The following is a 230,686-nucleotide window of genomic DNA, read 5'->3' on the forward strand; positions in this document are numbered from 1 at the left end:
GCCCGCCATCACACCAGCGCTGCACAAGGCCAATGCCGTCAGACGCAACAGATTCTTTTTACGCATGAAAAGCTCCTGGTATTTATTTGGACGGGGCAACCGGCACAGCGGTCGTGGGCGTGTTGCCGGTACCCGGTGCGGACGGCGTGCCCACCTCGGTCTGGCGGTATTCACGGATGATGCCGCCGCTTTCGGCGCTGCCGCTGCTGGTGCCGCTGTTCAGGCGACCCATGCAGGCAGCTTGATCGCTGGCCGGCAAGGCCTTGCAGCGGTCGGTGGCGTTCTGATCAAAAGCACCTGCACCGGTCAAATTTCCGGCCTTTGCTTCGCCCTGTGCAGCACCCACTTCTTTCAAACACGTGGCACGGTCCTGATTGGACTGGCCACTTTCACAACGCGCACGCTCGGATTGCGCCGTCGAGGTGGCAGACGTGTCGGCGGCAAATGCCGACATGCTCATCAGTGCGCCAGCGGCCACCAGTGCCAGCCGAGTGGTCAAAGACGTGGTGGCTTGTGAGGTGAATTGCGAAGTGGGATGCATATTGGGGTGCATATCGAATTCCTTAGTCGCCCGAGTCAGGCAGGTGATTGCGGATGGGTGAATTTTCATCTGTCCGCACAAACTGTGCCGCATGGGCCTAGTAGAACTCCTATAGGACCGATTTCCTGTCTGTCCTAGTATCTGTATACAGAGTACGGAATTCGGAATATCCGTGCCCGCCCCCAAAATACGGAGATATCGCATGCGACTCACCCCTGAACAGCTTGAACAGTTCGATCGTGACGGTTATCTGTTTTTCCCCGGCCTGTTTTCCAAGGAAGAAACGCAGACGCTGAGCGATGCGGTGCCCGACTTGTACAGTCGCCGCGAGGCTTACAACATCCGTGAAAAAGGCTCGGATGCGGTACGCACCAATTTTGCCGCCCACCTGATCAGCGAGCCGTTTGCCAAGTTGGCGCGGCACCCGCGCATGGTCGAGCCGGTGCAGGACTTGTTCGGGGGCGAGGACCTGTACATGCACCAGTTCAAGATCAATGGCAAGAAAGCCTTCGATGGTGACGTCTGGCAATGGCACCAGGATTACGGCACCTGGCTGAACGACGACGCCATGCCCACCGAGCGCGCCATGAACGTCGCGATCTTCCTGGACGATGTGATCGAGTTCAACGGCCCGCTGATGTTCATTCCGGGCAGTCACAAGAAAGGCGTGGTCGATGCCAAGCACGACCTGACCACCACCAGCTACCCGCTGTGGACCGTTGATAACGCACTGATCGCGCAACTGGTCGATCGTGCGGGCGGCAAGAACGGCGGCATCGTGGCACCCAAGGGGCCAGCCGGGTCGATGATCCTGTTCCATTCCTGCCTGGTGCATGCGTCCAGCAGCAACCTGTCGCCGTTCGACCGGGTCAGCGTCTACCTGAGTCTGTGCACGCTCGGCAATCACATCCGTCGTTTCAAGCGCCCGGAATTCATTGCGCACCGCGACTTCACGCCGATCTCGTGTCTGCCCGACGACTGTCTGAGCAAACCCTATCCAGTGGACCTGCCCTGGAAGGACGGATTGCCGGCCAGCGCACTGGAAACGTCGACGGACCTGATCGACGAAGCCAAGGCCGCTTGAGCGGATGGCAGACCTTCGGCAGTACGTGCCGAGGGTCTGCCCCCGCTCTGCCACGACAACAACATTTCATCGACACGCCAAGCACTACGCCCACGGACACCCCACGCATGAATCTTCACCGCAAACTCCAGCAACGCGCCGCTGACAACAATCCAATCCGGGTTGGCCTGATCGGCGCAGGCAAGTTCGGCTCCATGTATCTGGCGCAGATTCCGCGCACGCCCGGCGTGCAGCTGGTCGCCGTTGCCGATCTGTCCCCGGACGCCGCGCGCAGCAACCTGGCGCGGGTGGGCTGGGACCCGGCGCAAACCCGTGCCACCTCGCTCGATGACGCGATCAAGACAGGTGGCACGCACATCACCGACAACTGGGAATCGCTGGTCACGCACCCGCAGATCGATGTGATCGTGGAATGTACCGGCCACCCGATTGCTGCGGTCGATCACTGTCTGGCGGCGTTCTCCAATGGCAAACATGTGGTCAATGTCACGGTCGAGGCCGATGCATTCTGCGGCCCGCTGCTGGCGCGCAAGGCCGAAGAAGCGGGCGTGGTGTATTCACTGGCATTCGGTGATCAACCTGCGTTGATCTGCGATCTGGTGGACTGGGCGCGCACTTGCGGCTTCCCGGTGGTGGCCGCCGGGCGTGGCCACAAATGGCTGCCGCACTACAGCCAGTCCACCCCGGAAACTGTGTGGGGCTATTACGGCCTGACGCCCGAACAGGCCACCCGCGGCGGGCTGAATCCGAAGATGTTCAACAGCTTCCTGGATGGCTCCAAGCCTTCCATCGAATGCAGTGCGGTGGCCAATGCCACCGGCCTGGAGGTGCCCAGCAACGGACTGCTATACCCGCCTGCCAGTGTGGAAGACATTCCCTTCGTCACCCGCCCGATCAGCGAGGGCGGTGTGCTGGAAAAGAAGGGCATGGTCGAAGTCGTGTCTTCCCTGGAAGCCGATGGCCGCAAGATCCCCTACGACATCCGCATGGGTGTGTGGGTAACGGTCGAGGCCGAGACCGATTACATCAAGAATTGCTTCGAGGAATACAACGCCCATACCGATCCCAGCGGCCGGTATTTCACGCTGTACAAACGCTGGCATCTGATCGGCCTGGAAGTTGGTGTGTCCGTCGCCAGCGTGGCCTTGCGCGGTGAACCCACCGGCGTCGCCACCTGCTGGAATGCCGACGTAGTGGCCACGGCCAAGCGCGATCTGAAACCCGGCGACATGTTGGACGGCGAGGGCGGTTATACCGTCTGGGGCAAGGTGCTGCCTGCGAAGAAGTCCGTGGCACTGGGCGGCGTGCCGCTTGGCCTGGCGCACAGCGTGAAGGTGATTCGTCCGGTCAAGCAAGGTGCCAGTGTCACCTGGGACGACGTGGCGATGGACACCACCACGCATGCCTATAAGATTCGCAAGGAACTGGAACAGCGGTTCGGCCAACAGGCCGGCTGAAAACGTGCGTCTTCATGCGGCTCACCGACGTCGTTCCAGACGTCGGTGAGCCGCATGTTTTTTCCATCTTTGACGCTGCCCACCGGGCAAGCGTGCGACATCTTCTACCGGCCAGACCGGACAGCAGGAATGAACATCATGAATATCACCGTCCTTGGCACAGGCCTGATGGGCTACCCCATTGCACGACGCCTGTGCGAAGCCGGCCATACCCTGGTCGTATGGAATCGCAGCCGCGACAAGGCCGAGCGCCTGCTGGCCTTCGGCGCGACCGTGGCCGACACCCCGGCCGATGCAGTGAAAGACGCCGATCTGGTCATCGGCATGCTTGAGAATGGCGCAGCGGTCGAGGCCGTGCTGTTCGGCCAGGGCGTGGCCGAGGCACTGAAGCCGGGCACCCTGGTGGTCGACATGGCGTCGATCAAGCCCCGAGAGGCGCGCGACCATGCAGCACGTCTGCAAGCCCTGGGCGTGGCCCACGTGGATGCACCCGTGTCCGGCGGCACGGTCGGTGCCGAGCAGGGCACCTTGGCCATCATGGCAGGTGGCGAGGCCGAAGACTTTGCGCGTGCGCTGCCCGTGCTTCAGTTGCTGGGACGTGCCACCCACGTTGGCCCGCACGGTGCCGGCCAGCTTGCCAAGCTGGCCAACCAGCTTATCGTCAGCGTGACTATCGGCGCGGTGGCCGAGGCGTTATTGTTTGCAGGCAAGGGCGGTGCGGACATGGCCAAGGTGCGCGAAGCGATCGGCGGCGGGTTTGCCGAAAGTCGCGTGCTTCAGCTACACGGAGGCCGGATGGTGGAACGTGATTTCACCAAGCGTGCGGCGATGTCGGTACAGTTGAAAGACATGCGCAATGTGATGGATACGGCGCGCGAACTGGGCTTCGAGGCACCGGTCTCGACGCTGTTCGAGCAATTGTTCGAACAGGCGGTCGATAACGGTCTGGCTGATCTCGATCACTCTGCCCTGTTCGTCGAACTGGCCCGTCGCAACGGCATGGAATAAGCGTGGGTCGCATGCGTGATTGAAGGCCGCTGGCACCAACACGCTGCGCCGACAATGACGCGTGCAATGAACACGCGCATCCATCTGACGACTGCGGGTCCGTGCCCGCAGCAGACTTCAAGACGAAGTGAGGAGACGAGCATGAGTGACGATTCGATCCAGGCCCATTTGCGGGGCGTTGACGAAGACCCCGAAGAAACTGCCGAGTGGCGCGAGGCCTTTGCCAGCGTACTCGAGCAAGCCGGCCCGGCCCGTGCTCGTTACCTGCTCGACCAACTATCGCATCTGGCGCGTACGCCCGCCGTGGGCTGGGAGCCGCCGCGCGGCACGCCCTACGTCAACAGCATTCCAATCGAACGTCAGCCGGTGTACCCGGGTGACCTGGCCATCGAAGAACGGCTGGCATCGATCATCCGCTGGAACGCGTTGGCGATGGTGGTACGCGCCAATAAAGCTTACGGCGAACTGGGCGGCCACATCGCCAGCTACGCCAGTGCGGCCGACTTGTTCGAAGTCGGCTTCAACCATTTCTTCCGCGCGCGCCGTGACGGCTTTGGCGGTGACTTGGTGTTCTACCAGGCCCACTCGGCACCCGGCGTCTACGCCCGTGCGTTCCTGGACGGCCGCCTGAGCGAAACCGATCTGGGGCACTACCGCCAGGAAATCACGGCTGCTGGCAAAGGTGTGCAGGGACTCAGCAGTTATCCACACCCGTGGTTGATGCCAGATTTCTGGCAATTCCCCACCGGGTCGATGGGCATCGGCCCGATCAGCTCCATTTACCAGGCGCGCTTCATGCGCTACCTGAAGCATCGCGGTCTGCTCGATACCCACGGCCGCAAGGTGTGGGGCGTGTTCGGCGACGGCGAGATGGACGAGCCGGAAAGCATGAGCGCACTGACGCTCGCCGCACGCGAAGGTCTGGACAATCTGATCTGGGTGGTCAACTGCAACCTGCAGCGGCTGGATGGCCCGGTGCGCAGCAATGGTCGCATCATCGACGAACTGGAAGCGTTGTTCTCGGGGGCCGGTTGGCATGTGATCAAGCTGGTCTGGGGCTCTGACTGGGACGGCCTGTTCGCGCGTGACAAGGAAGGCGTGATCGCCCAGACGTTTGCCAACACCGTCGATGGTCAGTTCCAGACCTTTGCGGCCAAGGACGGCCGCTACAACCGTGAACATTTCTTCGGCCAGAACCCGGCGTTGGCAGCGCTTGCGCAAGGGCTGACCGACGAGCAGATCGACCGCCTGAAGCGCGGTGGCCACGACTTGGTGAAGATTCACGCGGCCTATCACGAAGCAGCCAATGCCTTGGGCCGCCCGGTGGTGATTCTGGCGCAGACCAAGAAGGGTTATGGCATGGGTGAAGCGGGCCAGGGCCGCATGACCACCCATCAGCAGAAGAAACTGGAACGCGAAGATTTGATCGCCTTCCGCAATCGTTTCAACCTGCCCTTGTCCGACGAGCAGGCCGAAAGCCTGGCCTTCCTGCGCCCGGACGACGACAGTCCCGAGATGCAATACCTGCATGCTCGCCGTGCCGCACTGGGCGGACACATGCCCAGCCGTGCTGTAAGTGCGCCGGCCGTGCGCGTGCCCGAGGCTGCACGTTATGCCGAGTTCGCACTGCGCGCTGACGGCAAGGAAATGAGCACCACCATGGCCTTTGTGCGCATGCTGGGCAACCTGCTGAAAGACCAGGAACTCGGGCCGCGCGTGGTGCCCATCGTGGCCGATGAAGCACGCACCTTTGGCATGGCCAACCTTTTCCGCCAAGTGGGCATCTACTCGCGCGTGGGGCAGATGTACGAACCCGAAGACATCGGTTCCGTGCTCAGCTACCGCGAGGCACAGGACGGGCAGATTCTGGAAGAAGGCATCAGCGAAGCTGGTGCGGTCAGCTCGTGGGTGTCGGCTGCCACCAGCTATTCGGTGCACGGCGTGGCCATGCTGCCGTTCTACATCTACTACTCGATGTTCGGTTTCCAGCGCATCGGTGACTTGATCTGGGCAGCAGCTGACCAACGTGCACGCGGTTTCCTGCTGGGCGCGACGGCGGGCCGCACCACATTGGGCGGCGAAGGCCTGCAGCACCAGGACGGCCACAGCGTATTGATGGCTGCTGCGGTCCCGAACTGCCGCACCTACGACCCGGCCTTTGCCGGGGAATTTGCGGTGATCCTGGATCACGGCATGCGCCAGATGCTGGAGCATCAGGAAGACGTTTTCTACTACGTCACCCTGATGAACGAGAACTACGCACAGCCCAGCTTGCCCGAAGGTGTCGAGTCAGACATCGTCAAAGGCATGTATCGCTACGCGGCCGCCGATGGCACTGCGTCCGTGCGCCTGGTGGGGTCGGGCACGATCCTGCGCGAAGTGATTGCTGCGGCTGAATTGCTGAAGTCGGACTGGGGCGTGAACAGCGAAATCTGGAGCGCCACCAGCTTCAGCGAACTGGAACGTGAAGCCCGCGAGGTGCAGCGCTGGAATCGTCTGCACCCGGAGGCACCGGAGTCTCGCACCAGTCATGTCGAGCATTGCCTGGCAGGCGACCTGCCGGTGGTCGCTGCCAGCGACTATCTGCGTGCATGGCCGCAGTTGATTGCACCGTATCTGTCGGCGCGGTTCACCGCCCTGGGCACAGATGGTTTTGGTCGCAGTGATACCCGCGTGGCTTTGCGCAGCTTCTTTGAGGTGGATCGCTATCACGTGGTGTTGGCTGCCCTGGATGCAATGGCCGATCGCGGTGAAATCGACCGGGCAAAATGCGCAGAGGCAATCCGCAAGTATGGGATCGACCCCGAAGCTGGCGTGCCCTGGCGGGCTTGATCGGGGAGGGCGGACACCATGATGATGGTGTCCGCATCATGAAAAAAGCCGCGTTCGAATCCGAACGCGGCTTTTGTGTTTTCTCAGGCAGTTTTCTTCAGGCAGTTTTTTTCTTCAGACAATCACCAAGCCGCGTCGAGAATCTCGCGAACCTGCTCGGGATCGGTGATCGGACGCACGTTGGCACGCAGCGCCGGGTTGCTCATCACATTGATGCTGACTGCCTCGAAACCGCTGGTGTCGGGCAGCAGATGGCGCAGGCGCGTGGGCAAGCCCAGGGCGCTGACCAGCTTGCGCACCACCTTCGATGCACGCCGGGTGGGTTTGCCCATGGCCTTGGAAATCAGCGCGTGGCGCTCTGGGCAGGCTTCTTCATTGAAGGCCATCAGTGCCGGCAACAGCGCCGCGTCACCCACGCCATGCGCAAGCCCCAAGGCGGCACCCAGCACGTGGCTGACGCTTTGATTCACGCCAATGTCGTGGCGGTTGATGCCCGAGGTGGCAAGCCAGGCACCCAGCTGGCTGTCCAGGCGTTTGCCCAGATCGTCAGGGGTGGTGCGATTGACGGGCAGTGAGTCGGCCAGCAGGCTGAGCGCATGCAGGCAGCTGGCATCGATCATCGGGTTGCGGTTGGGCGCGCAGATCGCATCGACGGCACGTTCAACCGCCCGTACACCCGTGGACAACCACAGACGCGCGGGGGTGTGCACGGTCATTTCAGGATCGAGCACCACGGTGTCCGGGCAGATGTGCCCGCCGCCATAAAAATGCTTCTGGCCGGTGGCGGTATCCGTACAACCGGCAAGTTCATGGAACTCGGCGGCCGACAGACCTGTTGGCACAGCAATCTGTCGCAGCGGGTGCTCAGGCAGCGCGGGAACAATTCGTTTTCCCTGCTTGGACACACGCACCGTCCAGCTGTCGAACTGATCGGTATGGGTGATATCCGTTGCCATGCACATCAGGGCAACCTTCACGGTGTCGATGACCGACCCGCCGCCCACGCTGATGACCAGATCGGCCTCGATTTCCCGCAGCATTTCTGCCAGGGACAAGGCCGCTTCACGTGGGGTGTGCGCCGGGCAATCGGCAAACAGGCCAACCATGCGGTAATCGATCTGCTGCGTGGCAGTATGCACAGCGCCCACGCGCAGCATGCTGCGGTTGGCCACCACCACAATACGACGCGCATTGCGACGCGCGGTTTCTTCGGCCAGCACCTTTGCTGCCGGCTGACCGAAGTAGACATTTGCTACCGCTGGGTAGCGGTACATGCCTGTGATCGGAGGCGCAGGAGGCGTGACGGGGGCATCGCCGATGACAGATTCTTCGGTTGTCATATCGCTCTGCATTCCTGGCCCCTCCCGTGGCACCGCAGCCAGAAAAATCCCGGCCAAAGAAGGAGTGTAAAGCGGCTAACACGGCTTGGTAGCTGGATTTTTCGCGTTTGCCGCCCAATGAGACAAAAGCATGCGCTGCAAACATGAAGACATCGTTAAATCATGTCTTCGTGTTGGGTTTTGGGTCGTCGGCAGTACGTAGAAATACGTTCATGCCGAGCGTGGCGCAAGCAGATCGCGGTCGACCAGGGCATGAATATCCAGGTCGGCCAGCTCATAGCCGCGCCGAAAATCCACGATGTGTTTGTCCATCCAGATGCGCGCCTGCTGCATATCCCGATTGCGGATGGATTGAACAATATGCGTGTGGGCGGACAACAGCCGTTCACGCGCGTTGAGCCGGTCCATGACTTGATAAAAAGCCGGATAAAACAGATGGCTGAGCGGTTCACGTGACAACAGCAGGGCAGGGTTGTGGGCGGCAACCGCCACCAGGTGATGAAACTCGATATCCAGTTCGGTCAGGCTCTCGCGGTTGGTCAGCGAACGCTGTGTCCGCGCCAGGTTGTCTTCCAGCGCCGCAATTTCCTGCTCGGTGGCCCGCTCGGTCGCCAGCGCCGCCGCAACGGGCTCCAGGGCGGCGATGGTTTCCCACAGGTTCAGGAAAGTGACATCGTGCAGCAGCATAGCCCGGCTGACCTGGGCCGCCGTGTCGGCATGACGCGGCCGGCTGGCAAACAGTTTCTTGCCACCTTCGCGCCGCACCAGGCCGTTCTGTTCCAAGGAGCGTATGCCCTCGCGCACGGTCGAACGGTTCACCCCGAACTGCGCCGCCAGCGCAGTCTCGGCGGGCAGCACGTCCCCCGTTTTCAGGGAACCCTGCAGAATCAGGCGTTCGATGGCATCGGCTACCAGCTTGTAGGCCGGGGTGGGGTTGCCGTGGTCCGGCAAGCCGTTTGCAGACAAGCGGGTGTCGTCGATGTCGATGGCAACGGCAAGCGTCATCGTGCCGTCCATCCACCATCAACCACCAGGCTATGACCCGTCACATAAGCCGACGCGGCCGAGGCCAGGTAGACCGCTGCGCCAACCATGTCTTCGGCACGGCCGAAACGACCCAGTGGGGTCTGGTCCAGCAGGCGTTGTGACAACTCGGCGTGGTCACGCAGGCCGGCAGTCAGATCGGTCTCGAAGAAGGCGGGTGCAATGCTGTTCACGCGTACGCCATTGGCCGCCCAGTCCAGGGCCAGCGCGCGCGTGGCCAGTTCGACCCCGCCCTTGGCCGCGCAATAAGGCAGGGATTTGAGCAAGCCCACGTGGCCGGCCACCGAACTGACATTGATGATGCTGCCGCCCCCGCCTTGCGCGACCATCGCGCTGCCAATGTGACGGCAGCACAGGAACACACCGGTCAGATTGGTGTCGATGATGGTTGCCCAGTCTTGGGTCGTGGTCTTTTCCGGGCGGCGATAGATCGCGTTGACTCCGGCGTTGTTGACCAGCACGTCAATGCGTTCGTGACGTTCGCGAACCGCAGCCAGCAAGGCGACGACATCTTCTTCTTTGGACACATCCACGGTCTGCCACCAGGCCTTGGCACCGTCGGCGATCAGTTCTTCCGTGGCGGCTTCCAGGGTGGCCTGTGTGCGTCCGCACAAGACCACTTCGGCACCAAAACCGGCCAGGCCGGCGGCAATGGCTTTGCCCAAGCCGCGCCCTGCGCCGGTGACGACGGCAACCTTGCCGCTCAGGTCGAACAGGGCTTGTGTGCGTTCGCGCAGGCCAGCCGATACGGTGTTGGCGGTGTTATTCACGGAAGCAGTCATTTTTGCTGTCCCCGGGCCAGACGATTGGCGATGCTCCAGCGGTGCACTTCCGACGGACCGTCGTAGATGCGGAAAGGTCGCACGTCGCGGAAGATGCGTTCGACCACCGTGTCGCCAGTGGTGCCGAATCCGCCCAGTACCTGCATGCTGCGATCCACCACGCGCCAGATGGCTTCCGAGCAGATCACCTTGGCCACGCTCGATTCATGGCGCCCCTTGTGGCCCTGGTCGAGCACCCAGGCGGTGTGGGCGATCACCAGACGGGAGGTGTGGATATCCATCTCGTTGTCGGCCAGCTGGAAACCGGTGCCTTCGTGTTCGATCAGCGGTTTGCCGAAGGCATGGCGGCGGCTGGCGTAATCCACGGCGATGTCGTGCGCGCGGCGTGCGGCACCCAGCCAGCGCATGCAGTGGGTCAGCCGGGCTGGCGCAAGTCTTACCTGCGCATATCGGAAGCCTTCGCCTTCTGCGCCCAATACGTCTTCGTCAGGCACAAACACATCGGTGAACGAGACTTCGCAGTGGCCGCCGGGGAAGCTCTGGTCCAGGGTATCGAGCGTGCGATCGACCGAAATCCCTGCCGTGTCCATGTCCGCCAGGAACATGGTGGCGCGCGGTTTGCCTTCGGGCGAATTGACATCACGCGCCATGATGATCGTGAAGGATGCGCCTTGCGCGCCGGTGATCAACCACTTTTCGCCATTGATGCGATAGCCGCCATCGACCTTGCGATAGGTGGTGGCGAGCATGCCCGGGTCAGACCCGGAACCCGGGCGCGGTTCGGTCATCGCAAAGCAAGACCGGGTTTCGCCACGCGACAGCGGCCCCAGCCAGCGATGCTTCTGACGCTCGTCGGCAACCTGCTCCATCAGGTGCATGTTGCCCTCGTCGGGGGCGGCGATATTGAGCGCAAGCGGTCCCAGCAAGGAATAGCCGGCTGCTTCGAACACCACCGCTTTGCCCCGGTGATCCAGGCCCAGGCCGCCCCATTCGCGCGGCATGTGCGGCGCGAACAGACCAGCAGCCAAGGCTCGCTGGTTCAATTCACGGCGAAGTTCGTCCGAGGGGCCATGTGGACCCTGGCGCGGATCGCGTTCACGCGGGATCAGTTCGTCGCGGACGAAGGCCTCGACGCGGGCTTTCAGGTCGGTCAGTTCGTCCGACAGGGAGAAATCCATGGTGTGGGTCCTGGTGGCTGGAAGGTTGGAGGCTGAAACTGGGTGTAGATATGACTGGCTCAGAAGTACCGATCTCAGAAACACCGATCTCAGAAGTACCGGTCATCGGCGACATCGCCGGCAAATTCGAGAATGCCGTCGGCCAGTGCACCGAAACCGGCGTACTGCGGCGGGGTGGCAGGATCGCGCAGCGCGCGTTGATGCAGTTGCTGGAAGATCACCGCAAGCTTCAGAAGTGCCAGCACACGGTGGAAACGGAATTCGCTCAGGTTGCGGCCGGTGCGCGCGGCATAACGGGCGACAGCCTCTCGCCGGCTCGGGAACCCATAGTTGGCGGTGGGCATTTGTGCAAGCTGATGCATGGCGGGTGGGTCGCCGGCTTCTGTCCAGTAACTCAGCAGGGTGGCCAGGTCGAACAAGGGGTCGCCAAGCGTGCCTTGGTCCCAATCGACCACGGCGACAGCGGCCAGCGTCTGCGGATCGAGAATCAGGTTGTCGAGTTTGATGTCGTTGTGCAGCAGCGTGGCGTCGCCACGTGGTACCGGCCGGGCACGCAGCCACGTGACTACCTTGTGCGCGGCAGGAGAAAGCCCATTGGGTGCGCAGGCTTCGGCGCGCGCAATCCAGCCGTCCAGCGCGCGTTGCAGAAAGCCATCGGGCCGGCCCAATTCAGACAAGTCGACGGAGGCCGGGTCCACCGCGTGGATGTCGGCCAAGGTGTCGATCAGGACTTCACCCAGATATTCTCCTGCACCCTGGCGCGAATCCAGTTCCGGCGGCCGGTCGCCGGTCATGACGATGCCCGGTCGATACTCAACCAGGATGAACGGCCTGCCGCAGACCGTTTCGTCTTCGCACAGATGCAAACCGCGCGGCGCGACGGGCAGCGCGCGCCACAGTCGGCTGAGGATGCGATATTCCCGGCGCATGTCGTGCGCGCCTTTGGGCAGGGGGCCGGCTGGCGGGGCGCGCAGCACCGCAGGGCCGGTAGCCAGCTGCACCAGGAAATTCAGGTTGGCCAGCCCGCCCTGGAATTGCCGTGGTGGTGTCGCGGGATCAAGTTGCAGACCTTGGCTGGCAAGGTAGGCAGCAATTTTCAGCCATGGCAGGTGAGCCGTGTCTGCAGGCGCGCGAAAGCGTGGGCCTGTCATGGCTTCTGGCCCGGATGATAAGGAAGCTGAACTATCTTGCGTTGCCATCATCGCCAACCACCTGATTATTGTCCGACAATAATTTTAGGAAGGCAGGGTGGCTTGGTCAACGGAACTACGGGTAATGCCTAGATCAATATGACATTAGAACGAGATCACGATGTTTTCCGTCATGCTGACCAACACCGTTCATCGTTGACTTATTGTCCGACTTTACCAAGTTCCCCTTGCGCTTGAAAAATCTGGCGAACACGCCATATTTCATCTCAGGCACGCTATGTGCTGACGAATCACTTTTGCTTACGGTCTAGTTAAAAATTTTCTTGGCGCTGACCGCCAGCACGTCGTTCTTATCCCATTCTTACCCTGCGTTTACCTTGTTACCTGCGTGCGCTGCGCAGGACGTCGTCCGCCCTATTGCCTCTTTGGCAGGAAGTTCTCCGATGAAAAAACCTGTCCCCCTCAATCTGCCTACACAACTGCGGGCGTCTACTGGCATTGCGGGCCTGGACGACGTGATGGGCGGCGGTTTTCCTGCGCACCATCTTTACCTGATCGAAGGTGAGCCAGGCGCTGGCAAGACCACGCTGGGTATCCAGTTTCTACTGGAAGGGGTGGCGCGTGGCGAAAGCGGTTTGTATGTCACTTTGTCGGAGACGGGTGACGAACTACGTACGGTCGCGGCATCTCATGGCTGGACCTTGGACGGTCTGAAGATATTTGAATTGTTGTCGGTCGAGGGCCTGAGCCCCGATGCCGAGCAATCCATTTTGCATCCCTCGGAAGTTGAACTGGGCGAAACCACGCGCGGCGTCATGGCCGAGGTTGAAAAGAGCCGTCCTACACGGGTGGTGTTCGACAGTCTGTCCGAGATGCGCTTGCTGGCCCAGGACCCCTTGCGTTATCGCCGCCAGATATTGGCGCTGAAGCATTTCTTTGCCACTCGTGGCTGTACGGTGCTGATGCTGGACGACAAGTCTGCTCGCGAGGGCGACCTGCAATTGCACAGCATCGCCCACGGCGTGCTCAGCCTCAGCCAGACCCTGGGCGAATATGGCGAAGACAAACGCTTCTTGCGCGTGGCCAAACTGCGTGGTGTGAAGTTTCGCGGTGGCGAACACGACTTCAGGCTCGACACCGGCGGCATCTCGGTATTCCCGCGCCTGGTGGCTGCCGAGCACCATGTCCGTTTCAGCCCCGCTGCGGCCAGTACCGGCAATGCCGGATTGGACGCGATGCTGGGCGGCGGCCTGACCTACGGCAGCAACACCTTGTTTGCCGGCCCCTCGGGGGTGGGAAAGACCACGACCGCCATGGCATGCCTGGCCGCAGCCTTGGCGCGGGGCGAGAAGGTGTCGTACTACCTGTTCGATGAGGGCGTCGGCACCTTGCTTACGCGCTGCGACGCGCTTGGCATCGACATCCGCTCCTATCTGGACAATAGTCAATTCGATCTGGTGTCGCTGGACCCTGCACAGGTCTCGGCAGGTGAATTCGCCAACATGGTTCGGGAAGCGGTGGAAGAGCGCGGCGTGTCGGTATTGGGTATCGACAGCCTGAATGCCTACCTGCAGGCCATGCCGGGCGGCAAGTTCTTGATGCTGCAAATGCATGAACTGCTTACCTATCTGAACCAGCGTGGCATTGCGACCATTCTGGTGCTGGGTCAGCACGGCCTGTTCGGCGATGGGCGCAGCGATATCGATGTCAGCTACCTCAGCGACGCCATCCTGTCGTTCCGTTACTTCGAAGCTCGGGGTAGTCTGCTGAAAGCGCTATCCGTGGTCAAAAGCCGCACCAGTCGTCATGAGCTGACGATTCGTGAATTCCGGCTGGGTGCCGACGGCGTTGACGTTGGCGACGCGCTGACGGATTTCGAAGGCGTGATGAACGGGGTGGCCACCTACCGTGGCCATCAGCCCCTGCTGAGCGATGGACCTGCCATCGCGAAGGCCTGACGTGACCGAGCGACGGGTACTTGTCCACGCGCCGCGTGGACGCGATGCAGAGGTCGTACAAAGTGTGCTGGCCGGGCGCAACATTGCCGTTCACATCTGTCTGTCACAACAACAGTTGCTGGATGCCCTGAACGAAGGGGCGGCTGCCGCCATCGTGACCGAGGAAGCGTTTTCCGTCAGTCCCGACAGTCCGCTCGATCGCTGGTTGACGCAGCAGCCCAGCTGGTCTGACTTTCCCTTCATCGTCTTGGCTACCCGCCAGACCACACGCCGAACCGGTAGCGCCCGTGCATCCTTGCACGCCCTGGGCAATGTGGTGCTGCTGGAACGCCCGGTCAATGCCGAAACCCTGGCCAGTGCGGCGGACGCCGCAGTGCGTGCGCGCAATCGGCAATATGCCACCCGGCAACATCTGGAAGAACTGGATGAAACGCGGGCGACTGTCGAAAAGCTCAACCGCGAACTGGAAGACCGCATCGAAGCCCGCACGCGAGAACTGGCCGGTGCCAACGACCGCCTGATGACGGAAATTTCCGAGCGTGGACGTGCGCAGGCAGCACTGGTGCACGCGCAGAAAATGGAAGCCATCGGCCGCCTGACGGGGGGCATTGCGCATGATTTCAACAACCTGCTGCACGTCGTCAGCATGAACCTGGATCTGCTTGGCCGGCTGGCGCTCGACAGCAAACCGGCTGCGTTGGCCGCACGTGCACGCCGGGCGGTGGATCGTGGCTCCAAGCTGACCGGGCAACTGCTGTCGTTCGCACGTGCCCAGCCATTGCGGCCACGTCTGGTGGACGTGAACGCCTTGCTGTTCGGCATGCAGGAACTGGTGGCTATTTCAGTCGGTTCGTCTGTGCAGCTCAAGCTGGCCTTGAATGGTGAACAGGCGTGGGCGCAAATCGATGCCAACCAGCTGGAAATGGCGGTGCTCAACCTGGCGGTCAACGCCAAGGATGCAATGAACGGCGTGGGCACGCTGACTTTGTCGGTTGCCTTGCGTGAGGATCTTGGCGACGACTTGCCGCCCGGCACCTATGTCGTGGTGTCGGTCGCCGACGAGGGGCGTGGCATTCCCGCGTCCTTGTTGCCCAAGGTGTTCGATCCCTTCTTCACCACCAAGCCGGTAGGCAGTGGCACGGGTCTGGGGCTGAGTCAGGTGTACGGGTTTGCGCAGCAATCGGGCGGTGTTGCCCGTATTGAAAGCGAGATCGATCGTGGCACCGTGGTCGAGATCTGCTTCCCCGCGGCCGATGCCGGGTCGGCAAGCACCCATGCGCCAATCGACACCACGGTCGATTCAGTGGGTTATCGACGCATTCTGGTCGTTGAAGACGATGCGGACGTGCGACGCGTGATTGTCGACAGCCTGAGTTTTGCTGGCCACACGGTAACGTCTGCAGCAGACGGCCCCACAGGACTGGCCGCGCTGGAGCGTACGGCCCCTGATCTGCTGATTGTCGATTACGCCATGCGTGGCATGAACGGCGCGGAAGTCATCAAGCACGCGCGCGAGATTTTCCCGGACCTGCCCGTGATCCTGGCAACGGGTTACGCAGATATGGTCGAAGTGGGGCGGGTATTGGGTGCCAAGTCGATTCTGGTCAAACCCTTCGACGTGGAAACCTTGCTGCAGGCGGTGGTGATGGCCACGCATCAGACCACGCACTGAGGCGGATACCTGCTTGATGAAGCAAGGCGGCGTCAGCCCGACCGCCGCCTTGTGTAGACCGGCTCTAAAGATCAATCCCGCAGATCAATCCTTCAGATCGTCAGGGATCTTGCCGCCGTTGGCAGCCAGCTTCTGCATCACTTGTTTGTGCAGCCAGATATTCATGGCAGCCGAATCGTCGGTGCTGCCGCTGTAGTGCAGTTCACTTGCCAGTTCCTTGCGGGCGGCCAGGCTGCTGTCCAGGCCGAGCAGCTTCAACAGATCCACGATCGACGTGCGCCAGTTCAGTTTTTCAGCATGCTGGCTGGCCATGCCATTGAGCACCGCCTCGACATCGACCTGGGGAATGGCTGCAGGAGCCGGAGCCGCCACATTGGGCCGCTCGGTGGCGATGGGGCCGGAAGATCCCTGGGCGGGCGTCTCGGCGTGGCTGGACGGGAAGATCTTGCTGAGGATTTTCGAGAAGATGCTCATAGGTGCTCCTGAGGATGGTGCAAGCGCGCGAAGGCGGGCTGCGGTCAAAGGGGGCGTGTAAGTGATCTTGCAAGCAGGCTTGTGCAAGTCCTATGCCTGTTGCCAATGCAGCGTAACCTGCCTGGTGTGGTCGCGCTGTCACAGCGGCCTTGGCAAAAACCAGAATTTCACGAAAATTCGACGCCTTGATCACGCGCTTTTGACACGCCCTGGAATAAGCTAGGCGACTTGTTCAATTGTTTCGGGATATGTCATGTCCAGCGTTCCACCGGTAGCCCGCGGCGTCGGGCGTATCTGGCATGCAGGCGGTTATTCGCTGTCCGGACTGCGCACCGCATGGAAGGAAGCTGCCTTCCGGCAGGAAATCCTGCTTGCCGCCGTCTTGCTGCCCCTGTCGTTCGTGATCGGCCAGACCTGGCTGGAAACCGCCATGCTGGCCGCCGTGGTCATGCTGGTGTTGATCGTTGAAGTGTTGAATTCGGCGATCGAGGCGGCCATCGACCGCATCGGGCCTGAATGGCACGACCTGTCTCGCCAGGCCAAAGACATGGGCAGCGCAGCAGTGCTGCTCAGCTTACTGCTGTGCGCAGGGGTCTGGGTGGGGGCGCTGGTACACCGGTTCTGGTGACAACGCCTGGGTCGGACGGCACCGGTGAACAACAGGTACCTGTCCTTGGATGTACTGGTTGACCTTAGCCGTATGGCCCGATCAGAAGGTGCCGGGGTAAGCACCGCCGTCCAGCAGCACGTTCTGGCCTGTCATGAAACCGGCTTGTGCACTGCACAGGAATGCGCAGGTATCGCCGAATTCCGCAGGGTCACCAAAGCGGCCGGCTGGATTGGCCGCCGCGCGTTCGGCAAGCGCCGCTTCAACGGTTTGCTGGTTTTGCGCAGCCCAGTGATTTGCGGTCTGGCGCAGACGATCAGTGTCGAAGGGGCCGGGCAACAGGTTGTTGATGGTGACGTTGTGCGCCACGGTCTTGCGCGCCAGACCGGCGACAAAACCGGTCAGCCCCGAGCGCGCGCCGTTGGACAGGCCAAGAATGTCGATCGGTGCCTTGACCGCCCCCGAGGTGATGTTGACGATGCGTCCGAAACGGCGCTCGATCATGCCGTCGACCACGGCGCGAATCAGTGCAATCGGCGTCAGCATGTTGGCGTCCAGGGCCGCAATCCATGCATCGCGATCCCAGTCGCGGAAGTCGCCCGGTTTCGGGCCGCCTGCATTGGTGATCAGAATGTCGGGGTTGGGGCAGGCGGCGAGTACTGCAGCCTGACCTTCCGCGTTGGTGACGTCGGCAGCAATGGTCTGGACCGTGACGCCGGTGGCCTGGCGAATTTCATCGGCGGTGGCTTCCAACGCGTCCGCACCCCGTGCGATCAGCGTCAGATGTACCCCTTCGCGCGCCAACGAAAACGCGCATGCGCGGCCCAGTCCTTTGCTTGATGCGCAGACCAGTGCGTGGCGTCCCTTGATTCCCAGATTCATGTTTGCTCCTTGGTTGAACGTGTAGCAGGCAGTGTTGCGTGTGCGTGGTGACCACGCGCTGCTTGCGAAAATGCAGCGATGTTACGCAGACCATGATCATGCCAGTTTGGTTGCGTCTGATTTCTGGTTCCCCCCTTGCGCGACACTCCGCAGCATTCAGTTCTAAGATTGAACGTCACGCCTCAGCGCAAGCCTATCCGTCGAGCCCACCGTGTCCCAGCTTCCGCCTTGCCGCCTGCTGATCGTCGAAGACGATGCCACCATTGTCAGCAACCTGTTCGCCTGGTTCGAAGCCAAAGGCTATGTCGTGGACGCTGCCTACGACGGGCGTTCGGCACTGCATCGGCTGAGCACCGACAGCTTTGATGTGATCGTGCTCGACATCGGCCTGCCCGGGGTCGATGGCATGACCGTGCTGCACCGACTGCGCACTGAGCTGGGCTTGGCCACGCCGGTCTTGCTGCTGACCGCGCGCGACACCTTGGCAGACAAACTGGACGGATTCTCGCGCGGTGCAGACGACTTCGTGACCAAGCCGTTCGCGCTGGCAGAAGTCGAGGCGCGGGTGGCGGCCTTGCGCAAGCGCGCAAGCGGGGCGGTGGGCAATGCGGTCAAGCAGGTGGGCACGCTCAGTTTCGATACGCGGCAGCGCGAATTGCGTGTGGCTGGTCAACTGGTGCGTCTGACACCGAAGTCTGTGCAATTGCTGGAAGTGATGCTGCGTGATCCGGGCCGGGTGGTGGCGCGCACCGAGCTTGAACATGCGCTGTGGGGAACCGACATCCCCGAGCGCGATGCCTTGCGCAGCCAGTTGCACTTGCTGCGCAAAGCCCTGGCCGATGCGGGTTTCGATGGCATAGAAACGGTTCACGGTGTGGGGGTGCGCATGCGGGTGGACGCATCGTGAATGGCGCGGTCGATGTCGAAGCTGGTCGGCCTGCACCCGTTTCGCTGGTGAAGAAAAAAAACGGCTCTTTGCGTCAGCGTGTCATCTGGGCACTGACAGGTGCCGTGGCCTTGTTTGTGGCCTTGCTGGCGGTGTTGGCCTACCAGGTGCTGGATCAGCAGGAAGACGAGTTGGCCGATGCGCTGGTCTTGCTGGAAACCCAGCGGCTGATGACACGGATCGAGCAAGGCGAATTGACGGTGCCGCAGCCTGCGCCGGTGGAACTGAGCCGTGGCCTGCAAGCCTGGGTGGTGGCATCTTCCGACGCACTGCCACCGGCCTTGCGCAGCTTGCAGCCCGGGCCGCACGAGGTGCACCCGGATGGCCTGGTCTGGCACGTGGTCATCGCGCCCGTGGCGGGCGGCACGCTGGCCGTGGCCTTCGATGCAACCGCCAACGAAGAACGGGTCTACACCTTTGGTGCGGCCTTGCTGGCGTTGTGGGCCTTGTGCACGCTGGCGGGCTACGGCGTGTCGCGCGCCTTGGCGCGTGTGGTGGTGGGGCCGATGCATGAAGTGGCGGTGCGCATTGCCAGCTGGGCACCCGGCGAACCCGGCATCGACATCGATCGTGACGATGAAACCGGCCGGCTGGTGGAAGCCTTCAATCGGGTGCAGGATCGGGTCGACCGATCGATTGCGCGCGAGCGCGAATTCGCTGCCAACTTGAGCCACGAGGTGCGCACGCCATTGACGGCCATCCGCACCGATGCGGAACTGTTGCTGCTCGACACGAGTCGTTCCGCTGCCGATCAGGCGCGTCTGCATCGCATCATGCGCACGGTGGACGACATTGTGCAGACCATTGCGTCCACGCATGCGATCAGCGGGGCGATGTCGGGTACGCAGGAATCGGTAAACCTGGCCAATTGCCTGGACGATGCCTGTGACGGCCTGCATGAACGGGCGCAGGCCACTGGCTTGTCTATCGTCAACCGTGTCGATCCGCAGGCGCAGTGGACGCTTGATCGGTATGCCTTGCTGACGGTGGCGCGCAACCTGATCCGCAATGCCTGTGACCATGCGGCACCGGCGACGCTTTGCATCGACCTGCTGCCGGACGGCCTGCGGTTTTCCGATGACGGCCCTGGCATTGCAGCAGACGATCTGCCCTGGGTGTTCGACCGCTTTTATCGTGGGCGTTTAAGTGATACACCCAGCGGTAAAAGCAGCGATACACCCAGTGCAGCACCCGCGCAGACCGACCCGATGCAAACCCGGGGATTGGGTCTGGCGATCGTCAAGCGGGTATGTGACGTGCAGGGCTGGGCGCTTGCCGTAACGTCCGATACGTCCGATACGCGTGCGCGGGAAACCGTCTTCACGCTGCGTTTTCAGACCGAACTTTCTGGCTGATTTTTTGCTGATTTTGCCGCCGAATTTTTACCCCGAATTTCACAAAAATTCGACATCCGTCTGACAGGCTTTCGACACCGCACTCCGTAGTCTGGGCACCCTTGTCCATGCTTTCGGAGACGCCATGTCGCGCGTTCTGCCTTCTGTCCCGCACGCGGTCAGCGCTGCCGCCCCACATGCGGTATCGCGTGCCAATTTCCTTGGTCTGCCCACGATCCAGGGACGCGCGTCGCTGGCGCTGCTGGTGTGGCAGATCACTTTCGTGTGTGCGTTCGCCGCCCGCGTATTGCTGTCGGCACTGAGCCTGTCGCAAGACCTGATCGGCGCAAGCATGTTGCCGCGCATCTTCATCAGCGGTGCGCTGATGGATGCAATCACTGGCCTGTATCTGGTGCTGCCGTTTGCCGTCTACCTGTGGCTGGCACCGCGTCGCCTCTACCAGTCGCGCGTCGGGCGCGCGATGGTCTTTGCGGGCATCGCGCTGACCATCGGCACCAGCCTCTACCTGATCGCATCCGAATATTTCTTCTTCGATGAATTCAACGCCCGCTTCAACTACGTGGCAGTCGAATATCTGATCTACCCGACAGAAGTCCTGACCAACATCCGCGACTCCTACCCGGTCTACAAGGTCTTGAGTGCTGCGGTTGCCATGAGCCTGAGCCTGACCTGGGTGCTGCGTGCTCGCATCCGCGCCGCGTTTGCTGAATCCAGCAGCTATGGCAGCCGGACCTTGGTGATGGGAGGCGTGGCACTGGTGACGGCCGCGACACTTGCTGGTGTCAATCTGCAAACCGTGCAGCGCGGCCACGAGCGTGTGGCCAATGAACTGGCCGCCAACGGCATCTACGCGTTCTTCAGCGCAGCGCGCAATGCGCACATCGACTACGAGGCCTACTACGCCACCTTGTCGACGCAGGAAGCCGCTACGCGTGTTCGCCACCTGCTGGGCCAGAACAATACGCAACCCTCGGGTGGGGACAACCCGTTTGCGCGCCATGTGGATAACCGCGATCTGGGGCCGGTGCGCAAGATGAATGTGATCGTGTTGCTGCAGGAGTCGATGGGCTCGGAATTTGTCGGCAGCCTGGGTGGACGTGGCCTGACCCCGAACATCGACCGTATTGCTGCACAAGGCATGAGCTTCACGCACTTGTACGCAAGCGGCACCCGCACCGTGCGCGGCATGGAAGCGGTCACCACCAGCCTGGCACCGGTGCCGCCGGAGTCCGTGGTGAAACGTACCAATAACGAAGGTCTGTTCAACCTGGCCAGCATTGCCAAACAGGCAGGTTATGCCCCCACCTTCATCTACGGCGGCTACGGCACCTTCGACAACATGAACGCCTTCTTCGGCGGCAACGGCTGGAAAGTGGTGGATCGCACCGACATGCCCAGCGCCAAGTTTGCCAACATTTGGGGCATTGCCGACGAAGCTTTGATGGACAACGCGCTGGATGTCTTCGACAAGCAGGTAGCGCGTGGTGAACAGGTGTTTTCCGTGGTGATGAGCACGTCCAACCACAAGCCGTTCACCTTCCCCGCAGGCATTCCCGGCGTGGCGGAAAAGGGCGGTGGCCGCGATGCTGGCGTGCGTTATGCAGACTACGCCATCGGCCATTTCTTCGACAAACTGCAAACCCGACCCTGGGCGAAAGACACCATGCTGGTGATCGTGGCCGATCACGGTGCGCGGGTGTACGGCCGTGCCGAAGTGCCGGTATCGACCTATGAAATTCCCCTGGTGATCCACGCCCCGGCCTACATCCAACCGCAGCGCATCGACACCCTTGCCAGCCAGATCGATGTGGGGCCGACCATTCTGGGCTTGCTGCATCTGTCGTATGACTCGCGCCTGCCAGGCCGTGACATTCTGCGCATGAAACCCGAAGACGGTTATGCGGTGTTCAACCACAACCGCGACAGCGCGATGATGCGTGGAGACCGGGTTGCCACGCTGGGTTTCGGCAAGACCATGCAGACGGAAATCTACGATCCGGTCAGCAAACAACTGCGTCCGGCGCCGCACGACCCGCAGCTTGAGTCCGATGCCCAGGCCTTGTTCCAGACTTCGCAACAGATGTTCGTGTCGGGCTTGCAGAAAGAATGAATCGATCGTCCGAAAACACGTGGCATGGGGATGCGCGGGTGCGTGCGGTCGTCCGCATGCCGGTGGGCCATGTGGCTGTACCAGGCCCGCTCGGCCACCCCGCCGTAAGCCGGGCACGCGCGGCCTGGATCTATCTGCTGGTGAACGTGTGGATGGTGCCGCTGGCGCTGTCTGCACTGGCCTTGCTCATGCATCGTTCAGGCTGGGATATGCAGGTAGCGCAAGGGTTCTTTGATGAAGCCCTGCACAGTTTTCCGTGGCGTGATGCGGTGTGGCTGGAAGTGATCGGCCACCACCTGCTGAAGTTCGTGCCGATTGGCGTCTGCCTGGTGGCGCTAGGGCTGGCACTGGGCAGCTATGTGTTTCCCCGGTGGCGTCCCTGGCGGCAAGCCGCGTGGGCCCTGGCAGCGTCGCTGGCCATTGGCCCGGCGGTGGTGACGCAGCTGAAATCGATGACGGTGGCGCACTGTCCCTGGGACTTGCGCGAGTTTGGCGGCTACGCCAGTTTTGCGGCGGATTACGCCAGTTCCTGGTGGGCACCGTCGCGGGCAGAAGCAGGGCGCTGCCTGCCCAGCGGGCATGCGGGGGCAGGCTTCTGTCTGCTGGCCTTGTACTTCTTTGCTTGGGCTGTGGGCAGTCGTCGTTTGCGCTGGGCAGGCCTGGCGGTGGGCGTGACTGCGGGGCTGTTGTTCGGCTTCATACGGGTGGTGCAGGGGGCGCATTTTCCGAGTCATGTGATGTGGTCGGCGGTGGTGTGCTGGTTGGCGGCTGCGCTGGTCTATCTGCCCGTGATCGTGGGCAGGGACGTCAGCCCCCACGCACAACCCTACGCGTAACCCCACGCACAAGCCCACGCATAAGGTCATAGAAAATCCATCGTTCCTGCGGCATGCGCTTTCTTCTAAGTTGATCGGCTAATCGCGCGACCGTGGGCGTTGCGCATACTGCGATCAAGAGGGGAAGCACATGGCTGCTGGGCGTCAGGATCAACTGAAGCTGGGCGCGTTTCTGTATCCGACCGGGCATCACGTGGCGGCCTGGCGGCACCCGCAGGCTCAGGCAGATGCGGGCGTGAATTTCGGGCACTACAAGCAATTGGCGCAAACCGCCGAACGCGGCAAGTTCGACCTGCTGTTCATGGCTGACAGCGTGGGCACCCGAGGTGCACCCAGCGAGCAGGAATCCTTGTCGCGCACCGCCACGCGTTATGTGGCGCAGTTCGAGCCGATCTCTTTGTTGTCGGGGCTGGCAGCGGTGACCGAGCACGTGGGGCTGGTTGCCACGGCGTCCACTACCTACAACGAGCCGTATCACATTGCCCGCAAATTCGCGTCACTGGATCACATCAGCGGCGGGCGCGCCGCGTGGAATCTGGTCACCTCGTCCAACGCCGAAGAAGCCCATAACTTCGGCCGCGACAGCCACGTGGCACACGCTGACCGATACGCGCGCGCACGTGAATTTGCGCAGGTGGTCACAGGTTTGTGGGACACCTGGGAAGACGATGCCTTCAGCCGTGACAAGGAAGCAGGGCAGTTCTACGACCCGGACAAACAGCACTTGCTGAATCATCGCGGCAAGCACTTTTCCGTGCGCGGACCGCTGAACGTGGCCCGGCCGCCGCAGGGGCATCCAGTGGTCGTGCAGGCAGGTTCATCCGAGGCAGGCAAGGCCCTGGCTGCCGAATCGGCCGAGGTCATTTTCACGGCGCAACTGACGCTGGCCGATGCGCAGGAATTCTATGGTGACGTGAAAGACCGGCTGGGCAGTTTCGGGCGGCATCGGGACAGCCTGAAGATCATGCCGGGCATCTTCCCGGTGGTCGGGCGCACGGAATCCGAAGCGCGTGAGAAATTCGACTTGCTGCAGTCGCTGGTGCATCCGGCAGTGGGCTTGCAACTGCTGGCCGGCATGGCGGGCGGGGTGGATTTGTCGCAGTTCCCGCTCGATGGCCCGGTGCCGCAAGACATTCCCGAGACCGAAGGCAGCAAAAGCCGCCAGTCGCTGCTGCTGGGCCTGGCGCGACGCGAGAACCTGACGATTCGCCAGTTGTATCTGCGCGTGGCCGGTGCACGTGGCCATTGGCAGATCGTGGGTACCCCCGCGCAGATTGCCGATGAAATCGAGGAACGCTTTCACGGACAGGGCGCAGACGGCTTCAATGTCATGCCGCCCTTCATGCCGGGCGGGCTGGATGATGTGGTCGAGCTGCTGATCCCGGAATTGCAGCGTCGTGGCCTGTTCCGCAAGGAATACGAAGGGCGCACCCTGCGCGAGAATCTGGGCTTGCAGCGCCCGGTGCACCCGGCAACACGGTCGCGGCAGGCGGCTGCGTGATTTGATTCGGGTGTGAATGAAAACAGCGGAAAACGGCGGCCCCTTAGCCGCCGTTGCATCACATCAAATGCGCCTACAACACGGCGGCCACTTGGCTGCCGTGTTCACTTCCCACATCACCACGTGGATATCGCCAAGGGCGTGAACACCGGCAATGCAAACCCCTTGGCAGCATCTTCCACCGGTTCGATGCTGATCACCGGCGGCTGCGACACCACATTGCCAAAGATGGCGGCAAACGGAATGTCGCTGGCATCGCGCCCGGTGCCGATGCGCAGCAGGCCGGTCGGAATCGATGCGCCCGACGGGTCGATCAGGTACCAACCGCCTGACAGGTAGACCTCGACCACGGCGTGAAAGTCCGGGGGGCCCAGGGCAGGGTCGGCACCGTAATCCAGGCTGCTGGAAAAGCGGGCAGGGATGCTGATCGCCCGGCAAATAGCGATCATCAAGTGCGCGAAGTCGCGGCACACGCCGGTGCGCTCCACGATGGTGTCCAGCGCCGAGGTACGTTCATTGGTCGAGCGCGACAGGAAGCGCACGTGGTTGCGCACCCAGGCACGAATGCCTTCAATGCGGCTGTAGCCCCATTGCTGATTGCCGAATTCACGCATGGCGAATTCCAGCAGCCGATCGGACTGACAGTAACGGCTGGGGGCCAGAAACGGCAGCACCTCGAACGGCAATTGCGCGATCGGTACCTCTACCAGGTCGGCGGGGTAGTCGAGCCGGTGGTCGATATCCACCGTGGCTTCGTAGCGGATGTTGAGCGGGCCTTTCGGCGCGCGCACGCGAGCCACCCGATTGGCCAATACCGGGTCGGTATAACGCTCGACATTGATACCCTGCGTGATCGTGAATTGCTCATTCACGATGGTCTGTCGTTCGGTCTTGGCGACCTCGATGTTGAAGATGAAGTCGGCGGTCGGATCCACGACTTCATAAGCTAGGTCTACCGAGTAGTTGAGACGGTTCATGTCAGCCCTCAGGGCAGGTAATGGGCTTGGTTAAAGGAGGTTGATTAAAGGGGCTTGGTTAAAAGGGAACTTGCTTAAAAGCAGGCGTGGTCAAAAGCAGCGTTCAGAACGCGCTTTCTCGAAGATCCGGCAAAGGTCTGCTGGAACGCGCAAGCAGATTTGCCCGTATGAATGTGCGCTTATGGGAAAATTCATGGGTATTCGGGCGGTTTGCCTGACCTTCAGCAAGATCAGCGCCCAGGCCGCATTACGGATTCAAATCGCTACCATCCGGCTTAATGCCCCATGCAGACGAAAGTCTCATCACGTCGGAGCCTCATGTACCAAGGTGAACGTTTCAACGGATACAGCCATCTCGTCGGCACCCTGCTGGCGGTGTTCGGCACAGTGGCATTGCTCTGGTCTTCCGTGCAGCAAGGCGATGTCTGGCGCATCGTCAGCTCAGCCATCTACGGCACCACGCTGATCCTGCTCTACCTGTTTTCCACGCTGTATCACAGCGTGCAAGGACCAAGAAAGCCGCTGTTCAGACGGCTGGATCATTGCGCGATTTTTCTGCTGATCGCCGGAAGCTACACGCCGTTTGCGCTGGTTACGCTGCGCGGCCCCTGGGGCTGGGGGCTGTTTGCGCTGAACTGGACACTTGCCCTGATCGGCATCGTTCAGGAAATGCGCGTCGGGCGGCGATCGCGCGCGTTGTCGATTGCGGTCTATGTGGTAATGGGCTGGATGGTGTTGTTTGCAATCAAGCCGCTGATGGACGCCTTGCCAAGCGCTGGCATGGCCTGGCTGGCTGCGGGCGGATTGTTCTATACCGGTGGCGTGGTTTTCTATGCGCTGGACAAGAAGGTCCGGCACTTCCACGGCATCTGGCATCTGTTTGTGATGGCCGGCAGCGCATGCCAGTTCATCAGCATTTTTTATTACGTCTGAACTGGCAATGGTTCAAAAGAAAAATGGCCCGAGTCCTGACAGGACTCGGGCCATTTTTTCTTGCGCTGCGTCGAGGCTGACCCGGTTCACAGCGCGGCAGGGTATCAGCGCTTCTTGATCATGCCGTAGATGACCAGCAGCACAATCGCGCCGATGATCGATGCGATCCAGCCCACCGGTTCACCGGGGGCATACCAGCCAGCGGCGCGGCCAACGTAACCTGCGATCAGCGAACCACCGATACCCAGCAGGATCGTCATGATCCAGCCAAGCTTGTCGTCACCTGGTTTGAGCGCGCGGGCAAGCAGGCCCACGATGAAACCGACGATCAACATACCGATGAATGCGAACATGAACTGCTCCTGCGTAAATGGGTGGTGAACCCACTTTAGCAAGAAGCTTGCCCATTGCTACGGGTTTGCCCGCATCAAGCTTGTAACCGGTTGGCAGGCAGTCACGGGCCTGATTCAGCTGGTCTTTTCCAGCAGCAGTTCCACCGTCACCAACACCGGATTCTTGCCGCGCACCAGCACGCCGTCGGCAAGTCCTGCTTCGTAGTCGACCAGCACGACATCGATATGCGCCACGGCCTGGCCGCTTGCGTCACGCGATACGTGGCCGTCGCGCACCAGCAGTTCGGTGGCGATCGGGGTGACCACGTGTCCGTCTTCGAACAAGGCGCCGATCACGCTTCCCACGCCGCCGCGAATCACGGCAGTCTGAATGCTGTGTTCGTCGCAGAAATCTTCCAGCGCACCGCAGAAATCCTGGTTGGGTCGCAGGCGCATGGCGTAGAACCGTTTTTCCGTGACCTGCGCGGGTACGTTGTCGGCCAGGGCGACCTCGTGGGCGCGCGGCTGGAACAGCGAGAAATTCGTTTCGGTGTCCTTGTCCACCTGGAAGCGCATGCCGGTCATGCCCCAGGCCTGCGCGCGGATCGGCGACGACACCATGGCATCGTGCGGAATCACGTGGCCCGCCAGCTTCTTGCCATCGGCTTCTTCCCACAGGGCATGGCAATGCAGGAAGGCTTCGCCGTCACGCACACCGAAGGTCACGGTGGCACGTTCCAGGGTGGTTTCGCCAACCGGGCGATGGATGTCGCTGTACCAGACGGCGTGTTCGGGGGTGGATGACAGGGATGGAATCACGTAGACGAAGGGGCAGAAGCTGCCGCCCTCCAGGTCGAGCACCGCGTCTTCATAGCCGTGTGCGGCCAGGCCACGGCGGATGGATTCCAGAATGCTGAAACCGGGTTCAAGCATGAACTCGAACTTTTCCGCGTGCCCAGCTACGTATTGAATACGGTCGGCAGCAGGAATGCCAGGATGAGAAATGCGTCGAATCGGGGTGTCCATATTGCGTCTCCGCCTGCGCGTCTGGGCGGCAGGCATGCTGTTTTGGGTGCCGGTTGTGCACTGAGAAATCATCTGCAAGGAATGCACCGGCGTGCCGCCAGCGTAGCGCGTGATGACGCGCGTGGCGTGACCGGCAGGCGGCACGTGCGCCACGATGCGGAACGTGGCCGACGCCATTGAATGGCTGGATTGCTGCGCAATAAATGGCTTGCCGTTGATGTGAAAAAGCGGGTCCGAAAGCCACTTTGCGGGTACCCGGCATACCCTGCCGTGACCATATGAAAAACGGGGAGCCAACAGCAGAAAATGCTGCTGTTGGCTCCCCGTGTCGGTCTACGCGCAAACGACGTGTGTGGATTGATCTCAGCCCGGTGGCGCAACACCGATCAAATGTTGCACCTTGGGCGCATCGGGGCCGGTGTGGAAGCGCACGACTTCGCGTTGCAAATCTGCATCAGCATTGGACACCCGGTGATGCTGGCGCAAGTGTTCTGCCCAGGATTCGACCATGAACCACTCGACAATGCGTTGCGGTTCAGCCGAGTCTTCGCTGATGCCCCATGCATAGGCACCGTCGCGCCGACGCTCTGACGACAGCTGTTTCATCGCTTGCAGGAAGCCTGCACGATTGGTGTCTTCGATGCGGTATTCAATCAGGATCAACACCGGGCCTCGGTCGTGGTCTACCGGTGCTGCGGTCAGCGGATCAGGCCAGTGACGCGAGGCGTCCAGGTCAGCATCGCCAGTTGGCAGCGCCAGGCGATTGCAGATGATGCCCACGACCACCAGGCCCGCTGCACCCGCCCACAAGGCAACCGGCACGCCCCATTGTTGCGCGACCGCACCCCAGCCCAGGCTGCCTGCGGCCATGGCTCCGTTGAAGACGGTCAGGTATACCGCCAGGCCACGTCCGCGCACCCAGTTGGGCAGCACCGACTGTGCGGCACCACTGAACGTGGTCAGGGACACAATCCACGCCGCGCCCAGCACCAGCAACATGGCCAATGCAGCCCAGCGCGGCGGGCCGAACGCCAGGCCAACCATGACCGCGGCGGCGGCAACCGCCGCACCCAATACCAGGCCGTCGCCATCGGTCAGGCGACGCAGTTGCGGCATGACCAGCGCACCGATGATGGCACCCGCGCCGACCGCGCCCAGCAGCAGGCCATAGAAACCGGCGTCACCATTCAACAGCTGACGCGCAACCAGCGGCAGCAAGGCCCAGATCGCGCTGCCGAATGCGTAGAAAATGCCCGCGCGCAGCAGCACCACATGCAAGGGGCGGCTGGCGCGGGTGTAGCGCAGCCCGGCACGGAAGGCACCCAGAAAGTGTTCCGGCACATCGTCGTCGCTGTCGGCTTTGCGCTTCCACCAGAACAGGGCCGCCAGCACGAACACATAGCTGACCACGTCTGCGCCGTAGGTGACTGCCGCCCCAAAACTGGCAAGCAGCAGTCCGCCCACGGCCGGGCCGATAGCGCGTGCAATGTTCACGCCCAGGGAATTGAGCGCGACCGCACCTTTCAGGTCCGCCTTGGGGACCAGTTCAGGCACGATGGCCTGCCAGGTCGGTCCCATCAGTGCAGCCCCGATGCCGCCGATGAAGGTCAGGCCGATCAGGTAACTCACGGTCAGACCACCGGTCTTGGCCATCAGCATCAAGGTGACGCTGACCGCTGCCAGCAGCAGCTGGATGACAATCAGGAAGCGCCGTCGATCCAGGATGTCGGCCAGCACGCCAGCGGGAATCGCCAGCAGGAAAATCGGCAGCAGGCCCGCTGCCTGCACCATGGCGACTGCCGTGGGCGATGCCGACAGATCGGTCACCAGCCAGGCACTGGCCACGTCGCGCATGAAGCTGCCGGTGTTGCCCAGAATGGTGGCGATCCACAGGACGGCGAAGACCGGGCGACGCAGGGCGGCAAAAGCGCCCGGCGTGGCCGTGGTGGTAGGGGTGGCGCTCATGCCGTGTCTCGACTGTGTTGCGCTGCGCGTCGTTCGCGCAGGTCCATCCAGGCCACCAGCACGAATGCGCCGATCAGCCCGATGTGTTCAAAAAATGCATTGGTCGTCATGAAACGTTCCTGTCCGCTCATTTCCCAGAAGCGGTTGGCAACCAGGGTGGCGAATACCGTGAAACCAGCCAGCGCAAGTGCGCCGGCCCAGCGCCAGATGCCCGCCAGGATCAACACGGGCGCGCCCAGTTCGACCACGATGGTGAGCGCGGCGAACAGGGCAGGCGGCGCAATGCCGAAGTGCTGCATCTCGCCCACCGCACCGGGAAAGTCCAGCAGCTTGAACAGCCCGCCTTGTATATATGCGGCGCACAGGCAGAGCAGGGCGATCCAGCGCACCGCTGGCGACGAGGCCCAGTGCGGGGCGTCGAGATGCTTGAAGGACATTTACACTGCCCAGCACGCGCAGCCGAGCGCGCCCCAGAACTGCTTGAAGTCTGACACCGGTGCGTTGCTGCCCCAGGCCGCGCCGTGGGCATGGCCGTGGACATTGCAACTGGTGTCGCAGGCGCACAGGGCGGCCATCCTGGCGGCGGCTGCCGGATCGGCTTCCTGGTCTTTGCCCCAGGCTGCAAAACCGCCGTAACGGCGCACCGGCGACCAGTCCGGCATGGCGGGCGGCACCGAGGTGTCGTCGAGGCGCGCGAACTCGCCCGCGCCGTAAACCACCTTGCCACCAACCAAGGTCAGCAGGGCGGTCGTGCCGGCGATCTCGTCTTCCGTGCAGCGGAAGAAATCGCGGTCCGGCACGATAAGGTCGGCCAGTTGACCGGCTTCGATGCGCCCCTTCTTGCCTTGTTCGTTCGAGAACCAGGTGACGTTCTCGGTCCACATGCGCAGCGCGGTGTCGCGGTCCAGGCAGTTGCGCTGCGGGGTGATGCGCAGGCCACCTACCGTGCGACCGGTGACCAGCCACGACAAGGACACCCACGGGTTGTAGGACGCCACACGCGTGGCATCGGTACCTGCCGACACGTTCACACCTGCCGCCAGAATGCGCGACACGGGCGGCGTGGCTTCGGCGGCAGCCGCGCCGTAGCGTTCCACGAAGTCTTCGCCTTGATAGGCCATGCGGTGCTGCACGGCCACGCCGCCGCCCAGTTCTGCGATCCGCGCAATCGACTTGTCGGAAATGGTCTCCGCATGGTCGAAGAACCAGTTCAGGCCAGCCAGCGAAATGTCGCGATTGACCTTCTCGAACACGTCGAGCGCGCGGGTGATGGTTTCGTCGTAAGTAGCGTGCATACGCCATGGCCAGCGGTTTTCCGCCAGCACGCGCACTACGCCTTCCAGGTCTTCTTCCATCTCGGCCGGCATGTCGGGGCGAGGTTGGCGGAAGTCTTCGAAGTCAGCGGCCGAGAACACCAGCATTTCGCCTGCGCCGTTGTGGCGGAAATAGTCGTCGCCCTGTTTGTAGGTCGAAGTGGCCGTCCAGTTCAGGAAGTCGGCCTTTTCTTCTTTGGGCTTTTGCGTGAACAGGTTGTAGGCCAGGCGAATCGTCAGCTGATTGGCATCGGCCAATTGCTGGATCACCTGATAGTCCTCGGGGTAGTTCTGGAAACCACCACCCGCGTCGATGGCTCCGGTCACGCCCAGGCGATTCAGTTCACGCATGAAATGGCGCGTGGAATTGACCTGGTATTCCGGCGGCAGCTTCGGACCTTTGGCGAGCGTCGCGTACAGAATCGACGCGCTGGGTTTGGCCAGCAGCAGGCCGGTGGGATTGCCAGCTGCGTCACGCAGAATCTGTCCGCCCGGGGGTTCCGGCGTGTCGCGGGTGTAGCCCACGGCGCGCAGGGCAGCGCCGTTCAGCAGCGCACGGTCATACAGGTGCAGGATGAACACGGGCGTATCGGGTGCGACTGCGTTCAGTTCTTCCAGCGTGGGCAGGCGCTTTTCCACGAACTGGTGTTCGGTGAAGCCGCCCACCACGCGCACCCACTGCGGGGCGGGGGTGATGGCTACCTGGGCCTTCAGCATGGCCATCGCATCGGCCAGGCTGGGTACGCCGTCCCACCGCAATTCCAGATTGAAGTTCAGCCCGCCACGAATGATGTGGATGTGGTTGTCGATCAAGCCCGGCAAGACCGGCTTGCCTTTCAGGTCGATGAGGCGCGTGCCGGCACCGGCCAGCGGCAGAATCTCTTCATTGCGGCCGACCTGGGTGAAGCGCCCGGCCTGGATCGCGACCGCCTGGGCGACCGGGTTGCTGCGGTCCAGTGTGGTGAACTGGCCGTTGTGCAGAATCAGGTCTGGCGTCTGGGGTGTGGACATGGCGTCTTCCTTCAAGCGTTGGGGTCGCGGGCAATCGGCGCATCGGCCTTGCCGTCGGTCTTGAGCGGGGTGTTGGTGTCAGTCTGGGAATCGGACGAGGCGGGCTCGCCCACGTACTGCATCCAGGGCGGGCTGTCGGGCGGCGTGGCGGCCGCGTCGCCGGCCGCAATGGTGGCACCCGGCAAGTGGCCGAACATGTGAGGCTTGACCTGCTCGTGCCAGGACGTGGCGGCAGGTTGTTTGTCCAGGTAATGCCGGACAAGTGCGGGAATTTGTTCGCCGGCCAGAATGCCGAGCAGGCCTACCAGGGCAATGATCGGTGGCGCGGGCGAGCGCACGTTCAACAGCCCATACAGCACACCGACCAGCAGGCCTGCGCCAAGGGACAAGACATACATCTTCATGGCGAACGCCTCCCAGATTATCGAGCCCCATAGTGCTCGTGATCAGGCGTCCGGTCTTGTTCAGAAGTCAGGTCGGTGGAACGTTACGGCGGTCCAGAATCTGGAGGGGCCGGGCACCCACCCGATGACCATATCGATTGGCAGACGGCGTTGCGCGCGTCGGTATCGGGTGGGTGCTGTCTTGGTTCTGCGTGCTTGTGTCTGCGTACTTGTGTCTGCGTACTTGTGTCTACTTACGCCAGTTGCTTCGCGTGGAAGGCCACGTGGTCGGCCATGAAGGTCGAGATGAAGTAATAGCCGTGGTCGTAACCCGCCTGGCGGCGCAGCGTCAGCGGTTGGCCGGCCTTGGAGCAGGCCGCTTCGAATGCCTCAGGCAAAAGCTGGCCGTCTTTCAGGAATTTGTCGTCCAGACCTTGATCGACCAGGATGCCGGCCGGGAAGGGCGCAGACGACTTGTCAGCCATCAGCGCGCTGGCGTCGTGCGCGGCCCAGCTGCTGCGGTCGGCACCCAGGTAGCCCGTGAATGCCTTCTCGCCCCAGGGGCACTTGCTGGGCGCAGCGATCGGCGCAAACGCCGATACCGAGCGGAATTTTTCCGGGTGTCGCAGCGCCAGCGTCAGTGCACCGTGGCCACCCATCGAATGGCCGAACACACCGACGCGTGCGGCGTCCACGCCCAGTTCCCGGGTCACCAGGTCGAACAGTTCATCGGTGATGTAGCTCTCCATCCGGTAATGCTTGGCCCAGGCGGCCTCGGTGGCGTCCAGATAGAAACCGGCACCTACGCCGAAGTCCCAGCTGTCGGCCTCGCCCGGTACGCCTGCCCCGCGCGGGCTGGTGTCGGGAGCGATCAGGATCAGTCCATGCTCGGCTGCATATTGTTGTGCGCCGCCCTTGGTGACGAAGGTTTCTTCCGTGCAGGTCAGGCCGGCCAGGTAGAACAGGCCGGGCAGAGGGCCTTGGGCCGCTTGTTCCGGGACGAAGACGGAAAACCGCATCGGCAGGCCGATGGTGGTGGAGTCGTGCTTGTAGAAACGTTGTTCACCGCCAAAGCAGCGGTGCTTGTTCAGAAGTTCCATGAGGTTCCTGTGCTGAATAAGGGCGGCACGGGTCGCGCCGAAAGCCTAATGGTAGCTGCATGGCAGTTCCGGGGCGGCAGAGCCGCAATTCATCCGATCAGATGATTTTTGCGAATAGTTGTTGCAGGTTGTTGCCGATCGATATCGCGGTGTGGCCTGGGATTTGCCCTTAATTTGTGACATGCCTGCGATCGGTGCAAGTTATCGTGTTGCAGCCCGTTACACTGAATATGCCGCCCATTTTCTCTTAGTTGAATCTATGTCAAAGCCTCCTACAAATAATGTTGAGCACCTGGTCGATAAGGCGCGTCCTATCGTCACCAAAACTGACATGAAGGGACATATCACCTACGCCAATCCGTCATTCGTGGAGATCAGCGGATTCAGCCGTGAGGAACTGATCGGGGCCCCCCACAACGTCGTGCGTCACCCCGATATGCCGGCAGAGGCGTTCACGGATCTGTGGAAGACCGTGCTGCGCGGCCAGCCCTGGCAGGGCATGGTGAAAAATCGCGCCAAGGACGGCGGTTTCTATTGGGTGATGGCGTTTGTGACGCCGCTGTTCGAGGGCGGTCGGCAAGTCGGCTTCATGTCGGTGCGCAATGCGCCCTCACGTGCCCAGATCGATCACGCCGCGGCCCTGTACGCGCAGGTGAAAGCGGGTCAGGCCAAGTTCCCGATGACACCCCGCGCGCGCTGGTGGCATCGCCCGGCACCCGTGGCAGCCAGCTTGGGGGGGATCGGGTTGGCCTTGTTCGCTGGCGCTGCAGCGCTTCCGCATTGGGGCTGGTCGGCGGGTGGCGCGGCGTGGTTGCTGACAAGCGTCCTGGTGTGGCGCGGGTTGGTCAGCGCGCCGCTGAATGAGGCAATCGACGCCTTGGTCGCCATTGAACACGGCGAACTGGATCGTGCCGCCGGTCCGGACGCGCGTTTCGGCCTGGGCAGCTTGCGACTGCATATCGAAGCTGTGCGCATTCATCTGCGATCCACGCTGTGCGACGTGATGCTGAGCGCGCGTGCCGTCGAGGCCAGTGCTGGTCAGGTCAACGATGAAGTCGCCGCACTGACCACCGCAATCGGTGCCCAGCGCGATCGCATCGCCCAGATCGCCAGCGCCGTGCAGCAAATGAGCGTATCCATCCGCGATGCCTCGCAACATACGGCCAGCGCGTTGGCCTTGTCGGAGTCGGCCATGGCCGATGTCGACGGGGCCGAGAGCAAGATTTCCCAATCGGTGACTGGCACCACATCGGTTGCTGATGCCGTGGGCCGCACCAGCACGCAGGTCGATTCCCTGCATACGCTGGTTGCCACCATTACTCGCGTCACCCAGTCGATCAGCGACATCGCCACGCAGACTAGCCTGCTGTCGCTGAACGCCGCTATCGAGGCGGCACGGGCGGGTGAAGAAGGCCGAGGTTTCGGCGTGGTGGCCGACGAAGTACGTTCCTTGTCCGAACGCACCGCGCGCAGTACCGAAGACATCGGCAAGGCGCTGGAAGCGATCACCCGCTTTGCCACCGATACCGCCGCGTCGATGCAGGACGCCGTGTCGTCGGTCGCCGTCAGCGGCAACCAGATCCGCGACAGCGCTGGCTTCTTTGTGCGCGTGCGCGAATCGTCGGGCGCGGCGGTGGACCGCTCGCGTGACATTGCGGGCATGCTGGATCAACAATCGTCGGCGTCACGCGACATCGCGGGCAGCATGGACGCAATTTCCGAAGCCGTTGACCGGACCGCCGCGTCAGTCGATGGCCTGGGCACTGCGTCGCACGAATTGCACGACGTGGCGGGCGAGATTCGCCAGCTGCTGGCCCGCTTCGAAGCGTCAATCTCAAAGTGATGGGTGGTGGTCACAGTGTGGTCGCCCGATGACCGCGCTGTGACTGCAGCGGGATGTAAATCCTGGGAGGCATCGCGTTTTCCCGTGGACGGCGCAGGTATGCTGTGCGATTGCGAGTTGAATCGGCCAGGGCGGTAACGTGAGCAAGATGTTGGCAACAGGCAATAACGGCAACGGCGTGGTGCGCCGTGCGGCACGACAGGTAATTGGCGCAGGTTTTGCGCTGCTGGTTGCACTCAGTGCTCCAGTCAAGGCAGCCGATGCGCTGCCGCCCGAATTGGCTCGCGCGCTCGCGCAAACCAAACTGCCAAATTCCGCCGTGTCGGTGGTGGTCGAGGAACTCGACGGTCGCCGTGTCGCGGCTTTCAACAGCAGCACGCCACGCAATCCGGCCTCGGTGATGAAGCTGGTCACCACCTATTCGGCGCTCGAAGGCCTGGGTCCGGCATACACCTGGCGCACCGAATTGCTGGCCTTGCCGCAGCATTGGCCCGGCCCCGACGGCGCGTTGCGCGGGCCGCTTTATCTGCGTGCCAGTGGCGACCCTATCCTGCGTATGGAAGACCTGTGGGCCATGCTGCGCGAACTGCGTCTGCACGGCGTTACCCGCCTGCCTGAACTGGTGGTCGACCGTTCCCTGTTCGGTGATGTACGTATCGACACCGGGGCGTTCGACGGAGATGCCGCACGCCCTTACAACGCCAGCCCCGACACCTGGATGGTGGGGTTCGGTGCCATCCGCCTGATGTTCCTGCCTGACGCGGCACAGCGTCGCTGGCGCGTGGTCACCGACCCGGTGCTGCCGAACGTGCGGGTAGAAGGTGCACCTGTCTGGTCCGATGTTGCCTGCCCCGGTTCTCCGTCGGTTCAGGCCGACCCGGTGATCGATGCGCGCGGCGTCACGCTGCGCCTGTCGGGCACGGTGTCAGGGGATTGCGGCGAATTCAGCATCTACCGCATTGCTTTGCCGCAGGCCGATCACGCCAGTGCTGTATTGCGCAAGCTATGGGAAGAGATGGGCGGAACCATCGATGGCCCGGTGCGTGTGGGCGTGGTGCCGCCGGGTGTGATGCCGCTGGCAAGCCATGAATCGCCAGCCCTGGCCGAAGTGATCCGCGACATCAACAAACGCAGCAACAACGTGATGGCGCGCCAGCTTCTGCTGACCTTGGGTGCCGCCAATCCCACCAGTGGTGCTACCCAACGTGATGGCGCGGCGGCGGTGCATTCGGTCTTGCAGGCGCACGGCATGGAATTCCCGGAACTGGTGGTGGACAACGGGTCGGGTCTGTCGCGCAATGGGCGGGTGTCGGCCGACAGTCTGGCCAAGCTGCTGAATACCGCGTACCACTCGCCGGTCATGCCCGAGTTCATGTCCTCGTTGTCGATCTCCGGCACCGACGGCACGGCGCGTCGCCGCTTGCGTGGCAGCGCCACACTGGGCATGGCGCATCTGAAGACCGGCACCTTGCGCGACGTGCGTGCCATTGCCGGTTATGTGCTGGCATCCAGCGGCAAACGTTATCTGGTCGTCGGCATGGTCAATCACGAAGAAGCCTCGCGCGCCGGCCCGTTCCTGGACGCACTGGTCGCCTGGGTCGCGGCGCGATGATCGGTATCGGCAGGTGGGGAGCCGCGAAGGCCCACCTGCCCAGTACCCCAGCACCACGTACCGGCGGCAGTGTCGATGCGTTGGCGGATGTTCGTGCCGATGCGCCACGCGTGAAGCCAGTCCGTACCCGAACCGGTCTGGCCAGCTGCCTTGCCATCCTGCTGACCAGCGCAGCCGTGTTTGCGGCGACGCCTGCAGCCGTGGCAGAAACCTTGCGCTGGGCGCGCGCCAGCGATGCCACCACGCTCGATCCGCACGCCGGCAACACGACGGCCAATCACAGCCTGTTCCATCAGATTTACGAACCGCTGCTGACGCGGGAGCGAGACGGCAGCCTGCAGCCTGCGCTGGCCACTGCCTGGCAGATGCAGGCAGACCCGACGGTCTGGCACTTCACAATCCGTGAAGGCGTGCGTTTCCACGACGGACAGTTGCTGAGCGCCGACGACGTGGTGTTCTCGCTTGAACGCGCACGTGCCGCCAGTTCCGACATGAAAAGCTGGCTGGCGACGGTTGCTGAAATTTCCAAACTGGATGCGCACACGGTGGTGGTGCGCACCCATCGGGTCAATCCGATCCTGCCCAGCTACCTGGTCCACATCCACATCCTGAATGCGGCCTGGGCGCGGGCCAACCATGCCTTGTTGCCCCAGGCACCGGGGCAAGCGTCGTCGCCGTTTGCCGAAACGCATGAAAACGGCACGGGCCCGTATCGCGTGGTGTCGCGCGAGCCTGACCGCCGCACGGTGCTGACCCGCTTCGATGCCTACTGGGGACGGGATCGTTTCCCGCTTGGCGTGAGCGACATCATCTGGCTGCCGATCAGCAACGCGGCGACCCGCACCAGCGCCTTGATGGCGGGTGAGATCGACTTCCTGCAAGACGTGCCGGTACAGGACGTGTCCCGCCTGGAGCAGCAGCCAGATATCCGCGTGACGCGTGGCGCGGAAAACCGCACGGTGTTCTTCGGTTTCAACGTAGGGGACAAGACACTCCGTCGTGGTGATGGCCTGAGCGCCAATCCGCTGGCTGATCTGCGGGTGCGTCAGGCCTTCAACCTGGCGATTGATCGGGCCAGCATCGTGCGCGTGGTCATGCGTGGCATGGGTCAGCCCACGGGATTGGTAGTGCCGCCGTCGGTGAACGGCTACTCCGATGCGCTTGACCTGGTGCCGCCTCCCGATCCTGCCGTTGCGCGTACGCTGCTGGCCGAAGCCGGATACCCAGCCGGCTTCCAGCTGGTGATGAACTGCCCGAATGATCGTTATCTGAACGACGAGGCCATCTGTGTGGCTGTGTCGGGCATGCTGGCCCGGATTGGCGTGAACGTGACCCTGGAATCCCGGCCGTCTGCCGTCCACTTTGCCAAGGTGCTCAAGCGCGAAACCGATTTCTGGCTGTATGGGTGGAGTGTCCCGACCCTGGATTCGGCCTACATGCTGGACGCGCTTTTTCACAGCAGCGGCAAGGCTTATGGCGCGGCCAACCTGACTGGCTACGCCGATCCCGCCATGGATGCCCGCATCGAATCCCTGTCCACGGCAGACCTGAGATACCGCAACGCCATGCTGCACAACATCTGGACACGGGCCAATCAGGAGCTGGTCTACCTGCCGATGCACACGCAGGTGCTGCATTACGCCACGCGTGCGCGCTTCGACATTCCCATCGATCCCTTCGACATTCCGTTCATCAAGCAGGTGCCACCACCCCGGGTTCCATGAACGCTTGACGACGCGCAAGCTTGTGCCCCTGCCGAAAAATGTAACCACTCCGAGGCATGCCAGGCGTCCCAGGCCGTAGGTGAGGCTGTATCATCGATCAGGTGATCAACCCGCGTATCCAGGAGGTGCCACATGGCAACGAGCAATAAAGAACGAATCATCACCGACGTCAAAGGCGTGCTGGACGACGCAGAAGATCTGTTGAAACAAGCCGCGACCTCAAGCGGCGATCGCGCCATCGAATTGCGCGAACGTGCACTGGACTCGCTCAAGCGCGGTGCCGAGCATCTGCAAGACCTGCAGGATTCGCTGGTCGAGCGCAGCCGCGCTGCTGCCCGCGTGACCGACGACTACGTGCACGACAATCCCTGGCGTTCGATTGGCATCGCTGCCACTGCAGGCTTCCTGATCGGCCTCCTGGTCAATCGTCGATAAGCACGACAGACGATGACTGCACCCCGCCACCCACTCTCCGGCTCTTTGCGGGCGCTCGGTGCGACCGTCATCGGCATCCTGCGTACTCGCCTCGAACTGCTTGCAGTTGAACTGGCCGAGGAAAAGAATCGCCTGCTGACGATTCTGCTGTGGGCGCTTGGTGGGCTGCTGGCCCTGGCAATGGGCATCTTGATGTTGTCCTTGCTGGTGGTCGCAGCCTTCTGGGACACCCCGAATCGGCTGACCGCACTTGGTGTGGTGGCAGCCTTGTACTTCCTGACGGGAGTTGGCGCACTGCTATTCGTGCGCAAGAAGGTTGCTGACGCACCGTTCACGTTCGATGAAACCTTGGCCGAACTTGAGCGCGACCGCCAGGCACTTGGTGCCGCCGCCGATGCGCCGACGCCCGCCCGACGAGGTCATCCATGAGTTCACCCCCGCTGCATGTTCGCAAGGAATTGCTGAAGGTTCGTGCCTCGCTTGAACGGCTTGAACTGACGCACAACGTCATGGAAGTACGCGAGGCTGCGTCACCGCGCAACCTGGTTCGCTCCATGTTCGGCGGCAGTCCGGTGCAGCCCGGCGTTCGCGGGCAAGCGCGCCCGCAGGGCGGCCTGGCTGGTGCCGTATCTGGTGCGTTGGCCAGCGTTGGTGGCCTGCGTGGCCTGAGCATGATGGTTCCTGGCGGCCTGGCCGCTGGTGGACCGGCATTGTTGCTGCAATTGCTGCGCATGTTCCGCCAGTCGCCAATCAAGGTCTCAGCCATTGCGCTTGGCGGCGCAAAGCTGGCCAAGTCCGGTTTCAAGATTGGCGTGCTCGGCTTCCTGGGCTACCAAAGCTTCAAGCTCTGGCAGCACTACAACCGACCGCGACGGTTCCGGGGCAACCCGATTCCGCACGATGTCGGGTACGAGTCGGCTCCGCCCAGCGCTTCCGGGCAGACGTCGGCATATCCCTGATATGCCAAGCTGGAATCAAGTTCCGGCAAGTTCGCCTAAGCTGAAATGAAAATCGCCGATTTATCGGCGATTTTCATTTTCTGGCATGGCTTTGCGATTACAGCCCCAGGCTGTCCCACATGTCGTCGATGCGCGCTTTCACGCCAGCATCCATGGTGATGTCGCGTCCCCACTCGCGATTCGTCTCACCCGGCCACTTGTTGGTCGCGTCCAGCCCCATCTTGCCACCCAGGCCCGACACCGGCGACGCAAAGTCCAGGTAGTCGATGGGCGTGTTTTCCACCAGCAAGGTGTCACGCACCGGGTCCATGCGGGTGGTGACCGCCCAGATGACTTCCTTCCAGTCACGCACGTTGATGTCCTCGTCCACCACGATGATGAACTTGGTGTACATGAACTGGCGCAGCACGCTCCAGATGCCGAACATCACGCGTTTGGCGTGGCCCGCGTACTGCTTGCGGATCGACACCACCGCCAGACGGTAGCTGCAGCCTTCCGGGGGCAGGTAGAAGTCCTGAATCTCGGGCAACTGACGGCGCAGCAGCGGCACGAACACTTCGTTCAAGGCCAGGCCCAGCACGGCGGGTTCGTCCGGCGGTTTGCCGGTATAGGTCGAGTGGTAGATCGGGTCGCGACGCATGGTGATGCGATCCACCGTGAACACCGGGAACCAGTCCTGCTCATTGTAGTAGCCGGTATGGTCGCCATACGGACCTTCCAGCGCCACTTCGTAGGCCGAATCAGGGGCAGCAGGCCCGCCAGGCGGCGATTGCGGGGCAATCGCGCGTGGGTCGGTGCTGGGCAGGATATGGCCTTCCAGCACAATTTCGGCCGAGGCCGGCACCGACAGTTCGCTGCCCAGGCACTTCACGGTTTCCGTGCGGCCACCGCGCAGCAGGCCGGCGAACTGGTATTCGGACAAGGCATCGGGCACCGGCGTGACCGCGCCCAGAATGGTGGCCGGGTCGGCACCCAGCGCCACGGCGATGGGGAAGGGCTTGCCCGGGTTGGCCAGCGCAAACTCGCGGAAGTCCAGCGCGCCGCCGCGCTGGGCCAGCCAGCGCATGATGAGCTTGTTGCGGCCCAGCGGCTGCTGTCGGTAGATGCCCAGGTTCTGCCGCTTGCGCTGCGGTCCCTTGGTCACCACCAGGCCCCAGGTCAGCAGCGGTGCCACGTCACCGGGCCAGCAGTGCTGGATGGGCAGGGTGGACAGGTCCACGTCATCGCCCTCGATCACCACTTCCTGACAAGGCGCAGAGCGCACCACCTTCGGTGCCATGTCCCACAAGGCCTTGAGCATGCTGACCTTGCCGACGGCATCTTTCAGGCCCTTGGGCGGCTCGGGTTCACGCAAGGATGCCAACAGTTCGCCAATACCGCGCAAGGCACTGACATTTTCCGCGCCCATGCCCAGGGCCACGCGGTGCGGCGTGCCGAATAAGTTGGTGAGCACTGGCATGCTCGAGCGGCCGCGCCCTGGTTGCTGGACGTTCTCGAACAGCAGTGCCGGCCCGCCCGCGCGCAACACGCGGTCGCTGATCTCGGTCATCTCCAGGTGAGTGGAGACCGGCGCGGTGATGCGCTTGAGCTCGCCGGTGCGTTCGAGCTGCTGGAGGAAGTCACGTAGATCGCGGTATTTCAAGACGGAAACCTTGCAGAAAAGCGGTAAGAACGAAGCTTAATGCGCCCCGGGCAGGGCGTTCGCCAAACCGTACGTCGGATAGCTTACGGCTTGAGTATTCGGGGGGCTTTATGGTCGCCGATATGCCTGGGAAAACGCTAAAAATCGGGAAATTCACGACACTTTCATACATGTATCAGGCTGTACGCACCTGGCAAAGATAGTGGTTACTCACTATTTGTTATGTCCCGCTATACCGGTGGATATTGCGTGAGTTGCATTTAGTAGCAAAATAAAACGCTTACTGTTGGCTGCCGGGTCTGGAATTTTTTATTTGACCGTTTGAAAACTCAGTCCCTACAATCGGTTCACTTTCAGCGCGGGTTCAATTCCAGTCCTTCGCCACTCGACCGATCTGCCAGATGCAGCGGCGACGCGAGACTGATTGGGCTAATGCAACGGGCCGTCGGGTGCCCACTGTCCACTGGAGTTTCTCTCTTCCCGGCGCGTATTTCGCGCCACTCGCCCGAGTTGGGCACGACCGAAAAAAGCACCGCTCTGGTGCCGAGGTCGTGCAGATGTGTCAACAAGCCGTTTTCTGGCGTTGGCTCGAAGTGCAGTACCACGAAGTTGTCGCATCCCTAGCAGCAAATGGACCAACCATCTGTCGCTCGGGCGATGTCGTGTCTGCAAACCCAAGGGGAAAAAATGCAAGACGCAAGATCCGAATCGGCGGAGTTAACGCCGGTTCTGTCAGCCAAGCGTGAACTCACGTGGATGTACAAGCAGGCCACCAGCTGGATGGGCATTTTTGCCTTCGTGATGGTCGGCATTGTCTGGGCTGATCCGAACATGCGCGCACAAGTGCGCGACGTGTACCTGTCGATGACGACCGACGAGGCCGCGCTGCCACTGGTAGTGGCAACCGCGCCCGTACCGGCCGTGGCTATTCCGGTGACGCTGCCGAGCCATAACAAGTCGTTCCCCTTGATGGGCAACGTCTTGCATGCTCAGCCGGTTGCCGTCGTGCCTGCCGGCGTCGCATCGCCCGCGCAGATCGAAGGCCTGCGTCGCTACATCGCCCGCAAGTACCGCGTGTCGCATGACGCAACGGAACTGCTGGTGAAGGAAGCCTACGGCGTCGGTCAGGATATGGACATCGATCCGCTGCTGCTGTTGTCGGTGGCCGCCATCGAGTCTCGCTTCAATCCCTTCGCCGAAAGCGGCATGGGTGCGCAGGGCCTGATGCAGGTCATGACGAGCGTGCACCACGAGAAGTTCAAGAGCTTCGGTGGCATGCAGGCTGCGTGGAATCCGATCGCCAACCTGCGCGTCGGTGCCATGATTCTGCAGGACTGTATTGCGCGGGGCGGCTCGATTGAAGCCGGCCTGAAGCGTTATGTCGGTGCCACTGGCCCCAACGATGGTGGCTACGGTGCCAAGGTGCTGGCCGAGCGCCAGCGTCTGGCTTCCGCAGCCGGTATCCGCCCGGCTGCGCCCAAGCCTGCCGAAGCGGTGGCCGAAGCCAGCGTATCGAAGGACGGCAAGCCGCAGGAGCAATCGGTGGCTGCGCTCTGACGCCAGTAATTGCCTGACCCGAGCGTGGCGCATGCCACGCTTACAATGACCAAGCGCGGCGTGTGTCCGCGCTTTGTCATTTTCAGGTGTTGTCATGCCCCGTCTTGCATCACGCGTCGATCGTATTTCGCCGTTTTACGTCATGGAACTGGTCAAGCAGGCCGCCCGTATGGAAGCTGCCGGCCAGGACATCGTCCACATGAGCATCGGCGAGCCCGATTTCACTGCGGCTCCCGAAGTGGTCGAAGCCATGGAACTGGCCGTGCGCCAGGGCCGCAGCCAGTACACCCCCGCCGTAGGCATTACGCCGCTGCGCGAAGCCATCGCGGCGTTCTACCGGACTCGCTTCGGCGTGGATATCGATCCGGCCCGGGTGATCGTCACTGCCGGTGCCTCGGGTGCCCTGAGCCTGGCCTGCGCGGCCCTGGTCGAGCACGGTGCCAAGGTGTTGATGCCGGACCCGGCTTACCCCTGCAACCGCCATTTCGTCACCGCAGCGGGTGGGCAGCCGATTCCGATCCCGTCCGGCCCGGAAGACCGCTTCCAGCTGTCTGCCGAACACGTGCGCAAACATTGGGACGACCAGACCGCAGGCGTGCTGATTGCCTCGCCTAGCAATCCCACCGGGACGGCGATTGCGCCCGACGCCTTGGTGGAACTGGTGGACGAGGTCCGCAAACGAAACGGCTTCGCCATCGTCGACGAGATCTACCTGGGTCTGCAGTACGACGGCGAGCGCAAGTCCGCCGCGTCCTTGGGTGACGACCTGATCATCGTCAACAGCTTCTCCAAGTACTTCCACATGACCGGCTGGCGTCTTGGTTGGTTGATCGTGCCGCCGACGCTCGTCGGTGCCTTCGAGAAACTGGCCCAGAACCTGGTGATCTGCGCGTCGTCACTGGCGCAGCATGCCGCGCTGGCCTGCTTCACGCCGACCTCGCTCGATGTTTTCGAGGCCCGACGCGAAGCTTTCCGCGAGCGGCGCGACTATTTGCTGCCGGAATTCGAGCGCCTGGGCCTGCATGTCCCGGTCAAGCCCGACGGTGCCTTCTATATATATAGTGATGTGAGCGAACACAGCCCCGACAGCGGGGCATTTGCGGCACGTTTGCTGGCCGAGGCCGGCGTATGCGCGGTGCCCGGCATGGACTTCGGCACTGCCGATCCCGGCCGTTACATGCGCTTTTCCTACGCCACCGATCTGGCCCGTCTGCAAGAGGCGGTGGATCGCATGAGCCGGCTGCTCGGACGCTGACCGACATGGAGCCGGGGCGTCGTGCGTTTTTCCTGCCCGGTCGGGCGCAGCGCGACCCCTGGGCACAGTTCTGCCAGCGTCTGTCGCGACTGGTGGCGGGCAAGGTCGAAGACGAAAGCGCAACGTCTGGTGGCCAGACCGTGCACCGGGCGCGCCTGATTGCCGCGCGCGCAGCCGATATCCATCACGCCCGTGCCTTGTGTGCCGAACTGGGCGTGGTGCTGGCCGATGCGCATGCCGGCTTGTCGGTAGATGCCGCCAGGTCGTGGCTGTGGGCGGACAGCAGTCGGCTGAACGGGGTGGGGGCGTTCGATAGCCGGCTTGGTCTGATCAGTGTGGAAGCTGGTTGCCAGGTCGGCAGCTTGCGCGATGCGCTGGCGGGAAGTCCTTGGCTTGCGCCTGGCCTGAACGGTGCAAACCCGAACCAGACCCTGGGGCAGTGGCTGCTGACGGCCGATCACTGGTTGCCTGGGGAATGCGCGGCATCGAACCTGCACGCCGTCGATGTCATGCTGGCAGATGGCGGCAGCGAACAGCTGGGCAGCTTCGGCCACGCCGCGACCCGGCCACTGAGCCAGGCCCTGCGCGCGCTGGTATCGGGCCTTTTTGAGACAGCCGCATCGCCTGCCGCAACGGCCATGCGCGCCCAGCCACGCTGGCCCGGGCACTATCGGCTGGATGCCTTGTTGCCGCTGACGCCAGCGGGCCTGACGCCCATCCCGAATCTCGCCCATCTCCTGCTGGGAAGCCGTGGATCGCTGGCCTGGGTCGAACGTATTCACCTGCGTCTGCATGCTGAAGATGTACCGTCCACCCAGGTCTCAGTACCGCAGGGTGGCACCCCTGTACGTGGTCTGGACCAACAGATGGAACCCGGTGCTGTGCGCCATATTGACGCATACGTAAAGTCCCGTTTCGATCCTGAGACGCGTTTACCGGCACCATTTGTATAAGCGTGCTGTCAGGGGGATAATTCGCGGCTCGCTCAACGCGCCCGCCGGGCAAGGTTCCAATCCATGGCTCAACCCCTCGATCCTCAACTGCGCAAGGCTGCGCTCGAATATCACGAGCAAGGTCGTCCCGGCAAGATTTCGGTCACGCCAACCAAGCAGCTTTCCAATCAGCGCGATCTGGCGCTGGCGTATTCGCCCGGCGTTGCTGCGGCGTGTGAAGAGATCGTTGACGATCCCGCCAACGCGTTCCGCTACACCGCCCGTGGCAATCTGGTCGGTGTGATCAGCAACGGCACCGCGGTGCTGGGTCTGGGCGCAATCGGCGCACTGGCATCCAAGCCGGTGATGGAAGGCAAGGCCGTGCTGTTCAAGAAGTTCGCCGGCATTGATGTCTTCGACATCGAAATCGACGAAACCGACCCGCACAAGCTGGTCGAGGTGATCGCGGCGCTTGAGCCCACCTTCGGTGGCATCAACCTGGAAGACATCAAGGCCCCGGAATGCTTCATCGTCGAGCGCGAATTGCGCAAGCGCATGAAGATCCCCGTCTTCCACGATGACCAGCACGGCACGGCAATTACCGTGGCAGCTGCTTTCCTGAACGGCCTGAAGGTCGTCGGCAAGAGCCTGTCCGAGATCAAGCTGGTGGTGTCGGGTGCTGGCGCTGCTGCGCTGGCCTGCCTGGATCTGCTGGTCGACCTGGGTCTGCCGATTGAAAACATCTGGGTGACCGACCTGGAAGGTGTGGTCTACACCGGCCGTGTCGAACTGATGGACCCGGACAAAGAGCGTTTCTGCCAACCGACCGAACTGCGTACGCTCGGTCAGGTGATCGATGGTGCCGATGCCTTCCTGGGCCTGTCCGCAGGCGGCGTGCTGAAGGCCGACATGGTCGAACGCATGGGCCCGCGTCCGCTGATTCTGGCGCTGGCCAATCCCACGCCGGAAATCCTGCCGGAAGTTGCCCACGCCGTGCGCAGCGACATCGTGATGGCCACCGGCCGTTCCGACTACCCGAACCAGGTCAACAACGTCCTCTGTTTCCCTTACATCTTCCGCGGCGCGCTGGATGTGGGCGCGACCACCATCACGCGTGAGATGGAAATCGCCGTGGTGCACGCCATCACCGAACTCGCTCAGAAAGAACAGAGCGAAGTGGTGGCGGCGGCCTATGGCATTTCGGACCTGGCCTTCGGCCCCGAATACCTGATTCCGAAGCCCTTCGATCCGCGTCTGATCGTGCGCATCGCTCCCGCCGTGGCCAAGGCTGCGATGGAGTGCGGCGTTGCCACGCGTCCGATCGAAGACATGGACGCCTACATCGAACAGCTGGAACAGTTCGTGTATCACTCGGGCGCGTTCATGCGTCCGCTGTTCTCGTCGGCCAAGCGCATCGTGCGCGAGGGCGGCAAGTCGCGCATCGTGTTTGCCGAAGGCGAAGACGAACGCGTGCTGCGCGCGGTGCAAGTCATCGTCGACGAAGGCCTGGCCAAGCCCATTCTGGTCGGTCGTCCGGCCGTGCTGGAAAAGCGCATCGAGAAATTCGGTCTGCGCCTGCGCCTGGGTGTCGACATCGAAGTCACCAATCCTGAACACGACGAGCGCTTCAAAACCTACTGGACCACGTACTGGAACAAGTCGGCGCGTCATGGTGTGACCGCCGAATACGCCAAGATCGAAATGCGTCGTCGCCTGACCCTGATCGGTGCGATGATGGTCGATCTGGGTGATGCCGACGGCATGATCTGCGGCACCGTGGGCTTCTATCACAAGCACGTGAAGTTCATCGACCAGGTGATCGGTCGTCGTCCGGGCGCAAGCGTCTACGCCGCGATGAACTTCCTGGTGCTGGCCAACCGCACTGTGGTCTTGGTCGACACGCACGTGAACGAGAACCCGACTGCCGCACAGATCGCCGAGATCACCATCATGGCGGCTGAGGAAATGAAGCGTTTGGGCGTCGAGCCCAAGGCTGCGCTGCTGTCGCATTCCAACTTCGGCACCAGCGATGCACCGTCGGCGCTCAAGCAACGCGAGGCGCTGGCCATCCTGCGCGAAACCGCGCCGTGGCTGGAAGTTGACGGTGAAATGCATGGCGACTGCGCACTGAGCGAATCGCTGCGTCACACCATCATGCCGAACACCACGCTGAAGGGCGAAGCCAATCTGCTGGTCTGCCCGACCATCGAATCGGCCAACATCTCGTACAACCTGCTGAAGACGACGGCCGGCGGCGGCGTGGCCATTGGCCCGATCCTGCTGGGTGCCAACGCAGCAGTCAACGTGTTGACCGCCAGCGCGACCGTGCGTCGGATCATCAACATGACCGCACTGACGGTGATGGACGCCAACGTCAAATAAGTAAAAGGGAGCGTGCCGGGACATGTGCCCGGTACTATCCGGATGGACCTCGCGCCTGGGTGCAAACCTGGGTGGCGGACACCGCGCCTTGCATGACAATCTTTCGAGATGACATGCAAGGCGCGGTTTTTTTTCGTCATTTTTCAGCGTGATGAAGCCAGAAATTTGCCGAGTGGACAGCATCGATGTCGAAGATGTTTCCGCGTGCATGACGATTGCGTTTTTGCCCTGGCCGGCTGTTGATCGGCCCGGGGTTTGCAGATACGCTCAAAGCGACCTTCGATCCGGAGTTTTCGATGCATTCCCTGTTCCAGCGCTGGTGGCGCACCCTGGTGTTGATGCTGGTTCTGGCCGCCTGCGCCGTGCCGGCATCTGCGCGCGACGCCGCGGCCATCAAGAGCGACATCGCTTTTTCAGAACTGCCGCGCGAAGCCCAGCAGACGCTTGCGCTCATCAAGCAGGACGGCCCGTTTCCATACACCAAGGACGGCACCGTATTCGGCAATCGCGAGGGGCGCTTGCCCTCACAGGCGCGCGGCTATTATCGTGAGTACACCGTGCCTACGCCGGGTGCCCGCAATCGCGGCGCACGTCGCATTGTCGGAGGCCAAGGGCCTGGCCGCAATGTGGCCACGAGCGGTGAGTACTGGTACACCGCCGACCATTACTCAACCTTCCGTCGAATCCGGGAGTAAGCCATGACATCCGTTTCTCCAAGCCTGCACGAGCAGTTCGAATCGGGCACCGCGCTGCAAGAGCCGGGTATCCCCACGGCCACCCTGGCCGCCACCGCGCGCGACTTGAAGCTCGGCTTCTTCGACATCGACTGCGCGCGCGCCAAAAGCAAATCGGCGGTATTGCGCGCGATTGCCAAGGCGCTGGATTTCCCCGAGCATTTCGGCAACAACCTGGACGCCTTGTACGACAGCCTGACCGATGTGCTGATGGAACAGAAACACGGCATGGTGGTGGTGCTGCGCGACCTGCACGTGAACGATCCGGTGCTGGCCGAACATGTGCCCGCCATCGGCGATGTGTTCCGCGATGCGATCGAATACGCCCGTGAAAACAAGCGTGCACTGAGCTTCATCCTGGAGCCCGCGCACGACGAGGCGACGCCAGCCGAGCCGACCCCCAGCGCGTGATCTGGCGTGCGGGTTCTGTGGGCGGCTGGGGTGCCCACATGGATGTCGCTCATGGATGTCACCCCACGCAGGTATTGCCTGTAAATACCGTTGTCCGCATGGTGGTATGGCGATATTGCTACATGCGCGTATTCGCTTGGTTGGCATCGGCCGAGGCTGATAGAGTTGACGTCCCACTGCTGCACGCCAACCCCTGAACCCAGATGTCCCCCTTGCCAGACCCGCAGGCCGGCCTAAGCCGGGCCGATGCGATGAAGTTATGTGTCCTGGGTTCGGCAAACAGCATTGCCCTGAGCGGTAGCCGGGTGACAGTGTCCTTGACGGCACTGAATCAGCAGTTTTCCACCTTGACGGTGGGTCTGTTGCTGGCGGTTTTCTCTTTCTTGCCCCTGTTGCTGGCCGTGCCCTCTGGGCGCTGGATCGATCGCATCGGCGCGTACCGGCCGCTGCTTCTGGGTTCCGGGTTGCTGTGTCTGGGCATGTTGGTGTCGGGGGTACTGTCCGGGCCGTGGGCGCTGTTGGCGACAGCCAGCATGATGGGTCTGGGCGGCATGTTGCAGCAGGTTGCCTCACAAAGCGTGCTGGGTCGTGGTGACCCGACAGACCGTCTGCGCAATTACTCGTGGTCGGCCTTGTCGCAGTCATCTGCTGCCGCGTGCGGCCCCGCGCTTGCCGGTCTGATGATCGATCACGCTGGGTTCTCGCAAGCCTTCCTCTTGCTGGCTCTGCCACCCTTGGGTGCAATCTGGATGCTGCATCGCGGCCAGCGCGCCCTGAAGACTGTCGCGCCGCCACGAGTCAGCGCCCCGGCTGCAAGACACCGCATTGCCGACCTGCTGATGGTGCCATCGCTGCGACAACTGTTGGCGGTCACCATCATTCTGACCGGTGCGTGGGACACCCACATGTTTGCGGTACCGATCTTCGGCAACGAGATCGGCCTGAGCGCCACCCGCATCGGCGCGATCCTGTCCTCGTTCGCAGCCGGTACCTTTGCCATCCGACTGGTGGTGCCATTCCTGCACAACCACGTTCACCCCTGGACCTTGACCCGCGCGGCCATGCTGCTGACCGTGTTCAACTTTCTGGCCTACCCGCTGTTCACGGGCGGCTATGTGCTGATGGGCATGTCCTTCCTGCTAGGCCTGGCACTGGGTGCCAGCCAGCCCGGCGTCATGGCGATGATCTACCAGGCCACGCCGCCCGGGCGGCAAGCCGAGGCGGCCGGTTTGAGACTGGCCTGTGTGAACTGTTCACAGGTGTCGCTGCCGCTGTTGTTCGGCCTGTTGGGCAGCGCCATCGGCGTGGGGCCGCTGTTCTGGGTCTATGCCGTGTGTCTGGCAATCGGCAGCTGGAAATATCGCCGGCCGCCTGTCGAGACGCGGCACGGGTAGGGGCGAGCAGCCTTTACAACCACCCCAACGCTGCACTACTGGCGGCAATCATCGCGGTGCCGGCAGTTTCCGAGCGCAGTACACGCGGGCCGAAGGACACCGCTTCGACGCCGCCGGCCTTGGCGCGCTTCAACTCTTCGTCTGACCAACCGCCTTCCGGTCCGACCACCAAGACCAGGTCTTGCAGATCGGCTTGCGCCTGCAGGCGCGCGGTCAGGGCTTGCTCGGCACCGGGGTGGCACAACAGGCGTATCACCTGGTCATCCACCTTTGCGCCGCCGTGCCCCACATCGCTGGTCAGCCATTGGGCCAAGGTCATCGGCGCAAAGACCTCGGGCACGCGGTTACGCCCGCATTGTTCACAGGCCGCCTGTGCAATGCGTCGCCAGTGCGCCAGACGCTTTTCCAGCCGATCACCCGTCAGCTTCAACACGCTGCGTTCGGCGGCAATCGGTACTACCGCATGCACGCCAGTTTCCACTGCCTTCTCGATGATCCAGTCCATCTTGTCGCCCGATGCAATGCCTTGCACCAGTGAGATACGGCCAGCGAGTTCGGCTTCGCGCGGATCATGCTCGGCCAGTTTCACGACCGCATGTTTGCCCTCGAAGCTGAGGATGGCGGGGTATTCACCGCCACGGCCGTCGAACAGCACCACGCTGTCACCGTCGCGCAGGCGCAGTGCGCGCCCGGCGTGATGGGCCACGGCATCGGGCAGGAACAACTCGGCACCCGGAGCAAGTGGCAGGTCAACGTGGAAGCGCGGCAGGGACATGGTGGTCAGACGGTAATGAAGAGGCAGGGGAGAGGTGAAGCGCAGGACGAAGCAGATTGAAATCCAGTATCGGACATCCACGCCAGGAAATCCGGCATCAAAAGCCCGACCTCAGAAATCGGACATCAGAATATCCAGCATCCGGTATTGAAGATCACATCACCCATCACACAGATTGCGACGGTGTGCGGGTGGCATCGAGTATCCAGTTTACGACGGGCACCACGCGCTCGGCACCCGCTGCCGGGAACACCACGTGGTGGGCGCTGACCGGCACGGCATGGCTCGCATCGAACACCGGCTGCAGCCTGCCGTCGGCCAGGTAGCTGGCGGCCAGCAAGGTGCTTTCCAGACAGACGCCCAGGCCTTGCTGCGCGGCTTCCAGCGCCATGTAGGAACGGTCGAAGAACAGTTCGTAGCCCAGGTCGCGCTGCGACACGCCCACGTTGGAAAACCACTGCGGCCATTGCACCAGTGGGCTTTCCGAAAATATCAGCGGCACCCGCAGCAAGTCGGATGGTTGCCGCAGACCGTGGGCGGCAATGAATTCACGGCTGGCCATCGGCGTGAGGGTTTCACCGCCAATGGTGCGCACGTCCACCCCCGGCCAGATGCCATGACCATGACGGATATCGACGTCATACGCCCCGCCTGAAAACGATACCGGTTCATACGAACACGACAGCCTGATCTTGAAGCCTTGCTGTTCTGCTTGCAGCGCACGGATGCGCGGCAGCAGCCACAGCAGGCCGAAGCTCGGGCTGGAATGGATGCGGATGACTTCCGGCGCGCGTGCACCGCTGGCGTGGTCGGTGGCCCGGCCAAGCTGCACCAGCAACTGGGATATCTCACCGAAATATTGCTGGCCCGCTGGGGTAAGTACCAGGCCACGCCCTTCGCGGGTGAATAGCGGTCGGCCGATCAGGGTTTCCAGATTGGTGATCTGGTGGCTGATCGCCGATGGACTGATGCCCAGCTCATCGGCTGCTCGCGTGATGCTGCCGGTACGACCCACGCTTTCGAACGCGATGATCGACTTGATGGGTGGAATACGCACGTGACCCCCAGAAATTTCATGTCGGGTTGAGGAAAACCGTCTTTATGCTGCGCCGCGGTTCTCTCTACGCTCCTTCTCACAACAACACTTAATCAGGAGATCGAGGCGATGTTACTAGACGGAAAGGTGGCAATCGTGACGGGGGCTGCGTCATTGCGTGGCATCGGCCGGGCAACCGCAAAAGCCTTTGTTGCACAAGGGGCGCGCATCGTCGTGCTGGACCTGGACGAGGCACAGGCGCAGGCCGCCGCCGCTGATCTGGGTCAAGGCCATCTTGGCCTGCGGGCCGATGTGACCGACCGGCAAGCCTGCGTCGATGCGGTGGCCAAGGTGCAAGAACAATTCGGGCAGATCGACATCCTCATCAACAACGCCGGCATCACCCAGCCGATCAAGACGCTTGATATCTCGCCCGCCAATTACGAAGCCGTGCTGGACGTGAACCTGCGCGGCACGCTGTACATGTCCCAGGCTGTGCTGCCGGTCATGCGTGCGCAACGGCGCGGCAGCATTGTCTGCATGTCGTCGGTGTCGGCGCAGCGGGGCGGCGGCATCTTCGGCGGGCCGCATTACAGCGCCGCCAAAGCCGGCGTGCTGGGCCTGGCGCGCGCGATGGCGCGTGAATTCGGCCCCGACAACGTCCGTGTGAACGCCGTTACTCCCGGCCTGATCCAGACCGACATCACTGCAGGGAAACTCACCGATGCCATGAAAGTCGACATTCTGAAAGGCATTCCGCTCAATCGCCTGGGCGACGCCCAAGATGTGGCCAATGTCTGCCTGTTCCTGGCCAGCGACCTGTCGAGCTACCTGACGGGTGTGACGCTGGATGTCAACGGCGGCATGCTCATTCATTAAGGACACGTAGATGACTACGCAAGCGACAACCACGCAAACGCTTGAACGACGTCCTGGCGAAGCAAGTCGGGATGAACTGGCCGGGCGCGCACACAATATCCGCCGCCATGCCTTGCGCATGGGGGCAGTGCAAGGGCAGGGCTACATCGCCCAGGCACTGGGGGCGGCAGATTTGCTGGCCGTGTCCTACTTCCACGCCATGCACTACCGGCCGACCGACCCGCACTGGGCACCACGCGACCGTTTCCTGCTGTCGATCGGCCATTACGCAATCGCGCTGTATGCCGCGCTGATCGAAGCCGGTGTGATTCCCGAAGATGAACTCGACACCTATGGCGGTGACGACAGCCGCCTGCCGATGTCGGGCATGGCCGCCTACACCCCGGGCATGGAAATCACCGGTGGATCGCTGGGCCAGGGGCTGAGCATCGCCGTTGGCATGTGCCTGGGCTTGAAGCGCAAGGCTTCGTCTTCCTTTGTCTACAACCTGTTGTCCGATGGCGAGTTGAATGAGGGATCGACCTGGGAAGCCGTGATGTCGGCCAGTCACTGGAAGCTGAACAACCTGATTGCGATTGTCGATGTGAACAATCAACAGGCTGACGGCCCGTCCACCCAGATGCTGAACTTCGAACCGCTGCACGACAAATGGTCGGCGTTCGGCTGGTTCACGCAGCGTGTGGATGGCAATGACATCGACGCGCTGGTGGCTGCCTTCGACGCGGCACGGGCGCACCCATTGCCGCAGCCGCGCGTGATCATCTGCGACACCAAGATGGCCAAGGGCGTGTCCTTCCTGGAAGCGCGCGACAAGACCCACTTCATTCGCGTGGATGCGGGTGAATGGGATCTGGCACTGGATGAACTCGACGCACGGAGGCCCGCATGAATCAGGCAGCAAAACTCGATACGCCGCAGGGCACCAGCACGGCTGAAGCGCCCAAAAAACGCCTGACCACCTCGGCGATGATCGCGTCGATTGCCAGCGAAGGGCAGGCCACGAAGCCTGCACCGTTCGGTCATGCGCTGGTTGCGCTGGCCGAGCAGCGGCCCGGCATCGTGGGCCTGTCGGCAGACTTGTCCAAGTACACCGATCTGCACATTTTCGCCAATGCCTTCCCGGACCGTTTCTATCAGATGGGCATGGCCGAACAACTGCTGATGGGGGCGGCGGCTGGCCTTGCGCGTGAAGGCTTTGTGCCCTTTGCCACGACCTATGCGGTGTTCGCGTCGCGGCGTGCCTACGACTTCATCTGCATGGCGATTGCGGAAGAAAACCTGAACGTGAAGATCGTCTGCGCCTTGCCGGGCCTGACCACCGGCTACGGTCCCAGCCACCAGGCAACCGATGATCTGGCGATCTTCCGCGCCATGCCGAATCTGACCGTGGTCGATCCGTGTGATGCGCTGGACATCGAGCAGGCCGTGCCCGCGATTGCGGATCACCAGGGGCCTGTCTACATGCGCCTGCTGCGTGGCAACGTGCCGCTGGTGCTGCACGAGCACGAGAACTATCGCTTCCAGCTGGGCAAGGCCGCATTGCTGCGCGATGGGCGCGACGTACTGCTGATTTCCTCGGGCCTGATGACCATGCGGGCACTGGAAACCGCCGAGGCACTGCGCAAAGACGCGGTGGATGTCGCGGTGCTGCACGTGCCGACCATCAAGCCGCTGGATACCGAAACGATTCTTCGCGAAGCCCGGCGCAGCGGGCGTCTGGTGGTGGTGGCCGAGAACCATTCCATCGTGGGTGGGCTGGGCGAGGCAGTGGCCGGTGTGTTGATGCGTGAAAGCGTGCATGTGCCGTTCCGCCAGATTGCGCTACCCGATGCTTTCCTGGATGCGGGTGCGCTGCCAACGCTGCATGATCGCTATGGCATTTCCACTACCAGCATGTCGGCATCGATCAAGAGCTGGCTGTGAAGGCTGGTTCTGACGCCTCCGTTTCATCGTAAGACGCGTTTTTGCACGACGGCCGGCCCCGGGCCGACACCGGGCCGGTTTCCATCACAAGAAGTATCGAGTGGCCTCAGGCCACCAACAGGAGATAGACATGAAGCGATTCACCCAACTCGCAGGCATCGTCACGCTCGCGCTGTGCGCAGCCACCTCGGCCAGTGCCCAGACCAAGCTCACCCTTGGCCATGGTGCCGCACTGGACAATCCCCGCCACCTTGCCAGCGTCGCCTTCGCCAAACGCGTGGCCGAACTGACCAACAACGAAATCCAGATTCAAGTGGCCGGCAGTGCGCAGTTGGGCGATGACCAGGCACTGCTTACCGGCAATCGCACCGGCTCGATTCAAATGTCGGCCAACTCCCAGGGCCAGGTGTCGTCCGTGGTGCCCGAGATCAACGCCATCGGCATGCCTTTCCTGTTCGACTCGCCGGAACATGCGTGGAAGGTGATTGACGATCCGAAGGTCTTCGACATTCTGAAGTCGCGCTTCGACGCCAAGGGTTTGATCCTGCTGGGCCTGATGGACAACGGCATTCGCCACGTGTCGAACAACAAGCGTCCGGTCAATGCCGCTGCCGACCTGAAGGGCATGAAGGTGCGCACACCGGCCGACCCGGTCACCGTCGACATTTTCCAGGGCTTGGGTGCCGAGACGCAGCAGATCAAGTTCTCCGAGCTGTACATAGCCCTGCAGCAAGGGGTGGTCGATGGTCAGGAAAACCCCTTGGTGAACATCGCAGCCAGCAAGCTGTATGAGGTGCAGAAATTCCTGTCCCTGACTGGCCACAAGTACGAAACCAACCCGCTCATCATGTCCAAGACCGCGTGGACCAAGCTGACCGAGCCGCAGCGCCAGGCGCTGTCCACCGCAGCCAAGGAAGCCGTGGCCATACAGCGCAAGATGATGCGTGAGTCCGAGGTCAAGGCCGAAGCCGATATCCGGGCGGCAGGCGTGCAGATCAACAAGGTGGACCCGGCCGGCCTGCGTGCGGCAACCGCGCCGGTGGTCGAGAAGTGGCGCAATGGCGGTATCGCCCCGATGGTCAAGCAGATCGAAGCCTCGGCAATCGCTGCGCGCTAAGGGGGCACCATGCAAGCCGCTTCGCTGTTGAGGTCCATTGACCGCACCGACCAGGCCATTCGCACGCTGTGTACTGTGATCATGGTCCTGGCAGTGGCCGGCATGTTCTTCGTGTTGCTGGCCTCGGTGTTCGCGCGTTATGCCGGGGTCGGCAACATGCTGACCTGGGCATCCGAGCTGCCTGAGCTGCTGTTCCCGTGGTTGGTCATGGCCGGTGTGGTGCTGGCCGCCAGTCGCGGCACGCACCTGTCGATCATGTTCATCACCCAGCGCCTGCATGGGCGCTGGATGACCGCAGCAGTCACGCTGCGCGCCGTGGTGGTGATCTACGTCTACGGCCGCCTGACCGCCGCCGGCCTGGAAATCCTGCCCATCGTGGCCGATGAACACACGGCCATTCTGGGGGCGTCGAGCGCCTGGACCTATGGCTGTGTGGTGGGTGGAGTGGTGTTGCTGGTGGTCGAGGAAATCTTCGGCTGGTTGCGTCATGTGCTCGGCGTCAGCCGCGCGGCTGAGCCGGTTGCGCATGTGGAGGCGGCATGAGGATCTTTCACATGTCTGTCCCTCACATGCATTCCTTTCGCATGAATCCCCTTGATACTCGGAGCACCGCATGAGCCTGCTCGCCTTTTCGGTATTCATGCTGACTGGCTTGGTCGGCATTCCGCTCGCCCATGCGCTGATCGTGGGGTCGCTGGTAGCGCTGGAGCGCTACGACGTGGGCTCGACTTCCATCGTGCTCGAACAGATGGTGACCCAGGCCAGCAGCTTCCCCTTGCTGGCCATCCCGTTCTTCATCCTGACCGGCAGTGTGATGCTGCACGGTGCGCTGGGCCAGCATCTGCTGGGCATGTTGACCAGCTTGCTGGGCCGCGTGCACGGCGGGCCAGGGCAGGTAAGTGTGATGTCGTCCACGCTGTTCGGTGGACTGAGCGGTTCCGCCGTGGCCGATGCGGCGGCGCTGGGGCCGCTGCTGATCCCGTGGCAGAAACGGCTGGGTTACCCGGCGGCATTTTCGGCGGCCACGCTGGCCTCGGCCGCCACCATCGACATCCTGATCCCGCCGTCGATCCCGTTCATTCTGTACGCCCTGACGGCGAATGCGTCCATCGCCGCCTTGTTCGTGGCGGGTGTGTTGCCAGGCTTGCTGCTGTGCGTGGGGTTCATGGGCGTGTGCTACGTGAGCGGCCGGATGCGCGGCTTCCCGCGTGACACTCAGCCCTTCGTGTGGAAAGTGTTCCTGCGCCAGCTGATCTTTGCGCTGCCGGCCATCATTTTGCCGATCTGCATTCTGGTCTTGTTGCGCTTCGGCATTGCCACTCCCACGGAAGTCAGCGTGCTGGCGGCTTTCCTGGCGCTGATGTTCTCGTGGCTGATTTACCGTGACCTGACCTGGAAGCGGCTGGTGGAATCCATCACGGAAGCGGGCACCGCCACCGGTGTGGTCTTGCTGCTGATCATGGCGTCCAGCGTGCTGGGCTGGATCTTCACCTACGAGCAGCTGCCGGAACGCGTCGTGGCATGGATGCACACCTATGTGACCACGCCCGGCATGATCATCCTGGCGATGAACCTGCTGATGTTGGCGCTTGGCATGGTGATCGACCTGTCGGCGGCAATCCTGCTGCTGGCGCCGATTCTGTTGCCCTTGGCGATTTCCATCGGCATGGACCCGATCCAGCTGGGCGTCATCATGGTGGTCAACCTGGCGATCGGGCTGTACACGCCACCAGTTGGCACCACGTTGTTCATCACCAGTTCTGTCGCCTCGGTGGGGATCGGCAAGGTGGTGCGGGAACTGGTGCCGTTCTACGCGGTGGCCTTGGCAGTGCTGGCGCTGGTCAGTTATTTCCCGGCTGCAACCATCACGCATCTGTTCTAAGAAGCGGGCCAGGCAAGGGTTGTCCCAGGGGCGGCGGGCTGTTGAAGGCCTTCCGCCTCTTGTAACGGACGCCAGTCCGACCGGATGCTAAAATCATGAGCTTCGCAGGCTTGGCCCTCCCCGGTGGGTCCGAACTATCGCAGGGTCGGCCGACAGGCTCCCGGCGTCAGGGCGGATTTGTCGAAGGCAACCAGGCTTCGCCAAACTCCCCCGAGCCGTTATGAGCCTTTCGACTGCCACTTCGAGCGCTGTCCAGCGTCTTATCTCTTCCCCCTCGAACGCCATCCGCGCCTTGGCCATGGACGCTGTCCAGAAGGCCAACTCCGGTCATCCGGGCGCACCGATGGGCATGGCGGAGATCGCCCAAGCCCTGTGGCATGGCCACTTGCGCCACAACCCGGCCGATCCGGCCTGGGCAGACCGCGACCGCTTCGTGCTGTCGAACGGCCACGGCTCGATGCTGATCTACGCACTGCTGCACCTCACCGGCTACGACCTGCCGATGGATGAGCTGCGCAACTTCCGCCAGCTGCACTCGCGTACCCCCGGTCACCCGGAAGTGGGCATCACCGCTGGCGTGGAAACCACCACCGGTCCGCTGGGCCAGGGCCTGTCCAACGCCGTTGGCATGGCGCTCGCCGAAGCGCTGATGGGCGCGGAATTCAACAAGCCCGGCCATGACATCGTTGACCACTACACCTACGCATTCGTGGGTGATGGCTGTCTGATGGAAGGCATTTCGCACGAAGTCTGCTCGCTGGCCGGCACGCTGAAGCTGTCCAAGCTGGTCGTGCTGTATGACGACAACGGCATCTCCATCGATGGCGACGTCAAGCACTGGTTCGCCGACAACACCGCTGACCGCTTCCGCGCCTACGGCTGGAATGTGATCGCTGGCGTCGACGGCCACGATGTGAAGGCGGTCGACCAAGCCATCGTGCAGGCCAAGGCAAACGCTGACGCCCACGGCGGCCCGACCCTGATCGTCTGCCGCACCGTGATCGGTCTGGGCGCGCCCAACGTGGCGGGCACCGACAAGGTCCACGGCGCACCGCTGGGCGACAAGGAAATTGCTGCCACGCGCGAAGCCATCGGCTGGTCGCACGCCCCGTTCGAAGTCCCGGCCGACATCTACGCCTTCTGGGACGCCAAGGCACGTGGTGCGGAACAGCAAGCAGCCTGGGAAAAGCGCTTCGCCGCGTACACCGCTGCGTTCCCCGAACAAGCCGCTGAATTCACGCGTCGCATGGAAGGCAAGCTGCCGGCAGACTTCGCGCAGACCGCTGAAAAGCTGATCGCCGACACCGCTGCCAAGCAAGAAACCATTGCCACCCGCAAGGCGTCGCAAGCCGCGATCACGTCGCTGGTGGAAACGTTGCCGGAAATGCTGGGCGGCTCGGCCGACCTGACCGGTTCGAACTTCACCGACTGGAAGGGTGCTGTTGCCGTGCGTGCAAACGTCGGCACCCCCTCGAATGACGCCGAAGGCGAAAAGCTGGAAGTTGCTGAACAAGCACGTGCAGCTACGCGCATCGGTCTGGGCCGTCACATCAACTACGGTGTGCGCGAGTTCGGCATGAGCGCGATCATGAACGGCGTGGCGCTGCATGGCGGCTACCTGCCCTTCGGCGGCACCTTCCTGACTTTCGCCGACTACTCGCGCAATGCACTGCGCATGGCCGCGTTGATGAAGCAGCGCGTGGTCTACGTGTTCACCCACGACTCCATCGGCCTGGGCGAAGACGGCCCGACCCACCAGTCGGTCGAGCACGCCACCAGCCTGCGCATCATCCCGAACCTGTCGATGTGGCGTCCGTGCGATACGACGGAAACCGCGGTTGCCTGGGCGGCTGCCGTATCGCGTCCGGCCAGCATCGGCATGGATGTGCACGACGGCGGCCCGACGGCACTGCTGCTGTCGCGTCAGAACCTGCCCTTCGTCCAACGCGACGAAGCCACCGTGGCGGCCATTGCCCGTGGCGGTTACGTGCTGCGTGACGCCGAAGGCGCGCGCGCCGTCATCCTGGCCACCGGCTCGGAAGTGGCGCTGGCACTGGCTGCACAGGAACAACTGAAGGCCGAAGGCATTGCCGTGCGCGTGGTGTCCATGCCCAGCACTGACACCTTCGACAAGCAGGATGCCGCCTGGCGCGCCTCGGTCTTGCCCAAGGGCTTGCCGCGTCTGGCCATCGAAGCCGGCGTAACCGACTTCTGGCGCAAGTATGTGGGCCTGGAAGGCGCGGTCATCGGTCTGGATCGCTTTGGCGAATCGGCCCCGGCGGGCGTGTTGTTCAAGCACTTCGGCATCACCGCAGAACACGCGGTCGCGGAAGTCAAAGCAATCCTGGCGAACTGAGGCAGGCAGGCCGCCGCGTTGCCTTGGGCACGCGGCTGGCCCCGCTCAGGTCGGCCGATGTCATTTCTCTCAAGCTAACAAGGAACCATCACCATGACTATCCGTGTCGCGATCAATGGCTACGGCCGTATTGGCCGTAACGTACTGCGTGCGCATTACGAAGGCGGCAAGAAGCATGACATCGAGATCGTTGCGATCAACGACCTGGGTGATCCGAACACCAACGCCCACCTGACCCAGTACGATACCGCCCACGGCCGCTTCCCCGGCACCGTGTCGGTCGACGGCGAATTCATGGTCGTCAACGGCGACAAGATCCGCGTGCTGGCCAACCGCAACCCGGCTGAATTGCCCTGGGGCGAGCTGAACGTGGACGTGGTGCTGGAGTGCACCGGCTTCTTCACCACCAAGGAAAAGGCCAGCGCCCACATCAAGGGCGGCGCCAAGAAAGTCATCATCTCGGCCCCGGGCGGCAAGGATGTCGACGCCACCATCGTCTACGGTGTGAATCACCAGGTGTTGAAGGCCACGGACACCGTGATCTCCAACGCGTCGTGCACCACCAACTGCCTGGCTCCGCTGGTTCAGCCGCTGCACGCCAAGCTGGGTCTGGTTGCCGGCCTGATGACCACCGTGCACGCCTACACCAACGACCAAGTGCTGACCGACGTCTATCACGAAGACCTGCGTCGCGCCCGTTCGGCACCGCACAACATGATCCCGACCAAGACCGGTGCTGCCGCTGCGGTGGGCCTGGTGTTGCCGGAGCTGAACGGCAAGCTGGACGGCTATGCCATCCGCGTTCCGACCATCAACGTGTCGCTGGTTGACCTGACCTTCACCGCTGGCCGCGAAACCACCGTTGAAGAAGTCAACGCGATCCTGAAGGAAGCCGCAGACGGCGCACTGAAGGGCGTGTTGGAGTACAACACCGCCCCGCTGGTGTCGTCCGACTTCAACCACAACCCGGCCTCCAGCAGCTTCGACGCCACGTTGACCAAGGTCACGGGCAACCTGGTGAAGGTGTCCAGCTGGTACGACAACGAGTGGGGCTTCAGCAATCGCCTGCTCGACACGACCACGGCCCTGATGGCTGCCAAGTAAGCGTTGTTGCTGGATATGGAAGGAGTTTTCGCGCCAGTGCGTTCTGGTGTGGAATCTCCTTCTGTTCTTTTCCCCTACGATTTCTTTACCGGATTCCCATGCCAGCAGTCCTGACCCTCGATCATCTCGCCGCTAACGGCCAACTCGCAGGCAAGCGTGTGTTCATCCGCGCCGATCTCAACGTGCCGCAGGACGACGAAGGCCGCATCACTGAAGACACGCGTATTCGCGCGTCGGTGCCGGGTATTCGGATGGCGTTGGATGCAGGTGCAGCCGTCATGGTCACGTCCCATCTGGGCCGCCCGACCGAGGGCACGCTGACCCCCAAGGATTCGCTCAAGCCCGTGGGCGAGCGCCTGGCGGAAGTGCTGGGCCAACCGGTACGTCTGGTCGCCGACTGGGTCGATGGCGTGGACGTGAAGCCGGGCGAAGTGGTTCTGCTTGAGAACTGCCGCGTTAACAAGGGTGAAAAGAAAGACGACGAAGCCTTGTCGCGCAAGCTGGCGGCACTGTGCGATGTCTATGTGAACGACGCTTTCGGTACCGCACACCGCGCCGAAGCCACCACCCACGGTATTGCGCGTTTCGCGCCCGTGGCTGCGGCCGGCCCGCTGTTGGCGGCTGAACTGGACGCGCTGGGCCGTGCCCTGCAAGCGCCGCAGCGTCCGCTGGTGGCGATTGTGGCTGGCTCGAAAGTGTCTACCAAGCTGACCATTCTGAATTCGCTGGCCGACAAGGTCGATCAACTGATCGTCGGCGGCGGCATTGCCAATACTTTCCTGCTTGCCGAAGGCCACCCCATCGGCAAGTCGCTGGCTGAACCCGACCTGGTCGAAGACGCCCGCGCCATCATTGCCAAGCTGCGTGCGCGCGGCGCGGCCGTGCCGATCCCGACCGATGTCGTGGTCGCCAAGAAATTCGCCGCTGACGCGCCTGCGCGCACCGTGGCGGTGGCCGATGTGGAAGAAGACGACCTGATCCTGGACATCGGTCCGCAGACCGCCGCCACGCTGGCCGGCATTCTGAAAGACGCCGGCACCATCGTCTGGAACGGCCCGGTGGGCGTGTTCGAATTCGACGCCTTCTCGCAAGGTACCGAAGCCCTGGCGCGCGCCATTGCTGCGTCGCAAGCTTTCTCGATTGCAGGTGGCGGCGACACCTTGGCAGCGATTGCCAAGTACGGCATTGCTGACGACGTAGGCTACATCTCGACCGGTGGCGGTGCATTCCTGGAATTCCTGGAAGGGCGTACCTTGCCGGCCGTGGCAATCCTGCAAGAGCGTGCAGCATGAGCGCCAAGATTGCTGACCGCGCAGGTTCCTTCCGCGCCACCAAGATCGTCGCCACCATCGGTCCGGCATCCAGCTCACGCGAAATCCTTACGCAGATGATTGCTGCGGGCGTGGATGTCGTGCGCCTGAACTTCTCGCACGGCACCGCCGCCGACCACATTGCACGTGCCGCATTGGTGCGTGAAGTAGCTGAAGCGGCCGGGCGCGAAGTCGCGATCATGGCCGACCTGCAAGGCCCGAAGATCCGGGTCGGCAAGTTTGCCGAAGGCCGCACCAACCTGAACGCCGGCCAGCGTTTCATTCTCGACGCCGCCTGCGAACTGGGCGACGACGAGCGTGTCGGCCTGGACTACCCGAACCTGCCGCGCGACGTGCGCGCAGGCGACACGCTGCTGCTGAACGACGGCCTGATCCGCCTGATCGTGTTGCGCGTGGCGGGCACCGAGATCCACACCGAAGTGGTGGTGGGTGGTGAGCTGTCCAACAACAAGGGCATCAATCGCATGGGTGGCGGACTGACCGCCCCGGCCTTGACCGCCAAGGACATGGACGACATCAAGACGGCCATGCAGCTGGGTGCCGACTACGTTGCCATCAGCTTCCCGAAGAACCGCACCGACATGGAAATGGCGCGTCAACTGGCGTCCATCGCCGGTGCCGCCACCGGCCAGCGTCCGCAGATGATCGCCAAGATCGAACGCGCCGAAGCGATTCCCGCGCTGGAAGAAATTCTGGACGCCAGCGACGGCATCATGGTCGCCCGTGGCGACCTGGCGGTGGAAGTGGGCGTGGCAGCCGTGCCCGCGCTGCAAAAGCGCATGATCCGCCTGGCCCGTGCGCGCAACAAGACGGTGATCACCGCGACCCAGATGATGGAGTCGATGATCGTCAACGCCGTGCCCACCCGTGCAGAAGTGTCCGACGTGGCCAACGCCGTGCTCGATGGCACCGACGCCGTCATGCTGTCGGCCGAAACCGCGTCCGGTCGTTACCCGGTGTCCACCGTCGAAACCATGTCGGCCATCTGCCTGGAAGCAGAAAAGTCGCACAGTTTCGAGCTGGAAAAGGACTTCCTGGATGCGACTTTCGAACGTATCGACCAGTCGATTGCGTACGCGGCCTTGTTCACCGCACACCATCTGCAATGCGCCGCTATCTGCGCACTGACCGATTCGGGCGCGACTGCACTGTGGATGAGCCGTCACGACACGGCCACGCCCATCTACGCACTAACCCCGCGTATCGGCACGCGCCGCAAGGCTGCGCTGTATCGCAATGTGCGCACGTTGCACATGGACGAAGCCAGCAATCGTGAAGATGCGCTGGCAGCGGCCGAAGCCCTGTTGCTGGCGCGTGGCATTGCCCGCGTGGGTGATCTGGTGGTGTTCACCATCGGTGAACCCCTGGGTTCGCCGGGCGGCACCAATACCTTGAAGATCGTGCGCCTGGGCGAAACCCTGGCCGCGAGCTGAGCGACATCGATCAACACGCCGGCGCGCGGTCGCGTCGGCGCGAGGTGCAAGGGTAGGCCAGCGGGAAGCCGCCGACCGCTTATTCGCCTCGATACCAATTCTAATCAGGAGTTATTCATGAACCAGGAACAACTGAGCAAGGTCACCGAAGGCCAAGGCTTTATCGCAGCACTGGACCAGTCCGGCGGCAGCACCCCCAAGGCGCTGAAGCTGTACGGCGTCGAAGAGTCGGCCTATTCGAACGACGCTGAAATGTTCGACCAAGTCCACGCCATGCGTAACCGCATCGTCGCCAGCCCGGCGTTCAACGGCAAGCGCGTGCTGGGCGCGATCCTGTTCGAAATGACCATGGACCGTCAGTTCGAAGGCCAGGACGCCGCCACCTACCTGTGGAACACCAAGCAAGTCGTCCCGTTCCTGAAGATCGACAAGGGCCTGGCTGACGAAGCCGACGGCGTGCAACTGATGAAGCCGATCGGCGGCCTGGACGCACTGCTGGCACGTGCCGTGTCCAAGGGCATCTTCGGCACCAAGATGCGCTCGGTCATCAACTCGGCCAACCAGAAGGGCATCGATGCCGTGCTGGATCAGCAGTTCGAAGTCGGCCAGCAAATCTTCGCAGCCGGTCTGGTGCCGATCATCGAACCGGAAGTGAACATCAAGGCCGTCGACAAGAAGGAAGCCGAAGAAATCCTGAAGGCTGGCTTCATCAAGCGTCTGGATGCACTGACCGGTGACGTCAAGGTCATGCTCAAGCTGACCCTGCCGGAAGTCGACGGCTTCTTCCAGGAACTGGTCGATCACCCGCGCGTCGTGCGCGTGGTGGCACTGTCGGGCGGCTACGTCCGTGACGAAGCCAATGCCCGTCTGGCCCGCAACAAGGGCGTGATCGCCTCGTTCAGCCGCGCGCTGACCGAAGGCCTTAGCTTCCAGCAGACCGACGCTGAGTTCAACGCTGCACTGGACAAGAGCATCGAAGGCATCTACCAGGCTTCGATCGCCTGATTGAGCTGTGCTGACGGCGTTCTGCGGAACGCCTGAAGAAAGAAGGGCTTCGCCGTGTGCGAAGCCCTTTTTGCCTATGGGGGTGGAGAAGCTTGTTTTGGGGACACTACGACGTGTGCCGTCCCCACATCGCAATCAAGAAGCAGGGGCCGTCTGTTGCGCTGGCGATGCCTGTTCTTTCTCTTCCTTCTCCCGCTCCTGCTTCCATTTCAGTCGTTGTTCCTCGACACGCTGGCAACGTTCGCCAGGGTTGGCTACACCGTCCGGGCAGATGGAAAAGACCTCGATCATGTCGTCGTCAAACTGCACGTTCTCCATCGGCAGGCTCATCTCCACCTTGCCGTCCTTGACTGGCAGCATGTCCTGCGCCACCAGCTCGCTGGTCAATGCCCGTTCCAGGAACGGGAAGGTCTGGCGCATGTGGGGCGTTGCCCACTTGGGTGGTTCGACGATCCGGTAGGCATATTGCACATACGGAATGGAGCCGTGGGCTGACCACTTCTCATCCACCCACACGCGGGTCACCTGGCGCTTGCCGTAGCAAAGGTCCAGCGTCTGCTGTTCCTGGTTCAAGGGACGTTTGCGAACCTGCGCCTGGACCTCGGGTGTGGCGGTGCTGCGGTAGGTAGGGCGCTCGCCAGCAGGCTGATTGGGGGTGCGCTCGATAAGGCCAGCATCCATCAGCGCACGCATGCTGGGCAGTTCAAGGTCTTCAGGGCCTGTCAGATCAAACGGCTCCCAGCCGTACATCACCCGTGCACACTGCGCCCGACCATCGACCAGGGCCTTTACCTGTTTGAGCGCGGTGCCATCGGCCACCGCTTCGGCAGCGGCAATCTTCGGGTCTTTGGTGCAGGCAGCGAGCGCAACCGCGACAGACAGCACGCCGATGGTGGCGAGCGGTCGCCATGAGGCGTTGCGGTACTGCTTTGTGGTGGGCGTGCTTGGCATGAAACGTCCTGGTCGGACTGCCGTCATGCTGACGGCAGGGGTGGGCGGATAGCTGCAGCGGCGGGCCGGCCGAGTATACGAAGGCAGTGGCTGAGTACTCCCGCAGGGTTGCTTGGGGTTGCGTTTCGATACGCCCGGTCACCTTGGTTCAAACGCGTTGAAAATGACTTGGCATTGGGTTCGACGCCTTAACGCGGCCCAGCGTCACCCATCTGCTTGATGGATTGAACAGATCTTCGGCAGTGAGGGGCAGTGCCCCACGCTGTGCCGTTGCTGACTGAAGGCATCCGCAGCGGCTTTCACGCGACACACATAGCGCGCTATGAGCCAGTCGCGCCGAGCGTCGGCGCGATTTGCAGTAACCTAGCGGTCCTGCGTGGACTTGCATCGCGCACTGCACTATCCAGATTTCCGCGCCGTGGCCATCGCCCCGGCGTTTCTATTTCTTCCTCGTGGATTCCCGCCATGTCCGCACCGCTTTATCAATCGTCCATCACCTCGTTGCCGCTGCTGTCGCGCGGCAAGGTGCGCGACATGTACGCCGTCGGCGACGACAAGCTGCTGATCGTGACCTCCGATCGCCTGTCGGCCTTCGACGTGATCCTTGATGACCCGATCCCCGGCAAGGGTGAAGTGTTGAACTCGCTGACCAACTTCTGGTTGAAGCGCCTGTCGCACATCATCCCGACCCACGAAACCGACGTGAAAGCCGAAGACGTGGTCACCGCTGAAGAGCGTGAACAAGTCGAAGGCCGCGCCGTCGTGGTCAAGCGCTTGAAGCCGATCATGGTCGAAGCCGTTGCACGCGGCTACCTGATCGGTTCCGGCTGGAAAGACTACCAAGCTACCGGCAGCGTCTGCGGCATCGCCTTGCCTGCCGGTCTGAAGCAAGCCCAGAAGCTGCCCGAGCCGATCTTCACCCCGGCTGCCAAGGCCGAAATGGGCGACCACGACGAAAACGTCAGCTTCGACCACGTGATAGCCGAAGTCGGTCAAGAGATGGCCGAGAAGATCCGTTCTATTACCTTGCAGATCTACCGCGAAGCCTCGGAATACGCCGCCAGCCGCGGCATCATCATCGCCGACACCAAGTTCGAATTCGGCCTGGATGAGGCCGGCACGCTGTACCTGATGGACGAAGTGCTGACGCCCGATTCCTCGCGTTTCTGGCCCGCCGACACGTACAAAGAAGGCACCAGCCCCGCATCCTTCGACAAGCAGTTCGTGCGCGACTGGCTGGAAACGCAGCCCTGGGGCAAGACCGCCCCCGCCCCGCGCCTGCCGGCCGAGGTGATTGCTGGAACGGCTGCGAAGTATCGCGAAGCGCTGGATCGTTTGACTGCCTGAAGTCGATTGCTGGGGTGACCGTCAATAGTTGACCCTGGCAACGGATTATCAGAAAGTGAACGCCTGAACGGCACCCGCAATGGGTGCCGTTTGCATTTCAGATTCGGTGCGCGAAGAACCGGTTTTGATGGAAATTCAAGTACGTTGGCCGTAAAATGCCAGCTGGGTGTTGCCGCTGCAAGGTGCAGTGGCGCAGGTTCAAGCGTCGGTCGGGCCGCCACGCGGAGCCTCTACGACCATGACACGCCCCGTCTCCCGGCAGACCTTGCCGCGCGCGCAGCTTATTGCTGAACGCACCTTCACTGCGGTTTCCCACTTTCTGCATATCGAGGCCGTCAGCGGCATCGTATTGCTGCTCGCTGCGGCCATTGCGCTGCTGTGGGCAAATTCCCCAGCTGCCGCCAGTTATCACGCGCTTTGGCATACCTCGTTGTCCATCGGCCTGGGTAGCCACGTCGTGTCCCAGACTCTGCATTTCTGGGTCAACGATGCCTTGATGACTGTCTTTTTCTTGGCCGTCGGCATGGAGATACGGCGCGAGGTGCACGCCGGTTCGCTATCCAGCATTCGTCTGGCGGCATTGCCACTTGCCGCAGCGGCAGGCGGCGTCATAGTGCCGGCCCTGATCTACCTGGCCTTGAACGGCGATGTATTGCAACGGCAAGGCTGGGCAGTGCCAACGGCCACTGACATCGCCTTTGCGCTGGGCGTACTCGCCTTGCTCGGCAAATCAATTTCGGGTTCCGTGCGCGTGTTTCTGCTGGCGCTGGCCATCATCGATGACATCGTCGCGGTGTTGATCATCGCCGTCTTCTATTCAGGCGGGCTGGACTACAGCGGCCTGCTGATTGCCGCACTTGGCGTGTTGATGGTCATGGCGATGCGTGCGATCGGCATTGGCCTGGCTTGGATGTATGTGGTGCCCGGCGCGATTCTTTGGGCAGGGTTGCTGAAAACAGGTGTGCACCCAACGCTGGCTGGCGTGGTGCTTGGCCTGATGACCCCGGTATTGTCCCGTCGTTCCCATGCGCTACCGCTGGACACGGCAACACACGCCATCGACGCCATCGGCACCCAGTCCAAGACAGCCAGCCCTGATCCCGTCGCAATGGCGTTGCCTCTCAAACAGCTACGCCAAGCACAACGCGACATGTTGCCGCCCGTCACGCGCCTGCAGATGGCCTTGCATCCCTGGGTGGCATACGGGGTCATGCCCCTGTTTGCGCTGGCCAATGCTGGTGTCACGTTGAATGGTGTTGACCTTGCCGCCGACGGCGCGCAAGGCGTCATGTTTGGCGTGTTGATTGCATTGGTGCTGGGCAAACCGCTGGGGGTGATCGCCACGAGCTGGCTGGTAGTGCGCTTAGGCTGGTGCAGCCTTCCTGCTGGTGTGACCTGGCCAGGCGTGATGTTGATCGGGCTGCTGGCGGGTATCGGTTTCACGATGTCGATCTTCATCGCATCGCTGGCCTTCGACAGCGTGAACCTGCTGAATGCCGCCAAGCTGGGGGTGTTGCTGGCGTCGCTGTTAGCCGCGGTGTTGGGACTGGCGTGGGGCGGTCTCCAATTACGCTTTCGGAGGCACCACCATCAAGCCCAAACCAGTGGTCGGGCTTGATGTTCAAAATTAACTAAATTGCTGACCTGCAATTCCGGTCTTTGGCGATCAATTCATGAAATGAATCGCCGGCCCGATCGACGCGGGCAGCATCTCGCTGTGGTTCTTGTCGGGGATCAGGCGAAAGCGCGTGCTGAAGCTGCTTTGGCGCATCAGCTGTTCCGAGAAGAACTGCGCATCCGGCATATCTGGCGACAGCGGTTGCGGGGTGCCCGGGCGCGGTTGGCGGCGTTCCTTGCCGCCTACCAGTACGAACAGCTTTCGCCCACCGGGAACTGCCTGTCTCTGGAAATACTCCTTGGCTTCTTCAGACACCGCACGGTTCTGCCACCACAGCGATGGGCTGGTGGCAATGTAGGTCTGGAACATGTCGGACCGGGTGAACAGTGCGTGCAATACAAACAGGCCGCTGTATGAATGGCCGTACAGGCCCAGGCGCGAGGTGTCGACGGGGATCTCGCGTTTCACCAGCGGAATGACCTCGTTATCGAGAAATACCAGGAAATCGTCTGCACCGCCGCCTTGTTCTTCACCAGGTTGCGGGGCGTTGCCGGGGCGTGGGCCGGGCAGGTAGTCCCAGGCGCGGAAGCCGCCTGAATTCGGCTGGTCGGCTTCGTAGTCGATGAAGACAGTCGCGATTTTTGCCGGTGGCGCGCCTTCAAGATAGGCACCATTCAATGCGCCCAGTGCCGTGCGTCCATCCAGGATGAACAGCACCGGAAAACCTTTGTCGGGTGCCATGCCGGATGGTGCCGCGATCTTGATTTCGTAGCGGCGTTTGCCGTCCTTGGACACCAGCCGATGTTCGCGCGCTACCGCTGCGGGCACGCCTACCGGAATGTCGTCAGCAATGACCACGGGCGATGACAGGGGCGGGATGGCGGCGGGCAGTGGAGTGGTCTGCGCAAAGGCGGGCAGGGCACAGGCCGAGAGCAGCAGCATCGCCGCGATGCGCATGCGGCGTGGTGCAAAAAGGGGGGAGATGGACGCAGACGAGGCGGGCAAGATGGGATGCATGGAAGCGCCTGGAAGTCGAACAAAAATCATACCCAGTTTCATGCGATGCGGATGGGCCCGTCACCATCCGTCGCATTGATGCATCGCGGTTTTCTGACGATCAGCTAGCTGTCAGCATTCATCCCACGCCGTGGCTTCGTCCGGCATCCATTCCGACGCCAGTGCCGCACACAACCCCGCCAGCAAGGCGACCGGCACGATGGTGCGGTGGGTTTCATTCGCAAAGTAGCGAAAGCCGACACGCAGGTCGCTGCGGGTGCGCAGTGCGTTGGCAATCTCGCGGTTGTGATCGACCATGAATCGGGTGTCGCGCTGTTTGCGGGCAACCTCGATGTCGGGGCCGTTTTCCGCCAGTTCTGCCGGGCTGAGCGCTTGCTCATATTCACCCGCGCTCAGCCAAAGACGCGCAACGGGCACGTCAGCCGTGGCATCTTGTGCGGCAAAACGCTTGGCCATTTCCAGCAACTGCGCATCGCGCCACCAGACCGAGGGGCTGGATGCCAGGTAGGACTGGAACGCGTCGGGTTGTCTGAACAGCGCCAGCAACACCAGCATGCCGCCCAGCGAATGGCCGGCGAAGGTCTGCGCGCCGCGATCGACGGGCAGCACGTTTTCCACGGCGGGCCGAAGGTCGTCCAGCACAAAGTCCAGGAAGGCGTCGGCTCCGTGGTGCTTGGGGTTCGGCTCGCCATGCAGCGCGGCAGGGGTGTAGTCGAATACACGACGGTTCTCAGCCGGGTAGCCAATGCCGACGATGATGCCCGCCCGCAAGCTGTCTGCCGTGCCGCCGCCTGCCCGGTAGCGCAGCATCTCGGTGGCCAGCAGGAAGGTGTCGCTACCCAGCAGGTAGACAATCGGCCAGCCCGCTGCGGGTGCTTCGCCCTCGGGCCAGGAAATCAGAATGCGATAGGGCGCGCCGCTGCGGGCGGTGATCAGGCACTCATGGGTGCGCGGAACGATCATGCCGCCCTGATGGCGAGTCGGATCGAAAGCGAGAAGGGCGGTCAGGTCCAGCGACATGGAAGCACTCACAACAAACGGGGGATCGGGACGGAAAACAGCCGGTGCGCAAGTTCCGGTCTGCACGCGTCCAAAGACAGACCATCAGGGCAATCGAAGGCCTGCCAACAAGCGTGCATGGCACCCGCGTCTTTATACGTGGGTGCAAATCATGGGATACTGAATGATTACGATTCAGGTGTCTAATCCTGGTCGGTTGTATCTCGGTGGTGTTGGGTCAACCCCGCCGACGTGCTCACCGCCGTGTCATTGGCCGCTTGCTATCGTCCGGGGATATTGGCGTGAATTTTTCGTCGTTAATTGTCGGCGTGCGTTCCTCGCCGTTAAGTTTTCCCGCTCGTTCCAGCCGTTAATTCCTTTCCTGTCAGGCAGCCCCCGCGTCCGTGAAGCGTTCTCCTTCAGCATCTCTCCCGCTCAGCGGTGATCCCCTCGATACCGCCACGCTTTACCGCGGCATGTTGCGGCGTCGGATCGGCCTGGTGGCCTTGTTGGCTGGCATCATTGTGCTGGCCATTCTTGCCGACTTCATGCTTGGCCCGGCCGGCCTGGGCCTGCGTGACCTGGCCTATGCGCTGTTCAATCCGCAGGCCACCGACCCCACCACGCGGGTCATCGTCTGGGACATCCGGCTGCCGCAGGCGCTGATGGCCATGGCAGTGGGCATGGCGCTTGGCCTGGCCGGTGCCGAAATGCAGACCATTTTGAACAACCCGCTGGCCAGCCCATTTACGCTGGGTCTGTCGTCGGCCGCTGCCTTTGGTGCGTCGCTGGTCATCGTGCTGGATATCGGCATTCCTGGCCTGCCGGCATCGTGGCTGATCGCGGGCAACGCCTTTGCCTTCGCCTTGCTGGCTGCCTTGCTGCTGGACGCGGTCGCGCGCTGGGGCGGCATGAACGCATCGGGCGTGGTGCTGTTCGGTATTGCGTTGGTGTTCTCGTTCAACGCACTGGTGGCCCTGGTGCAGTTCGTAGCCAGCGCCGAAGCCCTGCAAGGACTGGTGTTCTGGACCATGGGCAGCCTGACGCGCGCCAGCTGGGGCAAGCTGGGCATGTTGCTGCTGGTGTTTGCGATCATCCTGCCGCTGTCAATCCGCGATTCCTGGCGTCTGACTGCCATGCGCCTGGGCGAAGACCGCGCGGCCAGCTTCGGCATCAATGTGCGCCGTCTGCGCCGCACGGCGCTCATCCGCATCAGTGTGCTGTCGGCGCTGGCCGTGGCCTTTGTCGGCACCATCAGCTTCATCGGCCTGGTCGCGCCGCACATTGCGCGCCGGTTGTTTGGTGAGGATCACCGTTTCTATCTGCCCGGCAGCGCGCTGGTGGGCGGTGTGATTCTGTCGCTTGCGTCGATCGCGTCGAAGAATATCGTGTCGGGCATCGTCATTCCGGTCGGTATCGTCACGTCGCTGGTCGGCATTCCGTTCTTCCTGGCGGTCGTGTTCCGCCGTCAGATGCAGTAAGGCTGTCCGTGTTCGATATCCGTCACCTTCGCGTCGCTTACGGCGAGCGCACCATCATTTCCGACCTGTCGGTGCAGCCGCTGCAAACCGGCACTGTCACAGCACTGCTCGGCCCCAACGGCAGTGGCAAGTCCACGCTGTTGAAAGCACTGGCTGGCCTGACCCGTATTTCTGGCGGCCAGGTGCTGCTGGATGACCAGGACCTGACCTCGGCCAGTTTCGAGACACGTGCGCGACAAGTGGTGTATTTGCCGCAGTCTCTGCCGGCCGCCGTGCACCTGCGGGTGTTCGAATCGGTGTTGGTGGCAGCCAATGCGTCCACGTTTGCAGATGGCGGCAGCGCCAGTGTCGCCGCCGTGCAGAGCTTGCTGGAACGCTTGGGCATTGGCCATTTGGCCATGCAGTACCTAGACAGCCTGTCCGGTGGTCAGAAGCAGCTGGTTGGCTTGGCACAAGCCATGATCCGCCGTCCGCGCCTGTTGTTGCTGGACGAACCCCTGTCGGCGCTGGACTTGAACTATCAATTCCACGTGATGGACCTGCTGAATCAGGAAACCCGCGAAAACGGCTTGATCACCGTGATCGTGTTGCACGACCTGAACATCGCGCTGCGCCACGCCGATTACACCCTGATGATTCGCAAGGGCGAACTGATCGCCGAAGGCTCCCCGCGTGAGGTGATCAGCCCGTCTTCGCTAGCTGATGTCTACGGGGTGGTGGGGCGCGTCGAACCTTGCTCGCGCGGCATTCCCCAGGTGCTGATCGACGGCTTGCACAACCCGATTCATTGACGCCTGCCGGGCAGAAATCTTCCCCAGATCCGTGTGCTGGCCGGGTCTTGTCCAGTGTCCACGCGGCCGGCGCGGTTGTGCCTGCCTGCGGGGAACGGGTAGAATGAGAATCAACCTTATTAAATCCGTGCGGCGCGATGATTGGCTGTCGCCCGCCAGCGGATGCGCGAACCCAGGCCGGAGATGCCCGGGACCCGCTCGCGACGATGCCGCCGCCTGAATGTCGATTAATGCCGGGCAATTGTTCGGTGTTTCCTTCTCGTCTCGTTCTTGCTTCGTATCTGCGCCGTACTTCCGTATTGCTTGTTCCGTCACGTCTGTCCCGTTCCCCTCACGTCGATCCGTCATGACCTTGCTGCGCCGCTTTGTTTGCCTCTTCCTGTTCTGCACCGCTTTGGCGGGTGGACTCGCCAGCGCAGCGCCGATCACGCTGACAGACGTTGCCGGGCGCAAGGTCGTGTTGCCCAAGCCCGCAACCCGCGTGGTGTTGGCGCAGGCGCGTTACCTGCCCATGCTGGGCATTCTTACGCCTGACCCGGTGGCGATCCTGGCGGGCTGGTCCGACGAGTTCAAGACCTCTTACGCCAGCGACTACGACGATTACCTGGCGAAATATCCGTCCCTGGCCAAGGTGCCGGTGGTGGGTCGTCACACGGCAGACACTTTCTCGGTCGAAACCACGCTGGCACTGCGTCCCGACCTGGTGATCCTGACCTCTGCATTTGCCGGCATTCGCCCGGGCACCGACGCATCGGCCTCGCCGCTGGTTCGCGCCTTCGATGCGGCAGGCGTGCCGGTAGTGGTGGTCGACTTCTTCATGAAGCCGCTGGAAAACACGGTGCCCAGCATCCGTATTCTGGGTCAGGCACTGGGCCACGAAGATCGTGCTGAAGCCTTCATCAGCTTCTACGAATCGCACATGAAACGCATCGGCACGCAGACTGCCAAGGTCAGCAGCAAGCCGCCGGTGTTTGTGCACGCGCATGCCGGCAGCACCGACTGCTGCAACTCGCCGGGCGTAGGCACCTTCAATGACATGATCACGTTCGCAGGCGGCCACAACATCGGTGCCGATGTGATCAAGAGCGCCACCGGTTCGCTGGGCTTCGAGTACATCAACAGCCGCAATCCGGTCGTCTACGTGGCCACCGGCACGGGTGCCGGTCGTCGCAGCGGCACCGGTCTGGCAATCGGTGCCGGGGTGGAGCTGGACGCCGCCCAAGTCGGCCTGAAGCGTGTGCTGGACGGCGCTGGCCTGGGTGCCCTCAGCGCAGTGCGCAAGGGCAATGCCCATGGTATCTGGCACGGCTTCAATGACTCGCCGCTGCACGTGGTGTTCATCGAATCGCTGGCGCGCTGGATCGACCCGGTTGGTTTCAAGGACGTGTCGCCGCAGCAGACGCTGGACGAGATCAACCAGAAATTCCTGACGGTGCCGCTGCGCGGTACCTACATGGTGGATTTGCCGGTCGCGCCGGGTGGCGCGAGCCGCTGAGCGCCGTGCTTTCTTCACCCAGACCGTTGGCTGGCGAAACCCGCTGGCAGGTCGAAACCCTGGCCCCGCCGCGTGCGCTGGGCCAGTCGCCGTCAGAGACGCCTGCCCCTTGGCGCTCTGTTGACGGCGAACGCGCCTACACCGTGCAAGTGGTGTCGCCGCTGCATACCGACCCGGACACGTGTCTGCCCTTGCTGTATGCGCTGGATGGCGAACTGGTCTTGGCGGCGCTGCATGCTTTGCCGGCCTGCCCGGTGCGGGTGGTGGCGATCTCGCACGACAGTGACCGCAAGTCGGGCCGGGCCTACGACTACACCCCACCCATTGCACAGCGCGGCGTGCTGCATGACCCGCGTGTGCCCGAATGGCGTGCAGGTGGGGCCGATGCGTTTCTGTCGTTCATTGTGGATACCTTGCAGCCCGAGGTAGCAGAGGCTTTCGCGGTCGATCCCGATTGCCAGATCTTGTACGGGCATTCCTACGGTGGCCTGTTCGTGCTGCATGCACTCAGCACCCGTCCGCATGCGTTTTCGGCGTATCTGGCCGCCAGCCCCGCGCTGTGGTGGTTTGAATTGCAGGCGTCTCGTCCGATCCAGCTGGTTGAAACGCTGGCTGCGCAGTCGCTGACGCACGCGGTCGATGTGGTAGTAACGGCGGGTGGGCAGGAAGCCTGGCACCCGGTTGCCATTGGTGCAGACGGCACGCCTGCCAGCCGAAGCGGTGGCGTGCCTACGCTGCCCGCTGCGCGCGGCTTGGCCGCGCTGCTGGCCAACGTGCCCGGCGTGCATGCCCGTTTCCATGATTTCCCCCAGGCCACGCATCACACCATGCTGGCCGAGTCGGCGCGTTTCGCGCTGGACTTTGCGGCGCACGCTGCCGCCTCGCATGCCCCCAGCGCGTCTCCGCTTTCCCGATGAAATTTTCAGACAAGTTTTCAGAAACCCGCCCCATGACTTCGACTTCGATCACCCGCCGCCATCTGCTTGCCGCCACTGCTGCCTCTGCGCTTGGTCTCGGCCTGATGCGCCCCGTGCGCGCAGCCGGTGGCACCACGCCGATCAAGATCGCGCTGGTCACGTCCTTGTCCGGCCCGTTCGCGGCCCTGGGCGAAAGCATGCGTGCCGGCCTGGAATTGTTGATTGCTGAATCGGGCAGGCAGATGGGCGGACGACCGGTCACGTTGCTGGTCGAAGACGACCAGGGCAAGCCCGACGAAGCCGTGCGCAAGGTGCGCAAGCTGCTGTCGCAAGACAAGGTCGATGTGCTGTGCGGCGTGATCAGTGCTGCCGTGGCGCTGGCCATTCGCGATATCGTGGCCGATGCCAAAGCACTGACCTTCATCTCGATCGCCGCCGCCAACGGCCTGGCGCGCGAAGCCGCCAGCCCCTACATCTTCCGTCCCACCAAGACCAGCTGGATGCTTGGCCACACCGGTGCGCTGTGGACCTACGACAAGATTGCCAAGGAAGGCGGGATCACGCTGGGCTCGGACTACGCGGCCGGCCGTGAATACGTGGGCGACTTCATCAATACCTATCGCCAGCAGGGCGGCAAGGTCGGCCAGCAACTGTGGACCCCGCTGGGCACCGCCGACTTCGCGCCCATTGTGATGAACCTGGCTGCTGCTGCCCCGTCCTTCGTCTACGCCTTCTTCCCCGGCGCCGACGCCGTGCGTTTCCTGCAGCAGATGCGTGACTTCAAGTTGCAGGACAAAATTCGCGTGATCGGCCCGGGCGCATTGTTCGATCAGGAAGACGTGTTGCCGGCTGCTGGCGACGCGGGCCTGGGCGGCGTCAACACCTACCATCAGTCACCGGGTGCACCGGCCTCGGCCGCGTTTGCTGCGGCCTACCTGAAGGCACGCAACCGCATCCCGGGCGAAGCCAGCACCTCGGCCTACGCCACTGGTCAGGTCATCCGCGCAGGCATCGAAGCCGTGGCCGGTGACATCGCGCAGAAGGACAAGCTGAAAGAGCGCCTGCTGTCTGCACCGGTATCGACCGCACTCGGCCCGATGCGCTTCGACGCGCGCAACAACCAGGCCATTCTGGACATCTACGTGAACGAAGTGCGTCGCGGTGCCGACGGCAAGCCGTTCAACACCGTGGTCCACACCTACCCGGCGATCCAGGACCCGGGTCCGAAGGCCTGATCGGGGCCGCGCACACATCGTGTCCTACTACCTTGTCCAGACGCTGAACGCGCTGTCCTTCTCGGTGTTGCTGATGCTCACCGGGCTGGGCCTGTCGCTGGTGCTGAGCCTGATGAACTTCGTGAACCTCACGCACGGTTCATTTTTCCTGCTGGGCGGCTACGTGGCTATCCATTGGATAGGCGCAGGCGCACCGTGGTGGATGGCATTCCCCGCTGCTTTTGTGATCGCTGGCGCGGTCGGTCTGGTGCTGGACCGCTTCCCCTTCGGCCGCTTCTATCCGCGCACGCACCTGATGCAGGTGCTGCTGACCTACGGCCTGTCGGTGATCTTTGCCGACCTGATGCGCTGGGGCTTCGGGGCAGATACGGTGTCGCTGCCCACGCCAGAACTGTTGCGCGGCGTGGTGTTTGTCGCGGGTCTGCCATTCCCGATCTATCGCCTGTTCATCATCGCCACGGGCGGTGTGCTGGCGCTGGGGCTTTGGTATGCGATTGACCGCACCTTGTGGGGCGCGGCGATCCGCGCCTGCGTGATCGATCGCGGCATTGTCGAAACCCTGGGTTTGAATACGCGGCGCATCTTCACTGTGGGCGTGGTGCTGGCGGCGGGCCTGGGCGGCCTGGGTGGCGCACTGGGCTCGGGCATGTTGTCGGCATATCCGGGACTGGATGAAGAAGTGCTGTTGCTGGCCTTGCTGGTGGTGGTGGTCGGTGGCCTGGGTAGCTTTGGCGGCACGGTGCTGAGCGCCTTGCTGCTTGGCTTTGTCACGACCTTCAGCCGTGTGTGGCTGCCGGAATTCGCCAACTTCCTGTCGCTTGGCATCATGGCAGCGGTGTTGGTCATGTGGCCGTCGGGCCTGGTCGTGCGCAAGATGAGGCAGGTATGAGCGCCCATCTGAACACCACCACGCATCAGGCACCTGCGCCTGCCAAGTACCGTTTGGGCGACAAGATTGCGGCCGGGCTGGTGCTGCTGTTGGCGCTGATCCCGTTGGTATCTGGCGACGGATTTTCGCTGCGCTTCGGTGCCGAAATCCTGTTGATCGGCACCGCGGTGATGAGCCTGAATCTGCTGATCGGTGGCGGTGGCCTGGTGTCGCTGGGCCATGCGGCGGTGTTTGGCGCGGCGGGTTACAGCGCGGCAGTTGCTGCCGGTTCCTGGGGGGCACAACTGCCGGTAATGCTCGTGATCGGTATCTTCGCCGGCATGCTGATCGCCAGCATCATAGGCCTGGTTACCTTGCGCAGTGCCGGCCTGTTCTTCCTGGTGCTGACCTTGGTGGTTGGTCAGATGGTCTGGGAACTGGCCTTCCGCTGGCGCGATGTCACCGGTGGTGCAGACGGCCTGCGCGGCTTCCCGAAACTGGCGCTGGGCAGCCTGCGCCTGGACACGCCTTTGGCTTTGTATCTGGTGGCGGCTGCCATTGCGCTGGTCGGGTGGGCAGTCACGCGCAGCTTCCAACGGGCACCGATTGGCCAAGCCTTGGCCGGTGTGCGCGATCAGCCGATTCGCATGGGGGCACTGGGTTATCAGGTTGGCCGCATCCGTGTGACTGCCTTCCTGTTGGCAGGTGCGGTGGCCGGTGCAGCGGGTGCGATCTATCCCTTCGTGAACCAATATATCGGCCCGAACTCGGTTCACTGGAGCATGTCGGCAGCGCTGATCATCATGGCGGTGATCGGCGGCGTGGGCTCTCTGTACGGCGGGTATCTGGGCGCATTGGTCTACCTGTTCGTGCAGACCGAAGTCAGCTCGTACACCGACCGCTGGCAACTGGTGATCGGCCTGATCTTCGTGGCCACCGTCATCTTGATGCCCAACGGCATTGCGCACTGGCTGGGCCAGCGCGGTGTGCGGGGAGGGCGGTCATGAGTCTGTTGCCGACCTTCGCATGGCCGACGTTTGCCTTGCCGACTTCTGTGTCGTCCGCTGCAATGCCTGCCGATGCATCATCCGGTGCTGCATCACCAAACGCCGCATGCCCAATTCCTACGTCTGCCGATGCCCAGCCGCACGCGCTGCTGCGCATCACCGACATCGCCAAGTCCTTCGGCGCGTCACGTGTGCTGGAATCGGTCAGCCTTGATGTGCGCGCCGGCGAAACGCTTGGCCTGATCGGGCCGAACGGCGCGGGCAAGACCACCTTGTTCAACATCATCACCGGGTTCCTGCACGCCGATACCGGCACGGTGCTGTTCGAGGGGCGTGACCTGGGCACCATGCCGTCGCCTGCGCGCGCGCGGCTTGGGCTGGTGCGCACCTTCCAGAAAAGCCTGGTGTTCCCGACGCAATCGATTCGCCGCAACGTTGCCATGGCCGTGCGTGCGCAAGGGAGCGGAGCTTATCGCTGGTGGGGTGGCCGCGCTGCCCATGCGCAGGCCGACGCCACGGCGCAGGCGCTGATCGATGGCTGCGCATTGGCCGGTCGTGGTGACGAGCTGGTGGCTGACCTGTCTTACGGTGAACAACGCATCGTCGACATGCTGATCGCGCTGGCGCAATCGCCGCGTGTGCTGCTGCTGGACGAACCCACGGCCGGGCTATCGACTGAGGAAGCTGCGCAGTTGCTGGCGCTGGTGCGTCAGCATCATGCGCAGACCGCCGTTGTACTGATCGCCCATGACATCGACGTGGTGTTCCGCGAATGCGACCGCATTGCGGTGCTGGACCTGGGACGCTTGATCGCCATCGATACGCCTGAAGTCGTGCGCCAGCATCCGGGTGTGCGCGCAGCCTACCTGGGCGCACTGGCCGAGGTGCAGGCATGAGCAACACCGATCAACTCGTGCGTTTCGAAAGCGTCTCGGCGGGCTATGGCGGCGTTACGGTCCTGGATCGCATCGATCTGAGCCTGGCGCGTGGCGAGGTGTTGGCCGTGCTCGGTCGCAACGGTGCGGGCAAGACCACGCTGCTGAACGCCTTGTTCAACCTGGGGCCGGAACTGAGCGGACGCATCACGGTGAAAGGCGAGTCCGTCACCAACTGGCCCACGCATCGCATCGCTCGCCTGGGCCTGGCTTTGGTGCCGCAAGGGCGCGGCGTGTTCCACACCCTTGCCGTGCACGAAAGCCTGCGCCTGGCGACGCTGGCACGCAAGCCGGCTGGCAGGTCGGTTAGCCCCTCGGCTAGCCCCTGGACGCTCGATCGCGTCTACCGCGAATTCCCCCGCCTGCATGAGCGTCGTCTGGCATCCAGCGGCGCACTCAGCGGCGGCGAGCGGCAGATGCTAGCGCTGGCGCGTGCGCTGCTGACGCAGGCCGACACCATCGTGCTCGACGAGCCCAGCGAAGGTCTGGCCCCGCTGGCGGTCGAAGAAGTGCTGGTGCATCACGTCTCCCGGCTGGCGGCAGAAGGTCTGACGGTGGTACTGGCGGAACAGAACGTGGCGATGGCCTTGCGGGTTGCCACCCGCGCGCTGGTGCTGTCGGCAGGACGTATGGTGTTCGACGGCACCCCGGCGGCGCTTGCCGCCGACCATGCGCTGCATCAAGAGCACCTTGGGGTCTAGGCGGCATGATCCACGTCACCCTGGTCCGCACCGATATCCACGACATGCTGCTCGCGCAGATGATGAACGCCTTGTCGCCTGCCGAACGCGCCCGTGCCGCGCGCTTTCGCACGGCGGCGGACCGGCGTCGACACGTGGTGGCCAGGACGGTGTTGAAAAGCCTGCTGGCCGAGCAATTGGATGTGCAGGCGCAAGACGTGCAACTGTCGGTAGGTGCGTATGGCAAGCCGGTGTTGGTGCGGCATGGCTATGACGCACATCTCCAATACGGTGCACGCGCATCCATGCCCAACGCAGCGCCGGCCCATCTGTCATCCGTTCACACTTTTGACGCGCTGCACTTCAACCTGTCGCACAGTGGTGATCTGGCCCTGATTGCACTGGCTCCGGTGCCTGTTGGCATCGACCTGGAACGCGATACCCCGGCCGATGCAAATGCCTTGGTGCAGGCGTGGTTCACCCCGGCCGAACAAGGCCGGCTGGCGCGCGGTGACGATGATTTCCTGTCGCTCTGGACTGCGCGCGAAGCCGTGCTGAAAGCGGTTGGAACCGGCTTGTCTGCCGACCCGGCTGCTTTCTCGTTGCCATCGCAGAAGTCGACCACGATGCAGTCTGCAAGTGGCCTGCCGCAGTTCGAGCCGGTACAGATTCCAGCTGCAAGTGCAGGGTCTGAATTCCAGGGCTATATCGTGGCTGCGCTCGCGCTCGACGCTGCCCAGGCCAATGCCCACGCTGCGATTCCACCCACGCTGATCGCCCCCTACCGCGCCGCCATCGCCTTGCGCGGCGCAGCGCTGCCCGTGCAACTTCATTACGCCGACGCTGCCCGGTTCAGCCCACGCGTTACGCTGGATGCCCTTGCACCCGCGTCTGCCGACGCCATGTGCGTGCTCTCCTGATTCGAAGACATTCCATGACCCTGACCGCTCAACAAATCTGGCCCGAGGAATTTGCCCAACGCTACCGCGCTGCCGGTCATTGGCGTGGCGAAACCTTCGGCAGCTATCTGCGCGAACGCGCCGCCGCCCACCCCGAGCGGGTGGCGATTGTCGCGGGCGACACGCGCTGGACCTATGCCGAATTGGATGCACGCGCCGATGCGCTGGCGCGTGGGCTGCTGGACGCAGGTATCAAGCCGGGCGAGCGGGTCATCGTTCATCTGCCGAACATCCCGGAATTCCTGTCGGTGGTGTTCGGCCTGTTCCGCGCTGGCATCTTGCCGCTGTATGCGCTGCCCGCCCACCGCATCACGGAAATCGAACACTTCGCCAACAGTGGCGAAGCCGTGGGGTACGTTGCCGCCGAGCGCCACGATGGCTTCGACTACCGTGCCCTGGCACGAGAACTGAAAACCCGCGTGGCGTCAGTAAAGAACGTGTTCATCGTTGGTAATGCTGATGAATTCACTTCGTTCGACGCGCTGGAAGCGCAGGGCCGCGCAAGCAACACGGAACCCGTGCCGCCCGTGCCGTCCACGGTGGCCTTCCTGCAGATTTCGGGCGGCAGCACTGGCCTGTCCAAGCTGATCCCGCGCACGCACGACGACTACATCTACACGCTGCGCGAAAGCGCGCGCATCTGCGGGCTGGATGGCGACAGTGTGTTTATGGGCGCGCTGCCCATTGCCCACAATTACCCCATGAGTTCGCCGGGCGTACTGGGTGCCCTGTACGCCGGGTCACGCGTGGTGCTCAGCCCCTCGCCCAGCCCGGAAGCTGCCTTCCCGCTGATCGAGCGCGAGCGTGTCACCGACGTCAGTCTGGTGCCGCCTCTGTTGCTGGTGTGGATGCAGGCAGCGCCGGGAACCAAGGCCGACTTGTCGAGCCTGAAAGTGGTGCAAGTGGGTGGTGCAAAGCTGATGCCGGAAGTGGCACGCCGTGTGCGCCCGACGCTGGGCGTGACTTTGCAGCAGGTGTTCGGCATGGCCGAAGGGCTGGTCAACTACACGCGCCTGGATGACCCGGAAGAACTCATCATCCAGACCCAGGGTCGTCCGATCAGCGAAGACGACGAAGTACTGGTGGTCGATGACCAGGGCAATGCCGTGCCGGAAGGCGAAGCCGGTTATCTGTTGACGCGTGGTCCTTACACGATCCGTGGATATCACAACAACCCGTCGGCCAATGCGCGCTCGTTCACGGAAGACGGTTTTTACCGCACCGGCGACATCGTGAAGCGCACGCCGGAAGGTTACGTGGTGGTGCAGGGGCGGGCGACCGATCACATCAATCGTGCAGGCGAAAAAATCTCGGCAGAAGAGATCGAAGATCACTTGCTGGCGCACCCGCAGGTCTTCGATGCGGCGGTGGTGTCCATCCCCGACGAATACCTGGGCGAGCGCAGCTGTGCCTTCATCATTGCGCAGGGCGAGCGGCCCAAGGGCGCAGTGCTGAAGCAGTGGATACGTTCACGCGGGCTGGCCGAGTTCAAGGTGCCGGACCAGGTGGTGTTCGTTGACAGTTTCAGTGCCACGGCGGCACTCAAGGTCAGTCGCAAGGAATTGCGTGCGGCCTTGCGTGCGCAGTTGACCGCGCAAGACGACGCTTAAAACGCCACATCGAACGCCACATCAAACGCAGGGCACAACCCGGTATCGAATTTTTTCCCGCCAGTCGGGACGGCGCATGGCGCCAAGGTAACCCCATGACAGATGCAACGCAGACCCTGAGCCTTGAACAAATGCGCGCCGACATCGCGCGGATTCTGCATGAAGACCCGTCCGAGATCGGTGACGAAGACAGCCTGATCGACCTGGGCCTGGACTCGATCCGCGCGATGGCGCTGGTGACGCGCTGGCGCGACGCTGGTGCCACCGTCGAGTTCTCTGAACTGGCGGAAGATGCACGCCTGAGCCACTGGTGGGCCGTGGTCGAACGTGCGTTGGCACGCAAGGCCTGAACCACCCATGACGACGCACCACGCAGACCAAGGCAGCGCTGAGTTGACCCAAGACGATCCGACCGGCACGCAGGTGAGCCAAAGCGCGCTGACGTCATCTCCCTTGACGTCATCTCCATTGACGCCTTCCCCGCTTACCGAAGCCCAGACCGGTCTTTGGTACGCGCAGCGCATGGATCTGAACAATCCGATCTTCAATACTGGGCAATACGCAGAGCTGCGTGGCCCGCTGGATCTGGAAGCCATGCGCCGCGCAGTCGACACCAGCATGGCCGAGGCCGATGGCCTGGCCGTGCGTGTTATCGACATGCCCGAGGCACCGCAGCAAGTGGTCGATCCGGCGCTGCGGCCAACGCTGCAAGTCATCGATCTGCGTGATGAGTCCGACCCGATGGCAGCCGCCCAGGCGCGCATGCGTGCAGACCTGCACGGCCCTATCGACACCGCCATTGGTCCGCTGGCCTCGCAACGTCTGTTCATCTTGGGCGACGAACACCATCTTTGGTATCAGCGTGTGCACCACGTGGCCACCGACGGCTACGGCATGGCCTTGATCGACGGCCGGGTGTCCCAGCTGTATGCCGCCTACACGGGCGCAAGCCAGGACACAGGTTCTCCACTGGGCAACTTCCAGGCGGTACTGAACGAAGACGCGGAGTACCGAACGTCGGCATTGCGCGAACGTGATCGGGCATTCTGGCTGAATGCGTTTGCGCAGCCTGCGCCGGTTGCCAATCTGGCTGACGGCATGCCGGTCAGCGGTCACCGTTTCCTGCACGCATCGCAGCCTTTGCCCGAACCGCTGGCTGCCGCCATGCGCACGCTGGAATCTGCCACGCAGGTGTCGTGGCCCGATATCCTGGTGGCGCTGACGGCCGCTTATCTGTGCCGGCATTCCGGTCAGCAAAGCACGGTAGTCGGTGTGCCGTGGATGGGCCGTCTGGGCAGCCCCAGCGCGCGTGTGCCGGCCATGGTGATGAACATCGTGCCCTTGCAGGTCACGGTGGACGAAGATGCACCAATCGGGGATTTCCTGGTCGAGACCTCGAAAGCCATGCGTCGTGCGCGTCGTCACGGTCGTTATCGCAGTGAACAGCTGCGTCGTGATCTGGGCTTGCTTGGCGGTCGCAAACGTCTGTACGGACCCTTGATCAACGTGCTGCCCTTTGATGATTCCTGGGGCATGGCGGGGCTGGCGGCGCAGCGGCATATCCTGGGCACCGGCCCGGTCGATGACCTGAGCGTCACCTTCCGCGCCGACAACACCGGTCGCGGGCTGCGGCTGGCTATCGATGCCAACCCGGCGCTGTATTCGCAGGCCGATGTGGCGGCGCACTTGGCGCGCCTGGAACACTTCCTGGCCAAAGCGCTGGCAGCCGCAAGCCTGGCGCATGTCCCGACGCTGACCCCGGCAGAGACGCATCGCTGGCTGGTGGAAGTCAACAACACCAACCACCCGGTGGACGCCACTACGCTGTCGGCGCTGATTGCCAGCACCATGCAGGCACACCCGGATGCCGACGCGCTGGTATATGGCCCCAACACGCTGACCTACGCCGAGCTGGATGCGCGCACCGCCGGGCTTGCACAGCGCCTGCGTGATGAAGGCGTGCAACGCGGCGACATCGTTGCGGTTGCCATCCCGCGTTCGATTGAACTGGTGCTGGCCCTGGTGTCCATTCTGCGCGCGGGTGCTGCCTACCTGCCGCTGGACATCAGCCATCCGCGCGAACGCCTGGCAACCATTCTGCGTTCGGCCACGCCACGCCTGTTGCTGTCGGTGCCGAAGGTGGTGCCGGTCCTGCCCGACAACGCACCCTTGCTGTTGCTGAACGCCTGCGAGCCGGACGCCTTGCAAGCAGGCCAGACCCTGGCCCCCACCACTACGATTGCCATCGAACCGGCTCGCCCGACCGATGCCGCCTACGTGATCTACACCTCGGGTTCCACCGGTGCGCCCAAGGGCGTGGTGGTGGAACACGATGCCATCGTCAACCGTCTGGAATGGATGCGCACGCAGTACGCCGTGGGCGCTGGTGACCGCATTCTGCAGAAGACGCCGGCGACCTTCGACGTGTCGGTCTGGGAATTTTTCCTGCCGCTGCTGGTGGGTGCCACCCTGGTCGTGGCCCCGCCCGAAGCGCACAAAGACCCGGCCTGGTTGGCTGCCATCGTGCGCACGCACGGCATCACCACCATGCACTTCGTGCCGTCGATGCTGGCTGCGTTCCTGGCTGAACCGAGCGCCGCAGGACTGTCGCCGCGCCTGGTGTTCTGCAGCGGTGAAGAACTGCCTGCAGCCTTGCGTGATCGCTTCCATGCCGTGATGCAAGGCGAGCTGCACAACCTGTATGGCCCGACCGAAGCGGCCGTGGATGTGAGCTACTGGCCAGCATCCGCAGACGATCGCTCGCAGCCCGTGCCCATCGGTTTCCCGGTGTGGAATACCGCCTTGTACGTGCTGGATGACCGCATGCGCCCGGTGCCGGCAGGGGTGCCCGGCAACCTGTACCTGGCAGGCCGGCAACTGGCGCGTGGTTATCTTGGCCAACCCGAACTGACTGAATCGCGCTTCGTACCCAACCCCTTCCAGCCGGGTGCGCGCATGTACGCAACCGGTGACCTGGCGCGCTGGCGCGAAGATGGTGCCATGGTCTTCCTGGGGCGTTCAGACCATCAGGTGAAGATTCGCGGCCAACGCATCGAACTGGGCGAGATCGAAAGCGTGATCGCCAGCGTGCCTACCGTGGCGCATGTGGCGGTCATCGTGCGCACCGACCGTCCGGGCGACCAGCACATCGTGGCCTACGTAGTGGCGCAAGACGATGCCACGCTGGATGTCGACACCTTGCGCACCCATGCTGCGGCGCGCTTGCCCGACTACATGGTGCCCTCGGCCTTCATGCCGCTGGCTGCCTTGCCGGTCACGGCAAACGGCAAGCTCGACCGCAACGCCTTGCCGGCCCCGGCCTTTGCTGCGCGGGTGGGTCGTGCGGCAGCGGCAGGGTCCGAGCAGATCGTTGCCACCTTGTACGCACAGGTGCTGGGGCGTGAAGACACGATCGGTGCCGACGACGATTTCTTTGAACTCGGCGGGCATTCGTTGCTGGCCGCACGTCTTGCCTTGGCGGTCCGCGAGAAGTGGGGACAGGTGCTTGGCCTGGGGGCCATCTTTGCGCATCCCACCGTGGCGCGCCTGGCCGCGTATCTGGATGCGCGTGAAGCCCTGGCACATGCGCCTACCGATACCGAAGGCTTTGGTCCGGTCATCACCTTGCGTCATGGCGACGCGGCCCGTGCGCCCTTGTTCTGCGTACACCCGGCCGGTGGCCTGAGCTGGTGCTACGGCACATTGGCGCGAGCGATGGACCCGGCACGCACGGTCTACGGCCTGCAAGCCCATGCGCTCAGCCCCGACAATGCCGAGTCGCCCACCAGCCTGGACGAGATGGCGGCATCCTACGTCGACACCGTGCTGACCTTGCAACCCGAAGGCCCGTACCACCTGGCCGGCTGGTCGGTGGGTGGCATTCTGGCGCACGCCATGGCCGTGGTGCTGCAACAGCGCGGCCACCAGATTGGCACGCTGGCCATGCTGGACTCCTTCCCCAGCGACCTGTGGCGCGACGAACCTGAGCCGCCCGAAGACGCGGTCTACAAAGCCTTGTTGCTGATCGCGGGTTACGACCCCACCGAACTGAAGCAGGTGGCCCACACCCGCGACGGCGTGATCGGCTTCCTGCGTGACAGCGGCCATGTGCTGGGCGAACTGTCGGACGACATGCTCGACGGCGTGTTCCGCGTGGTGGCCGGCAACAACCGGCTGGTGCGCTTGCAGCGTCATCGGCACGTGGCCGGTCGCATCACCTACTTCCGTGCTGCGCTCGACCATGTGGGCCTGGATCTGTCACCGCAGATGTGGGCACCGTATGCCGATGGCATCGATGTCCACGATGTGCCTGCACTGCATGCCCACCTGACCGGCCCGGACGCCACGGCGCACATCGCGCCGGTGCTCAACGCCCACTTGCTTGCCGCAGATTCTGCGCGGCAGGCTGCCTGAATTTGCAGCCTTGATGTTCACCCGCCTCTTCAACTTCTCTTCGATCGGCTGCGCCACGCGCGTGGCCGATTCCTGTATCCCGCCGGCGTCAGGGGACAGCGTCCTCCGACGCCGGCCCGCGCATGGTTTCACCTTGAACAGGAAGCACGCATGAACACCACCCACCGCATTGCCGGTGCCGCCAAGCACACTGCCTTCGCACTCGCGACCCTTTCGCTGACGATCTCGGCTGCATTCGCTGCACCCGTGTTCGAACAACCGGACAACACTTTCGCTGGCAAGGTCATGGCGTCGGGTGTGAACGGCCCGATCGTGGCGGGTTCGGAAGCCAACGTTACCGGCCGTGGCTTCAAGCCGGGCCAGCAAGTCACGCTGTCCTACGGCGGCCAGGTTCTGAACCACTCCGGTCTGGCTTACATCGCCGATGACAAGGGCGTGTTCCAGGGCAAGATCGCCGTGCCCGCAGGCACCCCCGCAGGCCAGCACGGCATCGTCGTGCAAGTGCTCAAGCCGGCAGCAGCCACCAGCTTCGACCTGAAGGTCTCGCCGGTGATCGCCGTGTCGGGCCAGGACCGCTTCACGCAAACCAGCCAGAAGCTGGTTCCGGGCCTCTACCAGGCTGCATACAGCAAGAAGAACGACCGCATCTTCGTGACCGCTGCTGTCGGCCGCCCGCCGGTGCAGGAATCGCAGCTGCTGAAGCTCGACCCCAAGACCCTGGCCATTGAATCCAAGATCACCCCGGCCAAGGCCGCCGGTCGCAACGACGGTCATGTCTACGCCGTGTACGGCGTGGCCGTGAACGACGCCGACGACACCGTGTGGGTCAGCGAAACCCGCGACAACAGCGTGGCCATCTATCGTCAGTCCGACCTCGCACTGGTCAAGCGCCTGCCGGCTGGCTCGGTGCCGCATGCCCGCGACATCGTCTTCGACGAAACCCTGGGCAAGGCTTACGCCTCGACCCCGACCGCCAGCTCGGTCACCCTGATCGACGCGCGCACGCGTGAAGTGGTCAAGAACATCGAGTTCAAGACCAAGGTGCGTGGCGGCGAAGCCGGCAGCATGAGCCTGGCGCTGGATCAGGCCGGCCACAAGCTGTACACCGTGACCGGTAGCACCAACGAAGCCGTGGTGATCGACACCCGCACCGACACAGTCGAAAAGATCTTCGCGCTCGACGGTGCCAAGTCGGCCGCAGGCGTTGACGTCGATGCCAAGAACAACCGCCTCTACGTGGCTTCGCAAGGCAGCGACAACCTGCTGATCGTTGACCTGGCAAGCGGCAAGACCCTGCACAACGTGCCGGTCGGTGCAGGCGCACTGAACGTCGTGTTCGACGCAACCAGCGGTCTGGCCTACGTGTCGAATCGCGGCGCAGGCACCACCACCGTGGTGGACGGCAACGGCCGTATCGTTGCCAACCTGGACAGCGGCAGCTTCCCCAACTACGCAATGGCCGATGGTCGTGGCAACCTTTACCTGATCAACAAGGCCAAGGGTAAGGACGATCCGACCGGCGATCGCATCACCAAGATCTCGCGCAAGTAAGCAGACTCGGCAAGGTACAGCGCGGGGGGATTCCGCGCTTGCATCGATGTCGATAAAAAGCGGCCCGTACAGCGATGTACGGGCCGCTTTTTTCCATCGATCTGTTGAGCGGAGCAGCACATGCTTCTTGCCGCAACATTCAATCGCCTGACTCATCTGGCGGTCTTGGGAACGTCATCACAAAGCAGGTTTCACCTGTCCACGACGACACATGCACCGTGCCTTCGTGTGCCTGCACAATGGCACGCGTGATGGCCAGACCCAGCCCGGTGCCTTCTCGGTCGGCATGGGGCCGTGAGGGGTCGGCACGGAAGAAGCGGTCGAACAGACGTGGGAGCACTGCCGGATCGATACCGGGGCCGGTGTTGGCAACAGTCAGCGTCACCGTGTCTGCCTTCACCGCAAGCCGGATGGTGACCACACCTTGGGGTGGCGTGTGGCACAGCGCATTGGACAACAGGTTGCTGACCGCCCGACGAATCATCAGGCGGTCGCCACGCAACTGCGCGCTGCCCATTCGGTGCAGCCGAATCTCTTTTTCTTCGGCAAGCGCTTCGTAGAAATCGAACAAGGCCTGTACTTCTTCGTCGAGCAAGATCCGTTCGACGTTCGGCAGCAGCAGCCCGTGTTCGGCCTTGGCCAGCAACAGCATGTCCGACACCATGCGAGCCAGTTGCTGGCATTCCTCTGCATTCGACGCCAGGATGTCTCGGTAGAAGCAGGCGTCTCGTGTTTGCGACAGCGCCACCTGCGTCTGGGTCAGCAGGTTGCTGATGGGGGTGCGCAATTCATGCGCCAGGTCGGATGAGAAATCCGACAAGCGCTGAAAGTCGTTTTGCAGCCGCGCCAGCATGTCGTTGAGCGAGGCAGCCAGGTCTGCCATTTCCACGGGTACCGATTCCGCAGGCATGCGTTCGCTCAGCCGATGCGCAGTCACCGACTGGGCGCGGCTTCGCATGGCGCGCAAGGGCGCAAGCCCGGTGCGGGTGGCAAACCAGCCAAGGCCACCACTTAACAGCGCCGCCAGCACGGCATACACCCACAAGGCAATGTGAAGCGAATCGGTGAAATGCGTGTGGTGGACCGTGTTGACCGCAATCCACACCCGCATGGCGGTGTCCGGTGCGTCGCGCTGGGTGGCAACGGTATGCAGCGCCCGATAGGTCTTGCCGTCTGCCGTCCAGTTGAAGATATTGCCCGACAAGGCAGCCGCTGACCGGTTGAGAATGCAATCCGGAAACCGGAACGAGGGGCTGGCGTACCAGACGGCTCCGTCGGCATCGGCAATGCGCACGTACAGACCCGGATGGCTTTGCAGCGCGTCGTCCAGGCGGCCGCGCAATGCCACTCGCGCGTCCGACTTGGTCAGCAGGTCCTGGATCAGCTGGCCCTTGTCCAGCAAGGTGTCATCGTCCAGTTCTTCGAAATGCCGATTCACGGCGGTCGACACGATGGCGACCATGCCTGCCAGCACACACACCGCCACCAGGGTGTAGAGCGCCGTCAACCGGGCGGTCAGCGACATGCTGCGCGTCACGGCCGCCGCTCCCGCGATTCCAGCACATAACCCATGCCACGAATCGTCTGGATCAGCCTGGGTTCGACATGGTCATCGATCTTGATGCGCAGGCGTCGCATGGCGACTTCGACCACATTGGTATCGGAATCGAAATTCATGTCCCAGACCTGCGACGCAATCAGCGAGCGGGGCAGCACCTCGCCCTGGCGGCGCATCAGCAATTCCAGCAGACCGAATTCCTTGGCCGTCAGGGCAATGCGCCGGCCACGCCGGGTTACACGCCTGCGCAGCAGATCGAGTTCCAGATCGGCCACCACGATGGTGGTGGCCTCGGTGGCGGGCGGGCCGCGTCGCAAGATCGTGCGCACGCGGGCCAGCAGTTCGGCAAAGGAAAACGGCTTGACCAGATAGTCGTCGGCACCCAGCTCCAGGCCCTTCACCCGGTCCTCGACACTGTCGCGTGCGGTCAGAAAAAGCACCGGCAATTTCCGGTTCTGATCTTGCAGATATTTGAGCACCTGCCAGCCGTTCATACCCGGCAGCATCACGTCCAATATCAGCAAGTCATGCTCGCCTTCAATGGCCAGGTGCACACCATCCAGACCAGTGGTGGCAAGCGACACGCTGAAGCCTGCTTCGCGCAGTCCTTGCTGTAGATAATCGCCGGTTTTGGGTTCGTCTTCGACGATCAATATCTTCATGGTGCTGCTTCCTGCCGGGTGCTTGCTGAGTACTTGCCACAGTCTTTTGTCTGCTGATCTGACGCCTGCAAACATCACTGCCGATGCGTCTGCAGGATTCTCGCCCAAGGTCGTGGTCACGGCGCATAAATGACAAAGTTGTCATCCACCGGCAAAGCTGCTGACGGCATCCGCCTTTCAGAATGGTCTCGTTCATCAACGTGTCATGCGGGGCCAGTCTGTGATGCTCACTTCCTTTTGCACCGTGTCCAGGGTAAGCCTGGCCATCGGTCTGCTTGCCGCGCCGTTGGGCGTCTGGGCGCAAGCCAGTTCCCCGGCCGATGGATCGGGCTGGCGTGATGCGAACGCCACGGTTGGCCAATTCAAGCGCGGGCATGCGGATGTGCTCAAGTGGGAACAACGCGAAGCGCAAATGGCTGCCGAACCTGCGCCTGCATCGGCACCCGTCGGCTTGCCGCTGACAAGGGCGGAAGATGCCGTCCGTCTGGCATGGCAAGTCCATCGTGAATTGGCGCAAGTGCTGGCACAAGTGGGCATCAAAAACGTTGACCTGCTTGCGCGCGGTCACTGGGATGACATCGATCCTTTTCTGTTTCGTCGAATCGGCGGGCTGGATGAGGTGGTCGAAGTCGCCGTGCAGGCCCGCAAGGCATGGATCGATGCCGTGTTCGCCCAGGCGCGCCTGAAACCTGTGCGCGCGGCGCTGGATGCAGCCAGTGCCGCGAATACGCTGGGCCAACGGATGCGCAGCGTGGGCAACTGGAGCGCGCTGCAACAGGCGGACGTGCAGCTTGCTGCTGTCGCCGCCAGCATGGCCTTGCAACGTGACCGTTATGCGGCCACCCAGGCGCAGGTGCGCCTGATCGACGTTCTGCAATTGAGCGGCATGTATGCATCGGTGCAGTTGCCGGATCGCCTGCCTGAACTGCCTGCCAAGGCACTGTCGGACGCGGACATCGCGGAGCGTGCGCGTGCCATGCAGGATCGACTGCCACGTGCCAACCGCCTGCGTAATGAACGCGATGTGGCGCTGCGCTCACTGGCCTATCAGACCAGCCATGCGCTGGCCCGCAAAGCCCGCGACGAGGTCTTGGCGCAGCGCGAATTCATCACCGAGGAAACCGTGCTTCAGTACAACGGCATGCTCAAGAGCACCTGGGATTTGTTGGACGCTTCACGCGCGCAATCCTTGGCCGCAGCCAGCGCGTTGCAGGCCCAGCACGATTTCGAAATTGCCCGGGTCGATCTGCAATGGGTGTTGCTGGGTGGTGAGCCTGCAAGCCCGATTTCGCTGGGCGGCGATGGTGGTGACACGTCAGCGGTAGCGGGGCACTGAGCATCATGACCATGAACCCGATGTCTTCCCGCCGACAGTTTTTCGCAGGCAGCCTGGCAACAGTCGCGGGCCTTGCCGTCGCCCGGGCGGCCATGGCCGCCTTGCCCGAACCCGTGACACAGACCTCCGTCGACACCGCACCGCCGTTGGTGCCTGCCACCGGCCGTCCGTATCAATCTGTCGTCACCTTGAATGGCTGGACCTTGCCTTGGCGCATGCGCAATGGCGTCAAGGAATTTCATCTGGTGGCCGAGCCGGTGGTGCGGGAAATGGCACCCGGTTTCAAGGTCAACATGTGGGGCTACAACGGCCAGAGCCCAGGGCCGACCATCGAAGTGGTCGAGGGTGATCGTGTGCGCATTTTCGTGACCAACAAATTGCCCGAGCACACCAGCGTGCACTGGCATGGTCAGCGCCTGCCCAATGGCATGGATGGCGTAGGTGGCCTGACGCAAGCGCAGATTCCTGTCGGCAAGACCTACGTCTACGAGTTCGAGGCACGCCGGCCCGGCACCTTCATGTACCACCCGCACGCCGACGAAATGGTGCAGATGGCAATGGGCATGATGGGCTTCTGGGTGACGCATCCGAAGCAAGCGCATCCACACATCAGCACGGTAGATCGGGACTTCTGCTTCCTGCTCAATGCCTTCGATGTCGAACCCGGCAGCTACACCCCCAAGGTCAACACCATGACCGACTTCAACGTGTGGGGCTGGAACAGCCGCATCTTCCCCGGCATCGACAGCCTGAACGTGCGGCAGGGGGATCGGGTGCGGATACGGGTCGGCAACCTGACCATGACCAATCACCCGATCCACGTACACGGACATGAGTTCCAGGTGACGGGCACCGATGGTGGACCGACGCCGCCGGGCACGCGCTGGTACGAGGTCACTACCGACGTGGCCGTCGGCCAGATGCGGCAGATTGAATTCCTGGCCGACGAGCCAGGCGACTGGGCGCTGCATTGCCACAAGAGCCACCACACCATGGGCGCGATGGGGCATGCCGTGCCGACCATGATCGGTGTGGACCATCGCGGCTTGGTTCAACAGATTCAGAAGGTGGTGCCCGACTACATGTTGATGGGCGAACGCGGCATGGCAGACATGGGCGAGATGGCCATGCCTTTGCCCGAGAACACCGCACCCATGATGACCGGCACCGGCCCCTTCGGCCCGCTGGAAATGGGCGGCATGTTCACCGTGCTGAAGGTGCGCAAGGACCAGGCCCCGGGTGACTACCGGGACCCCGGCTGGTTCCAGCATCCGGCCGGCACCGTGGCCTACGAATATGTGGGCGATGCGCCCGTGCCCGCCATCGACAGTGCCCGCACAGCAGTGCCGGTGGACGACGCCGACAGCTTACCGAAGGTGCGCAAACCGTCTCATCGGAACGGGCACTGACTGCGTTTTTTTATCCATCACAGGCGAGGAAAACTCCATGGCATTCCACACGATTCAATCTGCACTCCTTGGACTGCTGTCCACCTTTGCGATATCAACCAGTGCCCTGGCCGCAGGCAGCCATGCGGGCGGCCACGCCGACGAGGCCACGGGCTACGGCAAGCCGGGCATCGCAGCGAAGGTAGATCGCAGCATCCAGGTCGACATGAGCGACAACATGCGTTTCACCCCCGCCGATATCGCCGTCAAACGTGGCGAAACCGTTCGCTTCGTGATCCGCAATGTCGGACGCTTGCCGCACGAGTTCAGCCTGGGTACCAAACAGGAACTGGAAGCGCACTACGAACAGATGAAAAAATTTCCCGGCATGGTGCACGACGAGCCGAACAAGATATCGCTGGCACCCGGCAAGCAGGGCGAAATCATCTGGCAGTTCACCAACAGCGGGGCGGTCGACTTTGCGTGCCTGCACGTCGGTCACTACGAAGCCGGCATGAAAGGGCTGGTCAAGGTCGCGCGCTGAACTACTCGATCAGGAGTCAACATCATGCAGGCTTACCAAACAGTGCTCTGGAGCGTTTTGGTCGTGCTGGGCGCATTTCCCCTTGCAGCCCTTGCGCAAGCGGCAAGCGCGTCTGCCGCTGCAGCGCAAACCGTTGCCACGACGGAAGGGGAGGTACGTCGACTCGACAAGATGCTGGGTACGCTCACCATCCGCCACGGTGAAATCCGCAACCTGGACATGCCGCCCATGAGCATGGTGTTCACCGCCCGGGACAAAGCACAGCTGGATGCGATGTCGGTGGGCGACCGGATTCGTTTCGTCGCCACCAACGAAAACGGCAAGTTCATCGCCAGTGAGATCGACGTGGTGCGATGAGGCTTGCTTGCTGACCGTGCCGCGCTGGCACCCAGTGGATCACTGGACGTGACTCACGCTTCCAGCGCCAGCACCGCAAAACTCGCCAGCCAGTGCTCACCCATATAGTGACTGGCCAAGTGGGGCAGGGCGACAGCCAAATGTTCCTGCGCACTTCGCTCAGCGATGCTGCGACGCACATCGCCTTCCGGCAACGCAGACGCAAGCGACCGCCAGCACCACGCGCGGCTCAGATTCAGACCGTCAAGGTGGGCAATCTTGCCGTCGGTGCGATCCGACACACTGGCTGGTCGGAACAGGGTGGCAGGCTGCAGGTTTTCCACATCGGGCAGGAAGCGATCGAACCACTCTTGGAAGGCAGCGGCCGGCAGCAGCCTGCGCATGCATTCTGCTTCGATCAGTGCTTGTGACTGGAATTCGTCCAGGCTGGGTTCGCCCCACGCGGGGCAAGCTGCATCGTTGCCATACCAGCGTCGACCGGCATCGCGCAGCTGTGCGGCCAGTGCCGTGTCTTGCGTGGCGTCGGCATAGTCAATGGCCATGCGCAGCCCGAACGCGGTGTTGAAGTGTGTGCCCACGCGGACCGGGTAGATGGCCAGTGGCAGGAAATCGCGGAAGCGCTGGGCAATGACCCCGGCCAAAGGCGCGAGCGCGTCAGACCAGGGCTGGCCGTGGTGATGGATCAGTTCTTCGGCCAGTTTCAGCAACCAGGCCCAGCCGTAGGGACGCTTGAATGCACGCGCTACCGGACGCGCGAAGTATGCGCATTCGATCGCGACTTTCTCCGCCACCAACTGACGCGCGAACAGGCTGCGAATGTCTTCAGCGGGCTCCATGTCGGGGAAGCGTCGAAGCAAATAAGCGAGCATCCAGTAGCTGTGCACGCAGGAGTGCCAGTCATAGCTGCCGTAAAAGATCGGATGCAGCTCGCTTGGGGTCTTGCCTGCTTCCTCGGGACCAGACATGGCGTGGTCCGGGTTGTTCGGATATTCACGGCTGACGTGGCCGAGAGCGATGCGGGCGAAGTCGGTGGCAAGGGTTTGGGTGAGAACAGGGCGCATGGTGGTTCGCAGTCAGGGGAAAAATTGAAATGGAGGCAGGTAATGTTCCGCCGCCGGACGCGTCAATGTCGTCTGATCATCAGCGGCAGCATTGCGCACAGCGCGGCGACTGCGCCGACGACAAAGGGCGGGGCGTTCGTGGCACCTGCAACCAGGCCGCCTAGCGGTCCGCCAAACGCGACACCCAGGTCCCAGGCCGAAGTTACTGCACCCAGCGCTGTGGCGCGTTCCCGTGTGGGAGTGGCTTCGCTGACCAGGGTCGCCAGGCACGGATACAGCAGCGACAGGCCGGCACCGGCCAGGATCACGCACTGGAAGGCGAGGGCTGTGGTCACGTTCACCGCCAAGCCGCCGAGTGCAACGGCTTCGATCAGGAAACTGGTCAACAACACTCGTCTCGCGCCGAAACGATCTACCCATGCGCTGCCGATAAAGCGGCACGTGATGAAGGACAGGCCGAACACCGCCAAGACCAGTTGCTGGCCGGGCAATTGCAGGCTGTCGAAGCGAGGTACCAGGAAGGCGGCAATCGTGCCGTAGCTGATGCCTGCTGCAATGTTGGAGGCTCCAGGTAGTTGCGCGGCACGTGGCAGCCAGGAGCGCGGTGCGCGATCGGTGGGGACAGTCGGGTCAATTCCGCGTGGCGTGCGCACGATCAGCAGCCACGCCAGCGCCGGCAACAGGCTGGCGATTATCCACACGCCACGGAATCCGCTTATCCACAATACAGCCGCGCCCAGTACCGGGCCGCCAGCCAATCCACACCACATCGATGCCCCGAACTGGCCGGCAATCCGACCGCGTTGTGTCGGATCAGTATCGGCCAGCACCCAGGCAATAGCAGCAGTGAATAGCGCGCCTTCGCCTGCACCCAGCAGCAGTCGGGCGACGATCAGGGTCGGCAGATCGATGGACAGCAGATGACCGATGCCACCCGCCACGCCCAATACTGAGCCTGCCAGCACGATGCCACGCGGCCCGTGCTGGTCTGCCAGGCGACCGGCAATCGGGCGGGCCAGCATGGCGGCAAGCGAGCCGATGGTCACTGCCAGTCCGGCACCGAATGCAGCAGCACCCATTTGCTGGTGCGCATAGGCAGGCATGACCTGGATCGTCATGCCCATGGCTGCGTAGCCCAGAAAACAGGTAACCCATAGTGGCCAGTAGGGCGCAGCAGCACGTGCGCGATAAGCGTCTGGTGGCAAAGAGACAGATGCCGACATAAATTTACAGAAATGCATATTGATGGCAAAGTCTATGCGCACGATGCAGCATGACGCCATTCGAAAATCTGCATGTCGGACATGCGCAAAACGCATTTTGTGTATGTCGCTCATCGCTATTCGCCCGCTACCCGCCTGAGATTCCCGCCATGAACACCCACGATCTCGAAGCCTTTCTCGCCGTCGTTGAAACCGGCTCCATCGTGGCTGCATCGGCGCGCTTGCACATCACGCAACCAGGGCTCAGTCGTCGTATTCAAAGTCTGGAAGATGCGTTGGGCGTCACCTTGTTCGAGCGTCAGTCCAAACCACTGAAACCGACCGCAGCCGGGCGCGACGCCTACGACTACGGGCGTCGGGTGCTGCGTGCATTGGATGATCTGAAAACGGTGGTGTCGACCGACGACATCCTGGGTGGCGAGTTTCGCTTGGGCATCACCCCTTACCTGTCAGAACTGGCGCTGGACGAACCGCTGAACCGCATGCGTGACGCGTTTCCGTCGTTGACGCCACAGGTGTCACTGGGCTGGCCCGAACAGTTGATCACCCGTGTGCGCCACAGCGAAATCGACGCCGCGGCATTCTGCCTGGCCGAAGGCGCAATGCCGCCTACCGATCTGGAAACCAGTGAGTTGGGCATCGAGCCGGTGTTGTTTGTGGGCGCGCGCGACTTGGCTGTTCCCACACCAACCACCTTGCGTGACTTGTCGGCTTTCCCGTGGATTCTGAATCAGGATGGATGCGGGTTTCGCTGCCTGATGCGGCGTGCTTTTGAAGGCGCACATCTGCCGTTCCGCGTGGGCATCGAAGCGCCGGGATCGGCCATGCGTCTGTCCTTGGCGGCGCGCGGAATGGGCATTGCGATGGTAATGCCCACGGCTTTGGCAGGCAGCCCGGACCGGGATCGACTCAAGGTCATCGTGGCTGAAGATTTTCAGCCACGGGTGCGGGTCTGGGTGGTGCATCGCGCCCCGGCAGGACGCCTGGCGCGACCGCTTGCGCAGTTCAAGACTGCGCTGACCGACACCTTGAGCAACAAGCCCGCCAAGGTGTCGAGGATCGGTCGCGCAGCGGCTTGATCGGTGTGCGTGGGGCTGTCATTTAAAAAAACCGCAGCCCCAGGCACCCCTCACTTCGCCTGATATTCCGGCCTGTCCAACTGGAACATATCCTGCGAGCGCGTATACCAGCCGGCACCATGCATGCGGCCGATCAGGTTCAGCGCGGGCGTGTCCACATGGCAGCGGTCCGCATCCATCACGAAGCGATCGACGATGTGCATGCGTACCACCGTGCCGATCACGATGGTCTGGGCAGGCCCGGTCACCATCGAGCTCAGCACCCGGCATTCCATCGCCACCGGTGCACCCGCAATGCGGGGCGGCCGCACGGCGTCCGACGCAATGCCTGCCAGGCCGGCCAGTTTCAGTTCATCGACTCCATGCGGCGCGGCCACGCAGGTCTGGTTCATGGCCTCTGCCATTTCTTCCGACACCAGGTTGATCACGAATTCACCGGTGGCCAGAATATTGGCGGCCGTGTCCTTGAACTCGCCTGACGCGCTGGGCAGCAGGCCGAGCGCTACCGTTGGCGGGGTGTGACCCATCACATTGAAAAAGCTGTAGGGTGCTGCGTTGATCTCGCCTTTGGCGGAACACGTCGTCACCCAGGCAATCGGACGCGGCGTGACGGTGGCCGTCATCAGCTTGTAGCGCTTGTCCCAGGGCAAATTTTCGAAATCGAACAGCATGATCAGCCTTCCGACGAGGTCGACACAGCAGGCTTGGCGCGCGTGTCCACATTCAGCTTGAAGATGTCTGAACGCGAGTAATGGCCGGCCACATCGAAGTCGAACTTGCCACGCACGATCTGGTCGGGGTCGATGTCTGCGTACAGAATGGTTTCGCCCGAGAAATCCGGCCCGGCCAAGACCTTGCCCAACGGGTCGATGATCGCGCTGCCACCTCGCATCAACACCGTCGCCGGGTCATTGCCCAGCGCGCATTCCACGTCATCGGGATAGGACGCGCGGGTGATGTGCTGGCAAGACGTCAGCACGAAACAGCGGCCTTCCAGCGCAATGTGCTGCATGCTGGGCACCCAGGTGTCGCGGTCGTCGGCGGTGGGCGCGCAGTAGATACCGATGCCTTGGCTGTACATGTACATGCGCAGCATGGGCATGTAGTTTTCCCAGCAGATGACTGCGCCGATGGTGCCCATGGACGTCTTGAACACCGGCATGGTCGAGCCGTCGCCAAAGCCCCAGATCAGGCGCTCGCCAGCGGTTGGCATCAGCTTGCGATGCTTGCCCACCAAGCCGTCTGCGCCATCGAAGAACAACGCGGTGCAGTGCAGCGTGCCGCCATCGCGTTCGATCACCCCGATCACGATGAACATGCCGGTGGCTTTTGCGGCTTCCGCAATCAGTTCAAGTTCCGGGCCGTCCAGGTTCACCGCCGACTTGTAATACGCCAGGTAGGCGTCACGGCCTTCCGGTTTGCGCATGCCGATCGGGCAGCCGAAGGAATCGCCCTTGGGGTATCCGCCGATGAAGGCTTCCGGGAACACCAGCAACTTCGCGCCATTGGCAGCGGCCTGGTTGATCATCTCGACGGCCTTGGCAGCGGATGCCATCGCGTCGGTGGGGAAGGACGCGGCCTGGGCGACGGCGGCTTTGAACTTGCTCATGGGGATCTCCTGGGGGATGGGGGGCGGGGTGATCACCAGGGTGATCGCCTGATCGGAATGCTGTCTGGAGCTGTGCAATACTCATGCCAGTTTTGATAATGCAGTATGAATACAGCATTATCAAATAGTGGTTGCCCCAGTCCGTGCCGATCGATCCGGCGTGTACGATGGCCGCGATCCTTGCGCCTTACCTCGGAAATGCCTGTTTTTCCTGGGTCTGCGCCCACCGTTTTCCTGTTGGAACCTTGCTGCGTGACGACCCGAAAATCCTCCGCGTCGACCAGGACGCCTGCTGCCGCCGCCTCTGCCGATGCACCGAAGCGGCGCAGCAAGGCGCCTTCTGATGAAGCAGCCGTACCCAAAACCCGGCGCGGCATTCAGTCGATCGAAGTCGGCTTTGGCATCCTCGACGCCTTGCGGCTGTCGGGTGGTCCGATCCCGTTGCGGCAGATCGCCGAACGCACGGGTTTGGCCGTCGCCAACATCCACTACTACCTGGTCAGCTTCCAGGCCGTGGGCGTGGTGCGGCAAGACCCGGACACTGGCTTCTACGGCCTGGGGCCGTATGCCCTGCGGCTGGGCATGGCGGCGCTGGAACAGTTCGACGTCTACACCGCGGCTCGCCCCGTGATGGCCGAGCTGGCCGCGAGCCTGGGCCATACGGTGTTCCTGGGCGTGTGGGGCAACCGGGGGCCGACCATCGTGTACCGGATCGAAAGCACACGCGGCCGGCCGATTCTGGAACTGCGGGTGGGCACGGTGCTGCCGCTGCTGAGTTCCGCGCTGGGCCGCAACTTCCTGGCCCACTTGCCGCGGGTCTTGACCGACGCGGCCGTGACGCAAGAGCTGGAGAACACGGCGAGTGCTCCGTTGCTCGACCTGCCAACTTCCGTGGCAGAAGTCGAAAAGATGATCGCGGGCATCAACAAAACCGGCCTGAGCCGCTGCCGCGATGCCCTGCTGCCGCAGTTCACCTCCCTGTCGGCCCCGGTCTTCGACCACCTGGGCGAGATGGTCGCCGCCATCACCATCATGGGCCCGAAGGGCACGCTGGACGACAAGTTGGATGGTGAGACTGCGCAGACCCTGAAAGCGCAGGCAACGCGGATCTCGCGGGAAGCAGGGTGGGTGGGGTGAGACGCGCTGCCCCATGTGCTGGCGTTCTGGTATTGCCGCTTGCCGGAGATCCACGCAAAAAAGCCGGTGTCAGAGAAATTCCGATACCGGCCCTGACTTCACGCCAAGCGGTTCCTCGACCTTTTATGTGTCGCTTGTCAGGCGAAGACGAAGTCCTGCGCGTGCAGCGCACCCGTGATGCCGGTGATTGACACGATCATGTCGGCAGCGGTGATGGCGTCAGTAGCATCATTCAAGACCAGATAACGACCAGCCAGATTGCCGCCGGTAACCGTCACATCGTAGACCCGGGCGGTGGTGTTGGTGGATGCGACACCAGCGCTTGCCGTCTCGATTGCCGCCGCCAGCGTAGTGAAGTCAGCAGGGCTAGCTACCGTCACGGCAGTCACGTTAGCGGTGGTCGCGACGGTAAATCTAATGTCAGCGCCAAACACACCGTCACCGATACCCAGGCGGATCTGGTCGCCAGGGGCACCATCGTTCCCGACAAAATCGGTGATCTTGTCGATGTTGTCGGTGTTGGTGTCAGCCGGACTGAAGGCAAAGCCACGCGTAACCGCAGTCGATTCGATGACAAAGGTGTCGTTCCCGCTACCGCCCGCCAGCGTATCGGCACCCTTGCCGCCCTTCAGGATGTCGGCGTTGTTGCCACCAGTCACCGTCAACTTGCCCGTGAAGGACGTGGCATCGATCGTGATGTTCTGAGCGGTAGGGGCGAGCGTGAGTTTCAGGTCTGCAGCCCCCTTGATGGTCGCCGTCGCGGCTGTGCTCAGATACAAGGTCTGGATGGCATTGGTATTGTCGCCAGTGCCAGACGAGGTGAGGGAGATATTCCCTACTGCCAAAAAACCGCCAGCTGTGAGCGACCCTTCCCTGGTCGTTGCACTCGCATTGTTCAGCGTTACGTCCGCCGTGGTGGTAGGGCTCACACCTTGAAGCTGCACCTCGTTGACGTCCGAGCTGGTGTCGATGTGAAACGACATCGTGTCCTGCACGTTCTGGAACTGGGTAATTCCTGTGTTGGCCACCAGAAACTCTTTCATCGAGGTGACTTGGCCAACGTCGAGAATCGTCGAGGCAACGTCTACCGCCAGCACTTCGAAGTGCGTGACGGCATTGATCAAGGCGTAGTTTGGCGTTGCACTACCCATCTTGAGCGTATCGCGCCCAGCGCCACCATCGACGACTGCCCCTGCTATCGGCGCGTGAGTCAAGGTAAGGGTGTCATCGCCGTCGCCCAGGTTTACCTTCGACGTGGCCGACAGCGCGCTGTTCCTGATCGTGACAACGTCGTTGCCGCCACCTGTATTCAGCACACTGATGCTGGCACCGTTCGCGGTGATGGTGTCTGTGCCTGCACCCGTATTGATCGTCACGGAATTTGGCACCGTGTTGATGCTGATCAGCTTGATGCCGCCATCACCGGCGGTGACTTGCGACACGCCCAGCAGGTCCCGACCTGTGAAGTCCACGGACCCGCTACCAGTGACGGTCAGATTCGTCATGGTGGCGGCGTCCAGGTTAACAATCGTCAGCTTGTTGTCGCCCGTGGCTGCTACCGTGAGGCTGGTGATGGTGTCGCTGGTGAAGACGCCGCGGTCAAAGGTCACATAAGCATCCTCCATCACGATGTTGTGTGTGGTGGCTTTTGCGCCTCTGCTGAAGAGGTTTGAGGCGAGATCGACCGTGATCGGGCTGCCCACTGCACCGACCTTGCTCATCGTCAGCGACAAGGCAGTCGCCGTGGAACCTTCGAAAGCGGCATTCTTGGTCTGATTGCTGACCGACAGCGCAGCGTTGCCGACGTTGGTGATGGTGTGCGCGATGGTGCTGCCGTCGAAGCCCACGTCGGTGAAGCCGCTGGAGTTGTTCAAATTGAAGCTGTCGTCGGCTCCTGTGAGGGCAGTCACCCGGATGACTTCGATATTCTTCAGCGTGGGCGTGAAGACACCGCTGCCGTGATAGGTATTCAGCGTGATGCGCACGGTATCTCGGCCAGCGCCGCCATCGAGCCTGTCTGCCATGTCCAGGGTCTGATTGCCGCTGTCCAGGCTGGCATCGAAGGTGTCGTCGCCACCATTGCCTGTGAAGTTATCTGTGCCAGTGGTCAAGCGATACGTCTGACCGACCGGGGTCGGAGCCGGCGGGCTTGGTATGACCGGCGTCATCAGGTTGGCAATCAGCTGCTTGGCTACAACCAGATCATTGCCTTGCTGGGTCACCGCGTAGTCCAGTCCCACCACCACTTTCTTGCCGAACAGGTCGCGGTCGGCAACGGTTTGCGCATACTGGGCGTCGGTCAGGTCAACCGGCTTGGTGGGCAGCGGGGTGCTGACGAGTTCAATGATCTTGGACACCAGCAGCGCCTTGGCGGTGGCCGGATTGTCCTGAGTTGCCGTGTTCAGAACCCCCGTCCAGAACGCCAGCCCGCCTGCGTCGGCGGCGCGGCCGAACACCGTCTGGTAGAAGGCCGCGACGAATTGTTCCTGCGTCTGCGTATCGGTATAGATGCTGCGCGCTTCCGGGCTGGTCAGGAAGGCGGCCGTAACACTGATGGGCGACACACCATTGACTAGTGCATCAGACCAGAACTTGAAGCCGTCGGCGTCGGGCGCGCGGTTGAACAAGGCGATATAAAGCGCGGAGATCGCGTTCTGCTGGGCGGTGGTAGCTGTGGCCATGGATGATTGAATGCCGCAAATGAGATTTGAAAATCTGCGAGCAGGTATCGGGCTTTGCCGATCGGTATCAAACTTTGCTGGCAGGGCGAAAAATATGCTTAACCGCTACTGTTAACGGCATGAAACAGCAGATCTTTAGATTCCTGTAAGTAAATGGCGGAACTGCTGACCCGGCGCTCGCGTCTTGGCCAACGTTTCGTGTGTGTTGTCCTGAATGAAAAACGCCCCGACAGCAGGACATGTGTCCGACTGTCGGGGCGGCGTTTGGCTTGGCTGAATCAGCAGCGTGATGCTGCTAGTAGTATGCCGCGCGGATCAACTAGGAAACGCCCACGCCACAATGTCAGTGAAACTGATGCTGCCTGCATTGACACCCGTCAGCTCGATGACGTTCGTATATCCAATGCCGTTTACGTCGGTCACCAGGTAGGCACTGCCCCCGGTGACTTGGCCTACGTAATACTTGATGTTGCCGGTCAAGGCGTTATCTGCAGCTGTCAGCAAGTCGGTCAGGGACGCCGCCGATCCAGCGCCGGCGTTCAGGAAGTTGCTCGAGCTTCCTGCTGCGCCTGTACCGGCCGCAATCTTGTCGGTCCCGGGCAGGAAATCAGTGATGATCGCCGTCTCGGCGCTGACGGCCGTATCTACATCCAGGGTGCTGAAGACAAAGGTGTCGGCCCCGAGTCCCCCGGTGAGTTTGTCGGCCCCGATAGAAGGCAGCGTTGCTGCGGCACCTTGTGTGGTCACGACGACCGTTGCTGCGCTGGCAGCCGTTCCCGAAGTCGTCAGGTCGGTTTCGGGGCCACTGAATTGCGCGGTGAACGTGAGGCTGTCGCTGCTTGTACTGGTTGTACCGTAGCCTGTGAGTGTGCCGTTGAAAGGAGCACCGGGGGTCGCTCCAGATACAAGGTCCTTCCACATATTTACCAGCTGCGTTCGCGTCGTGCCGCCGCTCGACGTGAAGGTGAGACCCGCAATGCTGAATGTCTCGCCATCAAGCAAGTCTCTGGTGAAAGTCACGGTCGCGATCTCTTTGATGGCGGCCGTGCCCGGGTCACTGTGTATGACCGAGCCCGTGATGATGATGTCATCGCCATCGCCTGCATCGATCTCGGCACCGCGTATGGAGCCGTGCGACAAGGTGATCTTGTCGTTGCCTGCACCCAGGTTGACCCGGGCGGTGGCCGACAGTCCGGCAGTGTTCAGGGTGACGATGTCATTGCCCGCCCCGGTGTTCAGCGTCTTGATGCTGGCACCGTTTGCGGTGATGGTGTCGATGCCCGCACCCGTAGTGATGTCCAGCACATTGGCGGTGGCATTCACGCTGACGAACGTCACGCCGCCATCACCGGCGGTGAAGGTCTTCAGTGCCGACAAGAAGGTGCGCGAGAACTCGACTGAGCCTGTGCCAGTCACCGTCAGGGTTTGAACGGCGGCGGCATCAGCGTTCGACAGTTGGAGCTTGTTGGTGTTGGTGGCGGCAACCGTGATGGTGGTGACGTCCGCGCTGCGGGTGGTTTCGTTCAAAGCCACAAAAGCATTGTCGGCGGTGATGTTGTGTGCTGTGGCCTGTGCAGCCACGGTTTCGGCCAGGTTGACGCCTATGCTCGCACCCGTGGTGCCTACATTCTTCAGGGTCAACGACAAGGTCGTTGCGGTTGAGCCGCTGAAATTCACATTCCGCGTCAGATCCGAGACAGACAGGGCGGCATTGCCGACGTTGAGGATGCGGTTGTTTCCACTGTCACTGCTGATGAATCCGACGTGGGTGACACCGGTGGATGCGCCCAGGTCGATCCGCGCGCCGGAGCCGGTGCTGGCCACGTTGATGATTTCGATATTGCGCAGCGTGGGCGTGACGGTGCCGCTGTTTGACAGAAAAATGTTCAGGGTGTCGGTGCCGGCACCGCCGTCGAGCACATCAGCATTCTGCAAGGTGCCCGCGGCCGAATTGAACGTGTCATTACCGGCCGTGCCGGTGATCGCGTCGTCTTGCGCGGTCAGGGTGTAGGTCTGGCCCGCGACCGGCACTACCGGGTCGTTGGGCGTGCTGGCTGGCGGTGCCACGGCATCGATGAGCGCCTGCCTGGCAAGGCCCAGATCCGTGCCTTGTTGCGTCACGGCGAAGGTGATGCCGGCGACGACCTTCTTGCTGAACGTGTCACGATCCTTGACCGTTTCCGCGTATTGCGCGTCCGTGATGTCAGCGGGCTTGGTGGCCAGCGGGTCGCTGACGATGTCGATGATCTTCTCGGTGATCAAGGCCTTGGCGGCCTGCGACTCCACACCACCTGCTTCCCTCAGCACATCGGTCCAGAAGCGCAGGCCGCCTGCATCGGGCAAGCGGCCAAATACAGTCTGATAAAACGTCGTCACGAACTGGTCGGCGGTTTGTGTCGCAGGATAGATGGCCTGTGATTCAGCGCTGGAAAAAATGCTGCCGGTGATCGTACCGAGGGACACACCATCGGCCAGTGCCTGAGCCCAGAACTGCAGGCCTTGTGCATCGGGCGCACGGTTGAACAGACCAACGTACAGACGGGTGATTGCTTCTTGGTGGGCAGGGGTGATCGTCGCCATGGCTGCTGAAAATCCGGTGATGAGTAGAGATGTGCCGAGCACGGTGCCGTGGGGCGCAGAACGCATGCGCACCCGTAGAGGCTGCACGCCGGCAGAAAATGGGAGACCTATCTCGATGGATTCTCCCTGATCTATCCAACGGATGTGTCTGGCAGCCGGCCGCCAAATAAAAAGCAGGCATCGCGGTGAACGCGATGCCTGCTTTTGTCTATCCAGATTGCCTGCTGCTCGACGCTGGACCCAGCGCAGGAAATCCAAAGGTGTCAGGAAACCGTGATGAAGTCCGCAATGATGTCGCTGGCATTGAGGCTGTCCAAGGTGACGCCCGTCAGTTGAATGATATTGGTGCGACCGACACCATTGAGGTCCGTCACCAGATAGGCCGCTTCGCCAGTGATCTGACCGAGGTAATACCTGACGGTACCGTTCAACGTCGCGCTGGCATCTGCCAGCAAGGTGGCGAAGTCAGCCACGGTAGCGCCGGCTTTCACGAAGTTCACGTTCAGCACGGCATCACCACCGGCCCGCACCGCGATCTTGTCGATGCCGGTCTGGAAGTCGGTGATGATTGCCGTGCGCCAGTCCGTGGAGACGTCCGTGGCGCTGGCACCGAAGAAGAAGCGATCGGCACCTGCGCCGCCGCTCAAGGTGTCGGTGGCATTCAACGAGGTGGTACCGGTGATGAAGGTGTCATCGCCCTCGCCGCCGTCCACGACCGCCCCGAGGGTGGCGCTGTTGCTCAGGGTGATGGTGTCGTTGCCAGCCCCCAGGTTGATCCGGGCCGTTGCCGACAGCGTACCGCTCACGGTGATGGTGTCGTTGCCCGAGCCGCCGTTCAAGGTCGTGAGGAGCGTGCCGCTGGCCTTCAGCGTCAGCGCGCCGCTGCCGGTGTCGTTGAGGGTGGTCAGGGCCGTGAGCGTGCGCCCCGAGAGGTCGATCGCCCCGGCACCGCTCACGGTCAGGGTCTGTACGCTGGCGGCATCGGCGCTCGACAGCATGAGCTTGTTGGTGCCGGTGGCCGCCACGCTGACCGCGGTCACGGCCGCGCTCTGGATGGTTTCGAACAGCCGCACGTAGGAGTTTTCGATGACGATGTCATGCGAGGTCGCCAGCGCAGCGGTTTCGGCCGCCAAATGGATGCTGCTGTTGACGTTTGTCGAGCCGACGTTCTTCAGGGTCAGCGACAAGGCCGTTGCGGTGGAGCCGCTGAAGCGCGCGCCACCCGACTGGTCGGTGACCGACAGGGCGGCGTTGCCCACGTTGATGAAGCCGATCTCGTTGGTGAAGTTGGCGCTGTTACCCACGAAGCCTACTTGCGTGATGCCGGTCGACCCGCCCAGGTCGATGACCGCCGAACCGTCGATGCCGGTCAGGTTGACGATCTCGATGTTGCGAAGGGTCGGCCGGAAGCTGCCGCTGCCGTTTGCCGTGATGTTCAGCGTGTCGGTACCCATACCGCCGTCGATCGTGGCGTCGGTGGCCTGGGCCAGGTTGATGATGTCGTTGCCGTCGCCCAGATTCACGGTTGCGCCAGATGCGAGCGCGCCGGTATTCAAGGTGACCACATCATTGCCTGCACCGGTGTTCAGCGTATTGATGCTGGCACCGTTGGCCGTGATGGTGTCGATCCCTGCGCCGGTGTTGATGCTCAGTGCGTTGGCGGTGGCATTGGTGCTGTTGAGCGTGACGCCGCCATCACCTGCGGTGACGGAGGTCAGCGCCGACAGTTGCTGTCCCGAGAAGTTGACCGAACCCGTGCCCGTTACTGTCAGCGTCTGAACGGTAGAAGCATCGTTCCCCGAGAGCGCGAGTGAGTTGTTGCCGGTGGCGGCCACGGTCACGCCTGTCGATGCGCCGGTCCCTGTGCGGTTGAGATTCACGTGGGCACTGTCCGTCGTGATCGTGTAGCTGGTGGCTGCGGCCTCGGACAGGTTCACGGTAGTTCGGTTTGCGTCCCCGCCCACCGTCTTGAAACTCATGGACAGGGCAGTTGCTGTGGAATCTTGGAATCTTGCTTGCTGATTCTGATTGGTAACCGACAAGGCCGCGTTGCCGACGCCTCGAACGGTGCCAGCGCTGGTGCTGTTGACAAACCCAACGTGGGTGATGCCGGTCGACCCGCCCAAGTCGGTGGAGGCCCCGGAACTGCCGGAGGTCACGTTGACGATCTCGATGTTGCTCAGGGTCGGCCGGATCTGGCTGCAGAACGCGGTGAAGATGTTCAGTGTGTCGGTGCCGGCTCCGCCGTCGAGCACGTCGGCGCTTTGCAGCGTACCGGCAGCGGCATTGAACGTGTCATCGCCGGCGGTACCGGTGAGCCGGTCGTCATTCGTGGTCAGGGTGTAGGTCTGCCCGACGACCGGTGCTACCGGTTCGCTGGGCGTCGTCGCGGGTGGCGGGGCCACGGCATCGACCAAGGCCTGCTTGGCCTGGCCCAGATCCGTGCCTTGCTGCTCGACTGCGAATTTGAGGCCGGCCGCGACTTTCTTGCTGAAAATGGTTCGATCGCTGACGGTTTCTGCGAACTGCGTGTCGGTGATGTTGGTCGGCTTGGTGTCCAGGGTGGTGCTGACGATTTCGATGATCTTCTCGGTGAGCAAGGCTCGGGCTTCCTGAGACGTCACACCACCCGCTTCCTGCAGCACACCCGTCCAGAAACGCAGGCCCTCTGTGTCGGGTACGCGGCCGAACACCGTTTGATAAAAGGCGGTCACGAACTGGTCGGCGGTCTGCGTGGCCGGGTAGATGGTTTGTGCCTCAGGGCTGGTGAAGATCGTGCCGGCAAGCGAACCGAGCGACGCGCCATCGGCCAGGGCCTGGGCCCAGAATTGCAGGCCTTGCGCATCGGGCGCGCGATTGAACAGTCCGACATATAGCCGGGTAATCAAATCTTGATGAGTGGGAGTAATGGTAGCCATTTCTGTTTAAAGTCCGATGCCAAGTATTGAAATACTTCGGAAAGTATTGAAATTTCGCGCGGCTGTGCGAAAAGCAGCGAAGAAAGAGGGTTTCTTGGAGCAGATACAAATGTAACTTGATTAATGAGGGACTTGGCAAGGGGTTTATAAGGTCTTGGGAAATATCGAGATATTCATATACGCGTTGACGCAATCCTATTGTCAAGCTGCCATGCTTTGGGCCGCCGGATGAGCTGAAATCTGCCGATCTACTGGCATAAAAAAAGCTGGCGCTGGAATCAGTCCAGCGCCAGCCTCCTGGCTGTTTCAAACCCGCCCGTGTCCAGGTGTGTGGATCACTCAGGGTATGTGCTTCTCCACCCACTGCGCCCAAATGTCTCGGAAGGTTTGCTCCACATCCCGCGCAAACCGCGTCGTATCCATCAAGGCCGAGGCCAGCACCTGTTCTCGCAGCTCACCCGCTCGCAGACGCCCCAGCGTGGCGCGATCCGCCGCATGCGACACCGCCAGCTGCACAAAATGATCTGCATCGTCGGCAATCCAGTCCGACAGGCCCGCGTTCATCAGCAGGGTGTCGGCCATGCGCGACATGAAGCGGCCGCCGCGCAGGCTCAACACTGGCACGCTCATGTACAAGGCTTCCAGGCTGGTCGTGCCCCCGGTGTAGGGGAAGGGGTCCAATGCGATGTCGACGCGGTTGTAGGCGGCCAGCAAGTCTGCTCTTGGTGACGGGCCTTCCAGGATCAGGCGCTCGGCACCTATGCCGTATGCAGCATAGCGTGCCAGCGTGTGCTGGATCACCGCCGGTTCCTGGAACTGCGGGTTCTTCATGAACAGCCTGCTGCCGGGCACCGCATGCAGCACGCGCGCCCACAGGGCGACCACCACATCGGTCATCTTGGCCGGATTGTTGAAGTTGCCGAAGGTCACGTGGCCCAGCGTGGCCGACGGGGCACCGGTCAGGGCCACGGCGTTTGCCGGCCGCGACAGATGCACGTAGCTGTCGGGCATGCGCCATATTTTTTCAACCAGGTCAGACGCAGCATGTTCCGGGGCCATGTAGCGGTCCGAAATCACCCAGTCGATTTCCTGCAGGCCGGTCGTACCCAGATAACCCAGCCAGCTTGCCTGCACCGGCGCGGCCTTCCAGGTAAAGAGCGGCAACCGGTGCTGGTCGCTGTGGCCTGACAGGTCAACCAGAATATGAATGCCGTCGTCGTGAATGCGGCGTGCAGCCTGTTCGTCGTCCAGCGCAGCAATGTCGCACCAGGCGGAAAAGTGCGGTTTCATGCGCTGCGTCAGTTCGTCTTCGCGGATCTGGTTTGCATAGGCAAACAATTCAATGCCGCTTGCCGCCATTGCAGGGATCACGTCGTCCAGGAAGTACCCGACCGGGTGATTGCGCAAGTCTCCCGACACCAGGCCTACCCGCAGGCGTGCAGGCTGCGCCTCGCAGTGCCAGGTGGAATAGGCGCGATGGCCGCGCTGCTTGAATTGGACTCGCAGTTGTTCGCCATACTGCGTGGCCTGTGCCAGCAGGCTGGGGCCGTCGCTGTGCGCCGCGTAATTCAGCAGGAAGAGCAAGCTGCTGCGCACTTCCGTCTGTTCAGGGGCCAGCGTCAACACCTGCTCGTACAGCGCCAGTTGTTCATCGGGCCGACCCAGGTAGCCCACGACGTTGGCCAGCAGGCGCAGCAGACCAACATGCTGAGGCACATGCACCAACACCTGCCGCACCAAGCGTTCGGCATCCACATAACGGCCCATGCGCTGCAACAAGGTGGCCTTGGCTTCCAGCAGTTCGACTGGCTGATAGCCGATTTTTTCCAGCGCGTTGATCAGTGCTGCGGCCTCGCCAATCTTGCCTTGCTGAACCAGGGCGGCGACCAGATTGGCTTTCAGTTCCGGGGCGTCCGGTGCCAGCGCAAGCCCCTTGCGCAGCCAGGTCTCGGCTTCCTGAAAGCGCCGTGCGTGGTTCAGGTTGCTGCCGATATTGACGAACACACTATGCAGGGTGGGAGCCAGGCGAAGCAGTTCCTGATAGGCCGTGTGCGCGTCGGTATGCCGGTGAAGGTGGCTCAGGACCAAGGCGCGCTGGTTCCAGGCATCCAGGTCATCAGGGCGCGCTGCGCAGGCGGCTTCCAGCCAGGGCAGGGCCTCGGCATCGCGTCCGGCCATCAGCAACAACTGGCCGACGGGTTGCAGCAGGGCAGGGTGGCGGCCATGCGTGGCAAGCTGGGCTTGCGCCAGTTGCAAGGCTGCGTCGGTTCCCTGGTGCTGCGCACATTGCCACAGTGCGTCGACGTCGGGTTGCTGCGCTTGATGGGTAGTTTGATTCACGAGTTCAAGACCTTGCGGAAATACGCGATGGTTTCTTTCAAGCCGTCTTCCAGACTGACCTTGGGTTCCCAGGCCAGGGCAGACTTGGCTTTGCTGATGTCAGGTTGACGCTGCGCCGGGTCATCCTGGGGCAAGGGATGCATGATCAGCCCGCTGCGTGAATCGGTCAGGCGCAATACGGTCTCTGCCAATTCGCGGATGGTGAATTCACTTGGGTTACCCAAGTTGATCGGCCCGATCTCGGCATCTTGATCCATCATCTTGATCAAACCTTCGATCAAATCATCGACATAACAAAATGCACGGCTTTGGCTGCCGTCGCCATACAAGGTGATCGGTTCACCCTTCAAGGCCTGCACAATGAAATTGCTGACCACGCGCCCATCGTTGGGATGCATGCGCGGGCCGTAGGTATTGAATATGCGCGCGACCCGAATATCGACGCCGGCCTGCTGGTGATAATCGAAAAATAAGGTTTCGGCGCAACGCTTGCCCTCGTCATAACACGCACGCGGGCCAATGGGGTTCACATTGCCCCAATACCCTTCCGGTTGCGGATGCACTTGCGGATCGCCATACACCTCACTGGTGGACGCCTGCAGAATGCGCGCGTGTCGCCGCTTGGCCAGCCCCAGCATATTGATGGCACCGACGACCGAGGTCTTGGTCGTGGCGATCGGGTCGTTCTGATAATGAATTGGGCTGGCAGGGCAGGCCAGGTTGAAGATGCGATCCACTTCCACATACAGCGGCATGCACACATCGTGGCGAATCAGCTCGAAGCGCTTGTGGTCCAACAGGTGCCGGATGTTGTCCTTGGCACCGGTGTAGAAGTTGTCCAGGCACAGCACTTCGTAGCCGTCGGCGATCAGGCGGTCGCACAGGTGCGAGCCCAGGAAACCGGCGCCGCCGGTGACCAATGTCGTTGGTGTCATTGCAGTCTCAGTCCGCGGTCGGGAAAGCCACCTCCGGGGCATGCCGGATAGTCGTCGCGGTGAACGACCGGCACCGGTACGGGCGCACGGACTCTAGCATTGAAGTTGGCTGTCTAGCGAGGGTGAGGCGTGTCTTGGCAACAGCGTATTAAACAAAGGGCCGGATCTGAGGCAGTCGCCAGATCCGGCCCTCGACGCCATTGTCGGGCTCAGCACGCAAGCCCTTGATGGGTCATCTTCCTACGCGTTCATACGGGCAGATATGCGACTTGCCCCTGCATGTCCGTCGCCACGATCCCGGCCAGCGAGACGCCCTCGAGCTTGATGACGTTGGTGTAGCCCGCCGTCTGGAAGTCGGTCACCAGGTAGGCGTCCGTGCCGAATTGGCCGACGTAGTACAGCGTGGTGCCCGACAGTGCTGCCGTTGCCTCGACCAGCAGGGCTTCGAGCGAGGTCGAGATGGTGCTGGCCTTCTTGAAAGTGTCTTCTGAAGCAAGGTAAGCGGTGTTATTGCTTTGCACCTCGATCTTGTCTTCGCCCGTCTTGAAGTCCGTGATGACTGCCGTCACCTTGCCCGCCGTCGTTCCCACGATTTCCGTCCGGAATACATAGGTGTCGGTACCAGCACCACCAGTCAGTGTGGTGACCGAGCCGCCCTCACCGTTTACCGCGTGCGTGACCGCGTTCATCACAAATGTATCGTCGCCGTCACCGCCATAGATACGAGCGCCTTCGACTGCACCCTGGGTCAGGTAGATGGTGTCGTCACCGGCTCCCAGATTCACCACGGCAGTGGCCGACAACGCGCCGTCCAGATAGACGTAGTCATTACCTGCGCCGGTGTTCAAGGACACGATGCTGGCGGCATTCGCTTCGATGTCGTCCTGTCCTGCCCCGGTGGAAATGGTCAGGCTGGAAGCGGTCTGGTTGTTGCTGGAGAAGTTGACGCCGCCATCGCCGGCGGTGAACGTGGTCAGCGCCGTCAGTGAATCGCCGCCGAACGAAACCGAGCCTGAGCCCGACACGGTGATGGTTTGGATGGCGGCGACATCGGTCTCCGACAACACCAGTCGATTCGTGCCGGTGGCAGCAACGCTCACCTCCGTGACGGCCGGGCTGTCCGCACCGTCGATAATCCGCACAGATGAATCGGTGGTGACGATGTTGTGCTTGGTGTACGTGGCGTTGTAGCCCAGGCTGATGCTTGTTTCCGAGGGAATAAGGAGCAACGCCATTCTGTCGACGGATGGGTTCGTACCGACGTTGTTCAGGTTCAGTGACAACTCCGTCGCGGTGCCGCCGTTGAATGATACGTTGGCAGTCTGGTTCGCCACGGACAAGGCTGCGTCGCCCACATTGTTGATGGTCACGTCGTAGTCGCTGTTGGCGACGTTGATGTGGGTGACCCCCGACGCTCTTTCGAGGTTCAGATAGCTGTAACCGAGCGAGCGGACATTCACGGTTTCAATGTTGCGCAGCGTCGGTGAGGGGTACGTGCAGCTGGCCAATTCGACATTCAGCGTGTCTTTGCCCTCGCCGCCGTCCAGGATGTCTCCGGTGTTCAAGGTGATGAGCCCGTTGGCAAGCGGCGCGTTGAATGTGTCGTTGCCCGCGCCGCCGTTCAGCGTTTCGTCCGCGGTCGTCAAGTCGAATACCTTCCCGGCCGGCTGGGTCGGAGCAGGTGTAGTCACCGGGATCAGCGCCTGCTTGGCGGCGTTTATGTCGTTGCTGTTGGATTCCAGGAACTTGGTGGCGGCGACATTCTTGGTGCCGAAGGTGCCGCGATCCTTGACCGTCTCGGCATATTGCGCGTCGCTCAGGTCGGCGGGCTTTTCCGGAAGCGGGGTGGTGACGATCTCGATAATCTTCGATACCAGCAGCGCCTTGGCGGCGGGCGACTCCGGGCCGCCGGCGGCGTCCAATTCCCTGGTCCAGAACTCCAGCCCGTCTGCATCGGGTGCCCGACCGAACACGGATTGGTAGAACGCCGTCACGAACTGCTCGGCATTTTGCGAGGTCGGGTAGATCGTGGCCGCCTCGGTGCTACGGACAAAATCGACCGAGATGTCGTCAAGCGTGGCGCCGCGGTCCAGCGCGCTCGTCCAGAACGCGAAACCCTCGGCATCAGGGGCACGGTTGAACAATGCAATGTACAAGTTGACTAGCGCTGCTTGCTGGGCGGGAGTTGCCATGTGTAGAGTTCCGATGTGACGATCGAGAGGCTCGTGTCAGCACGAGCGGGATGGGTGGATGCGAATATATGCGCGTTGACGGCTCATCCGTGTGATGGCTGTCACAGTCGGTGCCAGAGTTGGGCGAATAATACAAATGAATGAGGTGTTGGCTGATTATTCAGGAGGGCCGTCAAATAAAGATGCAGACATGGAATGACCAGGCTGGCATAGTGCTGGCCCCTGATTGGAATCAAGGGAAAAATCGTGCGCTCTTGTCCATCTGTATACTAATAAATCAATATTTTTCTATGTTTATCAATATATTTGGCAGGGTTTTCCCAGCCCTTGCCGTGATGGTCTTGGCGTGAGCACGGTGCAGAACTTTCTGATGGAATGCGAAGAGAAATTAATCCCTTGACTATGCCAAGGGTTATGGGCAGGAAATAGGCTTGGATTTCCGTGTCAGCATTAAAAAAACCACCCGAAGGTGGTTTTTGTCGATGAGGCCGTGTTGCAGCACGCAGTCTGGGCTGCCGCAATGCTCAGTTCAAAATTGTCGACAACTTCCGTCGTGTCTGCGACACCAGCTCCGGCTGCGCCGAGGCCTGACCAAACACTGCAACCAAAGTCTTGCGGCCAATATCGTCTTCAAACGTCCGGTCGCGGCGCACGATTTCCAGCAGTTCTTCCATAGCACCCGCCCACGCACGGCGAGCAATGCGCAGGTTCGCCAATTCCAAGCGCGCTTGCAGATTCGCCGGGTCTTGTTCAATGCGCGCCACCAATGCATCTTCTTCCGGCAACTCCAGCGCCTTGGCGCGCGCAGCCAGAATGGTGGCCAGCGAGGCATGACGCGGGTCGGCCTGGCCGACCGGGGTAATGCGGTCGAACTGGGCTTGGGCGTCTTCGCTGCGATCAGTGGAAATCAGCACTTCCACATAGTCGAAACGGGCGTCGTCAAATTTCGGGTCCAGCACCAGCGCGGCCTTCAGGTGTTTCTCGGCGGTTTCCAGGTCACCCGCCTGGCGCGCCTGCAAGGCGGCGTTATAGGCTTCTTCGATCGGGCTGGGCAATTGGCGTTCGATGAATTCGCGGGCTTGCGCGTCATTGACCGCGCCGCTCAGCGAATCCACAGGCTGGGTGTTCACGAAGGCGATCACGAAGGGCAGGCTGCGCAGCTGGAAGTGCTGGACCAGTTCCGGGTTGTTGTCGGCGTCGACGCGGGTCAGCTTGAAGCGGCCCTGGTGTTCGCGCTCCAGCTTGGCGAAGCTTTGTGCAAGTTGCTGGCAGGCGGCCGAGCGGGCCGACCAGAACTGGACGATGACCGGCAATTCGCGTGAGGCCAGAAGGACTTCGCGTTCGAAATTGGCTAGGGTGACGTCCATGTGGCGGAATTCCTTTGAGTTCGTTGTAAGCGTGGGCCAGGCAGACGGCCAAACTTCAGGGGTGGGGACGTCCGGGCCGGTTTCAAGCGATTGTCGTACAGGCTGGCCGCCTTGTGTGGCGCATCGTTCACGGAGGAACCCGCCAAGGCAGGTAAAATGCCCGGTTTTCCAGCGGTGTTCCCCGTGTGCATGGGGATGAACCCTGGCCAACGCGACGCCCTTGGCGGCCATGCGACCCGCCCCGCGCACGCGGGGTTCGCTGCCGACCCGAGACGACGGGAGCTTTCCCACGTCGCTTTCGCACTTATTTCTGACTGAGCCTGCCTGTCATGACCCGTTCCAGCCCGACCGACTCATCCTCCACGCCCGCGCCGCTCGTCGGCATCGTCATGGGCTCGTCCAGCGACTGGGAGGTGATGCGGCAAGCGGTCGATATCCTGACCGAGTTCGGCATTCCCTTCGAAGCCCAGGTGGTATCCGCCCACCGCATGCCGATCGACATGGTCGAGTACGGTGGCGCAGCGGCTGGCCGTGGCCTGCGCGCGATCATCGCGGGTGCGGGTGGCGCGGCCCACTTGCCGGGCATGTTGGCGGCGCTGACGCGCCTGCCGGTGTTCGGTGTGCCGGTGCCGTCCAAGTACCTGCGTGGCGAAGACTCGCTGCTGTCCATCGTGCAGATGCCCAAGGGCGTGCCGGTGGCGACCTTCGCCATTGGTGAAGCCGGTGCTGCGAACGCAGCGCTGCATGTGGTGGCCAACCTGGCTGTGACCGATGCCGCGCTGGCCGACAAGCTGGATGCCTTCCGCGCTCGCCAGACCGAAGTTGCTCGCGCCATGGTGTTGCCGGTGAACGCCCCGGGAGCACAGGCATGAGCGCGGACCGTACCGCACTGACGCCGCTGCCCCCGGGTTCCTGGCTGGGCATGCTGGGCGGTGGTCAGTTGGGCCGCATGTTCACGGTCGCAGCACAGACGCTGGGTTATCGCGTAGCGGTGCTGGACCCTGCCGAACGCTGCCCGGCTGGCGATACGGCCGACCTGCACATCCGCGCGGCTTACGACGACGCGGCTGGCCTTGACCAGTTGGCCGAGCGTTGCGCGGCCATCACCACGGAATTCGAGAATGTCCCCGCCGACAGCCTGCGCCGTCTGGCCCGTGATCGTCGTGTCAGCCCGGTGGCCGACGCCGTGGCGATTGCACAGGACCGTATCGTTGAAAAGCGTTTCATCTCATCCTTGGGTGTGCCTGTCGCCCCCTACGTGGCGGTGCTGGCCGAGCAAGACCTGGCCGATGCACCCGATGATCTGTTCCCCGGCATTCTGAAAGCGGCTCGCCTGGGTTACGACGGCAAGGGCCAGGCCCGTGTGTCCTCGCGCGAGGAAGCCCGCGCGGCTTTCCACGCGTTCGGCAATGTGCCGTGTGTACTGGAAGCGCGCCTGCCGCTGGCATTCGAAGTGTCGGTGGTGGTGGCACGTGGTGCTGACGGCCAGTCGGTGGCTTATCCGCTGTCGGAAAACGTGCACCGCGACGGCATTCTTGCCATCTCCACCGTGCCGTCGCGCCAGGCCAGCGATGAACTGGCCGAGCGCGCCACTGCTGCCGCCATTGGTGTGGCCGATGGCCTGAAGTACGTGGGCGTGATGTGTGTGGAGTTCTTCGTGCTCGACGGCGACCGCTTGGTCGTCAACGAGATCGCACCGCGCCCGCACAACAGCGGCCACTACAGCATCAACGCCTGCGTTACCAGCCAGTTCGAACAGCAGGTGCGTGCGCTGGCTGGCCTGCCGCTGGGCGACACTGCCATGCTGGCCCCGGCTGTCATGCTGAATATTCTGGGTGACATCTGGTTTGACGAAAACGAACGCAGCCGTGAACCCGATTGGTCGGCCGTGTTGGCTGTGCCTTCGGCCAGCCTGCATCTGTACGGCAAGGAATCGGCGCGGCGCGCACGCAAGATGGGGCACGTGACCTGCGTGGCAGCCGGTGAACTGAGCGTTGACGCGGCCGCTGCCAAGGTTGCTCACGCGTTGGGCATTGCGTTCCCATGAACGCAGCAGCTTGTCCTTGGCGCTTGAGCCTGGTTGGCGCGCACGTGCAACCGATGAAGTGGATGCTGGCGGTGCAATCGGTGCGTCAGGTTCCTGCCGCCCGTACCGCGTCGTCGGCACGCGCTACGCAGTCTCTGCAGGTGGCGCGTCTGACGCGCCCGGCAGACGGCGTACAGGCGATGCAATGAGCCGCATCTTCACGCCGACGCCCGAGGCCATTGCGCAGGCGGTGTCCGTGCTGCGTGCGGGCGGTCTGGTCGGCTTTCCGTCGGAAACCGTATATGGCCTGGGTGGCGATGCCAGCCAGGGCGATGCGGTGGCCCGCATCTTTGCCGCAAAAGGGCGACCCAACGACCACCCGGTGATCGTCCACGTGGCCCCGGGTGCAGACCTGACGCGGTGGGCACGCGAAGTCCCGCCGCTGGCGCAGACCTTGATCGATGCATTCTGGCCCGGCCCTTTGACGCTGGTGATGGCCCGGGCCGATGGCGTGCTGGATGCCGTGACGGGCGGGCAGGACACGGTGGCCGTGCGCTGCCCGTCGCACCCGGTTGCGCAGGCGCTGCTGGTCGCCTTCGAGGGCGGCCTGGCGGGTCCGTCTGCCAATCGTTTCGGCCACGTGAGCCCGACTACGGCACAGCACGTGGACGGCGATTTTGGCAGCGAGTTGACGATGATTCTGGATGGCGGACCGTGCCAGGTCGGCATCGAGTCCACCATCGTTGATGTGACGCGCGACCAGCCGGTGTTGCTGCGTCCCGGGCATATCAGTGCGCAGGCGCTGGAGCAGGCCCTGGGTCAGCCGGTGTTGACCCGTGCACAGGCCGAGGCGCAGATTGCCGCGCGTGTGCAGGCAGAAATACGCAATGACGCATCAGGAAGTTCGGCAGCTGAATCTGCCGACGATGCGGAACAAGCCGCACTGCCGCGCGTGTCTGGCGCGCTGGCCGCGCATTACGCACCACGCACCCCGCTGGCCTTGGTGGCCAGTGATCGGTTGGCGGATGTATTGGCTGCCGAGGTAGCGGCGGGCCGTCGTGTCGGTGTCTGGTCGGTGGCATCACTTGCGCCGGCCGGGGGGACCTGGTTGCAGGCTCCGACCGACCCCGAGGCGTATGCATACGAGCTGTACGCCGTGTTGCGCCGACTGGACCTGCTGGCGCTTGATCGCCTGCTGATCGAAACGCCACCAGCCGGCCCGGCTTGGGCGGGCATTCATGACCGTCTGGGCAGGGCGGCGGTGGGATCGGGCGCGCATTAAGGCGGTGACCCCAGGTAGCTGCCGGGCTGTTGATTCAGCCCGGCAACGCCGTGCACATCCTGATGTGGGCGGCAATTTCATCCAGCACGGTGTCGGCTGCTTCGCGCCACGGCACGTGCCCCACATTCGCCAATTCCACGCGGCGCACGGGCGGCTTGGCTGCCCCTGATGCAATGCCATCGGTGATCCAGTCCAGCTGCTCCATCGTGCCGTACTGGTCGTTCTCCCCTTGGATCAACAGTGTCGGTGCGGCAATTCCCGACATCGCTGCCTGGATGTTCCAGTCGCGAAACTCGGCGCTGGCCCAGGTCTGGCTCCAGCCATCGAAGGTGCGCGCGGCGTCCCGGTGATATTTACCCAGCGCCGTGACCAGACGTTCGCGATCGGCTTCGGCAGTGCGCACGCCTTCCAGCGTGACTTCCTCGACGCGCACATGCGGCGCCATCGCCGTCAGGCCGATCACGGGATTACGTGCCGCGTACAGCAGTGCAATCGATGCACCATCACTGTGACCGATCAGATACGGGCGACGTATGTCCAGGTCACGCAGCAGCGCGGGCAGGCTGTTCCAGCCTTCGTTTTCCAGATAGTCAGTAGGGCGGGGCGTGCTGGTCAGCGGCGTGGACTGCCCCAGGCCATACCGCGAAAACACCAAGCCAGCACAGCCGCTGCGCGCACACACGTTCGCCGGGAAGTCGCGCCATTGCGGAATCGATCCCAAGGCTTCATGCAGAAATACCAAGGTCGGCAGGCCGTCGCGTGTAGCGGGGATTTGCACGATTTCCAGTTCGATACCGTCGATACGATGTTGCCGGGGTGCGATGGCTGATGAAGCGGAAATCAGTGAAACAGGGGGCACGGAAGCATTCATGGGATGAGCAACGTGGCAGGATAAAAATCTTTCCATGGTAACGGTGCATTACGACTTCCTGGCTCGGGATTTTCTACACTAGGGTTATGCCTAGCCTTCGCCTTCGTTTCCCTTTGCGCCGCGTTGCCAGCGGCGTGGTTCTGGCCGCGCTCACGGGCTGCGCCACGTCTGCCGTGGTGTTGACGCCCGACACCATCACGTCCCAAGGGCCGATCGTGCCGCAGGCCGTTGGAACCACGCCCCAGGTGAGTTTCGAGCGCACCCCGGTATCGCCGGTTGCCGAAACCTTCCCGGTGAAGGTCGACCCCGCGCCAGGGACTGGCATCAACGACGGCACTACGCCCACGGAAACCGCTGCGGCCGATCCGGGCGTTGGCCTGCGCCTGCCTTATCGTTCCAACGGAGACTGGCTGCGTGGCCCGGTCTGGTCCGATACCTTGCTGCCCGAAGACTGGGAAGGTTATTCCACGCTGATCAGCCGCCGTCAGGTGCGCGCCGTCAGTTTCGACCCGAAGCCCAGTGGCGAGCCCCAGCTGGTTGCCGCCAACCCGGACAGCTTGCAGATACAGCGCAACGAACGAAACTGGCGCTACAACGGCCTGCTGGACGGCCAGACCGTGTCGGTAGGTGCGCTGGATACCAACGCCCCGTCGTGGGGCAGCGGGGTGCAACTGGGCGGCTTGCAGATATCCAGCTGGCCGACCGGGTCCAACGCAGTCATGCCCGATGGCGAGTTCGGTTTCTCGTCCACGGTAGGCGGCCTGGCCTCATCGACCAGCACCAGCAACAGCGGATCGTATGCCACCTCGGCCGGGGCCAGCAGCTTGCGCTACGGCCTGACCTCTGACTTCACGCTGGAAAGCCAGGTGCAGAATGCGACGTCGATGAACCTGGTGGGCGTGGGTGGTCTGTATTCGCTAGGCCGTTTCGGCACGGTGTCGGCAGGCCACGCGCAAAGTCGATACAGCCAGGACCAAGGCCACCGGGTATCGCTGGGTTATCGGTATAACGCGCAGGCCTTCAGCCTGAACTTCCGCAACGACTTGAGTTCACCCGGGTTTGCCGATCTGGCCGCGTATAACGACGGCACCACCGCCAATCAGCGCCTGAGCAATTCCGTGCGCGCTGACGTACCAGTCAGCGGCTTCGGCACCATCAGCGGTACGTTTGTGGGCCTGCGCGATGGTGGGTCCACCAGCAACCGCGTGGGGCTGCTTCAGCAAGTGGCGATCAGCCGCCACGTCAATCTGGGCCTGGGTGCCGACCGCGATATCAACAGCGGTGACGTCAGCATGCACATGAATGTGACCATGCCGGTTGAGCTGTTCGTGGGTGGCTTGCGACTGCCGTTTACCTTGTTGCCTTGAGCGTCAAGCACAATCTGCCGCTCGTGAATATTGGCATTCGCGTAAGACAAGAATTGTTGTCGCAACGATCAAGAAAAATCGTTTTGATGTGCGAAGAAAAATATTCAGAACGAGGTCAACATAGGAGAAGTGAAAATTTTTCGTGCTAGATATGTCGTCGGATCATTGGCATTAATTGCACTGTCAGCGTGCTCCACGCCGCCAAAACCTGTTGATCTGTCGAATCCTTCAGGGACAAAAACGGCACTCGTGCCCGACGCGCAACATGCTGTGCTGGTATTGAAGAGCAATGGACAGCCAATGATTGTCAATTTCAGCGAAGTCGACAGCAAGGGTGTCAAAAATAAGATAGGCAGTGTTTTCGATACGTCGGACATGGCCAAAGAATTGCTGCCCAGCATTTTGCGGATGATAACGGCCACGAACCGGACCGTGTATGGTGCCCTGCCAATGCAAGAAGTTCTGATCGACGCATCGGCTCCCATGCGGCTTGTCGGGCATTCGACCTGGTCGGACACCACTGGGTCCAGAGCCACGGGCCTCTACACGAGAAGCGGTAGTTGCGGTCCATTGAACAACGACTTTCAGCCCCAACCCATGAGGCGCTATATGGCCCGCTTTTCGTTCACGGGCAGGGGTTGCGTGCAGCAGATTTTTGATATCACCGAAGCTGAGTCGGTACTGGTCTCGGGTGCTCCGCTACCAATGCCTGCCAAATAGCGCAGGCCTTCAGCCGCTCATCGCTGTAGACCTTGCGGCTTCATGCTTGAACTTGGCGTAGACCAAGAAAAAACGGGCGCATCCCGGAAGGAATGCGCCCGCTGTCATACAGGGATGTACGTTCAGAAGAACGCCTGAATCCCCGTCTGTGCACGCCCCAGAATCAGCGCATGCACATCGTGTGTGCCTTCATAGGTGTTGACCACTTCCAGGTTCACCATGTGACGAATAATGCCGTATTCGTCGCTGATGCCGTTGCCACCCAGCATGTCGCGCGCAACCCGTGCAATGTCCAGCGCCTTGCCGCAGGAATTGCGCTTGGTCATCGACGTGATTTCCACCGATGCAATGCCCGCGTCCTTCATGCGACCCAGGCGCAGGCAGCCTTGCAGGCCCAGCGTGATTTCGGTCTGCATGTCGGCCAGCTTCTTCTGCACCAGTTGGTTCGCGGCCAGCGGCTTGCCGAATTGCTTGCGATCCAGCACGTATTGGCGCGCGGTATGCCAGCATGATTCGGCCGCACCCAGTGCGCCCCACGAAATGCCGTAACGGGCCGAGTCCAGGCAGGTGAAGGGGCCGCGCAGGCCTTCCACGCCGGGCAGCATCTGCTCGTCGGAAATCAGCACGTCGTTCATCACGATCTGGCCGGTGATCGAGGTGCGCAGGCCCACCTTGCCGTGGATGGCAGGGGTTTCCAATCCGGCCACGCCGCGTTCCAGCACAAAGCCCTTGATCTTGCCGTCGTGCGGGCCGCCATTGCAGACCGCCCACACCACGAACACGTCGGCAATGGGCGAATTGGTGATCCAGGTCTTGGTGCCGGTCAGGCGGTAACCGCTGTCGGTGGCGTGTGCACGCGCTTCCATCGAGCCGGGGTCGGAGCCGTGGTTGGGTTCAGTCAGGCCGAAGCAGCCGATTGATTCACCGGAGGCCAGCGCGGGCAGGTACTTCTTGCGTTGTGCGTCGGAGCCGAACTTGTAGATGGGCACCATGACCAGTGAGGACTGCACGCTCATCATCGAGCGGTAGCCCGAGTCGATGCGTTCGACTTCGCGGGCGATCAGGCCGTAGCTGACGTTGTTCAGCCCTGCGCCACCGTATTCCTCGGGGATGGTCGCGCCCAGCAGGCCCAAACCGCCCATTTCGCGGAAGATTTCGACGTCGGTGCGTTCTTCGCGGAACGAGGACAAGACGCGCGGTGCCAGCTGTTCGCCGCAGTATGCAGCGGCGGCGTCGCGCACCATCCGTTCGTCGTCTTCCAGTTGCTGGTCGAGCAGCATCGGGTCATCCCAGTGGAAGGCGGCGCGAGTCGAGGACGTCATAAGTCGTTTTTCCTAGTGTGCTGAATTTGCGGTGGTGATGCGAGGCGCTGATAACGTCTCGATCTAAACAAATAAACAATCGACCTTAGTACTTTTTCGTCTGTGGAAACCGCGAATCGTTCGTTCGCGCGGCTTGGGGCCATCGCTATATTACAAATGCCATCCCGATAGGTCGAACCCGGCCTATTGCTGCTGCCCGATTGTGTTGCCCGATATGGTGATCGCTGCGTGTTCCCCTGCCGCTGCGACCGGGCCCCTCAAGTCCTTACCACGGAGTCCCCATGTCCGCTGTCTTGAACGCCCCCGTCGCAAGCCATTCCGACGCACCTGCGCAGAATTTTGAGGTCCGTCGTCTCGATGCACCTGTTGGTGCCGAGATCGTCGGGCTGGATTTGTCCAAGCCGCTCAACGATACCGATTTTGCGCGCATTCATCGCGCGCACCTGGATCACCATGTGGTGGTGTTCCGTGACCAGCAGATCACGCCCGCCGAGCACATCGCCTTCAGCCGCCGCTTCGGCCCGCTGCAAATTCATGTGCTCAAGCAATTCCTGCTGGCCGACAATCCTGAAATCCTGATCGTGTCGAATATCGTCGAAGACGGTACGCCGATCGGGCTGGGTGACGCCGGCAGGCTTTGGCATTCCGATCTGTCCTACAAGGAAACGCCCAGCCTGGGTTCGCTGCTGCACGCGCAGGAATTGCCGTCGGAGGGCGGTGATACCTTGTTCGCCGACATGCACCTGGCCTGGGACACCTTGCCTGCCGCGCTGCGCAGCGCAGTGGAAGGGCTGCGTGCCGAACATTCCTACCTGTCGAAGTACAGCGACTACCAGAAGAAGGGCAACTGGCGCCCCAACCTGAGCGCGGCACAAGTCGCGGAGGTCAAGGCAGTGGTGCACCCGGTGGTGCGCACGCACCCGGAAACCGGCCGCAAGGCCTTGTTCGTCAGCGAAGGGTTCACCACCCGCATCGTGGATGTGCCGGAAGATGAAAGCCGCCAGATTCTGGACGAGCTGTTTGCGCACAGCACGCGCCCCGAACACATTTATCGCCACGCATGGAAGCCCTGGGACATCGTGTTCTGGGACAACCGCTCACTGATCCACCTGGCCGCTGGCTGCCCGGATCACCTGCGTCGCAAGCTGTATCGCACCACCGTCCAGGGCGACGTGCCCTTCTGAGCGCGGTCACGGCAGGCCGGGGGGCCTGCCACCCGCTCGCCACCACAGGAAAAACCATGATCCAAGCCTTTGCCGGGCGGCTTCGCCGTGCCCGCTCGTTGTCCGTGTCTTCCACGCTGTCCAGGCCGTCGCGTCGCCTGGCAGGTGCCGTGGGGACGGCTGCCTTGTCCTTCAGCCTGTTGGCAGGCAGCGTGGTGGCACCATCGGTTGCGCACGCAGAAGGACAGATCCGGATCGCGGAACAGTTCGGCATCGTCTACGTGCTGCTCAACGTGGTGCGCGAGCAGAAGCTGATCGAAAAATACGGCAAGCAGCAAGGGCTTGAGATCAAGGTTGACTGGACTCAGCTGTCGGGCGGCTCTGCGGTCAACGATGCGCTGTTGTCTGGTTCCATCGACATTGCCGGGGCTGGCGTGGGCCCGCTGCTGACCATCTGGGATCGCACCTACGGCAAGCAGAACGTGAAGGGCGTGGCCTCGCTGGGCAACTTCCCGTACTACCTGGTGACCAACAATCCGAACGTGAAGACGATTGCCGACTTCACCGAGAAAGACCGCATTGCGGTGCCGGCGGTGGGCGTGTCGGTGCAGTCGCGCTACCTGCAATATGCTGCGGCCAAGCTGTGGGGCGACAAGGAATACAACCGGCTGGACAAGCTGACGATTGCGTTGCCGCACCCGGAAGCCACGTCGGCGATTCTGGCGGGCGGCACCGAGATCACCGGCCACTTTGCCAACCCGCCGTTCCAGAACCAGGAACTGGAAAATCCGAAGGTCACCCGGGTGTTGAACACCTATGACTTGTTCGGCCCGAACTCGCCGACCGTGCTGTTTGCGACCGAGAAATTCCGCAAGGAAAATCCCAAGACGTATCAGGCCTTCCAGCAGGCGCTGACGGAGGCTGCCACCTTTGCGCAAAACAACAAGGAAGCTGCTGCGGATATCTATCTGAAGGTGACCGGTTCGAAGATCGACCGCACCCTGCTGTTGAAGATCATCAACAGCCCTGAGATCGAGTTCAGCGCGGTGCCGAAGAACACCATTCAACTGGCAAAATTCCTGCACAAGGTCGGCGCGATCAAGAACGAGCCCAAGACCTGGCAGGACTATTTCTTCCAGGACGATCTGACCAAGGCGGGTAGCTGATGTCATTGGTACTCGACTACACCGATGTGCCCCGGACGGCGGCTGCCGAGCCGCCTCCGTCAGCCGAGACGGCAAGCGCGCTGTTGCGTGTCGATCAGGTGAGCCTCGAGTACCGCACACCGCAGCGGGTGGTACGCGCCACCCATCAGGTCAGTTTTGAGGTGTTCCCGGCCGACCGCTTTGTGCTGCTGGGGCCGTCTGGCTGCGGCAAATCAACCTTGCTGAAAGCGGTGGCCGGATTCATTGCACCCAGTGAAGGCGAGATCCGTCTGGCTGGCACACCCGTGCACGAACCGGGTCCCGATCGCATCGTGGTGTTCCAGGAATTCGACCAGTTGCCGCCCTGGAAAACCGTGCGACAGAACGTGATGTTTCCGCTGCTGGCATCCCGCACCTTGAAGCGCGCCGAGGCTACTGAACGGGCCAATTATTTTCTCGACAAGGTGGGCCTGTCAGCCTTCGGTGATGCCTACCCGCACACCTTGTCGGGCGGCATGAAGCAGCGTGTGGCGATTGCCCGGGCGCTGGCCATGCAGCCCAAGATATTGCTGATGGACGAGCCGTTTGCGGCGCTGGATGCACTGACTCGCCGCAAGATGCAGGAAGAGCTGCTGGCCTTGTGGGAAGAAGTGCGTTTCACGCTGCTGTTTGTCACGCACTCGATTGAAGAGGCACTGGTGGTGGGCAACCGCATTCTGCTGTTGTCACCGCATCCGGGCCGCGTGCGGGCGGAGTTGAACAGCCACCATTTCGGGCTGCGCAGCCAGGGTGGGGCAGGGTTCCAGGAAACCGCGCAGCGCATTCATCGCCTGCTGTTCGATGAAGGCGACGCGCCAGAACCCGACGTGCTGCACCTGCGGGACGTGCGTTTCAGTCATTGAAACCAAGCTTCGAATTCCTCTTGCGAGATTGCCAGACATGAACGCCTTGCCCCCGGTCCGCCCGGAATACGAACGCGAGCTTGCGCCCCTGGGTGACTTGGTCATCGAGCGTGACTTGTCTGTCGCGCAACGAGTCTGGCAACAGGGCTGGGTGCGCAAACTGAGCATTTTGTTGTTGCTGGCGCTGATCTGGGAAATTGCTGCCCGTGTTCAGAACAACGACCTGCTGCTGCCCAGTTTCATCGACACCGCGCGTGCCTTCGGTGAAGGTTTGCTCAGCGGTGAGTTGCTGGACAAGGTATGGATTTCTTTGAAGGTGCTGGTCAAAGGCTACGTGATCGGCATCGTGCTGGCGTTTGTGCTGACCACGCTGGCGGTATCGACGCAGTTCGGTCGTGACCTGCTGAGCACCCTGACGTCCATGCTCAATCCGCTGCCCGCCATTGCCTTGCTGCCGCTGGCGCTGCTGTGGTTCGGTCTGGGCGAAAACAGCCTGATCTTTGTGTTGGTGCACTCGGTGCTGTGGGCGCTGGCGCTCAATACCTATGCGGGTTTTCTGGGCGTGTCGGAAACCCTGCGCATGGGGGGGCGCAACTACGGCCTGCGCGGCTTGCGCTACGTATTGCTGATTCTGGTGCCGGCTGCGTTGCCATCGATTCTGGCGGGCCTGAAGATCGGCTGGGCCTTTGCCTGGCGCACTCTGATTGCTGCCGAACTGGTGTTCGGTGCGTCATCCGGGCGGGGTGGGTTGGGCTGGTACATCTTCCAGAACCGCAACGAGCTTTATACCGACAAGGTGTTTGCCGGCTTGGCTGCGGTGATTCTGATCGGGCTGGTGGTCGAGAACCTGGTGTTCGATTCGCTGGAACGGGTGACGGTGAAGCGTTGGGGGATGCAGCGCTGAAGGTGGTGTGACGTCAAGGGCAGGTGCCGTGCTGATCAGGATCTACCGCGTCGTAGATCAAGCCTTATCAAGGGTTGGCATCGGCAAGTCGTATTGCATCAACACTTCGTCATGCAAGACGCCATCTACCAGCAGTGCACCGCGCTCCACCCCGTATTGCACGAAGCCATGCGAGGCATAAAGCCTGATCGCAGCCGTATTGGCGGCATTGGCGCTCAGCCTGATCTGCCGCCATCCATCGCGCTCAGTTGCGAACGACAGCACGCGCTGAAGCAGAGCGGCAGCAATACCTTTGCCGCGATAGTTGGCATCGACGTACATGCCCCAGATGCCACCCTTGTGCGCCTGCTTCAGGCCAGCTTCCCGGTAGACGCCGATCACGCCCACCAATACACCATCGATTTCCGCACCAAAGACCGCGCGGTCTGGGCCAGGGGTCAGGCGTGTCGCCACCGCATCCAGCGACTGCTGGCGTTCCGCCTCGTAACTTGCCCCGAAGTTCTCGGGATGGTCACGCAAGCCGGCCAGGCGAAGCGCCTGAAACGCGGCGGCGTCATTGGTGGCGAGCTGCCTGACGCGCATCACTGCGTACCCACTTCTATCAACCACCCATCCCGATATCCTTCCTGTTCACCCTTGTCCGCATAACCCAGCGGGTTGGCGATCACGTGGCAGCTGCGTTCCACGCCGTGCCGCATGCCGGTCACGACATAGTTGCAGGGGCAGTGCACGTGTCCGTGCATCCACACATCGGCCAAGGGCAGCAGGGCATCCAGGGCATTGCAGAAGCCTGCGGTGCCGGGCGTCTCACCATATCGCGGGTCTGCGCTTTTCAGGCTGGGGGCGAAGTGGGTGACGACCAGCGTGGTGCCGGCGTACGGTTCATTCAAGGTCTGCCGCAGCCAGTCCTGCGACTCCAGGGCCAGTTCGCGGATGCCTTCCCCCAGGAAGGGCTGGCCGAAGCGCGTGGTGCCGGTCTTGCGCAGGTAGAACTCTGCTGCCCGGTAGGCCTTGCTGCGCATCTTGTCGTTGTGGGCAAGGTCGGCGGGCTGTTTGCCGGGCCGGGCCAGGGCGTCGAAGTCTGCCCACAAGGTGGCTCCCACGATGCGCACGCTGCCGATTTCCAGCACCTTGCGATCCATGAAGGTGATGCCCAGGCGCGTGCATATCTCTTGCAGTTTGGCGTGTGCTTCGTCGACGTCGAAGGCGTCATATTCGTGGTTGCCGGGCACGAACAATACCGGCACAGGCCAGCCGCCGTATTCCGGCAGGGGCGAGAAGCGGCGCAGGCCGAAGTCTGGTTCGTCGAGTTTCGAGCCTTCCTGGTAAGAGCCGATATCGCCCGCCAGGATCAGCAGATCGGCACCCGGTGCCGGGGCGATGCGGATGTTCGGTTGGCTTTCCAGGTGCAGGTCGGACAGGAGCTGGATCTTCATTTTGGCGTGAGGTCGAAGCCACCGGCATGGAATACCAGCGGCGGTACTTCGCGATGTTCGCAGCGCAGCACTTCACCAATGTGAATGGTGTGGTCGCCCGCCAGATGGCGCGCGTTGGCGCGGCATTCGAAGACGGCTGCGCAGCCCGCCACAACCGGTGCGCCGTTTACGCCGGCGGTCCATTCGACGCCGTCGAAGCGGCTGGCCAGCGGGCGCGTGGCAAACAGGCGTGCCAGCTCGATCTGGTCGGCGGCCAGCACGTTGATGGCGTAATCGACGGCGGTGTCGAAGTAGGGCTGCGAGGACGAGCCCAGGGACAGGCTCCACAAGACCAGTGGCGGCGTGAGCGACACGGAATTGAAGGAGCTGACCGTCAGACCGATCGGCTGACCGTCTGCGGCCCGGGTGGTGACCAGGGTGACGCCAGTGGCAAAGCGGCCAAGGGCTGCGCGAAACGCCTTGGCGTCAGGGGGAGAGACTGCTGCGGTCATGCCTGGGAAACTACCCGCACGAGAACCGGCGAGTATCGAGGTTGGTGACTGGACCCGCCATTATCCGTCAAAGCCTCGTGATATCCATTCAAAGCCATGTGGTGCTGCGGGCTTTGCTGCAGAAGAGGGGCTGGGCAGGGGGCCAGGTGGTGGCAGATTGCCTTGTCGGCAACGCCCGGGGAGGGCGCTGCCGGCCGAGCCGCATTGATCTGGCTGTATCAAACCCGCTGCGTTAGCCCGGCGATATCAACCCGGCTTGCATTCCCCCGGCTGCATCAACCCGGCAATACTTCCGCCAGACCGCGTGCCAGCTTGTGCAAGGTAAGCGGCGCACAACCTTCCGCGTTGTTGCCGACGATCAGCCACACGGGCAGGTCGTTTTCCAGGGTGTCGAGCACCGCTTCCACCAGCGCTTCGCGCGTGGCCAGGTCTTCGTCCTTCAATTGATCGAAGGGTTTGTAGCGGGTTTCGGCTTCGGTGAACTTGAGCTTGGCGTTCAGGCTCCAGCGGATCACCAGCGGGCCAGGGCCGGTTGCGGCTACGGCTTGCAGTTGGCGCACTGCTGCCGGCATGCGTGAATGCAGAGCCACGCAATAACGCACGTCACGGGCCGCCAGCATTTTCATCATGCGTGGGGTGACCAGCGAGGGATCGCGGAATTCGACGGCGTAGAACGGAGCTTCCATGCCTTCGCTGGCGGGCAGCGGGGGCAGGGCTTGCAGGAAGGTGTCCAGGCGTTCAACGAAAGCCGGTGCGTCAGCCAGCATTTCCGGTGGCATGGGCGAGAACTGGAATACCAGTGGCCCCGCCTTTTCGCCCAGGCCTTCGATGCAGGGCAGCACAAATTCCTCGGTGGCCAAGGTGGCGTTGAGGAAGTCGGCATTCAATTCGGTCGGTACCCCACCCGCACCGCGCTTGACCGCATCGGTCACCTGGTTCGGTGCCTTGATCAGGAAACGGAAGCCTTCCGGTGCCTGGGCGGCGTAACGCTGATATTCGCTGAGCGGCAGCGGTGCGTAGAAGTTGCGATCCAGGCTGGCGCTGCGAAACAGCGGGTGCGAGGCATAGGCCGGCAGGCCATGCTGGGCCAGTTGGTTCTCGCTTGCATGACCGGCGTAGACCAGGCCTTCCCAACCTGGGTAGCTCCAGGATGAGGTGCCCAGATACAGCGTTTCCGGCATTTGCCCGCCCAGGGCATGCAGTCCGGGCGGGAAGGGGGCTGCGGCAATGCGGGAGGCCGTGGCGTCGGGGGCCACAAAACCGTCGTCGAACAAAGCGTCTTGATTCATGAATCTTCCTCAGTGCCTGCGGCCGCCCGAAGGCACTGATGCGCCCTTGAGGGGCAGTGAACGAGGTAGGCGTAGACGGGTTCATCGACGCATGCCTACATCTTGGACGTTAACCGGCGTCAATGCTTCCAACCCAGTGCGGGTGCACGTGGGGACGCAGTGTAGCCTTACGGGGCCAGACGCGAGATGGCCCAGCCGCCGGCACCGTCCGAGCGATAACGCAGGCGATCGTGCAGGCGCGAGCTGCGGCCTTGCCAGAACTCGAAGGTGTCCGGCACCAGGCGATAGCCACCCCAGTGCGGTGGACGCGGCGGTGCGTCGCCGAAGCGGGCGCGCGCTTCCTGTTCGCGGGTTTCCAGAACCTGGCGGCTGGCCACTTCACGGCTTTGGTCGGATGCCCAGGCACCGATGCGTGAACCCAGTGGCCGTTTGGCGTAGTACTCGTCGGATTCTGCATCAGACACCCGTTCGACGCGGCCTTCGATGCGTACCTGGCGCTCAAGCGGAATCCAGAAGAACAGCAGGCTGGCAAACGGGTGCGCGGCCAGGTCTTCGGCCTTGCGTGATTCGTAGTTGGTGAAGAAGCTGAAGCCGCGTGCGTCCTGACCCTTGAGCAACACGATGCGGGCAGACGGGCGGCCATCTGCGCCCACCGTTGCCAAGGTCATGGCATTGGTTTCCGGCACGTGCGTGGCAAGTGCCTGATCGAACCATACGGTGAACTGATCGAAGGGCGAGGCAGCCGCTTCGCTTTCGCGCAAGGCGCCTTGAAGATAATCCTGGCGCAGGTCGGCGATCGACATGGCAGCCTCCAAAGTAGGGAAGTCGAAACTACGGGGGTAAGTTGAAACTATAGCGGCTGCGCATGGCAGCCTGCTTGATCGACGGCAAGCAAAAGTCGCACCTTGGCGGACTTTTCTGCTTGCCTGCCCAATCAGGCGGCCGGAGATACGGCAGCCAGGGCCGCAGCGATCTGTTCCAGCTGAACGTCACGAATACCGTGTTCGCGCAGCGCGTGCGCGGTGTTCAGCACGTAATCGGTACACGGGCCGTAACGGCCCTTGCCACGACGCACAGCCGCCAGCAGTTCCTCGCGGCAGATGTCACCGGCATAGCCCGAACTGCGACGGTTCATCACGAAACACAGGCAGCGCACGACGCCGGTTGCGGTCTGGCAGTCCAGCCAGCGCGGCAGGTAAGAGCCGCTCAGCATTTCGCGCTGCCACAGGGCCTTGAATGTAGTGGGCACGTTGGTGTGGGCCACCCGGTAGGCGATGCCACGGCAGGCTCCGCCGCGATCCAGGCCGAATACCAGGCCAGGGGAGTCTGGCGTGCCCCGGTTGACGCGCGACCACAGGCACAGGTCGCGGTGGTAGCCGCGAATGGTGCCCGCCAGGCGTTCGACGTGATCGAATCCGGGGTTCCAGATCAGCGAGCCGTAGGCGAACACCCATAGGTCGTCAGTCAGATTCCAGTGGGCCAGCGCGCTTTCCATCGAGGCATCGCGTTGGGCGTCGGTCAGCAAGACGCCAGGGGGCAAGGCGCAGGCCGGGGCAGTGCCGGAGATTGAATCAGATGGGGTCATGCAGGCTCCTTCATGGCAGCTTCTTCAGGTCTGACCCTGTTTTGCCGGCCTCGTTCACATCGTCTTGCGCATCCCGTTCGCCCGGCGGTTTAGGAATGGCTCCGGCCACCAGGCACAGCCCCATCGCGCAGAACAAGGGCGTGAGGCCAATAGCCGCCCCCACTGCACCGAAGCTGAGCGGAATGCCGACCTGACTGCCCTGAAGCGCTGCCATGCGCAAGCCCAAGGCTTCAGAGGCACGTCCTGATGGGGCGTACTGGTACATCAGCGCCAGCATGCTGGGCTGGCAACTGCCGACTGCCAGGCCCAGCACGAAGGACAGCGCCATCAGCCACGGAATGCTGGTGGCAAACGGGAACAATAGATATACGGCGGCAGCCAGCCAGGTGGATGCGCGGACCAGGTCCCAGGGTTTCATGCGGCGCTGGATCAGCGGCAGCACCAGGCGAATGACAAAGATCGCCACGCCGAAGCAGCCCAGGATCAGGCCGATGGTGGTGGCGCTGAAGCCCAGGCGGATGCCGAGGATCGGCACCATGAACATGTGGAAGTCCCACGCGGCGGCCAGCAGCAGATTGCTGAGCAGGATGCGGCGTACCAGCGGATCGCGCAACATGCCGTGCGGCTTGGCGGAGGCGGTGGTCACGCGGGTGGGGCGGGCCACGCTTTGCGGCAGCTTGTGCGGCTGGTAGATGAGCGACACCAGCGCCAGGATAGGCGAGACGATCAGTACTGCCAGCGCCGCCCGGTGCCCCATGCCGTCGATCGCAAACCCTGCGATCAGCGGACCGGCAAATCCGGAAATCGAATTACCCAGCGCCAGCCACGCAAAGTTGGCGGTGCGCTGCGCCGGACCCACGCCCTTGCCAAGCAAGGTTTGTGTGGACAACTGCTGCAACATGAAGCCAATGCCGATGGCGCTGGATGCAAAGGCCAAGGCAGGCCAGGCCGGCCACGCCACCGGCATGGCCACGCCCAGGATGATCAGACAGGTGCCCACCCGCATGGGTTTGCCGGCCCCGATGTAGTCCACCCACTGGCCGGCACGTATCGACAGCAGCATGGGCAGCACGGCAAACAGCGACACCAGCACACCAACCGCCAGCGTCGACATGCCCCAACTGAGCGCCGCCAACGAAATCGTGACGCGGGCTCCCGTGAGGGCGACGTGGTTGAGGATCGTGATGCCGGAGAAGGTAAGGACCGCGGGCAGGCTGAGCGCTGCGTCGGGCGCTGCCGGGTCGGCTACCCCTGCGTTGGCTACCCCCGTGTTGGCTACCCCGTTCGCTGCTGTATTGGCTGCTGCACTGGGTACCGCGTGGGAATGCGTTGTTGCATGTGTCAGACCGGAGGACGGTCTGGCACAGGGTGGGCTGGCCATGGGCTCTGTATAGGGACGCTGCCGGGGTAGCTCCGGCAAAGAACTATCATTGTCGACCTGTGCCGGACCACACGCAAGCAGTTTGGTCGTGCCGTTTTGCGTTTTTCACGCCACTGCCTTTTTCGCGCCACACGTCTTTAGCCGTTACCACCTGCCCTCATGTCACTCAACGTTTCATCTGACCTCGCTTCTTCCAATGTCGATGCCGAACGCCGCTTTGGCGGCGCGCGTCGTCTGTATGGTGAGTCTGCCCTGACCACGCTGGATGCCGCCCACGTAGCGGTAGTCGGTCTGGGCGGGGTCGGCTCCTGGACGGCCGAGGCGCTGGCGCGCACCGGCATTGGCGCGCTGACGCTGATCGATCTTGATCACATTGCCGAATCCAACGTCAACCGGCAGATTCATGCGCTGGACGCCACGCTGGGGCAAAGCAAGGTCGATGCAATGGCCGAACGCATCCAGGGCATTCACCCTGGCTGCCGGGTCACGCGGGTCGACGATTTCCTGACGCCGGACAACGTGGCCGAGGTGCTTGGCCTAGGCATCACCATGATTGTGGACTGCACAGACCAGGTGTCGGCCAAGATCGCGATGGTCTTGCACGCGCGGGCGCGTGGCCTGCCGCTGGTGGTTTGCGGCGGCGCGGGTGGCAAGACCGATCCGCTGGCGCTGCGGGCCGGTGACTTGAGCGTCGCCATCAACGATGCGCTGCTGGCCAAGCTGCGCAATCAGTTGCGCCGCAATCACGGTTATCCCAAGGCAGCGCTGGTGGCGGGCAAGCCGCCGCGCCGGATTCCGAAGATGCAGGTGCGGGCGCTGTGGTTCGATCAGCCGGTTCGCCTGCCGATCCCCGAAGCTGCGGTGTGCGAGGTGGACGCTGCCCCCGCTGCGCCGCAAGGCCTGTCGTGCGCGGGTTACGGATCGATCGTCACGATCACCGCTGCAATGGGCCTGGTGGCGGCCAATGAAGTGCTGCAAATCCTGTTTCCGCCGACCCCGTCCAAGCGCTGAGCGGCAGGCAGGGTAGCTTGCCCACCCTGCTACGATTGAGCCCTCTTCGACGCAGGAGCCTGCATTGATTCCAGTCTTTTTCCCGTTGCGCCAGCCAAGCGCGGTCTCTTCGGCATGGCGCACCGGTGCTTGCCTGGCGGCAACGCTGCTGGTGGCAGGCTGTTCGGTGCTGCCCGGTGGCGGCAGTGGCCCGAGTGCGGCCGCAAGCAGTCAGATCGCTGAACTGGGGCCAATACCCACCGCGCCCGGCGTGCCGCCCCCGGACACCCCGGCCGAGGCGTGGCAGATGCAGTTCGCGCAGGCTCTGCACGATCACCAGGCAAGCAAGGTATTCGAGGGCATTCCGCAGAATCCGCTGTACGCCATCATCGTGCTGGAAATCGAACTGGACGCCAAAGGCACACTGCGCAACGTACGCAACATGCGCAGCCCGCCACATGGTGCCAAGGAACGTGATGCCGCGATTGCCTCGGTGCGGGCAGGTGGGCCTTACCCGCCACCGCCCCGGCAATTGTTGAAGAACGGCGTGGCGAAATTCACGGAGACCTGGTTGTTCAACAACGATCGCAGGTTCCGTCTGCGTTCCCTGGCTGCACCGCAGTCGCCGGAATGATTCGATAGATGAAGAAAAGCGGGAGCGGGGCGTGATGTCCCCGTCCCGTTGATCAGGCCGCCGCCGATGATTCCGGTGCCAGGTCGATATGCGGTTTGGCCAGGCTGTGGATGCGCGGGAAGTCCAGGTTGTTCAGGGCTTCCTGCACTGCGTCCAGGAAAGGTTGGCAATCGGGCTGCAGCAAGGCCCACTTGCGGCACCAGTCCTTGATGTCGCTCAGGCCGCCTTCATCGGCCAGGGCAGCCAGCTCACGCAACGCGTCGGCGTCGGGGCGTGCATCGTGCGGAGCGTCTTCGGCTGTGTTCAGCAAGACCGGTTGCGGCGCGAACGGGCGGGCAAGCTCGTCTTCCACGAATTCTGCGGTGGACAGCACGGCTTCCGCCAAGGCGTCGATACCCGCGTGTGGCGCAACAATTCCGAACACAAACCGGCTGCCGGCATTCGGCGCACTGTCCAGGCTGAGTTCCCCACCCATGCTTTCAATGATGCGTCGGGCAATGAACAGTCCCAGGCCCACACCGCCGCCCAGGCGCTGGCCCTGCTCGAATTCACCAAAGATGCGTGTCTGGTCTTCGCTGGCAATACCGATGCCGGTATCGTCAACGATGAAGCGCAGCGCCCAGCCTTCAGCGTGGGTGTCCGCTTCCACGGTCAGGGTGATGTTGCCGTCACGCGTGAACTTTGCCGCGTTCGACAGCAGGTTGAGCAAGGCTTGCTGCAAACGCCGCGCATCGACCAGCACCTGGCCGGGCAGCCGAATTGCCCGGGTGAAGATGAAACGGTTGTTCTGCTGCGAGGCAAGTGCTGCGGCATAACGGGCAATGTCATCAAGCAGCACACCGATGTCGGTCGCCTTGGGATTGATGCTCAGTGGCCTGACGGTATCGCGGCTGTATTCCAGCAAATCATCGATCAGGCTCAATTGATAGTCGGCGCCACGCTCGATGGCGCGCAGGCCGGTTTCCGCTGGCGCAGCGCGCAGCCGCAATCGGCGCACGTAACTCAGAATGGTGGCAATCGGCGCGCGCAGGTCGTGGCCGATGTAAGCCATGATGCGCGTCTGCTCGCGGTTGGTCTGTTCGGCGCTGGCCAATGCCCGGTGCAGTGCGTCGGTCTGGCGGGCGACTTCGTCGCGCAGGCGTTCGTGTTCCGCTGCCTGCCAGGTCAGCAAGGCTTCGCGCGCGTCATGATGATTGCGATTCAGGCGGCTGGCCCAGGCAGCAAGCAGCGCCAACACCGTCACCATGGCCAGCAGGGCAACCGCCGAATCCAGCGGGTTGTCGGTGGAACTGCTTGCGATCCAGCCCATGGCTTCGCCAAAGCGGTGCGGAGCGGCCACCAGTATCCAGAACAGCAGAACGACCAGCAATTTCCCCGGTGGCGGCAGCGTTTTCCATTCGCGCAGGCCAAGGACCAGCAAGGCGACGCAGATGGTCAGCATCGAGATCGCATAACCCAACGATGCAAACTTCACTTCGCCCATCAGCGCCATGCCTGCCAGCACCAAGGAAAACACGGCATATATCGGCAGCAGCTTGATGCCCCGAAGATCGGGCCGCTCGCGCCGGATCACGTCGTAGACGAACAGCACCGCCAGGCCGCTTCCCACGCAGAACAGGAATGCGGTCGCCACCACGCTCCATTCGCTGGCGTCAGGCCACAGATAACGTTTTCCGTAACCCCGGAAGCTGGCTTCCTGCAGTGCATGCAGGCAGAAGAATCCACCCAGCAGCAGGAAGGGGCGGCCGCGTGACAGCAAGCCGAAAAGCATGCTGTACAGGCCGACCATGATCAAACCGCCGATCAGGATGACATCGCCCAGGGCGGCACGCAGCTCGGTATCGGCCAATGCGCCGGGCGAGAAAATCCGGGGCAGAAATTGCAGCGCCGTGCGGCTTGATATCCGCACCAGGGTACGTACCTGCTCGCCGGGTGCCAGTTCGATGCGCAGCGCCGGACGCCGCGAGAAGGTTTCTTCGGAATCCATCGGCACGGCCAGCCCCGCCAGCCGGCTGGACCAGATGCCGTCCTGGTACAGGTGGAACTCCACGTTTTCCAGGCGGGGCGATTGCAGGTCGAGCATGATGATGCGTGCGTCGTTAGACGCGTTGGCAAGATCCAGCACGAACCACCAGGCCGAGCGCGAGAACCCCGGGTGCAGCAGGCGCGTATCGGCAACAAAACCGCCGTCGGGGCGCTCCAACCGCTGCGTGACCTCTTTCAGCGTCAGCGTGCCTGTCGGATCTTCGAGCACACGTGTAAATGCAGCGGCCTGGCGTGGCCAGACCTCATCGTCGTGCAGTGCGAGCGGTGCCGCCTGTGCCGCGGAAATATGCGCAAGGAACAGGAAGAACAGGCTTAACAGGCAGGCAAAACGTAATCGCACGCTCAGGGTTCGTCTGGGTCGGGGACCGGTGGGCTAGTGGGGCCGGCAAGCGCCTGGGCGCGTCGACGGTATTGGGTGGGTGTCATGCCTGCGTGTTCGCGGAAAGCAGTGGCAAAGTTGGTCGGTTTGGCAAAGCCGACTTCATCGGCGATTTCCAGAATGCTGAGCGAACTTCCGCCCAGCAGCCGTTTGGCCAAGGCCAGACGCTGTTCACGCAAATAGCCAAATACCGATTGTCCCAGCAATTCCCGAAATACCAAGGACAAACGTTTCTCATGCGTGCCGGCCTGACGTGCCACTTCCTGCAAGGTGGGCGTATGCGTCAGGCTGCGCAGCATATAGTGCTGGGCGGCTTGCAAGATGGCGTGGCTGTCCGATACAGGTGCGTTGCTTGCCGGCATCACGTCTTGCATGGCCACGCCTGCCGCCAGTGCCAGATGAATTTGAATGCGAGCGATCACTTCTTCGGCGGAGAACGGCTTGGCGACATAGTCGACTGCCCCCTCGCGCAAACCCCGTAGCCGTTCCGAGGTTTCGTTGGACGCGCTCAGGAAGATCACCGGGATCGACGCGGTTGCCGGGTCGGTCTTGAGCAGCCGGCATGCAGCAAATCCGTCCACCCCATGCATGCGCACATCCATTACGATCAGGTCGGGTGAACTTGTCACCGCCCGTTTGTAGCCCTGCGATCCATCAAACGCAATACTGATCCGATAACGTTCGGTGCCAAGCATTTGTACGAGCAGACGCAACTCGTCGGGGTTGTCGTCGACCAGCAGGATATGAGGGCGGGGGGGCAGGGTAGGGGAAGCGGTGCGCATGCTGATCGAACCAAGGCGAGGAACGCGCAGCTTGGTTTCCAAGTCTCAGAATGTAAACAGTTTTGCCGCGCGAGCAAAGTTTCTGTCTGTTCTGCCAAACATGGCTGTTGCGTCCACGGCGGAGAATGGCACTATGGCAGCGCGCACACGCGCGCCATGCTCGACGACGTGGACGCGGTCCTACGAGGAGGTCTCGAATGCAGCAGGGAAAGAGCACCGCCACGCGCCGCTTCATCATCGCCGTTGCTTCCGCCAAAGGCGGTACCGGTAAAACCAGCCTGGCTGCCAACTTGGCGGCAACGTTTGCGTTGTCGGACATGCCGGTCGCCGTGCTCGACCTCGATCCCCAGGATGCCTTGTATGCCCATCTTGACCCGGTCGGCGGTCACAGCGAAGGCATCGTCGGTGCCAGTCTGGATGGCCGTCACTGGGCCGATATTGCGCGTTACAGCCCGAACGGTGCCATGGTGCTTCCCTATGGCAAGACCAGCCACACCGCACACCAGGTCTTCGAGCGCGCGCTGGTGAACGAACCGGATTGGCTGGCCCAGGGGCTGGACAGCCTCGATCTGAGCCCTAACTGCCTGGTCGTTCTCGATACCTCGTCCACGATGTCGGGCTTGTCTGCGCAGGCACTTGGCCTGGCCGATCTGGTGCTGATTCCGTTGCTGGCCGACGCGGCGTCCTATGCCACCGTGCCCGCAATGCGACAATTGCTGGATGCTTATCCACCGCGCCACGACCGTGGCCGGGAATCTCTCTATATCGTGAATCAACTCGACGCTGCCGACGAACTCAGTCGAGACGTGGCGAGGCTGATGCGCCGCGAGCTTGCCAGTCGTCTGGGCGGGGAAGTGGCCATCGACCCGGTGTTCCGACGGGCCCACGCCAGCCGCTGCAGCATATTCGACTACGACGCCAACAGCCGCGGAGCCAATGATCTGCTGGCCTGTGCACGTGTGATTGCACGACGTTTTCCGGTTACTCAAGATGCATGATGCCTCGATCGACCAAGCCGGGTTTCCCTGGGCGCGCGACCCCCTCCATCTGTCGAAACTGCTCGACAGTACGGCCGATTACATTGCGTTCATCGATAGCGCCGAACGATTGCAATACCAGAATCGTGCTGCCCGCGAACTGATAGGCGGCGTCGATCTGCGTGGACAGACGCTGACCGAACTTGAGATATACATGGGCAGTTCCGCGTGGGGCGCGCAGGTTCGCGTCGCCCTGCAGGACGGCGTGCATGTTCAGTTCGATTGGTTTGCACCAAACGTGCAGCGCTGGCTGACGCAGGACGTTTATCCGGTGGCGGACGGCATTGCATTGTTCGCGCGCGATGTCACGGTGCGCCACGAACAGGAACTGGCGCGCCAGCACGACCATCAACGCCTGAGCCATCAGGCCAGCCACGATGCGCTGACGGGCCTGCCCAATCGCATGGCCTTGCATGCGATGATCGATGAAGAGCTGAAGCGCCCGGGTGGACCGGAATTCGCGCTGCACCTGATCGATCTCGATGGCTTCAAGACCATCAATGACACCCTGGGCCATGCCGTTGGCGACTTGCTGCTGAAGCAGGTGGCCGAGCGTTTGTCGACCTGTCAGGGTGCACAGGGAACCGTTGCCCGTTATGGCGGCGACGAATTCGTACTGCTGCAAACGGGAAGCGTGTCGCAGGCCGAGGCGGTTGCCACCGGGCGGCGCATCATTGCCGAGCTGAGCCGCGCGTATCAGATCGAGCGTGAAAACGTGTTGGTGGGTGCCTGCATCGGCATCGCGTTTGCACCGCAACATGGCAAGGACGCGGACAGCCTGTATCGGGCGGCAGATGCCGCGATGTATCAGGCCAAGGCCGTGGGCCGCAACAACCTGCGTTGTTTCGACCCGGCCATCCAGCATGACAAGCACCGTCGCCAGGCCCTGCGCGCATGGATGCGCGACGCCATTGCCAAGCAGGAATTGCATCTGGTGTTCCAGCCGATGATCACGCTGGAAACCGGGCTGGCCACCGAGTTCGAAGCCTTGTTGCGCTGGCGTCAGCCAGTGCTGGGCGACATCGGCCCCGCTGAATTCATTCCGATTGCCGAGGAAAGCGGCCAGATCGTGGCCATTGGCGCGTGGGTGCTCGATCAGGCCTGCCGCGCAGCAGCCAATTGGCCAGCAACCTTCACGGTCACGGTCAATCTGTCGCCCATGCAGCTGGTGCCGTCCATCGTCGACACCGTGGCCAATGCCTTGCAACAGTCACGCCTGGCACCCGAACGGCTGACGCTCGAAATCACCGAAACTGTCTTGCTGGAAAACAGTGCCTCGAATCTGACGACGCTGCATACCTTGCGCGCCATGGGTGTGCGCATTGTCCTTGATGACTTCGGTGTCGGGTTTGCGTCACTGAGTTATCTGCAGCAGTTCCCGTTCGACAAGATCAAGATCGACCGCAGCTTTGTCGGTGATCTTGAGCGCCGGCGCGACAGCCAGTCCATCGTCAAGGCGGTGATTCTGCTGGCTGACGACATGGGCATGGACACCACGGCCGAAGGCGTGGAAACCTCGGGCCAACTGTCGTGGCTGCGTCAGGCCGGGTGCGGTCAGGTGCAGGGCTTCCTGCTGGGACGGCCGATGTCTGCCGAAGATTTGCCTGGTTACCTGCTGAGCTACCTGGCCAGCGAAGGTGCTGGCGAGGTCAAGGTTGACGCGGTCAAGGGTTGACGCGCAAGGGTCGATGAGGTCAGGTCAGACTGACAAACAGCGTCAGGCGATTTTCATCGCCGCGACGCTCGTAGACCAGGTCGTCCAGGTAGTGGCGCATCAGGCTGACGCCGTGGCCGCCGATTTCTGCATCATCCAGGGACAGGGCCAGGGTCGGGGCGGCGAGCTGTGTCGGATCGAAGGCCTTGCCGTTGTCGATCACGCACACACTGAGACGATCGCCATCGCGCGTGTATTCCAGGCGCAGCCTCGGCTGCGCGGAATATCCATCTGCAAACGCGTAAGACACGATGTTGGTGAGCGCTTCATCAAGACTGAGGCTGAAGCCGAAGCGCAGCTTGGGCGGCCAGTCTTCGCGCTCGGCCACACCATCGACCCAGTCCATGGCCTGGGCGATAGCGTCGGTCTGTACGCTCAACTCCAGCGAATCATGGATCTTGTCGGTCATGCGGGAGGCCCTGGGATGCGTCGTCGAATCATACGTCAGCCTGCGGGCTTGCGGGCTGTTCGCGCCGTTCAACGTCGATTTGATCAATAGACAATGTCGGCATGATGATCAATGTTCAAAATGCAGGCGAAGCCATGCGCTGCCATCGCTGTGTCTGCCGGTCGTGACCCGATCGCTCAGATGCCGCAGCAGTTGTACCGAGACACCAGATAGCACCGCGTCCAGCGCGGCGTCGTCGCTGTCCAGCAGCAGGCTTAGGTCAGGGCGCTGATCCTGACCAAGCGGCAGCGGTGCGCCGTCGTGGCTCAGGATCAGGTCCAGGCTCAGTTCGTCAAAGCTGCCACGAATGCTTTGCAGCCTACGTCCGTCTGCGCTGGCGATGGCCTCGGCCGCTTCGACGGCGGCCAGCGTGGCACGCTGCACCACGTCGCGACGCGCGGCCCAGGCACCGCCTTGCAAGGCAACGAAGTCCGAGACCTGCTCGGCAATGGGTGTGCCATCGTGCGTAATCGGCTGAACCTCGCGCCGGGCCAGTCCGATACGAAACAACAGGGTCAGCGCAATGGCGACGGCCCCTGCCACCACAAAGCCGCTACCCGCCAGGAAGCGCATGGATTCCGGGGCCTGCTCGGCCAGCTGTGGCAGCAGCATGACGCCCAGCCCGGCGATCAGCGACAGGCCCACCATGAAGATGCCTCGGCTATCCAAGGCGCGTGACGCAATCAGCTCGATGCCCGACACGATCAGATAGGCAGCTGCATAGATTTCCACTGCGCCGAGCACCGGGGTGGGGATCAGCGTCAGTGCCATCGTGACCTGCGGCATGAACACCACCGCCAGCAAGACCAGCGCCGTGCCGACACCGATCAGGCGCGCCGTGCTGCGGCTGACATGGCACAAGGCAATGTTGGCCGATGAGGTCGCGGTGGGGTAACTGCCCAGAAACGCGGTCAGCAGATCCCCCAGGCTGCTTGCCTGGATGCCGCGACCGACGCCGCGCATGTCGGCACGCCGCCAGTTGGCATCGTCCATCTTCTGCATGATGGTTACGCTACCCAGCGTGTCCAGGTGGGTCAAGACCGTGATCAAGGCCACGGCCAGCAGCACACCGCTTGGCACCTTGAACACCGGGGTGGCAATGGTGGGCACGGCGAACCAGGGTTCGGCTGCCAGCAATGCGCCATCGGCAAGCTGGCCAGTCAGTGCGGCGGCAGCAGTGCCTGCACCGATGCCCGCGATCAGCGCAAACAGTTTGACGGTGCGATTGCCCCAGATCGAGCCGATGACAATCACCGTCAGCGTCAAGGCGGCGACGCCCAGACTGCCCATCGAGATGCGGTGGTCTGCGCCCATGCCTAAAGAATGCGTCACCGACGGCGCAATCAAGGACAGCCCCACCATGGCCACCACCAACCCGACCAGGGGCGCGGTGAATACCTTGCGCAGATGCGGCGCGCAGCGTGCCACCACCAGGCCGGTAATACCCGCCGTCAAGCCGATCGGCACCATTGCGCCCGGACCGTAGTCCTTGATCATGTTGGCTGACAGCACCAGCAATACCGGGGCAGGAATATGCACCAGCAACATGCCTGCGCCCAGACGACCACCCCAGGCCTGCAGGAAGGTGGCAACCGCCATGGTCAGGATCGACACCGCCATGAACGAGCGCGTGTCCGTCGGGGTCATGCCGGCAATGCGTGCCACCGCCAGGATGTAGACCGTCAGCGACAGCGCCGTCAGTCCGTGCTGAATCGACAGCGGAATCAGCGACGACCAAGGCGGGGTGTCATCGGCGGCATAGGTCAGGTCTGGCGGGCGGCGGCGCAGCGGGCCTGCGGGCAGGCGCAACGCGCGAAACAGCGGGGTGGCAGTTTTCATGGCCGGTATGATCGCAAGCCCGCTCGCCGCCAGCAACGTGATTCGGCAGAGCCCGCCAACGACGCACACGAACAACAGCTTGGGTCAACCCTGAGATTGACTCTCATTTAAAACCTATACTCACGCTGGTTCTTGTCGCCACGCTTGGTACGTACTTCGCTTCCCGTCGTACCTGGTCCGTGACGAGCATTGCCCCAAGTATTGGCTGATACACCCGTGGTCGCACGTTATTACCGAGAACTGTTGAGATTTCTCCAAGGCATGGTCAAAGACCGCGATACCGCGGCCGACCTGGCGCAGGAGAGCTACGCACGGGTATTGGCGGTTGAACGCTCGGGCGAAAAAATCACCGAGCCGCGCGCGCTGCTGTATCGCACGGCACGCAATCTGGTCATTGACGGACATCGCCGCACCGAAGTGCGCGGGCAGAACCTGGCCGATGCCGATGCACTGGACGCGGTGCTCGACGGCCTGCAAGCGCCGGTTGCCAGCGAACCCGACGCTGCCGCCATGTCGTCGCAGGCAGTCAATGCGCTGCTGGCCGCCATCGGTGAACTGCCGCTGCGCTGTCGTGAAGCTTTCATCCTGCACAAGTTCGATGGTCTGTCGCAGGCCGAGGTGGCGCGACAGATGGGCATCTCGGTCACGATGGTGGAGCGGCACATCAAGCTGGGCATGCAGGCTTGCCGGGCTTGTCAGGATCGGATGGATGGCCGCGGTGACAGCGCCATTGATAGCTCTGCTGACAGCACCCCGCCTCGCGCATCCAACGCTCCCGGCAAAGGCGGCAAATGACGAATAACGCTGTTTCGCCCCGTGCAGGTTGGGTTTTACGTCATTCGTGCGTCTACATCCAGGTAGCCTGTCAACCCGCATGACTGACCACCATTCAAGCAACCCTCCGCTCAGCGAACTCGACGCTGAGGCACTGGCCTGGTTCGCGCGCACTGGGCGCGGAGCGCTGGCCGAGCAAGACGCCGATCTGCAGGCGTGGCTACGTGTCGACCCGGCCAGACGACAGGCATTCGAACGCTGGCAGCACGACTGGCAGGCGCTCGATAATCTGCCCGCCGACGGGATTGCGCAATTGCGCCGGCAACTGGCCTTGGACAAGGCGGCTGCCTCGGCTGCGCTTGCTGTGGCCCCCGCTGTGGCCCCTTCTGTGTCTGCTGACAGCGCTGCCGACCTTGCGCCTGCCAAGGCTGCGCGAACGTTCGTGCCTCCTGCATCGGCCGGACGTCGTACCTGGCTGCGCAACATCGTGCCGCAGGCTGCGGTGGTGATGATGATGCTGAGCGTCTCGGGCGGCAGCTATCTGGCCTGGGACCACTGGCAGCAACAACCGGTCTACACCCAGGAGTTTGCGACCGAGCGGGGTCAGCAACTGGATCTCCAGCTGCCCGACGGCAGCCGGCTTCGTCTGGACACCGCCACGCGGGTGGCTGTCACCTTGTACCGCCAGCGACGGGAAGTCTTGCTGACCGAAGGCCAGGCCGTGTTCCAGGTGCAGGCCGATCCGGCCAAGCCGTTTGATGTGCTGGCAGGACCGATGCAGGTCACCGTGGTCGGCACCCGTTTCTCGGTGCGCCACACCGCAGGCGTGCCAGGCGACGACGGCGTGCGGGTGGCCGTGGAAGAAGGGCGGGTGCGGGTCAAGCGTGCGTCCAAGCTTGGCGTGAAGGCAACAGGGGCTGAAAGTGGCGCAGCCGAGGATGCACAGGCCCTTGAACTGGGGGCTGGGCAACAGGTAAGCGCCGATCTTGCCGGGGACTTGACCCCGGTGGCAGCGGTAAGCGCAGCGGGTATTGCTCCCTGGCGTGACGGCCGTGTCACCTTCGACAACACGCCGCTTGCTCAGGCGCTTGCCGAATTCGAGCGTTACGGGCAGACCGGGCTGACGGTGCGTGATCCGGCGGTGGCTGCGCTTCGGCTGACCGGCACCTTCGATCCGCAGCGCCTGGGCAACTTCCTGCTGGCCTTGCCGAAGGTGCTGCCGGTTCGGCTGCGCACCGATGCGGCGGGTACCGAGATCGTGGCATCGCGCTGAGTGCGGTCACGCTGATTTTTTTCGCGCCTGGCCCCTTTTCAATGCCGATACTGCATGTGATCCGAGCACACCGCCTCGCGGATGTCGGCGCGTATCGTCACCTGCAGCGACAGTCGATAAAAAAATTCACCGGACAGGTTGGGATTTCCGCACGACGTGCGTCTACCTGAGAAGGCTTCTTATTCCACTTCTCACGGAGTTTCCCCGCATGTCCCGTTTTTGCTTCCGTCCTGCGCCCCTGACCCTGGCAATTGCCATGGCCGTGGCTGCCATTCCGGCCATGGCCCAATCGTTGGGCGCGGTCTCGGCATCTCCGCAGGTGGAAGTCAATATCCCGGCCCAGCCGATGGCGCAGGCGCTTGACGCCCTGGCGCGGCAGGCGCGGGTGGAATTGATGGTGCAGCCTTCGCTGGTGGCAGGCAAGCTGGCACCGGCTGTTGCCGGGCAGCTGACTGCGCGCGAGGCACTGAATCGCCTGCTGGCCGGCAGCGGTTTGACGGCAGACATCGAAGGTACGTCGGTGACGATTCAGCGCGCGCGAAGCGGTGCTGCCGAGCCGGCAACGCTGGCACCGGTCACGGTGTCTGCGAATACCGAGCGCAGCGCAGTGACCGAACACACGGGCTCGTATGCTGCGCGGGCCGTCACAGTCGGCAAGGGTGAACAAGCCCTGAAAGACATCCCGCAATCGATCAGTGTCGTCACCCGTCAATTGATGGACGAGCAGAAGCTGACGTCCATCTATGACGTGCTGGCAAGTACCACCGGTATCACCATTCAGCAAAGCCCGCAGGGCGGCAAATACATCTACTCGCGTGGCTTCGATCTGACCACCATGCAGTACGACGGTGTGCCCTTGAACCGTGGCATGTATGGCCGCGCCAACAACTTCACCGCTGGCACTGCTTTCTACGATCGCGTGGAAGTGCTGCGCGGAGCTGCCGGCCTGCTGCAAGGCTCGGGCAACCCGGGTGGTGCGGTGAACCTGGTGCGCAAGCGCCCGCTGGACACGGCCGTGACCTCTGTTGATCTGCGTGCCGGGTCGTGGGATCGCTATGGCGCACAAGTGGACTCAAGCGGCATCCTGAATGCCGAAGGCACCTTGCGCGGCCGCGCGGTGCTGGATCACAGCGATGAACATTCATTCATCGATTACGTGAACCAACGCAGCACCACGCTCTACGGCACCCTGGAATACGACCTGTCGCCGTCCACGCAGCTCAATGTTGCGCTCAGCTCGGAAGAACTGACCGGCCGGCCTTCGATGAACGGCCTGCCGCGTTTCAGCGACGGCACCGACCTTGGCCTGCCGCGCTCGACTTACTTTGGCGCGACCTGGAATCGCCGTGACACGACCAATCGTGGTCTGTACGCTGACCTGTCGCATAGCTTCAACGAGGACTGGAAGTTCAAGGTAAGCGTGGCGCACGTGCTGGAAAAACATGATCTCAAATACCTTGGTTCGAACCGCGCGGTCAGCCCGATTCTTCGCCAGGGTGCGGTGCTGGCCACACGCTCGACCTCCGATATCGAAACCTCGGGCATCGATGCCAATCTGACGGGCAAGTTCGAGGCCTTCGGACGTCGTCATGAGCTGGTCAGCGGCATGAATTATTCGCGCGCGTCCAACGACACCGTCTATGGCTTTCGCACCAACTACAACGTCTTCGATATCTACAACTACAACCCGAACCTCCGCGAGCCGAGCGACGATGAAATCTACGCCAGCAACCGCGAAGCGAAGCTGGGCGTGTCACGGCAGTTTGGCGTGTACAACGCGCTGCGCCTGCAGCTGACTGATCCGCTCAAGCTGATCGTCGGTGCGCGTGTCAGCTGGTTCAATACCGACTGGACGACCAACACCACCGGCATCAGCCCCTCGCGTTCGGTCACGGAAAGCAAAGAGAACGCCAAACTCAGCCCGTATGCCGGTCTGGTGTATGCCATCAATCCGCAATGGTCGGCCTATGCCAGCTACGCCGATATCTTTCGCCCACAGACCGAGCAGAACGAGGCTGGGCAATTGCTCAAGCCCGTGGTGGGGGCCAACTACGAAGCTGGCCTGAAAGGCGAGCTGATGGATGGACGCCTGAATACCTCGTTTGCGGTGTTCAGCATCGACCAGAAAAATCGTGCGCAGGAAGACTTCAACACCAGCCCGACCTGCCGCAACGATTACTACTGCTACACCGACACCGGTGAAGTGCGCAGCCAGGGCTTCGATGCCGAAATCAGTGGTGAAGTGGCACCGCGCTGGAACCTGTTCGCGGGCTACACCTTCAATCACACCAAGTATCTGAAAGACGTCAGCAGCGAAGGGCAGTCGTTCAACACCTACACGCCCAAGCACATGCTGCGCGTGTGGTCGACCTACCAACTGTCGGGTGCCTTGCAAGACCTGACGCTGGGCGGCGGGGTCAGCGCCCAGAGCTACAGCTATCGACAACTGAATGGTGTGACGGCACGCATGAGCGGCCGGGCTGTGTGGAACGCGTTTGCCAAGTATCAGATCAATCGCAACTGGTCTGCCACCATGAACCTGAACAACGTCTTCAACAAGACCTACTACAGTTCGCTCGCCAACTTCGTCAACAGCAACTACTACGGCGACCCGCGCAACGTGATGCTGACGGTGCGCGGCACGTTCTGATGCGCTTGAGGCTTGTGGCTTCCACAGCGAAGGACGGTCGATGAAAGACAGCTTCAGGCAGTCGATGTCGTGGCTGCACACCTGGAGCGGACTGGTGTTCGGCTGGTTGCTGTGCGCCATCTTCCTGACCGGCACGCTGAGCGTGTTTCGGGAGCCGATCACGCGGTGGATGGAGGCGCGGCCGCTGCTGTTGGTGGATGCTGATGCGGGCACCCGTGTCAGTGCTGACGCGCTTGCCACCGCTACTGCCGTGTCGCAGGCCGTGCGTCACCTGAGCGAGCAGGCGGCCGATGCGCGTTTCTGGCGTATCGAACTGCCGCGTCGCGAGGGCGATGCGATGCAGATGTTCTGGCGCAAGTCAGGGACGGCGCAGGGCAACGAGCAGGCGGCCATGCACCCGGTCACGGGTTCCTTATTGCCGCAGCCCTGGGGCCGAGCGACCGAAGGTGGCCGCCACTTCATGTCCTTCCACTACATGCTGCACCTGCCCGAGTTCGGGTATTGGGTGGTCGGTGCCGTATCGATGTGCATGCTGGTGGCACTGGTGTCGGGCGTGGTGGTGCATCGCCGGATCTTCCAGGACTTCTTCACCTTTCGGCCGGGCAAGGGGCAGCGTTCCTGGCTGGATGCGCACAATGCCACGGCGGTGCTGACGCTGCCTTTCCTGTTCATGATCGTCTATACCGGGCTGGCGATTTTCTACACCACCTACATGCCGTGGCCCTTGCAGGCTGCCTATGGGTCAGGCGACAAAGCCAGTAGTCGATATCAGGCTGAGCTTGCCCACGACGGTACTGCCCCGCTGCGGCGTCCGCGCCTGGGTACGCCAGGTGTGCTGCACGACTTGCCGCCCTTGCTGCAACAGGCGCAGGCATTGTTGGGTGTGCCAGTGCATACCGTCATCGTCGAACAACCGGGCGACCGCAACATGACGCTGCGGATGATCGTGCGCGTGACCGGCCTGGAGGCGTCCCGCCACATCATCAATCCGGGTGGCAGCGTGGCGTTCGATGGGGTCAGCGGCAAGGTGCTGCAGGTGCAGCTTCCTACCCCCGCCAGCACCTTCGCCAGCGAGCAGGTTCACGAAGCAATGGAAGCCTTGCATCTGGTGCGTTTCGGCGGCTGGAGCATGAAGTGGCTGTATTTCCTCAGCGGCCTGTTAGGCACGGTGATGATGGCAACCGGGATCATCATGTTCTCGGTCAAGCGACGCCGGAAAAGCATGAACGAATTCGGTGCTGCCACCGCAGGCATGTACCGTGTTGTTGAATGGCTGAATGTGACGGCAGTCGCAGGAATCTGTGTGGCCTGCATCGGATATTTCTACTTGAACCGGCTATTGCCCGCAGACATGCCAGGACGTATCACCTGGGAGATTCGCGGTTTCCTGCTGGTCTGGCTGATCACCTTGTTGCATGCCATGGCTCGCCCACCTGCCCGTGCCTGGGTCGAACAACTGTGGACTGCCGCTGCCTTGTGCCTGTGTCTGCCGCTCTTGAACGGCCTGACGACCGGGCAGCACGTGGGGCGTTACCTGATGGCGTCTGACTGGCCGCGTGCCGGGCTGGAAATCACCGTGATGCTGATCGGACTGGCACTGGCCTGGGCGGCGCATCGCACACGGCGGGGCTGGCGCACGTCTGCAATGGCAAAAATGCCGCAGCGTCATGCTCGGGCCGAGGTGCAGGCATGAGTCGTCAACCGGTTCCTGTCGATGTGCTGCGTTATCGCCTGAGTGTGCTCAGCCGAGTCGTGGCAGCAAGCGTGGGGGCCTATGCCGTCACGTCCTTGATATCGGCTGCGTTTGCACTGGCCTTGCCGTGGGTGACGGGTGCATCGCGGGCGGACGCCGTGATGCTTGCCACGATGCTGAGCTTTGCGGTCTACACGATGGTGGCGTTGTGGGTGTTCTGCGTGCGCACCGCATTGCGTGCGTGGATCGGTCTGGGATGCGTGGCGGTAGCAGCAGGCTTGGTGCTGCTTGGCGCGCGGGTGTTGGGATGAACCAGGCCTGTTTTCAGGCACTCGCCTTGAGCCTGGCTGGCATGGTTGCCTTGAGCCTGGCCATGGATCGTCACTTTGAACAGTTCACGCAGCGCTTTCTGCTTTCGTTTGCAATGCGCAACGCGTTGCGTGCAGCGGGCGTGCTGCTGCTGGGCGCAGCAATGTGGATCTGCATCGTGGCCCTGGGGACGATGGTAGGGTTCGTGGCGTGGTGGGGGGGTCTCAGCGCTGGCGCACTGTTGGCGGTGCTGACGTTGAGCTATCAGCCACAGTGGGTCGCCACCGTAGGGTTGGTCAGCGGTACCGCCGCCTTGGTATCGGCGCTGGGGGCTTGACGTTCGGCACCCGGGGCGGCACCACGTCGGTCTGCACCTGCGCCCATGCTGTCATCGCGATCGCCAATGGTCGCGGTATCATCGCAAGCTTGATCGAACCGGCCACGCCGGTTACCCCTTACAGGACACGCGCAGCCCATGACAATCTCTCACGAACAAGTCGGTGATGTATTGGTACTCAGCCCCACGGGCCAGCTGAACAGCACCAACTCGGTCGCCGTTGAATCCGTTGTGCTGGGTCACGTCAATGCCGGTGCCAACAAGCTGGTGCTGGACTTCGACAAGCTCGACTACATTTCCAGCGCCGGCCTGCGTGTGGTGCTGGTCTTGGCCAAACGCCTGAAACAGACCGGCGGCAAGCTGATCCTGGCCGGCCTGCAACCGCATATCCGCGAAGTGTTCGATGTCAGCGGCTTCCTGGCCATCCTGACCGTGACCGACACTCGCCAGGAAGCGCTGACGCGCTTCTGAGGATCAGACCCACGCCATTCTGATCAGGCGTCGACGGGGACCAGCGCCACGTCGAACCAGCCGCGCAAGGCGTTCGACAGGCGCAGTCCGGTCGCGCCTTGCACGTCGGCCAGCGTCAACACCGCTTCTTCCACCTGTTCTTCATCCAGCAGCTCGGCGCGCTTGGCACCGGGCAACAGACCGCTGCTAACCGGCGGGGTCAGCCACACGCCGTTTCGCAGCACGTAGACATTCGTCCGGCTGCCTTCACAGACTTCCCCACGTTCGTTCAGGTACAGCAGATCGAAGTAGTCGGGGTGTTCGGCCAGCCAGGCCGGCGCGTCTTCATACCAGGGGCGATGGGTGGTCTTGTGACGCAACAAGGGGGCGCTGGACTGCAAACGGGTGCTGGCAATGGCCACCTTGGGCAGTGCTGGCAGCGGAGCCAGCGGCGCATGGGTGATATCGATCTTGCCGTCGTCGGCCACCAGCACCCGCATGCGATGCGTTGTGCCTTCGGGCAGGCTGGCAGCCACGCGCGCAATGGCGCGTTGCACTGCATCGACCGACCAGCGATACCCCAGGGCGCTTGCGGAACCACCCAGACGTTCAAGATGCCACGGCAGCAGCGGCATGCGGCCGTCGGGCTCCACGCACAGGGTTTCGATCAGTTGGGGACGCATAAAAAATCCGGTGGTAACTGACGGGTCAGGTCAGGGGCGTGGTCAAAAGCAAAAATCTGGAAGTGAAGCGGAGCGGGGCCTGCTTGCACGGTCGGGACTAAAGGCTGAGCAGCGCAAAGCCGGTACTGAGTCAGCGCAACACCAGCACAATGCCCACTCAACGCGTCAACACGCGCGCTTTCCACAGGCACTCTTCCCACTCATCGAGCGGATCGGAATCGTAGACGATTCCGCCGCCCACGCCATAGACGCCTGTGCCATCGGTGCCCAGCACCAGGGTGCGGATGGTCACACTCAAGTCAAAATCGCCGTTTGGGGCGAGCCACCCCAGCCCGCCGCAATACAGTCCGCGCGGAGAAGGCTCCAGGCGTTTTATGTGCTGCATGGCGGCTACTTTGGGTGCCCCAGTGATCGAGCCGCAGGGAAACAGCGCGTGCAGCATGCCGGACAAAGACGTGTCGGCAAGTTCGGCGCTGATGGTGGACGTCAGGGTCCATACCTGGGGGTACTGTTCCAGGGTGAACAAGGCGTCTACCTGCACCGAGCCTGGTTTGGCGATACGCCCCAGGTCGTTGCGGATCAGGTCCACGATCATCACGTTCTCAGACCGGTTCTTTTCGCTGGCCAGCAGTGCCTGGCCCAGTTGGTGGTCTTCGGCAGGGTTGGCACTGCGTGGTGCCGTGCCCTTCATCGGACGCGACTCGATGCGGGTGCCACGACGACGCACGAACAGTTCCGGCGAGAACGACAACACGGCGCGGCCACCTTCGGCACGGTCATCGATGAAGGCCGAGTGCGAAGCCGTTTGCTGCGCAGCCAGCCGTGCATAGATGTCTTCGGGCGTACCGCGGGTTTTTACGTCCAGCGGCAGCGTGTAGTTGATCTGATAGACGTCGCCTTCGCGGATCAGGCGACGAATTTCGTCAATCGCCGTCACGTAGTCGGCTTGGGTGACACGCGGATCGACAGAGACGATTCCGGCATCGGTATCCGGTCGACCGGGCCAGATGTCGGTGTCGTGCATGTGGGTGAAGACCAGCGCGGTCAGGCGTGGGGTTTCTGACGGTGCATTGGCTTGATCGGTGTGCGTTCCTGCACGCAAGCTCGTATCCGACCGACTACCCCGTTCCTGATCAGGCTGCGCATCAAAACCCGCCCCAAGATGCGCCCCAACACGATCCGCCTTCGAGCCGACCACAGCCGGCTCCAGCCATTCACCCAACTCGTAATCCAGCAGCAAGGCGACCCAGTAACCAGCCGCTTGCGCCTCGGCAATGCGCGCCAGTGCAGGCGCAAGCGATGCGGCCGAGGTGGCCACGATGCGTTCATGCAACCCGGACAATACCCGCGCGTGACCCGTGCTGCGGTCTTCGAAACGACACTCCATCAGTGCCGCCAAGCCGGCTGGGCGTGCGGGTGCACTGCCTGGGTAGACAGCAAGAATGCCTTCTGGTCAGTGCTGCCCTGCTTGTTCAACGCAAAGCCTATCGCGCAGACACCAAACCAGCACATCTTCATATCAACTTGAGTGCAAGGGGCCGTCACATTCCCTGTCGTGAGGGCTGTGAACGTAATAGGGAAATGCATCCCGGTCTCCGGACGTGCGCGGATGGGGGCCTGTCTGGCCCCCATCCTGATAGCGATTCGATTCTTATATTGTCGCCGCTTGCGCCCGTGGTTGCAGGAATTCGGCCAACACCAGCCCGGTATGCGAATCGGGATGTTCCTGCACCAGCCCTTCCGGTGTGCCAACTGCCACCAGTTGACCTCCGCCGGTACCGCCTTCGGGGCCCATGTCCAGCAGCCAGTCGGCTTCGGCGATCACGTCCAGGTTGTGCTCGATGACCACCACGGTATTGCCGGCGTCGGTCAGGCGGTGCAGCACACGGATCAGCTTTTCCACATCAGCCATCGACAGGCCCACGGTCGGCTCGTCCAGCACATACAAGGTATGCGTCGGACGCGAGGCGCGGCCGGTGCGGAAGGTGCCATCGCCAATGCGCGCCTTGACCAGTTCGCTGACAAGCTTGATCCGCTGCGCCTCACCACCTGACAGCGTGGGCGAGGGCTGGCCCAGCGTCAGGTAACCCAGCCCCACGTCCTGCATCAGTTGCAGCGGGTTCAGAATGGCTGGGTGTGCCGCGAAGTACTCGATGGCGTCATCGATCTCCATGGTCAGCACTTCGCCGACGTTCTTGCCGCGCAACTGCACCGCCAAGGTTTCACGGTTGAAACGCGCGCCGTGGCAGACATCGCACAGCACTTTCACGTCCGGCAGGAAACTCATTTCAATGGTGCGCATGCCCTGGCCTTCGCAGGCCGGGCAACGACCATCGCCGGTATTGAAGCTGAAGCGTGCCGCCGTCCAGCCACGCATGCGCGCTTCGGCCGTATCGGCAAACTGCTTGCGTACAGCATCCCAGAAACCGATGTAGGTCGCCGGGCAGGAACGCGGCGTTTTGCCGATGGGGGTCTGATCCACTTCCAGCACACGGTCCAGCTGGTCCCAGCCTTCGATGCTGCTGCATCCGGTCCACACCGGCTTGGGGTCACGTTCACCCACGATGCGCTTCAGGTTGTCCAGCAACACATCACGTGCCAGGGACGACTTGCCCGACCCGGACACCCCGGTCACCACCGACAGGCGGCCTAGCGGGAAGTTGGCTTCCACACCTTGCAGGTTGTGCAAGGTGGCGTTGTGAATGTGCAGGCGAGGCGTGTCCGCATCGACCGTGCGACGCACTTGCATCGGGTGTTGCAACGGGTGCTTCAGGTAGCGCCCGGTGATCGACCCTTCGCTGTCCATCAAGTCTTGCGCGGTACCCTGGGCGACCACCTGGCCGCCGCGCACGCCTGCACCCGGCCCGATGTCGATGATGTGGGCAGCACGTCGAATGGTGTCCTCGTCGTGCTCGACCACCACCAGGGTGTTGCCCTTTTGTTCCAGACGCGACAGTGCGTCCAGCAGAATGCGGTTGTCGCGCGGATGCAGGCCAATCGTCGGTTCGTCCAGCACGTAGCAGACGCCTTGCAGATTGGACCCAAGCTGTGCGGCCAGACGAATGCGTTGTGCTTCACCGCCCGACAAGGTCGGCGCGGCGCGGTCCAGTTCGAGGTAACCCAGGCCCACTTCTTCCAGGAAGGCCAGGCGGCTGCGCAGTTCGGCCAGAATGTCGCGCGAAATCTCGGCCTCGCGGCCCTCGACCTGCAAGTCATCAAAGAACGACCGGGAATTGCGCACGGAGATCGACGTCAGATCGGCAATCGACTTGCCATGCCACATCACCGACAGGGCAATCGGATTCAGGCGATGGCCGTGGCAGCTTTGGCAGGTTTCCGTGGCACCGTCGTAGGCGTCGTTCCAGCCGGCTTCTTCGCCGGTCTGTTCGCCGTCAAAGCCCGCCAGACGCACGCCCGTGCCGAAGCAGTCGGTGCACCAGCCGTGCTTGGAGTTGTACGAGAACAGGCGCGGATCGGGTTCCGGGAAGCTCAGGCCGCAGCACGGGCAGGCGCGCTTGATCGAGAACACCTGCTGTTGCAGTGCCGGGGCAGGTTCGCCTTTGTCTACTGCCGCGCGCAGGTGGTCCAGCGGCCACACCACGCTCATCACGCCGTGGCCGTGTTCCAGCGAGTCACGCAGGAAACCGCGCAGCTGCGCTTCGTTGGCGGCATCGACCACGAAGTCGGCCACCGGCAATTCAATCGTGTGTTCCTTGAAGCGGTCCAGGCGCGGCCACTTGGCGGTCGGCAGGAATTCACCATCTACACGCAGATGCGAGTGTCCCTTGTTGGCCGCCCACTTGGCCAGGTCGGTGTAGTAGCCCTTGCGTGCCGTCACCAGCGGGGCCATCAGGCCGATGTGCTGGCCTTTCATGTCGCGCAAGATGCGGCTGACGATCAGGTCGAAAGTCTGCGGTTCGACCGGTACGTGGCAGTTCGGGCAGTGCTGCGTGCCCAGCTTCACATACATCAGTCGCAGGAAATGATGCACTTCGGTCATGGTGGCCACGGTGGACTTGCGGCCGCCCCGGCTGGTGCGCTGCTCGATGGCAACAGTCGGCGGAATGCCGTAGATCGCATCCACGTCCGGCTTGCCGGCAGGTTGCACAATCGACCGGGCGTAGGCGTTCAAGGATTCCAGATAACGGCGCTGGCCTTCGTTGAACAGAATGTCGAAGGCCAGGGTGGACTTGCCCGAGCCAGACACACCGGTAATCACGGTGAACGCGTTGCGTGGAATGTCCACGTCCACGTTCTTCAGGTTGTGTTCGCGGGCGTTGCGGATCGAAATGGCTTTGGGGCCACGGCGCTGACGCGCCAGCACGCTTTGCAGCGGCACGCCCATGTCTTCGTCGGTGCTGCCGGTAATCGTGGCGGGGTTTGCTGCCGCATAGGCAATTGAACGTTCAGCCACCCCGGGCGCGACAGCCGCTTTTGCGCCGCTGCCCAATGCGCCAATGTCGGCTTCGTAGTCCTTCAAGGCTTGGCCCGTATAGGACGCTTCCACCGCCATCACATCTTGCGGCGTACCAACCGCCATGATCTGGCCGCCTGCATCACCGCCGTCCGGGCCAAGGTCGATCAACCAGTCGGCGGCGCGGATCACGTCCAGGTTGTGTTCGATCACCAGCAAGGTGTGGCCAGCGCCCAGCAGCTTGCGGAAGGCGTTCATCAAACGCGCCACGTCGTCGAAGTGCAGGCCGGTGGTGGGTTCGTCGAACAGGAACAGGCTGCCTTTCTTCGCCAGCTTGGCACCGCTGGTCAAAATGCCCGAGCGTGCTGCTTCGGCCAGGTGGCCTGCCAGCTTCAGGCGCTGCGCTTCACCGCCCGACAAAGTCGGCACGGGTTGGCCCAGGCGCACGTACTCCAGACCCACATCGGCCAGCGGGGCCAGACCGGTCAGTACCTCGCGTGATCCGGCGAAGAAGATCAGCGCTTCGTTCACCGTCATGTCCAACACGTCGGAAATCGACGCTTCGCGGCCGTCGCGTTCGATCTTCACTTCGCGGATTTCAGGGCGGAAACGGGTGCCGTCGCAATCCGGGCAGCGAAGATAAACATCGGACAGGAACTGCATTTCCACGTGTTCGAAGCCCGTGCCGCCGCAGGTCGGGCAGCGGCCATCGCCGGCATTGAAGCTGAAGGTGCCGGCGGTGTAGTCGCGCTCCTTGGACAGGCGCGCATTGGCGAACAGCTTGCGGATCGCGTCGAACGCGCCCACATAGCTGGCCGGATTGGAGCGTGCCGTCTTGCCGACCGGTGACTGGTCCACCATCACCACGTCGGCAATCCAGTCGTCGCCCAGCACACGGTCGTGCTCGCCCGGCGTCTCGGTCGGTTTGCCCTTGAGTTTCAGCAGGGCGGGGTACAGCACATCCTGCACCAGCGTGGACTTGCCCGAGCCGGAAACGCCGGTGATGCACACCAGTCGGCCCAGCGGGATTTCCACATCGACATTCTTCAGGTTGTGTTCACGCGCGCCCTGTACGATCAGGCGCGGCGTGTTGTCGGCCACGGCCATCGGGCGTGGCGCAGACACGTGCTTGCGGCCAGACAGGTAGTCACCAGTCAAGGTGGTCGCGCTGCGCAGTCCGTCAGGCGTGCCGTTGAACACGATATTGCCGCCGCGTTCGCCCGGTCCCGGGCCGATGTCGATCACCCGGTCGGCGGCCAGCATGACTTGTGGATCGTGCTCGACCACCACCAGCGAATTGCCGGCATCACGCAGTCGATGCATCACTTCCACCACGCGATGCATATCGCGCGGGTGCAAGCCGATGGAGGGTTCATCCAGCACGAACAAGGTGTTGACCAAGGACGTACCTAGCGCGGTCGTCAGATTGATCCGCTGCACCTCGCCGCCCGACAGCGTGCGGCTTTGGCGGTCCAGCGTCAGGTAGCCCAGGCCCACGTCGCACAGGAATTTCAGGCGTGCGCGGACTTCTTCCAGCAGCATTTCTGTTGCGGCGTCCATCACGCCATCGAAGTGCAGCAGGTCGGCAAACGTGCGCACCCGCTCGATGGGCAGCTGCATCAGGTCGTGCATGGACAAGCCGGGCAGTGAATACAGGGTGTCGCGGCTCCAGGTGGCCTGCACCGGCATGTAGCGGGTGTACTTGCCGTCATCGGGCGGCAGCACCGCATCGGCTTCGTCCTTGCTGCCGACCCGCCACAGCAGCGCATCGGGTTTTAGACGCGCACCGTGGCAGGTGGGGCAGGTGGTGTAGCTGCGGTACTTCGACAAGAGCACACGGATGTGCATCTTGTAGGCCTTGGTTTCCAGCCAGGCAAAGAAGCGGCGCACGCCGTACCACTGGTGTTTCCAGGCGTCGCTATTGCCCTTGAAGTCGTCTGCGCCGTCCAGCACCCAGTTGCGCTGTGCTTCGGTCAGACGATGCCAGGCCACGTCTACCGGCACACCGGCACGCTCGGCATATTTCAGCAGTTCGGTCTGCGCTTCCGAATAAGACGCTGTCTGCCAGGGCTTGACTGCACCGCCACGCAGCGACTTGTTCTCGTCTGGAATCACCAGGCCGAAATCCACGCCGATGACCCGTCCGAAACCTCGGCAGGTTTCGCAGGCACCCAATGGGGAATTGAACGAGAAAGTGCTGGGCACCGCATCGCTGTAGCTGATGTCGCTGTCGGCATCGTGCAGCTGGTTGCTGAAACGCCAGACCTGGCCTTCCTTGCCTTCGTCGTCCATGACGCGCACGGCCACGTGGCCTGCGCCCAGGCGCAGAGCGGCATCCAGGCCTTCCATCACACGCACGCGTTCAGCCGTGCCCAGACGGAAACGGTCTTGCACCACGTCCAACTTCTGCACCGCCGTCTTGCCCTTGCCCACCGTCGTGCGCGAGTGGATGCGCGTGTAGCCCTGGCGTTCCAGCGAGGCCAGAATTTCTTCCTCGCTGAAGTTGGCGGGCACGGTGATCGGGAAGGTCAGCACCAGGCGTGGATCGCCCGCTTTCTCGGCACGTTCCGCCAGCGCTGCATAGATGGTTTCCGGCGTATCGCGTTCCACGCGTCTGGCGGTCACCCGGTCGAACAGCCGGCCAGCCCGCGCATACAACAGCTTCAGGTGATCGTTCAGTTCGGTCATGGTGCCGACCGTGCTGCGCGAGCTTCGTACCGGATTGGTCTGGTCGATGGCAATCGCAGGCGGAATGCCGTCGATGCGGTCCACCTGCGGCTTGTCCATCCGGTCCAGGAACTGACGCGCGTACGGAGAAAATGTCTCGACGTAGCGCCGTTGTCCCTCGGCATACAGCGTGTCGAACACCAGCGAACTTTTGCCGGAGCCAGACACGCCCGTTACCACCACCAATTCGTTGGTGGGGATGCTCAGGCTGAGGTTCTTCAGGTTGTTCTGGCGGGCACCGGTGACGCGGATCTCGGCGACGTCGTCGGAGGAGGGGACAGGTTGCGTGTTGTCAGTCATCAGCTCGGTCAGTCATCAGCTCGACGCGGGGGCGGCAGCAGAAGGCGGGAAAAGAGTGGGGTATGCAGGCAGGGCAATGGCAAGGCCGCTGGCAAGAAACGGACCCGATGGACGGGATCGGTTCGGCCATCGACTATCGTAGCCGGTCGGGCAAAATGCTCATATCACCAGCCGCGACAAGGCTTTGTCGTGTCCGGTCTTGCGGGGGAGTCTTTCATATGGGGGCGTTGTGGCCGCATCCAATCCAGGGCGACAATGCTTTTCAACACCCGGAGCCAGCTGGCGATGCTTGGCGATCTGCCGAGGGGCAGCGTGACGCAGACGAGACGCTTTCTGCCGGTAATAAAACGCTTGCTTGAATTTCCGCTAGAATCACGGGTTGACCGAAGACGGGCAGAATTTGCTGGCCCGCCGCGAGTTCCGCAAATTCACTACCCAGATTCCGGAGATACACATGGCAGAACGTAAACGCACTCGTCGTAACACGCTTGAGCGTCGTTGCCTGGGCAAGGCTTTCAAGCGCTTGTTCAATGGCTCGGCCAAGGGCGTCTTCAAGATGCTGGAAAAGGTCAAGAAGGCTTAATGCCTGGGGCTTAATTGCCTGCCAGACCCGTGCGAGGCAATTTGTCTCGCGCATGAAAAAACCGCAGCGTGCTGCGGTTTTTTTCGTCTGGATACTTTTCAGGATGAATTCGGAAGCCAAATCCGATGGTCAGTCAGCTATCGGATCTTGCCATCGCCTGCTTCATTCCCACGGCCCGATCAACTGCGCCCGGGTTTCGGCCACGCCGACATCCCACAATTCCTGCATGACGGCGTCGGGTTTCTGGAAATCGCCACCGTAATTGCCAAGGCCGATATACGCCCGGACTTCATCCGGGTGCATCAGGCGCAGACGCGCCAGATCGATCATCGGCTGGGGCTGGGTGGGCTGCTCGACACCGGCAATGCGGGTGATCGGGAAGTTCTCCATCCACGACGCATGCGACGCCACCGGGTCGATTTCCTTGACCTTGGCCAAGGTGGCCGGTGCATTCCACCAGTTGTGGAATTTCACCCGCACGCCGGGGTGGCTGGCCATCCATTCCATCGCAAACGCGGCCGCCGGCTGGTTTCCGCCGTGGCCGTTGACCAGCATGATGCGTTTGAATCCGTGATGGGCCAGGCCGTCCAGCAGGTCTGCGATCAGCGCAATGTAGGTGCGGGTACGCAGCGTCAGGGTGCCGGGGAAGCTCATGTAATAAGGCGACAAGCCGACCGGCACGGCGTTGTAGACCGGAATGCCGAGCGGCTCGGCGGCCGCCACGGCAATCTCTTCGGCCAGAATTGCATCGACGTTCAGGCTCAGCAGCGCGTGTTGCTCGGTGCTGCCCAGGGGCAGGATCACCCGATCGTCGTGTTCCAGATAGGCTTCAATCTGCTGCCAGTGGCAATCGCGAATACGCACGTGTCGGTCAGCCCGGCGGAATGCGAACGGCGGTACCAATGCGCAGCACAGATTTGGCGATGCCGTTATTGGCGGCCGTCAGTTCCGACACGCTGGTGCGGTAGCGCTGCGCAATCGATGCAAGCGTATCGCCCTGCACCACCTTGTGGGTGCGGGTGGGTTTGGCGGCAGCCTGCGGGCGTCCTCGGGCTGCAGCCTGCTGCTGCGGCTTGGCGACAGCAGCGGCTTGCTGGCGCGTGCGGCTTGCGGCAGCGGCCTGTTCGCGGCTCTTGGCTGCGGCCAGCTCACGGCCACGGTCACGTGCCGACACGACTTCCTGCTTGGCCTCGACGGCCCGGCCGCGACTGGCGGCTGCGGCATCCTTGACCACCTGCACCGAGGTGGCGCGGGTCGGGATCAGCAGCACCTGGCCGGTTTCGATGGCGCTGCGCATGGTCAGGCCATTGGCTTCGGTCAGCGTTGCCACCGACAGGTTGTAGCGCTTGGCAATCGCCGGCAGCTTTTCACCGCGAGCCACCGTGTGGGTGCCCCAGGACGACAGCGCACCGTCGTAGGACTTCAGGTTGGTCTCGAAAATCGCTACGCGGTCGGTCGGCAGGATCAGGGTCGGTTCGTGGCGGCCCAGGATCACATTGCGGTTGAACGAGGGGTTAAGTGCCTTGAATTCTTCGACCGGCATTTCAGCCAGCTTGGCCGCCAACGGAACATCGATGTCGCGATTACGCGTGATGGTCACGAAGTAGGGCGTGTTGTCGACCACCGGCAGTTGGACGTTGAAGTCCTGCGGGTGGGCAATGATGTTCTTGATCGCCTGCAGCTTGGGGATGTAGTTGCGCGTTTCGTTGGGCATGTCGAGCGACAGATAGTCGGTCGGCATGTCGCGGCCGGCGTTCTTTTCGATCGCACGTTTGACCGAGCCTTCGCCCCAGTTGTAGGACGCCAGCGCCAGGTGCCAGTCGCCGTGGAAGTCGAACAGGTATTCCAGATAGTCCAGGGCCGCATTGGTCGACGCGATCGGGTCGCGACGCTCGTCACGCCACCAGTCCTGCTTCAGGTTGTAGCCACGGCCGGTGCTGGGAATGAATTGCCACAGGCCCGAGGCCTTGGCGGGCGAGTACGCCCACGGGTCGTAGGCGCTTTCCACGAAGGGCAGCAGCGCCAGCTCGGTGGGCATGCCGCGACGGTCGATTTCCTCGACGATATAGAACAGGTACTTGCCGGCACGGGCCGCAATGCGTTGCAGGTATTCGGGCTTGCGGGAATAGAACTCTTCCCACTCCTGCACCAGTGGCGTGTCGATGTTGGGCACCGAGAAGCCACGGCGGACGCGTTTCCACACGTCATCGGGGGCGACGGTCAGATCAACGGTACGCGCGGCAACGACTTCGACGGCGGCATGAGTCAGCGGATCTGCGATACGAACACGCGGACCGGATTCCTGCTGGGGCGACGTGGGGGAGCCCTGGGGCGTCTGGCCGTCCGGTCCGGTCGCGGTGGGCGGCGGGGCAGTCGCGCAGCCCGCCAGCGCCAGCACCGCGATGGCGATACTAAGAATGACTTTCATGTTCGTCCTGGATTCGCAGCCGCGAGATAGTAGGGAGGCGGCCGGACCTCGTCAATAGGGGTTACGTTTTAGCGTATTTTTGGCTGATCTTGCCAGAAGATCGCGACCAAGCATTCAGCGGAAGCTGTTTTTCCACTCGCGCAGCGCCGCAAAAACGGCGATTTCGTCTTGCAAAGGATGCCCGGCGTGGCTGCTTGCCGCTGCCTGGATGCCAGCTATATGAGTGCGCAGGAATGGGTTGATGGCCAGCTCGACCCCCAGAGCAGCCGGCAGCGTGGGTTGCCCGCGTGCGCGCAGGGTTTCCGCCGCTTTTTGCCAACCCGCCAGGGCCAGATTGTCCGGGTCAACAGCGCGCGCCCAGCGCAGATTCGACAAGGTGTACTCATGCGCGGCGTAGACCAGGGTGGCGGGCGGCAGGGCCGCCAGGCTGGCCAGAGACGCGTGCATCTGCGCGGGTGTGCCTTCGAACAGGCGACCACAGCCCCCGGAAAACAAGGTGTCGCCGCAGAACACCACGGGCTTGCTATGAGCGTAGCCCGCGTAGGCAATGTGGCCTGCGGTATGGCCTGGTACATCGATTACTCGCAGGTCCAGTCCGACCTCGGCCAGCGTTACCTGATCGCCGCCGCGCAGGGGCACGTCGCAGTGCGGCAAGGTCTCGGTTGCCGGGCCATAGACCCTTGCGCCGGTCTCGGCGACCAGCTCGGCAACACCACCGACATGATCGTTGTGGTGGTGAGTCAGTAGAATGGCGCGCAACCGCAAGCCGGCGGCCGCCAGGCGTGCACGTACTGGCGCGGCCTGGCCCGGATCGATCACCACGGCGTTGCCGCCCGCATGGACCAACCATATATAGTTGTCCTCGAACGCGGGCAGCGCCTCGATGGCTGGCGTCGAATGCACGCGTTGTTCAGCTTGGTCTACCTGTTGTCCCGTCGAGTCACTCATGTCATCTTCCCCGATTAATCCGCCGATTGTAGAACTGGGTCCCTGGCTCGATACGCCTGCCGGCCGCTACCTGGCGGCCTGGGAAATGAGCCAATACGACAACGCCGTGGGCGATGTGTTCGGTTATCACGCCTTGCAGATCGGTCTGCCCGAGATGGATTGCCTGCGCGCCAACCGGATGCCCTTCAAGGGATTCGTCGGCGAAACGCCTGCGCCTGCCAACCTGCACTTTCGCTGGAGTGCCGTGGCCGTTGCCGATTCCGAAGAATTGCCCTTCGAGTCGCAAAGCGTCGATCTGGTGGTCTTGCCGCATGCGCTGGAAATGTCACCCGACCCGCACCAGGTGCTGCGCGAGGCCGAGCGTGTGCTGATCCCTGAAGGTCGGCTGGTCATCACGGGTTTTAACCCGTGGAGCCTGTGGGGGCTGCGCCAGAAGGTTCAGGGTCATCCATCTTTCTTGCCGGATCACGAGCAGATATTGCCTTTGACCCGTCTGAAAGACTGGCTGACCTTGCTGTCGTTCGAGCTCGACCGTGGCCGTTTCGGCTGTTATCGCCCGCTGTGCAAGACCAATAAATGGCTGGACCGTTACGCCTTCATGGAAAAGGCGGGCGATCGCTGGTGGCCGGTATGCGGCGCGGCGTATGCAGTGTCGGCAGTCAAGCGGGTGTCTGGCATGCGCCTGATCGCGCCGGCCTGGAAGCAGCGCAAGTCGGCGCGCCGTGCCGGCATGGTTGCCACCCCGAAGCTGGGCGATGTCCAGGCGGTGCAACCCAATCTACACAATATGCATGTCAAGGATAGTGAATGAGCACGGTTGAAATCTGGACGGACGGCGCCTGCAAGGGCAACCCCGGCGTGGGTGGCTGGGGCGCGTTGATGCGTACCGGCCCGCACGAGAAGACTTTGTTCGGCGGCGAAACGCTGACGACCAATAACCGCATGGAACTGACCGGCGTGATCGAAGCGCTGAAAGCGCTGACGCGCCCGTGCAATGTCGTCATCCACACCGATTCGCAGTACGTGCAGAAAGGCATTTCCGAATGGATCAGCGGCTGGAAGCGGCGCGGCTGGATCACGTCCGACAAGAAACCGGTGAAAAATGCCGATCTCTGGAAGCAGTTGGACGAACTGGCGGTGAAACACACGGTCCAATGGAAATGGGTGCGGGGCCATGCTGGCGACCCGGGTAACGAGCGTGCGGATGAGTTGGCCAATCAGGGCGTGGCATTGGCCCGGTCGAAGGGCGGCTGAGTTCCTGGGCTTGAGAACACTGACGGCCTGCACTTGAAGCCGTTGAGCGGTTGACGCCAGGATTGTGTTGCCCGACGCCACACTGCTGGCTGGTGGCAGGCGTATCAGGATGCTACAGTCAGCAGGATCGTGCTTCAGGCGGGAACGTCTTCCCTGGCACGTTCATCTCGTCCCCGGAGTCACCCGGTAGATCGCACGGCCGGCACCCAACGGCATATTTTCCTTGCAGCACCGCCGCGTGTTGGCCCTCCGCGAAGTCGATCCATGTCCAAAAGCTCGATCCTTGTCTTTGTCGCCGCCGCCCTGATCGTCGGCGCAGCCGCCGGGTTTTACGGGCCACGCCTGCTGAACAAGCCGGCCCCCGCACCGGTGGCACCCAAGGTCGCTGCCACGCCCGCCCCAACTGCCAAGCCTGTCGAAGTCCACGCGACCAAGGTCGTGCTGGCCGCGTTTCCGCGTGGTGTGGCGGCAGTCGGCAGCCTGCGCGCCGATGAATCGGTAACCCTGCGCCCCGAAATCGCCGGGCGCATCGTTGAAATCCGCTTTACCGAAGGGCAGCGGGTGCAGAAAGGGCAGGTGCTGATACGCCTGGACGATTCGATCACCCGCGCTGAACTGGCGCAGGCGCGCGCCAATCACACGCTGGCCAAGAGCAAGTTCGACCGCGCAATCGAGCTGCAGCAAAAGGGTTTCATCAGCAAACAGGCGCGTGACGAGGCCGACAACGTGATGCGCGTGCAGGAAGCCGCCATGGATCTGGCGCAGGCGCGACTGGACAAGTCCACGCTGCGTGCGCCGTTTTCCGGTGTGATCGGCCTGCGCAATGTATCGGTAGGCAATTACGTGCAGGAAGGCTCGGAGATTGTCACCATCCAGGCCATTGACCCGCTGAAGGTCGACTTCCGCATTCCTGAGTTGTATATGTCCGATGTGCGCCAAGGCCAGACGCTGGAAATTGCGCTCGATGCCATGCCGGACAAGCGTTACGAGGGCAAAGTGTTTGCGATCAGCCCGCTGATCGACGAGGGAGGTCGTGCCATCGTGATGCGCGCGCAGGTCAATAACAAGGGCGGCGATCTGCGTCCTGGCATGTTTGCCCGGGTCCGCCTGCTGTTCGGTGCCACGCAGCCCAGCCCGGCCGTGCAGGAAACGGCATTGGTGCCGCAGCGCGACGAACAATATGTATTTGTGGTGCGCGACAACCGCGCGCAACAGGTAAAGGTCGAGATCGGTCAGCGGCGCGACGGCCTGGTCGAAGTGCTGGCAGGCGTGAAAGAGGGCGACATGGTGGTCACCGCCGGCCACCAGAAGATCCGCGATGGCCTGGCGGTCACGGTGATGAATCCCGTTGCTTCCCGCTAGGACGCCGTCATGAAGCTGTCCGAAACCTGTATCAAGCGCCCGGTCTTCGCCACTGTCCTGTCCTTGTTCATCGTGCTGATCGGCCTGATCTCGTATTCACGGCTGTCCTTGCGCGAATATCCGCAGATCGATGAACCGGTGGTGTCGGTCACGACAACCTATGCCGGGGCGTCGGCCGAGGTGATGGAGTCTCAGGTCACCAAGCCGCTGGAAGATTCGCTGTCCGGGATCGAAGGCGTGCAGGTAATGACCTCCACCAGCCGTTCAGAACGCAGCAACATCAACGTCCGTTTCAATCTGACTACCAGCGCCGACACGGCCGCCGCCGAGGTGCGCGACAAGGTGTCACGCGTGCGTCGCCGTCTGCCCGACGAAGTGGATGAGCCGGTGATCGCCAAGGTCGAGGCCGACTCGCAGCCCATCATCTTCATCGCGGTGGAAGCCGGCAGCATGTCTACCATGCAGGCGTCCGACTATATCAACCGCTATGTAAAACAGCGCTTGTCGGTATTGCCGGGCGCGGCCGACGTGCGGGTGTTCGGCGATCGCCTGCCGACCATGCGCATCGGCGTGGACCGCAACAAGCTGGCGGCCTATAAGCTGACCCCGCAGGACGTGGAAAACGCGCTGGCCGCGCAGAACGTCGAAATCCCTGCCGGGCGCATCGAATCGCGCGATCGGGAATTCTCGGTGGTGGCGTCCACCGATCTGCAAACGGTCGAGCAGTTTCGGAAGATCATCGTGGCCACCGTCAGTGGCTACAGCGTGCGTATCGGTGACATTGCCAATGTTGCGTTGGCACCGGCCGACGAACGGGTGGTAGCGCGCTTCCGGGGGCAATCGGCGCTGAATGTCGGGGTGATCCGGCAATCCACGGCGAACCCGCTGGAACTGTCGAAAGCCGTGCGGGCCGAGGTCGACCGCTTGAACGAAGTCATGCCCAAAGGCATGAAACTCACGGTGTCCTATGACACCTCCGTTTTCATCGAACGCTCTATTGACGCGGTCTATCACACCATCCTCGAAGCCGTGGTGCTGGTGGTGCTGGTCATCTTCTTCTTCCTGCGCAACCTGCGCGCCAGCCTGATTCCGATCATCACCATTCCGGTGTCCTTGATCGGGTCTTGCGCCTTGATGTACGCCTTCGGCTTTTCCATCAACACGCTGACCCTGCTGGCCATGGTGCTTGCCATCGGCCTGGTGGTCGATGACGCGATCGTGGTGCTGGAAAATATCTTCCGGCACATTGAAGACGGCATGCCCCGGGTCGAGGCTGCGTTGCGCGGGGCCAAGGAAATCGGCTTTGCCGTGGTGGCGATGACACTAACGCTGGTGGCGGTGTACGCGCCGCTGGCCTTCGCTACCGGTCGCACTGGCCGTCTGTTCGTGGAGTTTGCGTTGGCCTTGGCAGGGTCAGTGGCCGTGTCCGGCTTTGTTGCGCTGACGCTTACGCCAATGATGTGTGCCGTGCTGCTGCGCCACGAGACCTCGCATGGCTGGCTGTACAACCTGGTCGAAGGCTGGCTGAACGGCCTGAACAATGCCTATCGCGCGGTCTTGCGCTTTGCCCTGGCCTGGCGCTGGTTTGTGGTGGTGATCGGCATTGCGGTCGGTCTGGGCATGGTGCCCATGTTTCAGATCATCAAAAGCGAACTGTCGCCCACGGAAGACCGTGGCGTGATCTACGGCATCGTCACCTCGCCGCAAGGCGCAACAGTGGGCTACACCTCTGAGAACCTGCGTGCCATCGAGGCCATGTACGAAGCGGTGCCGGAAATGGAAAGCTATCAGGCGGTGGCGGGTAACCCCACCGTGTCTGACGGTACGGCCATCCTGCGCCTGAAGCCCTGGGAGCAGCGCACACGCAGTCAGCAGGAAATCGCCCGCGAGCTGCAACCCAAGTTTGCCGCCTTGCCCGGCATCCGTGCCAACCCGTCCAATCCGCCATCACTGGGCCAGTCGGCACGGTCGTACCCGATTGAATTCGTGATTCTCAGCCAGGTCTCGTACCCAGAGCTGAACACCATCGCCAACGGTTTCCTGGAAGGCTTGGCTGACTATCCCGGCCTGCAGAACGTGCAGACTGACCTGCGCCTGGAAACCCCGGAACTGCGGGTGGCCGTCAATCGCGAAAAACTGGCTGACATTGGCGTCAATGTGTCCACGGTCGGCCGCACGCTGGAAAGCATGCTGGGTGGCCGCCAAGTGACGCGCTTCAAGGAAGAGGGCGAACAATACGACGTGCGTGTGCAGGTAGAACCACGCGATCGCACCACGCCTGGCGATATTTCCGACATCTACGTGCGGGCACGCGACGGCAGCATGGTGCAGCTGAGCAATGTGCTGAGCATCAACGAAGGTGTGTCGCCGCAGTCGCTGAACCACTTCAACCGCATGCGCGCCGTCACCATCACCGCCAACCTGGCACCTGGTTACGCCGTGGGCGAAGCGCTCGAACACATGTACGCCGTGGCGGACCGTACCTTGCCCGCCGGCACCCAGACCGACCTGAATGGCCAGTCGCGCGAATTCCGCGATTCCGCCGGCAGCATCTACCTGGTGTTCGGCATGGCCATCGCCTTCATCTACCTGGTACTGGCCGCGCAATTCGAAAGCTGGCGCAATCCGTTCATCATCATGCTGTCCGTGCCCTTGTCGATGACCGGGGCGCTGCTGGCGCTGTGGTGGTCGGGCGGTACGCTGTCGATCTACAGCCAGATCGGTTTGATCACACTGGTGGGCCTGATCACCAAACACGGCATTCTGATCGTCGAATTCGCGAATCAGCTTCGCGACGAAGGCCACGAACTGATGGATGCCGTGGTGGATGCCAGCGTGATGCGGCTTCGCCCCATTCTGATGACCACGGGCGCCATGGTGCTGGGCGCGATCCCGCTTGCGCTGTCGTCCGGCGCAGGTGCCGAGTCACGCCGGCAGATCGGCTGGGTGATCGTTGGCGGCATGAGCCTGGGCACCTTGCTGACGCTGTTCGTCGTGCCTTGCGTGTATTCGATGATCTCGTCGGCGCGCAAGCGTGCGGTGAAATCGACTGAAGCCGATGGCCATGGCGGCGGAGGCACCGCTCAGCCCGTGGCGGTCAGTACGCCGATACACCCGGTGTAAGCTGTCGCCTTTGTTTGACCCGTTGGGAAATCTGCATGCGTTACGTCGTTCTTGATACTGAAACCACCGGCCTCGAAGCCCACCTGGGGCATCGCGTCATCGAAATCGGCTGTGTCGAAGTGGTCAACCGCCGCGTCACCCGCCGCAATTTCCACACGTACCTGAATCCCGACCGTGACATCGACGCAGGCGCATTCAACGTCCACGGCTTGTCACGCGAATTCCTGTCCGAACACCCGCGTTTCGAAGACAAGGTCAAGGAACTGCTGGATTTCGTGCGTGGCTCCACGCTGATCATCCACAACGCCGAATTCGACTTGCGCTTTCTCAACGCAGAATTCGCGCGCCTGAAGCTCGGCGAATTCCGCACGCATTGCCACGACGTGATCGACTCGCTGCGCCAGGCGCGCGACATGCATCCAGGCAAGCGCAACTCGCTGGACGCCTTGTGCGATCGCTACGACATTTCCAACAAGCACCGTACCTTGCACGGCGCATTGCTTGACTCGGAATTGTTGGCGGAAGTCTGGCTGGCGATGACGCGCGGGCAGGAAAGCCTGGTGATCGATGCCGGTAATGAGACTGTCTCAGAGAGCCAGGAACTGCACCTGGAAGAAGTCGACGTCAGCCATCTTCCCGTGCTGATGGCCGATGAGACCGAGATGGCCGCACACCAGGGCTATCTGGCGGCCTTGGACAAGGCGGCGAAAAAACCTTGTGTGTGGCGTCAGTGGGAAGGCGAGACAAACGCTGCATGACTGTGCTATAGTCTTTTTCTCGGCGGCGCACAAAACAACGCGACGCTAGAAACAGCAAGAAACCACTTGGGTGGTTAGCTCAGCGGTAGAGCACTGCCTTCACACGGCAGGGGTCACAGGTTCAATCCCTGTACCACCCACCAGATTCGCGGGAAACCGCAAGCAAAAAGGCCCTCAGACAATAGTCGAGGGCCTTTTTGCTTTGTGGATTTTTTTGTTGGTGCTTTCACTTTGGCATTCTTGGTTTTTGCCAGCGTGCTGGTTGTCTGCCTTTTGCGACCTTCGGCCAGTCGGCTTGGTTGCACTCCCGTGTCGAACCGTCACTTTTAGGTCAGGAGCGCGGTCACCGTGCTGCGCTGATCACCCTCGCCTGACACCGCCCGTAGACCCGAAATATTGCGAGCCGGCGCTGCGTCATAAGCCGCGCTCAAATGCCAGTTTTTCTCATTTACCTCGATGAGACACCTTACTTGGCTATTTGTCGTTGTGTGAGGGCGACAATGCCGCAAAACGGCGCTGTACGGGGCTTTGTCCGGGGCGACAGGTTGGTGATGCAGCCATTGCCTCAAACCTGAGTAACCACGCCGTATGCCGAAATCCGGATTTCTTTAGCACTGTTACATTTTCAAAAAAAGCCGTCCAGCAACATTTTTTGCACAGGAATTAAGAACATCCGAGAAGATTTTTTTCTTTAAATACATTTTGAAATGGTTGGCGATGCCCTTATCCACGGGTTTTTACCAACTGTCTGCCGCCGGGTGGTCCGGTGCCGGTCGATCTGTATTTGATGAGACGTTCTCCGATGTTGAGCAATCGAGGCGGTGATACCGCAGCCCTGTTTTTCACCCCGACACGAACCAGCTCGCAGAAGCTTGGCTGGTTGGTCACCGGTCTGCTGGGTCTGGCGAGTGCGCAGTTTGCATCGGGTGCCTTCGCCCAAGGAATTCCGCCTGCGATCCAGCAGATCGAGCGGATTCAGCAAGAGCAACAAGAGCGCACCCAGCGCCAGTTCGACCTTGACCGTGAAAGCGCACGTCCGCCGAGCAATCTGCAGCCGGTCGCCCCGGCGCAGCCGCAACGTCAGCGTCCGCCTTCGGTTTGCCGCGACATCGCTGAAATCTCGCTGGAGGGCGCACTGTCGATCTCGCCGGGTACGCAGCGCGAACTGACTTCTCCGTACGCCGGTCAATGCCTGGACGCGGGCAAGATCGAGTTGCTGATGGGCACGGTCACTGCCTGGTACATCAACGAAGGCATGATCGCAGCGCGCGTTTATCTCGGCCCGCAAGACCTTTCCACCGGTCGTCTGACGCTCACCGTCGAAGAAGGCAAGCTGGAAAAGATCCGTGTCGACGACAAGGACAGCGACAGCATTTCCACCCGCACCGCCTTCCCCGGCATGCTCGGCCAGCCGCTGAACCTGCGCGACGTCGAACAAGGTCTGGACCAGATCAACCGCCTGCTGTCCAACGACGCACGCATGTCCATCGAGCCGGGCAGCGAAGCCGGCGCAAGCGTGCTGGTCATTGCCAACGAGCCGAAGAAGCGCTGGCGCGTCAACTTGTCCGCCGACAACACCGGCTCGGCCAGCACTGGCCCGCTGCAAGGCTCCGTGGGCCTGTCTTTTGACAACCTGCTGGGTCTGAACGACTCGATCAGCTTCACCGACCGACGCACTCTGGATCGCAAAAGCAATACGCGCGATTCGGTCTCGGACAGCCTGAGCTACGTCATTCCCTACGGCTACAACACCTTCAGCGTCGGCTTCAGCAAGTCCAGCTACAAGACGATGTTCAGCCTGCCCGGTGGCACCCGTCTGACCTCGGACGGCGATTCGACCACCGCGTTCGTGCGCGCAGACCGCGTGGTGTTCCGCAACCGCGATCACCTGCTGACCCTGTCCGGCACACTGACCCACAAAGACTCCAAGAACTACCTGGAAAAGCAGTACCTCGATGTCAGCAGCCGCCAGCTCACCGTTGGCGACCTGGACTTGTCGCTGCGCAGCGCTGCCTTCGGTGGCGTGGCTTTCCTGGGTGCGGGCTGGTCGCAAGGCCTGAACGCATTTGGCGCGTTGGATGACGCAAGCGGCCTGCCCGATACCGCGCCCCGCGCGCAGTTCGGCAAGGCACGCGTCTCGGCATCGTGGATGCGTTCCTTCCCGATCGCCCCTGGCCACAGCATCGACCTGAGCACCTCGTTCTCGGGCCAATACTCGCGCGACGTGTTGTACGGCTCCGAGCAACTGCTGCTGGGCAGCGTCTACACCGTGCGCGGTTTCTCGCGCTACAGCCTGTCGAACGACAACGGCTACTTCATCCGCAATGACATCGGTCTGCGCAACGCCTTCTCGCTCGGTGGTTACTCCGGTGACTGGCGTGTGTATGCCGGCCTGGACGGCGGCTACGTGCGCGGTCATCGCGGCGACGGCGACTCCGGCTCGCTGGCCGGCGCTGCGCTGGGCGTATCGGTCAAGCTTGGCTCGGCCATGCTCGATACCTACGTCATGAATGCCGTGCATCGCCCCAGCTGGATGCCCAAGGAAGGCGCTCGCGTACAAGCCTCGCTTTCCTTCTCTTTCTGACGTGTCCCTGACCTCGTCAATCCGACTACTTCTTGCGTGTGCTGAATCATGAATCGCATCTACCGTCATGTCTGGAACAAGGCCCAGGGCCGCTACATCGTCGCAGCTGAAACCGCATCCTCCGGACGCGGCAGCAGCCGCGCGGCAGTGAGCGCAGGCGCTGTCTTCAGCGCCATGCTCACCGTGCTCTGCTTCAACAGCGCCTACGCGCAGACAATCGTTGCGCCAGGTGGCAACACTGTCGTCTACCGCGCGGCCAACGGCGTCCAGATCATCAACATCGAGGCTGCCAACCAGGCAGGCCTGTCGCACAACCGCTATACCAACTACAACGTCGAGCAGACCGGCACGGTGCTCAACAACGGCAACAACAGCCAGCTGTCGCGCAACTCGCAGCTTGCCGGCCAGGTGTTGAACAACCCCAACCTGAGCGCCGAAGCACGGGTCATCCTGAACGAAGTGGTGGCACCGAACCGCAGCTCGTTGCGCGGCTTCACCGAAGTGGTGGGCAGCCGCGCCGACGTGGTGCTGGCCAACCCCTGGGGCATCACCTGCGCGGGTTGCGGCTTCATCAACACCGACCGCGCCGTGCTCAGCACCGGCACCCCGCAGTTCGGCCCCAGCGGCAACCTGACGGAATTCCGCACCATCGGCGGCGACATCCTGATCGAAGGTGCCGGCCTGGATGCAACCAGCACGCGCGCCATCGACCTGGTGGCCCGCAGCATTCGTGTTGACGGACAGATCAACGCTGCCGATCTCGGCATTACCGTTGGTGCCAGCCAGTGGAATTACGAGAACCGCAACAGCCAGGTCGTCGATGTCGACGGCAAGCCGCTGTACGCGCTCGATTCCTCGCGCCTGGGCGGCATGTACGCCAATCGCATTGCCATCGTGGCAACCGAATACGGCGTTGGTGTACGCATGCGCGGCGACATCGCCGCCAGCGCCGATGATTTCTCGATGGACGCCAACGGCCGCGTCGAGATCGAAAGCCGCCTGTCGGCTGCACGTGACCTGCGCCTGCGCCAATGGGGCCCGCAAGCCGCCGACGCGTTCCAGGTCAGCGGCAGCGAAGCCAGCCTGACGGCCGGCAAGGACATGCATATCATGGCCGCGGGTGGCTTGGTGCTGACCGATGCCACGATCAAGGCCGAAGGCAATATGCTGATCACGGCTCAGCAACTCGACGACCGTGCCGGTTCGCAGGCAAACGGCGCACGCGCAGCCACCGGTGAACTCAAGCTCGAGGTCGCCGATACTGCCTCGCTCAACAACACTAGCTGGTCGTCGCAACAGAACCTGGACATCAAGGCCGCTTCGCTCGTCGTTGGTGCCGATGGTGCCACACTGGCTGCTGGTGCAAACACTGCCGCCGCCAACCGCGTGCTGGCTGTTGTGGCCACTACGGGTGATATCGACCTTAGCGGTGCCAACGTAGCAGGCGCGCATGACGTGCGCATCGCGGCCGAACAAGGTGCGGTGCGCGTCGGCACTGGTGGCGCACAAGCGGTGGCAGCAGGGCAAGACCTGAGCGTTGTCGCCGCAACCGAACTGAACAATCGCGGCACCATCGGTGCCACGCGTGATGTCAGCATTTCCGCAAGCGACGCTGCCAAGACGCTGGCTGTGGTCAACCGCGGCACCATCCAGTCCGAAGGCAAGACCACGATCACCGGTACTGCCGGTGCTCGCAACCTGACCCTGGACAACCAGGCCGGTGCGGGCATTGCCACCAAGGGCAACCTGTCGGTGATGGGCACGCAGGTCAGCAACGCGGGCGTGATCCAGTCCGGCGACGCCTTGGCGTTGAATGTCTCCGGCGAGCTGAGCAATGCCGCTAGCGGTCAGATCCTGGGCCAAGGCCTGGGCAGCGTCGTCAACCTCGACGGCGCATCGTTGGACAACGCGGGTGTCGTTCAGTCCAGGGGGGCGCTCACCGTCAAGACCAGTGGTGCAGTAACCCAAGTCACCACCGGCGCGATCCAGACGTTGGGCACCGACCAGGCTGGCAGCGGCTGGGCGCTTGTCCTCGATACCGGCTCGCTCAATAACATGGGCATGGTCAGCGGCGGTGGCGAACTTACCGCGCAGTCAGCCAGCACAATCGAGAACACCGGCACTATCCAGTCCAAGGGCGCAACGGCCTTGTCGGCCACCACCACGCTCAACCAGACCAACGCTGGCAACATCCTGTCCGAGGCTGCTGCGTCGGTGAAGGCTGCCACGATTGCCAACGCAGGTGCCATCCAGTCCAAGGGCGTACTGTCGCTGACGGCCACGAAGCAATTTACGCAGACCGGCACCACGCTGTCCGATGCTGCCGCGACGGTCACCACCGACCTGCTGGATAACGAAGGCACCATCCAATCCAAGGGTGCCATGGCCTTGTCGGCCACGACAAAGCTCAACCAGACCAACACTGGCAAGATACTGTCGGATGATGGCATTGTCATCACCACGGCAGCGCTGGACAACTCGGGTCGCATTCAGGCTGGCAAGAGCCTGTCCGTTGGCACCGCCACCGTGCGCACTCAGCTGGACAACCGCAAGGACGGCGTGATGAGCGCCGACTCGCTGGACGCCTGGGTCACCAACTTCGTCAACGCAGGCACGGTGCAAGCTAATGCAGGTGCGTTGATCGACGCAAGCAACCAGATCACGAATACGCAAGGCGCTACGCTGACCACGGGTCTGACGGGCAATAGCGGTGGCGTGCTGAATGCCGGCGGCACCGTTTCCAATGCAGGTACGATCAACACGGCGGGTCAGTTGTCGGTGTACGCCGAAGACATGACCAATCTCGGCGCTGTGTCGGTCAATAACGCCCTGTCCATCAACGCGCGTGAAAAACTGGTGAATACCGGCAGCCTGCGTAGCGATGCGCAGATCAATTTGCTTGCCACCAACGCCAACAACACCGGAGACATTGTCGGTGCGGCCGCCCTGTCCATGACGGTGGCTGAAGCCATCGCCAACTCGGGCACATTGCATGGCGGCACCAACACGCTCAAGTCGCGTACCTTATCCAATCAAGGCGACGTCAAAGCAGTAAGCACGCTGGATGTCGTCGCTACCGATGCGTTGGGCAACACCGGCAAGGTGCTCAGCGACGGCAGTATCAACGTGCGCACCGCCAGCCTGACCAACGCTGCCAGCGGCAAGGTCGTGGCGGGCACCACCCTGACAGGCAATTCCGTGTCGGGCGTGATGACGCTGCAGAACGCCGGCACGCTGCAATCGGGCACCGACATGGCGCTGGGTGGCGCGACGCAACGTGTGGCGCTGGCCAACCAGGCCAACGGCAAGATCATGTCCGGCGGTGACTTCACCGTCTATGGCACAGACATCACCAACGCAGCTGGCGCGCGCATGCAGTGGATGAAAGATGGCTTGGTCGATGCCACTTCGCTGAGCAATCAGGCTGTCAACTCGGTGATCGTCGGCAGCTTGGGCGATGGCGGTGGCGATACCTTTGACAGCGTTTATCGTCTCAGCGGCAGCGCCTATAACAATGGCGCCATTCACTCGGGCGGAAACCTCACGCTGACCGCCGCGACCTACCAGAACACGGCGACGTCGGGTCTTTCCGCGCTGAACGATCTGAGTGTGACGGCAACTGCCGCCAGCAACGGTGGCATGGCGGCCTTGCGCAACGAGGGTGCGTTCTACGCCGGTCGCAACATGACGCTGGTTGCAGATGCAGGCACGGTCGCCAATTTCGGTGAGTCGTCCACGATGGACGCCGAGGGCGACATCACGGTCAAGGCTCGCGACATCGCCAACTATGGTGCCGTTCGTGCCACCAACATCACGATGAACGCAAGCAACAGCTTCATCAATCAGCTTGCTACCGAGCTGCCCGAGATCGTGCTCGACTGGGACAACGAGGATCCCGGAGCTGTCAGGACCATAAAGACTCGCAATACCAACTGCGGAATCTGGCCCGCCGATGACGTGTGCGACGAACTGCATGTCAGAGAACAGACCACGCTGGTTAACCAGAAGTTCTCCAACACCACGATGGAGGAATTCAAGAATCGCACCAAAGCGCAGATTCTTGCTACCAAGGACCTGAAGATTACGTTTGGCGCTGGCGGCGGCAAGAACATTGGTGCGTTGCTTTCTGCGGACAAGATTGCAATCTCTGGCTCGGGTAACTTCTCAAATGAGGACTACCATCTCGACACAGTGGAATTCACGCGGCGCTGGACTGGTTTCAAGCATAACCCTGTGTTTTCTTCGGCTTGGTGGGTCTGGTATACGCCTGACACGGCGGCGAAGTTCGCCGACATTCCCCATTCTGATGACGATCACCCGGTGTTCGGGGGGGCAGGCGACTGGGCCGTGGTCGGCAATGAGGCCGCTGCACGCGCCGGTTCCTATCGCCGTGAAGGCGACCATACCTTCCTGGGTGCGACTGGCGCAGGTGTGTTCGCCAATACTCTGACCATCGCTGTGAGTGGGAGTGTCACCAATCGCGGCGGCACCGCTGCCATCAAGGTTGATTCCGCGAAGAGTGTCACGACGAAGACCACTAGTGAAACCGGCACCAGCTCGGTCATCGGCCTTGTCGGCGGTGTAGGTGCAATCGGCTCCATCAGTGGCGTGGGAGCAATCACGGGTGCCAGCAGCGTTGGTATCAAGAATCCGACCGCAGCGGCCGGCCTGACGCTCAACGGCATCGTGATCAAGTTGCCGTCCAATCCAAATGGGTACTTCGTACCCTCGAAAAACTCGGGCACGAAGTACCTGGTCGAAACCAATCCCTTGTTCCAGGTACCGTCGTCCTTCTTGGGTTCGGACTACTTGGCAGAGCAGTTGGGCTTCGATCCTGAGGTCACGCAAAAGCGTCTTGGCGATTCGAATTACGAGGCTTACCTGATTCGCCAGCAGTTGATCGGCCAGATCGGCAATAACCTGCTCAATCAGAAGGAAAGCGAAGCCGCACAGATGCAGCGGATGATGGATAACGCCGTCACCAATGCAAAGGGTCTGGGCCTGACTTACGGCAAAGCGCCTACCCCTGAACAGCTTGCCAATCTGAAAGAAGACATGGTCTGGATGGTCGAAACCGAGGTCGATGGCCAGAAGGTCCTGGCCCCGGTCGTCTATCTGTCCAAAGCAACCCTGGATGCCGTCGAAATCGGCACTACGATGGTCGCATCCGACACGACCATCAAGGCTGATACGGTCACCAACGAAGGCGCGAAGCTGGGCGGCTCCAACACCTTGGCGGTCACGGCTCGCGGCGACATCACGAACACCAGCGGCACGATCACCGGTGGCAATGTGAATCTGAAGTCGACCGAAGGCAGCATCGTCAATCAGACGGCTGCACGTACGTTCGCAGACGATTACACGGGTGGCACCGATATCGGCAAGACCGCAGGCATCGTCGCCACCGGAACGCTTGGTCTGGATGCAGCGAAGGATGTAAAGGTCATTGGCGCCAATATCGATGCAAAGGATGCAACGATTGCCGCAGGCGGCAACATCACTGTCGATACCATCGTCGATACCAATACTCAGTCGAGCGCGTCGCGAAGCGGCGGGTTCCTGGTGGGCAACACGATCACCAACTCGACGAGCAGCACCTCGACCAACATCGGTTCGAACCTGAACATTGGGGGCAACCTGACCTTGAAGTCTGGCGGCGATACCACCATCGCAGGCAGTGACGTGAAGGTCGGCGGCAATCTTGCTGCCGACACGGGTGGCGATTTCAACGTGTTGGCACGTCAGGACACCGCAAGCTCTCGCACAGAAACGTCTACGTCCGGCTTGGGTGTCGGCGGTGGCCTGTACGGCACGTCCACGACCACTACCAACAACTTCAAGGGCACCAATTCGGGTTCCAGCCTGACCGTCGGCGGCAACGCCAACATCAAGTCAGAAGGCACGATGACCGTGCAGGGGTCGGATGTGAATGTGGGTGGCAATGCCGCTGTGGACGCCAAGAAGGGCATCGCCATTCTTGACGGTCTGGACGAAGAACGCACCAGCACCCGCACCGAGACCACTACCTTCATGAAGGTGGGTGGCAACTCCGCCGCTGAAGCCACTGCCAGCGCCGCCAGCAAGGCCGGTTCCGGCAGCAAGGCGGCTGCTGAAGCCAGCGCCGAGGCAAGCGGCAGCCTGAAGCTGGCCGAAACCACGGTCACCAACACCTTGAACGGCAGCAAGACCAGCGTCGCCTCGACCTTCAACGTGGGCGGTTCGCTCGACATGAAGACCGATGGCACGCTGACCGTGCAGGGGTCGGACGTGAAGGCGGGCGGTGACCTGTCCATCGACGCGAAGACTGTCAATGTGCTGGCGGGTCGCAACGAAACCTACGCCAGCGCCGACTCCAAGTCGGACTCGATCGGCTTCTACGGCGAGGCCAGTGCAAAGGCTGGCGCAAACGCGGGTGCCATGGGTGCCAACGCCAGTGCCAGTGCCAGCGCCGAGGCGGAAAGCACGCTTACCGTGGGTGCACGCACCGAGAGCGCAAGCTTCTCCGAAGGCAGCACGACCAATCGCGGTTCGACGCTGTCGGGTGGTGGCAACGTGACCATCAAGGCCAAGGACGACGCAACCTTCGTGGGGGCTACCGTCACAGCAGGCAACGACTTGTCGGTGCAGGCTACCAACATCAAGTCGATGGCTGCGCAGGACACGACCTACTCGACGGAATCGACGGGCATAAAAACCGCGGGCCTTTACCTGAGCGCGGGTGCAGAAGCCAGTGCCAACGCCAATGCAGGTGGTGCGTCTGCCAATGCAAGCGCCGAGGCCAGCGCGGGCCTGCGTTATGCACAAAGCGATGCAAGCTCCAGCAGCGGCTCGGTCACGCAGCAGACCAGTTCGTTCACGGCTGGCGGCAATGTGAACCGCAACGCGACTGGCACGATCACCGACCAGGGCACGCAGATCACGGCGGGTGGCAACATCAACCAGACCGCCAACGAGATCCGCGAAGTTGCTGCGAACAATTCCAGCTGGGAAAGCAGCAATGCTTCCAACCTGGATGCGCGTATCGGTGTCTATGCCGGTGCCGAAGCCGGCGCGGACTCGCGCACAGGTCAGACGGCCAAGGATGCATCGGTCGGCGTCAAGGCCTCGGTTGCGGGCGGCACGGAATCGGAATCTTCGTCCAGTTCGACGGCAGTCACCTCGCGTTATCAGGCAGGCGGCAACATCAACTCGACCTCGACCAACGGCACCACGCTGATCGGTACGCAGTTCGAGTCGGGCGGCAATGTCAATATCAATGCCGGCTCGCTGGACTACCAGGCTGCGCGCGATACGACCTCGTCTTCCTCCAACTCGCTGTCGGGCTCGGCTGAAGTCAAGGTCGGCATCCTGGGCTCGGCAGGTGTGAACGGCTCGGTCGACGTCGAAGGCGGCACGGCATCTTCGTCGTCCAGCACGGCACGCGCTGGCGGCATCAATGCAGGTGGCACGATCAATGTCAACACGGGTGGAAACGCGACCTTTGAAGGCACGAACCTGAACGCTGGCAAGGGTGTGAACGTGGGGGCGGGCGGTGACGTGACCTTCAACGCGGCCACCAGCACCTCGCAGAACTCGTCGATCAGTGGCAGTCTGTCGCTGTCCGGCGGTTCGTCGGGCTCGGGCGCAGGCAAGTCGAGCGAAGGTGCTGTGGGAGCATCGCTGGAAGCCTCGAAGGGGGCAAGCACCACCGCCGTCGGCAGCAACATCTCTGCCGGTTCGGGTGGCGTGAACATCAGCGGTGGCAAGAACGTGAACCTGGAAGGCACGCAAGTGCAGACCACGGGCGCAACGACCGTCTCGGCTGGCGGCACAGTCAACATGACCGAAGCCAAGAGCAGCGAGTACCAGGTTGGCGTTGGCGTGACCGTCGGCGGCGGTAGCAGCAGCGAGGATGGCAAGTCCAAGGGTAGCGGTGGGTTCGGGGTTGGTATCGAGGCTGGTGGTTCGTCCAGCAGCCAGGGTGTCAACATCCAGTCCGGTGGCGGTACGCGCGTCATCAATAATGCGCCGGCATCATCGGTTATTGCTCCCGCTGCACCGGCTGCCGTAGCACCGGCTGTGGTCGCCCCTGCATCTACAGGTGCGTCGCTCCAGGTGGCACCCACCTCGTCGGGTGGTCGTCAAGTTGCGCCGAGCGTGAGCCGGAATTCGGCTTCTGCGCAGGGTGGCATCGTCGCCGCGCCGTCGGTGGCCGCACCGGCTACCAACGTCGCCATCGTCCCGGCACCTGCTGCAGGCATCCAGGCAGCGCCGTCGGGTGGCATCGCAGTGGCTCCGGCTGTCATCTCGGCTCCTGCACCAACGGGTATCCAGGCAGCACCGTCGGGTGGCATCGCAGTGGCTCCGGCTGTCATCTCGGCTCCTGCACCAACGGGTATCCAGGCAGCACCGTCGGGTGGCATCGCAGTGGCTCCGGCTGTCATCTCGGCTCCTGCACCAACGGGTATCCAGGCAGCACCGTCGGGTGGCATCGCAGTGGCCCCGGCTGTTGTCTCAGCACCCGCCCCAACGGGCATCCAGGCAGCACCGTCGGGTGGCATCGCAGTGGCTCCGGCTGTCATCTCGGCTCCTGCACCAACGGGTATCCAGGCAGCGCCGTCGGGTGGCATCGCAGTGGCTCCGGCTGTCATCTCGGCTCCTGCACCAACGGGTATCCAGGCAGCGCCGTCGGGTGGCATCGCAGTGGCTCCGGCTGTTGTCTCGGCACCCGCACCAACGGGTATCCAGGTAGCCCCGTCGGGTGGCATCGCAGTGCCTCCGGCAGTGATCCCGTCCGCACCGCGCTAAGTTCAGGGGCGGCCACGTTGGCCGCCTCGCTTGGCCGCAAGCTCGTGTACGAAAAAAATGCCCATCGCAAGATGGGCATTATTTTTTTCATTCAGGCCAGACGAAAACGCTTGCCGGACGAAACGCGCGGCTATTTGCCGAACCAATCACTCAACAGCGCATTGACGGCTTCAGCGCGTTCGTATTGCGCCCAGTGGCCAGCACCAGCCACGACTTCCCAATGTCGATCCGGCCCGGCCGCGCACAAGGCAGGCGCGACATCTTCCGGCACGGCAGTCACATCGAATTCCCCCCATATCAGCAGCACCGGGTGTCGGCACTGCGCCAGCACTGGCAGCAGACGTCCAGACGTGGACAGGGGCTTGCTGCGAAAGCGTGCGCTCAATACCGCCTGCCGGTACAAGGCCAGCGACAAGTCATCGATGCTTGCTGCGTGATGCACCATCAGGCTTTGCATGTTGTTGCGCAGCGCAGCTTCTTCAGTCGCAGGATCATCGGGATGACGCCAGCTCAGCATGCGCCCGCGCTCTCGTCGCGCGCCGCCATGGCCCGCGGTACCGATCAAGGCCATGCGTCGAATATGTTGGCGCTGGGCGGCAAGCGTGGTTGCCACCAGGCCACCGAATGAAAACCCGATCAGGTCGATGTCGGCATCTGGTCCGAACAGCACGTTCATCGACGCCCGCAACGCGATCACGATGTCATCTAGCGATCCGGCATCGGCGGTTGAGTCGCCATAGCCCGGCATGTCCGGTATCCACAGCTGATGCCGAGCTGCCAGCGCATCCAGATTGCGAACCCAGTGGCCCCAATCGCCATGACCGCCATGCAACATGATCAATGGCGGGCCATTGCCCAATGTGCGCCAGTGCACAACCCCTTGGTGCACCGGAATGCGATGGTGAGAAAACCGCTGGTTCAGCGTGGAAATGATGTTGTCGATGTCGTGCGTGACAGCGGGAGCGAGGAATTCAGTCATGCATGGAGCTTATTCGAGACAGGCAAGAATCTGTGCTTGTAACAGCACACGGGAAGCAGCTTTTCGAGGGCGTTGTCAGATTTACGCACGCTTGCGCCGAAGCTTCGCTGAGGGATGAAAAAAGTACATGCACCGCTTGAAATCCGGCGGTTCCCTTGTAGCGTGGATATGGCACTGGGTGTGGGACACGGGCCGGAACACTCCCATACATTTCCTTGCAGTCGCTCCGTGGCGCAGGGGTAATGTTCATCCAACGCCAACGCGTTCAACGGCTCGGAAGTTGTGTCGCACCGTTGTCACCCTTGCCACATCCGGCCGTCGTTCCCACGGAGAAAAACATCATGAAGAAAATCAATCTCGTTAAGCACGCTATCGGTGCTGTTGCCCTTGCTACCGCCTTCGGCGCTATCGCTCAAACCGCTACCGCACCGCGTCCCGGCGTGGGCAATGCCGACGTGAGCACCCCGACGCAACAAGCCTCTGGCGCAGATGCCAAGCGCGTGGTCGATGATTCCGTGATCACCACCCGCGTCAAGGCAAAGTACGCCGTTGACGAAACCGTCAAGGCTACCAAGGTCAAGGTCGACACCAAGCACGGCATCGTGACCCTGAGCGGCAACGCTGCCTCGAAGGCTGAAGCTGACCGTGCCGTGATGATGGCACGTGAAACCGACGGCGTGAGCTCGGTTGTGAACAACATCCGTATCGGTCGCTAAACCAATACACCGGCGCACGGCCTTCGGGCCGTGACGCGGGGGAGGATTCGTCATGCTGCGTTACGCCGCTATATTTCTCGTCATTGCGCTGATTGCCGCATTATTCGGCTTTGGTGGCATTGCCGCTGGCGCTGCAGAAATCGCCAAAATTCTGTTCTTCATCTTCCTGGTGATCTTCGTGATCACGCTGGTTGTCGGCCTCTTCAGGCGATAGATGAAGGCAGGCAGGGCTGTTGCGTGGGGGCGCAGCAGCCGTGCAGGAATCTGCGTTCCTGCATATCTTTAAACCGTCGATTGCAGGAGCTTCAATGAGCGTACCTAATCCGACCTATCCCGTCCCTCCGATGAATGACCCGATGCCTGGTCCGGTCGGAGACCCAATCGGTGATCCTGGTATACCGCCTTTTCCTGGCAATCCGCCGGGAACGCCGGATTCCCCGGGGCAGCCCGATCCGACACCGCCACAGCCGGAAGGCGATCCGCTGATTCCACCGAGTCCGCCGCCGGTCAAGCATTGAAAGAAGCGCCCGACAGGGCGTTTTTTTTCGCCTGGACAATATTGCTCAGGCACCAGTGGGTATGTCGCTTGCTGTAGGAGTTCAGCCCGTTTTGTCACCTCACCGGAGGGCTTATGGCCACCACCAAAGACGATCCGACAGGACCGCGCGTTACGCACCAGCAAGATAACCAGGGCAAACCTGATCCGCGTCTGCCTCATGAGCGCGACCAGTCGCACGACGACGTGGGTCATGAGCCCCGTGAAGTCATGAAGCAAGCCCAGAAAGACATCGAAAGCGGTCAGGTCGACACTGATCTGCACGGCATGCGTGGCGTGGAAGAAGCGCATCGAGACAAAGGGCCACGGGACAAGGCACAGCGTTAGCCAGCATTGCCTGCGCACCTGGCTGTTGTTCTGGTCAGCCCGCAATTTCTACATGCACATTTACACGCACACGCTGATTGCAGAGGTAATTTATGCTGAGTTGGGCCGCTATCTTCTTTGTCGTTGCCATCGTGGCGGCCATCTTCGGATTCGGTGGCATCGCAACCAGCGCGATGGGCATCGCCAAGATTCTGTTCTTTATCTTCCTGGTCTTGTTCGTTCTCAGCCTGCTAGTGGGTATTTTCCGCAGATAACACGCCTGGCAGCGCATTTCGTCCCCCCCACGCGGTCGCGCATCGCCGTTTCTTCAGGACGCCCCCATGTCATCCCTGCTTTTTTCTGACCTCGCGTCGCGGGCGTCTGTTGACGGTGCCGACGCGCCGCGCGAATTGTTCAGCAAGCCTGCCTCCCGGCTGGGGGACGAACGAAGCGCATTGCGCAACGGCTTGCTGGCAGCCGAGGCAAGCATCGACCCCAAGTACTTCTACGATGCGCAAGGATGTGTGCTTTTCAGCGCCATCTGTGAACTTGCCGAGTACTACCCCACACGGCTCGAACGTCACATCTTCGACACCTACCGTGAAGACATTCAGGCCTGTCTCCCTTCCAATCTTCAATGGATCGATCTGGGCTGCGGTGACTGCCTGAAATCGCAGCGCTGGCTGTCTACCTTGCCCGCGCAACGGTATGTCGGCATCGACATCGCCGAGGAGTGGTTGCAGCAATCGGTAGACGTGTTGCGCAACCGTTTTCCCGCGATCGACTGCATGGCGGTGACGGCTGACTTCACCCGCGATCTGTCCTTGCAGGAAGCGCTTGGTGATGTCGATGACTTGCCACCCGTGTTCTTCTATCCAGGATCGTCGATCGGCAACTTTGCCCGGCCGCGTGCAATTTCCTTGCTGGCGTCGATTCGCCGCCATCTGGGTGAGCACGGAAGACTGCTGATCAGCGTAGACCTGCGCAAAGACCCGCAGGTCATGGAAGCAGCCTATGACGATGCCATTGGTGTGACCGCTGCGTTCAACAAGAACATCTTGCGCGCAGCCAATCGTGAACTGGGCAGCGATTTTCATCCCGAGCATTTCGAGCATCGCGCCATTTTTGACGACGCGGCCAGCCGCATCGAAATGCAGTTGATCGCCAGGCACAAACACGATGTGGATCTGGGTGAAGGTGCCCGTCGCCAATTCCAGGCCGGCGAGATCATCGTCACCGAGCATTCATACAAATACACGCCAGAGCACTTTGGCGACTTGCTTGCCGGCGCAGGGTTGTCGGTGGACCGCATGTGGACCGATGAGCGGGGTTGGTTCGGCGTCTTTCTGGCACGCGCATGAACAGCGCCAGGCTCGCCCCCGCAGATGAGGCAATCGTGTCTGTCGTTCCTGTCGGCGTACAGGAGACATTACATCAACCCGATGCCGTCATCAGCCCGCGCCAGATCGATCTTGCCCAACGCGTACGTGCAACCCGCGAGGCCACGCTGGCCTTGTTGGCCGGGCTGTCGCCGGAAGATTGCCAGGTGCAATCCATGCCTGACGCCAGCCCCATGAAATGGCATCTGGGACACGTTGGCTGGTTCTTCGAGACTTTTGTGCTCGAACCTAATCTGCCTGGGTTCCGCAGCCTCTATCCCGATTTCCGTGAGCTGTTCAATTCCTATTACGTTGGCATCGGACCGCGCACACCACGTGCGCAACGCGGGTTGCTCACACGACCCAGCTTTGATGAGGTGGAGCGTTATCAGGCAGATGTGCTGGACCGTGTTCTGGCCCTGATGCGCGAAGCTCCGCTGGGGGAGTCCTTGCTGGACACCATTGAGCTGGGCATCAATCACGAACAGCAGCACCAGGAACTGATCCTGACCGATCTGAAGCACCATTTTTCGTGCAATCAGACCTTGCCCGTCTATCGTCCAAAGTCACCGTCAGCATCTTCCGCCTGGCCAATCGGTGGCCTGTCTTATCGCTACGATGCTCACCCGGAAGGCCTGCGCGTGCTTGGTCACAATGGGACCGGTTTTGCGTTCGATAACGAAAGTCCCGCGCATCGTGTGTGGCTGGACGCTTTCGAGATCGGAACCCGGCCTGTGCTCAATGGCGAGTACCTGGCGTTCATGCGTGATGGTGGTTATGCACGACCTGAGTTCTGGCTGGCCGAAGGCTGGGACACCCGAGTGCGTGAAGGGTGGCGAGCACCTTTGTATTGGCAAGACATCGATACTGCCGCACCGCGTTACTTCAGCTTGTCCGGGCTGCGTGATCTGGACCCCTTCGAGCCGGTCTGCCATGTCAGCTATTTTGAAGCGGATGCCTACGCACGGTGGGCGGGTGCCAGATTGCCTACCGAAGCGGAGTGGGAAGCGGCAGCATTGACGCTTGCGCCTGAGCAGATCGGGCAGGGCGGTTTTGTCGAAGCAGGCCATTTTCATCCAGAGCCGATCAACCCAGACGAGAAACGCCGTATCGACGGAGCCGTGTGGGAATGGACCCTGAGCGCCTATCTGCCGTATCCCGGCTTCGCGCAAGCCGACGGCGCGGTGGGCGAATACAACGGCAAATTCATGGTGAACCAGATGGTGCTGCGTGGGGGATCATGCGCCACGCCGCGCAGTCATTATCGCCACAGCTATCGCAACTTCTTCCCGACTTCTGCTCGCTGGCAATTCTCGGGCATTCGTTTGGCACGCGGCTGCTGACGCAAGCTCGCGAGCACAAAAAAACCGACGAGAAATTCGTCGGCTTTTTTTACAGCGCCTTTTCGACAGACGCTGTGCTGATACTTAGCGTGAACGCACCTGGATGTCGTTGCGCACTTCCTTCACACCGTCGACGCTGCGGGTCACTTGCACGGCGCGGTTAATCAAGGCCTGGCTTTCAGCAAAGCCGCTCAGTTGTACGGTGTTGCGGAAGGTCGCAACCTGAATTTCTGCAGCCTTTACCTGCGGATCGTTGATCAGCGCAAGTTTTACACGTGCGGTCACGGCGGCGTCGTCGGTGTATTCGCCGGTGCTGCGCTGGGTCGCGGTACTGGCGCATGCGCCCAGCACCATCGCGAACATGGCAACGGAAACAATCTTGAGCAGCTGTTTGAACATGGTTAACTCCTGGTCGAAACCAAAGCGGGATAAGGAAAACAACTTCTTCACATCGGTTTGAAGTACCGATGCTCAAAGGGGATGCTGCTGGACCGGATTGGATCCGCCACAGATCAGGCTGGACTGCCTTGAGCAATTGCCATGCCCATGCTCAGGCAAAAACCGCCTTGGGAATGTGCTTTGCTTGAGCCACGCGCTTGCGTCACCACCGCTGCACTCGACTCCCCAGGCCAGAACTCCATGCATCGTCCGTCTGCACCATTGCGTGCGCCTATTTCGTCACTCTGTGGCACCCTGATCAGCGCGGAATCGCGACTTCTTTCTTCTGGAGCTGCCCGATCATGAATGCGCGAAAACTGCTGTCCGAAGCACGCGCTTTCTGCGTTGCCGTGCGTGATGCAGCGTATGGCTGGATTGACGATCGATGCCCGACCATGGCGGCGTCGGTTGCTTTCTACACGGCGTTTTCATTGGCTCCCACGCTGATCATCGTGATCGCAGTTGCTGGGGCGTTCTTCGGTGAAGATGCCGTGCGCGGGCAACTGTTCGCGCAGATTCAAGGCATTGTGGGTGCAGAAGGGGCCGCTGCCATTCAGGCGATGGTGGCCAATGCGTGGACCGCGCGAGGCACGGCGCTGATTCCGATCGTCTCGATCCTTGTCACTGCGATTGGCGCGACCGCTACCTTTGCAGAACTGAACTCGGCACTCAATACCATCTGGCGTTATCAAGGCCCTCCCGATCAGCCGGTCTGGAAGGGCTTGGTCCGTGTCCGCCTGATTTCTTTCGCATTGGTGGTTGGCGTGGCTTTCCTGTTGATCGCGCTGTTGGTGGTCGATGCTGCCTTGGCGTTCATCGGCGAGTACCTGCTGAGCAGCGGCAGCACGACGGCAATCCTGCTCGACTGGTCACGTCGGCTGGTATCGCTTGCATTGTTGGGAAGCGCATTTGCCGTTTTGCTGAAGGTGCTGCCTTCGGCACGCGTACGCTGGCGCGACATTGCACTGGGTGCCATCACCGCCGCCATTCTGTTTGCGGGTGGCAAGCGCCTGTTCGGCCTGTACCTGTCTACCGCAGGCACCGCCAATACTTTCGGTGCAGCGGGTGCACTGGCCGTGGTGCTGATGTGGCTGTTCTACTCAGCCGCAGTTTTCTTGTTCGGTGCCGAACTCACTGCCATCTGGGCGCGTCGCCGAGAAGCCCTGCGTCGGGAGGCAGCAGGTCTGCCACCGGCGGCCGCGCCTAAAACACATACGCCCAACGAACTGCCGCGGCGTAGCGAGGAAGAGGCGGCGGATGGGCAGCCGCCGCAGCGAACCAAGTCTTAACGGCCGTTGGCGTTCTTGCGTGCGGGTTCCACGGTCTTCAGCAGGCCCTGGCAATCTGCATCGGTACCAGTGCCCGGCTCGATCAGTGGAATCAAGGCAGCCAAGGGGGTCACGACCAGGCCAAGCAGCGCTGCCGCGCCACCGCGTGCAGCCAACGCCTTGGCATCGACACTCGGGCTGGGTTTGCCGAAACTGCCGCGAATGTGCAGCGGTGAACGGGCAGCCAGAATGCTCTTGTCCTTCGGATGCGGACGGAAGGTGAAGTCCAAGGTTTCGTCACGGAAGTTCGCCACACCTTCGCCGTCGATCATCGTATCGACGGTATCCAGCACCAGCAGCTCACTGACCGCCACCCCGCGTTCCATGCGGAAGGTCGTGACCGCGCAGCGCAATGGCGTCGGCTTGTCGCGGCCCAGCCAGTAACCCAGGGCTTGGCCGGCATCCAGACCGACCAGTTCGACCAGCAGGTTGGAGATTTCCCCACCGGTAGATGCCAGTCCCAGATTGCCATTGGCGCTGGCCAGCAAGGCCGCCACAGAGTTACCGCGCCCTTCAAGCTTGGCGTTCACCCCGACCAAGCCACTGCTTTGCGACAGCAATTTGTTGGTCGGGAACAGGCGTGCGATGCGTGCTTTCTGCACTGCGATGTTGGCCCGCGCAGCAATCGGATTCTTGGTCGCATCCAGGCGAATCGTGCCGTCCAGCGTGCCGCCTGCGAACCCGAATCGCACAGGGGCCAGATCCATCACACCTTCGCGCAATTTCAGTGTCACCGATAGACTTTCAAAGGCAAACGGCCTGTCCATGTCGATCTTGCCCGCGTCCAGTTGCACGTCGGCATCCATGGCATTGAGCTTTTCCAGACTGAAGTCGCTGTCGGGCAGCACCTTGCCAGCCCGCCCGGTTGCTGCACGCGCCTTCTGCGCATCGGCACGTGTGTTCACACGCTGACCTTGTTTGTCCAACTGCTGGCGTACTTCCAGACCAACCAAGGGGCCCAGATCGGCAAAGTGCAATTCGCGGCTCTTGAGCTTCACATCCAGCATGGGACGTGGTTCCTGAAGCGTATAGCTTGCGTCACCTGCCATGTCAGAACGGCCAATCGTGCCGTTGATACCAAGCAGACGCCAGTTCTTCCCATCGCGTTGCAGTTGCGCGTTCAGGGCGTAGGGCGGTGATGCCGGTAGGGGCAGAGGAAGGAAAGGGTAGAGATTCGCGAGCGTTGCGCCCGACACTTTCAGCGCCGCGTCGATCTTGTCGAGTTTGACGACGTCGCCCATCGACCCTTCGAAGAACAGCTTGGTCGTGCCGGAGTTCACCGAGATCTGCATCGGTACGGTCTGGTTGGTGTTCTGCACCAGATCCATCAGACCCGCTGTACGCGCTTCGCCATTGAATTTGCCTTTCTTGTAATCACCATCGAACGCGAAGTGCACACCATAACGACCGGATGCAGATGTCGGGTCTTCCCGCTTGATGGTATTGCCGGTGATGTTGACCTTCAAGTCGAGCTTGCGATCGTCGTAATGCACGGTGGCGCGGTCCAAGGCCAACTGACGTACTTGCGGCACCGGTCGCTTCTCACCACTCGGTTCTGATTGCGCCAGGCTCCAGTTGCCTTTGCCCTCTGCATCCCGTGCAAGGTGTGCTTCTCCGCCTTCCAGGCGCAGCACCTCGATGATGACCGGCTGATTGATGACAGACATCAGCCGCACACCACCTTCCAGCTTCTCCAGCGACACTAGATCCGGTCCACCGTTCTTGTCGCCCCCGATCTTCAGGTTGGCAACCCTGATCTGCGTTACCGGCCGCAGTTTCATTCGGAAGTCGCTCATGCTCACCGGCCTGCCCAGCTTTTCACCCAGGTATCGCTCCAGCGGTCCGCGCAGGAACGCCCAGTCTGAAAACCACATGAACGCGAGGATCAGCAGAATCAGCGTAAGGAAGGACAGCAGACCGATGGCCCATGGTTTTTTTATTGACATGATCGGATGCGATGCTAGGGGCGGATCAACCGCGGCGAGGCGGCTCACGCAGGTTTCGTGCCTGCAATTGGCTCAGGCCTGAAGTTTGCTGAGGGAATCCACCACCGGGCCGTATGTACGTTGCATACGGTCGACTGGGTTCGCGATTCACCTTTTTCGGTGTGTACGCTTTACATGGTGTGCTGTTCAGCGCAGCACATGGAGCCCTAGCGGGAAGCTTGCAATGCATATCGTCTACGTCACGGAAACCTGGCCCCCGGAAGTCAATGGTGTGGCCTTGACCGCGTCCCGCACGGTCGACTTCCTGCGAAGCCGCGGCAACCGGGTCACCTTGGTTCGACCGCGCCAACAGGCTGAAGTCGGCACACCGCCCGAGACCATGCTGGCCCACGGTATCCCGATTCCCCGATACAACGGTTTGCGCTTTGGCCTGCCCATGGGCGGCACGCTTGCGCAAGCCTGGTCGCAAGATCCGCCTGATCTGGTGCACGTGGCTACCGAGGGCCCGCTGGGCTGGTCGGCCGTGCGCACAGCCGTGCGTCTTGGTATTCCAGTCTCTTCCGATTTCCGTACCCGGTTCGACAGCTACACCCAGTTCTACGCGGGTCGTTTCCTGACCGGCATAGTCACCGGTTATCTGCGTCGATTCCACAATCGTTGTGGCCGCACCTTCGTGCCCACCGAGGCTTTGCGCAGCGAATTGCATGCGTTGGGATATCGGCATTTGAAGGTCAGCGGTCGTGGGGTGGATAGCCAGCGTTTCGATCCTGCACATCGTCGTGACGCCTTGCGCGCGCAGTGGGGGGCTGAAGGCCCGGTTGCGCTGTATGTCGGTCGGCTTGCTGCGGAGAAAAACCTGCCGCTGGCCCTCGACGCTTACAACGCCATGCGCCGTGCCAACCCGGCTACGCGCCTGGTGGTGGTGGGAGACGGTCCGTTGCGCGAGACCGTCCGCCAGCGTTGCCCGGAAGCGATTCTGGCCGGCGTGCAACGTGGCGACGACCTGTCGGCGCATTACGCATCAGCCGACATCTTCTTGTTTCCCAGCCTCACAGAGACCTTTGGCAATGTGACCTTGGAAGCAATGGCAAGCGGCCTGGCGGTGGTTGCATTCCAGAACGGTGCCGCCGCACAACACATTCACGATGGTATGAATGGCTTTGCACCCGCACCCGGTGACAACACGGCATTTGTTGCCGCTGCGGTGCGGCTCGCTGCTAAACCTGCATTGCGTGAGCGTCTTGCGCAGGCAGCCCGGATCGACGCCTGCGCGGTTGATTGGGATCGAATCCTGACTGACTTTGCACGTTCGCTGGAAATTCTGGCAAAGATGGAGACCATCGATGGACGTGCGCTCTTGGCCTGACCCCCAACGCTGGCTCGATCATGATCGCCGTCTTGCACAGGCGCTCAATCGGGCTTCCTCGTATCGCGCACTGCTTTATCTGTGTCGCGTCGTCAGTCGGCTATCCGATGGGGTGATCTGGTATGTGATGATCGCCATGCTGCCGCTGATTGCCGGGCAGGCTGGGTGGCGATGCGCGCGTCACATGCTGATCGCCGGGCTGATCTCATTGACGATCTACAAGGTGTTGAAGCTCACCACCTGCCGCCTCCGTCCTTATGAGTCTTGCCCGAATGTGCAGCTGTGCGGCCGCGTGCTGGACCAGTTCAGCTTCCCGTCCGGCCACACCTTTCATGCCGTCGGGTTCTCACTGGTCCTGAGCTATCACTTTCCGATGATCGCCGTGGTGGCCATTCCGTTCACCATGCTGGTTGCACTGTCGCGCGTGGTGCTGGGCCTGCATTACCCCAGCGACGTATTGGCCGGTGCCGTATGCGGTGCAATGGTGGGTCTGGCGTCGGTGTTCATCATCTGATGCATGTTTTCGGCGACCATTGCCTTGGTCACCGGAACACGATCCACCAAGGCCTGCTCGAACAGCTGTTGCCAGTGACGAACCACTGCGGGGTATGCCGCATCTGCCGGGTGCAGGCCGAAACGCAGGAACGGTGCGTTGCGCTGTGCTTTGGCCAACGCGCCAACCCACTGTTTTGACACGGCTCTGCGCCACGCGCCTCTTACGCTGTAAACCAGGCTGGGTGCCGACATCGATTCGCATGAGGGCAGGGCGTAGATACGTCGCAAGGTAGTCGTGTAGCGAAATGGCAAGGCCTTCAAAGCTTGCCATACGCCCGGGCTCATCAGCCATGCCGGCGCAACAAAGCCGTGCAGCGGCCATCCCTGGCGCTCGAACCACTGCCTGCCCAGATTCAGTCGATGCGTCGCCAAGGCCTCTGACAAAGACGAAAACTCACCTTCACCGGCGGTGTACACGTGGCGGCGAATACGGTCGATCGTTCCATTGATCGGTTGATCGTCCAGGTGCAAGTACCCATGCAAGGCCAGTTCATCACCTTGTGCCAGACAATCGCTCATGCGTGCGCAGAATGCCGGGTCGTCCATCGCAGCCGTGCCCCGGTGGTATTTCGGCACCACCAACAAGGTTGCAGGGAAGGGGGCGACTTCGCGCAGCGCATTCAACAGGTACTCGGACTGCGCCCAAGTGGCCGGTGAGACGTCATGAATGGCGATGCACAGGCTGCGCGCCGGCAGCGTCGAAACGATCTGGGGCGATGTCGAAGATGCGTTCGGGGCCATGAGCAAGTTGCCGGTAATGTTGAATCAAAGGGGGAAAGACATTGCGCCAGTCGTAGCTCAACGCATGTGCGCGCGCCGCTTTGGCCAGCGCGTCGGGATTGCGTTGGCGCAGACTGACAATGGCGCGCGCAAAGGCTTCGGCCGACCCGGGCGGCACCGTGATTCCCACGGCATCGACCACCAGATCACCCACACCCGCGCGCTTCGCACCCACTACCGGCAAACCACAGGCCAGTGCTTCCAGCACAGCCAGGCCAAAGGTTTCCTGGTCACCCGCGTGGACGAACGCATCCGCATCGGCATACGCACGCGCCAAGGCCTCACGTCCTGCTTCGTAGGGCAACACGCGCACCCGTGAGCCGCGCGGTGTCACGGGGCCATCGCCAATTGCCACCAGCAAGTAGGGCGCGCCAAGCCGTTCCACGGCATCAGCCAGCAGGGGCAGATTCTTTTCTGGCGCGAAACGACCGACATATAGCAAGACCACCGCATCGGGTGGAATGTTGTGACGTGCGCGCCAACTGCCGTCGGCCGGTTGCGGGTGGAACACCGTCGTGTCTACGCCCAGCGGCTGCAACACCGCACGCGATACGCCCAGGTCGTGCAGTTGGCTGACCAGATGGGCACTGGGCGCAAATACGCGATCAAAGTGGGGATACAGCTTGCGCACATAGATGGCCGCGGCCTGGCGCGCATGTTTGCCTGCCAGGCGTTGCGCCATTTCAAGAATATTGGAATGGAAGAACGCGCATACGGGCACCCCACTGGCTTGGCCGGCATCGAGCGCGGACCACGCCATCTGGTAAGGGTCACCGACTTCAATCACATCGGGCTTCAGCGCGCGCAACACCCGGGCTGACGCATTGCGCGCAAGCGGGAAGCGATAGCCCGATGAAAAGGGGAGCGGCAGTCCAGGCACCTGGGGGGAAGCCGCAGCAATTGCGCCGGGGACAACTACCGTATGCCGGATCGATTCTTCGCGCTGCAAAAAACCGTTCTTTGCGCGCAGATAACTTTTCACGCCACCACCACGGGGCGACCAGAACATGGTTGCGTCGACAACATGAAATGCGCCCGGCCCCCTGTCGGGAGCCGGAAAGTCGACGAGATTCACAGGTCGGGTCAGGGTAGTGCGTGCGTGCATCTAGACTCGAACGAAAGCTCAGAAACCGCGACGAAGTTCGGCGGGCGGCACTTTCATCAAACCACGATACTTCGCAACCGTTCGGCGCGCCACAATCACGCCCTGATCGGCCAGCATCTTGGTCAGCGACACATCCGACAGCGGCGCAGTCTGGCTTTCGGCCGAGATCATTTCCTTCAGCAGTGCGCGCACCGCTGCTGCCGAGCACGAACCACCGGTTTCAGTCGCCAGTTCGCGCGAGAAGAAGTGTTTGAATTCAAAGATGCCGCGCGGCGTGGCCATGTACTTGTTGCCCGTCGCACGCGAAATGGTGGACTCATGCAGACCAAGCTGCTCGGCCACTTCACGCAGTACCAGCGGCCTGAGCGCGACCTCGCCGTACTCCAGGAAGGTCTTCTGGTAGGCCACGATGGCTTCTGCCACACGCTGAATGGTGGTGAAACGTTGCTCGGCATTGCGGATCAGCCAGCGTGCTTCCTGAAGCTCCTGTGCCATCGGGGCACGGTCGCTGCAACGAGCGCGGCGGAACAGGTCTGCGTAGGTGCGATTCAGACGCGCCTTCGGCATCACGGCCGGATTGGTTTGCACGACCCACTGGTCCTTGACCTTGCGCACGATGACGTCTGGCACGATGTAGGACGAGTCCGGGCGTGAGAAACGCAGGCCCGGTTTGGGATCAAGGTGACGAATCATCTGGCAGGCGTCGCGGACGGCTTCTTCGTCGCAGTCCAGCAAACGCTGCAGCTCGTTCATGTCGCGCTTGGCAAGACGATCCAGGTGCTTGTCCACGATGGTCTTGGCATTGAGTACCGTCGGCGAATTACCCATGGCACCCAGCTGCAACAACAGGCATTCGCGCAGATCGCGAGCGGCAATGCCGGGGATGTCCAGTTGCTGCACAAGCTTCAAGGCGGTGGACCATTCGGTGTCGCTGGCCGGCGGATCGAAGTCCGTCAGACCTGCCAGTTCATCGAACTCCTGGCGCAGATAACCATCGTCGTCCAGTGCTTCGATGATCAGTGCGCCCAGCACGCGGTCACGGTCACTCAGTCGATAGTTCGACAGCTCGGCGTGAAGGTGTTCGTGCAACTCAGGCGTCGATTGCGCATAGTCGCCGTACTCGCCCTCGTCTTCATCACGATTATTACCGGAGCCAGAAACCGGATAGTCACCGGAATAATCAGGCAGGGGATCGTCTTGCGGGCTGCTGGTGACTTCGCTATCCACGTCACTTGCACTGGCGGGAGGCGCGTCCGGCAAAGGCAGGTCATCATCGGAAAATGGTGAATCGGGCTCAACAGGCTGGCCCGTCTCGTCCAGCTCGGGATCGGACGGGTCCGTATCTTCTTCCAGGAACGGATTGGTGGCCAGGGCCTGATGGAGCTCCTGAGCAAACTCAATCGACGACATCTGGAGCAACTTGACGGACTGTTGCAAGCGCGGCGTGAGCGCAGTCTGTTGAACCGCACGCAGGTCGTAGGTAGCCTGGACCAAGTCTGTTCTCCCTTGCTGAAATCATGAAGCTAAACGCGATGTATGTTCATGATGCAAAGTCCATGCCATTATCTTCAAACCGCGTTGCAGCTACGTTTCAGGCAGGTGTGGGTCCTTACAATCCGGGCTCGTCTGGTCGCAAATTACCGGTGCGTGCAATCTCTACGCAAAAACCGATCCTGCATCCTGGTGTTGTCTTGATAGCAGACCATCCTATGTGCAATTGCCTGCGCTTGCGTTCGGCATGTTGATTGCTTGGGAGCAGACTGCTGCCTGTGCCCCGTTTTCGCGGCGTGCGATGGCGGCTTAATCGGGATCGTTGCTATGTTTCGTCTTCTGGCTCGCTTGAGCGCCGTGATCCTCAGCGGGATGCTGCTGACCCAGTGTGCATCCGTCCCGGATGTTTCCGATCTTGCCGAGCGACGAGAGCAGGTCAAGATATCGACGGCATCCGGTTGGCTGACCTACGAGCAGAGCAAGAGGATCCTGTCTCGCATCGAGCGCCGGGGCGATCCGCAGGACTTTCTGTCGCAGCATCTGGAAGTCGAAGAGGCGGTAGCGGGCGGTCCGCTGGTGTCTGGCAATCGCATCAGCTTGTTCACCGATGGGCCGTCTACCTACAAGGCGATGGAAGCATCCATTCGGTCGGCCAAGCAATTCATCCACATGCAGAGCTATATCTTCGAGGATGATGAAACCGGCAACCGGTTTGTGTCCTTGCTGGAGAAGAAGCAGGCCGAGGGCGTTGCCGTTGCCATCATCGTGGATGGCATTGGCACCTTGTCCACACCAAAAACCATGTTCGACCGCATTCGCGCGGCGGGCATTCAGCTATTGGTGTTCAACCCCGTCAATCCCTTGGAAGCCCGTACCCCCTGGTCGCTTAACGAGCGTAATCATCGGAAGATTCTGGTGGTGGATGGCAAGACTGGGTTTGTCGGCGGCATCAACATCAGTGGGGTGTATTCCGCGCCGGCTTCGGGTGGCTCGGGTGGCGTCGGTTCCGGTGGGTCCGGTGGGTCTGGTGGCTCCGGCGGGAAGGGCATCAACGTAGGCAGCGGAAGCGGCGAGCCAAAAGATGCCAAGACGGCACCTTGGCGCGACACGCATATTCAGATCGACGGGCCCGTCGTGGCCGATATCGAACGGGTGTTTCTATCCACGTGGCAGGAGCAACGCGGCGAGCCCTTGGTACAGCGAGACTTCTACCCGAAGATCGGGCCAATGGGTCAGCAAGTGGTTCGTATCCTGGCCAATCAGCCCGGCGAAAACGAAGGGCACTCGATCTATCTGACCTTGATGTCGGCGATCTCAAGCGCGCAGAAAAGCGTGCACATCACCATGGCGTACTTCGTGCCCGATCCCGCGTTCCTGGAAGCCTTGCGACAGGCGGCGAAGCGCGGGGTGGATGTGGTGCTGATCCTTCCCGGCTTCGCAGATTCGTCGATGGTTTTCCACGCCGGGCGCTCGCACTACCGTGAACTGATCGAGGCCGGTGTGAAGATCTACGAACGTCGTGATGTGTTGCTGCACGCCAAGACGGCAGTGGTTGACGACGTGTGGGCAACGGTCGGATCAAGCAACATGGACTGGCGCAGCTTCGCCATCAACCACGAGATAAATGCCGTGGTGCTGGGGCCGGAGTTCGGTTCACGCATGGAACGACTTTTCCAGGAAGACTTGACGCGCTCGGTCGCCATTACCGAAGAGGAATGGTCGGATCGACCTATTTCCGATCGAATGAAGGAATTCTTCTCGCGTTTTGCCGAGCGCTGGTTGTAAGCAGGCGCTGGTGAGCAGGCAGCTTTGTCCAAGTGCTTGCCATCGGTGCTTGTCAGTGGGGATTTACGATCGATGCCGCTGTGTGAGCCTCACGCAGCGGCATTGCCTTGATGAGATACCAGCCCGGTGCGTACCAGTTGGCATCGCAAACCGCTCAAGCGACGTCGTCGCTCGCTGTCTCGCCCTTTTGATAGGCTTCAAGACGGTTGTACAAGGTCTTCAGGCTGACGCCCAGCGCATCAGCGGTACGTCGCTTGTCGCCATCAAAATGCGCAAGCGTGGCCAGGATGATCTCGCGCTGTGCTTCGGCCAAGGGCGTTCCAACCCACAAGCTTAACTGGCCATCGTTCAACTGCGGCTTCTGCACCCGCGAGGCCATGTTGGGATTGGCGACATCGACCACGCCTTCTTCGGCAAGAATGAACGCGCGGTGTACCGAATTCTTCAGTTCTCGCACATTGCCGGGCCAACCGTATTGGCGAAGCGTCTCCAGGGTGCCGCGCGAGAAGGTGCGATCGGTTTTCTGCGCATGGTTGAATTGCGCAAGAAAATGCCGCGCCAGCAACTCGACATCGTTGTCGCGCTCGCGTAGCGGCGGCACACGCAGCGGAAACACCGCCAGGCGATACAACAAGTCTTCGCGGAACGTGCCGTCCTTCACCGCCAGATGCGGGTCGCGGTTGGTTGCCGCTACGACTCGCACATCGACGTGGATAGGGTCCACACCGCCCACCCGGTGAAAACTTCCCGTCTCCAGCACCCGCAGCAGCTTGATCTGCATCTCAGGGGCCATCTCGGTGATTTCATCCAGGAAGATCGTGCCGCCAGAGGCATGCTCGAAATATCCCAGATGCTGCTGCACCGCGCCCGTGAAGCTTCCCTTCTCGTGACCGAAGAGTTCGGCCTCGATCAGCGCTGCGGGAATCGCACCGCAGTTGACCGGCACAAAGGGTTGATCCTTGCGCGCACTCATGTCGTGTACGGTACGCGCGACCAATTCCTTGCCCGTGCCGCTTTCGCCCACGATAAGGACGGTGGCCATGGTCTTGGCGACCCTGCCTACCTGATCACACAAATCTCGCATGATGGGCGATTCCCCATACAGCAACCCGAATGGTTGCGTGGGGGTGGGCGCGCTGTTGCGACGGGTCGCAGCAGGCTTTTCTTTGGCGGGGGAGAGGGCGGAATTGCTCATGTAGTTTTTATCCTACCTGTTTTCCGACCTGATTGTCGTGACGGAAAATTGCCGTGTAGAACATGCGTGCTGCGGGTTCTCGCCTTGTAATTCTTACCGCAAAAAATGCGTTATGTTGCTTGAGCACGCGCCAAAAAGCCTCTGGCATGAAAACTGCAAAGGCCTCACAGGTCCGCAGTGCCGCTCCACGATCTCTCATGGTCGTCGTGTTTGGTCTACGGGGTGATTTCCACCAACCGATCGGCCGTCAGGCCACCGAGGAGAAACTATGTCGACGAATCTTACGGACGTATCCAGCCGAGACCGCGTAGCGCAGAATTTTCGCGACTTGGTCAATGACGCAGAAGCGCTTCTGAAGTCCACCGCCGCCTACACGGGCGAAGGTTACGAAACCGCACGTGCCAATGTGGTCAGCCGCATCGAAACCGCCAAGGGTGCCATCCATGATCTGGAAGGCCGTGCAATCGATCGCTACAAGGAAGCGTCGGCCAACACCGAAACCTATGTGCGTGCCAACCCGTGGCAGGCTGTGGGTATCGCTGTCGCCGTCGGCGCGCTGGTCGGCTTCATCGCCCACCGCCGCTGATCGTGCGTCACGGGGCCGCAGGGCTGTCATGCCGCAATGACAGGCTCCGGCTCCGTGTCGATCTGTCGATCGCCAATCCCGTTCATTACGTAAAGAGGTAAATCATGAGTCGTTCTAGCGTGGCGTCTATCGCCTTGGTCGCAGCGGCCGTTGCTGGGGCTGTCATGTGGTTGTGTAAGGCCGAACGTGCCCGCCGGCCTGCCCACGAAGCGGAAGTGACTCGTTGGGAAGGTGAGGGTGGCAACGTGCCGGACGTTGCAGTCGAAACCGGCAATCAAGGCTCTGGTCGTGCGGGCAAGCCTGCTCTCGCATCAACCAGTGCGAGTGAAGCCGCGCCTGCCAACCAAGAAGAACCCTGGCCCTTCCCCCGTAGCTGAGTATGAAGCGCTGCCCGGTGCGACATCGAATCGCCCGGGCATGGCTTGATGGTGTTCATGCGTAAAATAGGGAATCGAGGCAGATTGCGCATTCCTTGCGGTGTTGGCGATTGTGGATATTGGTTTCAGCCTGTCCTGCCCAATGCTTGCCGATGACCAAATGACTGTTTTTGTCTGGTGATAACTGAATGCCTCATGTATTGATCGTCGACGATGAACCCAACACGCGCGCGGCCCTCGCGGAAATCGTTGCGGCGGAAGGGTTTACGACGGCGGTAGCAGGCGATCTGCGCGAAGCGCGGATCCAGATCGTTCGCCAGGCCCCCGACGCGGTATTGACCGATTTGAAGCTGCCCGATGGCAGCGGCATGGATTTGTTCCAGGACCTGGACCCCAAGCTGGCCGTCGAGGTCATTCTGATCACTGGCCACGCCAGTGTGGAAAGCGCCGTGGCTGCATTGCGGCTGGGTGCGGCGGACTACCTGGTCAAGCCGATCAATATCCAGCGTCTGAAGGCAATTCTGGACCGGATTCCGCGCGCAGGTGATCTGAAGGCTGAGATTGGTTCGCTGCGTGACGAACTGCGTCGCTTCGGCCGATTCGGCCGCATGCTGGGCAACTCTGCGGCCATGCAGCAGTTGTATGACCAGATTGGCAAGGTTGCGCCTACGGAAGCCACCGTATTGCTGATCGGCGAAAGCGGCACCGGCAAGGAACTGGCGGCGCAGACCATTCACGAACTGAGCTTGCGGCGCAAGCAGCCCTTCCTGCCTGTGAACTGCGGCGCGATTTCGCCCAACCTGATCGAAAGCGAAATGTTCGGTCACGAGCGGGGCAGCTTCACGGGCGCAGACCGCCAGCACAAGGGCTACTTCGAGCGCGCCCACGGCGGCACCCTGTTCCTGGACGAAATCACCGAGATGCCGATCGAGCTGCAGGTAAAGCTGCTGCGCGTTCTGGAATCGGGCTTGTTCATGCGTGTGGGTACCAATCGCGAAATCGAAACCGACGTGCGGGTGATTGCGGCGACCAACCGCAATCCGATGGAAGCGGTGGCCGATGGCAAGCTGCGTGCCGACTTGTATCACCGCCTGAATGTCTTCCCGCTCGACCTGCCGCCGCTGCGCGAGCGTGGCAAGGACGTCGAATTGATTGCCCAGGATTTCCTGGAGCAATTGAACACCTCGCATCACGGCAAGAAGACGTTTGCACCGGAAGTCTTGGGCAGCCTGAGTGCACATCGCTGGCCCGGCAACGTGCGAGAGCTGAAGAACTACGTGCAGCGTGCCTACATCATGGCCAGCGATGACGTGATCTCAGCATCGGTCGTGCCCTTGCAGATGTCTCCCAATGCGCCGGTCAGTGAATCGGTCATCACGATTTCCGTGGGCACCTCGCTGGCCGATGCCGATCGTCACCTGATCTTTGCCACGCTGGAGCAATGTGGCGGTGTGAAAAAGCGTGCGGCCGAGGTCTTGGGCATCAGCCTGAAGACGTTGTACAACCGGCTGGAAGAGTACGCCGCAGCGGGACGCAGCCCCGAGGCTGCGTTGGCTGGGGACGACCTGCCGGTGAAATGACGTCATGGCAGCTGTCGTAGACGACCCGATTGTCTGTCCTGTCCCAGGACTTCGTTGGGTCGATGACAGCGGTCCGGGCATCACCCGAAAGATTCTGCGTGGCCACTTTGCGTATTTCGACGCAAAGGGCAAGCGGATACGCGATCAGGCAGAAATCGATCGTATCAATGCGCTGGTCATTCCGCCTGCCTATACCGAGGTGTGGATTTCCAGCGATGCACGCGGGCATATTCAGGCCACCGGCCGTGATGCCCGTGGACGCAAGCAGTATCGCTACCACCCCGACTGGCACGCCACCCGTGATGCGGACAAGTACGGTTCGCTGATCGCGTTTGCCGACGTACTGCCGCGCATCCGTCGGCAGGTGGCAAAAGACCTTGCCCTTCCTGGGCTGCCCAGAGAAAAAGTCATTGCGGCCATCGTGAGCCTGCTCGAATCCACGTTGATTCGAATCGGCAGCAAAAAGTACGCGCTGGCCAACCGCTCTTTCGGGCTGACCACCTTGCGAAACCGTCATGCCAAGGTTTTCGGACAGACGGTGCGTTTTCGTTTTCGTGGCAAAAGCGGGGTCGAGCACGACGTCAAGATTGCCGACCGTCGGCTGGCTACCATCATTCGTCGTTGCATGGAGATTCCCGGCCAGGCACTGTTTTCCTGTGTCGATGGGCCTGACAGCGAACCGCACGCCATCGACTCCGGCGAAGTGAACGACTATCTTCGCAGCGCCGCCGGCGCAGATGTCACGGCCAAGGACTATCGGACCTGGGCAGGGTCGGTCATGGCCTTCGATACCTTGCAGGAAAGCGTATGGGCCGACGAAACCAGCGCCAAGCGCACCTTGGTGGAAGTCACACGCGAGGTCGCGTCCAGGCTTGGCAATACCCCTGCGGTCTGTCGCAAGTGCTATATCCATCCCGCAATCTTTGCGCACTACCTGGAGCAAGCGCTGCCAGATCGTCGTACCCCGCGCGACCCTCGTGGACTGCGGGCAGACGAACGGCGTTTTCTGGCTTTTCTGACGACGGTAGCTGACGCCAGCGCTTGATGGCGTCAAGACGCTTACCGCAAGGTACGCTTCCTGCTGAAACGTGAGTCCCGAGCATTGCTGAGGAGACTCGCATGTCATTGATAGTCGCCGCGCGCTTCGAAACCTTCGAGGCGGCAGAAAACGCTTCTCGTGAGTTGTTCCGCAAAGGCTTTGACGAAGATGACTGCACCATCTTCTTTGTCAGTCCTCGTGGGCAGCATGCTACCTATCCCCTTGGCGGCGATCAGGCTGCTGACCCCGGTGCGCGTCGCGCGCATGTGGGGGCTTTCGGCGGGGCCACGGTCACCGGCGCAATCGGTGCAGTCATTGGCGGTGCAATCGGTCTGACGACCGGGCTGCCCATTGTGGCCGTCCTGATCGGTGCCGGGGTGGGTGCTTACCTGGGCTCCCTGGGTGGCGCGTTCGTCAAGCTGAAGAGCCAGGCCAAGCGTCGGGAACCGGGTCGCCCGGTTGCCGTGCGTCATGCTGGTGTACTGCTTGCCGTGCACGTCAAACCCGATACTGAAGCCGAAGTTGCTCGTACCTTGCGTGCCCTGGGCGGCGAGGACGTGGAGAAGGCTGAAGGTCGCTGGAGAGACGGCAGCTGGACGGATTTCGATCCGGTCAAGCCGCCTGTGCTCAGCGATAAAGTCAGGCCCGATCACGCAGGAGCGGTTTCCTGAACCGGTTATGCGAATACGACCGGAATAACTGTGCTTGTGGTTGCATCCGGGTACTTGCAGAAGGACCGTTTCAACGTGTCCAATAGGCGGTTCGGCAGGTGGTTGTCTGACAGGACCGCGCTGCTTTCTTATAGAACATGACGCAGGCGTCAGCATCGTACAAATAATGGCGGTGCGGCCCGGCGTGGAGTACGGCTCGGAGTAGCAGCATCGTGACCAGTGTGTTCCCCCGCGACGACGATACCGGCATGCGTCCCGCCTATTATGTAGCGCGGATCGACACGCGGCACACCATTGTCCAGTTTGACGAGCGCTACGAAATCCGGCGCAGGCTTGGCCTGCCGGCCGATGGGGCGCTGAGTGTTGAGACTGCGGTGGGGGCGTCTGCCTACGCCCTGCTGTTGCCATTCATTGAACGTGGCTTGGCCGGCGAGCAGGGCGAGTTCGAACTCGACCTGCCGGACAGTACCGGCGTCGTGCATCGGGTTCGGGGCAACTATGTACCCGAGCGCGACGCCAGTGGCGCGGTGACCGGGCTTACCGCAGTCATTTCAGACGTTGGCGCGCAGCGCCATACCGAGCAACTGATGGTGCAACAGCAGCGAGACATTGCTGCGTTGGTCGAGAACTCGCCGGACATCATTGCGCGTCTGGACCTCTCTTCACGTTTTCTGTATGTGAACCACGCGGTTGAACTTGCGTTCGGGGTGCAGGCAGATCAGGTGATCGGACGCACCACTGCTGAAGCCGGTTTTCCCGCCGATGTGGCTGCAAGTTTCGAAGCAGGGCTGCGTGAGGCAATTGAAAGCCGTACCGAGCATCGCCTGAACTTGCAAATGTCGCAAGGCGGCAAGCTGCGCCACTATTCCTCCCGCCTGATCCCCCAGTTTGATGGAGACGTACTCAGCTCCGTGCTGGCGATTACTTACGACGTCACGCAACGTGTCGAGGCAGAGCTTGAACGCGACGCGCTGCTGGTGCGTGAAAAGGTGGCGCGCATGCAGGCTGAGGCAGCCGCCAGGGCGCGCGACCAGTTTCTTGCCGTCGTATCGCATGAATTGCGCTCTCCGCTCAATGGCATCCAAAGCTGGACCCATGTGCTGGAAAGTTATCTGGATGCCGAATCTCCCCCTGTTCGGCGTGCACTGGCCGGTATCAAGACCGGGGTGCAACAACAGGTACGTCTGATCGAAGATTTGCTCGACGCCACCCAGCTGACCGCCGGCAAGATGCAATTGGTGAAGCAACCGATCCGGCTGCAACCGGTCTTGCAATCGGCGGTATCACGTGTGGCGGCGGCAGCCGAGGCGCGTCACGTGACGATCGAGCTCGACGCAGGCCAGAACGATGGTCATGTGATCGGAGACGCCGAGCGCCTTGAACAAGTCGTCTGGAATCTGCTGTCCAACGCCGTCAAGTTCAGTACCGAGCACGCAAGCGTTCACGTAACGCTGAGCAACGAGGGCGGAGACGCGATCATCACCGTCCGAGACACCGGCCGCGGTATTGCCCCCGAATTCCTGCCTTACCTGTTTGTGCCGTTCCGCCAGGCCGATGGTTCCCGTACGCGCCGCGCAGGCGGCATTGGCCTGGGATTGATGCTGGTACGCCGTCTGACCGAGATGCATGGCGGTCGTGTTGTTGCCTTCAGCGCGGGCGAAGACAAGGGAGCAACCTTCTCTGTCTACCTGCCGCTGGAATGGAAAAAGCAGGTTGAAGGCTCCTTCGGCGAAAGCATTCGTTCCGACGGCGAGCAAGCCATGGTGTCGCTTGAGGGCGTATCGGTGCTGCTGGTCGATGACCAGGCAGAGGCACGCGACGCTTTGCAGGTGCTGCTTGAACAGGCCGGGGCCACGGTCGTTGCGCTGGATTCTGGGGTGACCGCAGTGGCCTACCTGCGCGACATTGACACCGCTGCGCGTCCAAACGTACTGGTTTGCGACATTGCCATGCCGCTTCAGGACGGATATCTGACGTTGCAGCAGATTCGTGCGCACGAAAAGGAACATCCGGGACTGTCGCGCTTGCCCGCCATTGCGCTGACGGCGTTTACACAGCGTGAAGACAAGATCAGGGTCTTGTCGAGTGGTTTCCAGGTTCATCTGGCCAAACCTGCTGACGCGGGCGAGCTGATTGCCATTATTGACATGCTTGCGCGCCACGGTGCCGATACGCTGTTTGCGGTAGAGGGCTGAGACGCCCTTTGGCAGATGTTTCTGCTCCAGAGTGAAAAATCTTACATGTCTACGCCGTTTTTTCCCTTGGCCGGGAAAGAGCGGCGTTTTGTTTTATGGGGATTGTTTATAAAAGTCCTTTAAAATCAATGGGTTGTTGATAAAAAAGAAACTGGCATGGTGTTTGCTTTATGTCTTGCATCCAATCATTACCCGCCCACGTTCAGGAGCACATCATGTCCGCAGTCATGACCAGCCACACCGTCAACCCCGTTCGCAAGTTGTTCAGCCTGTGCCGCAAGCGTTATCTGCGTTACCAAGTCTGGCGCACCGAGGTTGAACTGAACGCGATCGAGCAAGAGCGCCGTCAGCTGGCTTGGGAAGCTCGCGAAGCTGCCATGCAGCACGCTGACCTGGTGGCTGCACTGCGCAGCGAAGGCGAGATCGTGGCATCGGTTGCCGCACCGCTGCGCCAGGACTACAACTGAGCAAGATTGTTGCGGGTCATACGCCCGCCGTCACTGAGGAGATCTCTGTGAGTGCTTCGCTCAACGGACGACGAATTGCCATTTTGGTGATGGATCACTTCGAACAAGTCGAACTGACCCAGCCCAAGCGGGAACTGGAAGCTGCCGGTGCAACGACGGTCATCATCTCGCTGCATGCCGAGCAGGTAGTCGGAATGAACCATGATGTGAAGGGCGAACGTTTCGATGTCGACTTGCCCTTTGATCAGGCGCGAGCCGATGACTTCGATGCGGTGTTGCTGCCCGGCGGTGTGTTCAACGCCGACGAAATCCGCAACCAGGTCAATGCGCAGAAGTTCGTGCAGGACATCGTGGCGCAAAACAAACCGGTGGCGGTGATCTGTCACGGTGCCTGGCTGCTGGTGTCAGCAGGCCTGGTCAAGGGCAGAACCTTGACCAGTTGGCCCAGTCTTGAAGATGACATCGTCAATGCAGGCGGGCACTGGGTCAACGAAGAAGTGCATGTGGACGGCTTGCTGATCAGCAGCCGCAAGCCGGATGACATTCCTGCATTTGTGCGCAATTTCATTGACGTGCTGGAACGTCAGCCAGCCTACCTGTCGTAATTGGAACGAGGGATACCGCCCGGGCGGGTCGGTATCGCTTCTCGTCGGTCAGTCGTAGCAGACCACCGCTTGCAAAAGCCAGGGTTGATGCAGACGTAGAAAAAGGAGTCATCTTTTCAGATGGCTCCTTTTTTATTGGTCACTCACTACCCGGCTGTGCCGGGAAGTGAAGATCAATCAATCAGCTGAACCAGGTTTTCCCGTGACGCCAATCTCTTGCGCATCGGCAATGTGGTCTGGTGCGATATCGGAACCATCAGGTTCCATTTCATCAGGTTCTACGCTGATGCGTTCGCCGGTACCTTGTCGATCCGTATCCGAGTCGGCCAGGGAGGTTCCGATGATGTCGCTGCCCGAGTCCGAGCTATCACCCGGGCCCAGTGCACCCATGTCATGCCCGGGCGGTTCGTCCGGAATCATGTCGTCGTGGTCCAGCAGCGTGCTGTTCGCCATGTTGGATCTCCCTTGTCACGAACTTGAATGATTATTTGCCGTAGTCAGCCTTGGCGCGGTCTACGCACTGGTCTTTGGCTGCACCCGACAAAGGATCGCACTTTTCACGCGCGACGCGGTAATCCGCTTCGCGCTTGGTCTTGGCTGCGTCAGCCTGCGCTTCGGCGGTCTTGCCAGCGGCCTTGTTGTCGGCAAGTGCCTTGTCGCGGTTGGCCTTGGCTTGAGTCTGGCACACATCCTTCTGGTTACCCGACAGGCGATCGCATTCGACGCGTTGTGCCTTGTATTCGCCCTCAATACGTTCTTCTTGTGCCTTCATGGCGTTTTCAGCAGCGGTAGCGGCGAATGCGCCACCGGTGATGGACAGGCCGAGAACGGCGATAGCGAGGCCGGATTTGAGGTTCATGTGGGTGCTCCTGATTGACGGGTATTCGGGCGTACTGCGCGGTGGCGCGCATGGGGTAGCCCGGCGTGACGTCTTATTAGCAATGCATGTGCCCACGTGGACGGCTGCCGCAGATCGCAAGCCTGATTGGAGTAGCATCGCAAGCTACGCCCATTCCGGCATGTAGCAACGCTACGCCCACCACAAGGACATGTCATGAGCTTCACTCCCCTCAGTTCCACGTTTGCCATTGCCCCCCAGCTTGGGCCGGCGGACATGGCGGGCCTTGCTGCTGCAGGCTTTCGAAGCGTGATCAATAACCGCCCCGACGGAGAAGGTGGTCCCGACCAGCCGCTGTCCGCCGACATGGAAGCGGCGGCACGCGCAGCAGGGCTTGAGTACGTGTATCAGCCGGTCAATGGTGCCAACATTCAGCAAAGCGATGTCGATACCTTCGCGTCTTTGCTGGAAACGCTGCCGCAACCCGCGCTGGCGTTCTGCCGCAGCGGCGCACGTTCGACTCGGCTTTATCAGCTGGCTACGCGCTGAGCATCAGTATCTTCAACGGGCGGATATCCCTGCATAGATTCCGCCATCCCCGTCATTGCAATGGGTGGCGGTGCGCAGCAGGCGATGCGCTTTCGTAACGACGCCAGACACGTCGCAACTGCCTGGCTGAACCAAAGCCGGTCTGCTCTGCAATGCGTTCGACGCTATGGGCAGTGTCTCGCAGCATCTGCCTGGCCAGGGCCAGACGCACACGGTGCAGGTATTCAAGCGGACTGCACTCGGCCTGTTCGGCAAACAATCTGCCCAGGTGCCGCGCACTGGTGTGCGCCAGGGCTGCCAGTTTGTTTGCCGTCCAGTCGGCCGCCGGATCGCGGGTGATGGCGTCTTGCACCCGATGTACCAAGGGGTGCAGATGGTTGCGGTGCGTCAGCCACGGCGACATCGCCGGGTCCTGACCCGCGCGGCGCAGGTAAACCACCATGTCACGCGCCACCTCGCAGGCCAATCGCGGATCGCATTGTTGGGCAATCAGGTGCAGGCTCAGATCGATGCCCGCCGTGATGCCTGCGCTGGTGAAGATGTTGCCGTCTTCCACAAAGATGCGGTTGTCGTGCACCCGAGCCTCGGGTGCCAGCGTGCGCAGTTCATCCAGGTAGCTGTGGTGGGTGGTGCATTGCCGCCCTTGCAGCAATCCGGCTGCTGCGGCAAACAGGCTGCCCGCGCACACGCCCATCAGCTGAAAGCCATCCGGGCGATACAGCCGGGCCAACCAATCGACCACGGCTTTCGCTGGTGCTGATGCCAGTGTCATGGCTGCCCCGCTGATACCGGCGATCACCACAATGGCATTGTCAGGCACCTGATCCGGCAAAGGCTGAAGGTCTGCAATCGTCAGGCCACTGGCACTGCGCACCGTTGGTTGCGGGCCGTGGTAGCTAAGCGTGTAGCTATCGGGCTGGCGCGTGGCGGCAATGCGAAACGCTTCGGCAGGGCCGGCGACATCGAGCAGCACGAGTTCTGGCAGGACGATGAACAGGACCGGTTTCATGGCGGATCAGGTCAGGCTATCAGGCAGCCAGCGCATCTACTGTGGCAACGATCTGCGCAAAGCGGCCTGCCAGCACCAGTTCAGTCCGTGCCACGATATCTTCCGCACTGTAAGTTTTACCGTTTGCGTGTTGCATCGGGAAGGTCAGGGTAGCGTCGCTGACAAAGCGCACTTTGAAGCCTACGTCCGAGGCATGGCGGGTGGTGGTTTCGCAGCATTGCTCGGTGCGAATACCGGTGATCAACAGTTCCGTCACGCCATGGCTGCGCAGCCAGGCTTCCAGGTCGCCACCGTCGTCTGCCTTGGCGAACAAGGCCGAATGCACGGTCTTATAAAAAACACCGGTGGGCTGTACATCCAGGCCGGGCAGGGTGCTTACCTGGCCGGATTGGCGTGAGAATGCGCCCTCCGGGCCCTGGGCCTCGCTGACGTGGAACACCTGCAGCACGGGAATCTGCTGCGCATGGGCCTGGTCGGCAAGCTTCTGGATACGTGCAAGGAATTCCGGCACGCCAGCGTCGTCCCAAAACGGACGTTGTTTGAAGGAGTTCTGGACGTCGATGACAAGCAGGGCGAGCGACATGGTGTGATCCTGGAAGAAGCAGTACGGGCACTCATTGTGCGACGGACTGCCTGCATGCACGAGGCCTGGACACGACGGCGAGCGGACCGATTCGGACATCCATTGCTGATCCTTTGCTGACATCCCTTGCTGACATCAATGCGCACATCATCAAGCAGGTACGGACACTGATGCATGACGCTCAACTTGAGGCCGTATCCCCCGGGGCATTGTCGCCTTCCTGACCAGACAACTCGGGACGCAGATCCAGCCAGACCAGACGCATCGCTGGATCATCGGTATCCGGGTCATTGCGGAATCCCAGTCGCTTCATCAGCTTGTGCATGGGCGAATTGCTGGCCAGCACAAATCCTTCGATGCGTCGCAGCCCCTGGTGTCTGGCGGCCGAAATGATGGTGCGCATCAGCTGTACACCCAGACCACGGCCCTGCCAGTCATCGCCCAGCACCAACGCGTACTCTGCACTTTCGCCATCCGGGTTGCGCAGATAACGCGCAACGCCAATGATGATCTCGCGCAGTTGTTCAGGGTGCGCAGGGTCGGGTTGGCGCACTGTGGCCACCAGCGCAAGTTCGCGGTCGTAATCGATCTGCGTATAACGCGTCAGCATGCGGGGCGACAGCTCGCGCATCGCCGAAATGAAGCGCATGTAACGCGTGTGGGCAGACAACTGACGCGTGAAGTCCTGCAAGGGTTGCGCGTCTTCGGGCCGGATCGGGCGGATGGTGTAAGGCTGGCCATCAGGAAACACGGCATGGCTGACCAGCCGCGCCGGGTAGGGGTGAATCGCCATGTGCGCGAAGTCCTGACCCCGATCTGTGGTCGAGGGTTCTGGGCACACCGTGATGCGACAGTCGGCAGCAATCACGCCGTCTTCCGTCAGCATGATGGGATCGATCGACAGTGACTGGATGTCCGGCAATGCGCAGGCAATTTCCGATACTCGCAGCAGCAAGTCTTCCAACTGGGCCAGTGCCGCAGGGGTAACCATGGGCATTTCGGACTGCCGCCACGCGCGTGCCCGTTCGATCAGCCGATGGGCCAGGAACCCGTTCAAGGGCGGTAGTTCCAGACCACGCTCCATGCCGACTTCGGCCTGACTGCCACCGCTGCCGAAACGAATCACCGGGCCGAACAAGGGGTCGCGCACGATGCCTGCCGATACCTTGACAGCCCCTGGCGCACCGGCCATGCCTTGCACCGTAATGCCCAGCATGCGCGCCGACGGTGCAGCTGCGCTGGCGGTCACCAACATGCGCTGGAATGCCGTGACCAACTCATTGGTATTGCGGATGTCCAGGTGAACACCGCGCACCGACGACTTGCGCTCGATATCGGGCGAGGCAATCTTGATGGCGATCGGAAAGCCGATCTGCTGCGCGGCAATTACCGCTTCCGAGGTGGTACGCGCCAGAATCGCCTGCACCACAGGAATGCGGAACGCGGCCAGCAAGGCTTTGCCTTCCGGTTCGGTCAAGGTGGTCCGGCCATCTGCGCGGGCGGATTCGATCATCAAGCGCGCCCCTTCTATATCAGGGGCGTCGTCGATCGATTCGGGCGGGGGCAGTTGTTGCAGCAACTGCTGGTTGTAGTGATACGCGGCTAAGCTGGCAAACGCATCGAGCGCCGATTCGGGCGTGCGGAACGACGGCGTGCCCACCTCGTCCAGAATGCGACGCAGGGCACGCGTGGTGGCATCGCCCATGAAGCAGGTCAGGACCGGCTTGCGCGCACGCGGGGCGATGCGGGCCAGCGCGCGGGCAATTTCAGACATTTCTGCCGATGGGTCGGGCGCAATCAGGCTAAGGACGCCATCGACTTCCGGGTCATCGATCAGTGCCTCGACGGCTCGGGTGGTCTGATCGGCCGTGAGCGGTGCGAAGGTCACGACTGGATTGTCGGTCCAGGCAAGCGGGCCAAGAATTTCACGCAGCAAGATGCGCGTATTTTCCGTGGGCTGGGCGCGGGTTACCGCGGCACCCTGGGTCATCAGGTCAAGCGCCAACTGTGCCGGGCCGCTGCCGTTGGCAAACAGCACCAGCCGCCGACCATTCGGCCGCTTGGGAAAACTGAGCGCCTTGACCGCCGAAAACAGCTGCACGAAAAAGCGCACACGTACCGCGCCTGCACGGCGCAAGGCGGTATCGAACACGGCATCGGCCGATACGCCACCCATGGCAATGGGGGCAATCGGCGGACGAGCACCCATCGGATCGACGCTGCTGCGTCGCTCGCTGGCACGACCTGCCTTCAATATCACCACCGGCTTCACACTGGCGGCAGCGCGCAGCACGCTCATCAACGCACGGGCGTTGCGCACGTCTTCCAGATAGAGCGCGATGCTGTCGGTGCGCGGGTCCGACACCAGGAAGTCCAGCACGGTGGCGACGTCCAGGGTGGCCTCGCTGCCCAAAGAGATCACCGTGGAAAACGCCGTCCGGTTGTCATCGGCCCAATCCATCACGCTGGCCATCAGCGTGCGCGATTGCGACACCAATGCAACCCGACCGGCACGCGCCAGTTGCGGATGCAGGCTGGCGTTCAGGCCGGCATAGGGGCGTTGCAAGCCATAGGAATGCGGGCCCAGGAAGGTGGTGTCATGTTCGCGCGCCCAGTGCCTGCACCATTCGGTCAGCGACGGGGAGGGCAGCGGTGACAACACAATCGTGGCGCGCGGGCGCAAGCTGCCCAGCGTGGTCAGCACACGTTCGGTGTCGCCTTGCTCAACGAATACCAGCGCCAGATCCGGGCGTTCCCCTGCTTTGACACCGGCCAGTTGCTCGGGCGGTGTGAACGTGCCGCCAGCAGCGACACGAAGCTCGGTAGTCGCATCGCGCAATGCCGCTGGCAGGCTGTCTGTAACGGGCAGAGCACGGTCGCTGACGACAAGCAGCGAGCGGGGATCGAACAGCGGCGATAGGGCGTGGCGCATGAAGGACGGCACCGGAAGAGTTGAAGGGCGTGGTCAAGGGTAGCGCCAAAGCGCGCTTGCGTCTGGCTTACTCGACCAGAGGCGGGGTGGCGGTGTCCGCTGGGGGCGGGAAGACTGCGGGAAGAGGGTGGAAAGCAAGCAGCAGAAAACACGGGTACGCAAGCAATGCCAAAGCTTACGCCAAGGCAAACAGTCAATGCTTGATGTTGCTCCACCTATGTCCACACAGTGGCGCTGACGATTCGGTGCGCAGATTCTTTTGACCGGATTACTGGGGTGGCCTGATTCCTTGAGTGGCCTGACTTTCTGCCTGACCCGTTACTCGGCCTGACCGGCACCCTGCTTTACCCGGCACCCCCATTTCACCTCTATGCGCAGGATCGGCCAGTGCTTTCGTACAATGGCGGCTTCCCCGCTTCCATGCGCGTCTCCTCTGAGGCGCTGCCTTCACTGCCATCATGACCCAAGCCATTCAACCGAATCCCGCCGTGCGTACGCGTTTTGCTCCGTCGCCGACCGGTTTCCTGCATCTCGGTGGCGCTCGCACCGCCTTGTTCTCGTGGGCATTTGCGCGCCATTTCGGTGGCAGCTTCGTGCTGCGCATTGAAGACACCGATGTGGAGCGTTCGACGCCCGAGGCCGTGGACGCCATCTTCGCGGGCATGCGCTGGCTGGATCTGATGCCCGATGAAACGCCTGTCTTCCAGATGGCACGTCATGCGCGTCATCGCGAAGTCATTGCGCAGATGCTTGAAGCCGGTACTGCCTATTACTGCTACAGCACTCCGGCAGAAGTCGAAGCCATGCGCGAACTGGCTCGTGCAGAAGGCCGCAAGCCCCGCTACGACGGCACCTGGCGTCCGGAACCCGGCAAGACCTTGCCGCCGGTGCCTGCCGACCGCGAACCGGTGGTGCGTTTCCGCAACCCGCTGGATGGCGACACCACGTGGAACGACCTGGTCAAAGGCCCGATCAGCATCGGCAACGCCGAACTGGATGATCTGGTGATCGCGCGTACGGGTGGCGTGCCCACCTATAACTTCTGCGTGGTGGTCGATGACTGGGACATGCGCATCACCCATGTGATCCGTGGCGACGACCACGTGAACAACACGCCGCGTCAGATCAACATCTTGCGTGCCCTGGGTGCCACTGTGCCCGAGTACGGTCACCTGCCGATGATTCTCGGCCCCGATGGCGACAAGTTGTCCAAGCGCCACGGTGCCGTCAGCGTCATGCAGTACGACGAGCAGGGTTATCTGCCCGAGGCAATGATCAACTACCTGGCCCGCCTGGGCTGGAGCCACGGTGACGACGAATTGTTCAGCCGCGCGCAGTTCGTGGAATGGTTCGACCCCAGCCACCTTTCGCGCTCGGCCGCGCAGTGGGACCCGAAGAAGCTGAACTGGGTCAACGCACAATATATAAAGCAGTCGTCTGGCGAGGATCTGGCTGCACGTGTCTCTTCGCGCATCGTGGCGCGTGGCGGCAATCCTGAATTGGCCAACCTGCCTGCAGTGATGGATCTGCTGAAAGAACGCGCCGAAACCCTGGAGCAGTTGGCTGACGACGCCATGCTGTTCTGCGTTGCATTCGATGCGTCGCAGATCCCGGCTGACCTGGCTGCACAGCATCTGACTGACGGTGCCCGCGCGATGCTGCGTGACTTTGCTGCGCAGGCTGCTGAAGGTGAGTGGACCAAACCCGCCCTGGCTGCCGTGATGAAAAGCGTGCTGGCCGCGCATGGTGCGAAGATGCCGCAATTGGGTATTCCGCTGCGTGTTGCCGTGACAGGCCGCCCGCAAACGCCTGCGGTGGATGCGGTGCTGGCCCTGCTCGGCAAGGAAGTTGTTTTGGCCCGCTTGCACGCGATCTGAAAACTGTGCATAATCTCGTTTCTCCGCTGCCGAAACAAACGCAGCGGGAAAAGAAAGCCCTGATGTGTAAAGACAAGTGATCGCCAAAAAGCTTTTTGAGAAGAGATTTTCGAAAAGCTCTCAGTAGAGAAATCGGCTGAAGCGAAAGTGGACTGAAGTGTCGGGGCTGGAAAATTCGAAGAAATCTCGAAGCTTCCGCCAGAAAGACTGTAAGAAATTACAGTATAATGACGGAATCGAAAGACAAATCGATAGTAGGAAAGCAGTACGGCCAGTGGGGGTATAGCTCAGCTGGGAGAGCGCTTGCATGGCATGCAAGAGGTCAGCGGTTCGATCCCGCTTACCTCCACCACTCTCTTCGATGTGAAGTCTGCGTCGGAAACAAAAGGCCGGTAAGAAAACGCTGCAAAACGAGATGAAGAAAATGATGTAAAATTCTTCAAGTAGTTAAGCGGTACGAAGAAAGCGACGTAAAAGTCGCCAAGCAGTAAGCAAGTCTAGCTAGTGTATACTAGCTAAGTCGAAGAAATCGACGGTGTTAAAAGTTTTGCAGTGTTCCGCAACCTGCAAACTTTGAGTGCTGAAATTTCACCTGTGTCCCCTTCGTCTAGAGGCCTAGGACATCACCCTTTCACGGTGAGTACAGGGGTTCGAATCCCCTAGGGGACGCCACCGCTGCGGAGCGGTAGTTCAGTTGGTTAGAATACCGGCCTGTCACGCCGGGGGTCGCGGGTTCGAGTCCCGTCCGCTCCGCCAAAAGATTCGTAAGAAATGCCCACTGCAAAGTGGGCATTTTTTTTGCCTGTTTGATTTGTTCAGGCCTGCTAGTTCATCTCTGCTGGTTCATTTCTGTCTGTTCATACATGCTGGGTTTGCTCACGTTCGATCTGCTCAAGCTTGATCGCATACGTTGAACTCACCACCAGCGACCACATACCGTTGTCGCCAGGCATGTCCGTCGTGAGCAATTGAGTACTCTACGTCCGAGTGCGCTATGTCTGAGTCGCACCGATCAAAAAACGCCCGCTATCGAAGCGGGCTTCAGACTGCTGACAAAGCCTCCCGTAAAACGGAGGCTTTGTTCATAATTGGGTGATGTTAAGAGCACCGATCCCCCACCAGCACGAGCTGGAGATGGTGACGCTGGAGTCGTTGGTTCCGGCCGATCACCTGTTGCGCAAGATCGCGGCAGCGGTCGATTTTGAGTTCATCCGAGAGAAGGTTGCGCACCTGTACAGCATGAACAACGGCCGTCCGGCGCTGGATCCGGTGGTGATGTTCAAGCTGCTGTTCATTGGCTACCTGTTTGGGGTGCGCAGTGAACGGCAGTTGATGCGCGAGGTGCAGGTGAACGTGGCGTATCGGTGGTTCATCGGTTTCCGGCTGACCGACAAGGTGCCCGATGCATCGACGTTCTCGCAGAACCGCAGGCGACGCTATACGGACACCTCGGTGTACCAGGAGATTTTTGACGAGATCGTGCGTCAGGCGATCGGGCGGGGGATGGTGGATGGCCGGGTGCTGTACACGGACAGCACTCACTTGAAGGCCAACGCCAGCAAGAAGAAATTCGACGTGGTGACGGTCGCACAAACACCCTCGGCATACTTGGCTGAGCTGGATGCGGCGGTCGATGCGGATCGGGCGCTACATGGCAAGCGGCCGCTCAAGCGTGACAGCGGCGACGATGATGCGGGCGGCAGCGCTGCCCAGACCAAGGACGTCAAGATCAGTCGTACAGATCCGGACAGCGGGTTCATGGTGCGTGACGACAAGCCGGTGGGGTTCTTCTACCTGGACCATCGCACGGTCGATGCGAAGTTCGCGATCATCACCGACACACACGTGACGTCAGGCTCGGTGCACGACAGCCAACCTTACTTGGCGAGGCTGGATCGGCAGCGCGAGCGCTTCGGCTTCGGTGTGCGCAAGGTAGGCCTGGACGCGGGGTACTACACGCCGATGATCTGCCACGGGCTGCATGCGCGCGATATCCAAGGAGTAATGGGCTACCGCACGCCGAACCACAAGCCTGGGCTGTTCTACAAACGACAGTACACGTTCAACCGCTACCGCAACGAATATGTCTGCCCGGCTGGGCAGCGGCTGCCGTACAGCACCACCAATCGGGCGGGCTACCGCGAATACAAGTCAGACCCGACGCAATGCCAGCAGTGCGAGGTACGCAGCCAGTGCACCAACAGCCAGAGCGCGATCAAGGTGGTCGTGCGCCACGTGTGGGAACGCGACAAGGAACTGGTTGACGCACGCCGCCACACGGACTGGGGTAAGAAGATATACGCCCGTCGCAAGGAAACTGTGGAGCGCAGCTTCGCCGATGCCAAGCAACTGCATGGGCACCGCTACGCGCGCATGCGCGGGCTGCGCAAGGTCGCCGAGCAATGCTTGCTGGCGGCGGCGGCGCAGAACATCAAGAAGATCGCCCTGGTGCTTGCGCGCCTTTTATTGCGCCTGCAGTGGTCGATATCGGCCCCTGTTGCGCCCTGGTGGCGCGCCCTGACCGCCCGTGCCGACGGATGGCTCGATAGCTGGCTGTCTGCACAACCCGCCGCGCTCGCTGCTTGATCCCCAAAAAACAAAACCCCACGTCCGAAAACGGGGGGTTGGTCAGCAGTCTGCGCCCGCTATCGAAGCGGGCTTTTTTGTTTGTGCGCAGGCAGTCGCGTTCAGTAGGCGATCTTGATCTGCTGAAGGACTGCCACCATCGCTGCTACATCCATCTCGTGCATCGGAAAAAAGCGTCCGAAGCTTGTTTGCGGCCAGCTTTACTGCAAGGCTGCAATGGCTCGGACTTGCGGCACACGCAAAATGGCTGCGGCAATTTGGCCTGGCACATGTCTGGCGAACATGCTTTCCAGTGATTCGTCGTTGCTGCAACGACGGCTCATGTCGGCGTTGGCGATAAAACCTGCCGCTTGTGCGCCGTATCCAGGAATCCATAACTGATTGTTGTGGCAGCTGCGCTGATAGCTGGTGGCAATGCCGCTGACTTGTTCTTGGTGCACCAGGATGCCGTTGATCGTGGCGCGGATGTCATAAGCAAAATCCAGGCTGTTTTGCTGGCTGCTTGCCTGATAGGAAAACACGGCGTCGGAGGGCACGCTGTTGTCGATGTCTCCGCCTCCGTAGCTGATGATCTGAGATTCCTGCGGCTTGTCACTGCGGCTGTAGCGCACTTCTTTCACGCTGACAACCGGGGAACCCGGGCCGTTCGAGTGCCACAGAATGCCATGACCTTCACCTACAGCGCTGACGATATCTCTGCTGAAGACAGAATTTGACTGCACGTTGAGTGCAATATGGGTGGTCAGCTGCTTTTCCCGCGCCACCGTGAAATTTCGCATGGCGTCGGCTACCAGCGGTAGTTCGCGCCGTTTCAGATTCAAGCGCCACAGGCTCTCTTCCGCCAGCTTTCTGTCGTATGCCGGAATGTCTGGTCGGCTGGCGTAGGCAGAAAGCTCGGCCAGTGGTCTGATCGATGAGGGATTGCGCTTGATCTGAAGTACCGTGGCCGCAAAGATGTCTTGTTGAATCGGCAGGGGCTGCAGCATTGGGTGAGTGGCAATCTGATCGCCCAGCACCAGCTTCAGTGTCCCGTTTTGTTGTGCGGCCAGCAGGGTTTCGCCAAAGCGCTTTTCCAGCCTGTCGATTTCTGCGTCGGGGTATAGCTGTACCGCACGTAATACCGTCAGGTTTTCGCGCCGACGCTGCGCGGCGGCTGCGGTGCTCTGAATTTCCACTGCGTTGTTCAGATAAGCGCCGTAGCGCGCTAACCAATCAGGATGGCTGGCAAAAAATTCCTTCACCCTGGCTGCGCCGGCCTGCATCACGCTGGCTGCATCCACTTTGGCGCCGGCAGCCTGTATGTCATTCTGTGTGAAGGCGGTTTCAGCCTGCTGGATGAACAGGGCCGACTCGGTCTGATCATGACGAGGCACACCGCAGGCGCTCAATACCAGGACGGAGCAGAGCGCGGCAAGACGGACGAGTTTCATGGTGGGTGCTCGGCAGAAAGCGCGGGGTGGCGCGCAACTGTGGATGGGTGGGCAGATGGCATCCATCCTAAGATCGCCGCAAGCTTGCAAGCTGGGAGAAAGCATGGAGAGTTGTGACGCAGGGGCGCTTCGTGAAGACTTTGTGCAGTGGCCTGGCCTTACTTGCCAGCGGCCTTCGCGACGTCACCCAGCTTTTGCCGCGCAAAATACGTTGTCCTGCAATCCGGTGTGTAATCGGGGCACATGACTTTCACATCGCCTACTTCTACTCAGCTCACCCCCGAACAACGTGCAATCGTCACGCATCGGGCACGCTCCATTCTGATCGGAGCCGTTGCGGGCTCGGGGAAAACCACCACGCTTGCCCAGTGTGTCGCCCACCGCGAACGCGGTGGTGTGCAGGGACGCGACATTCTGGTGTTGGTGTTCACACCCGCTGCAGAACAGGTATTTCGTGAACGTCTTGCGCAGGCGGGGGCCTCGCGTCATGTGCGGGTGCAAACCTATGCCGCATTTGCGCGCGCGCTGCTGGAAGGCTGGGCAGCGGCGGGAATCATCGACGGTACCGAGGCCCACTTGCCTGATGCGCAAGCCATGCGGCCGCATCTGTATGAAGCCATCGAAGATGCGTCCGAGCGGCAGCCCGATTACGACTATCGCTACGACCTGACGAGCGAACACGCCGAAAGCCTGGTGAATCATCTGTCGCGGCTCAAGGGCACGCTCGATCTACGCAGGTTCGAGCATGGCGATGACGCAGAACTTGCCGACGAGCTGGATCTGCCGCGCGGTCTGATCGGCATCTGCCGACAGTACGAAAGCCTGCGCAATATCGACGTTGGCACCTATGCGTTCGAAAGTGAATCGGACTATGTGTACGACGTGTTGCAGTTGGCAGAGCAACTGCAAGACCAGCTCGACTGGCCGCGTTACGGCTTGATCGTTGCCGATGAATGGCACGATGCGAACGCCGGTCATATCCAGCTGCTGCGCAAACTGGCCCATGACAATACGCAGGTGATTGCAGCGGGCGACCGCGAGCAGGTGGTGCACAGCTGGAATGGTGCCGATCCGCGTTTCATGGGCGAGGCTTACTTGGCCTTGTTTCCGGGCACGCAGCGTCTGCCACTGAGCCTGTCTTTCCGCTGCGGCCCGACGCTGAGTGCCTGCGCACAACATCTGTCTGGTCAGCGCTTTGGCTCGGCCCGCATTCAGGATACCGAGGTGTCGGTGCTTGGATATCAGGGCGACGATATGTCGGACGGTGCCCGCCAGACAATCGATGCGGTGCTGGCGCTTGGCCGCAATGCGGGTGATGTAACCCTGTCGGACGTGGCCATCTTGCTGCGTGACCCGCATCAAAGCATTCCTATCGAAAATGCCTTGATCGCGGCGGGCATTGCCTATCAGGTCGAAGGCTTTGCGAGCTATTTCAATCGCATTGAAGTGCGCATGCTGCGCGGCATCCTGCACATTGTCATGGGCACGATTGCATCGGTAGGCGACAAGACCGAGATCAAGCCGATCATCCGTGCCTTGGGCGTGTTTGCCAGTGTGCAATTGTCGGCAAAAGAGTGGACGCAGGCGGCGCGCGTCATTGCTGAACATCCGACCGATATCGCCGAATTCTATCGAGGGCAACTGACCCGGGTACACGAGGGGCGTGAGGAACTGGATGCCTCGGCGCGGCGCTGGCGTGAACGTTTTGCGAACGTCTGCGAGTTTCTGATCGGCAAGGCGCAAGCGTGGTCTGCCGGGGATCTATTGGCGTACGCTGCGCGTGAATTGCAGATCGCCGACACCACCCGCCGCTTGTTCGTGCATCGGGTTGAAGCGCAGGCCATTGCCAAGTCGATCGACGGGTTCGTGGCGCATGCACGTGACACCGGCCTGTCTGTGAGTGATTTTCTGGCCATGCTGGAGCAGGCGCAACGACGCGCCACGCAGCTGAAGAAAAATCAGCACGCGCTGACCTTGGCCACGGCACGAGACGCCAAGGGCAAGGAGTGGAAACACGTGCTGCTGCCTTTCCTGGCAAATGGCGAGTTTCCCGATACCCGTAATGAGCCGGGTGAAGAACGGCGCTTGTTCTACGTGGCGATCACCCGCGCTAGTGAGCGATTGCTGTTGTTCGTGCCGCATGGTCAGCACAACCATTTTGTGGATTTCCTGCGGCTTGAAGAATCCCGCCTGATCGGGGCCGACAGCTTGCGCGAGAACCTGGCCTCGGCTGCGGCACCGGCACCTGCGCGCATTTATCTGGCGGTGCCTTTTGGCGAGAAAGACGCTGCCAAGGCACTGGGCGCGCAGTGGGATGGGGTGGCGCGTAAGTGGTGGATCGGGCCTGCTGTGCCAACGCGCCCGTTCAAGCGCTGGATGGGGGGAAGCTGATCGATGGTGCTGCCAACGCCGCTGCTGGATCGCTTGTGGGCGGATGCCGTCATCTTGCCCGCGCATCACGAGGCGGCAATCGCACGCCTGCAGGGCAGCGGGGCCGGCAGCGAACCCTATGCAAATCTGGGCGAAGCCTTGTTCTGGCTGCTGGAACAGGGAATCCTGAGCAACGGCGACATCGAGGTGATGGGGAATCTTGCGCAGCCACAGGCTGCGTTTCCCACCAACGCCACGCGCAGACAGGCGCTGGTCGAATTCGATTCCATGCTTCAGCGGCTGGCCACGTCCTATGACAAGGCGCATCGCCGTGCATTCTGGCAGGCGGTGCTGCCCGGGCCCAAGTGGCTGTGGGCGGTGCTTGGCGTGGCGATTGTTGCGGGCGGACTTTGGTATGTGCTGCCGCCATCGCAGCCGCCTGCCTGCAATGATGCTGCTGTTGCCAAGCAGTTGAAGGTGGGATTGTTCCAGGCAACGATCAGGCAGCAGACGGCAAACCCCTTGTTGTCCGCCCAGACACCTGCACCCAACATGCTGCTGGCGGAATTGCGCGACGTGCGCGAGCTTGGGTACATCGTGGCAGAGCGCGCTCGGGCGTGCGAGGCGAGCGTGCAGATGGGTTCACAAAGCAGGTCGATGGCCTATGTGGTGAGCCTGACGGAATCAGGTGCCACCCAGCTGTCAGCGGGCGATGATCGGCTGACCCGGGCACGTTTCGGCTTGGTCAAGGATGGCAAGCTGCCAGAGCTTGGCATGCCGATCGGGCAGGCTGATTTGCAGCGGGCATTGTCAGATGGCGTGAAGAAAATCCAGGCCCAGGCAGGGCTGCGTGGCCCCAGAAGCGCTGCGCGTGTGCAAGAGCGGGAAGGGCAACACAAGAACGCCCAGAACGCGGGCGAACGCGCAGACACGGTGATTCAGGTCTTGCCGCTGGGAAATTGCGAAGCCGGGCAGGGCGGACATTACCGTTGCCCGGTAATGATGCAGTATCGAGACCATCTGCTGGCGGCGATCGGGCGATCGGAAAGGCAGATTTTGGAAGGTGATTTCGACTTTGTGCGTGAAGGCGATGCGTGGCGGGTTGCCGATGTGTTTCCTCAGCAATACCGAGACGCGACCATGCGCGGTCGGGTAGGAGAAATAGCAGGGGATGAGGCAGCAGAAAAGCTGAAGCAGATTCAGGACAGGCGGACTACACCTTAAAATCGCGTATCCGAAGGAACACGCACTGCGCGGGTCCTTATCAAACACGAGAACGTGGCACTGACGTTCTCGGCTGACAAACGTGTCGCGGTCTGCATGGGTGTGCCGCTCTCGTCCTCCGCCCCTGCTGCGCGCATCTACATTGGCGGTGCAACGCCATCCTTCTCGACCACGACCCGGTTCGCGCGGAAGTTGTCATCGCGGCCTGTCGGCGTGCCCACCACAAACACCTTTTTGCCGGCGACCAGGTCTGCCTTGGTGGCGGGAATGATGGTGACCACCGGTGCATCTTCCGGCACGGTGATTTCCTGTGTTCCACCCTTGTAGGACAAGGTCAGCGTGCGGCCGTTGACACCTTGCACGGCGGTATCGACGTTGGCGTTGGTCATCATGCTGTTGTTGCCCAAGTCCCAGTCGAAGTGGCCTTCACCGGTGCCGCGCCCGGCTTCCGGGAACACCAGCACTTCAATTGCGGTGCGCTTGTTGCCTTCGCCCGCCATCGAGGCCACCCCCACGTAGGTGTTCGGCTTGACCTCGGCGAGTGGGACATTCTTCACGGCGCTGACGGTCAGCTCAGGGTTAAGTGTCACCACCACCGTGTCTCCGCTGCGGCGTTTGACGGTCAGCGAGTCGGCGGTGACGGCTGCGATCTCACCGCGAATGCGTACCGGCTTGGCCGGAGACTGGGCGGCAACCACGCCACCGAGACCGACGACCAGCAGGGCAATACCGAGCTTCATGCGATAGGTCATGGGAACTCCAGGGAGAATTCGTTGGCTCCCAAGCCTGGGAGCAATGCGAACTCTACGGACGGCAAGCTGAATCGGACCTAAAGCCATGTCGAATTTTTGTAAGGTTTCACCATCTTCCAAACCGGCAGACCCACGGCGTCGCGGCCGAGCCACAGGCGGCTGCCTGCGCACGTTGACACCCTGGTGCGCGTGGTCCACATCCCTATAATTTCAGTTCGATTACCGTTATTTTGCCCTGTGCGTTTGCCGACGCATGGAGCCGCCTCTTGCAGGTTCGTCATGCTGAAAGAAACCCTGTATGACTGGTTCGGCCTGAATCAGACGCTTTTCCTGCTGATCAACGGCGTGCACAACGCCTTTGTCGATCCGCTGATGTTGGTGGGTACCGCCTTGGCCGATTACCGCAACATGCCAGTGATCTTGCTGTTCCTGGCGCTGATGGCCTGGTGGGGGCATCGCTACGCACGTCCCGACACCATGCAGCAGGGCTTGCGCCTGCTGGTGCTGGCCGTGGCCAGCTATGGCGTGGCCGTGGTGCTGACAGCCACCGGAAAATATCTGTTCGACTTCCCGCGACCGTTGGCGGTGCTGGCCGATCATGTCGTGGTGTTGGGGCAAGAGAAGATTGTTCGCAGTTTCCCCAGCGGGCATGCAATGTTCTCGATGCTGGTGGCGGCCTTGTTCTGGCGTGGTGCCAATCTGCCCGGTCGAATTGCGCTGGCGCTGTTTGTATTGTGGGCGGGTGTTTCGCGCATGGTGGTCGGTGCCCATTTCCCCGCCGATGTGCTGGCAGGGTATGCGGTGGGCCTGGCGAGTGTGCCGGTAGCGCGGCTGGCGCTGGCACGAAGTGCCGAGCTGCTGCGGCAACGCGCCTGAATCGACAGGACTGAACGTCAAGACTGAATCGACACCAACCACAGGCACGCAATACGTGCAGTGACTGCGTAGCGATCCCGGTAATTCATCCCGGCATAACCCCGACAGCAACTCGCAGGTCTTGCTGCCGGGGGGCTGCATGAATTGTCATATTCAATACATATACAAGGCATAACATCCAGCGTCTCGTTCGGGTGGATGATTCCTTCGTATGCACGCTGCGTTTTCGCCTTTCCGCCGTCCGGGCACGCCTGGCGAGCATCGTTGCGCCGGTGATCTTTGTCAGGACGTGCCGGCAATCGACGCGGCAGATGCCAATTCTCTGGTCATGGAGATCTTTACGCTGCGTCGCGACATGGCAAGCCTTGCCGTGCTCGAAGACGAGCGTCCGATCGGGCTGATCAATCGCAATATTTTCCTGTCGCAGATGAGCAAGCCGTTTCATCGCGAGCTTTACGACAAGAAAAGCTGCATCGCCTTCATGGACAAGGAGCCCTTGATCGTCGATGCAGGCATGAGCATCGAAGCCCTGACCTTCAAGACCGTGGAAGTTGGCGAGAAAGCACTGGCTGACGGCTTCATCGTCACGCGCGACGGGCGCTTTGCGGGCCTGGGCAACGGTCTGCAATTGATGGGCGTGGTCGCCGCGATGCAGGAAGAGAAAAATCGCCAGATCATGCAGAGCATTGAATACGCCAGCGTGATTCAGCGCGCCATGCTGCGTGCATCGCGCGATGCGCTGGTGTCGACTCTGCGCGATGCGTCGCTGGTGTGGGAACCGCGCGATGTGGTGGGGGGAGACTTCTACCACTTCGTGGCGCATGAAGATGGCTGGTTTGGCGCGGTGGCCGATTGCACCGGCCACGGTGTGCCCGGTGCGTTCATGACGCTGATCGCGTCTTCTTCGTTGTCGAAGGCGCTGGAGCAAATCGGTCCGCGCGATCCTGCGGCCTTGTTGTCGGCGGTGAATCGCAGCGTCAAGGCCTTGCTTGGGCAGGTCAATGGCGCAGACGATACGCCGGAATCCGACGACGGCCTGGATGCCGCGTTCTTCTGGTTCGACACCGCACGCAGTGAACTGCGGTTTGCCGGGGCGCGTATTGCACTGCATGTACTGCGGCCGGAGCAAGATGCTTTCGAGAGCATCGCCGGGCAGCGCATGGGCGTGGGCTACGTCGACAGCGATGCCGACTACGTGTGGACGGAAAACGTGGTGGCCTTGACGCCCGGCAGTCTGTTGTTCATTACCACCGACGGCCTGATCGACCAGATTGGCGGGCCGCGCCGCATTGCATTTGGCAAGCGTCGTGCGTGCGACGCGATCCTGGCACACCGCAACGACACCGCCGCTGCGATCTGCGATCACTTGCGACAGGCACTTGCAGATTGGCAGGGGCCACAGACCCGCCGCGACGATCTGACCTTGTTCTGTGCCCGACTTCAGGAATGTTGATGAGCCCTTCGCCTCTGTCCCGCCAGGACGACAATTTCTTCGATCTGGCCCAGCACCGCAACGTGATTTTCTATCACATGGGCTACTTCTCCCACAGCATCGTCGCCACGATGGCCGAGGTGGTGAAGTTGCAGCTGGAAGTCTCCGGCGTCAGTGGCCCCACGCGCCGCAAACTGTTCTCGTCATTTGTTGAACTGTCGCAGAACATCATCCATTATTCGTCCGATGCGCTTGGCGCGGACGGCCCGGATACGGCCTCGCTGCGCCAGGGAGCCGTGTGCATCACCACAGCCGAAGACCACTTCGTGATGTGGTGCGCCAACCCGATCGCCGTAAGCGACGCCGAGGGCTTGCGTGACAAGCTGGAACCCTTGCGCAATATGTCGATCGAACAGATCAAGCAAGCCTACAAAGCATCTTTGCGCGCCGAGACACCTGCCGACAGCAAGGGTGCAGGGCTGGGCTTTTTGACCATGGCACGCGACGCCAGCGCACCGCTGGAATTCGCTTTCCACCCGCGTGTGGACGAGCCGGGGACCACCCTGTTCTGCCTGAAAGCAACCATTTGACGACGTCGACACTAGCCATGGACAACTTGTATATCGCTGCAACGGCAACGTCTCCCGAAGTGGATTTCCGCTTCGACGAGCATCTTTTGTCGCTTACCGGTGAGTCGTACCCGGAAAACGCAGCGGCCTTCTACACCCCGATCATTCAGCAGTTGCGCGCCTATCTGGCCACGTGCGACGGTGCGGAGATCACCGCCAATGTGGCGCTGGCCTACTTCAACAGCTCCAGCACCAAAATGCTGTTCAGCATGTTCGACGCACTGGATCAGGCCGCGCAGGCGGGCAACCCGGTGAAGATGAACTGGTATCACGACGAGGAAGACGACACGATCCTCGAATTCGGTGAAGAATTGCAGGCTGATTTCCAGGCCATCGACTTCACCGATCATCCGGTGCCTGCACAGTGATGCCCCGGCGCGAGGGCCGCGTGACGCCCATCTCTGCCGAGCCGCGAACCGAAGAAGTCCCTGACTTGTTCGAAAGCGAAAAGCTTGCGCTTGATCGTGCGCGCGAGGCGCTTGCCGACGAGCAGGCAGACAGCACAGCCACGCGTCAATCATTGGCTGAACTGACGCAGCATTTCGAGCGACTGATGCGCGAGACGCGTCGCCTGATTGGTCGCAGCGACCGCGCAGAGCGTGAAATGAACGCACTCAATCTGCAATTGCAGACCCTGGCGCACGAACTTGAGCACCGCGCCACGCACGACGCGCTGACGGGCGTACTCAATCGCGGTGCCGTCATCGACCTGGCGGGTCGCGCTTTGCGTGACGGCAGTGCGGTGATGATCGTGCTCGACATCGACTACTTCAAACGCATCAACGATGACTTCGGTCATCCGGCGGGTGACGCGGTGATCCAGGGCATCGTGACCTGCCTGCGCAGCATCGTGGCCGACGCGGGCATCATCGGCCGGGTCGGCGGTGAGGAATTCACCGTGTTGCTGCCTGCCCACACGCTGGACGAAGCGCTGAGCCTGGCCGAATCGATGCGCGAAGCCATCGCCAATCACGTGTTCGCCGCACCGGTAGACCGTGGCATCACCGCCAGTTTCGGTGTCAGCCTGAGCCCTGGCGGTACCGATTTCGACACCGCCTACGCACTGGCCGACGAGGCGCTTTACTGCGCCAAGCGGGCAGGGCGCAACCGGGTTGAAGTCGCTGTACAGCCTTCTGTCGCGACCCTGCGTCTGGCTTGATCTGCATCAAGGTGCTGGCCCGCCCGGGCAGCTATGGTAAGTCTGGCCTTCATCGCCTGACCCCATGGACATCACCCTTCCGGCCACTGCCGCCGCCTCTTTTTCTGCGTTCGACGATACCGCCGCTGCGCGGGAATTCTCGCGTCCGCTTGCCGACGGCCGCTGGGAATCCTGGATCGCCGTGGAGGGCATGGACTGCGCCGCGTGCGGCCAGACCATCGAACAGTCGCTGACCCAACTCCCTGGGGTAGACCTGGCGGAAGTGTCTTTGCTGACCACCCGCGCCAGAGTGATCTGGCAGGCCGGGCAGGTGGCTCCGTCAAGTCTGTTTCAGACGATTGCGCGTCTGGGCTACCAACCATTCCCGGCGGGCTCGGCCGAACAGGAACACGCCATCCGTCGTCATGGCCGCATGTTGCTGTGGCGTCTGATGGTGGCGGCCTTCTGCATGATGCAGGTCATGATGTATTCGACCGTGGAATACGTGGCCACCCCGGGCGAGATTCCGCCCGATCAACTGGTGTTGTTGCGCTGGGGCCAGTGGATGCTGTGCATTCCGGTGATGCTGTTTGCGGCGTGGCCGATATTGCACGGTGCCTGGCGCAGTCTGCGCAGCCGCAGGCTGGGCATGGATGTGCCGGCAGCGCTTGGGCTGGTGCTGGCTTTTGCCGCCAGTTCATCGGCGACCTTCGATGGCGGTGGCGAGGTCTGGTTCGACTCGGTCAGCATGTTCGTGTTCTTCCTGCTGCTGTCGCGCTGGGTCGAGGCCTGGGCGCGGCGTCGTGCCACCGGGCAGCTTGAAGCCTTGGATCGTCGTCTGCCCGCCGTGGTGATGCGCGCGGAAGGCGCGAGCTTTGTTCAAGTCCCAGCCACGCAGCTGCGCCAAGGCGACCGTATTCGCGTCGCACCCGGCGAAACTTTCCCCGCAGACGGCACCTTGCTGGAAGGCCAGACCACGGTTGATGAAGCCATCTTGACGGGCGAAAGTCTGCCGGCGGCCAAAGGGGTGGGCGCATCGGTAGTGGCTGGCAGTCAGAACGTGTCTGAGACCGTCGATGTGCTGGTTACCCGACCGCCTGCCGACTCTACTGTGGCGCGCATTCGGCAGCTGATTTCAGCGGCTGCACAGACCCGGCCCGATTGGGTGCGTCTTGCCGACAAGTGGGCGGCTGCCTTCCTGGCCTGTGTGCTGGTGTTGTCGGTAGCGGCCTGGATCGGCTGGCAGTTCATCGACCCGACTCGGGCAATGGGCGTGGCGATTGCGATTCTGATCGTCACCTGTCCCTGTGCCTTGTCGCTGGCGGCACCGGCCGCCATGCTGTCTGCCACGGCAGGCCTGGCGCGACACGGCATCTGGTTGCGCGAACCTGCTGCGCTGGAGCGCTTGCTGGGCGTGCGCCATGTGGCTTTCGACAAGACCGGAACGCTGACTGAGGCAACGCTGGCACTGACTCGCATCGAGGTATTGCGCCCGGGCTTCAACGAGGCCACCGCACTCGCTTACGCCAGCGCATTGGCTGGTTCGTCGCGCCACCCTTTGTCGCGCGCATTGGCGGCAACGGCTACTGCCACGCTGGCACCTACGCAATGGCGAGAGTGGGCGGGCGAAGGCATTCAGGCCAGTCTGGCTGGCGTAGCGCACCACCTTGGCAGCCTGCCGTTTGCGATGGCGAGAATCAACAGTACCGATGCATCCACAGACGACATGTCTGGCGCGGGATCGGCCAAGTCTGCCGACGCCGCATCACCCCGGCACAACGAAACCGACACATCCCCTGTGGTCTGGCTGTCCGACCCGGCTGGTTTGATCGCCTGTTTCCACTTTGCCGACACGCCCCGCAAGGACGCGGCCAAGACGGTTGCCGGGTTGCACGCGGCCGGGCTGAACACGGCGCTGCTGTCAGGCGACCGACCAGCAGCGGTGGAAGAACTTGCCGCCACCGTGGGCATCCGCAATCCGCTGGCGTCCATGTCGCCCGAAGAAAAGCTGCAGGCGATTCTGCATTGGCAGGCAAACGATCAACCGGTGTTGATGGTGGGCGACGGCATCAATGACGGGCCGGCGCTCGCACGTGCCGATGTGTCTGCCACCTTGGGTGGCGCAGCGGCCTTGGCGCAGGGGCAGGCCGACATCGTGCTGGCCAGCGGCCGGCTCAGCGACCTGCTGCAAGTACGTCGCACCGCCTTGGCTGCACGTCGCATCACCCGCCAGAATCTTGTGTGGGCGGCCAGCTGGAACGCGGCCAGCGTACCGCTTGCGCTGGTCGGCTGGATGCCACCCTGGGTAGCGGGTATCGGCATGGCGGCAAGCTCTTTATTGGTGATCGGCAATGGCCTGCGGCTGCTGCGGATCAAAGGCTGACATGGACATCCTCTATCTATTGATACCGCTGTCGACGGTGCTGGCATTGCTGATCATCGGCACGCTTGCCTGGGCCTTGTCGGGCGGCCAATTCGACGATCTTGAGCAACAAGGCGAACTGGTGTTCGAACCCGGTGAAGTCGATGCTGCAGGTGTACCAATCCGGCCACGGACTACGCGTTGAAACGCGAGTTCCGCACATGCCCGGACCTCGCTTGATCTGCATCAATACGTAACTCGACCCCCTGACTCACAGTGGATAGGTGAGAAACCAGGGAGTCAACATGTCAGCCGAAAGCAGACCGCACGACGCGGTCCTCAATCAACCGGTCTACCACGACAAGGTCGTGCGGCAGTTCAGCATCATGGCAGTGGTCTGGGGCGTGGTGGGCATGCTGGTCGGCGTGATCATCGCCGCCCAACTGACCTGGCCCGCACTCAATTTCGATATCCCGTGGTTGTCCTTCGGACGGTTGCGCCCGCTGCACACCAACGCCGTGATCTTCGCCTTCGGTGGCTGTGCGTTGATGGGCAGTTCATTCTGGGTGGTGCAGCGTACCTGTCAGGCACCGCTGTTCGCCCCCAAGCTGGCTTCCTTCATGTTCTGGTGCTGGCAGGCGGTCATCGTCTCTGCCGCAATCTCGCTGCCGCTGGGCTATACCCGTGGCAAGGAATACGCAGAGCTGGAATGGCCGATTGCGATCCTGATCACCATCGCCTGGGTCTGCTATGCCATCGTGTTCTTCGGCACGATCGCCAAGCGCCGCGTGCGCCACATCTATGTCGCCAACTGGTTCTACGGCGGTTTCATTCTGGCTGTGGCTTTGCTGCACATCGTCAATGGCTTGTCGATGCCGGCCAGCTGGATGAAGTCGTACTCGGTCTACGCCGGTGTGCAAGACGCGATGGTGCAGTGGTGGTACGGCCATAACGCCGTGGGCTTCTTCCTGACCGCAGGCTTCCTGGGCATGATGTATTACTTCGTGCCGAAGCAGGCCGGTCGCCCGGTGTACTCGTATCGCCTGTCGATCGTGCACTTCTGGGCCCTGATCTTCACCTACATGTGGGCGGGTCCGCACCACCTGCACTACACCGCCTTGCCTGATTGGGCACAGTCGGTCGGCATGCTGTTCTCGCTGATTCTGCTGGCACCGTCGTGGGGCGGCATGATCAACGGCATCATGACCTTGTCGGGTGCCTGGGACAAGCTGCGCACCGATCCGATCCTGCGCTTCCTGATCGTGTCCCTGTCCTTCTACGGCATGGCCACCTTCGAAGGCCCGCTGATGGCCATCAAGACGGTCAACGCCCTGTCGCACTACACCGACTGGACCATCGGCCACGTGCACGCCGGTGCGCTCGGCTGGGTCGGCATGATCACCATGGGTTCGCTGTACTACCTGATCCCGCGTCTGTACGGCCAGACCAAGATGTACTCGGTGGCTGCCATTGAATTGCACTTCTGGATCTGCACGCTGGGCGTGGTGTTCTACATCGCCGCCATGTGGGTGGCCGGTGTGATGCAGGGAATGATGTGGCGCGAGGTCAACCCCGACGGCACGCTTGCCTACACCTTCGTCGAATCGGTCAAGGCCACCTTCCCGTTCTACGTGGTGCGCCTGGTGGGTGGCCTGATGTACCTGGCCGGCATGCTGATCATGGCTTGGAACACGGTAATGACCGCACGTCAGCGTCCGCAGCCCATCGCGGCTGCTGCTCCGCTGGTCAAGCCTGCTGTCA

The 230,686-nt window shown here is 62.0% G+C and carries 187 protein-coding genes, 4 tRNA genes and 1 pseudogene (2 of these 192 only partly in view); 123 read left to right on the forward strand and 69 right to left on the reverse strand.

The genetic code is table 11. From position 1 onward, the window contains the following. Both FXN63_RS04580 and FXN63_RS04585 read right to left on the reverse strand, forming a co-directional pair. Positions 1-66, reverse strand: the 5' end (the start) of a protein-coding gene (locus tag FXN63_RS04580) for a hypothetical protein (protein ID WP_148813260.1). 555 nt of this gene lie to the left of the window's left edge; only the first 66 of its 621 coding nucleotides appear in the window; its start codon is at positions 64-66; its stop codon lies off the left edge, out of view. A 16-nt stretch (positions 67-82) separates the two neighbouring features. Beyond that, positions 83-553, reverse strand: a complete 471-nt coding sequence (locus FXN63_RS04585) for a hypothetical protein (protein WP_187395102.1) — start codon at positions 551-553, stop codon at positions 83-85. Between the two features lie 190 nt (positions 554-743). Between FXN63_RS04585 and FXN63_RS04590 the strand changes: the two genes are divergently transcribed. The 4 genes from FXN63_RS04590 (at position 744) to mdeB (ending at position 6,922) form a co-directional block, all read left to right on the forward strand. Next, the gene (locus tag FXN63_RS04590; RefSeq protein ID WP_148813262.1) at positions 744-1,625 is read left to right on the forward strand and encodes a phytanoyl-CoA dioxygenase family protein; all 882 of its coding nucleotides are present in this window, start codon (positions 744-746) and stop codon (positions 1,623-1,625) included. A 107-nt stretch (positions 1,626-1,732) separates the two neighbouring features. Further along, positions 1,733-3,082, forward strand: coding sequence for an NAD(P)H-dependent oxidoreductase (locus FXN63_RS04595; protein WP_148813264.1), 1,350 nt, complete (start codon positions 1,733-1,735; stop codon positions 3,080-3,082). Between the two features lie 129 nt (positions 3,083-3,211). Continuing rightward, the gene (locus FXN63_RS04600) at positions 3,212-4,090 is read left to right on the forward strand and encodes an NAD(P)-dependent oxidoreductase (protein WP_187395103.1); all 879 of its coding nucleotides are present in this window, start codon (positions 3,212-3,214) and stop codon (positions 4,088-4,090) included. A gap of 141 nt (positions 4,091-4,231) precedes the next feature. Then, the gene (gene mdeB, locus FXN63_RS04605) at positions 4,232-6,922 is read left to right on the forward strand and encodes an alpha-ketoglutarate dehydrogenase (protein WP_148813268.1); all 2,691 of its coding nucleotides are present in this window, start codon (positions 4,232-4,234) and stop codon (positions 6,920-6,922) included. Positions 6,923-7,044: 122 nt separating this feature from the next. On the opposite strand, the gene FXN63_RS04610 is transcribed toward mdeB, so the two are convergent. The 5 genes from FXN63_RS04610 to FXN63_RS04630 all read right to left on the reverse strand — a co-directional run bounded on the left by FXN63_RS04610 (position 7,045) and on the right by FXN63_RS04630 (position 12,417). Continuing rightward, the gene (locus tag FXN63_RS04610; RefSeq protein ID WP_187395104.1) at positions 7,045-8,262 is read right to left on the reverse strand and encodes an iron-containing alcohol dehydrogenase; all 1,218 of its coding nucleotides are present in this window, start codon (positions 8,260-8,262) and stop codon (positions 7,045-7,047) included. 210 nt (positions 8,263-8,472) lie between these two features. Further along, on the reverse strand, positions 8,473-9,267 hold the full coding sequence (locus tag FXN63_RS04615; RefSeq protein ID WP_222864002.1) for a FadR/GntR family transcriptional regulator: 795 nt from the start codon (positions 9,265-9,267) through the stop codon (positions 8,473-8,475). Further along, positions 9,264-10,088 carry an SDR family NAD(P)-dependent oxidoreductase gene (locus FXN63_RS04620; protein WP_148813274.1) on the reverse strand — a complete coding sequence of 275 codons (825 nt, stop codon included), beginning with the start codon at positions 10,086-10,088 and terminating at the stop codon, positions 9,264-9,266. Before FXN63_RS04620 ends, FXN63_RS04615 begins: the two co-directional genes overlap by 4 nt. Continuing rightward, the gene (locus FXN63_RS04625; RefSeq protein WP_148813276.1) at positions 10,085-11,266 is read right to left on the reverse strand and encodes an acyl-CoA dehydrogenase family protein; all 1,182 of its coding nucleotides are present in this window, start codon (positions 11,264-11,266) and stop codon (positions 10,085-10,087) included. Before FXN63_RS04625 ends, FXN63_RS04620 begins: the two co-directional genes overlap by 4 nt. 89 nt (positions 11,267-11,355) lie before the next feature. Next, on the reverse strand, positions 11,356-12,417 hold the full coding sequence (locus FXN63_RS04630; protein ID WP_148813278.1) for a phosphotransferase family protein: 1,062 nt from the start codon (positions 12,415-12,417) through the stop codon (positions 11,356-11,358). Between the two features lie 443 nt (positions 12,418-12,860). Between FXN63_RS04630 and FXN63_RS04635 the strand changes: the two genes are divergently transcribed. Both FXN63_RS04635 and FXN63_RS04640 read left to right on the forward strand, forming a co-directional pair. After that, complete coding sequence (locus tag FXN63_RS04635; protein ID WP_148813279.1) at positions 12,861-14,375, forward strand: ATPase domain-containing protein; 1,515 nt, start codon at positions 12,861-12,863, stop codon at positions 14,373-14,375. A gap of 1 nt (position 14,376) precedes the next feature. Continuing rightward, on the forward strand, positions 14,377-16,047 hold the full coding sequence (locus FXN63_RS04640) for a response regulator (protein ID WP_246165031.1): 1,671 nt from the start codon (positions 14,377-14,379) through the stop codon (positions 16,045-16,047). 84 nt (positions 16,048-16,131) lie between these two features. On the opposite strand, the gene FXN63_RS04645 is transcribed toward FXN63_RS04640, so the two are convergent. After that, positions 16,132-16,521 carry a DUF3597 domain-containing protein gene (locus FXN63_RS04645; RefSeq protein ID WP_148813284.1) on the reverse strand — a complete coding sequence of 130 codons (390 nt, stop codon included), beginning with the start codon at positions 16,519-16,521 and terminating at the stop codon, positions 16,132-16,134. A gap of 253 nt (positions 16,522-16,774) precedes the next feature. Between FXN63_RS04645 and FXN63_RS04650 the strand changes: the two genes are divergently transcribed. Next, on the forward strand, positions 16,775-17,149 hold the full coding sequence (locus FXN63_RS04650) for a diacylglycerol kinase (protein ID WP_148813285.1): 375 nt from the start codon (positions 16,775-16,777) through the stop codon (positions 17,147-17,149). An 81-nt stretch (positions 17,150-17,230) separates the two neighbouring features. On the opposite strand, the gene FXN63_RS04655 is transcribed toward FXN63_RS04650, so the two are convergent. Then, positions 17,231-18,010: an SDR family oxidoreductase gene (locus tag FXN63_RS04655; RefSeq protein WP_148813287.1), complete on the reverse strand. Its 780-nt coding sequence runs from the start codon at positions 18,008-18,010 to the stop codon at positions 17,231-17,233. Positions 18,011-18,221: 211 nt separating this feature from the next. On the opposite strand from FXN63_RS04655, the gene FXN63_RS04660 reads away from it, so the two are divergent. The 5 genes from FXN63_RS04660 (at position 18,222) to FXN63_RS04680 (ending at position 24,758) form a co-directional block, all read left to right on the forward strand. Beyond that, positions 18,222-18,917 carry a response regulator transcription factor gene (locus FXN63_RS04660; protein WP_148813289.1) on the forward strand — a complete coding sequence of 232 codons (696 nt, stop codon included), beginning with the start codon at positions 18,222-18,224 and terminating at the stop codon, positions 18,915-18,917. Then, a complete protein-coding gene (locus FXN63_RS04665; protein ID WP_246165032.1) occupies positions 18,914-20,311 on the forward strand; it encodes a sensor histidine kinase in 1,398 nt (465 codons plus the stop codon). The genes FXN63_RS04660 and FXN63_RS04665 overlap by 4 nt, the downstream gene beginning before the upstream one ends. A 124-nt stretch (positions 20,312-20,435) precedes the next feature. Next, entirely contained in the window at positions 20,436-22,421 is a 1,986-nt protein-coding gene (locus FXN63_RS04670; protein WP_148813291.1) for an LTA synthase family protein, read from the forward strand. Further along, positions 22,418-23,257: a phosphatase PAP2 family protein gene (locus FXN63_RS04675; RefSeq protein WP_148813293.1), complete on the forward strand. Its 840-nt coding sequence runs from the start codon at positions 22,418-22,420 to the stop codon at positions 23,255-23,257. Before FXN63_RS04670 ends, FXN63_RS04675 begins: the two co-directional genes overlap by 4 nt. Positions 23,258-23,387: 130 nt before the next feature. Next, positions 23,388-24,758 (forward strand): LLM class flavin-dependent oxidoreductase, encoded by a 1,371-nt coding sequence (locus FXN63_RS04680; protein WP_148813295.1) that lies wholly within the window; start codon positions 23,388-23,390, stop codon positions 24,756-24,758. A 116-nt stretch (positions 24,759-24,874) separates the two neighbouring features. Here FXN63_RS04680 and FXN63_RS04685 read toward each other — a convergent pair whose 3' ends face one another. Further along, positions 24,875-25,735 carry a transglutaminase-like domain-containing protein gene (locus FXN63_RS04685; protein WP_148813297.1) on the reverse strand — a complete coding sequence of 287 codons (861 nt, stop codon included), beginning with the start codon at positions 25,733-25,735 and terminating at the stop codon, positions 24,875-24,877. Positions 25,736-26,053: 318 nt separating this feature from the next. Between FXN63_RS04685 and trhA the strand changes: the two genes are divergently transcribed. Further along, the gene (gene trhA, locus FXN63_RS04690) at positions 26,054-26,668 is read left to right on the forward strand and encodes a PAQR family membrane homeostasis protein TrhA (protein ID WP_148813299.1); all 615 of its coding nucleotides are present in this window, start codon (positions 26,054-26,056) and stop codon (positions 26,666-26,668) included. A gap of 104 nt (positions 26,669-26,772) precedes the next feature. Here the strand turns inward: trhA and FXN63_RS04695 are convergent, their stop codons facing one another. The 7 genes and pseudogenes from FXN63_RS04695 to fghA all read right to left on the reverse strand — a co-directional run bounded on the left by FXN63_RS04695 (position 26,773) and on the right by fghA (position 33,798). Next, positions 26,773-27,021 (reverse strand): GlsB/YeaQ/YmgE family stress response membrane protein, encoded by a 249-nt coding sequence (locus tag FXN63_RS04695; protein ID WP_148813301.1) that lies wholly within the window; start codon positions 27,019-27,021, stop codon positions 26,773-26,775. A 114-nt stretch (positions 27,022-27,135) separates the two neighbouring features. Continuing rightward, positions 27,136-28,026 carry a PCC domain-containing protein gene (locus FXN63_RS04700; protein ID WP_222864003.1) on the reverse strand — a complete coding sequence of 297 codons (891 nt, stop codon included), beginning with the start codon at positions 28,024-28,026 and terminating at the stop codon, positions 27,136-27,138. A gap of 363 nt (positions 28,027-28,389) precedes the next feature. Then, positions 28,390-29,991, reverse strand: coding sequence for an MFS transporter (locus FXN63_RS04705; protein ID WP_148813303.1), 1,602 nt, complete (start codon positions 29,989-29,991; stop codon positions 28,390-28,392). After that, positions 29,988-30,428, reverse strand: a complete 441-nt coding sequence (locus tag FXN63_RS04710) for a DoxX family protein (protein ID WP_148813305.1) — start codon at positions 30,426-30,428, stop codon at positions 29,988-29,990. The genes FXN63_RS04705 and FXN63_RS04710 overlap by 4 nt, the downstream gene beginning before the upstream one ends. Continuing rightward, the gene (locus FXN63_RS04715; RefSeq protein ID WP_148813307.1) at positions 30,429-32,315 is read right to left on the reverse strand and encodes an amidohydrolase; all 1,887 of its coding nucleotides are present in this window, start codon (positions 32,313-32,315) and stop codon (positions 30,429-30,431) included. Positions 32,316-32,386: 71 nt separating this feature from the next. Further along, positions 32,387-32,719 (reverse strand): annotated as a pseudogene (locus FXN63_RS26995) (DUF1427 family protein); the annotation flags it as partial. Positions 32,720-32,952: 233 nt separating this feature from the next. Then, entirely contained in the window at positions 32,953-33,798 is an 846-nt protein-coding gene (gene fghA, locus FXN63_RS04725) for an S-formylglutathione hydrolase (protein ID WP_148813311.1), read from the reverse strand. A 259-nt stretch (positions 33,799-34,057) separates the two neighbouring features. Here fghA and FXN63_RS04730 point away from each other — a divergent pair, with 259 nt between their 5' ends. The 6 genes from FXN63_RS04730 to FXN63_RS04755 all read left to right on the forward strand — a co-directional run bounded on the left by FXN63_RS04730 (position 34,058) and on the right by FXN63_RS04755 (position 40,371). Continuing rightward, positions 34,058-35,641, forward strand: coding sequence for a methyl-accepting chemotaxis protein (locus FXN63_RS04730; protein ID WP_187395105.1), 1,584 nt, complete (start codon positions 34,058-34,060; stop codon positions 35,639-35,641). A 181-nt stretch (positions 35,642-35,822) separates the two neighbouring features. Beyond that, entirely contained in the window at positions 35,823-37,253 is a 1,431-nt protein-coding gene (dacB, locus tag FXN63_RS04735; protein ID WP_425468720.1) for a D-alanyl-D-alanine carboxypeptidase/D-alanyl-D-alanine endopeptidase, read from the forward strand. Continuing rightward, positions 37,250-38,977 carry an ABC transporter substrate-binding protein gene (locus tag FXN63_RS04740; RefSeq protein WP_148813316.1) on the forward strand — a complete coding sequence of 576 codons (1,728 nt, stop codon included), beginning with the start codon at positions 37,250-37,252 and terminating at the stop codon, positions 38,975-38,977. Before dacB ends, FXN63_RS04740 begins: the two co-directional genes overlap by 4 nt. A gap of 132 nt (positions 38,978-39,109) precedes the next feature. Next, positions 39,110-39,412: an ElaB/YgaM/YqjD family protein gene (locus tag FXN63_RS04745; RefSeq protein ID WP_148813317.1), complete on the forward strand. Its 303-nt coding sequence runs from the start codon at positions 39,110-39,112 to the stop codon at positions 39,410-39,412. 12 nt (positions 39,413-39,424) lie between these two features. Further along, the gene (locus FXN63_RS04750; RefSeq protein ID WP_148813319.1) at positions 39,425-39,841 is read left to right on the forward strand and encodes a phage holin family protein; all 417 of its coding nucleotides are present in this window, start codon (positions 39,425-39,427) and stop codon (positions 39,839-39,841) included. Beyond that, positions 39,838-40,371: a hypothetical protein gene (locus tag FXN63_RS04755; protein ID WP_148813321.1), complete on the forward strand. Its 534-nt coding sequence runs from the start codon at positions 39,838-39,840 to the stop codon at positions 40,369-40,371. The genes FXN63_RS04750 and FXN63_RS04755 overlap by 4 nt, the downstream gene beginning before the upstream one ends. A 97-nt stretch (positions 40,372-40,468) precedes the next feature. Here the strand turns inward: FXN63_RS04755 and FXN63_RS04760 are convergent, their stop codons facing one another. Next, entirely contained in the window at positions 40,469-42,013 is a 1,545-nt protein-coding gene (locus tag FXN63_RS04760) for a UbiD family decarboxylase (RefSeq protein WP_148813323.1), read from the reverse strand. Positions 42,014-42,700: 687 nt separating this feature from the next. Between FXN63_RS04760 and FXN63_RS04765 the strand changes: the two genes are divergently transcribed. The 7 genes from FXN63_RS04765 (at position 42,701) to FXN63_RS04795 (ending at position 50,678) form a co-directional block, all read left to right on the forward strand. Further along, positions 42,701-43,570 carry a transglycosylase SLT domain-containing protein gene (locus FXN63_RS04765; protein ID WP_187395106.1) on the forward strand — a complete coding sequence of 290 codons (870 nt, stop codon included), beginning with the start codon at positions 42,701-42,703 and terminating at the stop codon, positions 43,568-43,570. Between the two features lie 94 nt (positions 43,571-43,664). After that, positions 43,665-44,825, forward strand: a complete 1,161-nt coding sequence (locus tag FXN63_RS04770) for a pyridoxal phosphate-dependent aminotransferase (protein ID WP_148813325.1) — start codon at positions 43,665-43,667, stop codon at positions 44,823-44,825. Between the two features lie 5 nt (positions 44,826-44,830). Beyond that, positions 44,831-45,778: an FAD-dependent oxidoreductase gene (locus FXN63_RS04775; RefSeq protein WP_148813326.1), complete on the forward strand. Its 948-nt coding sequence runs from the start codon at positions 44,831-44,833 to the stop codon at positions 45,776-45,778. A gap of 63 nt (positions 45,779-45,841) precedes the next feature. Further along, positions 45,842-48,139, forward strand: a complete 2,298-nt coding sequence (locus FXN63_RS04780) for an NADP-dependent malic enzyme (RefSeq protein WP_148813328.1) — start codon at positions 45,842-45,844, stop codon at positions 48,137-48,139. 296 nt (positions 48,140-48,435) lie between these two features. Beyond that, positions 48,436-48,834, forward strand: a complete 399-nt coding sequence (locus FXN63_RS04785) for a guanyl-specific ribonuclease (RefSeq protein ID WP_222864004.1) — start codon at positions 48,436-48,438, stop codon at positions 48,832-48,834. A 3-nt stretch (positions 48,835-48,837) separates the two neighbouring features. Next, positions 48,838-49,284, forward strand: coding sequence for a barstar family protein (locus tag FXN63_RS04790; RefSeq protein WP_148813331.1), 447 nt, complete (start codon positions 48,838-48,840; stop codon positions 49,282-49,284). 203 nt (positions 49,285-49,487) lie between these two features. Continuing rightward, on the forward strand, positions 49,488-50,678 hold the full coding sequence (locus tag FXN63_RS04795; RefSeq protein WP_246165034.1) for an MFS transporter: 1,191 nt from the start codon (positions 49,488-49,490) through the stop codon (positions 50,676-50,678). Between the two features lie 13 nt (positions 50,679-50,691). Here the strand turns inward: FXN63_RS04795 and FXN63_RS04800 are convergent, their stop codons facing one another. Both FXN63_RS04800 and FXN63_RS04805 read right to left on the reverse strand, forming a co-directional pair. Then, on the reverse strand, positions 50,692-51,453 hold the full coding sequence (locus FXN63_RS04800) for a 16S rRNA (uracil(1498)-N(3))-methyltransferase (RefSeq protein ID WP_148813333.1): 762 nt from the start codon (positions 51,451-51,453) through the stop codon (positions 50,692-50,694). A 166-nt stretch (positions 51,454-51,619) separates the two neighbouring features. After that, positions 51,620-52,510 (reverse strand): LysR family transcriptional regulator, encoded by an 891-nt coding sequence (locus FXN63_RS04805; protein WP_148813335.1) that lies wholly within the window; start codon positions 52,508-52,510, stop codon positions 51,620-51,622. A 108-nt stretch (positions 52,511-52,618) separates the two neighbouring features. Here FXN63_RS04805 and FXN63_RS04810 point away from each other — a divergent pair, with 108 nt between their 5' ends. From FXN63_RS04810 to FXN63_RS04860, 11 genes are all read left to right on the forward strand, one after another. Further along, complete coding sequence (locus tag FXN63_RS04810; protein ID WP_148813338.1) at positions 52,619-53,368, forward strand: SDR family NAD(P)-dependent oxidoreductase; 750 nt, start codon at positions 52,619-52,621, stop codon at positions 53,366-53,368. Between the two features lie 10 nt (positions 53,369-53,378). Then, positions 53,379-54,257 (forward strand): transketolase, encoded by an 879-nt coding sequence (locus FXN63_RS04815; RefSeq protein WP_148813339.1) that lies wholly within the window; start codon positions 53,379-53,381, stop codon positions 54,255-54,257. Continuing rightward, positions 54,254-55,291 (forward strand): transketolase family protein, encoded by a 1,038-nt coding sequence (locus tag FXN63_RS04820; protein ID WP_148813341.1) that lies wholly within the window; start codon positions 54,254-54,256, stop codon positions 55,289-55,291. The genes FXN63_RS04815 and FXN63_RS04820 overlap by 4 nt, the downstream gene beginning before the upstream one ends. Before the next feature lie 130 nt (positions 55,292-55,421). Further along, complete coding sequence (locus FXN63_RS04825) at positions 55,422-56,408, forward strand: TRAP transporter substrate-binding protein (protein WP_148813343.1); 987 nt, start codon at positions 55,422-55,424, stop codon at positions 56,406-56,408. A 9-nt stretch (positions 56,409-56,417) separates the two neighbouring features. After that, positions 56,418-56,951 (forward strand): TRAP transporter small permease, encoded by a 534-nt coding sequence (locus tag FXN63_RS04830; protein WP_148813346.1) that lies wholly within the window; start codon positions 56,418-56,420, stop codon positions 56,949-56,951. Between the two features lie 70 nt (positions 56,952-57,021). Continuing rightward, positions 57,022-58,290, forward strand: coding sequence for a TRAP transporter large permease (locus FXN63_RS04835; protein ID WP_148813348.1), 1,269 nt, complete (start codon positions 57,022-57,024; stop codon positions 58,288-58,290). A gap of 220 nt (positions 58,291-58,510) precedes the next feature. Then, complete coding sequence (tkt, locus tag FXN63_RS04840) at positions 58,511-60,646, forward strand: transketolase (RefSeq protein ID WP_148813350.1); 2,136 nt, start codon at positions 58,511-58,513, stop codon at positions 60,644-60,646. Positions 60,647-60,739: 93 nt separating this feature from the next. Continuing rightward, entirely contained in the window at positions 60,740-61,750 is a 1,011-nt protein-coding gene (gene gap, locus FXN63_RS04845) for a type I glyceraldehyde-3-phosphate dehydrogenase (RefSeq protein WP_148813352.1), read from the forward strand. A gap of 98 nt (positions 61,751-61,848) precedes the next feature. Beyond that, positions 61,849-63,042, forward strand: coding sequence for a phosphoglycerate kinase (locus tag FXN63_RS04850; protein ID WP_148813354.1), 1,194 nt, complete (start codon positions 61,849-61,851; stop codon positions 63,040-63,042). Then, entirely contained in the window at positions 63,039-64,514 is a 1,476-nt protein-coding gene (pyk, locus tag FXN63_RS04855; protein WP_148813357.1) for a pyruvate kinase, read from the forward strand. The genes FXN63_RS04850 and pyk overlap by 4 nt, the downstream gene beginning before the upstream one ends. A 117-nt stretch (positions 64,515-64,631) precedes the next feature. After that, positions 64,632-65,519: a fructose bisphosphate aldolase gene (locus FXN63_RS04860; RefSeq protein ID WP_148813359.1), complete on the forward strand. Its 888-nt coding sequence runs from the start codon at positions 64,632-64,634 to the stop codon at positions 65,517-65,519. A 135-nt stretch (positions 65,520-65,654) separates the two neighbouring features. Here FXN63_RS04860 and FXN63_RS04865 read toward each other — a convergent pair whose 3' ends face one another. Continuing rightward, positions 65,655-66,470, reverse strand: coding sequence for a hypothetical protein (locus tag FXN63_RS04865; protein WP_148813361.1), 816 nt, complete (start codon positions 66,468-66,470; stop codon positions 65,655-65,657). A gap of 465 nt (positions 66,471-66,935) precedes the next feature. Between FXN63_RS04865 and FXN63_RS04870 the strand changes: the two genes are divergently transcribed. Beyond that, on the forward strand, positions 66,936-67,817 hold the full coding sequence (locus FXN63_RS04870; protein WP_148813363.1) for a phosphoribosylaminoimidazolesuccinocarboxamide synthase: 882 nt from the start codon (positions 66,936-66,938) through the stop codon (positions 67,815-67,817). Between the two features lie 238 nt (positions 67,818-68,055). Next, on the forward strand, positions 68,056-69,435 hold the full coding sequence (gene nhaA, locus FXN63_RS04875) for a Na+/H+ antiporter NhaA (RefSeq protein WP_148813365.1): 1,380 nt from the start codon (positions 68,056-68,058) through the stop codon (positions 69,433-69,435). Between the two features lie 48 nt (positions 69,436-69,483). Here nhaA and FXN63_RS04880 read toward each other — a convergent pair whose 3' ends face one another. Further along, on the reverse strand, positions 69,484-70,452 hold the full coding sequence (locus tag FXN63_RS04880; RefSeq protein WP_187395107.1) for an alpha/beta hydrolase: 969 nt from the start codon (positions 70,450-70,452) through the stop codon (positions 69,484-69,486). A 111-nt stretch (positions 70,453-70,563) separates the two neighbouring features. Beyond that, the gene (locus FXN63_RS04885; protein ID WP_148813367.1) at positions 70,564-71,472 is read right to left on the reverse strand and encodes an alpha/beta hydrolase; all 909 of its coding nucleotides are present in this window, start codon (positions 71,470-71,472) and stop codon (positions 70,564-70,566) included. 455 nt (positions 71,473-71,927) lie between these two features. Here FXN63_RS04885 and FXN63_RS04890 point away from each other — a divergent pair, with 455 nt between their 5' ends. From FXN63_RS04890 to FXN63_RS04955, 14 genes are all read left to right on the forward strand, one after another. After that, positions 71,928-72,932, forward strand: coding sequence for a FecCD family ABC transporter permease (locus FXN63_RS04890; protein WP_148818955.1), 1,005 nt, complete (start codon positions 71,928-71,930; stop codon positions 72,930-72,932). An 8-nt stretch (positions 72,933-72,940) separates the two neighbouring features. Beyond that, positions 72,941-73,723, forward strand: a complete 783-nt coding sequence (locus FXN63_RS04895; RefSeq protein ID WP_148813369.1) for an ABC transporter ATP-binding protein — start codon at positions 72,941-72,943, stop codon at positions 73,721-73,723. Positions 73,724-74,069: 346 nt separating this feature from the next. Beyond that, on the forward strand, positions 74,070-75,218 hold the full coding sequence (locus FXN63_RS04900) for an ABC transporter substrate-binding protein (RefSeq protein WP_148813370.1): 1,149 nt from the start codon (positions 74,070-74,072) through the stop codon (positions 75,216-75,218). A 5-nt stretch (positions 75,219-75,223) separates the two neighbouring features. Then, entirely contained in the window at positions 75,224-76,135 is a 912-nt protein-coding gene (locus FXN63_RS04905) for an alpha/beta hydrolase (protein ID WP_187395108.1), read from the forward strand. A 32-nt stretch (positions 76,136-76,167) separates the two neighbouring features. Further along, positions 76,168-77,370, forward strand: a complete 1,203-nt coding sequence (locus tag FXN63_RS04910; protein WP_148813374.1) for an ABC transporter substrate-binding protein — start codon at positions 76,168-76,170, stop codon at positions 77,368-77,370. A gap of 19 nt (positions 77,371-77,389) precedes the next feature. Beyond that, positions 77,390-78,259 (forward strand): branched-chain amino acid ABC transporter permease, encoded by an 870-nt coding sequence (locus FXN63_RS04915; RefSeq protein ID WP_148813376.1) that lies wholly within the window; start codon positions 77,390-77,392, stop codon positions 78,257-78,259. Then, positions 78,256-79,245: a branched-chain amino acid ABC transporter permease gene (locus FXN63_RS04920; protein ID WP_148813378.1), complete on the forward strand. Its 990-nt coding sequence runs from the start codon at positions 78,256-78,258 to the stop codon at positions 79,243-79,245. Before FXN63_RS04915 ends, FXN63_RS04920 begins: the two co-directional genes overlap by 4 nt. Beyond that, the gene (locus tag FXN63_RS04925) at positions 79,242-80,141 is read left to right on the forward strand and encodes an ABC transporter ATP-binding protein (protein WP_246165035.1); all 900 of its coding nucleotides are present in this window, start codon (positions 79,242-79,244) and stop codon (positions 80,139-80,141) included. The genes FXN63_RS04920 and FXN63_RS04925 overlap by 4 nt, the downstream gene beginning before the upstream one ends. Continuing rightward, positions 80,138-80,881 (forward strand): ABC transporter ATP-binding protein, encoded by a 744-nt coding sequence (locus FXN63_RS04930; RefSeq protein ID WP_148813380.1) that lies wholly within the window; start codon positions 80,138-80,140, stop codon positions 80,879-80,881. The genes FXN63_RS04925 and FXN63_RS04930 overlap by 4 nt, the downstream gene beginning before the upstream one ends. Before the next feature lie 5 nt (positions 80,882-80,886). Continuing rightward, positions 80,887-81,780 (forward strand): 4'-phosphopantetheinyl transferase family protein, encoded by an 894-nt coding sequence (locus FXN63_RS04935; protein ID WP_148813382.1) that lies wholly within the window; start codon positions 80,887-80,889, stop codon positions 81,778-81,780. Positions 81,781-81,794: 14 nt separating this feature from the next. Beyond that, positions 81,795-83,429 carry a (2,3-dihydroxybenzoyl)adenylate synthase gene (locus tag FXN63_RS04940; RefSeq protein WP_148813384.1) on the forward strand — a complete coding sequence of 545 codons (1,635 nt, stop codon included), beginning with the start codon at positions 81,795-81,797 and terminating at the stop codon, positions 83,427-83,429. A 95-nt stretch (positions 83,430-83,524) separates the two neighbouring features. Beyond that, positions 83,525-83,779, forward strand: coding sequence for a phosphopantetheine-binding protein (locus FXN63_RS04945; protein WP_148813386.1), 255 nt, complete (start codon positions 83,525-83,527; stop codon positions 83,777-83,779). A gap of 7 nt (positions 83,780-83,786) precedes the next feature. Further along, the gene (locus tag FXN63_RS04950) at positions 83,787-87,842 is read left to right on the forward strand and encodes a non-ribosomal peptide synthetase (protein WP_148813388.1); all 4,056 of its coding nucleotides are present in this window, start codon (positions 83,787-83,789) and stop codon (positions 87,840-87,842) included. Between the two features lie 150 nt (positions 87,843-87,992). Then, entirely contained in the window at positions 87,993-89,393 is a 1,401-nt protein-coding gene (locus FXN63_RS04955) for a YncE family protein (RefSeq protein WP_148813390.1), read from the forward strand. 139 nt (positions 89,394-89,532) lie between these two features. On the opposite strand, the gene FXN63_RS04960 is transcribed toward FXN63_RS04955, so the two are convergent. Next, the gene (locus FXN63_RS04960) at positions 89,533-90,930 is read right to left on the reverse strand and encodes a heavy metal sensor histidine kinase (RefSeq protein ID WP_246165036.1); all 1,398 of its coding nucleotides are present in this window, start codon (positions 90,928-90,930) and stop codon (positions 89,533-89,535) included. Next, entirely contained in the window at positions 90,927-91,613 is a 687-nt protein-coding gene (locus FXN63_RS04965) for a heavy metal response regulator transcription factor (protein WP_148813392.1), read from the reverse strand. The genes FXN63_RS04960 and FXN63_RS04965 overlap by 4 nt, the downstream gene beginning before the upstream one ends. A 223-nt stretch (positions 91,614-91,836) precedes the next feature. Between FXN63_RS04965 and FXN63_RS04970 the strand changes: the two genes are divergently transcribed. Genes FXN63_RS04970 through FXN63_RS04985 form a run of 4 tightly spaced genes read left to right on the forward strand, consistent with a single transcriptional unit; the run spans position 91,837 to position 95,238 of the window. Continuing rightward, complete coding sequence (locus FXN63_RS04970; RefSeq protein ID WP_148813394.1) at positions 91,837-92,949, forward strand: hypothetical protein; 1,113 nt, start codon at positions 91,837-91,839, stop codon at positions 92,947-92,949. 20 nt (positions 92,950-92,969) lie between these two features. Continuing rightward, entirely contained in the window at positions 92,970-94,358 is a 1,389-nt protein-coding gene (locus tag FXN63_RS04975; protein ID WP_148813396.1) for a multicopper oxidase family protein, read from the forward strand. 37 nt (positions 94,359-94,395) lie between these two features. Beyond that, on the forward strand, positions 94,396-94,881 hold the full coding sequence (locus FXN63_RS04980; RefSeq protein WP_148813397.1) for a cupredoxin domain-containing protein: 486 nt from the start codon (positions 94,396-94,398) through the stop codon (positions 94,879-94,881). Between the two features lie 24 nt (positions 94,882-94,905). Continuing rightward, positions 94,906-95,238, forward strand: a complete 333-nt coding sequence (locus tag FXN63_RS04985; protein ID WP_148813400.1) for a copper-binding protein — start codon at positions 94,906-94,908, stop codon at positions 95,236-95,238. A gap of 53 nt (positions 95,239-95,291) precedes the next feature. On the opposite strand, the gene FXN63_RS04990 is transcribed toward FXN63_RS04985, so the two are convergent. Both FXN63_RS04990 and FXN63_RS04995 read right to left on the reverse strand, forming a co-directional pair. Then, entirely contained in the window at positions 95,292-96,299 is a 1,008-nt protein-coding gene (locus tag FXN63_RS04990; RefSeq protein WP_148813402.1) for a DUF2891 domain-containing protein, read from the reverse strand. Between the two features lie 62 nt (positions 96,300-96,361). Continuing rightward, complete coding sequence (locus tag FXN63_RS04995) at positions 96,362-97,522, reverse strand: MFS transporter (RefSeq protein ID WP_187395109.1); 1,161 nt, start codon at positions 97,520-97,522, stop codon at positions 96,362-96,364. A gap of 149 nt (positions 97,523-97,671) precedes the next feature. Here FXN63_RS04995 and FXN63_RS05000 point away from each other — a divergent pair, with 149 nt between their 5' ends. Continuing rightward, on the forward strand, positions 97,672-98,601 hold the full coding sequence (locus tag FXN63_RS05000; RefSeq protein ID WP_148813406.1) for a LysR family transcriptional regulator: 930 nt from the start codon (positions 97,672-97,674) through the stop codon (positions 98,599-98,601). Positions 98,602-98,651: 50 nt separating this feature from the next. Here FXN63_RS05000 and FXN63_RS05005 read toward each other — a convergent pair whose 3' ends face one another. Both FXN63_RS05005 and FXN63_RS05010 read right to left on the reverse strand, forming a co-directional pair. Then, complete coding sequence (locus FXN63_RS05005) at positions 98,652-99,272, reverse strand: flavin reductase family protein (RefSeq protein ID WP_148813408.1); 621 nt, start codon at positions 99,270-99,272, stop codon at positions 98,652-98,654. 2 nt (positions 99,273-99,274) lie between these two features. After that, a complete protein-coding gene (locus FXN63_RS05010) occupies positions 99,275-100,210 on the reverse strand; it encodes a carbon-nitrogen hydrolase family protein (protein ID WP_148813410.1) in 936 nt (311 codons plus the stop codon). Between the two features lie 252 nt (positions 100,211-100,462). Between FXN63_RS05010 and FXN63_RS05015 the strand changes: the two genes are divergently transcribed. Continuing rightward, positions 100,463-101,347 carry an IclR family transcriptional regulator gene (locus FXN63_RS05015; RefSeq protein WP_246165037.1) on the forward strand — a complete coding sequence of 295 codons (885 nt, stop codon included), beginning with the start codon at positions 100,463-100,465 and terminating at the stop codon, positions 101,345-101,347. A 137-nt stretch (positions 101,348-101,484) separates the two neighbouring features. On the opposite strand, the gene FXN63_RS05020 is transcribed toward FXN63_RS05015, so the two are convergent. From FXN63_RS05020 to FXN63_RS05050, 7 genes are all read right to left on the reverse strand, one after another. Continuing rightward, positions 101,485-104,028 (reverse strand): DUF4214 domain-containing protein, encoded by a 2,544-nt coding sequence (locus tag FXN63_RS05020; RefSeq protein ID WP_148813414.1) that lies wholly within the window; start codon positions 104,026-104,028, stop codon positions 101,485-101,487. A gap of 315 nt (positions 104,029-104,343) precedes the next feature. Continuing rightward, the gene (locus FXN63_RS05025) at positions 104,344-106,608 is read right to left on the reverse strand and encodes a DUF4214 domain-containing protein (RefSeq protein ID WP_187395110.1); all 2,265 of its coding nucleotides are present in this window, start codon (positions 106,606-106,608) and stop codon (positions 104,344-104,346) included. 263 nt (positions 106,609-106,871) lie between these two features. Next, positions 106,872-109,526 (reverse strand): DUF4214 domain-containing protein, encoded by a 2,655-nt coding sequence (locus FXN63_RS05030; RefSeq protein WP_148813418.1) that lies wholly within the window; start codon positions 109,524-109,526, stop codon positions 106,872-106,874. Between the two features lie 339 nt (positions 109,527-109,865). Then, positions 109,866-111,866 (reverse strand): O-linked N-acetylglucosamine transferase, SPINDLY family protein, encoded by a 2,001-nt coding sequence (locus tag FXN63_RS05035; protein ID WP_148813420.1) that lies wholly within the window; start codon positions 111,864-111,866, stop codon positions 109,866-109,868. Further along, positions 111,863-112,801, reverse strand: coding sequence for a UDP-glucuronic acid decarboxylase family protein (locus FXN63_RS05040; protein ID WP_148813422.1), 939 nt, complete (start codon positions 112,799-112,801; stop codon positions 111,863-111,865). Before FXN63_RS05040 ends, FXN63_RS05035 begins: the two co-directional genes overlap by 4 nt. A gap of 248 nt (positions 112,802-113,049) precedes the next feature. Continuing rightward, positions 113,050-114,993, reverse strand: coding sequence for a DUF4214 domain-containing protein (locus tag FXN63_RS05045; protein WP_148813424.1), 1,944 nt, complete (start codon positions 114,991-114,993; stop codon positions 113,050-113,052). A 524-nt stretch (positions 114,994-115,517) separates the two neighbouring features. After that, positions 115,518-116,360, reverse strand: a complete 843-nt coding sequence (locus FXN63_RS05050) for a tetratricopeptide repeat protein (protein WP_187395111.1) — start codon at positions 116,358-116,360, stop codon at positions 115,518-115,520. Between the two features lie 329 nt (positions 116,361-116,689). Between FXN63_RS05050 and purE the strand changes: the two genes are divergently transcribed. From purE to FXN63_RS05070, 4 genes are read left to right on the forward strand one after another with little or no spacing between them, the layout of a single operon-like run. Continuing rightward, positions 116,690-117,232, forward strand: coding sequence for a 5-(carboxyamino)imidazole ribonucleotide mutase (gene purE, locus FXN63_RS05055; protein ID WP_148813428.1), 543 nt, complete (start codon positions 116,690-116,692; stop codon positions 117,230-117,232). Further along, a complete protein-coding gene (locus FXN63_RS05060; RefSeq protein ID WP_148813430.1) occupies positions 117,229-118,407 on the forward strand; it encodes a 5-(carboxyamino)imidazole ribonucleotide synthase in 1,179 nt (392 codons plus the stop codon). The genes purE and FXN63_RS05060 overlap by 4 nt, the downstream gene beginning before the upstream one ends. Beyond that, positions 118,404-118,595: a hypothetical protein gene (locus tag FXN63_RS05065; protein ID WP_148813432.1), complete on the forward strand. Its 192-nt coding sequence runs from the start codon at positions 118,404-118,406 to the stop codon at positions 118,593-118,595. Before FXN63_RS05060 ends, FXN63_RS05065 begins: the two co-directional genes overlap by 4 nt. Continuing rightward, positions 118,592-119,668, forward strand: coding sequence for an L-threonylcarbamoyladenylate synthase (locus FXN63_RS05070; RefSeq protein WP_148813433.1), 1,077 nt, complete (start codon positions 118,592-118,594; stop codon positions 119,666-119,668). Before FXN63_RS05065 ends, FXN63_RS05070 begins: the two co-directional genes overlap by 4 nt. Positions 119,669-119,702: 34 nt before the next feature. Here the strand turns inward: FXN63_RS05070 and FXN63_RS05075 are convergent, their stop codons facing one another. After that, the gene (locus tag FXN63_RS05075; RefSeq protein WP_187395112.1) at positions 119,703-120,527 is read right to left on the reverse strand and encodes an alpha/beta fold hydrolase; all 825 of its coding nucleotides are present in this window, start codon (positions 120,525-120,527) and stop codon (positions 119,703-119,705) included. A gap of 98 nt (positions 120,528-120,625) precedes the next feature. Between FXN63_RS05075 and FXN63_RS05080 the strand changes: the two genes are divergently transcribed. After that, positions 120,626-121,906, forward strand: coding sequence for a fimbria/pilus outer membrane usher protein (locus FXN63_RS05080; RefSeq protein ID WP_148813435.1), 1,281 nt, complete (start codon positions 120,626-120,628; stop codon positions 121,904-121,906). A 129-nt stretch (positions 121,907-122,035) separates the two neighbouring features. Then, on the forward strand, positions 122,036-122,626 hold the full coding sequence (locus tag FXN63_RS05085; protein WP_148813436.1) for a hypothetical protein: 591 nt from the start codon (positions 122,036-122,038) through the stop codon (positions 122,624-122,626). Positions 122,627-122,748: 122 nt separating this feature from the next. On the opposite strand, the gene FXN63_RS05090 is transcribed toward FXN63_RS05085, so the two are convergent. Further along, a complete protein-coding gene (locus FXN63_RS05090) occupies positions 122,749-123,948 on the reverse strand; it encodes an acyl-CoA dehydrogenase (RefSeq protein WP_148813437.1) in 1,200 nt (399 codons plus the stop codon). 281 nt (positions 123,949-124,229) lie between these two features. Between FXN63_RS05090 and FXN63_RS05095 the strand changes: the two genes are divergently transcribed. The 4 genes from FXN63_RS05095 to FXN63_RS05110 are packed head-to-tail and all read left to right on the forward strand — an operon-like array spanning position 124,230 to position 128,062. Continuing rightward, on the forward strand, positions 124,230-125,132 hold the full coding sequence (locus FXN63_RS05095) for a TauD/TfdA dioxygenase family protein (protein WP_148813438.1): 903 nt from the start codon (positions 124,230-124,232) through the stop codon (positions 125,130-125,132). 56 nt (positions 125,133-125,188) lie between these two features. Further along, a complete protein-coding gene (locus FXN63_RS05100; protein WP_148813439.1) occupies positions 125,189-126,277 on the forward strand; it encodes an ABC transporter substrate-binding protein in 1,089 nt (362 codons plus the stop codon). Continuing rightward, positions 126,277-127,158, forward strand: a complete 882-nt coding sequence (locus FXN63_RS05105; protein WP_148813440.1) for an ABC transporter ATP-binding protein — start codon at positions 126,277-126,279, stop codon at positions 127,156-127,158. Before FXN63_RS05100 ends, FXN63_RS05105 begins: the two co-directional genes overlap by 1 nt. 37 nt (positions 127,159-127,195) lie before the next feature. After that, positions 127,196-128,062, forward strand: coding sequence for an ABC transporter permease (locus FXN63_RS05110; protein WP_148813441.1), 867 nt, complete (start codon positions 127,196-127,198; stop codon positions 128,060-128,062). Positions 128,063-128,119: 57 nt separating this feature from the next. Here the strand turns inward: FXN63_RS05110 and FXN63_RS05115 are convergent, their stop codons facing one another. The 7 genes from FXN63_RS05115 to FXN63_RS05145 form a co-directional block, all read right to left on the reverse strand. After that, on the reverse strand, positions 128,120-128,644 hold the full coding sequence (locus FXN63_RS05115) for a GNAT family N-acetyltransferase (protein ID WP_148813442.1): 525 nt from the start codon (positions 128,642-128,644) through the stop codon (positions 128,120-128,122). After that, a complete protein-coding gene (locus FXN63_RS05120; RefSeq protein ID WP_148813443.1) occupies positions 128,644-129,498 on the reverse strand; it encodes a metallophosphoesterase in 855 nt (284 codons plus the stop codon). Before FXN63_RS05120 ends, FXN63_RS05115 begins: the two co-directional genes overlap by 1 nt. Further along, positions 129,495-129,989 (reverse strand): flavin reductase family protein, encoded by a 495-nt coding sequence (locus FXN63_RS05125; protein ID WP_148813444.1) that lies wholly within the window; start codon positions 129,987-129,989, stop codon positions 129,495-129,497. The genes FXN63_RS05120 and FXN63_RS05125 overlap by 4 nt, the downstream gene beginning before the upstream one ends. Before the next feature lie 275 nt (positions 129,990-130,264). Then, a complete protein-coding gene (locus tag FXN63_RS05130) occupies positions 130,265-131,278 on the reverse strand; it encodes a DUF72 domain-containing protein (protein ID WP_148813445.1) in 1,014 nt (337 codons plus the stop codon). 167 nt (positions 131,279-131,445) lie between these two features. Continuing rightward, positions 131,446-132,081 (reverse strand): pyridoxamine 5'-phosphate oxidase, encoded by a 636-nt coding sequence (gene pdxH / locus FXN63_RS05135; RefSeq protein WP_148813446.1) that lies wholly within the window; start codon positions 132,079-132,081, stop codon positions 131,446-131,448. 131 nt (positions 132,082-132,212) lie between these two features. After that, complete coding sequence (locus tag FXN63_RS05140; RefSeq protein WP_148813447.1) at positions 132,213-132,863, reverse strand: gamma-glutamylcyclotransferase; 651 nt, start codon at positions 132,861-132,863, stop codon at positions 132,213-132,215. Between the two features lie 10 nt (positions 132,864-132,873). Beyond that, positions 132,874-134,244, reverse strand: coding sequence for an MFS transporter (locus tag FXN63_RS05145; protein ID WP_148813448.1), 1,371 nt, complete (start codon positions 134,242-134,244; stop codon positions 132,874-132,876). A gap of 159 nt (positions 134,245-134,403) precedes the next feature. Here FXN63_RS05145 and FXN63_RS05150 point away from each other — a divergent pair, with 159 nt between their 5' ends. Then, entirely contained in the window at positions 134,404-135,255 is an 852-nt protein-coding gene (locus FXN63_RS05150) for a tRNA threonylcarbamoyladenosine dehydratase (RefSeq protein WP_148813449.1), read from the forward strand. A gap of 64 nt (positions 135,256-135,319) precedes the next feature. Beyond that, entirely contained in the window at positions 135,320-135,868 is a 549-nt protein-coding gene (locus FXN63_RS05155) for an energy transducer TonB (RefSeq protein WP_148813450.1), read from the forward strand. 52 nt (positions 135,869-135,920) lie between these two features. Here the strand turns inward: FXN63_RS05155 and FXN63_RS05160 are convergent, their stop codons facing one another. Then, the gene (locus FXN63_RS05160; RefSeq protein ID WP_148813451.1) at positions 135,921-138,254 is read right to left on the reverse strand and encodes a sensor histidine kinase; all 2,334 of its coding nucleotides are present in this window, start codon (positions 138,252-138,254) and stop codon (positions 135,921-135,923) included. Between the two features lie 2 nt (positions 138,255-138,256). After that, the gene (locus FXN63_RS05165) at positions 138,257-139,075 is read right to left on the reverse strand and encodes a response regulator transcription factor (protein ID WP_148813452.1); all 819 of its coding nucleotides are present in this window, start codon (positions 139,073-139,075) and stop codon (positions 138,257-138,259) included. A 197-nt stretch (positions 139,076-139,272) separates the two neighbouring features. Here FXN63_RS05165 and bcsQ point away from each other — a divergent pair, with 197 nt between their 5' ends. After that, entirely contained in the window at positions 139,273-140,073 is an 801-nt protein-coding gene (gene bcsQ / locus FXN63_RS05170; protein WP_187395113.1) for a cellulose biosynthesis protein BcsQ, read from the forward strand. Then, a complete protein-coding gene (locus tag FXN63_RS05175; RefSeq protein ID WP_148813454.1) occupies positions 140,066-141,787 on the forward strand; it encodes a putative bifunctional diguanylate cyclase/phosphodiesterase in 1,722 nt (573 codons plus the stop codon). The genes bcsQ and FXN63_RS05175 overlap by 8 nt, the downstream gene beginning before the upstream one ends. Before the next feature lie 19 nt (positions 141,788-141,806). Here the strand turns inward: FXN63_RS05175 and FXN63_RS05180 are convergent, their stop codons facing one another. Beyond that, positions 141,807-142,235, reverse strand: coding sequence for an ATP-binding protein (locus FXN63_RS05180; RefSeq protein WP_148813455.1), 429 nt, complete (start codon positions 142,233-142,235; stop codon positions 141,807-141,809). Positions 142,236-142,343: 108 nt separating this feature from the next. Continuing rightward, entirely contained in the window at positions 142,344-144,113 is a 1,770-nt protein-coding gene (locus FXN63_RS05185) for a solute carrier family 23 protein (protein ID WP_148813456.1), read from the reverse strand. Positions 144,114-144,329: 216 nt separating this feature from the next. Between FXN63_RS05185 and FXN63_RS05190 the strand changes: the two genes are divergently transcribed. The 7 genes from FXN63_RS05190 (at position 144,330) to FXN63_RS05220 (ending at position 151,620) form a co-directional block, all read left to right on the forward strand. Next, complete coding sequence (locus tag FXN63_RS05190) at positions 144,330-144,908, forward strand: sigma-70 family RNA polymerase sigma factor (RefSeq protein WP_148818960.1); 579 nt, start codon at positions 144,330-144,332, stop codon at positions 144,906-144,908. Positions 144,909-144,987: 79 nt separating this feature from the next. Continuing rightward, entirely contained in the window at positions 144,988-146,160 is a 1,173-nt protein-coding gene (locus tag FXN63_RS05195; RefSeq protein ID WP_148813457.1) for a FecR family protein, read from the forward strand. A 208-nt stretch (positions 146,161-146,368) separates the two neighbouring features. Further along, positions 146,369-148,810 (forward strand): TonB-dependent siderophore receptor, encoded by a 2,442-nt coding sequence (locus tag FXN63_RS05200; RefSeq protein WP_148813458.1) that lies wholly within the window; start codon positions 146,369-146,371, stop codon positions 148,808-148,810. A gap of 40 nt (positions 148,811-148,850) precedes the next feature. Continuing rightward, positions 148,851-150,503 (forward strand): PepSY-associated TM helix domain-containing protein, encoded by a 1,653-nt coding sequence (locus FXN63_RS05205; RefSeq protein ID WP_148813459.1) that lies wholly within the window; start codon positions 148,851-148,853, stop codon positions 150,501-150,503. Continuing rightward, positions 150,500-150,814: a DUF3649 domain-containing protein gene (locus FXN63_RS05210; RefSeq protein ID WP_246165038.1), complete on the forward strand. Its 315-nt coding sequence runs from the start codon at positions 150,500-150,502 to the stop codon at positions 150,812-150,814. Before FXN63_RS05205 ends, FXN63_RS05210 begins: the two co-directional genes overlap by 4 nt. Continuing rightward, on the forward strand, positions 150,811-151,149 hold the full coding sequence (locus FXN63_RS05215) for a DUF3325 domain-containing protein (protein ID WP_187395114.1): 339 nt from the start codon (positions 150,811-150,813) through the stop codon (positions 151,147-151,149). The genes FXN63_RS05210 and FXN63_RS05215 overlap by 4 nt, the downstream gene beginning before the upstream one ends. A 138-nt stretch (positions 151,150-151,287) precedes the next feature. Further along, positions 151,288-151,620 carry an STAS domain-containing protein gene (locus FXN63_RS05220; RefSeq protein WP_148813461.1) on the forward strand — a complete coding sequence of 111 codons (333 nt, stop codon included), beginning with the start codon at positions 151,288-151,290 and terminating at the stop codon, positions 151,618-151,620. Positions 151,621-151,643: 23 nt separating this feature from the next. On the opposite strand, the gene FXN63_RS05225 is transcribed toward FXN63_RS05220, so the two are convergent. The 3 genes from FXN63_RS05225 to uvrA form a co-directional block, all read right to left on the reverse strand. After that, entirely contained in the window at positions 151,644-152,282 is a 639-nt protein-coding gene (locus FXN63_RS05225; protein WP_148813462.1) for an aminotransferase class IV family protein, read from the reverse strand. Between the two features lie 157 nt (positions 152,283-152,439). After that, on the reverse strand, positions 152,440-153,669 hold the full coding sequence (gene pabB / locus FXN63_RS05230) for an aminodeoxychorismate synthase component I (protein ID WP_148813463.1): 1,230 nt from the start codon (positions 153,667-153,669) through the stop codon (positions 152,440-152,442). 264 nt (positions 153,670-153,933) lie between these two features. Then, positions 153,934-159,723, reverse strand: a complete 5,790-nt coding sequence (gene uvrA / locus FXN63_RS05235; protein ID WP_148813464.1) for an excinuclease ABC subunit UvrA — start codon at positions 159,721-159,723, stop codon at positions 153,934-153,936. 454 nt (positions 159,724-160,177) lie between these two features. Here uvrA and FXN63_RS27250 point away from each other — a divergent pair, with 454 nt between their 5' ends. Next, positions 160,178-160,306, forward strand: a complete 129-nt coding sequence (locus FXN63_RS27250) for a hypothetical protein (RefSeq protein ID WP_281290859.1) — start codon at positions 160,178-160,180, stop codon at positions 160,304-160,306. A gap of 162 nt (positions 160,307-160,468) precedes the next feature. On the opposite strand, the gene FXN63_RS05240 is transcribed toward FXN63_RS27250, so the two are convergent. From FXN63_RS05240 to gloB, 3 genes are all read right to left on the reverse strand, one after another. Further along, positions 160,469-161,170 (reverse strand): creatininase family protein, encoded by a 702-nt coding sequence (locus FXN63_RS05240; protein WP_148813465.1) that lies wholly within the window; start codon positions 161,168-161,170, stop codon positions 160,469-160,471. Between the two features lie 7 nt (positions 161,171-161,177). Next, positions 161,178-162,734 (reverse strand): lytic transglycosylase, encoded by a 1,557-nt coding sequence (locus FXN63_RS05245; protein ID WP_148813466.1) that lies wholly within the window; start codon positions 162,732-162,734, stop codon positions 161,178-161,180. A 114-nt stretch (positions 162,735-162,848) separates the two neighbouring features. After that, positions 162,849-163,682, reverse strand: coding sequence for a hydroxyacylglutathione hydrolase (gene gloB, locus FXN63_RS05250; protein ID WP_148813467.1), 834 nt, complete (start codon positions 163,680-163,682; stop codon positions 162,849-162,851). Here gloB and FXN63_RS05255 point away from each other — a divergent pair. From FXN63_RS05255 to FXN63_RS05290, 8 genes are all read left to right on the forward strand, one after another. Then, entirely contained in the window at positions 163,681-164,493 is an 813-nt protein-coding gene (locus FXN63_RS05255; RefSeq protein ID WP_148813468.1) for a class I SAM-dependent methyltransferase, read from the forward strand. The genes gloB and FXN63_RS05255 overlap by 2 nt on opposite strands. Further along, positions 164,490-164,936 carry a ribonuclease HI gene (rnhA, locus tag FXN63_RS05260; protein WP_148813469.1) on the forward strand — a complete coding sequence of 149 codons (447 nt, stop codon included), beginning with the start codon at positions 164,490-164,492 and terminating at the stop codon, positions 164,934-164,936. The genes FXN63_RS05255 and rnhA overlap by 4 nt, the downstream gene beginning before the upstream one ends. A 264-nt stretch (positions 164,937-165,200) precedes the next feature. Then, positions 165,201-166,298 (forward strand): efflux RND transporter periplasmic adaptor subunit, encoded by a 1,098-nt coding sequence (locus tag FXN63_RS05265; protein ID WP_148813470.1) that lies wholly within the window; start codon positions 165,201-165,203, stop codon positions 166,296-166,298. Positions 166,299-166,307: 9 nt separating this feature from the next. Continuing rightward, positions 166,308-169,421 carry an efflux RND transporter permease subunit gene (locus tag FXN63_RS05270; RefSeq protein WP_148813471.1) on the forward strand — a complete coding sequence of 1,038 codons (3,114 nt, stop codon included), beginning with the start codon at positions 166,308-166,310 and terminating at the stop codon, positions 169,419-169,421. Positions 169,422-169,456: 35 nt separating this feature from the next. Next, positions 169,457-170,179 (forward strand): DNA polymerase III subunit epsilon, encoded by a 723-nt coding sequence (gene dnaQ, locus FXN63_RS05275; RefSeq protein ID WP_148813472.1) that lies wholly within the window; start codon positions 169,457-169,459, stop codon positions 170,177-170,179. Between the two features lie 68 nt (positions 170,180-170,247). Then, positions 170,248-170,322: transfer RNA gene (locus FXN63_RS05280), tRNA-Val, on the forward strand. Between the two features lie 644 nt (positions 170,323-170,966). Continuing rightward, complete coding sequence (locus FXN63_RS05285) at positions 170,967-172,763, forward strand: ShlB/FhaC/HecB family hemolysin secretion/activation protein (protein ID WP_148813473.1); 1,797 nt, start codon at positions 170,967-170,969, stop codon at positions 172,761-172,763. A gap of 48 nt (positions 172,764-172,811) precedes the next feature. Further along, complete coding sequence (locus FXN63_RS05290) at positions 172,812-181,550, forward strand: two-partner secretion domain-containing protein (RefSeq protein ID WP_148813474.1); 8,739 nt, start codon at positions 172,812-172,814, stop codon at positions 181,548-181,550. A gap of 130 nt (positions 181,551-181,680) precedes the next feature. Here the strand turns inward: FXN63_RS05290 and FXN63_RS05295 are convergent, their stop codons facing one another. After that, the gene (locus tag FXN63_RS05295) at positions 181,681-182,529 is read right to left on the reverse strand and encodes an alpha/beta fold hydrolase (RefSeq protein ID WP_148813475.1); all 849 of its coding nucleotides are present in this window, start codon (positions 182,527-182,529) and stop codon (positions 181,681-181,683) included. 341 nt (positions 182,530-182,870) lie between these two features. On the opposite strand from FXN63_RS05295, the gene FXN63_RS05300 reads away from it, so the two are divergent. The 6 genes from FXN63_RS05300 (at position 182,871) to egtB (ending at position 186,829) form a co-directional block, all read left to right on the forward strand. Continuing rightward, the gene (locus tag FXN63_RS05300) at positions 182,871-183,245 is read left to right on the forward strand and encodes a BON domain-containing protein (protein ID WP_187395115.1); all 375 of its coding nucleotides are present in this window, start codon (positions 182,871-182,873) and stop codon (positions 183,243-183,245) included. Positions 183,246-183,297: 52 nt separating this feature from the next. Then, a complete protein-coding gene (locus FXN63_RS05305; protein WP_148813477.1) occupies positions 183,298-183,459 on the forward strand; it encodes a DUF1328 domain-containing protein in 162 nt (53 codons plus the stop codon). A 417-nt stretch (positions 183,460-183,876) separates the two neighbouring features. Then, positions 183,877-184,128 (forward strand): hypothetical protein, encoded by a 252-nt coding sequence (locus FXN63_RS05315; protein WP_148813478.1) that lies wholly within the window; start codon positions 183,877-183,879, stop codon positions 184,126-184,128. A 92-nt stretch (positions 184,129-184,220) separates the two neighbouring features. Beyond that, on the forward strand, positions 184,221-184,382 hold the full coding sequence (locus FXN63_RS05320; protein WP_148813479.1) for a DUF1328 domain-containing protein: 162 nt from the start codon (positions 184,221-184,223) through the stop codon (positions 184,380-184,382). 66 nt (positions 184,383-184,448) lie between these two features. Further along, positions 184,449-185,468, forward strand: coding sequence for an L-histidine N(alpha)-methyltransferase (gene egtD, locus FXN63_RS05325; RefSeq protein ID WP_148813480.1), 1,020 nt, complete (start codon positions 184,449-184,451; stop codon positions 185,466-185,468). A 35-nt stretch (positions 185,469-185,503) separates the two neighbouring features. Continuing rightward, positions 185,504-186,829, forward strand: coding sequence for an ergothioneine biosynthesis protein EgtB (egtB, locus tag FXN63_RS05330; protein WP_246165039.1), 1,326 nt, complete (start codon positions 185,504-185,506; stop codon positions 186,827-186,829). An 84-nt stretch (positions 186,830-186,913) separates the two neighbouring features. Here egtB and FXN63_RS05335 read toward each other — a convergent pair whose 3' ends face one another. Beyond that, positions 186,914-187,228: a BON domain-containing protein gene (locus FXN63_RS05335; protein ID WP_148813482.1), complete on the reverse strand. Its 315-nt coding sequence runs from the start codon at positions 187,226-187,228 to the stop codon at positions 186,914-186,916. A 341-nt stretch (positions 187,229-187,569) separates the two neighbouring features. Here FXN63_RS05335 and FXN63_RS05340 point away from each other — a divergent pair, with 341 nt between their 5' ends. After that, entirely contained in the window at positions 187,570-188,556 is a 987-nt protein-coding gene (locus FXN63_RS05340) for a YihY/virulence factor BrkB family protein (protein WP_148813483.1), read from the forward strand. On the opposite strand, the gene FXN63_RS05345 is transcribed toward FXN63_RS05340, so the two are convergent. After that, positions 188,553-190,541 carry an AsmA family protein gene (locus tag FXN63_RS05345; RefSeq protein ID WP_148813484.1) on the reverse strand — a complete coding sequence of 663 codons (1,989 nt, stop codon included), beginning with the start codon at positions 190,539-190,541 and terminating at the stop codon, positions 188,553-188,555. The genes FXN63_RS05340 and FXN63_RS05345 overlap by 4 nt on opposite strands. A 223-nt stretch (positions 190,542-190,764) precedes the next feature. Here FXN63_RS05345 and FXN63_RS05350 point away from each other — a divergent pair, with 223 nt between their 5' ends. Then, complete coding sequence (locus FXN63_RS05350) at positions 190,765-191,907, forward strand: glycosyltransferase family 4 protein (protein ID WP_148813485.1); 1,143 nt, start codon at positions 190,765-190,767, stop codon at positions 191,905-191,907. Beyond that, positions 191,885-192,421 carry a phosphatase PAP2 family protein gene (locus FXN63_RS05355; protein ID WP_148813486.1) on the forward strand — a complete coding sequence of 179 codons (537 nt, stop codon included), beginning with the start codon at positions 191,885-191,887 and terminating at the stop codon, positions 192,419-192,421. The genes FXN63_RS05350 and FXN63_RS05355 overlap by 23 nt, the downstream gene beginning before the upstream one ends. On the opposite strand, the gene FXN63_RS05360 is transcribed toward FXN63_RS05355, so the two are convergent. From FXN63_RS05360 to FXN63_RS05370, 3 genes are read right to left on the reverse strand one after another with little or no spacing between them, the layout of a single operon-like run. Beyond that, positions 192,349-193,203: a DUF2334 domain-containing protein gene (locus tag FXN63_RS05360; protein ID WP_148813487.1), complete on the reverse strand. Its 855-nt coding sequence runs from the start codon at positions 193,201-193,203 to the stop codon at positions 192,349-192,351. The two genes, FXN63_RS05355 and FXN63_RS05360, sit on opposite strands and share 73 nt — an antisense overlap. After that, complete coding sequence (locus tag FXN63_RS05365) at positions 193,124-194,347, reverse strand: glycosyltransferase (RefSeq protein WP_148813488.1); 1,224 nt, start codon at positions 194,345-194,347, stop codon at positions 193,124-193,126. Before FXN63_RS05365 ends, FXN63_RS05360 begins: the two co-directional genes overlap by 80 nt. Before the next feature lie 18 nt (positions 194,348-194,365). Beyond that, positions 194,366-195,841, reverse strand: coding sequence for an RNA polymerase factor sigma-54 (locus FXN63_RS05370; protein ID WP_148813489.1), 1,476 nt, complete (start codon positions 195,839-195,841; stop codon positions 194,366-194,368). Between the two features lie 324 nt (positions 195,842-196,165). Here FXN63_RS05370 and FXN63_RS05375 point away from each other — a divergent pair, with 324 nt between their 5' ends. Then, positions 196,166-197,623, forward strand: a complete 1,458-nt coding sequence (locus FXN63_RS05375) for a phospholipase D-like domain-containing protein (RefSeq protein ID WP_148813490.1) — start codon at positions 196,166-196,168, stop codon at positions 197,621-197,623. 154 nt (positions 197,624-197,777) lie between these two features. On the opposite strand, the gene FXN63_RS05380 is transcribed toward FXN63_RS05375, so the two are convergent. Next, entirely contained in the window at positions 197,778-198,818 is a 1,041-nt protein-coding gene (locus FXN63_RS05380; protein ID WP_148813491.1) for a sigma-54 interaction domain-containing protein, read from the reverse strand. Positions 198,819-199,086: 268 nt separating this feature from the next. On the opposite strand from FXN63_RS05380, the gene FXN63_RS05385 reads away from it, so the two are divergent. The 8 genes from FXN63_RS05385 (at position 199,087) to FXN63_RS05420 (ending at position 206,338) form a co-directional block, all read left to right on the forward strand. Beyond that, the gene (locus FXN63_RS05385; protein ID WP_148813492.1) at positions 199,087-199,404 is read left to right on the forward strand and encodes an ElaB/YgaM/YqjD family protein; all 318 of its coding nucleotides are present in this window, start codon (positions 199,087-199,089) and stop codon (positions 199,402-199,404) included. Positions 199,405-199,508: 104 nt separating this feature from the next. Next, positions 199,509-199,781, forward strand: coding sequence for a hypothetical protein (locus FXN63_RS05390; RefSeq protein ID WP_148813493.1), 273 nt, complete (start codon positions 199,509-199,511; stop codon positions 199,779-199,781). Positions 199,782-199,969: 188 nt separating this feature from the next. Next, the gene (locus tag FXN63_RS05395; RefSeq protein WP_148813494.1) at positions 199,970-201,361 is read left to right on the forward strand and encodes a sigma-54-dependent transcriptional regulator; all 1,392 of its coding nucleotides are present in this window, start codon (positions 199,970-199,972) and stop codon (positions 201,359-201,361) included. Between the two features lie 4 nt (positions 201,362-201,365). Continuing rightward, positions 201,366-202,406, forward strand: a complete 1,041-nt coding sequence (locus tag FXN63_RS05400) for a DNA topoisomerase IB (RefSeq protein WP_148813495.1) — start codon at positions 201,366-201,368, stop codon at positions 202,404-202,406. 74 nt (positions 202,407-202,480) lie between these two features. After that, positions 202,481-203,071, forward strand: a complete 591-nt coding sequence (locus FXN63_RS05405; protein ID WP_148813496.1) for a glycine zipper 2TM domain-containing protein — start codon at positions 202,481-202,483, stop codon at positions 203,069-203,071. Between the two features lie 248 nt (positions 203,072-203,319). Then, on the forward strand, positions 203,320-205,266 hold the full coding sequence (locus tag FXN63_RS05410; RefSeq protein WP_148813497.1) for a hybrid sensor histidine kinase/response regulator: 1,947 nt from the start codon (positions 203,320-203,322) through the stop codon (positions 205,264-205,266). Positions 205,267-205,481: 215 nt separating this feature from the next. Then, positions 205,482-205,733, forward strand: coding sequence for a hypothetical protein (locus tag FXN63_RS05415; protein ID WP_148813498.1), 252 nt, complete (start codon positions 205,482-205,484; stop codon positions 205,731-205,733). Positions 205,734-205,780: 47 nt separating this feature from the next. After that, complete coding sequence (locus FXN63_RS05420; RefSeq protein WP_148813499.1) at positions 205,781-206,338, forward strand: type 1 glutamine amidotransferase domain-containing protein; 558 nt, start codon at positions 205,781-205,783, stop codon at positions 206,336-206,338. A gap of 177 nt (positions 206,339-206,515) precedes the next feature. On the opposite strand, the gene FXN63_RS05425 is transcribed toward FXN63_RS05420, so the two are convergent. Both FXN63_RS05425 and FXN63_RS05430 read right to left on the reverse strand, forming a co-directional pair. Further along, the gene (locus FXN63_RS05425) at positions 206,516-206,791 is read right to left on the reverse strand and encodes a hypothetical protein (RefSeq protein ID WP_148813500.1); all 276 of its coding nucleotides are present in this window, start codon (positions 206,789-206,791) and stop codon (positions 206,516-206,518) included. Positions 206,792-206,822: 31 nt separating this feature from the next. Next, complete coding sequence (locus tag FXN63_RS05430; RefSeq protein ID WP_148813501.1) at positions 206,823-207,197, reverse strand: SPFH domain-containing protein; 375 nt, start codon at positions 207,195-207,197, stop codon at positions 206,823-206,825. A 195-nt stretch (positions 207,198-207,392) separates the two neighbouring features. Here FXN63_RS05430 and FXN63_RS05435 point away from each other — a divergent pair, with 195 nt between their 5' ends. Then, positions 207,393-207,725, forward strand: a complete 333-nt coding sequence (locus tag FXN63_RS05435) for a protein tyrosine phosphatase family protein (protein ID WP_148813502.1) — start codon at positions 207,393-207,395, stop codon at positions 207,723-207,725. 52 nt (positions 207,726-207,777) lie between these two features. Here FXN63_RS05435 and FXN63_RS05440 read toward each other — a convergent pair whose 3' ends face one another. The 3 genes from FXN63_RS05440 to FXN63_RS05450 all read right to left on the reverse strand — a co-directional run bounded on the left by FXN63_RS05440 (position 207,778) and on the right by FXN63_RS05450 (position 212,249). Then, entirely contained in the window at positions 207,778-208,734 is a 957-nt protein-coding gene (locus FXN63_RS05440) for a GlxA family transcriptional regulator (protein WP_148813503.1), read from the reverse strand. A gap of 19 nt (positions 208,735-208,753) precedes the next feature. Continuing rightward, positions 208,754-209,317, reverse strand: coding sequence for an isochorismatase family protein (locus FXN63_RS05445; protein ID WP_148813504.1), 564 nt, complete (start codon positions 209,315-209,317; stop codon positions 208,754-208,756). Positions 209,318-209,498: 181 nt separating this feature from the next. Continuing rightward, a complete protein-coding gene (locus FXN63_RS05450) occupies positions 209,499-212,249 on the reverse strand; it encodes a bifunctional acetate--CoA ligase family protein/GNAT family N-acetyltransferase (protein WP_148813505.1) in 2,751 nt (916 codons plus the stop codon). 458 nt (positions 212,250-212,707) lie between these two features. On the opposite strand from FXN63_RS05450, the gene gltX reads away from it, so the two are divergent. The 5 genes from gltX to FXN63_RS05475 all read left to right on the forward strand — a co-directional run bounded on the left by gltX (position 212,708) and on the right by FXN63_RS05475 (position 216,712). Further along, entirely contained in the window at positions 212,708-214,126 is a 1,419-nt protein-coding gene (gltX, locus tag FXN63_RS05455; protein WP_148813506.1) for a glutamate--tRNA ligase, read from the forward strand. A 276-nt stretch (positions 214,127-214,402) separates the two neighbouring features. Then, positions 214,403-214,478: transfer RNA gene (locus FXN63_RS05460), tRNA-Ala, on the forward strand. Between the two features lie 244 nt (positions 214,479-214,722). After that, positions 214,723-214,798, forward strand: a tRNA-Glu gene (locus FXN63_RS05465). Between the two features lie 7 nt (positions 214,799-214,805). Beyond that, positions 214,806-214,882 (forward strand) — tRNA-Asp (locus FXN63_RS05470). Positions 214,883-215,221: 339 nt separating this feature from the next. Further along, positions 215,222-216,712 (forward strand): IS1182 family transposase, encoded by a 1,491-nt coding sequence (locus tag FXN63_RS05475; protein WP_246164912.1) that lies wholly within the window; start codon positions 215,222-215,224, stop codon positions 216,710-216,712. Between the two features lie 200 nt (positions 216,713-216,912). Here FXN63_RS05475 and FXN63_RS05480 read toward each other — a convergent pair whose 3' ends face one another. Further along, positions 216,913-218,142 carry a hypothetical protein gene (locus FXN63_RS05480; RefSeq protein WP_148813507.1) on the reverse strand — a complete coding sequence of 410 codons (1,230 nt, stop codon included), beginning with the start codon at positions 218,140-218,142 and terminating at the stop codon, positions 216,913-216,915. A 243-nt stretch (positions 218,143-218,385) separates the two neighbouring features. On the opposite strand from FXN63_RS05480, the gene FXN63_RS05485 reads away from it, so the two are divergent. Both FXN63_RS05485 and FXN63_RS05490 read left to right on the forward strand, forming a co-directional pair. After that, positions 218,386-220,533 carry an ATP-dependent helicase gene (locus FXN63_RS05485; protein WP_148813508.1) on the forward strand — a complete coding sequence of 716 codons (2,148 nt, stop codon included), beginning with the start codon at positions 218,386-218,388 and terminating at the stop codon, positions 220,531-220,533. A 3-nt stretch (positions 220,534-220,536) separates the two neighbouring features. Beyond that, positions 220,537-221,736 carry a hypothetical protein gene (locus tag FXN63_RS05490; protein WP_148813509.1) on the forward strand — a complete coding sequence of 400 codons (1,200 nt, stop codon included), beginning with the start codon at positions 220,537-220,539 and terminating at the stop codon, positions 221,734-221,736. 137 nt (positions 221,737-221,873) lie between these two features. Here FXN63_RS05490 and FXN63_RS05495 read toward each other — a convergent pair whose 3' ends face one another. After that, positions 221,874-222,488 (reverse strand): hypothetical protein, encoded by a 615-nt coding sequence (locus FXN63_RS05495; protein WP_148813510.1) that lies wholly within the window; start codon positions 222,486-222,488, stop codon positions 221,874-221,876. Positions 222,489-222,767: 279 nt separating this feature from the next. Between FXN63_RS05495 and FXN63_RS05500 the strand changes: the two genes are divergently transcribed. The 8 genes from FXN63_RS05500 to ccoN form a co-directional block, all read left to right on the forward strand. Continuing rightward, positions 222,768-223,364: a phosphatase PAP2 family protein gene (locus tag FXN63_RS05500; RefSeq protein ID WP_148813511.1), complete on the forward strand. Its 597-nt coding sequence runs from the start codon at positions 222,768-222,770 to the stop codon at positions 223,362-223,364. Between the two features lie 211 nt (positions 223,365-223,575). Beyond that, complete coding sequence (locus tag FXN63_RS05505) at positions 223,576-224,817, forward strand: SpoIIE family protein phosphatase (protein WP_148813512.1); 1,242 nt, start codon at positions 223,576-223,578, stop codon at positions 224,815-224,817. Next, positions 224,817-225,386: a SiaB family protein kinase gene (locus tag FXN63_RS05510; protein ID WP_148813513.1), complete on the forward strand. Its 570-nt coding sequence runs from the start codon at positions 224,817-224,819 to the stop codon at positions 225,384-225,386. Before FXN63_RS05505 ends, FXN63_RS05510 begins: the two co-directional genes overlap by 1 nt. Positions 225,387-225,403: 17 nt before the next feature. Further along, positions 225,404-225,793, forward strand: coding sequence for a DUF1987 domain-containing protein (locus FXN63_RS05515; protein WP_148813514.1), 390 nt, complete (start codon positions 225,404-225,406; stop codon positions 225,791-225,793). Between the two features lie 29 nt (positions 225,794-225,822). Then, positions 225,823-226,584 carry a GGDEF domain-containing protein gene (locus FXN63_RS05520; RefSeq protein WP_425468721.1) on the forward strand — a complete coding sequence of 254 codons (762 nt, stop codon included), beginning with the start codon at positions 225,823-225,825 and terminating at the stop codon, positions 226,582-226,584. Between the two features lie 64 nt (positions 226,585-226,648). Then, complete coding sequence (locus tag FXN63_RS05525; protein ID WP_148813517.1) at positions 226,649-228,946, forward strand: heavy metal translocating P-type ATPase; 2,298 nt, start codon at positions 226,649-226,651, stop codon at positions 228,944-228,946. A gap of 1 nt (position 228,947) precedes the next feature. After that, positions 228,948-229,130: a cbb3-type cytochrome oxidase assembly protein CcoS gene (gene ccoS, locus FXN63_RS05530; protein ID WP_148813518.1), complete on the forward strand. Its 183-nt coding sequence runs from the start codon at positions 228,948-228,950 to the stop codon at positions 229,128-229,130. A 100-nt stretch (positions 229,131-229,230) separates the two neighbouring features. Continuing rightward, on the forward strand, positions 229,231-230,686 hold the 5' portion of the coding sequence (gene ccoN, locus FXN63_RS05535; RefSeq protein ID WP_148813519.1) for a cytochrome-c oxidase, cbb3-type subunit I. It continues 26 nt past the right edge of the window; only the first 1,456 of its 1,482 coding nucleotides appear in the window; it begins with the start codon at positions 229,231-229,233; its stop codon lies off the right edge, out of view.

Origin of the sequence: Pigmentiphaga aceris (genome assembly GCF_008119665.1) — a bacterium.
GTDB classification, from domain to species: domain Bacteria; phylum Pseudomonadota; class Gammaproteobacteria; order Burkholderiales; family Burkholderiaceae_B; genus Pigmentiphaga; species Pigmentiphaga aceris.

Coding starts and splice junctions, on each gene's coding strand:
- FXN63_RS05360 (WP_148813487.1), bottom strand. CDS start 193,203: ATGGCCCCGAACGCATCTTCGACATCGCCCCAGATCGTTTCGACGCTG.
- pabB (WP_148813463.1), bottom strand. CDS start 153,669: ATGGAGTGTCGTTTCGAAGACCGCAGCACGGGTCACGCGCGGGTATTG.
- FXN63_RS04740 (WP_148813316.1), top strand. CDS start 37,250: ATGATCGGTATCGGCAGGTGGGGAGCCGCGAAGGCCCACCTGCCCAGT.
- FXN63_RS05050 (WP_187395111.1), bottom strand. CDS start 116,360: ATGGACGTCACCCTAGCCAATTTCGAACGCGAAGTCCTTCTGGCCTCA.
- FXN63_RS04830 (WP_148813346.1), top strand. CDS start 56,418: ATGCAAGCCGCTTCGCTGTTGAGGTCCATTGACCGCACCGACCAGGCC.
- FXN63_RS05105 (WP_148813440.1), top strand. CDS start 126,277: ATGTCATTGGTACTCGACTACACCGATGTGCCCCGGACGGCGGCTGCC.
- rnhA (WP_148813469.1), top strand. CDS start 164,490: ATGAGCACGGTTGAAATCTGGACGGACGGCGCCTGCAAGGGCAACCCC.
- FXN63_RS04750 (WP_148813319.1), top strand. CDS start 39,425: ATGACTGCACCCCGCCACCCACTCTCCGGCTCTTTGCGGGCGCTCGGT.
- trhA (WP_148813299.1), top strand. CDS start 26,054: ATGTACCAAGGTGAACGTTTCAACGGATACAGCCATCTCGTCGGCACC.
- FXN63_RS04645 (WP_148813284.1), bottom strand. CDS start 16,521: ATGAGCATCTTCTCGAAAATCCTCAGCAAGATCTTCCCGTCCAGCCAC.
- FXN63_RS04730 (WP_187395105.1), top strand. CDS start 34,058: ATGTCAAAGCCTCCTACAAATAATGTTGAGCACCTGGTCGATAAGGCG.
- FXN63_RS05025 (WP_187395110.1), bottom strand. CDS start 106,608: ATGGCGACGATCACCCCTGCCCACCAAGAAGCAATCACCCGTCTGTAC.
- FXN63_RS04700 (WP_222864003.1), bottom strand. CDS start 28,026: ATGGACACCCCGATTCGACGCATTTCTCATCCTGGCATTCCTGCTGCC.
- FXN63_RS04950 (WP_148813388.1), top strand. CDS start 83,787: ATGACGACGCACCACGCAGACCAAGGCAGCGCTGAGTTGACCCAAGAC.
- FXN63_RS05175 (WP_148813454.1), top strand. CDS start 140,066: ATGCATGATGCCTCGATCGACCAAGCCGGGTTTCCCTGGGCGCGCGAC.
- FXN63_RS04900 (WP_148813370.1), top strand. CDS start 74,070: ATGACCTTGCTGCGCCGCTTTGTTTGCCTCTTCCTGTTCTGCACCGCT.
- FXN63_RS04835 (WP_148813348.1), top strand. CDS start 57,022: ATGAGCCTGCTCGCCTTTTCGGTATTCATGCTGACTGGCTTGGTCGGC.
- FXN63_RS04860 (WP_148813359.1), top strand. CDS start 64,632: ATGAACCAGGAACAACTGAGCAAGGTCACCGAAGGCCAAGGCTTTATC.
- FXN63_RS04635 (WP_148813279.1), top strand. CDS start 12,861: ATGAAAAAACCTGTCCCCCTCAATCTGCCTACACAACTGCGGGCGTCT.
- FXN63_RS05020 (WP_148813414.1), bottom strand. CDS start 104,028: ATGGCCACAGCTACCACCGCCCAGCAGAACGCGATCTCCGCGCTTTAT.
- FXN63_RS05120 (WP_148813443.1), bottom strand. CDS start 129,498: ATGAAGATCCAGCTCCTGTCCGACCTGCACCTGGAAAGCCAACCGAAC.
- FXN63_RS05150 (WP_148813449.1), top strand. CDS start 134,404: ATGTCACTCAACGTTTCATCTGACCTCGCTTCTTCCAATGTCGATGCC.
- FXN63_RS04955 (WP_148813390.1), top strand. CDS start 87,993: ATGAACACCACCCACCGCATTGCCGGTGCCGCCAAGCACACTGCCTTC.
- FXN63_RS04930 (WP_148813380.1), top strand. CDS start 80,138: ATGAGCAACACCGATCAACTCGTGCGTTTCGAAAGCGTCTCGGCGGGC.
- gltX (WP_148813506.1), top strand. CDS start 212,708: ATGACCCAAGCCATTCAACCGAATCCCGCCGTGCGTACGCGTTTTGCT.
- FXN63_RS04710 (WP_148813305.1), bottom strand. CDS start 30,428: ATGTCCTTCAAGCATCTCGACGCCCCGCACTGGGCCTCGTCGCCAGCG.
- FXN63_RS05525 (WP_148813517.1), top strand. CDS start 226,649: ATGGACATCACCCTTCCGGCCACTGCCGCCGCCTCTTTTTCTGCGTTC.
- FXN63_RS04705 (WP_148813303.1), bottom strand. CDS start 29,991: ATGAGCGCCACCCCTACCACCACGGCCACGCCGGGCGCTTTTGCCGCC.
- FXN63_RS04755 (WP_148813321.1), top strand. CDS start 39,838: ATGAGTTCACCCCCGCTGCATGTTCGCAAGGAATTGCTGAAGGTTCGT.
- FXN63_RS05045 (WP_148813424.1), bottom strand. CDS start 114,993: ATGGCAACTCCCGCCCAGCAAGCAGCGCTAGTCAACTTGTACATTGCA.
- FXN63_RS04780 (WP_148813328.1), top strand. CDS start 45,842: ATGGCTCAACCCCTCGATCCTCAACTGCGCAAGGCTGCGCTCGAATAT.
- FXN63_RS04715 (WP_148813307.1), bottom strand. CDS start 32,315: ATGTCCACACCCCAGACGCCAGACCTGATTCTGCACAACGGCCAGTTC.
- FXN63_RS05495 (WP_148813510.1), bottom strand. CDS start 222,488: ATGACCTATCGCATGAAGCTCGGTATTGCCCTGCTGGTCGTCGGTCTC.
- FXN63_RS05400 (WP_148813495.1), top strand. CDS start 201,366: ATGGCAGCTGTCGTAGACGACCCGATTGTCTGTCCTGTCCCAGGACTT.
- FXN63_RS05165 (WP_148813452.1), bottom strand. CDS start 139,075: ATGCGCACCGCTTCCCCTACCCTGCCCCCCCGCCCTCATATCCTGCTG.
- FXN63_RS05205 (WP_148813459.1), top strand. CDS start 148,851: ATGAAAGACAGCTTCAGGCAGTCGATGTCGTGGCTGCACACCTGGAGC.
- FXN63_RS04985 (WP_148813400.1), top strand. CDS start 94,906: ATGCAGGCTTACCAAACAGTGCTCTGGAGCGTTTTGGTCGTGCTGGGC.
- FXN63_RS04785 (WP_222864004.1), top strand. CDS start 48,436: ATGCATTCCCTGTTCCAGCGCTGGTGGCGCACCCTGGTGTTGATGCTG.
- FXN63_RS04595 (WP_148813264.1), top strand. CDS start 1,733: ATGAATCTTCACCGCAAACTCCAGCAACGCGCCGCTGACAACAATCCA.
- FXN63_RS05510 (WP_148813513.1), top strand. CDS start 224,817: ATGAGCCCTTCGCCTCTGTCCCGCCAGGACGACAATTTCTTCGATCTG.
- FXN63_RS05290 (WP_148813474.1), top strand. CDS start 172,812: ATGAATCGCATCTACCGTCATGTCTGGAACAAGGCCCAGGGCCGCTAC.
- FXN63_RS04625 (WP_148813276.1), bottom strand. CDS start 11,266: ATGGATTTCTCCCTGTCGGACGAACTGACCGACCTGAAAGCCCGCGTC.
- FXN63_RS04910 (WP_148813374.1), top strand. CDS start 76,168: ATGACTTCGACTTCGATCACCCGCCGCCATCTGCTTGCCGCCACTGCT.
- FXN63_RS04810 (WP_148813338.1), top strand. CDS start 52,619: ATGTTACTAGACGGAAAGGTGGCAATCGTGACGGGGGCTGCGTCATTG.
- FXN63_RS05000 (WP_148813406.1), top strand. CDS start 97,672: ATGAACACCCACGATCTCGAAGCCTTTCTCGCCGTCGTTGAAACCGGC.
- bcsQ (WP_187395113.1), top strand. CDS start 139,273: ATGCAGCAGGGAAAGAGCACCGCCACGCGCCGCTTCATCATCGCCGTT.
- FXN63_RS05435 (WP_148813502.1), top strand. CDS start 207,393: ATGAGCTTCACTCCCCTCAGTTCCACGTTTGCCATTGCCCCCCAGCTT.
- FXN63_RS05410 (WP_148813497.1), top strand. CDS start 203,320: ATGCGTCCCGCCTATTATGTAGCGCGGATCGACACGCGGCACACCATT.
- FXN63_RS05485 (WP_148813508.1), top strand. CDS start 218,386: ATGACTTTCACATCGCCTACTTCTACTCAGCTCACCCCCGAACAACGT.
- FXN63_RS04680 (WP_148813295.1), top strand. CDS start 23,388: ATGGCTGCTGGGCGTCAGGATCAACTGAAGCTGGGCGCGTTTCTGTAT.
- FXN63_RS05110 (WP_148813441.1), top strand. CDS start 127,196: ATGAACGCCTTGCCCCCGGTCCGCCCGGAATACGAACGCGAGCTTGCG.
- FXN63_RS05350 (WP_148813485.1), top strand. CDS start 190,765: ATGCATATCGTCTACGTCACGGAAACCTGGCCCCCGGAAGTCAATGGT.
- FXN63_RS05185 (WP_148813456.1), bottom strand. CDS start 144,113: ATGAAAACTGCCACCCCGCTGTTTCGCGCGTTGCGCCTGCCCGCAGGC.
- FXN63_RS05005 (WP_148813408.1), bottom strand. CDS start 99,272: ATGCTGTTCGATTTCGAAAATTTGCCCTGGGACAAGCGCTACAAGCTG.
- FXN63_RS04890 (WP_148818955.1), top strand. CDS start 71,928: ATGTTGCGGCGTCGGATCGGCCTGGTGGCCTTGTTGGCTGGCATCATT.
- FXN63_RS04745 (WP_148813317.1), top strand. CDS start 39,110: ATGGCAACGAGCAATAAAGAACGAATCATCACCGACGTCAAAGGCGTG.
- FXN63_RS05385 (WP_148813492.1), top strand. CDS start 199,087: ATGTCGACGAATCTTACGGACGTATCCAGCCGAGACCGCGTAGCGCAG.
- FXN63_RS04630 (WP_148813278.1), bottom strand. CDS start 12,417: ATGACAGGCCCACGCTTTCGCGCGCCTGCAGACACGGCTCACCTGCCA.
- FXN63_RS05070 (WP_148813433.1), top strand. CDS start 118,592: ATGAGCCGCATCTTCACGCCGACGCCCGAGGCCATTGCGCAGGCGGTG.
- FXN63_RS04940 (WP_148813384.1), top strand. CDS start 81,795: ATGACCCTGACCGCTCAACAAATCTGGCCCGAGGAATTTGCCCAACGC.
- FXN63_RS04885 (WP_148813367.1), bottom strand. CDS start 71,472: ATGTCGCTGGACCTGACCGCCCTTCTCGCTTTCGATCCGACTCGCCAT.
- FXN63_RS05180 (WP_148813455.1), bottom strand. CDS start 142,235: ATGACCGACAAGATCCATGATTCGCTGGAGTTGAGCGTACAGACCGAC.
- FXN63_RS04980 (WP_148813397.1), top strand. CDS start 94,396: ATGGCATTCCACACGATTCAATCTGCACTCCTTGGACTGCTGTCCACC.
- FXN63_RS04990 (WP_148813402.1), bottom strand. CDS start 96,299: ATGCGCCCTGTTCTCACCCAAACCCTTGCCACCGACTTCGCCCGCATC.
- FXN63_RS04880 (WP_187395107.1), bottom strand. CDS start 70,452: ATGCATCCCATCTTGCCCGCCTCGTCTGCGTCCATCTCCCCCCTTTTT.
- FXN63_RS04790 (WP_148813331.1), top strand. CDS start 48,838: ATGACATCCGTTTCTCCAAGCCTGCACGAGCAGTTCGAATCGGGCACC.
- FXN63_RS04965 (WP_148813392.1), bottom strand. CDS start 91,613: ATGAAGATATTGATCGTCGAAGACGAACCCAAAACCGGCGATTATCTA.
- FXN63_RS04610 (WP_187395104.1), bottom strand. CDS start 8,262: ATGACAACCGAAGAATCTGTCATCGGCGATGCCCCCGTCACGCCTCCT.
- FXN63_RS04770 (WP_148813325.1), top strand. CDS start 43,665: ATGCCCCGTCTTGCATCACGCGTCGATCGTATTTCGCCGTTTTACGTC.
- FXN63_RS04685 (WP_148813297.1), bottom strand. CDS start 25,735: ATGAACCGTCTCAACTACTCGGTAGACCTAGCTTATGAAGTCGTGGAT.
- FXN63_RS05065 (WP_148813432.1), top strand. CDS start 118,404: ATGAACGCAGCAGCTTGTCCTTGGCGCTTGAGCCTGGTTGGCGCGCAC.
- FXN63_RS05355 (WP_148813486.1), top strand. CDS start 191,885: ATGGACGTGCGCTCTTGGCCTGACCCCCAACGCTGGCTCGATCATGAT.
- FXN63_RS04585 (WP_187395102.1), bottom strand. CDS start 553: ATGCACCCCAATATGCATCCCACTTCGCAATTCACCTCACAAGCCACC.
- FXN63_RS05405 (WP_148813496.1), top strand. CDS start 202,481: ATGTCATTGATAGTCGCCGCGCGCTTCGAAACCTTCGAGGCGGCAGAA.
- FXN63_RS04775 (WP_148813326.1), top strand. CDS start 44,831: ATGGAGCCGGGGCGTCGTGCGTTTTTCCTGCCCGGTCGGGCGCAGCGC.
- FXN63_RS05340 (WP_148813483.1), top strand. CDS start 187,570: ATGAATGCGCGAAAACTGCTGTCCGAAGCACGCGCTTTCTGCGTTGCC.
- FXN63_RS05390 (WP_148813493.1), top strand. CDS start 199,509: ATGAGTCGTTCTAGCGTGGCGTCTATCGCCTTGGTCGCAGCGGCCGTT.
- FXN63_RS05450 (WP_148813505.1), bottom strand. CDS start 212,249: ATGCGCCACGCCCTATCGCCGCTGTTCGATCCCCGCTCGCTGCTTGTC.
- FXN63_RS05295 (WP_148813475.1), bottom strand. CDS start 182,529: ATGACTGAATTCCTCGCTCCCGCTGTCACGCACGACATCGACAACATC.
- FXN63_RS05100 (WP_148813439.1), top strand. CDS start 125,189: ATGATCCAAGCCTTTGCCGGGCGGCTTCGCCGTGCCCGCTCGTTGTCC.
- FXN63_RS05270 (WP_148813471.1), top strand. CDS start 166,308: ATGAAGCTGTCCGAAACCTGTATCAAGCGCCCGGTCTTCGCCACTGTC.
- FXN63_RS04970 (WP_148813394.1), top strand. CDS start 91,837: ATGCTCACTTCCTTTTGCACCGTGTCCAGGGTAAGCCTGGCCATCGGT.
- FXN63_RS05225 (WP_148813462.1), bottom strand. CDS start 152,282: ATGCGTCCCCAACTGATCGAAACCCTGTGCGTGGAGCCCGACGGCCGC.
- FXN63_RS05335 (WP_148813482.1), bottom strand. CDS start 187,228: ATGTTCAAACAGCTGCTCAAGATTGTTTCCGTTGCCATGTTCGCGATG.
- FXN63_RS05130 (WP_148813445.1), bottom strand. CDS start 131,278: ATGAATCAAGACGCTTTGTTCGACGACGGTTTTGTGGCCCCCGACGCC.
- FXN63_RS04765 (WP_187395106.1), top strand. CDS start 42,701: ATGCAAGACGCAAGATCCGAATCGGCGGAGTTAACGCCGGTTCTGTCA.
- pyk (WP_148813357.1), top strand. CDS start 63,039: ATGAGCGCCAAGATTGCTGACCGCGCAGGTTCCTTCCGCGCCACCAAG.
- FXN63_RS04820 (WP_148813341.1), top strand. CDS start 54,254: ATGAATCAGGCAGCAAAACTCGATACGCCGCAGGGCACCAGCACGGCT.
- FXN63_RS05395 (WP_148813494.1), top strand. CDS start 199,970: ATGCCTCATGTATTGATCGTCGACGATGAACCCAACACGCGCGCGGCC.
- FXN63_RS04620 (WP_148813274.1), bottom strand. CDS start 10,088: ATGACTGCTTCCGTGAATAACACCGCCAACACCGTATCGGCTGGCCTG.
- FXN63_RS05200 (WP_148813458.1), top strand. CDS start 146,369: ATGTCCCGTTTTTGCTTCCGTCCTGCGCCCCTGACCCTGGCAATTGCC.
- FXN63_RS05430 (WP_148813501.1), bottom strand. CDS start 207,197: ATGAACCTCAAATCCGGCCTCGCTATCGCCGTTCTCGGCCTGTCCATC.
- FXN63_RS04920 (WP_148813378.1), top strand. CDS start 78,256: ATGAGCGCCCATCTGAACACCACCACGCATCAGGCACCTGCGCCTGCC.
- FXN63_RS05305 (WP_148813477.1), top strand. CDS start 183,298: ATGCTGCGTTACGCCGCTATATTTCTCGTCATTGCGCTGATTGCCGCA.
- FXN63_RS05140 (WP_148813447.1), bottom strand. CDS start 132,863: ATGACCCCATCTGATTCAATCTCCGGCACTGCCCCGGCCTGCGCCTTG.
- FXN63_RS05440 (WP_148813503.1), bottom strand. CDS start 208,734: ATGAAACCGGTCCTGTTCATCGTCCTGCCAGAACTCGTGCTGCTCGAT.
- FXN63_RS05515 (WP_148813514.1), top strand. CDS start 225,404: ATGGACAACTTGTATATCGCTGCAACGGCAACGTCTCCCGAAGTGGAT.
- FXN63_RS05320 (WP_148813479.1), top strand. CDS start 184,221: ATGCTGAGTTGGGCCGCTATCTTCTTTGTCGTTGCCATCGTGGCGGCC.
- FXN63_RS04850 (WP_148813354.1), top strand. CDS start 61,849: ATGCCAGCAGTCCTGACCCTCGATCATCTCGCCGCTAACGGCCAACTC.
- FXN63_RS04800 (WP_148813333.1), bottom strand. CDS start 51,453: ATGTCCCTGCCGCGCTTCCACGTTGACCTGCCACTTGCTCCGGGTGCC.
- FXN63_RS04590 (WP_148813262.1), top strand. CDS start 744: ATGCGACTCACCCCTGAACAGCTTGAACAGTTCGATCGTGACGGTTAT.
- FXN63_RS05040 (WP_148813422.1), bottom strand. CDS start 112,801: ATGACACCAACGACATTGGTCACCGGCGGCGCCGGTTTCCTGGGCTCG.
- FXN63_RS04675 (WP_148813293.1), top strand. CDS start 22,418: ATGAATCGATCGTCCGAAAACACGTGGCATGGGGATGCGCGGGTGCGT.
- FXN63_RS05125 (WP_148813444.1), bottom strand. CDS start 129,989: ATGACCGCAGCAGTCTCTCCCCCTGACGCCAAGGCGTTTCGCGCAGCC.
- FXN63_RS05215 (WP_187395114.1), top strand. CDS start 150,811: ATGAACCAGGCCTGTTTTCAGGCACTCGCCTTGAGCCTGGCTGGCATG.
- FXN63_RS05265 (WP_148813470.1), top strand. CDS start 165,201: ATGTCCAAAAGCTCGATCCTTGTCTTTGTCGCCGCCGCCCTGATCGTC.
- FXN63_RS05210 (WP_246165038.1), top strand. CDS start 150,500: ATGAGTCGTCAACCGGTTCCTGTCGATGTGCTGCGTTATCGCCTGAGT.
- FXN63_RS05345 (WP_148813484.1), bottom strand. CDS start 190,541: ATGTCAATAAAAAAACCATGGGCCATCGGTCTGCTGTCCTTCCTTACG.
- FXN63_RS05010 (WP_148813410.1), bottom strand. CDS start 100,210: ATGAGCAAGTTCAAAGCCGCCGTCGCCCAGGCCGCGTCCTTCCCCACC.
- FXN63_RS05300 (WP_187395115.1), top strand. CDS start 182,871: ATGAAGAAAATCAATCTCGTTAAGCACGCTATCGGTGCTGTTGCCCTT.
- FXN63_RS05380 (WP_148813491.1), bottom strand. CDS start 198,818: ATGAGCAATTCCGCCCTCTCCCCCGCCAAAGAAAAGCCTGCTGCGACC.
- uvrA (WP_148813464.1), bottom strand. CDS start 159,723: ATGACTGACAACACGCAACCTGTCCCCTCCTCCGACGACGTCGCCGAG.
- FXN63_RS05255 (WP_148813468.1), top strand. CDS start 163,681: ATGTCATCTTCCCCGATTAATCCGCCGATTGTAGAACTGGGTCCCTGG.
- FXN63_RS05365 (WP_148813488.1), bottom strand. CDS start 194,347: ATGCACGCACGCACTACCCTGACCCGACCTGTGAATCTCGTCGACTTT.
- FXN63_RS04945 (WP_148813386.1), top strand. CDS start 83,525: ATGACAGATGCAACGCAGACCCTGAGCCTTGAACAAATGCGCGCCGAC.
- FXN63_RS05115 (WP_148813442.1), bottom strand. CDS start 128,644: ATGCGCGTCAGGCAGCTCGCCACCAATGACGCCGCCGCGTTTCAGGCG.
- tkt (WP_148813350.1), top strand. CDS start 58,511: ATGAGCCTTTCGACTGCCACTTCGAGCGCTGTCCAGCGTCTTATCTCT.
- FXN63_RS05080 (WP_148813435.1), top strand. CDS start 120,626: ATGCCTAGCCTTCGCCTTCGTTTCCCTTTGCGCCGCGTTGCCAGCGGC.
- FXN63_RS04815 (WP_148813339.1), top strand. CDS start 53,379: ATGACTACGCAAGCGACAACCACGCAAACGCTTGAACGACGTCCTGGC.
- FXN63_RS04935 (WP_148813382.1), top strand. CDS start 80,887: ATGATCCACGTCACCCTGGTCCGCACCGATATCCACGACATGCTGCTC.
- FXN63_RS04670 (WP_148813291.1), top strand. CDS start 20,436: ATGTCGCGCGTTCTGCCTTCTGTCCCGCACGCGGTCAGCGCTGCCGCC.
- FXN63_RS05425 (WP_148813500.1), bottom strand. CDS start 206,791: ATGGCGAACAGCACGCTGCTGGACCACGACGACATGATTCCGGACGAA.
- FXN63_RS04925 (WP_246165035.1), top strand. CDS start 79,242: ATGAGTCTGTTGCCGACCTTCGCATGGCCGACGTTTGCCTTGCCGACT.
- FXN63_RS05060 (WP_148813430.1), top strand. CDS start 117,229: ATGAGCGCGGACCGTACCGCACTGACGCCGCTGCCCCCGGGTTCCTGG.
- FXN63_RS04655 (WP_148813287.1), bottom strand. CDS start 18,010: ATGAATCTGGGAATCAAGGGACGCCACGCACTGGTCTGCGCATCAAGC.
- FXN63_RS04825 (WP_148813343.1), top strand. CDS start 55,422: ATGAAGCGATTCACCCAACTCGCAGGCATCGTCACGCTCGCGCTGTGC.
- FXN63_RS05445 (WP_148813504.1), bottom strand. CDS start 209,317: ATGTCGCTCGCCCTGCTTGTCATCGACGTCCAGAACTCCTTCAAACAA.
- gap (WP_148813352.1), top strand. CDS start 60,740: ATGACTATCCGTGTCGCGATCAATGGCTACGGCCGTATTGGCCGTAAC.
- egtD (WP_148813480.1), top strand. CDS start 184,449: ATGTCATCCCTGCTTTTTTCTGACCTCGCGTCGCGGGCGTCTGTTGAC.
- FXN63_RS05475 (WP_246164912.1), top strand. CDS start 215,222: ATGTTAAGAGCACCGATCCCCCACCAGCACGAGCTGGAGATGGTGACG.
- FXN63_RS05195 (WP_148813457.1), top strand. CDS start 144,988: ATGACTGACCACCATTCAAGCAACCCTCCGCTCAGCGAACTCGACGCT.
- FXN63_RS04975 (WP_148813396.1), top strand. CDS start 92,970: ATGTCTTCCCGCCGACAGTTTTTCGCAGGCAGCCTGGCAACAGTCGCG.
- FXN63_RS05505 (WP_148813512.1), top strand. CDS start 223,576: ATGCACGCTGCGTTTTCGCCTTTCCGCCGTCCGGGCACGCCTGGCGAG.
- FXN63_RS04870 (WP_148813363.1), top strand. CDS start 66,936: ATGTCCGCACCGCTTTATCAATCGTCCATCACCTCGTTGCCGCTGCTG.
- pdxH (WP_148813446.1), bottom strand. CDS start 132,081: ATGTCGATCGCCGACCTGCGCCAGGATTATCTTCAAGGCGCCTTGCGC.
- FXN63_RS05375 (WP_148813490.1), top strand. CDS start 196,166: ATGTTTCGTCTTCTGGCTCGCTTGAGCGCCGTGATCCTCAGCGGGATG.
- FXN63_RS05220 (WP_148813461.1), top strand. CDS start 151,288: ATGACAATCTCTCACGAACAAGTCGGTGATGTATTGGTACTCAGCCCC.
- FXN63_RS05285 (WP_148813473.1), top strand. CDS start 170,967: ATGAGACGTTCTCCGATGTTGAGCAATCGAGGCGGTGATACCGCAGCC.
- FXN63_RS05095 (WP_148813438.1), top strand. CDS start 124,230: ATGTCCGCTGTCTTGAACGCCCCCGTCGCAAGCCATTCCGACGCACCT.
- FXN63_RS05030 (WP_148813418.1), bottom strand. CDS start 109,526: ATGGCTACCATTACTCCCACTCATCAAGATTTGATTACCCGGCTATAT.
- FXN63_RS05490 (WP_148813509.1), top strand. CDS start 220,537: ATGGTGCTGCCAACGCCGCTGCTGGATCGCTTGTGGGCGGATGCCGTC.
- FXN63_RS04695 (WP_148813301.1), bottom strand. CDS start 27,021: ATGTTCGCATTCATCGGTATGTTGATCGTCGGTTTCATCGTGGGCCTG.
- mdeB (WP_148813268.1), top strand. CDS start 4,232: ATGAGTGACGATTCGATCCAGGCCCATTTGCGGGGCGTTGACGAAGAC.
- FXN63_RS05500 (WP_148813511.1), top strand. CDS start 222,768: ATGCTGAAAGAAACCCTGTATGACTGGTTCGGCCTGAATCAGACGCTT.
- FXN63_RS05415 (WP_148813498.1), top strand. CDS start 205,482: ATGTCCGCAGTCATGACCAGCCACACCGTCAACCCCGTTCGCAAGTTG.
- FXN63_RS04795 (WP_246165034.1), top strand. CDS start 49,488: ATGTCCCCCTTGCCAGACCCGCAGGCCGGCCTAAGCCGGGCCGATGCG.
- fghA (WP_148813311.1), bottom strand. CDS start 33,798: ATGGAACTTCTGAACAAGCACCGCTGCTTTGGCGGTGAACAACGTTTC.
- gloB (WP_148813467.1), bottom strand. CDS start 163,682: ATGAGTGACTCGACGGGACAACAGGTAGACCAAGCTGAACAACGCGTG.
- FXN63_RS05480 (WP_148813507.1), bottom strand. CDS start 218,142: ATGAAACTCGTCCGTCTTGCCGCGCTCTGCTCCGTCCTGGTATTGAGC.
- purE (WP_148813428.1), top strand. CDS start 116,690: ATGACCCGTTCCAGCCCGACCGACTCATCCTCCACGCCCGCGCCGCTC.
- FXN63_RS05090 (WP_148813437.1), bottom strand. CDS start 123,948: ATGACGTCCTCGACTCGCGCCGCCTTCCACTGGGATGACCCGATGCTG.
- nhaA (WP_148813365.1), top strand. CDS start 68,056: ATGACACGCCCCGTCTCCCGGCAGACCTTGCCGCGCGCGCAGCTTATT.
- ccoS (WP_148813518.1), top strand. CDS start 228,948: ATGGACATCCTCTATCTATTGATACCGCTGTCGACGGTGCTGGCATTG.
- FXN63_RS04600 (WP_187395103.1), top strand. CDS start 3,212: ATGAACATCATGAATATCACCGTCCTTGGCACAGGCCTGATGGGCTAC.
- dnaQ (WP_148813472.1), top strand. CDS start 169,457: ATGCGTTACGTCGTTCTTGATACTGAAACCACCGGCCTCGAAGCCCAC.
- FXN63_RS27250 (WP_281290859.1), top strand. CDS start 160,178: ATGGCAGAACGTAAACGCACTCGTCGTAACACGCTTGAGCGTCGTTGC.
- FXN63_RS05245 (WP_148813466.1), bottom strand. CDS start 162,734: ATGAAAGTCATTCTTAGTATCGCCATCGCGGTGCTGGCGCTGGCGGGC.
- FXN63_RS05145 (WP_148813448.1), bottom strand. CDS start 134,244: ATGGCCAGCCCACCCTGTGCCAGACCGTCCTCCGGTCTGACACATGCA.
- FXN63_RS05315 (WP_148813478.1), top strand. CDS start 183,877: ATGGCCACCACCAAAGACGATCCGACAGGACCGCGCGTTACGCACCAG.
- FXN63_RS04615 (WP_222864002.1), bottom strand. CDS start 9,267: ATGACGCTTGCCGTTGCCATCGACATCGACGACACCCGCTTGTCTGCA.
- FXN63_RS04650 (WP_148813285.1), top strand. CDS start 16,775: ATGTCCAGCGTTCCACCGGTAGCCCGCGGCGTCGGGCGTATCTGGCAT.
- FXN63_RS04865 (WP_148813361.1), bottom strand. CDS start 66,470: ATGCCAAGCACGCCCACCACAAAGCAGTACCGCAACGCCTCATGGCGA.
- FXN63_RS04995 (WP_187395109.1), bottom strand. CDS start 97,522: ATGTCGGCATCTGTCTCTTTGCCACCAGACGCTTATCGCGCACGTGCT.